Annotated in this window: 172 protein-coding genes, 5 pseudogenes and 1 riboswitch (1 of these 178 only partly in view); of the genes and pseudogenes, 31 read left to right on the forward strand and 146 right to left on the reverse strand. The window is 37.5% G+C overall.

Going from position 1 to position 204101, the window contains the following annotated elements; translation table 11 throughout:
- The 4 genes from addA to FS486_RS01690 form a co-directional block, all read right to left on the reverse strand.
- Window positions 1-1361, reverse strand: the start of a protein-coding gene (gene addA / locus FS486_RS01675; protein ID WP_144509517.1) for a helicase-exonuclease AddAB subunit AddA. It extends 2353 nt beyond the left edge of the window; only the first 1361 of its 3714 coding nucleotides appear in the window; its start codon is at window positions 1359-1361; its stop codon lies beyond the left edge, outside the window.
- A complete protein-coding gene (addB, locus tag FS486_RS01680; RefSeq protein ID WP_144509518.1) occupies window positions 1348-4842 on the reverse strand; it encodes a helicase-exonuclease AddAB subunit AddB in 3495 nt (1164 codons plus the stop codon). The genes addA and addB overlap by 14 nt, the downstream gene beginning before the upstream one ends.
- A 101-nt stretch (window positions 4843-4943) precedes the next feature.
- Window positions 4944-5495, reverse strand: coding sequence for a signal peptidase I (lepB, locus tag FS486_RS01685; RefSeq protein ID WP_144509519.1), 552 nt, complete (start codon window positions 5493-5495; stop codon window positions 4944-4946).
- Window positions 5488-6129, reverse strand: coding sequence for a TVP38/TMEM64 family protein (locus FS486_RS01690; protein WP_144509520.1), 642 nt, complete (start codon window positions 6127-6129; stop codon window positions 5488-5490). Before FS486_RS01690 ends, lepB begins: the two co-directional genes overlap by 8 nt.
- A 272-nt stretch (window positions 6130-6401) precedes the next feature.
- On the opposite strand from FS486_RS01690, the gene FS486_RS01695 reads away from it, so the two are divergent.
- From FS486_RS01695 to FS486_RS01720, 6 genes are all read left to right on the forward strand, one after another.
- On the forward strand, window positions 6402-7124 hold the full coding sequence (locus tag FS486_RS01695; RefSeq protein ID WP_144509521.1) for an AzlC family ABC transporter permease: 723 nt from the start codon (window positions 6402-6404) through the stop codon (window positions 7122-7124).
- A gap of 4 nt (window positions 7125-7128) precedes the next feature.
- The gene (locus tag FS486_RS01700) at window positions 7129-7437 is read left to right on the forward strand and encodes an AzlD domain-containing protein (RefSeq protein WP_144509522.1); all 309 of its coding nucleotides are present in this window, start codon (window positions 7129-7131) and stop codon (window positions 7435-7437) included.
- A 99-nt stretch (window positions 7438-7536) separates the two neighbouring features.
- A riboswitch (SAM riboswitch) is annotated at window positions 7537-7643 on the forward strand.
- Window positions 7644-7793: 150 nt separating this feature from the next.
- On the forward strand, window positions 7794-8819 hold the full coding sequence (locus FS486_RS01705; RefSeq protein ID WP_144509523.1) for a methionine ABC transporter ATP-binding protein: 1026 nt from the start codon (window positions 7794-7796) through the stop codon (window positions 8817-8819).
- Window positions 8809-9471, forward strand: a complete 663-nt coding sequence (locus FS486_RS01710; protein ID WP_144509524.1) for a methionine ABC transporter permease — start codon at window positions 8809-8811, stop codon at window positions 9469-9471. The genes FS486_RS01705 and FS486_RS01710 overlap by 11 nt, the downstream gene beginning before the upstream one ends.
- A 30-nt stretch (window positions 9472-9501) precedes the next feature.
- Entirely contained in the window at window positions 9502-10371 is an 870-nt protein-coding gene (locus FS486_RS01715; RefSeq protein WP_144509525.1) for a MetQ/NlpA family ABC transporter substrate-binding protein, read from the forward strand.
- Window positions 10372-10386: 15 nt separating this feature from the next.
- Window positions 10387-11592, forward strand: coding sequence for a M20 family metallopeptidase (locus FS486_RS01720; protein ID WP_144509526.1), 1206 nt, complete (start codon window positions 10387-10389; stop codon window positions 11590-11592).
- A 168-nt stretch (window positions 11593-11760) separates the two neighbouring features.
- Here the strand turns inward: FS486_RS01720 and FS486_RS01725 are convergent, their stop codons facing one another.
- The 33 genes and pseudogenes from FS486_RS01725 to FS486_RS01875 form a co-directional block, all read right to left on the reverse strand.
- Entirely contained in the window at window positions 11761-12018 is a 258-nt protein-coding gene (locus FS486_RS01725) for a CsbA family protein (RefSeq protein ID WP_144509527.1), read from the reverse strand.
- A gap of 8 nt (window positions 12019-12026) precedes the next feature.
- Entirely contained in the window at window positions 12027-13196 is a 1170-nt protein-coding gene (locus tag FS486_RS01730) for a PDZ domain-containing protein (RefSeq protein WP_144509528.1), read from the reverse strand.
- Between the two features lie 82 nt (window positions 13197-13278).
- A complete protein-coding gene (locus tag FS486_RS01735; protein ID WP_144509529.1) occupies window positions 13279-14697 on the reverse strand; it encodes a S41 family peptidase in 1419 nt (472 codons plus the stop codon).
- A 71-nt stretch (window positions 14698-14768) separates the two neighbouring features.
- A complete protein-coding gene (locus FS486_RS01740) occupies window positions 14769-15347 on the reverse strand; it encodes a redoxin domain-containing protein (RefSeq protein ID WP_144509530.1) in 579 nt (192 codons plus the stop codon).
- An 891-nt stretch (window positions 15348-16238) separates the two neighbouring features.
- The gene (locus FS486_RS01745; protein WP_144509531.1) at window positions 16239-17546 is read right to left on the reverse strand and encodes a murein hydrolase activator EnvC family protein; all 1308 of its coding nucleotides are present in this window, start codon (window positions 17544-17546) and stop codon (window positions 16239-16241) included.
- Window positions 17547-17574: 28 nt separating this feature from the next.
- Window positions 17575-18462, reverse strand: a complete 888-nt coding sequence (gene ftsX, locus FS486_RS01750) for a permease-like cell division protein FtsX (protein ID WP_144509532.1) — start codon at window positions 18460-18462, stop codon at window positions 17575-17577.
- Window positions 18452-19138, reverse strand: coding sequence for a cell division ATP-binding protein FtsE (gene ftsE, locus FS486_RS01755; protein WP_144509533.1), 687 nt, complete (start codon window positions 19136-19138; stop codon window positions 18452-18454). The genes ftsX and ftsE overlap by 11 nt, the downstream gene beginning before the upstream one ends.
- A 298-nt stretch (window positions 19139-19436) precedes the next feature.
- On the reverse strand, window positions 19437-19790 hold the full coding sequence (gene cccB, locus FS486_RS01760; protein ID WP_144509534.1) for a cytochrome c551: 354 nt from the start codon (window positions 19788-19790) through the stop codon (window positions 19437-19439).
- A gap of 52 nt (window positions 19791-19842) precedes the next feature.
- Window positions 19843-20094, reverse strand: a pseudogene (locus FS486_RS01765) (YitT family protein); the annotation flags it as partial.
- A 104-nt stretch (window positions 20095-20198) separates the two neighbouring features.
- A protein-coding gene (prfB, locus tag FS486_RS01770; RefSeq protein ID WP_144509536.1) for a peptide chain release factor 2 occupies window positions 20199-21303 on the reverse strand; the annotation gives its coding sequence in 2 pieces (ribosomal slippage) (window positions 20199-21227 and window positions 21229-21303; 1104 coding nt in all).
- 76 nt (window positions 21304-21379) lie between these two features.
- Window positions 21380-23890 (reverse strand): preprotein translocase subunit SecA, encoded by a 2511-nt coding sequence (secA, locus tag FS486_RS01775; protein WP_144509537.1) that lies wholly within the window; start codon window positions 23888-23890, stop codon window positions 21380-21382.
- Between the two features lie 729 nt (window positions 23891-24619).
- Window positions 24620-25183: a ribosome hibernation-promoting factor, HPF/YfiA family gene (hpf, locus tag FS486_RS01780; protein WP_144509538.1), complete on the reverse strand. Its 564-nt coding sequence runs from the start codon at window positions 25181-25183 to the stop codon at window positions 24620-24622.
- A 110-nt stretch (window positions 25184-25293) separates the two neighbouring features.
- Window positions 25294-25674 (reverse strand): PilZ domain-containing protein, encoded by a 381-nt coding sequence (locus FS486_RS01785; protein ID WP_144509539.1) that lies wholly within the window; start codon window positions 25672-25674, stop codon window positions 25294-25296.
- A 117-nt stretch (window positions 25675-25791) separates the two neighbouring features.
- Entirely contained in the window at window positions 25792-26286 is a 495-nt protein-coding gene (locus FS486_RS01790; RefSeq protein WP_144509540.1) for a C40 family peptidase, read from the reverse strand.
- 222 nt (window positions 26287-26508) lie between these two features.
- A complete protein-coding gene (locus FS486_RS01795; RefSeq protein WP_144509541.1) occupies window positions 26509-28230 on the reverse strand; it encodes a methyl-accepting chemotaxis protein in 1722 nt (573 codons plus the stop codon).
- 432 nt (window positions 28231-28662) lie between these two features.
- Window positions 28663-29601, reverse strand: coding sequence for a ring-cleaving dioxygenase (locus FS486_RS01800; RefSeq protein ID WP_144509691.1), 939 nt, complete (start codon window positions 29599-29601; stop codon window positions 28663-28665).
- A 164-nt stretch (window positions 29602-29765) separates the two neighbouring features.
- On the reverse strand, window positions 29766-30362 hold the full coding sequence (locus FS486_RS01805; RefSeq protein WP_144509542.1) for an NADPH-dependent FMN reductase: 597 nt from the start codon (window positions 30360-30362) through the stop codon (window positions 29766-29768).
- A gap of 299 nt (window positions 30363-30661) precedes the next feature.
- Complete coding sequence (locus FS486_RS01810; protein WP_144509543.1) at window positions 30662-31507, reverse strand: VOC family protein; 846 nt, start codon at window positions 31505-31507, stop codon at window positions 30662-30664.
- Window positions 31508-32067: 560 nt separating this feature from the next.
- Complete coding sequence (locus FS486_RS01815; RefSeq protein ID WP_144509544.1) at window positions 32068-33084, reverse strand: threonine/serine dehydratase family protein; 1017 nt, start codon at window positions 33082-33084, stop codon at window positions 32068-32070.
- On the reverse strand, window positions 33081-33650 hold the full coding sequence (gene leuD / locus FS486_RS01820; RefSeq protein ID WP_144509545.1) for a 3-isopropylmalate dehydratase small subunit: 570 nt from the start codon (window positions 33648-33650) through the stop codon (window positions 33081-33083). The genes FS486_RS01815 and leuD overlap by 4 nt, the downstream gene beginning before the upstream one ends.
- A 12-nt stretch (window positions 33651-33662) precedes the next feature.
- The gene (gene leuC, locus FS486_RS01825) at window positions 33663-35072 is read right to left on the reverse strand and encodes a 3-isopropylmalate dehydratase large subunit (RefSeq protein WP_144509546.1); all 1410 of its coding nucleotides are present in this window, start codon (window positions 35070-35072) and stop codon (window positions 33663-33665) included.
- Between the two features lie 19 nt (window positions 35073-35091).
- Window positions 35092-36192 carry a 3-isopropylmalate dehydrogenase gene (gene leuB, locus FS486_RS01830; protein WP_144509547.1) on the reverse strand — a complete coding sequence of 367 codons (1101 nt, stop codon included), beginning with the start codon at window positions 36190-36192 and terminating at the stop codon, window positions 35092-35094.
- Between the two features lie 18 nt (window positions 36193-36210).
- Window positions 36211-37755 carry a 2-isopropylmalate synthase gene (locus tag FS486_RS01835; RefSeq protein ID WP_144509548.1) on the reverse strand — a complete coding sequence of 515 codons (1545 nt, stop codon included), beginning with the start codon at window positions 37753-37755 and terminating at the stop codon, window positions 36211-36213.
- Window positions 37742-38776 (reverse strand): ketol-acid reductoisomerase, encoded by a 1035-nt coding sequence (gene ilvC, locus FS486_RS01840; RefSeq protein WP_144509549.1) that lies wholly within the window; start codon window positions 38774-38776, stop codon window positions 37742-37744. Before ilvC ends, FS486_RS01835 begins: the two co-directional genes overlap by 14 nt.
- A 63-nt stretch (window positions 38777-38839) precedes the next feature.
- A complete protein-coding gene (gene ilvN, locus FS486_RS01845) occupies window positions 38840-39352 on the reverse strand; it encodes an acetolactate synthase small subunit (protein ID WP_144509550.1) in 513 nt (170 codons plus the stop codon).
- The gene (gene ilvB, locus FS486_RS01850; RefSeq protein ID WP_260857997.1) at window positions 39349-41070 is read right to left on the reverse strand and encodes an acetolactate synthase large subunit; all 1722 of its coding nucleotides are present in this window, start codon (window positions 41068-41070) and stop codon (window positions 39349-39351) included. Before ilvB ends, ilvN begins: the two co-directional genes overlap by 4 nt.
- 453 nt (window positions 41071-41523) lie before the next feature.
- Window positions 41524-43191, reverse strand: coding sequence for a dihydroxy-acid dehydratase (ilvD, locus tag FS486_RS01855; protein ID WP_144509551.1), 1668 nt, complete (start codon window positions 43189-43191; stop codon window positions 41524-41526).
- Window positions 43192-43683: 492 nt separating this feature from the next.
- The gene (locus tag FS486_RS01860; RefSeq protein ID WP_144509552.1) at window positions 43684-44115 is read right to left on the reverse strand and encodes a DUF2269 family protein; all 432 of its coding nucleotides are present in this window, start codon (window positions 44113-44115) and stop codon (window positions 43684-43686) included.
- A 196-nt stretch (window positions 44116-44311) separates the two neighbouring features.
- Entirely contained in the window at window positions 44312-44899 is a 588-nt protein-coding gene (locus FS486_RS20765) for a methyl-accepting chemotaxis protein (RefSeq protein WP_483861227.1), read from the reverse strand.
- 354 nt (window positions 44900-45253) lie between these two features.
- Window positions 45254-45997 (reverse strand): annotated as a pseudogene (locus FS486_RS20770) (MCP four helix bundle domain-containing protein); the annotation flags it as partial.
- Between the two features lie 149 nt (window positions 45998-46146).
- Entirely contained in the window at window positions 46147-47115 is a 969-nt protein-coding gene (locus tag FS486_RS20610; protein WP_395940822.1) for a methyl-accepting chemotaxis protein, read from the reverse strand.
- Window positions 47089-47835: pseudogene (locus FS486_RS20615) on the reverse strand (HAMP domain-containing protein); the annotation flags it as partial. The pseudogene FS486_RS20615 and the gene FS486_RS20610, both read right to left, overlap by 27 nt.
- A gap of 28 nt (window positions 47836-47863) precedes the next feature.
- Entirely contained in the window at window positions 47864-48607 is a 744-nt protein-coding gene (locus tag FS486_RS01875) for a C40 family peptidase (RefSeq protein WP_144509555.1), read from the reverse strand.
- Window positions 48608-48774: 167 nt separating this feature from the next.
- Between FS486_RS01875 and FS486_RS01880 the strand changes: the two genes are divergently transcribed.
- Window positions 48775-49107 carry an SCP2 sterol-binding domain-containing protein gene (locus FS486_RS01880; RefSeq protein WP_144509556.1) on the forward strand — a complete coding sequence of 111 codons (333 nt, stop codon included), beginning with the start codon at window positions 48775-48777 and terminating at the stop codon, window positions 49105-49107.
- 48 nt (window positions 49108-49155) lie between these two features.
- Here FS486_RS01880 and fliT read toward each other — a convergent pair whose 3' ends face one another.
- The 9 genes from fliT to FS486_RS01925 all read right to left on the reverse strand — a co-directional run bounded on the left by fliT (window position 49156) and on the right by FS486_RS01925 (window position 57196).
- Complete coding sequence (fliT, locus tag FS486_RS01885) at window positions 49156-49509, reverse strand: flagellar protein FliT (RefSeq protein WP_144509557.1); 354 nt, start codon at window positions 49507-49509, stop codon at window positions 49156-49158.
- On the reverse strand, window positions 49506-49907 hold the full coding sequence (gene fliS, locus FS486_RS01890; RefSeq protein ID WP_144509558.1) for a flagellar export chaperone FliS: 402 nt from the start codon (window positions 49905-49907) through the stop codon (window positions 49506-49508). Before fliS ends, fliT begins: the two co-directional genes overlap by 4 nt.
- Before the next feature lie 39 nt (window positions 49908-49946).
- Window positions 49947-51443: a flagellar hook-associated protein 2 gene (locus tag FS486_RS01895; protein WP_144509559.1), complete on the reverse strand. Its 1497-nt coding sequence runs from the start codon at window positions 51441-51443 to the stop codon at window positions 49947-49949.
- A 15-nt stretch (window positions 51444-51458) separates the two neighbouring features.
- A complete protein-coding gene (gene flaG / locus FS486_RS01900; protein WP_144509560.1) occupies window positions 51459-51827 on the reverse strand; it encodes a flagellar protein FlaG in 369 nt (122 codons plus the stop codon).
- A gap of 417 nt (window positions 51828-52244) precedes the next feature.
- Window positions 52245-52445 carry a hypothetical protein gene (locus FS486_RS01905; protein ID WP_144509561.1) on the reverse strand — a complete coding sequence of 67 codons (201 nt, stop codon included), beginning with the start codon at window positions 52443-52445 and terminating at the stop codon, window positions 52245-52247.
- On the reverse strand, window positions 52420-52728 hold the full coding sequence (locus FS486_RS01910) for a hypothetical protein (protein ID WP_144509562.1): 309 nt from the start codon (window positions 52726-52728) through the stop codon (window positions 52420-52422). Before FS486_RS01910 ends, FS486_RS01905 begins: the two co-directional genes overlap by 26 nt.
- Window positions 52729-52752: 24 nt before the next feature.
- Complete coding sequence (locus FS486_RS01915; RefSeq protein ID WP_144509563.1) at window positions 52753-53070, reverse strand: hypothetical protein; 318 nt, start codon at window positions 53068-53070, stop codon at window positions 52753-52755.
- 252 nt (window positions 53071-53322) lie between these two features.
- The gene (locus FS486_RS01920; protein ID WP_144509564.1) at window positions 53323-53562 is read right to left on the reverse strand and encodes a hypothetical protein; all 240 of its coding nucleotides are present in this window, start codon (window positions 53560-53562) and stop codon (window positions 53323-53325) included.
- Window positions 53563-53755: 193 nt separating this feature from the next.
- Window positions 53756-57196 (reverse strand): flagellin N-terminal helical domain-containing protein, encoded by a 3441-nt coding sequence (locus FS486_RS01925; protein WP_144509565.1) that lies wholly within the window; start codon window positions 57194-57196, stop codon window positions 53756-53758.
- Between the two features lie 813 nt (window positions 57197-58009).
- Here FS486_RS01925 and FS486_RS20360 point away from each other — a divergent pair.
- Complete coding sequence (locus tag FS486_RS20360) at window positions 58010-58369, forward strand: hypothetical protein (protein WP_260857991.1); 360 nt, start codon at window positions 58010-58012, stop codon at window positions 58367-58369.
- 449 nt (window positions 58370-58818) lie between these two features.
- Here the strand turns inward: FS486_RS20360 and FS486_RS01935 are convergent, their stop codons facing one another.
- From FS486_RS01935 to FS486_RS02000, 15 genes and pseudogenes are all read right to left on the reverse strand, one after another.
- The gene (locus FS486_RS01935; RefSeq protein ID WP_144509566.1) at window positions 58819-59376 is read right to left on the reverse strand and encodes a hypothetical protein; all 558 of its coding nucleotides are present in this window, start codon (window positions 59374-59376) and stop codon (window positions 58819-58821) included.
- A 575-nt stretch (window positions 59377-59951) separates the two neighbouring features.
- Window positions 59952-60950, reverse strand: a complete 999-nt coding sequence (locus FS486_RS20620) for a flagellin (RefSeq protein ID WP_395940823.1) — start codon at window positions 60948-60950, stop codon at window positions 59952-59954.
- Between the two features lie 372 nt (window positions 60951-61322).
- Window positions 61323-61676, reverse strand: a pseudogene (locus FS486_RS20625) (flagellin N-terminal helical domain-containing protein); the annotation flags it as partial.
- A 176-nt stretch (window positions 61677-61852) separates the two neighbouring features.
- The gene (gene csrA / locus FS486_RS01945) at window positions 61853-62068 is read right to left on the reverse strand and encodes a carbon storage regulator CsrA (RefSeq protein ID WP_144509568.1); all 216 of its coding nucleotides are present in this window, start codon (window positions 62066-62068) and stop codon (window positions 61853-61855) included.
- A 4-nt stretch (window positions 62069-62072) separates the two neighbouring features.
- Window positions 62073-62510: a flagellar assembly protein FliW gene (gene fliW / locus FS486_RS01950; protein WP_144509569.1), complete on the reverse strand. Its 438-nt coding sequence runs from the start codon at window positions 62508-62510 to the stop codon at window positions 62073-62075.
- A gap of 22 nt (window positions 62511-62532) precedes the next feature.
- The gene (locus FS486_RS01955) at window positions 62533-63087 is read right to left on the reverse strand and encodes a DUF6470 family protein (protein WP_144509570.1); all 555 of its coding nucleotides are present in this window, start codon (window positions 63085-63087) and stop codon (window positions 62533-62535) included.
- A gap of 57 nt (window positions 63088-63144) precedes the next feature.
- Window positions 63145-64041, reverse strand: coding sequence for a flagellar hook-associated protein FlgL (gene flgL, locus FS486_RS01960; protein WP_144509571.1), 897 nt, complete (start codon window positions 64039-64041; stop codon window positions 63145-63147).
- A 17-nt stretch (window positions 64042-64058) separates the two neighbouring features.
- Window positions 64059-65675, reverse strand: coding sequence for a flagellar hook-associated protein FlgK (gene flgK, locus FS486_RS01965; RefSeq protein ID WP_144509572.1), 1617 nt, complete (start codon window positions 65673-65675; stop codon window positions 64059-64061).
- Window positions 65676-65687: 12 nt separating this feature from the next.
- Complete coding sequence (locus FS486_RS01970; RefSeq protein ID WP_144509573.1) at window positions 65688-66182, reverse strand: flagellar protein FlgN; 495 nt, start codon at window positions 66180-66182, stop codon at window positions 65688-65690.
- 15 nt (window positions 66183-66197) lie between these two features.
- Entirely contained in the window at window positions 66198-66461 is a 264-nt protein-coding gene (gene flgM / locus FS486_RS01975) for a flagellar biosynthesis anti-sigma factor FlgM (protein WP_144509574.1), read from the reverse strand.
- Window positions 66462-66748: 287 nt separating this feature from the next.
- Window positions 66749-67156, reverse strand: coding sequence for a TIGR03826 family flagellar region protein (locus FS486_RS01980; RefSeq protein WP_144509575.1), 408 nt, complete (start codon window positions 67154-67156; stop codon window positions 66749-66751).
- A 47-nt stretch (window positions 67157-67203) separates the two neighbouring features.
- Entirely contained in the window at window positions 67204-67827 is a 624-nt protein-coding gene (locus FS486_RS01985) for a ComF family protein (protein WP_144509576.1), read from the reverse strand.
- On the reverse strand, window positions 67824-68876 hold the full coding sequence (locus FS486_RS01990) for an ATP-dependent helicase ComFA (RefSeq protein WP_313956962.1): 1053 nt from the start codon (window positions 68874-68876) through the stop codon (window positions 67824-67826). The genes FS486_RS01985 and FS486_RS01990 overlap by 4 nt, the downstream gene beginning before the upstream one ends.
- A 287-nt stretch (window positions 68877-69163) precedes the next feature.
- Complete coding sequence (locus FS486_RS01995; protein ID WP_144509578.1) at window positions 69164-70009, reverse strand: DegV family protein; 846 nt, start codon at window positions 70007-70009, stop codon at window positions 69164-69166.
- Window positions 70010-70114: 105 nt separating this feature from the next.
- Window positions 70115-70696 carry a DUF4440 domain-containing protein gene (locus FS486_RS02000; protein ID WP_144509579.1) on the reverse strand — a complete coding sequence of 194 codons (582 nt, stop codon included), beginning with the start codon at window positions 70694-70696 and terminating at the stop codon, window positions 70115-70117.
- Window positions 70697-70829: 133 nt separating this feature from the next.
- Between FS486_RS02000 and FS486_RS02005 the strand changes: the two genes are divergently transcribed.
- Complete coding sequence (locus FS486_RS02005; protein WP_186321291.1) at window positions 70830-71753, forward strand: nuclease-related domain-containing protein; 924 nt, start codon at window positions 70830-70832, stop codon at window positions 71751-71753.
- 442 nt (window positions 71754-72195) lie between these two features.
- Here the strand turns inward: FS486_RS02005 and FS486_RS02010 are convergent, their stop codons facing one another.
- Together FS486_RS02010 and FS486_RS02015 are read right to left on the reverse strand one after the other, a co-directional pair.
- Window positions 72196-72870 (reverse strand): response regulator, encoded by a 675-nt coding sequence (locus FS486_RS02010; RefSeq protein WP_144509581.1) that lies wholly within the window; start codon window positions 72868-72870, stop codon window positions 72196-72198.
- A 33-nt stretch (window positions 72871-72903) separates the two neighbouring features.
- Window positions 72904-74046: a sensor histidine kinase gene (locus FS486_RS02015; protein ID WP_144509582.1), complete on the reverse strand. Its 1143-nt coding sequence runs from the start codon at window positions 74044-74046 to the stop codon at window positions 72904-72906.
- A gap of 140 nt (window positions 74047-74186) precedes the next feature.
- Between FS486_RS02015 and FS486_RS02020 the strand changes: the two genes are divergently transcribed.
- On the forward strand, window positions 74187-74822 hold the full coding sequence (locus FS486_RS02020) for a YigZ family protein (RefSeq protein WP_144509583.1): 636 nt from the start codon (window positions 74187-74189) through the stop codon (window positions 74820-74822).
- Window positions 74823-74850: 28 nt separating this feature from the next.
- Window positions 74851-76014 carry a CAP domain-containing protein gene (locus tag FS486_RS02025; protein WP_144509584.1) on the forward strand — a complete coding sequence of 388 codons (1164 nt, stop codon included), beginning with the start codon at window positions 74851-74853 and terminating at the stop codon, window positions 76012-76014.
- 738 nt (window positions 76015-76752) lie between these two features.
- On the opposite strand, the gene FS486_RS02030 is transcribed toward FS486_RS02025, so the two are convergent.
- The 21 genes from FS486_RS02030 to FS486_RS02130 form a co-directional block, all read right to left on the reverse strand.
- On the reverse strand, window positions 76753-78282 hold the full coding sequence (locus FS486_RS02030) for a SpoIID/LytB domain-containing protein (protein WP_144509585.1): 1530 nt from the start codon (window positions 78280-78282) through the stop codon (window positions 76753-76755).
- Entirely contained in the window at window positions 78283-78984 is a 702-nt protein-coding gene (locus tag FS486_RS02035) for an SH3 domain-containing protein (RefSeq protein ID WP_186321292.1), read from the reverse strand. It lies immediately after the preceding gene.
- 18 nt (window positions 78985-79002) lie between these two features.
- Window positions 79003-81555, reverse strand: a complete 2553-nt coding sequence (locus FS486_RS02040; RefSeq protein ID WP_144509587.1) for an SH3 domain-containing protein — start codon at window positions 81553-81555, stop codon at window positions 79003-79005.
- A 481-nt stretch (window positions 81556-82036) separates the two neighbouring features.
- A complete protein-coding gene (locus FS486_RS02045) occupies window positions 82037-83080 on the reverse strand; it encodes an LCP family glycopolymer transferase (RefSeq protein ID WP_260857992.1) in 1044 nt (347 codons plus the stop codon).
- Between the two features lie 80 nt (window positions 83081-83160).
- Entirely contained in the window at window positions 83161-84381 is a 1221-nt protein-coding gene (locus FS486_RS02050) for a glycosyltransferase family 4 protein (RefSeq protein WP_144509588.1), read from the reverse strand.
- Between the two features lie 13 nt (window positions 84382-84394).
- Entirely contained in the window at window positions 84395-85258 is an 864-nt protein-coding gene (gene galU / locus FS486_RS02055; protein ID WP_144509589.1) for a UTP--glucose-1-phosphate uridylyltransferase GalU, read from the reverse strand.
- A 56-nt stretch (window positions 85259-85314) separates the two neighbouring features.
- Window positions 85315-86379: a glycosyltransferase gene (locus FS486_RS02060; protein ID WP_144509590.1), complete on the reverse strand. Its 1065-nt coding sequence runs from the start codon at window positions 86377-86379 to the stop codon at window positions 85315-85317.
- Window positions 86376-87491: a glycosyltransferase gene (locus tag FS486_RS02065; RefSeq protein ID WP_144509591.1), complete on the reverse strand. Its 1116-nt coding sequence runs from the start codon at window positions 87489-87491 to the stop codon at window positions 86376-86378. The genes FS486_RS02060 and FS486_RS02065 overlap by 4 nt, the downstream gene beginning before the upstream one ends.
- Window positions 87488-88879 carry an oligosaccharide repeat unit polymerase gene (locus FS486_RS02070; RefSeq protein ID WP_144509592.1) on the reverse strand — a complete coding sequence of 464 codons (1392 nt, stop codon included), beginning with the start codon at window positions 88877-88879 and terminating at the stop codon, window positions 87488-87490. The genes FS486_RS02065 and FS486_RS02070 overlap by 4 nt, the downstream gene beginning before the upstream one ends.
- Window positions 88880-88893: 14 nt before the next feature.
- The gene (gene wecB, locus FS486_RS02075) at window positions 88894-89961 is read right to left on the reverse strand and encodes a non-hydrolyzing UDP-N-acetylglucosamine 2-epimerase (RefSeq protein WP_144509593.1); all 1068 of its coding nucleotides are present in this window, start codon (window positions 89959-89961) and stop codon (window positions 88894-88896) included.
- Window positions 89958-91550: a 7-cyano-7-deazaguanine synthase gene (locus tag FS486_RS02080; RefSeq protein WP_144509594.1), complete on the reverse strand. Its 1593-nt coding sequence runs from the start codon at window positions 91548-91550 to the stop codon at window positions 89958-89960. Before FS486_RS02080 ends, wecB begins: the two co-directional genes overlap by 4 nt.
- 13 nt (window positions 91551-91563) lie before the next feature.
- Complete coding sequence (locus FS486_RS02085) at window positions 91564-92979, reverse strand: lipopolysaccharide biosynthesis protein (RefSeq protein ID WP_144509595.1); 1416 nt, start codon at window positions 92977-92979, stop codon at window positions 91564-91566.
- Entirely contained in the window at window positions 92980-93711 is a 732-nt protein-coding gene (locus FS486_RS02090) for an acyltransferase (protein ID WP_144509596.1), read from the reverse strand.
- A gap of 13 nt (window positions 93712-93724) precedes the next feature.
- Window positions 93725-95041, reverse strand: coding sequence for a nucleotide sugar dehydrogenase (locus FS486_RS02095; protein WP_144509597.1), 1317 nt, complete (start codon window positions 95039-95041; stop codon window positions 93725-93727).
- A gap of 168 nt (window positions 95042-95209) precedes the next feature.
- On the reverse strand, window positions 95210-96223 hold the full coding sequence (locus FS486_RS02100; RefSeq protein ID WP_144509598.1) for a Gfo/Idh/MocA family protein: 1014 nt from the start codon (window positions 96221-96223) through the stop codon (window positions 95210-95212).
- Window positions 96220-96957: a hypothetical protein gene (locus FS486_RS02105; protein ID WP_144509599.1), complete on the reverse strand. Its 738-nt coding sequence runs from the start codon at window positions 96955-96957 to the stop codon at window positions 96220-96222. The genes FS486_RS02100 and FS486_RS02105 overlap by 4 nt, the downstream gene beginning before the upstream one ends.
- A 99-nt stretch (window positions 96958-97056) precedes the next feature.
- A complete protein-coding gene (locus FS486_RS02110; RefSeq protein WP_144509600.1) occupies window positions 97057-98172 on the reverse strand; it encodes a DegT/DnrJ/EryC1/StrS family aminotransferase in 1116 nt (371 codons plus the stop codon).
- A 183-nt stretch (window positions 98173-98355) separates the two neighbouring features.
- A complete protein-coding gene (locus FS486_RS02115) occupies window positions 98356-99420 on the reverse strand; it encodes a glycosyltransferase family 4 protein (protein WP_144509601.1) in 1065 nt (354 codons plus the stop codon).
- 281 nt (window positions 99421-99701) lie between these two features.
- Entirely contained in the window at window positions 99702-100112 is a 411-nt protein-coding gene (locus tag FS486_RS02120) for a hypothetical protein (protein ID WP_144509602.1), read from the reverse strand.
- 245 nt (window positions 100113-100357) lie between these two features.
- Window positions 100358-102862: a phosphodiester glycosidase family protein gene (locus tag FS486_RS02125; RefSeq protein WP_144509603.1), complete on the reverse strand. Its 2505-nt coding sequence runs from the start codon at window positions 102860-102862 to the stop codon at window positions 100358-100360.
- 33 nt (window positions 102863-102895) lie between these two features.
- Entirely contained in the window at window positions 102896-105118 is a 2223-nt protein-coding gene (locus FS486_RS02130; protein ID WP_144509604.1) for a hypothetical protein, read from the reverse strand.
- A gap of 234 nt (window positions 105119-105352) precedes the next feature.
- On the opposite strand from FS486_RS02130, the gene secA (FS486_RS02135) reads away from it, so the two are divergent.
- Window positions 105353-107722 carry a preprotein translocase subunit SecA gene (gene secA / locus FS486_RS02135; RefSeq protein WP_186321294.1) on the forward strand — a complete coding sequence of 790 codons (2370 nt, stop codon included), beginning with the start codon at window positions 105353-105355 and terminating at the stop codon, window positions 107720-107722.
- 613 nt (window positions 107723-108335) lie between these two features.
- Here the strand turns inward: secA (FS486_RS02135) and FS486_RS02140 are convergent.
- The 13 genes from FS486_RS02140 to FS486_RS02200 all read right to left on the reverse strand — a co-directional run bounded on the left by FS486_RS02140 (window position 108336) and on the right by FS486_RS02200 (window position 121846).
- A complete protein-coding gene (locus tag FS486_RS02140; protein ID WP_144509606.1) occupies window positions 108336-109691 on the reverse strand; it encodes a glucose-6-phosphate isomerase in 1356 nt (451 codons plus the stop codon).
- A 111-nt stretch (window positions 109692-109802) separates the two neighbouring features.
- A complete protein-coding gene (locus FS486_RS02145; RefSeq protein WP_144509607.1) occupies window positions 109803-110735 on the reverse strand; it encodes a bile acid:sodium symporter family protein in 933 nt (310 codons plus the stop codon).
- 68 nt (window positions 110736-110803) lie between these two features.
- On the reverse strand, window positions 110804-111115 hold the full coding sequence (locus FS486_RS02150) for a Zn-ribbon domain-containing OB-fold protein (protein WP_144509608.1): 312 nt from the start codon (window positions 111113-111115) through the stop codon (window positions 110804-110806).
- 7 nt (window positions 111116-111122) lie between these two features.
- Complete coding sequence (locus tag FS486_RS02155) at window positions 111123-112256, reverse strand: thiolase C-terminal domain-containing protein (protein WP_144509609.1); 1134 nt, start codon at window positions 112254-112256, stop codon at window positions 111123-111125.
- A complete protein-coding gene (locus FS486_RS02160) occupies window positions 112253-113734 on the reverse strand; it encodes a class I adenylate-forming enzyme family protein (protein ID WP_144509610.1) in 1482 nt (493 codons plus the stop codon). The genes FS486_RS02155 and FS486_RS02160 overlap by 4 nt, the downstream gene beginning before the upstream one ends.
- Before the next feature lie 6 nt (window positions 113735-113740).
- Window positions 113741-114214 carry a PCC domain-containing protein gene (locus tag FS486_RS02165; RefSeq protein WP_260857993.1) on the reverse strand — a complete coding sequence of 158 codons (474 nt, stop codon included), beginning with the start codon at window positions 114212-114214 and terminating at the stop codon, window positions 113741-113743.
- Window positions 114207-114968: an SDR family NAD(P)-dependent oxidoreductase gene (locus FS486_RS02170; protein WP_144509612.1), complete on the reverse strand. Its 762-nt coding sequence runs from the start codon at window positions 114966-114968 to the stop codon at window positions 114207-114209. Before FS486_RS02170 ends, FS486_RS02165 begins: the two co-directional genes overlap by 8 nt.
- A 30-nt stretch (window positions 114969-114998) precedes the next feature.
- The gene (locus FS486_RS02175; RefSeq protein ID WP_144509613.1) at window positions 114999-116321 is read right to left on the reverse strand and encodes a TRAP transporter large permease; all 1323 of its coding nucleotides are present in this window, start codon (window positions 116319-116321) and stop codon (window positions 114999-115001) included.
- Entirely contained in the window at window positions 116318-116803 is a 486-nt protein-coding gene (locus FS486_RS02180) for a TRAP transporter small permease (protein ID WP_144509614.1), read from the reverse strand. Before FS486_RS02180 ends, FS486_RS02175 begins: the two co-directional genes overlap by 4 nt.
- A gap of 17 nt (window positions 116804-116820) precedes the next feature.
- Complete coding sequence (locus FS486_RS02185; RefSeq protein ID WP_144509615.1) at window positions 116821-117834, reverse strand: DctP family TRAP transporter solute-binding subunit; 1014 nt, start codon at window positions 117832-117834, stop codon at window positions 116821-116823.
- A 20-nt stretch (window positions 117835-117854) separates the two neighbouring features.
- Window positions 117855-119171 (reverse strand): (Fe-S)-binding protein, encoded by a 1317-nt coding sequence (locus tag FS486_RS02190; RefSeq protein WP_144509616.1) that lies wholly within the window; start codon window positions 119169-119171, stop codon window positions 117855-117857.
- Window positions 119168-120577: an FAD-linked oxidase C-terminal domain-containing protein gene (locus tag FS486_RS02195; RefSeq protein ID WP_144509617.1), complete on the reverse strand. Its 1410-nt coding sequence runs from the start codon at window positions 120575-120577 to the stop codon at window positions 119168-119170. Before FS486_RS02195 ends, FS486_RS02190 begins: the two co-directional genes overlap by 4 nt.
- A gap of 159 nt (window positions 120578-120736) precedes the next feature.
- On the reverse strand, window positions 120737-121846 hold the full coding sequence (locus tag FS486_RS02200) for a sugar diacid recognition domain-containing protein (protein WP_144509618.1): 1110 nt from the start codon (window positions 121844-121846) through the stop codon (window positions 120737-120739).
- A 174-nt stretch (window positions 121847-122020) separates the two neighbouring features.
- Between FS486_RS02200 and FS486_RS02205 the strand changes: the two genes are divergently transcribed.
- Window positions 122021-122926 carry an LCP family glycopolymer transferase gene (locus FS486_RS02205; protein ID WP_144509619.1) on the forward strand — a complete coding sequence of 302 codons (906 nt, stop codon included), beginning with the start codon at window positions 122021-122023 and terminating at the stop codon, window positions 122924-122926.
- A 207-nt stretch (window positions 122927-123133) separates the two neighbouring features.
- Here FS486_RS02205 and FS486_RS02210 read toward each other — a convergent pair whose 3' ends face one another.
- The 17 genes from FS486_RS02210 to FS486_RS02290 all read right to left on the reverse strand — a co-directional run bounded on the left by FS486_RS02210 (window position 123134) and on the right by FS486_RS02290 (window position 142453).
- Window positions 123134-123997, reverse strand: coding sequence for a 5-oxoprolinase subunit C family protein (locus FS486_RS02210; protein ID WP_144509620.1), 864 nt, complete (start codon window positions 123995-123997; stop codon window positions 123134-123136).
- The gene (locus FS486_RS02215; protein ID WP_144509621.1) at window positions 123997-124758 is read right to left on the reverse strand and encodes a LamB/YcsF family protein; all 762 of its coding nucleotides are present in this window, start codon (window positions 124756-124758) and stop codon (window positions 123997-123999) included. The genes FS486_RS02210 and FS486_RS02215 overlap by 1 nt, the downstream gene beginning before the upstream one ends.
- Window positions 124755-125498, reverse strand: a complete 744-nt coding sequence (gene pxpB / locus FS486_RS02220; protein WP_186321295.1) for a 5-oxoprolinase subunit PxpB — start codon at window positions 125496-125498, stop codon at window positions 124755-124757. Before pxpB ends, FS486_RS02215 begins: the two co-directional genes overlap by 4 nt.
- Window positions 125488-126102 (reverse strand): pyroglutamyl-peptidase I, encoded by a 615-nt coding sequence (locus tag FS486_RS02225; protein ID WP_144509694.1) that lies wholly within the window; start codon window positions 126100-126102, stop codon window positions 125488-125490. The genes pxpB and FS486_RS02225 overlap by 11 nt, the downstream gene beginning before the upstream one ends.
- Window positions 126102-128990, reverse strand: coding sequence for a M14 family metallopeptidase (locus FS486_RS02230; protein ID WP_144509623.1), 2889 nt, complete (start codon window positions 128988-128990; stop codon window positions 126102-126104). The genes FS486_RS02225 and FS486_RS02230 overlap by 1 nt, the downstream gene beginning before the upstream one ends.
- A gap of 6 nt (window positions 128991-128996) precedes the next feature.
- A complete protein-coding gene (locus FS486_RS02235; protein WP_144509624.1) occupies window positions 128997-129899 on the reverse strand; it encodes an ABC transporter permease in 903 nt (300 codons plus the stop codon).
- A complete protein-coding gene (gene nikB / locus FS486_RS02240; RefSeq protein WP_144509625.1) occupies window positions 129899-130831 on the reverse strand; it encodes a nickel ABC transporter permease in 933 nt (310 codons plus the stop codon). Before nikB ends, FS486_RS02235 begins: the two co-directional genes overlap by 1 nt.
- 71 nt (window positions 130832-130902) lie before the next feature.
- Window positions 130903-132438 carry an ABC transporter substrate-binding protein gene (locus FS486_RS02245; RefSeq protein WP_144509695.1) on the reverse strand — a complete coding sequence of 512 codons (1536 nt, stop codon included), beginning with the start codon at window positions 132436-132438 and terminating at the stop codon, window positions 130903-130905.
- A gap of 60 nt (window positions 132439-132498) precedes the next feature.
- Window positions 132499-133308, reverse strand: a complete 810-nt coding sequence (locus FS486_RS02250; RefSeq protein ID WP_144509626.1) for an IclR family transcriptional regulator — start codon at window positions 133306-133308, stop codon at window positions 132499-132501.
- Window positions 133305-134303: an ABC transporter ATP-binding protein gene (locus FS486_RS02255; protein ID WP_144509627.1), complete on the reverse strand. Its 999-nt coding sequence runs from the start codon at window positions 134301-134303 to the stop codon at window positions 133305-133307. The genes FS486_RS02250 and FS486_RS02255 overlap by 4 nt, the downstream gene beginning before the upstream one ends.
- On the reverse strand, window positions 134293-135294 hold the full coding sequence (locus FS486_RS02260; RefSeq protein ID WP_144509628.1) for an ABC transporter ATP-binding protein: 1002 nt from the start codon (window positions 135292-135294) through the stop codon (window positions 134293-134295). Before FS486_RS02260 ends, FS486_RS02255 begins: the two co-directional genes overlap by 11 nt.
- 244 nt (window positions 135295-135538) lie before the next feature.
- Window positions 135539-137179: an acyl-CoA dehydrogenase family protein gene (locus FS486_RS02265; RefSeq protein ID WP_144509629.1), complete on the reverse strand. Its 1641-nt coding sequence runs from the start codon at window positions 137177-137179 to the stop codon at window positions 135539-135541.
- Window positions 137180-137689: 510 nt separating this feature from the next.
- Window positions 137690-138763: a hypothetical protein gene (locus FS486_RS02270; protein ID WP_144509630.1), complete on the reverse strand. Its 1074-nt coding sequence runs from the start codon at window positions 138761-138763 to the stop codon at window positions 137690-137692.
- A 245-nt stretch (window positions 138764-139008) separates the two neighbouring features.
- Entirely contained in the window at window positions 139009-140163 is a 1155-nt protein-coding gene (locus tag FS486_RS02275) for an aminotransferase class I/II-fold pyridoxal phosphate-dependent enzyme (protein ID WP_144509631.1), read from the reverse strand.
- 197 nt (window positions 140164-140360) lie between these two features.
- Window positions 140361-140789, reverse strand: coding sequence for a VOC family protein (locus FS486_RS02280; RefSeq protein ID WP_144509632.1), 429 nt, complete (start codon window positions 140787-140789; stop codon window positions 140361-140363).
- Window positions 140790-140936: 147 nt separating this feature from the next.
- A complete protein-coding gene (gene guaC / locus FS486_RS02285) occupies window positions 140937-141920 on the reverse strand; it encodes a GMP reductase (RefSeq protein WP_144509633.1) in 984 nt (327 codons plus the stop codon).
- Window positions 141921-142078: 158 nt separating this feature from the next.
- Window positions 142079-142453, reverse strand: a complete 375-nt coding sequence (locus tag FS486_RS02290) for a hypothetical protein (protein WP_144509634.1) — start codon at window positions 142451-142453, stop codon at window positions 142079-142081.
- A gap of 116 nt (window positions 142454-142569) precedes the next feature.
- Here FS486_RS02290 and FS486_RS02295 point away from each other — a divergent pair, with 116 nt between their 5' ends.
- Window positions 142570-144555 (forward strand): thioredoxin domain-containing protein, encoded by a 1986-nt coding sequence (locus FS486_RS02295; RefSeq protein ID WP_144509635.1) that lies wholly within the window; start codon window positions 142570-142572, stop codon window positions 144553-144555.
- Between the two features lie 26 nt (window positions 144556-144581).
- Here the strand turns inward: FS486_RS02295 and FS486_RS19915 are convergent, their stop codons facing one another.
- Window positions 144582-144740 carry a hypothetical protein gene (locus FS486_RS19915; RefSeq protein ID WP_186321296.1) on the reverse strand — a complete coding sequence of 53 codons (159 nt, stop codon included), beginning with the start codon at window positions 144738-144740 and terminating at the stop codon, window positions 144582-144584.
- Window positions 144741-144992: 252 nt separating this feature from the next.
- On the opposite strand from FS486_RS19915, the gene FS486_RS19920 reads away from it, so the two are divergent.
- The 6 genes from FS486_RS19920 to FS486_RS02320 all read left to right on the forward strand — a co-directional run bounded on the left by FS486_RS19920 (window position 144993) and on the right by FS486_RS02320 (window position 150362).
- A complete protein-coding gene (locus FS486_RS19920) occupies window positions 144993-145145 on the forward strand; it encodes a hypothetical protein (protein WP_186321297.1) in 153 nt (50 codons plus the stop codon).
- 159 nt (window positions 145146-145304) lie between these two features.
- On the forward strand, window positions 145305-146165 hold the full coding sequence (locus tag FS486_RS02300) for a MurR/RpiR family transcriptional regulator (protein WP_260857994.1): 861 nt from the start codon (window positions 145305-145307) through the stop codon (window positions 146163-146165).
- Window positions 146162-147307: a M20 peptidase aminoacylase family protein gene (locus FS486_RS02305; protein WP_144509636.1), complete on the forward strand. Its 1146-nt coding sequence runs from the start codon at window positions 146162-146164 to the stop codon at window positions 147305-147307. Before FS486_RS02300 ends, FS486_RS02305 begins: the two co-directional genes overlap by 4 nt.
- Window positions 147294-148118: a GNAT family N-acetyltransferase gene (locus FS486_RS02310; RefSeq protein WP_144509637.1), complete on the forward strand. Its 825-nt coding sequence runs from the start codon at window positions 147294-147296 to the stop codon at window positions 148116-148118. Before FS486_RS02305 ends, FS486_RS02310 begins: the two co-directional genes overlap by 14 nt.
- A 1-nt stretch (window position 148119) precedes the next feature.
- Window positions 148120-149229 carry an o-succinylbenzoate synthase gene (gene menC / locus FS486_RS02315; protein ID WP_144509638.1) on the forward strand — a complete coding sequence of 370 codons (1110 nt, stop codon included), beginning with the start codon at window positions 148120-148122 and terminating at the stop codon, window positions 149227-149229.
- An 83-nt stretch (window positions 149230-149312) separates the two neighbouring features.
- The gene (locus tag FS486_RS02320) at window positions 149313-150362 is read left to right on the forward strand and encodes a YkvI family membrane protein (protein WP_144509639.1); all 1050 of its coding nucleotides are present in this window, start codon (window positions 149313-149315) and stop codon (window positions 150360-150362) included.
- A 69-nt stretch (window positions 150363-150431) separates the two neighbouring features.
- Here the strand turns inward: FS486_RS02320 and FS486_RS02325 are convergent, their stop codons facing one another.
- Window positions 150432-152750, reverse strand: coding sequence for a 5'-nucleotidase C-terminal domain-containing protein (locus FS486_RS02325; RefSeq protein WP_186321298.1), 2319 nt, complete (start codon window positions 152748-152750; stop codon window positions 150432-150434).
- 246 nt (window positions 152751-152996) lie between these two features.
- Between FS486_RS02325 and FS486_RS02330 the strand changes: the two genes are divergently transcribed.
- Window positions 152997-153974, forward strand: coding sequence for a proline dehydrogenase family protein (locus tag FS486_RS02330; protein ID WP_144509640.1), 978 nt, complete (start codon window positions 152997-152999; stop codon window positions 153972-153974).
- Window positions 153975-154331: 357 nt separating this feature from the next.
- Here the strand turns inward: FS486_RS02330 and FS486_RS02335 are convergent, their stop codons facing one another.
- The 3 genes from FS486_RS02335 to FS486_RS02345 all read right to left on the reverse strand — a co-directional run bounded on the left by FS486_RS02335 (window position 154332) and on the right by FS486_RS02345 (window position 157572).
- Window positions 154332-155405: a hypothetical protein gene (locus tag FS486_RS02335; RefSeq protein WP_144509641.1), complete on the reverse strand. Its 1074-nt coding sequence runs from the start codon at window positions 155403-155405 to the stop codon at window positions 154332-154334.
- Between the two features lie 126 nt (window positions 155406-155531).
- Entirely contained in the window at window positions 155532-156872 is a 1341-nt protein-coding gene (locus FS486_RS02340) for a sensor histidine kinase (RefSeq protein WP_144509642.1), read from the reverse strand.
- Window positions 156862-157572 carry a response regulator transcription factor gene (locus FS486_RS02345; RefSeq protein ID WP_144509643.1) on the reverse strand — a complete coding sequence of 237 codons (711 nt, stop codon included), beginning with the start codon at window positions 157570-157572 and terminating at the stop codon, window positions 156862-156864. The genes FS486_RS02340 and FS486_RS02345 overlap by 11 nt, the downstream gene beginning before the upstream one ends.
- Window positions 157573-157826: 254 nt before the next feature.
- Here FS486_RS02345 and FS486_RS02350 point away from each other — a divergent pair, with 254 nt between their 5' ends.
- Window positions 157827-158426, forward strand: coding sequence for a transposase (locus FS486_RS02350; RefSeq protein ID WP_186321299.1), 600 nt, complete (start codon window positions 157827-157829; stop codon window positions 158424-158426).
- A 15-nt stretch (window positions 158427-158441) separates the two neighbouring features.
- Here FS486_RS02350 and FS486_RS02355 read toward each other — a convergent pair whose 3' ends face one another.
- Both FS486_RS02355 and FS486_RS02360 read right to left on the reverse strand, forming a co-directional pair.
- On the reverse strand, window positions 158442-159269 hold the full coding sequence (locus FS486_RS02355) for a gamma-glutamyl-gamma-aminobutyrate hydrolase family protein (RefSeq protein WP_144509645.1): 828 nt from the start codon (window positions 159267-159269) through the stop codon (window positions 158442-158444).
- A gap of 44 nt (window positions 159270-159313) precedes the next feature.
- A complete protein-coding gene (locus FS486_RS02360; RefSeq protein WP_144509698.1) occupies window positions 159314-160387 on the reverse strand; it encodes a branched-chain amino acid aminotransferase in 1074 nt (357 codons plus the stop codon).
- Window positions 160388-160644: 257 nt separating this feature from the next.
- Between FS486_RS02360 and FS486_RS02365 the strand changes: the two genes are divergently transcribed.
- Together FS486_RS02365 and FS486_RS02370 are read left to right on the forward strand one after the other, a co-directional pair.
- Window positions 160645-162273 (forward strand): hypothetical protein, encoded by a 1629-nt coding sequence (locus FS486_RS02365; RefSeq protein WP_144509646.1) that lies wholly within the window; start codon window positions 160645-160647, stop codon window positions 162271-162273.
- Window positions 162274-162302: 29 nt separating this feature from the next.
- Window positions 162303-163760: an S-layer homology domain-containing protein gene (locus tag FS486_RS02370; protein WP_144509647.1), complete on the forward strand. Its 1458-nt coding sequence runs from the start codon at window positions 162303-162305 to the stop codon at window positions 163758-163760.
- Window positions 163761-163808: 48 nt separating this feature from the next.
- On the opposite strand, the pseudogene FS486_RS02375 reads toward FS486_RS02370, so the two are convergent.
- A pseudogene (locus FS486_RS02375) lies at window positions 163809-165151 on the reverse strand (GntP family permease).
- Window positions 165152-165154: 3 nt separating this feature from the next.
- Window positions 165155-166291 (reverse strand): glycerate kinase, encoded by a 1137-nt coding sequence (locus FS486_RS02380; RefSeq protein WP_144509648.1) that lies wholly within the window; start codon window positions 166289-166291, stop codon window positions 165155-165157.
- 147 nt (window positions 166292-166438) lie between these two features.
- Between FS486_RS02380 and FS486_RS02385 the strand changes: the two genes are divergently transcribed.
- Window positions 166439-167521, forward strand: a complete 1083-nt coding sequence (locus FS486_RS02385; protein ID WP_144509649.1) for a CdaR family transcriptional regulator — start codon at window positions 166439-166441, stop codon at window positions 167519-167521.
- A gap of 56 nt (window positions 167522-167577) precedes the next feature.
- On the opposite strand, the gene FS486_RS02390 is transcribed toward FS486_RS02385, so the two are convergent.
- Complete coding sequence (locus FS486_RS02390; protein WP_144509650.1) at window positions 167578-168063, reverse strand: C40 family peptidase; 486 nt, start codon at window positions 168061-168063, stop codon at window positions 167578-167580.
- Window positions 168064-168666: 603 nt separating this feature from the next.
- Between FS486_RS02390 and FS486_RS02395 the strand changes: the two genes are divergently transcribed.
- Entirely contained in the window at window positions 168667-170367 is a 1701-nt protein-coding gene (locus FS486_RS02395; protein WP_144509651.1) for a methyl-accepting chemotaxis protein, read from the forward strand.
- 82 nt (window positions 170368-170449) lie between these two features.
- Here the strand turns inward: FS486_RS02395 and gdhA are convergent, their stop codons facing one another.
- A complete protein-coding gene (gdhA, locus tag FS486_RS02400) occupies window positions 170450-171832 on the reverse strand; it encodes an NADP-specific glutamate dehydrogenase (protein WP_144509652.1) in 1383 nt (460 codons plus the stop codon).
- 230 nt (window positions 171833-172062) lie between these two features.
- On the opposite strand from gdhA, the gene FS486_RS02405 reads away from it, so the two are divergent.
- From FS486_RS02405 to FS486_RS02420, 4 genes are all read left to right on the forward strand, one after another.
- Complete coding sequence (locus FS486_RS02405) at window positions 172063-173355, forward strand: hypothetical protein (protein WP_144509653.1); 1293 nt, start codon at window positions 172063-172065, stop codon at window positions 173353-173355.
- A gap of 132 nt (window positions 173356-173487) precedes the next feature.
- On the forward strand, window positions 173488-174897 hold the full coding sequence (locus tag FS486_RS02410) for a YfcC family protein (RefSeq protein ID WP_144509654.1): 1410 nt from the start codon (window positions 173488-173490) through the stop codon (window positions 174895-174897).
- A 52-nt stretch (window positions 174898-174949) separates the two neighbouring features.
- A complete protein-coding gene (locus tag FS486_RS02415) occupies window positions 174950-176119 on the forward strand; it encodes a M20 metallopeptidase family protein (RefSeq protein ID WP_144509655.1) in 1170 nt (389 codons plus the stop codon).
- Complete coding sequence (locus FS486_RS02420) at window positions 176109-177218, forward strand: mandelate racemase/muconate lactonizing enzyme family protein (protein ID WP_144509656.1); 1110 nt, start codon at window positions 176109-176111, stop codon at window positions 177216-177218. Before FS486_RS02415 ends, FS486_RS02420 begins: the two co-directional genes overlap by 11 nt.
- A 56-nt stretch (window positions 177219-177274) precedes the next feature.
- Here FS486_RS02420 and FS486_RS02425 read toward each other — a convergent pair whose 3' ends face one another.
- The 4 genes from FS486_RS02425 to FS486_RS02440 form a co-directional block, all read right to left on the reverse strand.
- Window positions 177275-178873: a M20/M25/M40 family metallo-hydrolase gene (locus tag FS486_RS02425; protein WP_144509657.1), complete on the reverse strand. Its 1599-nt coding sequence runs from the start codon at window positions 178871-178873 to the stop codon at window positions 177275-177277.
- A 67-nt stretch (window positions 178874-178940) separates the two neighbouring features.
- On the reverse strand, window positions 178941-180365 hold the full coding sequence (locus FS486_RS02430; protein ID WP_144509658.1) for an amino acid permease: 1425 nt from the start codon (window positions 180363-180365) through the stop codon (window positions 178941-178943).
- A gap of 104 nt (window positions 180366-180469) precedes the next feature.
- Window positions 180470-181237, reverse strand: a complete 768-nt coding sequence (locus tag FS486_RS02435; protein ID WP_144509659.1) for a dimethylarginine dimethylaminohydrolase family protein — start codon at window positions 181235-181237, stop codon at window positions 180470-180472.
- A 14-nt stretch (window positions 181238-181251) separates the two neighbouring features.
- Complete coding sequence (locus tag FS486_RS02440) at window positions 181252-182124, reverse strand: dimethylarginine dimethylaminohydrolase family protein (protein WP_144509660.1); 873 nt, start codon at window positions 182122-182124, stop codon at window positions 181252-181254.
- A gap of 147 nt (window positions 182125-182271) precedes the next feature.
- Here FS486_RS02440 and FS486_RS02445 point away from each other — a divergent pair, with 147 nt between their 5' ends.
- Window positions 182272-183009, forward strand: coding sequence for an IclR family transcriptional regulator (locus FS486_RS02445; protein WP_144509661.1), 738 nt, complete (start codon window positions 182272-182274; stop codon window positions 183007-183009).
- Between the two features lie 493 nt (window positions 183010-183502).
- On the opposite strand, the gene FS486_RS02450 is transcribed toward FS486_RS02445, so the two are convergent.
- The 17 genes from FS486_RS02450 to FS486_RS02530 form a co-directional block, all read right to left on the reverse strand.
- Window positions 183503-183940, reverse strand: a complete 438-nt coding sequence (locus tag FS486_RS02450; protein WP_144509662.1) for a HEAT repeat domain-containing protein — start codon at window positions 183938-183940, stop codon at window positions 183503-183505.
- 84 nt (window positions 183941-184024) lie between these two features.
- Window positions 184025-184780, reverse strand: a complete 756-nt coding sequence (locus tag FS486_RS02455) for a hypothetical protein (RefSeq protein ID WP_144509663.1) — start codon at window positions 184778-184780, stop codon at window positions 184025-184027.
- Between the two features lie 136 nt (window positions 184781-184916).
- A complete protein-coding gene (locus tag FS486_RS02460) occupies window positions 184917-185363 on the reverse strand; it encodes a DUF5085 family protein (RefSeq protein ID WP_144509699.1) in 447 nt (148 codons plus the stop codon).
- Window positions 185363-185818: a DUF5085 family protein gene (locus FS486_RS02465; RefSeq protein WP_144509664.1), complete on the reverse strand. Its 456-nt coding sequence runs from the start codon at window positions 185816-185818 to the stop codon at window positions 185363-185365. Before FS486_RS02465 ends, FS486_RS02460 begins: the two co-directional genes overlap by 1 nt.
- A 27-nt stretch (window positions 185819-185845) precedes the next feature.
- Window positions 185846-186604 carry an ABC transporter ATPase gene (locus FS486_RS02470; protein ID WP_144509665.1) on the reverse strand — a complete coding sequence of 253 codons (759 nt, stop codon included), beginning with the start codon at window positions 186602-186604 and terminating at the stop codon, window positions 185846-185848.
- A gap of 25 nt (window positions 186605-186629) precedes the next feature.
- On the reverse strand, window positions 186630-187382 hold the full coding sequence (locus tag FS486_RS02475; protein ID WP_260857995.1) for a hypothetical protein: 753 nt from the start codon (window positions 187380-187382) through the stop codon (window positions 186630-186632).
- 20 nt (window positions 187383-187402) lie between these two features.
- On the reverse strand, window positions 187403-188974 hold the full coding sequence (locus tag FS486_RS02480) for a ribonuclease YeeF family protein (RefSeq protein ID WP_144509667.1): 1572 nt from the start codon (window positions 188972-188974) through the stop codon (window positions 187403-187405).
- On the reverse strand, window positions 188971-189273 hold the full coding sequence (locus FS486_RS02485; protein ID WP_144509668.1) for a YwqI/YxiC family protein: 303 nt from the start codon (window positions 189271-189273) through the stop codon (window positions 188971-188973). The genes FS486_RS02480 and FS486_RS02485 overlap by 4 nt, the downstream gene beginning before the upstream one ends.
- A gap of 17 nt (window positions 189274-189290) precedes the next feature.
- Window positions 189291-189644 (reverse strand): YwqH-like family protein, encoded by a 354-nt coding sequence (locus FS486_RS02490; protein WP_144509669.1) that lies wholly within the window; start codon window positions 189642-189644, stop codon window positions 189291-189293.
- 2 nt (window positions 189645-189646) lie between these two features.
- Complete coding sequence (essA, locus tag FS486_RS02495) at window positions 189647-190156, reverse strand: type VII secretion protein EssA (RefSeq protein ID WP_144509670.1); 510 nt, start codon at window positions 190154-190156, stop codon at window positions 189647-189649.
- Window positions 190146-192989 (reverse strand): type VII secretion protein EsaA, encoded by a 2844-nt coding sequence (gene esaA, locus FS486_RS02500; RefSeq protein WP_186321300.1) that lies wholly within the window; start codon window positions 192987-192989, stop codon window positions 190146-190148. The genes essA and esaA overlap by 11 nt, the downstream gene beginning before the upstream one ends.
- A complete protein-coding gene (gene essC, locus FS486_RS02505) occupies window positions 192986-197464 on the reverse strand; it encodes a type VII secretion protein EssC (protein ID WP_144509672.1) in 4479 nt (1492 codons plus the stop codon). The genes esaA and essC overlap by 4 nt, the downstream gene beginning before the upstream one ends.
- A gap of 35 nt (window positions 197465-197499) precedes the next feature.
- Window positions 197500-198678, reverse strand: coding sequence for a type VII secretion protein EssB (essB, locus tag FS486_RS02510; protein ID WP_144509673.1), 1179 nt, complete (start codon window positions 198676-198678; stop codon window positions 197500-197502).
- Between the two features lie 13 nt (window positions 198679-198691).
- A complete protein-coding gene (gene yukD / locus FS486_RS02515; protein WP_144509674.1) occupies window positions 198692-198931 on the reverse strand; it encodes an ESX secretion system protein YukD in 240 nt (79 codons plus the stop codon).
- Between the two features lie 105 nt (window positions 198932-199036).
- Window positions 199037-199330: a WXG100 family type VII secretion target gene (locus tag FS486_RS02520; protein WP_093265042.1), complete on the reverse strand. Its 294-nt coding sequence runs from the start codon at window positions 199328-199330 to the stop codon at window positions 199037-199039.
- 670 nt (window positions 199331-200000) lie between these two features.
- On the reverse strand, window positions 200001-201497 hold the full coding sequence (locus FS486_RS02525) for a class I adenylate-forming enzyme family protein (RefSeq protein WP_144509675.1): 1497 nt from the start codon (window positions 201495-201497) through the stop codon (window positions 200001-200003).
- 320 nt (window positions 201498-201817) lie between these two features.
- Complete coding sequence (locus tag FS486_RS02530) at window positions 201818-203575, reverse strand: mechanosensitive ion channel (protein WP_144509676.1); 1758 nt, start codon at window positions 203573-203575, stop codon at window positions 201818-201820.
- Window positions 203576-204101 lie beyond the last annotated feature (526 nt).

The following is a 204101-nucleotide window of genomic DNA, read 5'->3' on the forward strand; positions in this document are numbered from 1 at the left end:
TCTGCTAAGCGAAATCGATAAATAGACTGCTTCACATCACCAACCATGAACATATTACCTGTTCGTTCATCTCCGCTTTTCACTAATTGTAAAATCGTTTCTTGCAGTAAATTTACATCTTGATATTCATCAGTAAGCACTTCTTTGAAACGTGCTTTATATTCTTTGGCAATATCCGAAGGAACAAGCTGTCCATCTTCTCCTTGTTCCGTTAAAATCTCCAATGCATAGTGCTCCAAATCAGAAAAATCGACTAATCCTTTCTCATTTTTGGAAGCTGCATATCGTTCTCCATACGTAACCGCCAATTCGACTAATGTACGCAGAAGAGGTGCCATCATTCTCATTTCTTCTAATAAACGTTCGGGTGTTCTTGTAAAATAGCTTTCTTTTAGCTCGTTTACGATTTTCTTTACTCTATTTCGTTTATCTACCGCTTGTTTTTTCAATACTTCATCACAAGTATCTTTTTTGATAGATGCAGCCTTGTTCCAAGTAATTCCTTGGAAATACTCGAAGACGTCTTGCCAAGTACCCATTTTCATTAAACGTATTGCTTCTTGAATCATTTGTTGGTCTACTATAGCCGTTTCTGCAAGAGGAGCAGGGCCATTCGGAATATTCGCGAGCTTTCGAATTTCTTCCGTTACAGCTATTGCTTCTTCTAAATGATGAATAATTGCAAGCTTTAAAGGTTCGATGAAAGAGAGCCCATCAATTGTCTTATCTTCGTCTAGTGCATAGGCTTCTGGTATCGCAAGCAACCACTTTTTCGGTTCTGGATGTACACGGGCATACGTATATAATTTCTCTATCATCGTTTCGATCGATTGGTCATCTCGATCAGAAGTGAAGCTATCAGACAAACGGTACATCGCTTCCGGATTTTCGGTCTTGTATGCTTCCTCCAACACTTCCGCTAAAATATCATCTCGTATAAGTGCCGCCTCTGTTTCATTGGCTATGCGGAATCCAGGATCGATCGTCAGCATATACGAATATTGGCGAACAATATTTAGGCAAAAAGAATGTAGAGTAGAAATTTGAGCTTTGTTTAAAAGACTTAGCTGCTTTTTTAAATGAGCCGACGAAGGATCAAGGGCAATTGCCTTTTCTAGTGCTTCTCCCATTCTGTGTCGCATTTCGGCAGCAGAAGCGTTCGTGAATGTAACGACTAATAATTCATCAACATTAATCGGATTTTCCTTTGCAATTACTTTTTGAATGAGCCGGTCGATGAGGACAGCAGTTTTCCCGGAACCTGCTGCTGCGGATACAAGGACATCTGAACCAGTTGCCCATATTGCTTTCCACTGGGCAGGCGTCCATGTTAGTTCCGCTGGCATATTAGGAATGTTCATCTGTACTCATCTCCTTACGTATTTTTTCAGTTACTATTTCGGGTTGTTCTATTTTTAAATTACGAACTGGCTGGGCTGGATCTTGCGGGTCAAATTGACAGACACTCCGATATGCACAATAAGTACAAGGCATTTTGTCCTTTAAACGATACGGATAGACGCGGGTATCTCCAGCATTCATCCCATTTCCAGCTTGTTCATGTTTTTTGCGAACAAATGATTGAAGAAGTTTCATCTGTTCAGGCTCAACTACTTTGGAAGACGATTTCGATAGGTTTCCATCTTTATTCATACGGACGGGAATAATTTTAGAAAAACCTTCGATTTGTTCGTCCATTTCCATAATCACTTCTGGATCATCCAGTAATAATCCATTCATCTTATATGATTTATAAATCTCTTCCTGTAGTTGGGCATCTGCCATTTCTTTTTGCGTTTTGATGAACGGGTTATGCAGATGTACATACAATACTCCCGCTGGCTCGGCATCTTCTTTCAGCCAAATTGGCGCATTTTCTATCGCCACATCTAAATAAGTTAGCATTTGAAGAGATAGACCATAGTACACCTCGTTCAAATCAATTCCTTTTCGTGAAGATTTATAATCGACAATGCGAACAAACATATTGCCATTCACATTGGAAGCATCCACTCTGTCAATCCGTCCACGTAATTGCATTTTACGCTGATGCTTTAAAGGAATTTCTAAAGCAGGCAGTTCTTCCCCTGGACCAAATCCAGCTTCTATCGCTATTGGAACAAAACTTGATACTTGTGAATGCTTACTTAGTGCAAAAAGCGTTGATGCAACAATTTGTTCCAATTTACGTTGAATATACCGGTATCTATTCGTACTTAATAATAATTGGTGCACAAATACAGGGACGATTTGGTCGACTGCTTGTTTTGCTAGCTGAGTGCATTGCTCTTTAGATAGCTGACCCCACGTCAAGCCAAGTCTCGCCGTTTCATCCGCAATCCATTTAAGTGCCGCGTGAAATAGATCTCCCATCGCGGGAGCCTCTAGACGATATTCTGCGCGTTCTTCCAACTTCAACCCGTATGCGGCATAATGCGCAAATGGACAGCTATAATATCTCTCTACTCGAGAAACGCTGGAAATCATTGTTTCGCCGTATAACGCAGAAGTTATTTCCGAAGAAAGTCTTTCTGTTTTGTTTCCTTCGATTAATGGTTTTACAATCCTATCTAAAAGCTTGGACCAATAAGGATCATCCATATAATACTGATACACCGATTGCCAAACCTCTGATAAGCTCCCTGTCTCTAGTGATTTTCGCAATTGCATCACAAGATAAGGTAAAGTAGTTCGAGGATGACTCACTGATTCCAATTCAAGTTCCTCATTCATACTGTCCGTTGGATCCATCACAGCCTGTGCTACTGGAACTTCGGTAACCAATTGTTGCAATTTCTTTATATACATCGATGGAAGCAATGCTTTCCCTTCACTATCGGCAATTGGATAGGAAACATCTAAATAATGAGAGGCAGTGACGAACGCCTTATAAGTTAAGTAGTTTTCATCCAGCAAGCGCATTTTCGATGTTGGTGCTAACTCAAAACCAATTTGAGTAAACCAATCTCGCTCTGTGTCTGACAGCAAGCCTTCATGATCCATTCTTTTTGGAAATGCCCCATCATTCACTCCGACGACAAACATAGCTTTTAAATTCGTCAAACGGGCAATATCCACATTTGCCACAATTACTTGATCGATAGTTGGAGGAATTCTCGAAAATTCAAGTTGGTCATATCCCTCATCTAAAATTTTCGCCGCTTCCTCTGCAGTCATTTCTTTTTCCCCAAACATTAATACAAATTGATCGAGCACGTTCACCCACTCGTTCCAAGCTTGTTCATGCTCAGTTGCAAGAAGTAATTGACCATCCTCTTCTTCCCTTTGCTTTAGACTTTGAAGTTTGTCGTAAACTTGTAGCGATTCCATCAATGCAAATAAAGCAGAGGCAATTTCTAGTCCTGTACTACTTCGTTCTAATTGCTCCGAAAATACTTTTAACGGCTGTACAACCAGATCACGGGCAGCATGTAGATCCTCCTGGATACTTAGCTCTTCATCCGTTTGCACTTTCGAATAAAACTCTAACCCCCGGTATCTCTTGTAAATCCATCGTCGTTCGTCAAACCATCTGTCTCCATAAATGCCGAATGCTAGCACGAAGTTTTCTAAACGATCGATTCGTTCTCTCCACTTGCTTTTCGGAGCATCCAATGGAAAAAACAAATCCGTTTTAATAGCACGGAACATTGGTTCATACTTCCATCCAGTTCGTATTATCTCTATTACTGTCCTGCTTAGCTCAATGAGAGGATGATGCAACATCGACTTTTTCTGGCTGATAAATACAGGAATATCATATTGCGCGAATATCGTTTCTATTAATCCTTCATACGCTTCCGCGTCCCGATGTAAAATAGCTATTTCTTTATATCGTACCTCTTTTTGTTGTATCAATTCTCGTATTCTTCTTGCCGCTGCATGTATTTCTGCACGTCGATTTGTCGCTTCGGTAATTCGCAGATTGCCTTCTGTTTTCATCCCTGTTGGATGCAATTGATCGAAGTTTGCTTCAATATGCGCAAGTTCTTTAGACACAAATCGCTTTTGTTTTATTTGATGGACTGTTTTTTCTATTTCTACATTTTCTGCCTGTGCTATTTCTAGTAATCTCGCACATGTATTGGCGGGTTGATAAAACAAGGACTGCTCGTCTTGAGCATCTGCTAGTGACTCCATTGGCAGAGCAATCGTAATGCGTTTTACTTGTTTCATCAATTCTTGGATGATCTCTAGCTCTCTTGGAGTAAATGAAGTAAATCCATCGATGTATATTTCCGTTTTTGCAAGCAAGGAGGAATCCTTTATTTTCATCGCTAGTAAAGTTAAATACCCTTCCCCATCGATATAGCTTGCTCCTAATTTTTGCTCCATTAAATCAAGCATAAGCATTAGATCAGACGATTTATCAAGCAATGTCTTAGGTGCTTGTACGGTTTCTAATTGGTTTAAAGCGTTTATCATCGTTGCGTGATCCAAACAATAACGACTAAATTCTTTCATCAGTACTTCTATTTGATCGGTAAACCCTCGTTTTGTTGCGGCTCTATTAAATAATTTAAATTCATCTTTATTATCCTCCAACAAACTACGAATTAGCATGCGGTAGCCAAACCCACTTATCTCTTCTTTTGCAATTCCACCTGTTTCTTGTAGGATACGCCAAGCTAAGCGTTTAAATGTTGTCACCTGTGCACGTATTAATCCTTGAAGTCCGGTTCTAGCCGCTAAATCATACTCGCTAGAAAAGGACATCTGGTCAGGTACTATATAAAACAATGGATCTCCTAAAGGAGCCCGTTGTAATGAATGTACTATTTCTTGTTGCATAAATATTGTTTTTCCAGTCCCAGAACGTCCACTGACAATTCGTAATGACATATTAACCAAACTCCTTTCTAAAGAATAGCGTTGGAGCAGTACAAAAAAATTCCGAATAATCTCCTCTTTCTATTGTACAAAACATCCAATAGAGAAGGAAATTATTCGGAACGAAAATTCACTGTAGCGTGGGAAATTGGCCAATAAATTAGTTTCACTTCCCCAATAACATCTTTTTTATCGATAAATTGAAAATAACGGCTATCTAAACTGGACATGCGATTGTCTCCTAAAACAAATAACTTATTCGGAGGTACTGTTTTACTGCCTGTCAGCTCCTGCAACTCAAAATCCTCCGTAAAATTTTCCTCTAGATTTTCATAGGCGGGATAAGATGTCAAAAATGGCTCTTCCACTTTCTCATTGTTAATAAACAACTCATCGTTTTCATAGGAAATCGTGTCTCCTGGCAATCCAATGACGCGTTTCACATAATCTTCTTTTTTATCACTATGAAAAATAACAATATCCATTCTTCTTATGGTCGCTAATTTACTAATAACGACTTTATCTTGATCATGAAGCGTCGGCATCATCGACTTGCCGATTACTTCATAGTTTGTTGCTACAAAAGATCGGACAAAAATAACGACGAGGACTCCAATCACTAAAGCACAAAGCCACTCGATTAATTCTTTTTTTAATTTACCCAAATTTTTCTCCTTTTTTACTCTTTCTTTCTACACGAAAGGTGCGCAAATCCGCTTCCACTTTTTTGTCGATTCGTTTTTCTATTCGTTTACCTAAAAACCAAAGAATAACGATAATTAATGCAACAATTGCGGTGCGTACAGGCTGTGTAATTAAAGCTTTAATATCCGAGCCAATGAAACTGACGATGAAAATCATAATAAGCTTTCCAAGTGTCACCGTCCATAAATATGTGTTCTTTTTCATATTGGACAAACCGGCAACTATATTTACAAGTGCAGAAGGAGTAAATGGAAAACAAATGAGTAAAAAAAGTGGACCGAATCCATTCCTCTCTACCCATAATATTAATTTTTGTATCTTTTCATGTCTCGTAATAAACCCAAGTACGCGAGCTCGTCCATATTTACGAATAACTAAAAAGACTGTATATGCCCCTATTACCGAGCCGGCCCATGAAAGGAGAAATCCAAATAAAAGTCCATACGCATTTACGTTTGCCACGATAAACACAATTAACGGTAAAAAAGGTAAAAAAGCCTCTAAAAAAGGCAGAAGGATACCGATTATTGGTCCAAGCGCACGATAATCATGCGTTAAATTTGATAAAGTTTCCATCGAAAACCAATCAGGCATATTGCTCTCCTCCATAATATGTATATTTACCCCAGTTTAACAGACTGTAATAACCTCACGTCAATTTTGGTGAAATAAACGCGAAAAAATAGGTAAAGATGAAACAGCCTGTAGATCCCGATTGGTTCAACTAACCATCATTGAGAGGTGATGAAGATCTCCCCCACTGGTAGAAGTTTCACTTTATACTATTCCCATTTTTCGTATTCATAAAACTATTCAGTTATAGTATAATTTGTTCATTATGATTTTATAGGTGGTGACATTTTAGTTTGAATAATAAATCATTTATACAAGGGATAAAAGCTGGTTTAAGTATTGCAATCGGTTATTTTCCAGTCGCATTAACATTTGGTTTACTTGCCAAAACGTCCGGCCTATCCATTTGGGAAGCAACTGCAATGAGTATCTTCGTTTATGCAGGAGCATCTCAATACATGTCTTTAACCCTTATTTCAAAAGGGGTTGATCCTATTTTAATCGTTTTAAACACATTTGTCGTCAATATACGTCACTTCTTAATGACGGCGGCACTGAATGAAAAGATGCATAGTGAGAAAAGATGGATTAAAGGAGTCTATGCTTTTGGAATAACGGATGAATCTTTCTCTGTTCTGGCAACTCAAAAAGACGAAAAAATTCCTAAATCTTTTGCATTTGGAGTTGCAATCATTGCCTATAGCAGTTGGGTAATATTTACTGCAATAGGTCATGTCATCGGCGCCAACCTCCCGCACTTTTTACAAGCAGCCATGTCTATTGCACTATATGCCATGTTCGTAGGCCTTCTTGTTCCCTCTATGCGCGGAAGCAGAAAAGTAGTCATGCTTGCATTAATCGCTGCAGCTATTAATGGCTTCTTTTATTGGACACAGATTTTGTCAACAGGATGGTCTATTTTAGTCGCTACATTAGCGTCCTCTATTTTTGTAGAAATTATTTATGCTAGACATGAAAAACGGAAGCGTATTGCCGGGCAGCTGAAAGGAGCTTAAGCAAATGGGGTCATGGTATTGGTGGACAATACTCGGAATGGCAATCGTTACGTATATTCCAAGAGCTGTCCCACTAACTTTTTTAGAAGGAAAAGAATTGCCACCAGTCGTTTCTGGTGTTTTGCGTAATATTCCCTACGCTGTGTTAGGAGCATTAATATTCCCTGCTATTTTGTATGTGCAGGAAGGTCATTTATTATTTGGATTCATCGGCGCGATTGTAGCGTTTGCATTAGCATTTCTTTTTTCTAATGTGATGGTCGTTGTTTTAGGTACAATCGGTGTTTTAGCAGTATATAGTCTATTATTCTGAAATATCTGAATAATTTTACTTTAAAATACTACTTGACGACTTGGTCTTTAATGTTTAAAGTTGAAATCAATTCTTACAACAATTACATAGCACATCACTTTCTTATCCAGAGAAACCGAGGGACAGGCCCTATGACGTTTCGGCAACAGGTTCATTTTTGAATACTGTGCCAATTCCTGCAAGCGATTTTGCTTGGAAGATGAGAACGAGATGGTTTTTCGTATAGTCGAAGAGCTTTCTTTTTCTTATCCACTTGTAGATAAGATCGAGAAAGCTCTTTTTCGTTCTTTTTTGGAAAGATAGATGTTGTCAACCATTGTTCGTAATGAATCAACGAAGATTCAGGAGGTTATGACATGATTGAATTTAAAAATGTTTCCAAGACATTTCGTCTTGGCAAACGGGAGGTGCATGCAGTTCAAAATGTTTCCCTAACGATTAACGAAGGAGAAATATTTGGGATTATCGGCTTTAGTGGTGCTGGGAAAAGTACTCTACTTAGACTTGTGAATATGCTCGAACGTCCCTCATCTGGGTCAGTGCATATTCAACATATCGATGTAAATGCATTATCCCCTAAAGATCTACGTACGAGACGTCGCAACATAGGGATGATCTTTCAAAACTTTAATTTATTTACCTCTCGTACCGTTGCAGGTAATATTGCATATCCATTGAAACTTGCTGGTTTATCGAAACAAGAAATTAGTTTACGAGTAGATAATCTATTACGCTTTGTGGGCCTTTCCGATAAAGCAAAGGATTATCCAGACCAACTATCAGGTGGTCAAAAACAACGGGTCGGTATCGCAAGAGCACTAGCTACATCCCCCGACATTCTTATATGTGATGAAGCGACTTCTGCTCTTGATCCAGAAACGACAGCTGAGATTTTACGATTATTGAAGAAAGTAAACAAAGATTTAGGAATTACTATTTTACTTATTACACATGAAATGCATGTAATCCAATCTATTTGCCACAAAGTTGCGGTAATGGAAGACGGCAAAGTTATCGAATCAGGAAATGTGTTTGATGTGTTTACTAACCCTCAGCATTTGACAACTCAGCGGTTTATCCAATCTGTGCAGAAAGATTTACCGTCTGACCATGTATTAGAAGAATGGCGCACACGAGGTGGCAAAAAATTATATCGAGTGATTTTCAAAGGAGACATAGCGAATGATGCGGTGCTTTCCCAAGTTACTCAAAAACATCAAGTCCACTTCAATATCGTATATGGCTCTATCCGTGAACTCCAAGAAAGATTATTCGGAAACTTACTTATTTCTTTTGAAGGAAATGAAGAAGCGATTATATTAACTTTGAAGGAACTAGCGGGAATTGTGGATATTGAGGAGGTTACCCATTATGAAAGTTGATTGGAGTACATTTTGGCCACGAATCCTGGAATCGACTGGTGAAACAATCATCATGGTTATTTGCACACTTGTTCTAGGCTCTATTCTCGGAATAGCTATTGGTCTATTACTTTTTGTTACTAGAGAAAAGAATATTTTAGAAAACAAGTTTATTTTTCAGCTATTAAACATTTTGATTAATATTATTCGACCTATTCCATTCATCATTTTCTTAGTAGCTATCTCACAGTTGACTAGATTAGTTATTGGCACAACTATCGGTACGGCTGCAGCAATTTTTCCAATGACGATCGTTGCTAGCTTTTCTATCGCGCGTGTTGTTGAAAATAACTTAGTAAGCATCGATTCTGGAGTAATAGAGGCTGCTCAAGCAATGGGTGCCAGCCCCCTTCGAATCATTATCACCGTTTTAATACCAGAGGCATTGGGGCCACTCATTTTGGGACTTACATTTATTACAGTCAGTTTGATTGATTTCTCTGCAATTGCAGGCACTGTTGGCGGTGGTGGATTGGGGCATGTCGCGATGACTTATGGATATCAACGTTTTGACGGAAGTGTCATGCTCGTCACAGTTATTATACTAATTATACTTGTACAACTCGCCCAGTGGTTAGGCAACACCTTATCTAGAAAATTTATGAGAAGATAATTCAATTATATAAAAGGAGAGATTTTATTTATGAAAAAACTTTATTTATTAGTATTAGCAGTTTGTACTGCTTTAGTTTTAGCAGCTTGTGGCAGTTCATCTGCATCTAGTAATGACAGTAAAGATACAGTAAAAGTTAAGATTGGTGTAAACGGCTCTGATGGAGCACAATGGCCGATTTTGAAGAAAAAGGCAGCAAAAGAAGGGATAGAAATAGAGCTAGTCGAGTTTGCTGATTACACTTTACCGAATAACGCTCTTGCACAAGGAGACATCGATTTGAATGCATTCCAGCATCTATCGTTTTTATCGCAATATGTAAAAGAAAGTGGCAATGATCTTATACCAATTGGTTCCACAATGTTTGCTCCACTTGGAATATATTCAGAAAAAATTAAAGATATTGCAGACATTAAAGCTGGAGATAAAATAGCCATTCCTGATGATCCTTCTAACCAAGCACGCGCACTACGCTTATTAGAAGCAGGAAACTTAATAAAACTAACAGATGACTTCGGACTATTTGGAGACCCTTCTAAAATTGCAGAAAATCCGTTAAATTTGGATATTATCCCGATGGTAGCTCAACAAACTCCTCGCGTCCTACCAGACGTTACCGCAGCTATTATTAATAACGGAGTTGCAGGTCAAGCAGGATTTTCTCCTGGTGAAGATCCTATCTTTAAAGAAGAGGGAGATAACGAATCGATTTATCCTTATGTAAACTTAATCGCTGCCCGTGCAAAAGATAAAGATAATGCTACTTTTAAACGAATTGTAGAACTATATCATGAGGATGACATAAAAAAAGCAGTAACAGAAGATACAAAAGGTGGCTCTTCCCTAGTTGTTTTAACGCAAGAACAATTAGATCAAACATTTGAAGATTTATTAAAATAAAGGAGGAAATAAACAATGAGTATTGTAGTAGAAAATAAGGACTTAATAACGAAATCTATCGAGGATAATAAAGAGTTGTATATTCAAACAAGTCAAGACATCCATGCCAATCCCGAAATTGGCAACAACGAATTTTATGCGAGTGCCAAACATATCGCCATTTTAGAAAAAGCAGGCTTTCAAGTAACGTCTGCTGTTGCAGGTCATGAGACATCTTTTTATGCAGTGAAGGAAAGTGATAAAGAGGGTCCGACTATAGCTTATTTAGCTGAATACGATGCATTGCCAGGTCTCGGCCATGCTTGCGGTCATAATATTATCGGCACCACCAGTGTCGCAGCAGCAATCGCTTTATCAGAGACACTTGCGGAAACTGGTGGTCGAGTTGTAGTTCTTGGAACCCCTGCAGAAGAAGGGGGTCCTAATGGAAGTGCAAAAGGTAGTTTTGTCAAACATGGCTTTTTGAAAGATGTCGATGTTGCTTTAATGATTCATCCAAGCGGAAAAACATCCTTAACTAGTGAAACACTGGCAGTAGACCCATTAGATTTTCATTTTTATGGGACTGCTGCTCATGCTTCTGGATCACCCGAAAAAGGTGTTAATGCACTAGATGCAGTTATTCAATTATTTAACGGAATTAATGCACTGCGCCAGCAATTGCCCTCCGATGTACGAATACACGGCATCATCACCCACGGAGGTGACGCACCAAATATTATTCCGGATTATGCATCCGCACGATTTTATATTCGTGCCGAGACATGGAAAAAAACAGAGGAAGTAGCTGATAAAGTAAGAGCTATTGCAAATGGAGCCGCATTAGCGACAGGTGCTTCTGTGAAAATTGAACGGTTCCAAAATGAAGTGCAAGATTTCGTTTTAAACTCCGTTTTAGACGAAGTTCTTTACACAGAACTAGAGGCTGTTGGGGAAAAAGTGCATATAGAAAAACGAAAAGGCAAAGGATCAACAGATGCAGGGAATATTAGCTATGTGGTACCAACCGCACATCCTCATATTAAAATTGGACCTGACGATTTAATCGGACACACGATTGAATTCAGAGAAGCCGCTAAATCAGATGCCGGAAACGAAGCACTAATCAAAGGTGCAAAAGCACTGGCATTGACAGGATACCGAGTTTTAACAGATGCCGAGCTATTGCACAATGTTCGAAAAGAATTTGAAGCAGCACTTGCACGAAAAGAAGAGGCTTGAGGTGGATTTTGCGATTTGGAGTTTATATCTTGCGATTCTGGACTAGTTGCTTGCGATTCCAGTGAGGGATCTTGCGATTCGGAGTTTGTATTTTGCGATTCTAGACTTGTTAATTGCGATTATTTAACAACTGAAAACTGATACCCTGTTTACAATGAAAAATCCGCCTCAATGAGCGGATTTTTTCTTTTTATCTCGGCTTTTCATTTTCGTAGAATACCAGAATCCTAGTGTTAGCGAAGCTGCATCTATAAGGTAAATCCACCATCTATGTGTATAACCAGCATAAACTGAAGCTGCAAATAATGCGACTGTCAATACTAGAGCAACATAATGATTAAACGTAATACGTGTAAAAAGGACGACAAGTAGTGCAGGTGCAAAAATAGCTAAGATTACTTGCGTTGATAATGATAATGTTTCCATAAATTCTCCTACCTTACTAAGATCAAACCTAGTCGATAATGATCATGTCTAAACAAAATATGCTGGCGCAAACGAAGCTCTCCATTGAAATCGATTACTTCTAAGCGACAATGTGCAGCATTTATTTGAACTGCTTCATATAATTCTTGCTCGGTTGTTACTTGTTGACCATTTACTTTCACAATACGTTCTCCGATTAGTAAACCCATTTTCTCTGCGGGAGAATCGGAAAGAACTCCTGCTATCATAACACCATTTGACTGTGGCGACACTGCAAAAGTACCAGACGTCTCTGTTTTGTAGGCTACATAAGAGATGATCAATCTAGCTAATAAGCCAAGTGCAATAGCCAATACACTAATTAGCGGCAGTATATAACCTACTGCTGCCACAACTGTTACGATAACTCCTAGCTGCCAAACCTTTTTCCCATACTGAGGGAAAAATTGAATCGGCAATGTATGTCTGCTTTTTTGTTGAAATCCTATAACAAATGGAAATAAAATAAGGGAAAATGTAGACTCTCCAAGAGGAAATTGTGGCCAGTATGGAATATATGTATCAATAACATCGCCTGGCACAACTAACAAAATAGGAAGCAACCACAAGCGCTTCGTTATATATTCCATCGCTTCAATTCCTCGAGAAGTACGTACTAATCTTGGAGAAGCATTTCTTGCCCCATATTTTTGAATAAGTGCCCCTTCAGCGATTAATAACAGTCCTGCTAAAACGGCGATTGGCACAATTCCTTTATCCAACAGATCGAATCCTTTTAAACTCCATGTCAAGACATGGAACGACCAATCATACACATACATCATATATAGTGTAGCTGCTCCTAAAGCGATTGCATATATTGCTGAGCCAACCTGATACATAAACAATAAAATAAATATAATCATCCATGCACTATATATGAATAACCAAGAAGTTGGGATAACTAGTCCCACTCCAACACTAATCACTGATATTACAATTGCCCATATGTACCCATCTAACAAAAAGCGCTTCGCTTCTGTCCAACCCCATAAAATTCTAGTGCGCAATTGTCTTCTTTCTCTTTTTACACGATAAAATCCAATTAAAATAGAGAAAAGTAGCGTAATATATACTGCTGGATGAAGGAAAAACCGTCCAATTCCTTTAACCAATTCGATTAATAATTCTTGTACCATACGCATCCTCCTCGCTTACAATGATCCTTCCCATTATTGTAACAAACGAGGAGTCTTTTGCGTATAGGATTTTCGTATAATCTTATTTTTTTAAATCATGAATTAAATAACCAATACCCATTTGCAACTGTTTATCATTTTCTTTTTTCGCTTTATATTCGGAAACAGTTTTCGTTAAAGATTGAAAAAAGACATCATCTATTTCGTCGAGTTCATTTAAGCTTCTTTCTTGACGGTATTTTTCAACTGCATCCATCGTACCCTCATCAAAATATCCATCTTCTCGACCAATATTGTAGCCTAGTGTACCTAGCACTTGTTGGACATATTTAATTTCCTCGCCGTAATCACCAACTCGGAACTCTCCGCTATAATATTTTTGATCCAGTGCAAACAATTCTTCTTGTTCCACCTTAAGATCAGCTTCAATCCCCTTATGGTGAATCCATTCTTGTTTGGGAGTAAGCCATTTATGTGTAGAAATTTTCAACTTGCCTCCATTGGATAATGGATGTGTTTCTTGCACGGTGCCTTTACCGAAGCTAGTTTCCCCTACAATCATTGCTCGTTTATTGTCTTTTAATGCGCCTGCAAGGACTTCACTTGCAGATGCACTTCCCCCGTTTTGCAATAATACTGCTGGTACTTTAGTTAAATAAGGGGATTCTTGACTTTCTGTATTCAACATTTCTAAGACACCATTCGAATCTTGCATGTACGCAAAAGTTGTTCCGTTTTTTACTAACGTACCAATTACAGATGAAACGCTAAATAAATAGCCTCCTGGATTGCCTCGAACATCAATGACCAATCCATCGATGCCACGTTCTACTAAAGATTTTGTTTGCTTGATCCACTCTTCCCCAGTTTTTTCTCCAAATAAATTGATTGTAACAATCCCAATAGAAAAGTCATCTACTTCATATATTTCACTCGAAACTGTATGCATTGCAATTGTATCTCGTTTCATATGTAACTCCACATGGCGATTTTCACTAGCTCGATAAACTGTCATCTTTAAAGTTGTTCCTTTTTCTCCACTCAATAGCTGCACAAGCTCAGCCATCGATTTGCCATCTACTCTTTCTTCATTCACCCGAACAATTTCATCTTGAGATTTCAATCCCGCTTTATAAGCTGGCGAGTCTTTAATAGGTGCAACAACAATAAATTTCCCCGCCGTTTGCATAATCTCTACACCAATACCAACTCGCTCCTCAGCAAGTGATGCTTCTTGGTTCGCAGCCTCTTCCTTTGTTAAATACGTACTATGAGGGTCCTCTAATGCTTCTGTCATTCCTCGAATAGCTCCTTCGACAAGGAGTTTTTCATTTTTTGAAAATACCGCCTCTTTTTTAATTAATTGAAATGCTTCATCAATAACTGGGCTACTACTGACGTTTGACTGTACGGAACTAGTATTCTTTCCAAAATAAAAGTATGCTACCCCTAGGAAAATAACAAATAAAAAAACGTATAAAAAAATCCGACTTTTGCGCAAGTTCAACCTCCTACTTTTCCACTAATATATGTGTGAAAAGTGAAATTTAATACTTGCCCAAAAATCGTCTCTTATTTTAATTTACTAACAAAGTCCGTTAGCATTTGTTCATCCATCGGACCAACTATTTTATTTTGGATTGTACCAGTAGTGTCTATCATGTATGTTGTGGGAATTGTTATCGCTTGATATTTGTCCCCAACCTTACCTTCTTCATCCAAAGGAATTGGGAAACTTAATCCATAGTCTTTTTTAAAAATTTCTACTTTATCAATACCAACATCCGAACTTGTTAAGTTTACGGCTAGAATCTCTACATTTTCTTTTTCTGCCATGTCTTCATAATAATTTTGCATATGTGGCATTTCGGCTTTACAAGGCGGACACCAAGTTGCCCAAAAGTTCAGCACGACTTTTTTTCCTTGATAATCTGCAAGTGTCACTTCTTTTCCGTCCAATGTCGTAAGTGTAAAGTTTGGTGCACGATCCCCTTGGCCAATCCCTTCATTAGCTGGATTAGTCGCCAAGTCGGTTCCCATCTGTTCACCAGCAAATGCTTCGGTTTCATCAATATTATCTCTTACAAATGAAATCGTTGCAATTGCAACTAAACACCCTACAATTAATAAGCCCACTATCTTTTTCTTCACAGCTTACCTCCATTAAAACATTTTTCAATACATCGCTGTCTTTATTATAAACCCAATAGGTATGTGTATACTAGCTAATTGATTTACAGGTTGTAGGTTATATTTATATTCCAGCTTTAGATTAATATGCAATGCCTTATTTTAGGGAGAGTGTGTCTTAAGGAAGTGTCCGCTTGGATTTCCGCTGCAAGACGGACGCTTTCCGTGGGGTGAGTGATGAGCCTTCACCGCCCGCTTTGGCGTTCGTTGTGAAGTCTCATCTTACTCACTCGATCCCACTGGAGTCGCCGTCTTGCAGCTTCAATCCATCCAAATATACGCTTTCACCTGTATATAATATCCATTAAAAGTTAGGAAATGGCTTAGTGAGACCAAATAGCTCGTGAAAGCAACCAATTTAATACTCAACGCAACCAGTTTGAGCTGGAAAGCAACCAAATTAGCAACGAGCGCAACCAATTCCCCATGCAAAGGCTTGCCGGACACTGGATTAAATCGTCCATTAAATTTGCGCAACATCTTAGTCGTTACTCGCAACATTATAGACCAGATGCGCAACATTTGGGACAGATTGAACTTTTATGCTCGTATGCTACCTCGTTATGCCCGCATAACAACATTCTTTGCTCGGAACGGAAGCAATTTTCTCTGATTTTCTCTGCTAGCGGCGACTCCTGCCGAGGCCGACAAGATGTTGGTCACCAAGGCGTTGCCACACGAGGTGGCGTTCTTAGCCTTTGTTCCACTGTGGACAAATGAGCCAGCCCAACGACGCCTAAGCGATGGGGCTGGCTCATCGCTCACCCGGCGGAAAGCGTCCGTCCTGCAGCGGAAATCCTAGCGGAACGAAGAAAAAAACGCCCACCAAAACTATGGTGGGCGACTTACTATTTATAGAGAGATATATCGTAGTGGATTCACTGAGTTACTTGCCATACCACTCCAAGTTCCTAGATGGATTTCAAAATGTAAATGAGGGCCAGTAGAATTTCCTGTTGTTCCGACTGCTCCAATAGTTTCACCTTTTGAAACTGCTTGTCCTACGCTTACTTTGATACTACTTAAATGTGCATATAAAGAAGTGTAAGTTTGACCGTCTATTGAATGTGTCACCATAATTACATTTCCATACGTGCTAAGTGGCGATGCATAAGAAACAACACCATCGGCCGCAGACATGATTGGAGTTCCAGTTGGGTTCGCAAAGTCGACTCCGTAATGCATTTTCCCTTTTCCGAATATCGGATGAATACGATATCCGTACCCAGAAGTGAAGCGTCCTCCTGCTGGTCTCGTCCAATCTCCAGAGGAAACACTTGGAATTGCCGTAGAAGATCCGCTTGCTGATTGTTGACGTTTACGCGCTTCCGCTTCTTTTCGCTTTTTCTCTTCAGCTAATTTTCTAGCGATCTCTTCTTGACGTTTTTGTTCCGCTACAATTTTATTCGTAACTTCTGCACTTAAATCCAATACTTCCTCGTATTCAGATTCCATTACCTTTTTATCTGCTTGTAATTTTTGTTGCTCTGCTTCTAATTGGTCGACTAAATTTCCTTTTGATGCCTTTTGACTGTCTAAAGAAGCTTTTAAGTTTACTAGTTTTGCTTTACTGTCTTCTTGTTCTTGTAATTTTTTCTCTAGAGTAGCTTTTTGTTCTTCTAATTGTTTTTTATCTTCGGCTTGTTCTTTTAAAATCGTTCTATCTGCTTCCATTAATGTATTAACTGCTGAGAAGCGGTCGATAAAATCAATAAAACTATTTGCCCCTAGTAAAACGTCTAAATAACTAACAGACCCACCACTTACTTGAACTGCACGAATACGTTCTTTTAAAAGCTCGTCACGTTCTTCAATTTTACGCTCTAATTCTGCAATAGAAGCATGTAATTTTTCGATTTCTGTCGTTGTTTGTTCAATTTCATTTAATACTTTTGAAATCTTATCTTCTGTTGTAATTATTTCTGTATCTAATGCTTGTATTTGAGCCATAATTTGATCGATTTTTGTTTCATTTTGGTCGATCTTGCCTTCTGTTTCTTTAATATTCGAGTTAATTGATTGTTTCTTTTGCTCTAGTTCCTTCTGTTGGCTTTTTAAATCGCTCAACGAATTAGCAAGGGCACTTGGTCCTGTGAATAAAAGTGCTCCTGTTGTAGCTAACGCAAATACGCGTAGCACCCATTTAGACTGTTTTCTCAAAACTTCTTGCTCCCTTCGAATTAACTTCTTATACGCGTAAAAATTTTCGTACGGACATGAAACTTCCCCAAACACCTATGAGTACACCCATCAATAAAATCAATGCATTTACTTGATAGATAAATGGTGAAAAATCGAGTAGCTCGAATAAGTGCCCTGCCTTTAGTTTTGGCCCTAGTATGTTGGAAATATTATAGTAGAGTACGGTAACAAGCGTGATTGGAATAATCGCACCCAAAATCCCAAGCCACATTCCTTCCAAAATAAAAGGAATACGAATAAACCAATTGGTCGCCCCTACAAGTTTCATAATCTCAATATCTCTTCTTCTTGCGACAATCGTTATACGAATCGTATTAGAGATTAAGAACATTGCCGTGAATAATAACGCTAGTATTAGTACTAGCCCTATGTTTCTACTAGTATTTAAAAAGGAAAATAGTCTTTCAATTTTTCCTTCCCCGTATTTTACTTCGAATGTGTTATCTAAGCTGTCAAGCTTTTCAGCTACCTTTGCTGTTTCTTGAGGATTTTCTGCTTTTGCATAAAACACATTATGTAAAGGGTTTTGTTGCTCAAACAATCGTAAATCTTCTCCGAAATCCAACATTAACTTTTTAAGCTCATCTTCTTTTGGCGAGTATTTTACTTCTGCTACTCCCGTTGTCTTCTTAATTTCGTCTTCCAATTTAGTAATAGAAGCTTCATCTGCTGTTAATTCGACAATAACTTTTATTTCGACGTCTCTTTCTAAGTCATCCGCTACTTTGTTTAAATTCATCATAATCATAACGAAAACGCCTACAAGTAATAATGTAACTGTTACTGCACTAACCGAAGCAAAGGTCATCCAACCATTTCGACTGATACTCTTTAAACTGTCTCTGAAGTGTCTTCCTGCTGTTCTAGTTTTCATAACCGTATTCTCCTCCGTATTCGTCTCGAGTGATTAATCCACCCTCAACAGCAATAACACGGTGTCTAATTGTGTTTACAATTTCTCTATTATGCGTTGCCATTATTATTGTAGTTCCTCGAGCATTAATTTCTTCGAATATGTTCATGATTTCCCATGATGTATCGGGATCTAGGTTTCCAGTCGGCTCATCTGCAATTACAAGCTTCGGTGTATTAACAATCGAACGTGCAATAGAGACACGTTGCTGTTCTCCACCTGAAAGCTCTGTTGGGAACATTCTAGCCTTATGCTTAAGTCCAACTAGTTCTAATACTTCCATTACTCGTTTACGAATTACTTTTGGAGTTTCTTCAATTACTTCTAATGCAAATGCGACATTTTCATATACATTTAGACGCGGGAGTAATTTAAAGTCTTGAAAGACTACTCCAATTTGTCTTCTTAAATAGGGAACTTTATTGTTTTTTAATGTACTTAAGTTAATACCGTTTATAAATATGTCGCCTGATGTCGGTCGTTCTTCTCGATACATCATTTTAATGAATGTCGATTTTCCTGCTCCACTTGGGCCGACTACGTATACAAACTCGCCTTGCTTAATTTCTACATCAATTCCATTTGCAGCAACTATGCCGTTTGGGTATTTTTTGTAGACATTTACCATTTCAATCATTTATAAACCACCTAAATTGTTATCGTTTGTTAAAATGCAACATGCTTATTATAACATTAGACACCTACTCTTTTGTTACAATTAGATTTCATTTTCTAGGTAATATTAGGGATAATTTCAACGATTCGATATATTTTTCAGTATTATTAGGGTAAATTACCTTCATACAAATGACCTAACCCTTCATACTTTCTACATCATTCGATGATAATCCTTCTTTTCTTCAAAGTTTATTTAAATATTTTGAAACTACAAAAAAACAGCTGCTCCCTTAGGAACAACTGTTTTTTCTTGTTTATTATTTTTTCTCTGCTAACCAAGCAGCTACTGCTTTTGCGTCATCGCCAGAAACTAGTCCAGCTGGCATACCGCCTCTACCGTTTTCAATAACATTTAAAATTTCGTCTTCTGATAAACGAGATCCAACATCATTAAGAGCAGGGAAGTTACCTTGTCCTTGTAAGTTATTACCGTGACAAGCGATACATTTTGAATTAACAATTTTTTCTGCATCTACAGAGGCTGTCTCAGTAGTATCCGTCTTACCAGTATCTGCAGTTTTGTCAGTGTCATTTGCCTTATCGTTTCCACCGCCACAAGCAGCAAGCATTAGTCCTGCTCCAAATATTACAGCTAATAGTTTTTTATTCATTACTATTACCTCCCTCAAACCTTTTTTTACCTACATCATTATTATACCAAGTTTAATACCTTTTGAAACCTTTCCCAAGTACCTCATATGCGTCGGAAACGATCACAAACGCTGCTGGGTCAATCGTTTTAACGATATGTTTCAGTTTTGTGAATTCTGTCTGATACGCCACAACCATTAAAATAGGTCTTTCTTTATTCGTATATCCCCCAAAAGCAGGAAGTTTTGTCACCCCGCAATCGATTTCTTTGTATATAGCATCTCTCATTTCGTCCTGTTTATTCCCAGTTATATAAATCATTTTAATAAAAAAAATTTCCCATTTTAAAAATGATGGAAACTTGGAAATAAAGATTATAAGAAGAAAAAAAGTACTTCCATGTTTAACATCGAAGTACTTTTCGTTTATTAATTTATTTTAGAACGTAAAAATGCATGGATAAATGGATCTATATCTCCATCTACAACAGCATGTACATTTCCGCTTTCTTCATTCGTACGGTGATCTTTTACCATTGAATATGGATGGAAAACATAAGAACGGATTTGGCTTCCCCAGCCGATTTCTTTTTGTTCTCCACGGATTGCAGCAAGCTGTGCTTCTTGTTCTTCAATTTTTAATTGATACAATTTCGATTTCAATAATTTCATCGCATGCTCACGGTTTTTAATCTGTGAACGTTCGGTTTGACAAGTCACAATCGTGTTGGTTGGTAAATGCGTTATACGAACCGCTGAATCGGTTGTATTGATATGCTGTCCACCGGCACCAGTTGCACGATACGTATCCACTTTTAAGTCTTCTGTTCGAATCTCAATTTCGATTTCATCATTGAATTCTGGCATGACGTCACAAGAAACGAAAGATGTATGACGTCGACCCGAAGAGTCAAAAGGTGAAATACGCACTAGACGATGCACACCTTTTTCTGCTTTTAAATAACCGTATGCATTATGACCTTTGATTAGTAATGTTACGGATTTAATACCGGCCTCATCACCAGGTAAATAATCAATCGTTTCTACTTTGAAACCGCGTTTGTCCGCCCAGCGCTGATACATACGAAGCAAGATGGAACCCCAATCTTGGGATTCTGTTCCACCAGCACCCGGATGCAATTCTAATATAGCATTATGCTTATCATATTCTTCACTTAGCAGTAATTGAAGTTCAAAATCACTTAAAGCGGAGCTAAATTCTTTTAACTCCGAGCCCAGCTCCTCTTGTAATTCTTCATCTGGTTCTTCTTTGATCAATTCTAGCGTCATTTCTAAGTTTTCTTGTGTAGAAACAAGCTCATTGTATTGCTCTACAATCGCTTTAAGAGCATTTAACTCATTTATTATTTTTTGGGCAGCTTGCGCATCATCCCAAAAGTCGGGAAATGTCATTAACTCTTCTAACTCTTGAATGCGGACCTCTTTGTTCTCTAAGTCAAAGAGACCCCCTAAAGTCTTCTAATTTTCCAGCTGTTCTGTCTAACTCATTTCGTACTACTGCTACTTCTACCATATTGTTTATTCCTCCGACTTTCTAAATTCTTCTAGGTTGTAGATATGTTTTGATAAAACCGATTAAATGCTTCGAATTATTGTACAGCACCGTGACAGTTTTTAAATTTCTTCCCACTTCCGCATGGGCATAGGTCATTTCTTCCAACGTCTGCTTGCTTGCGAACTGGTTTTTTCTTAACGACTTCTCCATCTTCTTTCGGATTTACCGCTTGCCCTTTAGCCACTTCTTCACGCTCTAAATTATTGCGTATTTCCGCTTTCATCGCGTATTTTGCCACATCTTCTTGAATAGATTCGACCATTGCTTCGAACATCGCAAACCCTTCACTTTGATACTCGCGAAGCGGATCATTTTGTCCATAAGCGCGTAAATGGATACCTTGACGGAGCTGATCCATCGCATCGATATGATCGATCCATTTAGAGTCAATCGAACGGAGTAATACAACTTTCTCGAACTCACGCATGCGTTCTGGAGTCATTTCCTCTTCTTTTGCATCATAGAAACGGATTACTTCTTCTTTAATCAGTTCAACCATTTCTTCAGAAGATAAACCTTCTAGCTTTTCTTTTGTAATGACACCTTCTGGTAGCAAGTTTGCATGAATATAGTCTTCAATGCCTTTTAAATTCCAGTCTGCTTTATTATCAGAGGTAGCGTAAGAGCCTACTAAACGTTCAATTGCACCAAATACCATTGTTTCTACTAATGAACGCATATTTTCTGTTTCTAATACTTCATTACGTTCTTTATAAATAATTTCACGTTGTTGACGCAAAACATCATCATATTGCAATAATCGTTTACGAGAATCAAAGTTATTACCTTCTACACGTTTTTGCGCAGATTCTACTGCACGAGAAACCATTTTCGATTGGATTGGCTGCGAATCATCCATTCCTAGTTTAGACATCATATTACGCATATTGTCAGAACCAAAGCGACGCATCAATTCATCTTCCATCGAAAGATAGAATTGTGTAACCCCTGGATCACCTTGACGTCCAGAACGTCCACGTAGCTGATTATCAATACGGCGTGACTCGTGTCGTTCCGTACCAATTACAGCTAATCCACCAACTTCTAAAACACCTTCGCCAAGTTTAATATCCGTACCGCGTCCAGCCATATTTGTTGCTATCGTAACAGAACCTAAATGTCCAGCTGTCGCAATAATTTCCGCTTCATGCTCATGGTTTTTCGCATTTAATACATTATGCTTGATACCATGTTTTGTTAACAATTTGGAAATAATTTCAGACGTTTCTATCGCAACCGTACCGATTAATACAGGTTGTCCATTTTTGTTTCGCTCTGCGATATCTGCAGCAACTGCTTCAAATTTTCCATTCATCGAAGCATAGATTAAATCTGCTCGATCATCCCTTGCGATAGGACGGTTCGTTGGAATGGCGATAACATTCATATTATATATATTACGGAACTCTTCTTCCTCCGTTTTTGCCGTACCTGTCATACCTGATAATTTATCGTACATACGGAAAAAGTTTTGGAACGTAATAGTTGCCATAGTCATGGATTCATTTTGAATTTCCAATCCTTCTTTTGCTTCAATCGCTTGGTGAAGACCATCACTATAACGGCGGCCTTTCATCAGACGACCTGTAAAGGAGTCAACAATTACGACTTCCCCATCTTGCACAACATAGTCCACGTCTAAATGCATGGAAGCATGTGCCTTCAACGACTGATTGACCGCATGATTTAAACGGACATGTGTCAAATCGAATAAGTTATCAATATTAAACGCTTTTTCTACTTTTTCTACACCAATATCTGTTAATGTTACACCTTTTGTTGACTCTTCGTACGTATAATCTGTTTCTTTAATCAATGTACGAACGAAAGCATTCGCTTGCATGTACAATAATGCAGCTTTGTTTGCCTGTCCTGAAATAATTAAAGGTGTTCTTGCTTCATCAATCAAAATGGAGTCGACTTCATCAATTACTGCGTAATGAAGTGGACGTTGCACTTTGTCTTCTTTGTACAACACCATATTATCTCGTAAATAGTCAAAACCTAGCTCATTATTCGTCGAATACGTAATATCCGCTGCATAAGCTTCTCGTTTTTCTTCTTTAGACAATGAATTTAAATTTAGTCCAACGGTCAATCCTAAGAAATTATACAGTTGTCCCATTTCTGCTGCGTCACGACTTGATAAATATTCATTTACCGTTACAACATGCGCCCCTTGTGCCGGAATAGCATTTAAATACACAGACATAGTCGAAGTTAGGGTTTTCCCTTCCCCGGTTTTCATCTCTGCAATATTGCCCTCATGTAGAGCCGCTGCCCCCATAATTTGCACACGGAATGGATACAATCCAAGCACACGCTTAGCAGCTTCGCGAACTACTGCAAATGCTTCTGGCAATAAGTTGTCTAGCGTTTCACCCTTGGCATAACGAGCACGAAACTCTTCTGTTTTGGCGCGTAATTCCTCATCTGATTTTGCTTCCATTTCACTTGATAAAGCTTCTACTTGATCGGCAAGTTTTTCTAATCGTTTTAGTTCACGTTTATTTAAATCGAATACTTTATTTAATACACCAAGCATCTATATTCACTTCCCATTTAGTCTTACTCCCCATTTTACCATTCGATAGAAAGTCACGCAAATAAGCGGGTTATAAATGTCGGAAAGAAAAGTTTATAGCAAGGTGAGTTTTACAGGAATTTTTCCATTTTTTGTTTTCTGGAGAAGGTATTTTCCTTGTGCGTGGATGCTTTGCTCGGTTGAGAATGTTTACCTCGGGATCGGGTGGAGTTTTGCTTTATTAGGGAGTGGGTTAGCTCGCATAAACACAAAATATGCTCGAAGGCGACGTCTTTGCTCGGATGTCGTTGGTTTATGCTCGGTTGGAGCCTAGGTATGCTTGCATAGACACAAAATATGCTCGGAGGCGACGTCTTTGCTCGGATGTCGTTGATTTATGCTCGGTTGGAGCCTAGGTATGCTCGCATAAACACAAAGTATGCTCGGAGGCGACGTCTTTGCTCGGATGTCGTTGGTTTATGCTCGGTTGGAGCCTGGGTTTGCTCGCATAGACACAAAGTATGCTCGGAGGCGACGTCTTTGCTCGGATGTCGTTGATTTATGCTCGGTTGGAGCCTCGGTTTGCTCGCATAGACACAAAGTATGCTCGGACATCTTTTCCCTATAATTAGAAACACTACTTGCCTCTGCTTCAGAGTTAAATTGCAAATAGTATAGCTTTATTTGCATACACTATGCATAAAAAACTCTCCTTAAAATTTAAGGAGAGTTTAAATAGTCCATCATTATTTAGTTTGTTTCCGTTTCGATCAAGCCGTATTTGCCATCTCTACGCTTGTAAACGATATTTGTTCCATTTGACTCAGCATCTGTGAAGATGAAGAAATTGTGTCCGAGCATGTTCATTTGTAATACTGCCTCTTCTTGGTCCATTGGTTTTAAATCGAACTGTTTTGTACGGACGATATTATATTCTTCTTCGTCACTTTGCACAACTGGCGCGTCAGGTGCGTCAATTGTAGCAAAGTAAGTAGCCACACCTTCACGTTCACGGAATTTCCGATTTACTTTTGTTTTATATTTACGAATTTGGCGTTCTAATTTGTCTACGATGAGATCTACCGCTGCATACATATCCGCATGGCGTTCTTCTGCACGTAATGTTAAATTTTTCATCGGAATAGTTACTTCTACTTTTGTTTGCTTGTCGTTATACACTTTTAAATTGACGTTAGCAGTAGCTTGAATTTCTTCGTTGAAGTATCGGTCTACTTTCTCAATTTTCCCCTCAACATATTCTCGAATTGCAGGAGTCACCTCAATATTTTCTCCACGAATGTTAAAGTTTAGCATGAAAACTCCTCCTTTAATTTAACTCTATATATATAATTCAACACCCTAGCTAAAATATCCTTCTTACTTTAAATATTTTATTTATTTTTTGTCGAAGCTTGTCATAATCTTTACTTTTTCTCAATTATTTCTTTTTTGCGACGACTTTTTAATTCAGTAATAATTTCTTGTTCACTCTCAGTATCTCCAAGCAATTTTACTCCATACTCGTATCCACCGGCTTTCCGATGGGACCAAACGAACTCGCCAATCCTGCTTAAAAGTGCCTCGTCTAATCTGAACTGGATTTCTACATGATTTAATTTATCAATTGCTATAAGTAGGTCCGTGAAAATTTTTAATCCATTTGGACTTATATCGATAATTTGGCAAATCCCTTTTTTAGATATTTCTTCTGGGGATGTTCCATTCGCATCTTTTATTAATCGAAAAGTTGCTTCAAAAGGTTCAGTAAAGCTATATCTGAAGTATTCATTTCTTTTATATTGCAAGTCTTATCGCCTCTTTATACAGATCATATTTTCTTCATTATGACGAAGGACACTGCTTTTTTCAATTAAAAAAACGCTCTATCGTAAATTATACGATAAAGCGTTTGTGTATATGTTTTATTTGTTTATTGCAACGGATACTTCTGTAACTCGTTTAGCCCCAACATAGCGTTTTCCCCAATAATACGGATCGCTCAATTTATCAATCTTCACGCCTTTTGAAGTGGAAGAATGGATAAACTTACCGTCGCCAATGTATATACCAACGTGAGAAACGCTTTTACCAGAAGTGTTAAAGAAAACTAAATCACCTGATATTAAATCACTTTTCTCTACTTTTGAACCTGATGCATGCATACCTGATGCAGTTCGGGGAAGACTAACTCCTAAATCGTTGTATACATACCCAACAAATCCAGAACAATCAAATCCTGCCGTAGTTGTACCGCCACCGCGATATTTAATTCCTATTAAGTTTTTAGCTGTTGCTACTAATTCTTTTGAGTCAACTGAGCTTGCTGCTTCAGTATTTCCTGCGAACGGTGCGGTAACTAAAAGTATAGATAATATGAATATTGCAATGACTTTTTGCGACATAGATTTGAATTTCATCTTGTTCCTCCAAGGGGCTAAAGTTTTCTGAAAAATTCACTAAAGTCATCTTACCACGCTTTAAACCTTTTTAATTTTACAGTTGTGTAACATTTATGTTACAAAAACGTCTAATGTTTCACTCGATTTTTGTCATCTATTTAATTGCGAAAGACTGATAGAACTAGCTTTTAAGCATGAAAAGAAGCCCAAAAAGTCGTTTGAAGACTTTTTGGGCTTCTGTTACATTACGAAACGTGCGGTTGATGTTTGCAAAATAAGTGCTTGTTCGCTAACATCTTTTATTAATTCTGATAATGATTCAATTGTTTGTATATTATCTACCAATAACCTTACTGTCTGTTCCATTTGTGTTGTGTTTACTTCAATTGATTCTGTTAGCTCAAAAATAAGCTTTTCGGATACATTCTTCTCTTGTTCTATTGTCTTAATGGAGTCAGCCATATGATCATTTTGATATTTGGTTTCCCGAATAAATGAAATAATCGTATCAAACTTTTCATGAAGTAATTGGAAGGATATCGCATTATTTTTCGATGTTGCTAGACCTTCAGCAAATACCGCCTCCATTTCAACCCCTTGTTGTGAAATGGATGTGGAAATTTCATTTATCGTATGTGCAGTGCTTGATACTTCCCCAGCTAATTTTTTTACCTCTTCTGCAACTACTGCAAATCCTTTACCATGCACGCCCGATCTTGCGGCTTCGATCCCTGCATTTAAAGCAAGTAGATTTGTTTGTTTGGAAATGGACTGCACAATAGATGTCATTCTTGCTATTTCTTCTGTCCGTTGTTGTAACAGCTTTCTTTCTTTATCCGCAGCTTTGAACAAGGACCTCAAATGAGCAGCTTCCCTCGCTGCTGTCTTCATCGTTTCTGCGCTTTCATCCGCAATTTTCACTGCGACTGAGGCATGGTTATTTAATGCTATCGCTTTATTCGTCACTTCTTCAAATGTGCGAGAAAATTCTTCAAGAAACACTCGAATACCAAGAGATGCCTCTTTTTGCTCGATCATGCTCACACTTGTTTCATTAATTGCCATTTGCACGATATTCGAACTCTCAACGGTCTCTGAAGAGTATGCTTTCAATGTGGAACTATCTGTACTTAGCTTTTCAGCCGTATGTTTAATCATTTGAACTATCGTCATTAAATTTGCCCGCATTTCATTCATGGCGAGTGATACTTCTCCAATTTCGTCTTTTGTCGAAATTTGTATCGGCTTCACTAATAGATTACCTTTTGAGATTTCTTTTGCAGATGATGCCACAGAAGATAACTGGTTTTTAATTTGCCGATTCGTTAGTAATAATAAAGCGATTGAAAGCAGCCCAGCAATAAGGAAAGATACGACAACTATTACAATAGTATTTTGCTGACTTCCATTCATTTCTTCTATTATATATTGTCGTTGTTTCGACTCCTGCTCCCTTGTCGTATCGAGCATTTCTATCAACATATTATATTTCTCATTAATAGATTGAAGCTGTCTGCGCTTTGCGACATTATTTTTAGTTAAAGCAGATTCTTTTAAATTGTCTTCAAAAGTTGTTTGTATACCACTTAATGTTTTTGTGAATTTCCTCCAATCGACATGGCCCATTCCTTTACTGGCGGCATTTACTAGCGTCACCAAACTTTCTTTGTTCGCTTCATAGTCTTTATCGAACTCTACTAATGGATCACCTGCAAAATGAGAAATCGCTATATATAAACTAGCAACCTCTGTCCTTATAATATCCGCGGTTTCGACATTTTCAGAAGAAATCTCTAATTTGTCCGATAGAGCTTCGTTGTGAATTACTTGAATGATTAATAAAACTGTCATTACCCAAAATAAGAAAAAGGAACTAAAAATAGATATTAAATACTTCTTTCGCAGTGGTATACTAGTCCATTTATTCATAGGTATTGAGACCTCCCAAAAGGAATATAGCATATTATTTTTCGCATTAGTCGTGTTTTTCTAAAACTTAACAGAAGCTTTACAAATTTACATTTCGAGAAATGAGAGACATCAAGTTACATAGTCATCCTTTATTCGACATAAAATAGTATATTGGCTTATTTTATCGAATATCTAATGGATTATGTCGATTGGTGGCATTCAACTTAGATTAAATAGAGGGAGAAGACTAATGGAATTGTTGCTATGGGGGAGTAAATTGTTTGCCTTTTTAACACAATAAACATAAAAAAACTAATCGGATTGTTGCCGATTAGTTTTTAGATGGTGTATCTGACTACAATAGTGGACAATTAAAACCTTATGAGCTGCAATGAAGTAATTAAACCCAATTAAAAGTTTATAATTTTCTCACTTACTATTTTGGCTTGGATCAGTCGAACTCAATTTTTTTTAGGTTACTAATTAATCGATTGGACGCACTTGAATTGGAATAAGTGAATTGATTAGTTGCTCGCGGTGCGGTTCAAATTGTCTAGGCAGCATCAATTTTGTTCCCATTGTTTCAAGTGTTTCATCATGAGCAAATCCTGGTGGGTCTGTTGCAATTTCAAATAGAATTTCACCCGATTCGCGGAAGTATAGCGCATTGAAATAATTACGATCTTTCACTTCAGTCACATGTTGTCCCAAGTTCATTGCATATTGTTGCCACTCTAGATGATCTGCATCGTCTTTTGCACGCCATGCAATATGATGAACTGTACCAACCCCCATCGAACCACTCACACCCGTGACCATTTTCAAATCAATTATATTACCAATATCTGCTGTGGCTTTAAAACGTGTATAATCACCTTCTCTGCCAACCAATTCAAATCCCATTACATTAGTTAAAGTTTTAGCAGTCTCTTCTGGTCTGCTTGAGTAAAGAGTTGCTCCACCAAAACCTTTAATTGCGAATTCAGGTGTTACTCCGCTAAATGTCCAGTTGTTTTGTTCCCCTTCTGCACGTTCAACAAGCTCTAAATGTAAACCATGCGGGTCATCAAATTGAATAACTTGTTCACCAAAACGCTCCTCTTTTTTAAATGGAATAGAAAATGTCGCAAAGCGGTTGACCCAAAATCCTAATGAACCTGGTGGCACTGCAAATGTTGTAACTCCTACTTGGCCGTCCCCAATTTGTCCTGGGTAAGCATTGGTCCAAGGGAAAAAGGTGATGATTGTTCCCGGTTTCCCACCTCCATCTCCAAAATAAAGGTGATATGTTCCTGGATCATCGAAGTTCACTGTTTGTTTGACTAAACGTAAACCTAGAACTCCTGCATAAAAATCGATATTCTCCTGTGGATGACCGACAATTGCTGTAATATGGTGAATACCTGCTGTTTGTTTTTTCATCATGGTTGCTCCTCTATTGAATAAAACTTAAAATTTATCTACCTACATTAGCATAAATTCTGAGCACAGCCTTCAATCTGCTTGATATCGTTTTGCTCAAAATTTATTCATTCAAATCACAAAATATGCCCATGCACATTTTGTGATTTGATGTGATACAAAAATTATTTACGTATCGTATTTAATGCAGTAGTCCAAGGAATTACTTGATCTAACATTTGATTGACTGAATCTGCTTGGACAGCTGCTGGTTTAAAGTCTGTTCCATTTTCAAAGTCTGTGAATAATGATAATGCTGGATGTACACGCACATGTGCTACAAGTAATTCACTTAAAATTCCACGTAAATGTTCAGTTGCACGAGCTCCGCCTACAGAACCGTACGATACGATACCTGCTGCTTTGTTGTTCCACTCTTCACGTAAATAATCTAAAGCATTTTTTAATGCTCCGGTGATCGAGTGATTGTATTCTTGGACGATGAATACGAATCCATCTTGCTTAGCAATGATTTCTGACCATGCTGCTGCACCTGATGCGTCACCGCCCGCTTCACCTAAAAGTGGTAATTTGTAATCTGCGATATCGATAATTGTATAATTTGCATCCCCACGTTTATCTGCTAATTCTTTTACCCATGCTCCTACTTGAGGACTTACTCGCCCTTCACGTGTTGATCCTAAAATAATACCTATATTTAATGTTGTCATTGTTATTTCCTCCTCTTGTTGTGTTCCAAATAATTTTTTTAAAAATCCCATTATTTCTATTTCACCTCCTTATATTGCTCATTCAACTGCTATTCTAATTTAAAAATTCTCGATTTCGAGATATTACCTCAAAAAAATACGTTACTTTGGATTGTCATTTAGTTTTCTTGGTCAACCACAGAATGGATATATCTCTTTAATTAAAATATCTTTAATTCGAAATAAATTTATCATGAACTTACTTTACTTGTCAAGGTTTTAATTAATAATGTTTGTAACCCTTGAATTGGTTGCTGATGTCTCATCTTAAAAGAGTGCCCACTAGCATAGGTGACACTCCTTTTTACAAATTATTTCACATTTAATTTGATTTTATTATTCGACGGATCATTTGTAATATACATACCATTTGCCTCTATTATAGGTGCAGTGATAGTTTTCAAGCTCTCGATAACGTTAGTTAATGTTTCAACACTTGGATAAACTAATGTGAATGCATCTAGCCCTACCGTATTTTCAGCAGCAGCGGGGGCACCTTCACCAGCCCAAGTATTGAGACCGATATGATGATGATATTTACCTGTCGACATAAACAATGCGCCAGGATAAGGAGTCACAACTTCAAACCCTAAAGTATGATAAAACTTTTCCGTCTCTGCTAAGTCAGCAACGTGTAAATGGATATGACCCATCACTGTTTCTGATGGCAAGCCTTCCCACTTCATACCTTCACCTTCTACTAAAATACTTTGTGCATCGATTTGAAGTGTGTCCATTGCAACATGCTCACCATTCCATTTCCACTCGGTATCGGGACGGTCACTATATATTTCAATGCCATTCCCATCTGGATCATCTAGGTAAAGCGCTTCACTAACTAGATGATCTCCTGCACCAATACGAATATCATTTTCGAAAAAATGTCTTAAAACTGCTCCTAAATGAGCTCGGGTAGGTAAAAGAAGAGCAAAATGATACAATCCAGTTGTTTTTTGTTGTTTTGGCATCATGTCATCTCGTTGTTCTATGGAAAGCAAAGCTGTTTTGCCATCAGCAGTAAGTAGTACTTTATTTTCTAGCTTTTTTAGCACTTTGAATCCAATTATATTTTCGTAAAAGCTAAGTGATTCCTCCAAGTCCATTACTTTTAATTCTACTAATTCTACAAATGTGTATGGTTTATTTTGATATTTCATGTGTTAATCCCTCCTTAAGTTACTTTTCGTAAGTAATTATATTTTAGTTACTTAATAAAGTCAATTATTTCGTTAGTTTGAGTAGAATCGCAAGATAGATTCGGTGAATCGCAAGTTACGGTCGCTTAATCGCAAGCTACGTATCGTAAATCGCAAGATCGAGGCCTCGAATCGCAAATTGTTTCGTACGCGCAATGTCTTCACACTTTCTCGCAACATCCTACCCCGTTTGCGCAACATTGCCTCGCGTACTCGCAACGTTTCTGTTTGCCGCAACATCTTCCCCAGTACTCGCAACTTCTTCACACTTTCTCGCAACATTCAGTACCGTTTGTGCAACATTGCCTCGCGTACTCGCAACGTTTCTGTTTGCCGCAACATCTTGTCCTGTACGCGCAACTTCTTCACACTTTCTCGCAACATTCAGTACCGTTTGCGCAACATCTTGTCCTGTACGCGCAATATTCTCCCTCCAGTTCTCGCAAATTTGCTAACAATTAAATACCTCACCCCATGCAAAAACCACTAGCCATACTCAGCTAATGGTTTCCAACAATCTATTATTTTGCTAATGGTACTTGGATGGATAAATGCTTACAATCAGCCAGTTTGCTGATGTCGAAGTTTCCTCCGCTTACAATGATACCGATATTTGTTGCGGAAGGTGGCATGTGGTGATTCAACACTGCCGCTACTGCTGCGGCTCCAGCACCTTCAATGAGCGTTTTTTCGCGTTCGAGCATGAAGAGGATTGCGGATGCAATTTCAGCTTCGGATACTGTGATTATGTCGTCTACGAAGGAATGAATTATTTTGGTCGTCAGCTTTCCCGGTACTTTCACGTTTATACCTTCTGCAATTGTTTTTCCTTGAAATGGGAGTAAACCATCCTTCTTCCCTTTATACGCAGTTGCCATTGCAGAGGAATTTGCCGATTGAACACCGATTACCTGTATATCTGGTCGAGTAGATTTCACTGCGAGTAAAGTACCTGCAAGTAGTCCCCCTCCTCCAGCTGGAACAACGACTGTATCAATTTCCGGACATTGTTGAAGCATTTCCATTGCAACGGTTGCTTGTCCCTCGATTACGGCTAAATCGTCGAAAGGATGGATGAATGTTGCGCCAGTGCGAAGCTGCTCTTCTCTTGCAGCAACATATGCTTCATCAAAATTTTGCCCAACAAGTTTGACCGTGGCCCCATAGTTTTTTGTCGCATTCACTTTTGTTTCTGGTGTCCCGATTGGCATGAAAATCGTTACCGGTACATTGCGTGCTCTTCCTGCGTATGCAACACCTTGTGCGTGATTCCCCGCGGAAGCAGCGATTAAGCCTTTTGCACATTCCGCTTCTGTTAGCTGAGATACTTTATTCATTGCCCCTCTTATTTTAAATGAACCTGTTTTTTGCAAGTTTTCTAGTTTCAAGAACACTTTTTTACCTGTCATTTCATTAATTGTAGTAGACATTTTACACGGTGTACGATGAACGAACTCCGCTACTTTTTCTGATGCTTCAAATAAACCTACAGTGTCATATGAATTCCCAACAAAACCATCTCCTAGTTTGCTAATTATTTGTTTTCAAAAGCTTTAATATGATCTTCGTATTGGAAGGTCAATGAAATTTCATCCCATCCATTTAGAAGCATTTTCTTTTGGTACGGATCAATATCGAATGAATATACTGCACCATCTGCTCCTGTTACCGTTTGTGTTTCCAGATTTACTTCTGCACGATACGCTTCTTTACTCAACAGTGCTTCCACTTCTTCGACTGACAATTTAATAGGAAGAATTCCATTTTTCATGCAATTATTATAGAAGATATCCGCAAAACTTGGTGCGATGACTACGCGAAAGCCGTAATCCAAGATGGCCCATGGAGCATGCTCGCGTGATGAACCACACCCAAAGTTATCATGTGCTACTAATATAGTAGAATCTTTATATCGTTCATCATTTAATATAAACGTACTATCCGGATTTCCTTTTGCATCGAACCGCCAGTGATAAAATAAGTATTTCCCAAATCCTGTACGCTCGATTCTTTTAAGAAACTCTTTTGAAATAATTTGATCGGTATCGACATTTTTTTGATTTAACGGTGTAACTATACTTTTTATTTCATTAATAGGCTCCACTATTTTTCCTCCTTACGCATTTACTAGTTGAAATTTGCGAATATCTACAATATGACCTTCAATCGCTGCCGCTGCTGCCATTGCTGGGCTCATCAAGTGGGTTCTAGAACCTGCACCTTGGCGACCCTCGAAGTTTCGATTAGATGTAGATGCACAATGTTCGCCAGCTGGGACCACATCGTCATTCATCGCTAGACACATACTGCAGCCAGATTCGCGCCATTCAAATCCTGCGTCAAGGAAGATTCTGTCGATTCCTTCTTCCTCTGCTTGTTTTTTCACGGTTTGTGATCCCGGAACGACAATCGCTTTCACAGTCGGATGTACTTTACGACCTTCTATCACTTGTGCCGCGGTACGCAAGTCACTTAAACGGGCATTTGTACAAGAGCCGATGAACACATTGCTGATGGCGATATCCGTTATCGGCATCCCTTCTTGTAGGCCCATATAAGCTAGTGCTTTTTCATGTGCCAGCTGATCGCTTGTTTCTGTAAAGTCTTTTGTATAAGGAATAGAGTTGGAAATACCTGAACCCATTGAAGGATTTGTGCCCCAAGTGACAAATGGTTCGATTTCATCAGCAGAAATTTCCACTGTTTTATCGTAAGTTGCCCCTTCATCAGTGGCTAAAGCCTTCCATCTCTCTGCTTCTTCTTCAAACACTTCTCCAGTGGGAACATGTTCGCGTCCTCTTAAGAACTCAACCGTTGTATCATCTGGGCTTATCAAACCTGCCCGTGCCCCTGCTTCAATCGACATATTACAAATCGTCATGCGTTCCTCCATAGACAGGTTGCGAATCGCTTCACCCGTATACTCTACGATATAACCAGTTCCCATATCGATGCCGAATTTTGAAATGATTGCTAAAATAATATCTTTGGCAGCAACACCGTATCCAAGTTCACCAGTCACTTTAATTTCCATTGTTTTTGGTCTTGCCTGCCAAAGTGTTTGAGTGGAAAGAACATGCTCTACTTCACTAGTCCCGATGCCAAAAGCGATAGCTCCGAATGCACCATGTGTTGATGTATGGCTATCTCCACAAACAATCGTTTTTCCAGGCTGTGTTAAGCCAAGCTCTGGGCCAATAATGTGGACGATTCCTTGATCGGGATGGTCCATATTCGCAAGTGGGACACCGAATTCTTCACAGTTTTGTTGGAGTGTATTTATTTGTTTGCGCGCAATGACATCTTGAATCTCTTCTCTATTACGAGTAGGCACGTTGTGATCCATCGTTGCATAACAAAGATCTGGACGACGTACTTTGCGATTATTTAGTCGTAACCCTTCAAAAGCCTGCGGAGATGTCACTTCATGGAGTAAGTGTAAATCGATATAGAGAAGGTCTGGTTTCCCTTCTTCCTCAAATACTACATGTTCATCCCAAATTTTTTCTATAATCGTTTTTGCCATTTAGTCCCTCTCCTTTTGGTTAGACATAAGAAAACATAATACTATCTGATACAAATTCTAAGTCTAGTTCTTCTAATACTTTTCCTGTCCATTCCGTAGTAGTAAGAACTCGTTTTCCTTCTATTTGTAAATCACCTGTGAAATTGCCATCATTTAAGACGTTAAATACTGCTTCTTCCACTGCTGCAGCTTCTGTTTCCATTTGGAATGCTTCACGTAGCATCATTGCGACGGAGAGAATCATCGCCGCTGGATTCGCTTTGTTTTTGCCTGCAATATCAGGAGCAGAGCCGTGGATTGGTTCGTATAAACCAAAGCCATCTTCCCTTGTACTTGCAGATGGAAGCATTCCTAGGGAACCAGTAATAACGGATGCTTCGTCACTTAAAATATCGCCAAACATATTCTCTGTAACGATTACGTCAAAGGCATCTGGCTTCGTGATCAATTTCATCGCAGTGGAATCCACAAGCATATGCTCCACTTCTACGTCAGGGTAACCTTGTTTCTTTTCTTCCACAATTTCACGCCATAGCTTACTGGAGTCCAATACATTCGCTTTATCGACAGAGGCTAGTTTTCCTCTGCGGCTTCTAGCTAATTGGAAGGCAGTCTCGACAATACGCTCGATTTCCCCGCGTGTATAGACAAGCGTGTCTATTGCATGATCTTTCGTTTTCTTGCGCGGCTCTGCGAAGTATAGACCCCCTGTCAATTCACGGACGATCACTAAATCAACCGACTCCACAATTTCTTTTTTCAGAGGAGATGCTTCCAACAATGCAGGAATAGCTTTCACAGGACGGATATTTGCATACAAGCCGAAATGTTTGCGTATTGCTAGTAATCCTTTTTCTGGGCGTAAATGAGATGGATTTTGATCCCATTTCGGCCCACCGACTGCACCTAGAAGAATGGCATCACTTTTACTACATAAGTTAATCGTTTCTTCTGGAAGAGGATTTTCACATGCATCAATCGCTGCCCCACCAATCAAAGCGTATTGTAAGTGAAACGTATGATTATAGCGCTTTCCAATTGCTTGCAGTACCTTAACTGCTGCCTCCGTCACTTCTGGACCGATGCCATCTCCAGGTAATATTGTTATCGTCTTTTCCATCTCATTCACTCCCGTTTATTAGTGTGTTACCGCTACTTGTTGTTGATAGTGAGATTTTACTAATTGTCTATTGATCGCATTCAAATAGGCTTTTGCGGAAGCTTCGAGTACATCCTGTGAAGCATTTCTTCCTATTGAAATGATGTCGTTAAAGCTTAAGTTTATAACTGCTTCTCCCAGTGCATCGCGCCCTTTAGAAACAGAAGATACACGATAATCGATTATATGAACTTTTCCATTTACAAGCTTTTCTAGCGTATTGAAAATTGCCTCCACCGAACCTGCACCAGTAGAAGAGACAACTTCCACTTCACCGGTTGGTGTTTTCACTTGCACTGTTGCTGTTGGAATATTCGCTGTGCCATACTGCACTTGCACACTTTCTAACTCATATACGTCCACTTCGGAAGTTTTTACTTGCTGGTCTGTTAATAAAACAAAAAGATCTTCCTCGGTTATTTCCTTTTTGCGGTCGGCTAGCTTTTTAAATGAAGCAAATGCCGCATTTAGCTTATCATCACTTAAATGGAAGCCCATTTCTTCTGCACGACTAGAGAACGCATGACGGCCAGAATGTTTTCCAAGAACTAGTTCAGTAGCTGCATCACCGATTAGTTCTGGCGTAATAATTTCATACGTTTCCGGATTTTTCAGCATACCATCTTGATGGATTCCAGATTCATGTGCAAAAGCATTTTTCCCGACTATTGCTTTATTTGGTTGAACGGCAACACCTGTTAGTTGGCTCACAAGCTGACTTGTGCGTTTCGTTTCCTTCAACACAATACCTGATTCGGTTTGGTAGTAGTCATTGCGTATATGTAGCGCAACCGCAATCTCTTCCAGCGCTACGTTACCGGCACGTTCGCCTATTCCGTTAATGGTACCTTCCACTTGTGTTGCACCATTTTCAATTGCTGCAAGTGTATTTGCTGTTGCTAAACCTAAATCATCATGACAATGAGCAGAAAGTTTCACTCGTTCAATGCCATTCACATTTTCGGATAAGTAGTTGAATAATGCACCGTATTCAATAGGTGTTGCATAACCTACAGTATCTGGCACATTAATTGTTGTTGCCCCTGCTTTGATCACTTCATTCATAATGCGTACAAGGAAATCTTTATCCGATCGAGTAGCATCCTCAGCAGACCATTGCACAAGCGGGAAGTATTTTCTTGCTAGTTTTACAGACTCTACTGCGATCTCAATTACTTGTTCTGGAGTTTTATTTAACTTATATTGCATATGGATTGGGGATGTAGCGATAAAAATATGAAGATGTGGTTGAACCCCACCTCTTAACGCTTCCCAAGATGTCTCAATATCACTTTTAATAGAACGAGCAAGCCCTGTCACAATCGAGTTTTTCACAGTACTTGCAATTTGTTGAACTGCATCGAAGTCCCCAGGGGATGAAGCAGGAAAACCTGCTTCAATAATGGAAACCCCGTACTTTTCAAGTTGACGAGCAATTTCTAGCTTTTCTTGCGTATTCAAATTTATCCCTACAGACTGTTCTCCATCACGAAGCGTCGTATCAAATATGTCAATTTTGCCCACTCGTCACCACTTCTTTCTTCACTTGTTTTTTACCTTCATTAATGAATGGCATCATTTCACGTAGTTTTTCTCCAACTGTTTCAATTTGGTGTTCTGACTCTGACTTTTTGATCGCATTGTATTTTGGACGATCTGTTTCGTTTTCTTCAATCCATTCTTTCGCGAATTTACCGCTTTGAATGTCTGTTAATACTTCTTTCATGCGATCTTTTACAGAAGCATCGATAATACGTGGACCTGATACAAAGTCTCCCCACTCCGCAGTATCAGAGATCGAGTAACGCATAGTAGATAATCCACCTTCATACATCAAGTCAACGATTAGCTTCAATTCATGCAATGTTTCAAAGTAAGCTAGCTCTGGTTGATACCCAGCTTCTACTAGCGTTTCGAACCCCGCTTTTACTAAGGCAGTGGTACCACCGCAAAGTACCGCTTGTTCCCCAAATAGATCTGTTTCTGTTTCTTCTTTAAAAGTCGTTTCTAACACTCCAGCACGTGCAGCTCCAATTCCTTTTGCATAAGCTAAAGCAGTTTCTTTTGCATTTCCAGTTGCATCTTGATATACGGCGAACAAACCAGGTACTCCTGCTCCCGATTCAAATGTTCTACGCACTAAATGTCCTGGACCTTTTGGTGCTACTAAGAATACATCCACATCTGCTGGAGGAACGATTTGATCGAAATGTACGTTAAATCCATGAGCAAATACTAAAGATTTACCTGCTGTTAATGCCGGTGCGATTTCTGCTTCGTACACTGCTTTTTGTCTTTCATCTGGTAAAAGAATCATGATAACATCTGCTTTTTCCGCAGCTTCTTTTACTGAATAAACTTCCAACCCATCTTCTTTTGCTTGATCGAATGATTTACCAGCACGGATACCAACTACTACGTTATAGCCAGAGTCTTTCAAATTTTGCGCATGTGCATGACCTTGTGATCCGTATCCGATGATCGCGATTGTTTTGTCTTGTAAACGTCCTTCGTTGATATCTCCGTTGTAATACATTTTAGCCATTGTAATTTCCTCCTCGAATTTGGGTTTTAGTTTATATAAAAGTGTAAAACTTTGTTACCTAGTTTATAAAATAGATAATTGTGGCGTGTTGACTTTTTGAGTTTCTCGAACAAATGCTGTCACACCGGTTCTTGTTAAATCCTTAATGCCATATGGCTTGAGTAAATCGATGAATGCATCAATTTTTTCGGAGCTGCCTGTTACTTGGAATGTCACTACATTTTTTCCTGTATCGATCGTAGCCGCTCGGAAAGGTTCCACAATGCTATTGATCTCCGCCCTTACTGCTGGCGGGGATACAACTTTCACGAGTGCGAGCTCTCGAACGACAATTGATTTTTCCGTAATATCATTTACTTTCAGGACATCCACTTGTTTTTGTAGTTGCTTTAATAGTTGCTCCAATTTTTGTTCGTCTTCCACATTTACGACAAATGTCATTTTGGAAATTTGCGGTTGTTCGGTATGCCCGACAGTAATGCTTTCGATATTGAACTGGCGTTTCATGAGTAGACCAGTTACGCGGTTTAATACGCCGCTTTGGTTGATCACGGTTACAGTAATAATGCGTTTCATTCTGGCTTCACCCCAATCATTTCATGTAGTCCTCTACCTGGTGCAACCATCGGATAGACTAGTTCTTTTTGAACAACCCGACAATCGATTAATACAGGCTCTTTAGAGGCTAGCGCTTCTTTTAATTGAACCTTTGCATCCTCAAACGTCTCAATCTTGTAACCTTTTATATCGTAAGCTGCTGCAAGTTTCACAAAATCTGGCTGAACAGGAATTAAAGAATGAGAGTAGCGTTCGCCATGGAACGTTTCTTGCCACTGTCGAACCATTCCTAGTGCCTGATTGTTCAAAATGATTACTTTTACTGGAATGCGCAATTCTTGCAACAAAGATAATTCCTGCAATGTCATTTGAAAACCCGCATCTCCTACGATAGAAACGACTGTTGCTTCCGGTTTAGCTAATTGCGCTCCAATTGCTGATGGGAAGCCAAACCCCATTGTTCCCAAACCCCCTGAGGTTACCCAGTTATGCGGGTGGTTGAACTTATAATATTGGGCCGCCCACATTTGGTGCTGACCAACATCTGTTGTGACAACTGCATCCCCGTTTGTATACTCGTGAATGAGTTCTACTACTTGCTGTGGAAGAAGCCCTCTTTCCTCGCTCGCATTATAAAATAATGGATATTCTGTTTGATTTACATTCAAGCTTTCCAGCCATGCTGCTGTATTGCCATTCGGTGCATTTTGCTCCAATAACGCATTCAATGCTTCCTTTGCATCCGCAACAATTGGAATTTCAGTCGGAACATTTTTCCCAATCTCCGCAGGATCGATATCGATATGGATGACTTTTGCGTTTGGTGCAAAATAAGCTAGATTACCCGTTAACCGGTCATCAAATCGAGCTCCAACATTGATGAGTAGATCACAAGTTTGAATTGCCATATTGGCTGTATAGGTGCCGTGCATTCCTGCCATCCCAATGAATAGTGGATGTTTTCCTTCGATTGTTCCTAAGCCTAGTAACGTATTCGTAACAGGAATTTGATATTTCTCTGCAAACTCGACCAGTTGGTCAGATGCTTTTGCAAATAATACGCCCGCACCCGCAAGGATTAGCGGTTGTTTGGCACTCGAGATGGCCTGTGCTGCTTTTTGTATTTGTAAGAAGTTTGGTGTAGTCGTTGGTTGATATCCCGGAAGATTGACTTCATCGGTTCTATCTTCGTTTGGATTAAAAATACCTGTTGCCATATTTTTCGGAATGTCTACGACGACTGGTCCTGGACGACCTGTGGAAGCAATATGAAAAGCTTCGTTGATAATTCTTGGTAAATCCGCTACATCTTTTACTTGGTAATTATGCTTTGTAATGGGTTGAGTAATACCGATAATATCCGCTTCCTGGAAAGCATCTGTTCCGATAACAGTAGTTGCAACCTGGCCCGTGAAGACAACGAGTGGAATCGAATCCATCATCGCATCCGCAATTCCTGTTACGACATTTGTTGCACCTGGGCCAGAAGTAGCAATTACTACTCCAACCTTTCCAGAAACTCGTGCATATCCTTCTGCCGCATGAATTGCCCCTTGCTCATGACGCGCTAAAATATGTCTGATCGGGTTTTTATGTAGCGCATCATAAATCGGTAAAACGGCTCCACCTGGATAACCAAAAACTACTTCAACTTGGTGCTTTTTCAACGTTTCAATTAAAACATCTGCACCATCCAATTGTTTCAGGGCAACCGAGGTTTCAGGCTCTTCATACATTTGTTCTGTTTCTTCAACAGTCATCTTCATCATAATTTCCTCCTTTTTCAAATCGTCCAGTTTAAAAGAAATGCGTAAGGCGGCAGGTGCCCGGAGTCTAGACAATAACTGTATAGACTTGTGTTACTTTCTTATATAAAAAGAAAAAGAATCTCATCCCACACAAAGAAACTATCGTTCTTTTGTATAGGGATGAAATTCTTTTCATGGTACCACCCTAGTTCGCAGCGCAACCGCTACCTCGCGGACAACCGACAAACATCGATCATCCATTTTTAACGAGAGTAGTTAAGTCTTACTACACCCGGAAGTATCTAATTGGTTTCCCGTTCAACACTTCACTCCGAGGGGATGTCGCTAAAGGTTGTATTGCCGTTTTCCAGCACTGACGGCTCTCTGTAAATACAAGATTCCTTTAACTTTTGCCTCATCATAGATTTATCCTATTGGTTTTTAGATTTTCATTACTCCACCTGTGCTTGCGGAAGTTACTAGTTTGGAGTATCTTGCCAAATAGCCTTTTTTAATTTTCGGTTCAAAAGGTTGAAGTTTTTCTCTTCTACTTGCCAATTCCTCTTCACTAACTTGCAACTCTATCGTTCTATTTGTTAAATCGATAACAATAATATCGTCATTTTCAACAAGTGCGATTGGTCCACCATCAGCTGCTTCTGGAGAAATATGTCCGATGGAAATTCCTCTGGATGCTCCTGAAAATCTTCCGTCTGTAATGAGTGCCACTTTCGTTCCTAATCCGCGGCCTTGAATTGCAGAAGTTGGAGCGAGCATTTCAGGCATTCCCGGTCCGCCTCTTGGGCCTTCGTAGCGAATAACGACTACATGGCCTTCTTGCACAGTTCCATTATCAATTGCTTCTTGGGATGCTTCTTGTGAATCAAACACGATTGCTTTCCCAGTGAATTCTTTTATAGAAGGATCCACAGCGCCTACTTTAATAACCCCACCCTCTGGTGCGATATTTCCGAATAAGACGGACAAACCTCCTACAGGACTATATGGATTTTCTTTTCGACGTATGACTTGATCATTTTTAATCTCTGAATCTTTCACATTCTCATAGAGTGATTTCCCCGTAATCGTCAATCGATCTGGGTGAACAGCTCCAGGTATTTCGCATAGCTCTTTTATAATGGCACTAACCCCTCCCGCAAGATGTACATCATGCATGGAGTAATCAGAAGCAGGCATAATTTTCGATAAATAAGGAACCCGTTTTGCCACTTCGTTAATCTCTTTAACGTCATATTCAATTTCTGCTTCATGTGCAATAGCCAAAGTATGTAGCACGGTGTTTGTAGAACCACCCATTGCCATGTCTAGCGCAAATGCATCATCAATTGTTTCTTTAGTGATCAAATCTCGTGGTTTAATATTTTCTTTTACCATTCGGACAAGATGTGTTGCAGCTTCTTTAATTAACCGGTGACGTTCGTCTGAAGTAGCAACAATCGTTCCGTTACCTGGGAGTGTTACCCCAAGCATTTCCATCAATGAATTCATCGAGTTCGCTGTGAACATACCCGAACAGGAACCGCATGTTGGACATGCATTTTGTTCAATGTCTAGCAATTGTTCCGCAGTCATCGATCCTGATTTATAAGAACCGACACCTTCGAAAACGGAAGTAAGCGAAAGTTGTTTCCCGTCTGCTGAAGTCCCAGCTTCCATCGGGCCACCTGATACAAAAACAGATGGGACATTCGTTCTCACTGCTGCCATCAGCATTCCTGGTGTGATCTTGTCACAGTTCGGAATATAAAACACACCATCAAACCAGTGTGCGTTAATAACTGTTTCTGCGGAGTCAGCAATAAGTTCACGGCTCGGAAGTGAATATCTCATCCCGATATGCCCCATTGCTATTCCATCATCTACACCGATTGTGTTAAATTCAAACGGAATTCCACCAGCTTCGCGTATTGCCTCTTTCACGACTTCTGCAAATTTATTCAAATGCATATGGCCCGGAATAATATCAATATAGGAGTTACACACGCCAATAAACGGTTTATCCAAATCCTTTGTTTTTACGCCAGTTGCGTAAAGTAAGCTTCGATGTGGTGCTCGATCGACACCCTTTTTTATCATGTCACTTCTCAATTTAAATCGCTCCTATACTTACCGCCTATCTAGCGTTTAGCTTTGTGCACTCAGACTATTTAATGTCTTATTAAGTTTGTGAATTTTATCACAATATTTAATATATTGTAGCTATCATATCGCCTTTAAAATGTCGCGTCAACACCCTTTTTTAAAATAATCAGTCATTTTCGAATATTCACTTTTGATGTAATCGTTTACATACGCGATATATCGCATTTCGCAGGTGGAAAAAATAATTGTGAACATTTATTTAAATGAGGGCTTTGTGCAGATGTACGAGTTTGAATAAGGGAGGAGATGGTAGCTGGCATTATTAGCTAGTTTAAGGAAAAGTTTGGCTTAACGAGACCAATTTAGCGGTGAACGCAACTAATTGGATGTCGAGAGCAACCAATTATATGGTGAAAGCAACCAGTTTACCAACGGGAGCAACCAAACAACAAAAACGCATAAAAAAAACCTTCTCGACTAACCGAGAAGGCGAAAACGTTACCATAAATGTGGCTTCGCAACCATGAACCAAAGCATGACTAATAATAATAAAATATACAGCCATACAGAACGATGCAATTTTTGAATAAGTGTGTCCAAATTAATCGCTTCTGCTCGAAACGAGCGAATATTTGGCTTGAATGCTCTTGCTAGGAAAACAATCGAACTGATCATCACAACAATCGTCATAATTACCCACGATGTCGACCAAGGCCAATTTCCTTGCCACATTAGCAAAATACCAGAAACGACGAGTACATGTCCAGCATGCTTGACGATTCGAATAGCTGCTTGGAACACGTCTAAATAAGAATCAAGCACCTCTCTATTTTGGCCTTTCATCCTATTTAATAAAGGAAAAAGTACAAAAAACGGCCCTATTGACAAAATTGCACTAATTACATGAATAAAAATAATAAATGAGTACATAGAATTATCACCTAAGTTCATTATACGATATTACGTATCAATAGTTTGTGTCCAGTTGAGGAATATTTTTATATGAAAAAGGAGAATGGCAATGTAGTGACTTCAAATTCAAGTGCTGCAATCAGAATCGCAAATAATCTCTTTCTTCACAAAAAAAGACTCCAATTCAATATTTCAGAATTGGAGTCTCCATTAATTAAATTTTAAAATGGCTTACTTCAGATTGAAGTGTTTCCGCTAGATCCGCTAATGTTTGGGAATTGGCTGAAATTTCTTCGTTGGCAGCTAGTTGTTCTTCTGTTGCTGCACTTGTGTCGTTGGCACCATCTGCGGCGATGGATGCAAGATGTTGAACCTGTTGGACATTTTCCGTAACGGAATCTACCATCGCATGGATCTGCTCAATTGCTGCAGAAACCGATCCTACTTTGAATACTACTTCGCCTACTCCGTTTTCGATTTCTTCAAATACATGAATGGATTCGGTTGTTTTCGAGAGGCCTTCTTCTACTTTCGTTCCACCTGTAGTGATTGCTTTTACGGCATCATCCGAAGCTGATTGTATCAATTGAACCATTGCTCCGATTTCGGATGCAGAGTTTTTCGATTGCTCTGCAAGTTTACGTACTTCTTCTGCAACAACGGCGAAGCCTTTGCCGTATTCTCCAGCACGTGCTGCTTCGATTGCTGCATTTAAAGCAAGTAGATTGGTTTGTTCAGAGATGTCTGTGATCAGTGAAGTAATAGATTGAATTTCACTAGAATGCTTCGCCATGCTTTTCATAATTTCAGTTGTTTCATTGAATGTCGTATGAATAGTATTCATTTGGCTTGCTACTTCAGACACTACAGAGGAGCCTTTTGTTACAAGGTTTTGTACGCCGTCTGTCGATTGAAGCATTTCTTCATTATTTTTAGAGATTTGACCGATTCCTTGTTGTAATTCTACGATAGATTGGACTGAAGAATCCATATGTTTCATTTGTTCTTCGCTTGCTAGCATTTGGCCTTCAGCAGATTTTGCCACCATTTGAGTAGATGCTAAACTTTCTTCGGAGCTTGCAGAAAGCTCTTGCGCGTTTGCTGCAAGTTGCATCGATGAGTCTCGTACATTTGAAACGATGTTTCGAAGATCGGCAGACATTTTATTAAAGGCAATGGCCATTTCGCCAACCTCGTCTTTGTTTTTTATGTTAATAGATTCTACTACCAAGTTCCCACCGGCAATATCTGCAAGGCCTGCAGTAACTTTTTTAATTGGTTTGGAAATGCTTTTGCTGATGAAATAGGAAACAAGCACCCCAATAATTATGCTTAAGATAGTTAGTATCATCGTAACCATATTCGTTAATCTTACATAATCATCTAGATCTTTTTGTTCCTGATCTACATGTGCTTGTTGTATTTGTTTTAATTGTGCCAATGTATCAAGTATATCTCTGTTAAGCTCTTGGGAAGTTGCTGCATATTGTGCAAACATACCATTTTTTCGTTTCAATTCTATAATTTTATTATTTGCTTCAGATAATTTAACAGTTTCGGCTTTAAGATCCTCCATTAACTTTAATGAGGCTTGATCACCAGCTAAACCTTTAATCAGTTCCTTTGCAACTTCAGTTCCCTCTTCCATTTGCATATCTAATTTCTTAATGGAGTCTTCCTTGCTGAACATAACAAATTCTAAAACGGAGCTTGACATATCCTTTTGAGTAATTTCTATTTCTTCTACAAGATCTACTTTTCTCATATCTTCGTTAATAACTTTTTTGTATCTATCTGTAATATCAAAAGTTGAGAAGATAGATAAAGCACTTGCAATTATTAATAAGATTAATACCGCCAAAAATCCAAACCACATCTTTCTGTTAATCGTAAATTTCATCCTATAACTCCCTTTTTCCCTATAAACATTTTTTATATTTTGATTACTTAGTAACTATACTATTATACATATAGAAAGGTATTTTGTCATATACCATAAACACAAAAATGGCTTTAAATCGAACCCTCGACTTAAAGCCATCCTTAATATTAGATTTTAAAATGACTTACATTACTTTGAAGCGCTTCCGCTAGATCTGCTAATGTTTGAGCATTGGAGGTAATTTCTTCATTAGCAGCTAGTTGTTCCTCCGTTGCAGCACTTGTATCATTTGCCCCGTCTGCTGCAAGTGCAGCCAAACGTTGTACTTCAAGTGAGCCTTCTGACACAGATTCCGTCATCACTTGAATTTGTTCAATGGCCGCAGAGACGGATTCAATTTTAGAACCAACTACTCCAACCGCTGTTTCAATTTCATTGAATACATCTAGTGAATCGTTCGTTTTAGCCAGACCATCTGCTACTTTGTCTCCACCGCTCGTGATTGCTTTCACTGCGTCACCAGAAGCAGATTGAATAATCTGTACCATCTTTTCAATTTCGAACGCAGAGTTTTTCGACTGCTCTGCAAGTTTTCGAACTTCTTCTGCTACTACTGCAAAGCCTTTACCATACTCACCAGCACGCGCTGCTTCAATAGCCGCATTTAACGCCAACAAATTCGTTTGCTCTGAAATATCCGTTATCAGTGCGGTAATTGACTGAATTTCATCGGAATGCTTTGCCATATTATGCATAATTACCGTTGTATCCTTAAAAGTGGAATGGATTGTACTCATTTGACCAGCAACATCAGCGACTACAGCTGAACCTTTTTTCACCAATTTAGTCACATCATCCGCAGCTTCCAGCATTTCTCCATTATCAACAGAAATCTGTCCGATTCCCTGTGCTAATTCTGTCATGGAGTTAACAGATGTGTCCATATGACGTACTTGCTGTTCACTTGTTGCCATTTGTGCTTCTGCAGACTGTGCTACCATTTGGGATGAAGCTAAACTCTCCTCGGCACTTGCTGAAAGCTCTTCCGCATTTGCCGCAAGCTGCATCGAGGAATCGCGAACATTGGAAACAATTTCACGAAGATCCACTGACATCGCATTAAACGCCGTTGCCATCTCTCCAACTTCATCTTTATTTTTAATATGAATTGGCTCAACAGTTAAATTGCCTACTGCGATTTCAGATAAACCAGCAGTCACACGCTTTACTGGTCTAGAAATACTTCGACTGATGAAATAGGCTAATACGATTCCTAAAAATACTGCTGCAATTGTTATTAATACAGCAAATATTTTAGCCCCTCGCTCATAACTTGTTATTTCAGCTCGCATGCTTTCCATATCATTTTGTAGAAACTGTTCCATTTCCCCTAGGATACTTATCATACTCTCACTAATCGACTTTGCTTCCGTAGAAAGCTTACTAACCTCCACTGTATTATTATTCATCTTCGCCGCAATGATTTCTTCATTATTTTTAGCATACAGCATCATTTTTTTTTCAAAATCATTCGATAGCTCAAGCGTTTCAGGAGAAAAAAGAATAACTTTTAATTGTTGCGTTAGCTCTGTTGTTAATACTTGATTTTCAGAAATGCTTTTCTTGGATGCATCTGTATTAGATAGTAAAAAATCCATTACACTTCTAGTAGTGTCCTTTTGAGCCATTTCTATATCTTTTAAGAGATTCACTTTCACTGCCTGGTCATCTAAGAGAAATTGATATTTACTACTTGTATTAATCATTGCCCAAACCGTTAGACCAGCAACGATAATTAGTAAAAATAAAATAGCAGAAAAACCAAGCCACATCTTTTTCCCAATCGTTATTTTCATAGGAAATCTCCCCCCAACTAATCCGCTACTAATTCACACTTACCGCATGAAAACGTTTAAATGAAACAAAATGCTCTTTCCAATAAACATTACTTAGCTTTGCAATCTCCACGCCTTTTGAACCCGCATGAATAAACTCATCGTTGCCTATGTAAATGCCCATATGAGAAATTCCTTCTTTATATGTATTTTCGAAAAACACTAAGTCTCCAATTACAGGAGTCGAAACAGGCGCACTTTGAGTAAAATAACTTTCGCTGCTTTGTCTTGTTATAGTTAGACCAGCTTGTGTATGTACATAATGAATAAATCCACTACAATCAAACCCAGCTATCGTATTTCCAGCGTATAAATACGGAATACCTGCCAATAAAGGAGCCATCTCTTGAACTAAGCGATAAACAGCTTGTCCATCTTCTGATAATGCCTTCGCTTCATCCAGTGGATTCACGACGTTTACAACTTGTTCAGCTTTGACCTCATTCTTAGGAACTACTACTTCTGTCTTTGTTGGTATGGTTGGTTTTGCAACAGGTTTAGCCGCCGCTACCACAGAAACAGGTTTCTTAACAACTAGTTTTTGTTTCAAATAAATATTATCTTTCGTTAATTTATTCCATGTACGAAGGTCATTTACCGTTACTTTGTACGTTTTGGCAATCTTCGTCAAAGTATCCCCCTTTTTCACCTCATGCAATGTATTCGCACTCGCATTTGCCGTAGTGACAAATGAAAAAAATAAGACTGTTACTAATAGCACTTTCTTAAACATATAGACCCTCCTCCTATTTAACTATTAATCTCATCATACCACGTAGCTTACGTAATCTCACTACTATTTTTAAAAAGATTTCCCGGGAAATAGGTGTCGCAAATTATCGTAAAGTATGTAATGATAGAAAATGAATAGTTATTCATTTTCAAAAGGGGATGTTTTAGATGAATGAAACATGGAATCTAATAGAAAAAACAATGAATGAAAATCCTGCACCGATTCAAAACGAGAATGTTCGGTATGAATTTAATCTTACAGGAGACGATGCTTGTATGAGGCAACTAATTTTGGCTGAGGGGAAGGCCACTATTACCGAAGACACATCTAGTAAGGCAGATTGTAAATTAACAATGAGTACGAAAGACTTTATGAAACTTCTCACAGGAGATTTGAATAGTACGACCGCTTTTATGTTTGGAAAATTGAAGGTGGACGGGAGTATAGGACTAGCTTTGAAGTTGGAGGGATTGTTGAAGGAATATTCGTTTGAAGGATAAGTCGAAAGGGCTACCCCAGAAATAGTTTTCTAGGTAGCCCTTTGCTTTTTACTTCTTCTTATCATAAAACGTACCATCACGAAATACTTGGTTATAAGGATCCATATAGGCATTAACGGACACTTTTTTCTTTTGTTGCTCAGATATATCTAGACGGATGTCTTTCATAAAGACCTTTAGCTTGGCTTGGAGTATTTTTTCTAGTTGAAGCAGCTCTTGTCCAAATTCCTGTTCTTCGTCGGTAAACGGTGGCTGGATATTGGGTTGCAGTTCCTCTCGTTCGGTCAAAAGTTTCTCAACTTGTTCAATTACCGCATCTCGTTTATCCTCTTCACGCACATCCAAAATTCTAGTTAAAAGCTCTGTAGCTTTCCTCCAGTCTTTTAAACTACCACGAATCATACTTCACCTGGTTGGCCATATTGTTTTTGACGATTAATTTGGATCACTTGTTTCCATGTATCACGAAACTCAGTTGTATATCCCGCTACTTCATCTATCAAAGTAGAATCATTTTGAATATTAGCTTCCATTAAACGATTAATCATATATTCATATAAGGCAAGCATGGATTTAGAAACTGGTACAGACATATCCAATGTGATCATCAGTTCACGAAGAATATTTTGTGCTTTTTGGATATTCGTGTTTTTCATCTCGATATCTTTCGCTTCTATTCCTTTTTTGGCTTGGTTCAAGAACTTCAAACAGCCATTATATAACATAAGTGTCAATTCACCTGGTGTCGATTGAGTTACACTATTTTGTTGGTAGGCTTGATATGGATTATTCACAGCCATGATAACACTCCTCTTTTTGTAACGCTTGTACCATCATTATTATTGTCCGCCGCCAAATGCATTCATTAAATAGCTTGATTGATTATTCGCACGAAGAATTGCAGATTCCATTGCAGAAAACTGTTTGTAATAGCGACTTTCCATTACTTTAAGTCGATCTTCGAATCGAGTAATTTGATCATCATATCCTTTTAAAGTTCGCCCAAGTGAAAATGTAGTACTTACAGCGCTGTCCGTACCAGCTTTTTCAATCACTTGTTTACGCGTATCGTCTAAAGTAGCTACTAATCTTCTCGCTAATCCTTTATCCGAATCCTTTTCCCCGTCTGCAGCAAAAAGTTGATATACTTGGTTAGGATCCTTTGAAATAGCTTCTCGCAATTTTGTTTCATCAATTACTAATTTACCATTTTCCAAGTAGTTTTTAGAAGTGGTAATGCCTATTTCACTTAATCTATCTGCTCCGGAAACCCCATTAACAGATGAATTTAATGCAGAACGTAGTTGGCTTAATGCACTGGAAATAACACTATCATTTCGTAGTGTACCACTTCTCGCCTTTTCTTCCCAAAGTTCAATTTCTTTTTCCTTCATATCCGCTTTTTGTTCAGTAGAAAGCGGTTGGAAATCTCTGTACTTCGTTTCACGAATCTCACTATTTAAGTTCTCGATTAGCTTGTTATATTCATCGACAAATTTAGTTACTGATTCAAGAATTTTATCGGTATTAGGGGCTGAACTAAAAGTAATATCTGTATTACTTGCTTTTTTCAGGGTAACTTCGAAACCATTGATTTGGAATGTATTGGATTGTCGTTTAGTTTCTAAACCGTTGTAAGTAAACTTGGCATTCTTGCCCAGCGTTCCATTCCCGTTATTTTTAGCGATCTGATTATTCTCGTCAACCTTTAGGAAACCATAGTCACCTGAAAAGGCAATTTCATTTTGTCCTTGAACGTATCCACTGTTTTTTGCAGTAAATGCAACTTTACCCGTAAAAGAATCATAAAAAGCATTCACATCTGAGTTCTTATTAATATCATCCAAAACACTTTGCATAGTAGAATTTTCATCAATTTTTATTTCGGTAGTACCCACAGTACCATCCGCTTTAATAGCACTAATTTTGAATGAAGCCGGTGGAGGTGATAAATTAAGCTCTGAAAGCTTTGTCTTTAAATCCGCCTCTGAATTAAGTACTCTACCACTACTCTGCATAGTAGCTGCTTCAGCTAGCTGTTCAACTTTAATTTTTCCAGTAAAATCACTTGTCGAATTAACATTTTTTACACTTATATCGTCAGGTGCAGAACTAGTCACCGTTTTTTGAATATACGTGGATTGACGTAACATCGTATCGCTTGTTAAATTGCGAAAATCAAATAGCTTTTTATTTGCCGCTCGATAATCATCTCGTTGCCATTCCATATATTGTTTCTTTTGCATAATCTTATCTAAAGGAATACGTTGAGCCTTCATTAAATCCTTGATTATCGACTCTGTATCCATACCACTTGCTAATCCAGTAATACGCACGAAATCACCAACCCTTTATATTTTCTTGTCTACAAAAAGCCCAACAAAGTCACACATGGCTGCATACATATCCATCAATTTTTTTGAAGGAATTTCACGAACGACTTCATCTGTTTTCGAATTAATCAATGTCACATAATACGTTTCCAACTCTTCATGATATTTGAAACGTAGTTCTGTATTAGTCGTCTCTAAAAACTTGTTCATACTATCTGACATTTTCTTCGCTTTTTCTGCAGGTAAATACTCTTGCTCTGCATTTTCCTTTGAAAGAGAATTGTTGTCATTTTGAATAGGAATTGTTACAACTGGTTCAATATCAGCTGTTTTTATAGACGTATTAAGTGGAACATTTACAACAGAATCAGAAACTCGATTGACCATATGGATCTTGCCCCCTTGTGAATATATATCTTACTGTATATATCGGTTGGAAATAAAGAACTTTAATAATTGTGCTTAAAAAGGTGTAAAATGAATTCTTATCCAGTCATGATTGCTAAATTTACATAAAAAAACTAACCATTGAAATAACGGTTAGCTTTATATGATAGCGATCACTATTTTTGGGATCGCCCTAATCTTAGAATATATGGTATAACATGCTGGCTAAACACTTAGTGGATTGTGAATCCCGGCTGTCCCTCAATCCGTTCACCTTCTTTATCTTCTAATCCATGAGGCACATGCCAGTGCCAAGGATCGAACTTCTTAACCTCAGCCGGTGCATCACTAGTATGGTAGCGTGAAATTTCAGTAGCACTTCACCGTTCCCGGCATACCAATCATAGTGATATTCAATTAAATCGTTTCCCTCGAAGATTTCTCTACACCTAAGGTAACATCATAATGATGAAAAGAAATTTTTGCATTCACTTCTCTTCCCTTTTTATGGTCTAGTTTGTCTTTAGCTGTTTCGGAGGCTCTTGCTTCAAGAATTTCACCATAGATGTACTCAAGGTTAGAAAAAGTTATTTTACTTATGCCAAGAAGATTTTGCACTAGCTAACCTCACTTTATATGACCACCAAACTGAAGCGTCTGTGTCTGCTTCCGTCAATTCCTTTATAGTCTTATTGCCAAAAACCTCTTCTAATGGTCTGCCGTATTTTTCTTCAAGATCTTTTATAGACTTTTCCAAATAAGTTATTTCATCTACTTCAGGTTCTTTGTTTTCAGCTTCCCAATTAGCTTTTAACATGGCAATCGAAACCTGTTTCCCATTCGTAAAAATGACTTCAGCATCTTTCGGAATTCTGAAACACTTTTTTCCTTCCTTTTCCACTCCTCTAATCTTACCTTCGCGTAGTCAAGTATTGATTGTCTGCGGCGATATGCCAATGTATTTAGCCACTTCAGTAGTCGAAAAAGCCGGAGTGCTATCACGGGCAGATTCCTCTGAAATATGTTGGAATAGCTTAAAAACACACTCTACTAGCATTTCTTTATTATTAAATAAGTCCTCTTCTTTCCATTCTCTACTGTAATGCTCAGCACCTTTAACCGTAAACAACAAATTCTTAACAAGTGCAGCAGTAACAAGTTGGTCCATCTCGACCATCTTTTTCATATATTCATGCGCAGCGGAACTAGTTAAAGGGTTCCTTTCAATCACTGTTGGACTCATTATCATCTCACCTCTTACCTCTTACCTCTTACCTCTTACCTCTTACCTCTTACCTCCATAATACCGTTTTACTTTCACTTATTCGACAAACAGAAAGGAAATGGAAAGTACTTTTAAATTCTATTATTAGCCCTATATATAAAGTATACAACTTCAATAAAAAAAGAACCTTCCCATGGGGAAGATCCGATCTTATTTTATAATTTAATTAACATTGCTATCAGTAGGGATAATAAATTCCCTTTTTTCGCTTTAATGCAAAACAGTGTGCAATTGTTTTTCAAGGAACTGAACTTCTAGTTTTAGGACATCTAACTGACGATTTATCCTTGCAACCTCATTCGGAGTCAAATGATATATAAGAGCAAATTCTACCTTTTCTTTCATTTCATATAGTTTTGCTTCTATTTCTTCTAAGATCCGATCTTGATCTTTACACCATTGAAGTTGTTCTGTTAGAAACTTTCTTTGCTCTAGGCTATCTGTATCCATCGGACTCCTCTCTTGTCAGGTAGGAATATATCATATATCATCCTACTTAAACAGATTCAGCTATTTATAGTTTTACTCACAAAATAACATTGTAGAATTAAAATCCTATAAATTACAGATATCCTTTCCACTCTGAATTTTCTGAATTGCGTGAGTACCTGGTACTCAAAATATTACTTAGCACATTTTAATTTCACTTCAACAATTCCAATACCTGCGCTGAAGATTGTTGTACTTGTGAAGTTAGTGTTTGTTGAACCTGTGATAATAGTTGTTCTTTCACAAGAATCATAGCTTGTTTAGCCATATCGGTATCTTGAATTCGGCTCATCGAAGTAGTTGTGTTTTCCTCTAGTACAGAAAGATTAGAAGCAATATGATCTAAGCGGTTTTGTGTTGCACCCACTGAACCAAGTTCGCCTAATATAAAACTTAAAGCGTCATCAATAATTTTCAACCCTTTCGCCGCGTCTTCATAATTACGTACACAAACTACATTTGTGTCGCGCAACATATTATCGAACGATGCAATCTCAACTTTTAAACTTTGACCGGCATTCGCTCCTACTTGGAAAGTAAAATCATTCCCCTCATAGCCGATACCTTGTCTTGCACGATAATCCACGTCTAAAGTATGAGATCCCGTCGATAGCATCAGCGAATCATGATTTAGAAATATTTTATTATCTTGAAAATAATATTGATTAGTAGTAAGTGCATTTCCGTCTAATTTGACAACAAAGGAGTTCGGATCAATTTCAGATTCCATCAAAGCTTCTCCTAATTCATGGTCACAGTAATGTTGTAAATATCCCTTTGGCATATTTGCATTCAATGAAATATCTAAAGACTCAAAGTATTGAATACTTAATCCAATTTCAGACGTCGTATTTGTAATATCAGGACGGGCGTTTCCAATTAGTTTTACCTGTTGTCCATTATACAAATAACCATCCTCTGTTTGGTTATTTGCTTTTGGAATTACTTGCCCATTCATCTCTACCTTATAAATATAAGAGCCTTGTGGAACTGACTGTTGAAGGTCATCTGATGTTATTGAATAGATTTGATAATCTCCCGTATCATTATCTTTATTCGGACGGTAGATTCCATGTAACGAAAGCAATTTCGTATCATTATCATAAGTGAATCCGTTATCAGCGTCATAGGGTACTTCCAGTCCTTTTTGATAGACTCGAATAGCTCTGGGCTCGGATTGATCTTTCACACCATAATCAATTGTAGTGTTTGACAAACGAAAATCATAAGAGTCATTCCCCACTCTAGTTGAAGGACTCTCGAATACATAATATATCTCAACTTCCGGTCCGGAAGTTTGTCCAGCATCTGGTCGAGCATCGCCATATAACTCAATTTTTTGGGTACCACTATTATAAAAATAGCCGTTCGTTTTTGACTCGTCATAATTCACTTCGGTTCCGTCGACTATTACTTTAAAAGTCATTGGATTAGGAATTCCATATGTTTCAGGAGCGTGAGTTAACGGGATTTCTATCTTGTTATCCTGTTTCACCGCATCACCAGTCGGAACAATCATTTTAATTGAATATTTGTCTCCTATATTCGGACGTGCTGTTCCGTACAGTTCAATCGTATTTGTCGCTGAATTATACTGATATCCATTCGTATCGGAATAGGAAATTTCTTCTCCATCATTACGATATACACGAATAGATTTCGGAGATACATTACTTTCAAGATTGTAAATTTCCGAATAACTATTTAACGGAATTCCATACACTTCTTTTGATGTACTTGTACTGTCGTATACATAATCTATTTTAATCGTAGGATTTGAAGCTACATCTGGTCGAGCATCTCCATATAAGTTAATACGCCCATTTTCATAAGTGTAACCATTAGTTTTAGTTTCGTCGTAAGTAATTTCCCTACCACCAATGTACACCCGTAATGCCCGGTTCGACGAAAGATCGGTATCCTTCAAATTATAAGTATCTATATTCGAGTTTATCGTATACGTTTGAATCCCATTTCGACCATCCACGTCCGTAAAATACTCAATTTGTACACTTTCACTAGCCGACGGACGAAGGCTTCCATAAAACTCTATCTTTCCATTTACCGTATCTACAAAAACCCCATTTGTGCCTTCCACATCCGAAGGTCTTGCCGAAAGTAATTGGAATTTAGTAACCACTGTTCCCCCAACGCTAATTTTTAAGGACCGTGGTCCATCTTCTCCATGCATATTATAGACATCTGCACTCGTAGGAATTGAGGTAGTGTAAATACTATCTTGTAACGAATCTGCAATATATGAAAAACGGTAATAATCTTTTGCATTATCAATAGATTCATTTCCAATTATCGCTTCCCCATAAAATGTGATGGATGTGCCTGACACCATATAGTATCCACCCACTGGAGCTGCACCTGCACCATTCCAATATGTCAATTCCCTTGTTCCGCTGTCATTTACTTTTTGGATACGCAGGGAAGCGCCCGCTGAGTCCATCTTATATATTTCAGGTGAATCTGGAAGTGTTATTGTATTATTGGCAGGCGGAAGATTGAGTGTATCTGATGTAGGAATTACATTACTAGCGCCACTCGTAACGGTTAGACTGTTTTGATTAACCTCGATTTTTTTTATATTTCCTTGAGAGTCCGAATAAACGAATGCTGTGTTCCCATTTCCATCCACTTTAGGTGAAAAGCTATAACCACCACTTCCATCATTTACATTGTAATCTGTAATACTTTGAACTCTAGTCCAGCTACCATTTGAGTATTTGTCTAAAGCTAAAGTGGAGCCTAAATTTGTTAGTCTTAATAGACCATTACTGCTGCTTGTTTGTTGTCCTAAAGCAGCAGCTGTATTTTCGACTGGATTACTACCACCATCAGATGGAACTATATATTGTCCACCATCTCTGCTTGATGAAAAGACAATAGACTCACCGTCTGTCGACCACCTTGGGATATGATCGACAACCGTGGAAGCAATATATGATTCAGGCATTTTAGTTACTATATTTGTTGTTGGCTGAGAAGTAATATTATTTGAATTCGTTACAACAACAGGTTCAATCTTGTTGTATCCGACCTTATTTTGATCCCTATCGACCATATGATTTTGAGAAGAACTCAACAATTGAATTGTTTTGGAAGCTGTACGATTTTCGTATATAAATTCTCCTGGGGTCTTATTTGTTAGCAACTTAATGCTATTGAACTCAGTATTTTGAACGATTTCATTCAAGTTTTTCTTTAGCTGATCAATCTCATTTTGAATAACAAGCGTGTCAGCCGGTGTCAAAGCATCTACACTTGAACCGACTTGTGTACTAGTCCCATTCATTGCCTGAACTGTCAACTCACGTATACGATGGACAACGTCTGTCATTTCTTGCATTGCACTATCAGCTGTGTTTAGTAGCGAGCTTGCATCCTGTACATTCCGTATCGCTTGATGACTACCGCGCTTTATGGCTAATAGCTTTTGACTAATTGCCAAACCAGAAGCATTATCATCAGCTGTATTAATTTTCTTTCCTGACGCTAGCTTCCCAAGCGTTTTTTGCAAGCTAGTTTCCGTCTTTCTCTTCTGATTGTTCAACAACTTTGATAGACCATTACCGTTCACAAGCATAATTTGTTTTCTTCTCCTTGTTGAGGTTTACTGTTTTTAGTACAGTTTTTTAGAATAGGAAATTACCTTTTTATATGTATGAAACATTTAGTTAAAATAAGACTATAACTATTATATCGGTGAAATATGATCGAAATTAAGAAGATAGGATTTTTTATTGGAAATAGTAGCATCTAAAAAATTGAATGACGATTAGCAAAAACAATGAGTATATAAGTTCTCAATTAGTTAAGCTGAGATTTATCTGATAAATCATGTTACAATAAGAACAAATGTTCCATTTTCAGGAGGAGTATTTATGTATTTATATAAAGAGCTGCTTACTGCTTACTGCTTACTCAAGAACAATATAATATTTTGCTAGCTAGTATACTGGGAGATGGAACTCTTGCGAAGATAACTACTGCATCTAGAAGGATAAATAGTTGTTATCGGGAGCATCTTGGAGAAGATCAGTTGCTCTACCGACAATGGAAAATAGACAAACTGAATGGGTTGCTTTACTTTAATCAAAAGAAAAGCGAATGACTTTCAAAATCATTGCCTATATTTACTGAACTAGAACAACTATTTTATGGAGACAATCGTGTTAAACATGTACCAATCGAAATTTTTGAAAGATTGTATATTACCTTCATTTTTAGTAACACTTTATATGGATGACGGTTCCTTATCTATCTCTCATCGAATAAACCATAGACTAAGGAAAGTGTACTTAACACCGCATATTTATCTTTACCTTCAATCCTTTACAAAATCGGATCTAGGTTTTTAAAAGAACATATCTTGATATGTTTTAAGGTTAACTTTTCTTTGAGCAAACGAAAAGATGGCTGTGGATATGTTCTTAAAACAACTAGTGTAAATGAAACTTTTAAATTTCTCCAGGCGATACGTTCTGTAATATTAGATTGTCCCTCCATGTACTATAAAACAAATTGGAACTTCCGCTTCACCAAAGAGTATATGAAATGGAAAACTGAATATCCAGATTATCAAATAATAACAAGCTCAAGTTCCCGTAGCGAAGTATATTCAGATGAGGAAATAGATTTACTCATTATACTAAAATCACTCGGTTTCACTGACAAAGTGATTAGTAATATATTAAATAGGAGTTATTGGTCTGTTGTGTACAAGTGGAGTGATTTACAAAAACAGGGTAACGTTTAATAATATAAAACGCGGTCGGTGATTTCTGATGGCGATTTAATTGCGTAAGCACCTGACACCCACACCTTGGGACCTATCACTAATGTAGGACTGGATATAGCTGTTTCCCTTGGGAACTGTATTTATTCCTTAATACATTCAATTCACTATTCAGACTTCTAATTTCTATTGCTAAAAGATTATGTTCTAAAGCATACTCTGCACTTCTTTTCATTTCATAGATTTTCACGTCCATTGCATACTAAATGGGAACCTGTTCCTTAGTCCATAGAAGCTGTTGTTCAAGGATTTCTTTTGATTAAGATTCATATCTTCCTCCTCGTTGTTCTCTATCTATTTAACAATGTAGGTATGTATTTTCAATGATGATTCAAAAATTTCTTACCGAGATTCATTTGTCAATTGCATCGAATACAATGTTTGTAGATATTGAAGTTGATTTAATAAAATCACTTTTTAATCATTTTAATGATTTTTTTCTCGTACTTATTTATTATATTATGAATTACGTAAATATCTTTAGATTTTATTGAAACATTGTAACCACTTCGGGATAAGCTATTTAATAACCATTGCAAAGATTCTATTTCTTTGCCATAACTACCTTTTTCGAACTCCTCTAATAACTTGCTTAATCGTTCATCTTCTAGTGCTATTTCAAAGACATAATAATTTTCTTTTTCATTTATTTTTTTTTCAACATTATGAACTATGAGAGGAATAATAATAGTAGCTAATAAACTAGCGACACTAATTCCAATAACTATCGAACCATCTTTAATATATTTTATTTCCGCACTATTTCTATTTTCTTTTAATACCTTGGTATCTCTTGTTAAGGCATAATTACCTGTACCCACAAAGATTTTTTCGAGTTCTTCATGATTACCGTTTTCGAAAAGTACACAAAAAACAATGAGCTGATTTATATCTGTAGCCAAATAACCTAATTCATAAAGTGTATTATTTTTGAAGTCTAATTTTATTTGCATTTCCCATTTTTTCAAGAATGCTCCCCCCTCATGTGCTGATCTATTTGTTCACAGTAAAGAATGTTCCTCTTTTCAATATAATTTCTAAACTAAATCTAAATTTCGTCTTATAATATTTTTTAATGCTCATAAGTGAATAATAATATCTGAAGATTAGTTATAACTTTTAAGCATTTAAAACGCGGTCCGGATTTCCCGGACCGCGTTTTTTAACCAGATTAACGTAATAATTGAAGTACGCCTTGTGGTTGTTGGTTCGCTTGCTTTGCGACTATGTCTTTCGATCATAGAATAGACTATATCTTCACCCTCAAGTGAAACTTGTAGGGGCTGGGCACTTCGAACGTCGTTTGACGCCCTACGGATTTCATCGTCATGGCTAGTTTGCTTTAGACGGTATATCCTAGTCGTTGGACCTTCTCCAGAGTTTCCTCACAGGAGCTTGGCTGCTGATTATCCAATTTCACTTTTTTTCGACCGTTCACGTTTGCCGTTTCCAGCTGCGTTGTAGGAAAGTGAACTTCAGGAAGTTCCAGCAATTCACCCAGTAATGCTCTTACTCGTTACCAAGTAAGACGCCCTTGAATCGATTATCGAAGAAGTTGTAGAACTCCTTGAGGCATCTGATTCGATTGAGCCAACATTGCTTGTGCTGCTTGAGAAAGAATAGAATTCTTTGTTTGGTTCATCATTTCTTTTGCCATATCTACGTCACGGATACGAGATTCCGCAGCAGTTAGGTTTTCAGAAGATGTGTTCAAGTTGTTGATTGTGTGCTCTAAACGGTTTTGGAATGCACCTAGTTTAGAACGTTCGCTTGATACTGTTTCAATTGCTTTGTTGATAGTTTCAATAGCAGCAGATGCGCTAGTATGTGAAGATACATCTAGTGCAGATTCTTTTGCCGTGTTATTTGTACCATCAGTAACAACATTTGTTTTTGTGAAACCAGCATCGCCAGCTTTACCTGTAATACCTAAAGCATCAGAACGCATGTCAGCGATAGAAATACTCATGCTTTGTCCTTTGTTTGCTCCTACTTGGAAAGTAGCTTCAAAATCTTTTTGTACTCCACCATCTTTAATTTCAATTTCATTTCCAGCTAAACCGCCTTTAGTAGCAGTAACAACTAAGTCAGCTGATGCAGCAACATTGCTAAATTTAACACCCTCAATTTGAGATCCAAGTTGAGCTGCAACTGTTTTCGCTAATGCTTGGTCTTTGTTTGCTGTTGCGGCTAAAGCATCACTGATGTTGACACCTATTGCATTTCCAGTATAAGCACCATCGTTTGCATTATAGAATTCTACTTGTTGACCATTAACAGTAAACCCTTTTCCTACTAGATCTTTAATAGCTGTATCAGTTGTAGCGGCTCCTAGTGAAATTGTTTTTGTAGCATTTACTGCTGGTGTAGTTACACCTGCATTTGCAGCGCCATTAGTACCGGCAACACCAGTTATAGCAATTGCTCCAATATTTCCTGCTGCACCTTCAAAAGTTCCACCTTTAACTGCCTCAATAACAACATCGTTACCAGAACCAGTAACTTTATATTGTCCTTTTAAAGTTTCATTTTCATCGATCATTTTTTGGAAAGCGTCTCTTAATCCTGCTGCTGCATTTGCCTGTGAAGGGCTTGCATCAATTGAAACATCTGCTGATGTCGAAGTTACATTATAACCTTTGTTATCCCCTGCAACGCCTCCATTTGCAGCAGAAGCTGTAAACGAAACTGTTAAATCAATACCGTTTAATGTTGTTTTTACTGTATTTCCTGCAGCAGCTGCTGCTCCGACTGTAATTGTTTGCTTAGCTTCCGTTGTTACTTTTTCAGCACCTGAAGTAAGTTTTCCTGAAAGATTAGCAATGTTAGATGTATCTAAATTAGATTTCCCGTCACCTTTTAAAAGACCTTGCGTATTGAACTCAGTAGTATTACCAATACGGTTAATCTCTGAAGATAATTGGTTGATTTCTTTTTGGATTTCATTACGGTCAACACCAACATTTGTATCATTGGAAGCTTGAGTAGCTAGTTCACGCATACGTTGAAGGATGTCATGAGTTTCGTTTAAAGCACCCTCAGCTGTTTGAATCATTGAAATACCATCTTGAGAGTTCTTAGATGCTTGGTCTAATCCACGGATTTGTCCACGCATTTTTTCAGAGATTGCTAGACCTGCTGCGTCATCTCCTGCACGATTGATGCGAAGACCTGAAGCTAGTTTTTCCATTGATTTAGATTGTGCACCAGTTGCACTTGATAATTGACGGTGTGTGTTAAGTGCTGCGATATTGTGATTGATAATCATTATTAGTTCCTCCTTGGAATATGTTGCTCACGTCCATGTGAGCAGTGTTTGTTTTTTTTGTAGGAGACAAGAGAACCGAGCCGGCCGGACCCCGTTTTTCTTGCTTACATAGATAGTATCGGAATCGAAAGATAATGTTTAATAGTTTTACAAATATTTTTTTATAGATTTCGAAATTAATCTTTATGGTTTTTGAATAAGTCTAGATTATTAATTACTGCTTCTGTGTTAGATGTTGATACATCTTGTCTTAATTCTCCACGGATTACATCAATACTTCTTGGAGCGCGTATACCGATTTTCACTTGCTCCCCTTTTACTTCAGAAATAATAATTTCCACGTCTTCGCCGATCCAAATTGTTTCGCCTGCTTTTCTAGATAATACTAGCATTTCTTCACCCCTTTTGACTTTCTGATGAGATGAGGTGACGAATTGCATATTCTTCACTGTTTAAGATAACTTGTTTTGCTTTTTTGTTAGTTGTGTTTAAAATGATTGGTGCTTTTAGATTGAGTGTAGATTGAGCAATAGTTTCTTTTAAGGACACGATTGCAAACACTGCCACTTCTTTTTCGTCTTTTATTTGCAGGGCGTGTACAATTGCTTCATCTACCTCGAAGTTGTAGTTCGTTGTAATTGTATATGGATTAGTAACAATAAATGCTAAAGCCTCTGTTTGAATTGATTGCAATACGTGGAATGCATCATTGTCTTCAATCGGAAGTAATGCGAAGTCTCTTTCTTCTTCAAAACCCGGTATGCCATGTTCAAAAGTCATGAGGGTGGATGGGTCAATTTCTATCTCACCCATATAAGCTGTTTTGATTTTCATTTGCTGAACTCCTTATGTTTAATTACACAAGCCAATCGATTGTAAGTGATGCATGTTGTAGCATTTCCACTTTTACTTTCCCCGGTGTGTAGTTATGGATTGGTTTATTGGTTGTTGTGTTATTGATTACTTTTTGTGGTTCTACTTGGATGTCGACGCTTCCTGGTTCAAAGTTTACTTTAACACTACCATAGGAAGGCACAAATTTAATCGCTAAGCCGGAGTATGGTTGTCGACCTGATTGCTGAGCTTGTGATTTTATCGGATTCCCACCATTTTCGATTTTCATCAGTTCGGTGCCTTGTTGTGCGCGTCTAGCGATGCCTTCTGACACACCTTGATGCCCTTCTGCAGCATAGTCTTCCATTCTTCTTCTAACACTTTTTAAATCAACATCTGCACGAGCTTGTTCTGTGTCGATTGTAAGCTGTGGTTTTGTAGTTTTCATTGTTTGTACTGCTTTTGGTTGTTGTAGATCTAAATTAGCACTAGGTTGTTCAATTTGCTGGACTGGTTTTTGTATATTTAAACCGATTTGTGCTTTTGTTGATTGAACTTGCAGTTTGGGAATATTCATTTTGCGCCCCCTTTAAAGAAAGCGTTTGGAACAATTTGTCCAAACGCTTTTGTTATATTATCGTAAAAAGTCTACTAAGCTTGGTTGAATGATTCGAGCACCTACTGATAGGGCTGCACGGTGAATCGATTCTTGGGTAATCATTTCTGTAATTGCTTTTTCCATGTCAACATCTTCGTTTTCAGACATTTGTTTGGTTGCAATTACTTCTTGTGATTGCAAACGATCATCCATAAGTTCTACACGGTTTTGTCTTGCACCTATGTCGGCACGAGTTGTTAATATATCATTCATTTGCTCGTCAATTTTCCCAATGGCTTCACTGTAGTCGACTTTTCCATCTTTTATATCTTGAAACATTTGATCGATATTTTTAAATACGTCGATTGCATTTGTATTTACTTTAAGCGTTATTCCATCGAATACTTCTATTTCTACATCTTTATTAAAAGCCTCGTTTATTGGATTTCCATCTGCATCCTTGAGTTCTACATATGCAGGTGGATTGGCAGTTGTATTATATGGTGGCGATGTTGTATTAGTTCCACTAAAAATATATTTATCTCCCACTTTTGTGTTAGCGATATTTTGAATATGTTGTCTTAGTTGGTCTAATTCACTTTCAATTTTTGCTCGGTCGTCAGCTGTTGTTGTATCACTTGCCGCTTTTACCGCTAACTCATTTGCTCTTTGTAATGCTGCACCTACTTTATCAAAAGCATCGTCGGAACTATCTAACCAGTTATTTACTTCTCCAATGTTACGTTGGAATTGCTCTACTTTGTCTAATGCTGTTCGGTATCCGATTCCCTTCATTGCCACCACTGGGTCATCAGAAGGGCGAGTCACTTTTTTACCTGTTTCAATTTGATTTTGTAGTTTTCCCATTTTGTTATAGCTATTCGATAAGTTTCGTAGCATATTATTTGATAGCATTGATTGGGTAACACGCATGTATAGTTCCCCCTATTTTATAATCCTACACGGCCCATGCCGTTGATAATTTTGTCTAATGTTTCGTCTACTACTGTAATCATACGCGCCGATGCGTTGTATGCTTGTTGGAAAATAATCATGTTCGTCATTTCTTCGTCTAATGAAACGGAGCTTACAGATGCACGACGTTCTGTTACAGCTTGTTGAAGCGTCGCTGAATTGAATGCAAGGCGTGTTGCTTGTTGACCGTCTACTCCTAATTGACCTATTAGCCCCTCGAAATAAGTTTGGGCACTGACTTTTCCTAGTTCATCCAGGCTAGCAAATTTCATATTTGCTAGTCTTAATGCAAATTTACCGTTGCCTGGTTCAGCGGCTCCCGGCGCTGAATCAGAAGCAACAATTTTTCCTGGATCTTTGATAATTTCAGAAGAAATATTAATATTTTTTGCAGTTATTCCAGCTCCACTATTATCATCTTTGTTAATAAAGAAAGCTTCACCTTGTTTACCATAAATATCCGAACCTTGCGGATAGTTTGCAGTGTCAGCTGGATCCCCCATATGAATTTTATTAAATTCTTTTGCAAATGCCTCAGCCATTTTGTCTAATTTGGCAAGCATATCGGGGTAAAGACCTTTAACAGGGTTAGTAGCATCACCGGTTTCAAAACCATATGAATTTATTAAAGATTTTACTTTACCAGTATCATTTAACTTGGAAAGTGAAATTGTGTCTGTTGTTGCAGAGTCATTTCCATTTGCATCTACCTTTACAAGAGTTAATCCTGTAACAGGACCAGTAGGAGTAATACCATCTCCGCCATCTTCTCTTGAAAGTGCAGGAGATGTCCTGAATTGTTTATAATCCTTGCCATTTATTATTTCAATAGGAGGACCATCATTTAATTTTATGCTTACAGTCACTGAACCTTCTGCGATAGCTAGTGAATTACCCCCGGAAGGTTCATTTTTCGTTTCAATCGGGAAGTACGTCGATAATTCATCAAGTAAAATATCACGTGCATCGTATAAGTCGTTTGGCATATAGCCGTTTGGTTCAATAGCTTGAATTTGTTCGTTGATATTTGCGATTTGTTCTAAGATGGAGTTTACATCTTTTAAAGAGATACCGATTTCTTTTCCAGCGTTTTCTTGAATTTGGGAAATCGATTTGGATAAGTAGTTAAAGGAATCTGCTACTGCGATTCCGCGTTGAACAACTACTGAACGTGCCCCACCATTCTCAGGGTTTACACTTAAATCCTGAAGGGATTTCCAAAATTCATCCATCGATTTTGCCAAACCGTATTCTGAAGGCTCATTTAGTACGTCTTCCATTTGAGTGATTGCTTGGGATCTTGATTCCCAATAACCTAGTTTGTTGGATTCTTGGCGGTATTGATTGTCCACGAAAGAATCACGAATACGTTGAACAGATTGAGCCTGTACACCTGTTCCAAGATGCCCAGGTATTTTCGGTGCGTTTAAGCCTGTTCCTGGATATCCTAATGTTGCTTCCATGTTGACGCGTTGGCGTGAATAGCCGAGTGTGTTGGCGTTTGAGATGTTGTGTCCGGTTGTATATAGTGCGGATTGTTGTGTGTAAAGTCCGCGTTTACTTGTTTCTAGTCCCATAAATGTGGAGCCCATGGGTTCGCCTCCTTATGCTTGTGAATCGAAGTAGGTTTTGTCTTTAGATGGACTTTGTACTTCGGATTTAGAGTAGTTTATTTGGTCTGGCTTTGGTCGTAATGCGTCTAATGTTAAGTTGACGAATTGGAGTGACTGAAGCGTTAGTTTTTGGTTTAGGTCGTTTTGGTGTTTGAGCGTTTCTAGTGTGAGGAGTAACTTGTTGCGGGCTGCTCCTAACTGCTCTTTTTCCTCTGTTGAGTTGGTATGTTCTAAGACAAGTGCAACAGTTGGGTTGTCAGTAGGAGCAAATCCTTTTGCTCGAAGGTAATCCGTTACCTCTATTTGACGCTGTTGTTCTAGCTGAGAAATGCCTGCTACGTGCGCCTGCTCATCCTTGAGCAGTTGGTTTAGACTGTCCATGTCTCCGGTTTTGATCGCTTCTGTCTTTTTGTATGCAATTTCTAGTAAACTTTTGTGTAACATTTCAAGTTTCGTTAGAGACTGCAAAATCTTTTCGATGGACATGCTTATAGTCTCCTTTTACATACGGTAATAATTAAGGATGTTCGATGCTAGTTTTTTGGCATCTACTTTGTATGTTCCTGCCTCGATATCCGCTTTAATGGCAGCAACTCGTTCTGCTTGTTCTACCTCAACTGGAGATTTTGTTTGCATGCTTTTTGCAGCAGATGAGATTTCTAGTTGATCTGTAGTTGGTTTCGTGCTATTTTGCACTTTTTCAGCTTGTTGCTGGTTGCGTTTATATGGATTTACTTGGTTTAAACCGATATTGTTGATTTTCATATTTCTTCGTCCTCCTTTCTTCTTGTAAGAAGTGTCTATAGTTTATTTCGGTTGGATTCGAGAAGTGTTTAGAGTCATTTGAACGATTTATGGAGTATAGGTCTTGGGTATTAAGAGATTAAGTTGAATTCCAAGGGAGTTGGAATGGAAATCACGGGCTGTGTGTGAAACTCGGGGATGTTTGAGTAGAACTCACAAGCTTTATGTGAAATGCAGGGACGTTTGGTTGGAACTTCCTTGGAATGGATTATTTATTCGATAGAAAATAACTCCCACGTTAGTGAGAGTTAATTTAGGTCTTTGTGATAGGTGCTTTCTTTGTTGTTGACTTTGTCACGGAATTCTTGGGCCGCGTCGAATTGACGTAAGCCTTTTTTTAGGTCTGCAGTGCAATCAACGCATAACTTTCCTTGTGTTGTTAGTTTTCCGCAGTTATCGCATGGATAGCCTAGGTTTGGGAATAAGGCTGGTTGCAAGCGACCTTTTCTTACCCATTTGTGGAGAAGGGATTCTTCTACGCCGGTTGCTTCGACGATTCGCTCGACGGTTGCGGCACGATTTTCGCGTTTGCGAAGGAAGCGATAGACTGTTTCGTATAGTTTTTCTTCGTTCATGGCGCAATTGTTGCACACATCTCTTATGCCTGTATAGTTAAAAAATTCGCCGCAGGATGGGCAATTTTTTAGTTCTCCCATAATGGTTTTCCCCCAATATACAATTCTTTAGTTATTATATCGACGGATTATCCTTTTATTAAAGTAATTGCATCCACTCTTGTTGCTCCTGCGTCTTTTAATAGTTTTGCAGCATGATGGATGGTTGCACCTGTGGTATATATATCATCGAATAAAATATAGTCTCGTGCTTCGATTGTGCCTGTCATTTCAAATAAAGGGCTGGCTTCTAGGCGTTCCTTTTTCGACTTTTTTCCTTGTTCAGTCAGAGCTGTTTTCGTTAGAACATGCTGGAAAGGAATCGTTGCACTAGTTAGCAGCTCATCTACTTGGGCAAACGTTCTTAGAACTAGCTTTTTTGGATGCATGGGGATTGGTACGACTATCTCTTCTTTGCCTTCGAATGCTTGATACAGTTGCTCTGAAAATACTTGGGCTAGTGCGACGTCTTGCAAAAACTTGTATTGATGCAAATAGCTTTTCATCGCTTCGTTGTACGTATAGAGTGCTGTAACGGAATCGACTGCTCCTTCATAAAGCGTTCCTTTAAAGTCATCGAAATGGATTTCTATAGCTGATTTAGTAAATTTACTGAGGCATCTATTACATGTAGATGATTCTCTTTCTCTCAAAAACAATTTCGACCATGTGGGTGCGGCTTGAAAGGAGCTTCCGCATATTAAGCAATTCATTGTCGATTCCACCCCTCGATCGCAGCTTGTGCTTTGTCCATTTCTCGAGAAATGCCATGATGGAAAAAAACAATGTCCCCGGTTGGATATTGAGATGAACGTCCGACTCGTCCGCTAATTTGAATCAATGCACTGGAAGTAAAGATTTGTTGTTCCGCTCCGACGACCGCCACATGAACATTTTCAATGGTTATGCCTCTTTCTAAAATCGTTGTCGTGAGTAGACCTGGTATTTTCTTTTCACGAAGCTGCATAACAAGCTCTTTTCGCTCCGGATGTTCCGCGTGAACTCTTGGAAGGTCACATGGAAAGTTTTCAAGCATTTCTATCGTTGGTAAAAACACGAGAAATGGGATTCCGTTTGTCCTTTTTTCATCGATCCATTGCCTTAGTTTAAAAGGGACTTTTCCTTTATTTAGTTTACGAGCGTATCCCCATAAACTATCGAATCTTGGTACAGGTAAATCATGTCCATGATATCTTTTTGAAAGAACGGATTTGTTTGTTGTTTTGAGCGATTTGGTAGGAGTGGCTGTAACATAATGAATGGCAGCGTCTTTTTTTGCAGCTTTTATGACCGCGCTTTGTAATGTGTTGTCTGCATAGTACGGAAAAGCATCTGCTTCATCCACAAAGACGACGTCGAATGCATGCTCAAAACGGTAAAGCTGATGTGTCGTTGCAAGGATCAGCTCAGCAAAGCCTTCTTGGTCGGGAGCCCTTCCGTATAATGCATGGATAGTTGTTTTGGGAAACACTTGTTGAAATCGAGGGAATAGTTCTAAGATAACGTCGGTTCGTGGGGCTGCTACGCAAACTCGTTTTCCTTGCTGAAGGCAGTTAAAGATGGATGGGAATAGTAATTCTGTTTTTCCAGCTCCACAAACTGCATGAAGCAAGTGGGATTTGTTTTGTTCGACGCTTGCGAGAAGTTCTTCACTTGCTTTTTGTTGAAGGGGTGTTAGCTGGCCGCTCCAAGCAAACACATGAACGTTCACGCTGCGGGCATGGTCTGAGTTCCATACTAGTAGCTCCGAACAGCTACTCACCCGCCCCATCCGAATACAGTGGCGACAATAGGTGCATTTTTTGTTACAGCGTGCGCAATGAAATGTGTGAAATAATTGCTGGTCGGTGTTGTTGCATCGATTGCATATGCTCTTCTTTAATTGCCAAAAGTGGGAAGGGGTTTCGATTGTGTCGATGCCATGTTTGAGGTGGATGTGACCGCTTTCGATGTGGGCGTCGATGGCTTCGCACGGAAATGGGGCGTGTTCGCGAAGCCAGATGCGGCCAGTGAGAAATTGTTGTAGCTGTTTGTCCATGGGCATTCTCCTTAGTTGGTTTTTACCCATCCGAGACCCATCGAGCCTTCGCCGAGGTGCGTGCCGATTACTGGACCGAAATAGCTGATCGTGAACTCTACGTTTGGCATAAGTGCCTCTAACTCGGTTTTCCAAGCAATTGCTTCCTGTTCTTGGTTTGCATGAATGATGGTCGCTTGCAGTTTTGCATATTTGTTCGCATCTTCTTGGAGCATGTCTGCAATGCGTTTCATCGCTTTTTTGCGTGTGCGCACTTTTTCGAATGGCACGATGACTTTGTTTTCGAAGTGAAGAATTGGTTTCACTTGAAGGACAGAGCCAATGACCCGTTCGAATCCGTTGAGTCGACCGCCGCGGTGCAGATGGTCAAGGTTGTCCACCATGAAGTATGCACGAGTTGTTTGCTTCATAATGTTTAGTTCGTTCAGGATTTCGTCTGGATGCGCCCCTTCTTGTGCCATTTGTGCAGCACGGATGACGTAAAAGCCTTGCACCATGCAGGAAAGTTCCGAGTCAAATGTATGTACGTCTATGTTGTCCACTATGCTGCCAGCTTGTTTGGCACCTGCGAGTGTTCCGCTAATACCGCTCGATAGATGGATGGAAATAACGGCGTCGTATTGTTTCGATAGTTCTTCAAAATTTTTCACAAATTCTCCTAGAGCGGGCTGCGACGTTTTGGGAAGCGTGCGCTCGTTCCGGACCTTGTCGTAAAATTCGGTTGCGTTGATGTCGATTTCTTCTCGATAAGTGTCATTTCCGATGACAACGCTGAGTGGCACCATGCGAATATCGAGTTTTTCGCGAAGTTCCTTTGGGATATAGGCGGTGCTATCTGTTACTATTGCTGTCTTCATATTAAAATCACACTCCTATTGTTAATTTTACTGAATTCTAATGGGAAATGAAAGCATAAAAACACCCCGGACATGATATTTGTCATATATGCCGGGGTATATTTGTCATTCAGTTGAAGAATCTCCAATAAAGTAGACGCTTGTGACAAGCCATTTATTGTTTTCTTTGACGAATACAGTTACTTGGCGACCATTCCGATCAATTTTCGCACCTGTTCCTGGTTGTTGAAGTGAAGTATGCAAATTAGTAAAGACCTGTGCATTGGTTTTATCATATTTAATGATTGTTGTATTTTCCGCTGTACGTGTAATATCGTATTCGTTGAAGACCGCTTTTACGTCTGCTTTTTCGGTTTCATAGTTGAAGCCTTCTGGATTTTTAGAAATGACGTTCATATAACGGTCCATGTCTTCTTCATTGAAGGCTTCCATGTATTCGTCGAAGGCAGCAAGTATCGCTGTTTTTTCTTTTTCGGGAATGTTGGTAGCTTCCTCAATGTTGCCCCCAGCCAATTCAAAGCCGACTTCTGGTGATTTGTCCTTCGCTCCGTGGTCGGTCGTCGTTTGGACGTTGGCTGGTGCTGCGTCATTTACAGAGCCCGCGTTGTTGTTCGTATCTTCATTGTTATTGCATGCCGAAAGTATCAGTGCGAGCGCTGCAGCAACAATTGTATGTGTAAGTTTCATATGTAAATTTCCCTCCTGCTAGTGGATATTTTGTCATACTTAGGACGAAAACTCAATGATTTGGTTTCATGTAAGATTTGGTAGAATGTTCTGTGTTTTGATTGTAAGATGGTGGTAGATGGGAGGTGAAGTTTTGTCGGGACATAATGCTTTGTTGAAACGAGTATCAAATGACCAGATCGGTGAATTTATTATGGAAGAAATCAGAAAGAAGGATGCTGGTATAAGAGGAGAGAATCGATTAATGCAGAAACTTGGCGAGCTAAAAATGGCTGTTCCTATGAAGTTATTCTCCAATGTTAGTCTGGCTCTAGGGGAGTGGAAGGTGCAAATCGATTGTCTAGTTGTGACAAATTGTTGTCTTATTGTGCTAGAGTCAAAAAATTATAGTGATAATTTATATGTGGACGAGGAGACTGAGGATTTTTATAAAATAACAAGAGCTGGCGAGGAAATCTCCTTACCTAATCCATATTTTCAGTTGATGAACCATATCCGTTTTGTACGTACCTTTTTTGGGAAAGATTTTCCGGATGTGCAAGTGGCAGGCGCTGTCATAATGACTGCCAAATCCAGTAGAATTCGAAAGAAGCCTCCGCACTACCCTTTCTATCAACTTGAAGGAATGAATGATAAAGTAATTCAGTTTTATAACCACTTTAAAGCATATAAGCTATCTTCTTCGGCTTTACAATTGATTGAACAAAAGCTTCGAGCGGATCAAACCCCGTTCACTTATCCCCCATTATGTGAACATTATCATATCTCACCCAATGAAATTATTACAGGAGTTGAATGCCCCGCGTGTGGTGTGCTGGGGATGAAACGCATAGCTACTACTTGGAAATGTATGGTTTGCATGAAAAGTGATCGTTATGCCCATGTTTCTACGGTTAATGACTATTTTTCGCTAATTAAAAAAGAAATCACAAATAAAGAGTTTCGTAGATTTTGTGGCGTTGAATCGAAGTATGCTGCTTCGCGCATGCTTAATAGTATGGATTTAGAAGCACATGGTTCAGGTCCTAGTAGGTATTTTACACAGAAGAAGATATAAATAAGAGATGAGGGGACAACTCTTATGAGATGCGCAACATTCACTCCCGTTTGCGCAACTTTTCTGGGACTCGCAACTTTGACGATGCTTTGCGCAACTTCTATTCGATTTCTCGCAACGTTTTTTGGATTTGCGCAACATTCACTCCCGTTTGCGCAACTTTTCAGGTACTCGCAACTTTGACGACGCTTTGCGCAACTTCTATTCGATTTCTCGCAACGTTTTTTGGATTTGCGCAACATCTACTCTCGTTTGCGCAACTTTTCTGGGACCCGCAACTTTGACGATGTGTTGCGCAACTTCTATTCGATTTCTCGCAACGTTTTTTGGATATGCGCAACATTCACTCCCGTTTGCGCAACTTTTCTGGGACTCGCAACTTTCATTCATCACAAAACACCCCCTCTTGCCAAAGCAAGAGGGGGTTCATATTCCAATTGTATTATCGTACTTCAACCCAACCATTTTTGATGCCGGTTACTACGGCTTGGGTGCGGTCGTTTACGTTCATTTTTTGTAAAATGCTGGATACGTGATTTTTTACTGTTTTTTCGGAGATGAATAGTGTTTCTCCGATAGTGCGGTTACTTTGACCATCTGTTAGTAATTGGAGCACTTCGCATTCGCGCTTTGTTAGCAAGTGGAATGGACGGCGAATTTCTGTTTGATGGAAGTTTCCTTTGTTTTCGCGTTCGCTTAGGCGACGGAATTCGGCAACTAAGTTGCGTGTTACTTTTGGATGTAGGTATGAGCCGCCTTTTGCTACTACTTTGATAGCTGAAACAATAGCGTTTGCATCCATTTCTTTTAGCATGTATCCAAGTGCACCAGTTTTTAGAGCATGGGATACATATGATTCGTCGTCATGGATGGAAAGCATGATAACTTTTGCTTCTGGGTATTTCTCAAGTAATTCAGCAGTTGCATCCACACCGTTTTTCGTTGGCATGTTGATGTCCATTAATACTACGTCTGGTAGGTATTGCTCATATAAGCGAAGAACGTCGTTACCGTCGTCACCTTCAGCGATTACGTCGAATGTGTCTTCGAAATCTAGAATGCGTTTAACTCCTTCACGGAATAATTGGTGATCATCTATTATAATAATTTTCGTCATGTATATTTCCTCCTAATAAAACTGCTATCTTTATTATTCTTCTATTGGGATGCCAAACAAAATGGTTGTACCTTTGCCAGGGGATGAAATAATTTTCATCGTGCCAGCTAGCAAGTCCACACGTTCTTGCATACCAATTAATCCAAATGATTTTTCCTTTGCCACATTTGGATCAAAACCTATCCCATTATCTTTGACGATAATATTCAATTTTTGTTGCACCCATTCAATTTTTACCCATGCTTCTTTAAATTTTCCATGTTTAATGCCGTTTGTTAAACACTCTTGCACTAGACGGAAAATAGCTACTTCGAAATTGGGTTGCAATCGATGTTCTTCTCCAAATGTTTGGAAGTTAATTTTACAAGTTGGATTATATTCCTCAATTGTCGATATATACTTTCGAAGCGTTGGTATTAAACCTAAATCATCGAGTGCCATTGGGCGAAGATCGTAAATGATTCGACGAACTTCTGAAAGTGCATTGCGAACCATTGCCTTCAGTTCGGTAATTTCTTTCATTGCTTCGTCCCCACCACGCTGCTGATATGTAAGATTGATTAAATCTGTTCTAAGTAGTACATTTGCAAGCATTTGAGCTGGGCCATCATGTATTTCTCGAGAAAGTCTTTTACGTTCTTCCTCTTGTGCTTCGATAATTTTTAGGGTGAAATCTTGTTTAATCTTTGCGTTTTCAAGCGCTTCCCCTACATTTTTTAAATCAGATGTTAGATAGTTCATTACGATATTTACTTGATTGACAAGCTGGTCTGCTCGTTCAATCATTTCTAAAAGCCCTTGCAGTCTACGTTCCAGTTCATCTCTTCGTTGTCTTAATTGTTTTTCTTCGTTACGCTTAATGAGGAGATTGATCTGAATTTCATTTGCTGTTTCGTAGGCGCTACGGACTTGAGGCTCATCGTACGAATCAAAGTTTTTCGAGACTTCGGCTAACCGATTTCTTGCTAATCTTGAGTTCGCTTCCAATGTATCCCCTTCTAAAATAACCATTTCAATGTTACTGCGAATTATTTCTAACTCAACTTTCATTTCTTCGAAGCTTTGTCGACTTTGTTCGCTTATAATGAATATATCCTTTTTCGAATGATCCATCACTTCGACCATTCGATCGAAAATAACATCTAACGATTGAGTATTCAAATTCGTCTTCGTCATCTGTTTTTTTCTCCTTTATGAATGTAAATGAGTCTTCATTCACTAATACTGCCAAACCTTATTATAGCACTTTGCTACTAAAAATAAATTAAAATTACTTTACAAGTATATTTCAATTGATACAGAAGGGAATTTTTAATATGAGAAATGATTACCAAACAGTAAAAGGCTACGGAGAGAGCGAACTCATTATTCAAAAATCACGCTTCCTCACTTATGTAGACAGGGCCGAAACCGAGCAGCAAGCACAGGATTTTATTTATAATATCAAACAACTGCATAAAGATGCTACTCATAACTGTTCTGCCTATATAATTGGAGAGCATGATAACATCCAAAAAGCGAATGATGACGGGGAACCGAGTGGAACTGCGGGTGTACCAATGCTAGAAGTACTAAAAAAGCAAGGTATTAAAGATACAGTCGTCGTTGTTACTCGTTATTTTGGAGGTATCAAACTTGGTGGTGGCGGATTGATACGTGCATATGGAAAAGCCACGACAGAAGGCATCATTGCTGCGAAAGTAGTAGAACGAAAGCTACACCATTTGATGAAAGTAATGATTGATTATACATGGTTAGGTAAAGTCGAAAATGAAGTGCGAAACTCTCATTATCCATTAAAAGAGATAAACTATGCAGATTCTGTCGAGGTTTTTATTTATACAAAAGCAGATGAGGAGTCTATATTTACGGAATGGATCACCGAAATTACAAATGGGCAAGCAATAATCGAAATTGTCGAAAAAGATTTTTTGGAATTTGATGTGAATTAGATTATACTTTTACATAAGAGGTGAAGACATGAAAAAGTTATCTATATTAATCTTATTTCTAATGAGTTTAAGTTTGGCTCCAACGATTTCCTCAGCCGCAACTGCCTGTCCAAGTATCGTTAACTGGGACGGGGTTGAACTTAAATCAGGTCAAATTGGGCGCGTGCTCATCCAAAAACCAACGACTATCTATAAAAATGTGAACGGTACTTTCGAATTTTCTAGAGTAGCACAACCTGGTGAAAATTACCGTGTCTATGCAAATAAGTCGACTTATTATCACCTTGGCGGTGGACTGATTATCCAAGAAAGCTCTTCGATTTTATACCAAACGCCTTCCAAACAGAAATTGGATTGTGCAAAGTCTGCTCCGACTACTTTAACGATTGGTAATACAGAATCATCTGTAAAATCCAAACTAGGAACATCACAAAATTCGGTTTTAAACGAATTTGGGACTACCACTTCAATCTATCATAAAAATTACAGTAATTTTTACGCGATTAGTTTGTTAAACAATAAAATTGCGTCCCTTTATACAAAAGATAAACACTATCAAGTAAATGGTATATCTATTACAAATACAATTAGCCAACTAGAAAGTAAGCTAGGAAAGAATTACGAAACGACCGGAAACACCTACCCAATCGAAGTGATAACCTATCAACTACCCAAATATGAAGCTAACTTTTTTATTGATGTCCATAATGACAATAAAATATCTGCTATTCTTCTAGTAGATTACCAACTAATTAATAAAAATCCAAACTTATATCCGAAGCCATCTTCTACATTAGAAGCAAGTTACGAAACACTACTTTTCGAATTAGTAAATGCAGAAAGAAAAGTCCAAGGAGTGTCTGTTTTACAAAATTCCTCTAAAATTGCGGCAGTGGCTAAAAAACATAGTGCAGACATGGGAAAAAATAATTATTTCAATCATGACAACTTAAAAGGAGAATCACCATTCGATCGACTTGCAAACGGCGGTGTCCAATTTAGAAATGCTGGCGAAAATATTGCAATGGGCTATACTAACCCTTATTTCGCACACGAAGCGTTGATGAACTCCCTCGGTCACCGAAAAAACATTGTAAGTACTGCTTATACTCAACTTGGCGTTGGTGCACATTTTGCCAAATGGACATACGGATCCATTCCGTATTATACAGAGAATTTTATTAAGCCTTGATAGTTAGAAAAGGTATCGCAAGTTTTCATACTTGCGGTACCTTTTTTTAATTTCTCGGTTCCCCATAGTGGGTGCCGAGTTCCCCATAGCACCACTTGGGTTTCCCAATACACCTCTTGAGTTCACCAATAGCGCTCATGAATCCCCCAATCATTCCTCAGTTCCCCATTGTGGGTGCTGAGTTCCCCATAACTCCACTTGAGTTCCCCAATACATCTTCCGAGTTCACCAATACTTCTCTTGAATCCCCCAATCATTCCTCAGTTCCTCATAGTGGCTGCCGAGTTCCCCATAGCACCACTTGGGTTCCCCAATACACCTCGTGAGTTACCCAATACTTCCCGTGAATCCCCCAATCATTCCTCAGTTCCCCATTGTGGGTGCCGAGTTCCCCATAGCACCACTTGAGTTACCCAATACACCTCGTGAGTTACCCAATACTTCCCGTGAATCCCTCAATCATTCCTCAGTTCCCCATTGTGGCTGCTCAGTTACCCATAGCACCACTTGGGTTCCCCAATACACCTCTTGAGTTCACCAATAGCGCTCATGAATCCCCCATTCATTCCTCAGTTCCCCATTGTGGCTGCTGAGTTACCCATAGCACCACTTGGGTTCCCCAATACACCTCCCAAGTTCACCAATACATCTCTTGAATCCCCCAAACATTACCGCGCTACTTTGTTGCTACATCTTATTCCACATAAAAAAGCGACCATTCTCTGGTCGCTTTTTGTATTAGTACTTTTCGATTGTTGTGCCTTGGTAGTAGTGCTTTAGGATTTGATCGTATGTCCAGCCTGCGTCAGCGCGAGCTTTTGCTCCCCATTGGCTCATGCCGATTCGGTGGCCGTATCCTTTTCCTTTTACTGTGACAGTCTGGATACCAGTTGTTCCAGTAGTAGAGACAATTCCTTCATTCGTTTGAATGCTAACTGCTCCACTTGGGATTGTTTCTACGCCTGTCGCGGTTTGAACAGATGCACCTGTTAATGACGAGATGTCCGTTGTGCCATTTGTTTGTTGGACAGTGACATCCGTGATACCAGATGGTTTAGTGAATGAGATATCATACCAGCTAGATTTTAGTGATGCATTTTTTTCATCTAAAAATACGTTTCTCATCACTGTTTCATTGCCTGTGATTGTTTTCTCACCAGTAGAAGTTATTGCTGTTACCGCAGTAACCTCGCCATTGGAACCGCCTTTAGTAAGTTTTATATCTAGTAAGAGATCAGTTGTACTGAAACCAAACTTTTTGAGAATATTAGAAGCCGGAATATTTACTGACCAGTTATCGTATGGTGATTTTTCAATTGAATCATCTACCGAAACGAATTGTGGTACTTGGGCTGTGTTCCAGACTTCACCGATATTCGCTGTTTTACCGCCACTTGCTGCATAATAATAGGCTTGTACCAATTTTCCTTTCGATTTGACGACTAAATCTTTCGTTGCTTCGACAGCTGTATTTGTACTTTTTTGCTCAGAAGTATAGCCTTTGTACATTTGGTCTTTCGTAGTGCTACTTAAGATGCCTGCTTTACTTAACGTATAGCTTCGAGCAACAACCGCTTGTGCTTTTAATGCTTCTTGGTGCCAAGAAGCATATGACTCGTTAGGAATAACTCCTTTTAAGTAGTTTTCCAAATCTAGTCGGTTGACGATTTGTACAGTAGCTCCTGATTTCACAATATTAAAGCTTCCACGATACTGTGTGCCAGCAGGTGTTTTACCAAGAGGTTGTGACGCTACAGTTGCAACTTTCGCGCTGTCTGCAGGTACCCATGAAGATACCCCCTGCTCATCGGTAATGGAGTACCATACTTCCCCGTTTGTATTCGTAAATTCATCGACAAAGGTAGCACCTTGAAAAGCTTTATAGGATTTTATCGTTTCATATTCTGCAGTTGCCCCTTTTTTTCCATCTATATCCGATGTGAAGACAACCATTTTGTCATTACCTGTTAGTGCGTGTAAGGCAAATCCACTAGCCGAGAACATCGTTGCCCCCATTTGGTAAATCGAAACTTCCCCGTTCACTTGTGAAAAAGTTATCGGTGTATTTGGCAATGCAAAAAACATTTCTTTAGTCGTTAAGTTTTCTAGTTTATAAACACCTGTTAAATTAAGCGAAGTAGAAGAAGCGTTGTGAACCTCCACTTGTACTTGTTTAGAATAGCTTTCTTGTTTGTAAGCAAATGCAGTATTGGAAACCGCTAAACTAAGTGCCACTACTGATAGACCTATTACTAGTTGTTTAAACAATTATTTCACCTCAGTTAGCGTACTTAGCACCCACCCTTTAGTTCCTTTAGCGGTTTGCACGTTGTACCAGATTTCACCATTCGCATTTTTGAATGAATCTAAATATTTTAATGAAGTTCCTTTTGCCACTAGTTCAAGTGATGCATAATTTGTTGTTGCACCTTTTCTTACGTTTACTGCTTGCTTTGTCACCACTTGTGAAGGAACAACATTGCTCGGTTTTGTCGTTGTTACATCACCTGAGAATATCCAGCCTTTTACAGATGACGATACTTCTACACGGTACCATATACCATCAGCAGCTTTATGCTGATCAATAGCTGTTAATCCTTTATTCGCTCCAAAAGTTGCTAATACTTTATAGTCTCGTGTTGCTCCGCTATGCACTTTTACATTATTACTAGTTGTATAGACTGTTGTCGGAAAACTAGCATCTGGTTTATCTGTAGTAGGTGGCGGCGTTACAACCGTTCCACCTTCAGCCACTGCTTTTTGCAATTGTTTAATCACTGCATCCTGTTCCGCTACTTGCTTTTCTAATGCTGTTACTTTTGTTTTCAATGGATTTAATTGGGCTTGTACCCATTCAACAGATGCTAATAGTAGATTGGAATCCGCTTTTGTCGAGCTAGGAAGCGTGATTGTTAATAATAAGCTCAAACCTAGTACTACACCAATTGTAGCTAAAAATTTCTTTTTCATCGTATACATGTCTCCCTTTTATTGATTGAAGTAGTTTTCAAATCCTTTTCGAATACCTACTGCCGCATTTTTGCGGAATGTAGTAGAAGCCAATTGTGCCTCTTCTTTTGGGTTCGATATAAATGCCAACTCCACGAGTACGGAAGGCAGTTCATTCATACGATTTACATAAAAAACTTGTTCTTTTACGCCACGGTTATAGGTACCAACCGCTTTTACTAGATCGGATTGGATACTTTTTGCAAGCGTTAAGCTTCTCGGTCCGTTAAAGTTTACAGAAGCATTGTAATACGTAGTACTTCCTTTTGAAGAAGAATTAAATGAATCTGCGTGAATACTGATAAATGCATCGTAATCCGATTTATTGGAAATATCCGTACGTTGCTTTAACTCCAAGAAAACATCTGTACTTCTAGTAAGGACAACTTCTGCCCCAGCTGCTTCTAGTTCCGCTTTTAAAGCGATTGCGGTAGCAAGTGTGACATCTTTTTCTTTCGTTCCTTTTGGACCTACTGCTCCAGGATCTTTCGCACCATGCCCCGCATCAACGATAATTTTCTTTCCTGCTAATCCTTTTTGCATTACTTTGACAGTCAATTCTTTATCGCTGTCACGGATTGTGTATGTGTAATTCGGGTCGAATGTGATTAATAGAACAGAAGTACCACCAGATACTTTTTCTACTTTCATACTTTTCACACCTGTTACACTCGATTTAATCTCGTTGATATCGGATAAGTTTCCAAATATACGCAATACATTAGAAGATGGTGTCGAGTAGGTTATCTTAAACTTAGACGGTTTTGTCCAAACTAAGTAGTTTTGTCCGTTTCTTACTTCCGTTCTACCATTCGATAATTGGATCGGAGAAATATCAGAAAGAACAGAAGCTTGAATCCAACCACGTTTTTCACTTTGTGTTTCAATATTTACCCAGCCATTTAATGTACGTAATACACGTACAGGTGAGCTTAAAGAAATCGTATCTACTTTTTTCGATGATGCACTGGCACCACTGTATACGGTTGATGTTTTCGTACCGTATTTAGTTGGGATATTTTCATTTATCTCGAAGTCTGGTATCCATCCTTCTTTTCCAGCTGCTTTAATATTTATCCAAGTAGTACCATCACTAGCTGCTTGTTTTTTTAATACTGTGAAGCTTGTGTTTTTTGCAAGCCCTTGCAGAACAGCAGAATTGTAATTACTGCTTGCATACATTAATGCATTAGCACGTTTAATCGTCCCTGTTTCACCTGTTCCAGGTGTTTCTACCGGTTTTTCCTCTACTTTATCTACGAGGGAAACGACAGATTGATGGAGCCAAGCGTCCCCACTTGCCGTATTCACCTTATACCATTTTTCGTTTGAAGCGTCCTTTGCATATTGGCTAGACTCAAATAGGTCATTTTGTTTGGACTGGGTCACCACATCAAAATTAGTACCTGGGCCTGAACGCATATTTGCAACAGGTACGGAGACTTTTAAGTTATTATTCTCCGTTACTACTTCTCCATCAATAGAAGGGGTTTCAGGATCTGGATTTTCGGGTACAGTAGAAACACTATCGAATGCTTCTGCTGGCATCCAGCCTTTTTTCCCTACCGCATATGTTACTTGATACCATTTTTCTTTAGCGGCATTTGTAAACTCTTGATGGATTGCTAGTTTTGTACCTGTTTGAATTGTCGCTACTGTTTTATAACTTTTTGTCGCACCAGAATGTACGGTCGACGTTTTGCTTACTACTTTATTTGCGATAGAAGTTTCTTCAAATGCAGAGGCAAGCATCCAGCCTTTTTTACCAGTAGTATATGTCACTTGTACCCATTTTTCATTGTACCCATTTGTAAACTCTTGATGGATTACTAGCGTAGTACCTGGTTTAGCTGTAGAAACAACATCATAATTTTTTGTTGCTCCTTTATGGATCGTTGTTTGATTGACAACCTTCATAGAAGTCGCTGTTTCACCAGCTGTAGCGTTTAATGCAAATAAGTCTGAAATTACCCAGCCTTTTTTCCCTTTATATTCTACATTGAACCATACTTCTTTTTGAGTATTTGTGAATGTACTTATTATTTTCAATGAAGTCCCTGTAGGGATTGTAGCTACTACTTTATACGCAGTTGTAGCACCGCTTCTCATATTAGCAGCACTATTTCCAATTTTTTGCGTTGTACCTTCATATGATTTTCCAGATGTCGTGGAAGCTTCTTTTACAGCTATTGGAGCAATTGCTTGTAAATAATCACTTATAATCCAACCTTCTGTCGAATTATAAGAGACTTGATACCATACTTGGCCATCATTATTTTTGACATGCGACAGTACAGACACAATTTGACCAGTTTGCACTTTAGAGATACTGTCAAACTCAGTACCGGCACCTGTTCTAACATTGACATTAGATGCTGTTATTTGGGCGTTTTTTCCTACGATTTGATGAATGTCGTCTAACACTACAGTGGCATTGGAAGCGGCATATACAGATGGTGAATCACTCACAAGAAGATTCATTGGCAAAAGAACAGAAGTTGCTAAGACGGATGATGCGATTACTTTTTTCATTTGTTCCTCCTTGAAACGTGTATTTCCTCCATTTTAATGCACCATTCTACATTAAACAATCCAACTAATGTAATTAAATCCAATGTAACTAAAATTTAATATAAAAAAATACAACTTTTCGTTTATGTTACGGCTAGCTTTAAGGAAGCGGTCGCTTGGATTTCCGCTGCTGCCGGACGCTTTTTAGTGGGGCGAGTGATGAGCCTTCACCGTCCGCTTTGGCGGTCGCTTGTGAAGTCTCATCTTACTCACTTGATCCTCCTGGAGTCGCCGGCCTTTTCGCTCCGATCCATCAAAATATCCGTTTTTATCCGTATTTATTATCCATTAATAGTCAGGAAATGGCTTAGCGAGACCAATTGTCACATGAAAGCAACCAATTCAATAGGCAACGCAACGAGATTGAACTTGAAAGCAATCAGATTGACAACGAGCGCAACCAAAATAAAAAAAACGAACAGCCCGGGTTGGACTGTTCGTTTTATTCACCGATAGTTAGGTCATGCACAGTTGTCGATTTGTTCATTTCGCTTTGGGCATTTTGACCGAAATCGTCTAAATTTAGTTTCAGCTGTCTTTTAATTTCTTCCAAAGAGTCTTCTTTAGGAATGAAGTAATAGATGCCTTTAATCGTCGTATCGTCCCCTTCTAATTGTAACTGCTCGATTGGGGAGGATTTTAAATTTTGATACGTTTTGATCAAGCTAAAGTATTCGGATGAAGGAATATTTGTCTTCACATTATTTCCAACATCTTTTATCATATCATCGATATTTGCGATATTGCTAATACTTGTCGCTTTGTTGATAATTTCTTGAATCACTTGTTTTTGGCGAAGATTGCGTCCCATGTCACCTTGTGGATCTTTTTTACGCATTCGTACGTATGCAAGGGCTTCATTACCATCTAAGAACATTGGCCCTTCTGTGTACTTCTTCCATTTTAAGCTACCTGTAAGCTGTGCGCTAAATGTAAAAGGAACATCTACTTCAACTCCGCCAACCGTATCGACAATATCTTCGAATCCTTTAAAATCAGTAGAAACATAATAATCAATCGGAATATCCAACAATTCCTCTACTGCGTTGATAGTGTAGTTTATACCACCATTGGCATAGGAGTGATTGATCTTATCTTTGTATCCTAAGTCAGGAATATATACTCTCGAATCTCGTGGGATACTTACGAGTGATATTTTTTCTGTTTTAGGATTAATAGTAGCCAATATCAATACATCTGACCGGCCATACTTAGCTTTTTCTTCATTTTCTATTCCTGCTAACAAAATAGTAAATGCGGAATCTTCCGCTTTGGCATTATCTATTTTGCTCGTTGTATCATCTTTTGTTTCCTTATCTCTTTCCAATGGCTCATAAATCTTATTCATAGCATTTTTTGTCTGAAGTGATAAATTTGTAGCGAAAACAATAACTCCAGATAAAAGAATCATGGAAATAATAAGTATTGTATATAAAATTTTTCTTCTCGTCTTGGTTTTACGTTTCTTTTGACGTGAAGTAGTCATAATACTTCCCTACTTTACTGTTAAAATATAATCTCACCAATTATACATAAAATATTGCCCAATGTATATGGAAAAGACCATTACTTCTTCGTAAGGTTTTGCAAAAGATCTGTCACAATAGAAGTCCAACTATACTCATTTAACGCTAGTTGTCTTCCACTTTCTTGCATTTTCGCCCTATTTTCCTCATCCATTTCGACAAATGCAAACATCGTTTCTGCGATGGAATCGACATTTTCTGGCTTAGCAACGAGACCTATATTGTTCTTTGTAACAATTTCTGCACTTTCTCCTTTTCCGCAATACAGCACTGGTACTCCAGATGATGCGGCAGGGAAAATTTTCGACGGACGAGCGCCTTCAAATAACTCTAAATCGCGTAAAGGAACAATACTAACATCCGTAACTGAGAATAGCTTTGGCATTTCCTTTAAAGGTAGATGTCCTAAAAATGTAATATTAAACAAACCTAATTCTTTCGCTAATTGATGCAATTTTTCCTCTTCAGGACCCGCTCCTGCAATTAAAAAATGTGCATGTGGCACCATTTCTTGCATTTTTTTAGCAGCATGTAAAATAAATTCTAATCCTTGTGCGTAGCCTAGATTACCACCGTAGGAAAACACAAATTTCTCTTGCAAGCCGAATTTCTCTACATATTCTTCATTTTTTTCTTCGGGCTGAAAGAAATTCGTATTTACTCCGTTTGGTAAAACAAATACTTTATCTTCCGGTTGGGAGTGATTAATAATATAGGATTTAATGCCATCCGTCGCTGTTGCGATTTTCCATGAATGCTTGTATAAAAAGGACTCTAAAATCTCGGCCAGCTTAATAAAAAACTTATTTTTTACCAATCCAAGTTTTACAGCAGACTCTGGCCAAACATCCGCCACATTAAAAACAAACTTCGCTCCTTTTAGTTTGGCACTTAAAAGACCAGTTAACCCTAAAAAGATAGGTGGCGAGTTTACAATAATTACATCTACTTTACCTGTTTTCATCAACCCGTAAAACGAGCTGAAAGTGAATGAAAAGTAAGATACTAATCGCTTCCAAAATGTTCCCTTTTTCGAAGGATAAATCCACGTACGATGGACGGGCATCCCATCCCATTTTTCGAATTGATACTTTTTCCCTTTATACTCATCTGGAATAATACCATGCGGATGATGAGGAAAAGCAGTAACTACTTGAATATCATGCGATTGCGCAAGCAGTTCTTTACTAACCTCATACACACGGATTTGTGGAGCACCTGTTTCAGGCGGGAAATGTTGACATAAATATACGATACGCATAGCAATCACCGATTCAATCTTTCAATTTATTCTTCAAGTACGCTAGTAACGGTTCTTTTAAATCGTCACGTTTTAATGCAAAGTCAAACGTTGCTTGTAAAAATCCAAATTTATCTCCAACATCATATCGTTTTCCTTCGAATATGTATGAGTAAATAGATTCTTTTGTTAATAATGAATCAATAGCATCCGTTAATTGGATTTCCCCTTTAGCATCTGGCTGTACTTTTTCTAGCTCATCAAAAATGGCAGGAGATAATATATAACGACCAACAATCGCTTGGTTAGAAGGTGCATCTTCAACAGCAGGTTTTTCAACTAAACGCTTTACTGTGAACAGATTATTGTCTGCCTCACTATAGTCAACGATTCCATATTTATTGACATCCTCATTCGGAACTTCATTTACACCTAAAATGCTGCTTTGTACCTCTTCGTACTTTTCAATCATTTGTTTTAACGCAGGAACTTCTGCATCGATAATATCATCTGGAAGTAAAACGGCAAATGGTTCGTCACCGATGAATTTCTTTGTGCATAAAATCGCATGTCCCAAACCTAGTGGTTCTTTTTGACGCATATAGTGGATGTCCACCAAATTTGAAATGTTTTCAACTGTTTCTAGTAATTCAACTTTTCCTGTCTTTTTCAAAAGAAGTTCTAACTCGATTGATTTATCAAAATGGTCTTCCATCGATTTTTTATTGCGACCTGTCACAATAATAATGTCTTCGATTCCCGAAGCGATTGCTTCTTCAATAATATATTGTAAATTTGGTTTATCAACGATTGGCAACATTTCTTTTGGCAATGCTTTCGTGGCAGGTAGAAAACGAGTTCCAAAGCCTGCTGCAGGAATTACTGCTTTTTTAATCATGTACAATCACCTTTTCACGTATCAGACTGTCTTGAAAACGTTTGTCCACAGTCTGATTAATATTTTTCGTACAAGGAAAGCATATAATGCGCATTATCAATCCAGCTATAATGCTCTTTCACATGCTCTACGCCGGCTTTCCCCATGGCAGCTCGTAAGTCACTGTTTCTCGCAAGCTTTTTAAATGCAGTCGCTAATTGTTCTGGACTATTTTTATCAACTACAATTCCAGTCACATCTTGTACAACAACCTCAGGTAAGCCTCCGACATTTGAAACTACTACTGGCACACCACAGGCCATTCCTTCAACCGCTGCAACCCCAAAGCTTTCACTATCTTCTGTTGATGGGGCAGCAAAAATCGACATTTTGCGAATGATAGCTGGAACTTCTGTGTTGGGAACCTTCCCAGTGAAAGTAGTCACTTCTTCGATCCCTAAATCTTTTGCTAGCTGTTCATATTCAGCTCTTTGTGGGCCATCACCTGTTATAAGAAGCTCCGAGTTTGGAAACTCTTTATGAAATAGCGCAAAGCCTTTCACTAAGTCTGCAATTCCATATTTATCTTCTAAAGCTTTTACTGTTCCAACAATAATTTTTTCGTCTGTTTCTACAGCATGCTCTGGAGGATAAAATTGTTCGATATCCACACCAAATGGTGTTACTTCTACCTTTTTGTTTGTATATAGATTTGTTTCTTTTGCCATTACATGACTCGTTGAAAAAATAGCATGCGCTTTACCTAGCGTATACTCAACTAGCTTTTGGTTGAGTCTGCTTTTTTTAGGAACGACAAAAATGTCTTTCCCCCAAACCGAAACAAAAAACTTTTTATAATTCACCATTGCACCTAATAAGCCATAACTCGACACATAATGTGCATGCAAAATATCCGGATTCCATTCTTTTAACATTTTCTTCAAAGTTGGGGCTGCTGCTAAATAGGAAGCTTTACTCGGCAATAGTTTAGGCAAAATTTCAGTTGGTACTAAATTTGCATTGTCCTCTGAATAATGATCTTTAAATGTATACACTTTCACTTCAATGCCTTGCGATTGATAAAACAAGGCCCACTTTTGTGTATGAATGGATCTACTTGGAGCTAATAATGCGATTTTCATTTTTTGCCTCCTATTAGAGCATGCGCAGCTTGTTCAGCACGTTCATTCCATGCATGCTTTTGTAAAAATGTTTGTTGAATATTTCGTTTGTATTGTTCAAATTGCGGCTGTATCGAATGCATGCCCTGAACAAGGCTTTCTGCGTCATCTCTAGTGATGATGCCATACGGGCCAGACAATATGAAATCTTCCTGCGCTGAACAATCAGTTGCAATAATCGGAAGCCCTGCGGTTAAGTATTCTACTAACTTGATCGGAACAGCAAAATCATTATAAATAGATCGTTTTCTTGGAATAAATGCAAAATCTACTTTCGTATATAGTTGTTGCAATTCCTCACCGCTCACATGCTGTAGATCGATATAAGGTTTATTTAGCTTGTCCTTATCCGAACTGCTAAGTTGTGTATATTCATCTTCACGGCATACGATAACCAATTCGCCTTTGATGTCGTCTTTATTCAACAAGGCGAAGGAATCTACTAAAGTAGGTAATCCGTAATCATCGTTATTAATGCCGCCTACATAAATTCCTTTGAACGGACTTTGTATCGCATTGCTATTTGTATGGATTTCCGTAAAACGTCCACCAGGAGGCAAAGCCATTTTGGCAGTATTAATATTCACATAGTCGCCCATTGCATCACTTGGTAAAAAGACGGTATGCATATACTTTTCGTAAAATTTTTCTTCTTTTTTATAAATAGTTTGCATGATGAATTTTTTTAGGCCTTTTAACGAGTACAACTCGTCAAATTTCCAATAGACATCACGATAGAAGACGCCGATCGGCACATTATGTTTCTTTAATGTTTGAAAAACGTCTTTATCTATTTTCCTATCTTTCGGTATATGCCCAGGGTCTGTCAGCCATAAAGGGATTGTTTGGTTTTCCGAATAGCAAAACAATGTCTGTTCATATTTTTTCTCTTCTACTAGTTGATTCCATTGTAGACGACGTTCCTGACTCGTTCCAGAAATAACAATCATCTCTACGCCATGTTTTTTGGCATAAGCTTCAAATGCCTTGATCATTTCCACTGGACGAATGGCCGAGCCACTTTTAGGATTAGATGCAAGCGTAAATGGATAATAGATGATGATATTTTTCATGCCTTCACTCTTTTCTTCTTCACTTTACTCATTACAAAATTCCAGATGACGTGAAAATATTGCTCTAGTATAAACAATCCGCCTAATACGATCGTTAATAATACCCAAATCGGATTAAAGAAAAAGTCGGAAACCCCTCCAACAAGCGTTCTAGGTATATTAATTGTAAAGTAGATGAATAATGCAATTACTACCGGCGTTTTAGGTAAACGTAAAAATATAATATAAAGAATTTGAATGACAATAGCAATATAAATAATTGCAATCATGACACCAATATATCCAAAAGAAGCAAAGGCTTCTCCTAAGAAAATCGTATTTAGTACGCCTCCCGTCCCTTTGTCTATATTTTCAGGAAAGACATTTTCCATTACCATTCTTGCCGAACGGACTTGTTCCACATCGAATACTTTCGCGATAAAAGAAGGCAATCCTTTCGCTTCCAATAAGGAAAGAGAATGAGAAAATGTATCTAAATGTAAAAAGAAAGGAGAAATCTGTGCTAGTATTATTCGTCCGATTGGACCTGAGTTATATGCTAAAAAGCTTCCAACTTCCGTAACACCTTGAATAGCAATATACATAACAACTAATAGCACACTTCCGGCTATTATATATGCACTTATTCTTCTCCAATTCAATTTTAAACGTCCAGTATAGACAGCTGCTAGCAATAACATGATGATGTAAAAGAAAATAGGAGACTTAGCCAAATCATATGTAGAAATTAAAATGGAAGAAACAAATAGCATGAAAAATAGAAATTTCCAATATAATGTCTTTGTTTGTGTCGCGTATACAAACGCAATAATAGATAATACAGGAGTTAAAGCAATCCCAAATATATTACGAATATAAACATCGATTCCACTAATTCCTCTAGATGCATCTATTCTCATTTTTGCAAGGTCTGACGTATTTCCTTTTAACAGCTCGAAAATCGGTACCGTATTCGTTTTTAATAATGAATAGGCAATCGCCAATACGGATATAGCCGCTAAAGCGCCAAATGCGAGCTTAAATATACGTCTATTCTTATCTACACTTGTACGAACGGGTTCATGTAGGTAACGATCGAATTCTAATTGTGAATTAAAACCAAAGATTCTTCCTACAACTAATTGTGTTAGTGGGAATAAAATCATTAAAATCGTCAATAAAACAAAGCCAATGATTCGATATTCCTCATGGTCCATTCTTTTGATCATATAATAATCATCTATTCCTAAAGCTATTAATAATCCGCCAATATAACTGGAGATAAGGAAAGAATAATAATATATAATGGAAATCATATTTGGCTTTACAAGAGAAAGGCTTCCAGAGACCTTTGCAAAAAGGTATGTGGAAGCCACCACAGTAAAGAGCCATATGCTAAAAATTAACAATGCTCACACCTACTTTATTTACTCGAATATTCTTTAAGTAAAGCTAACACTTTTTCTGCTGTTTTTCCAGCTCCAAATACAGGTGTATAAGAAGGAGAAACTTGTTTTTGCACAGCTTCCACTATTTTATCTGTATTTGTACCAGTTAAAATATTGGCATCTTCGATTAATGTTTCCACCCATTCTGTTTGATCACGAACCGTCACACAAGGAACTTCCGCAAAATAAGCTTCTTTTTGAACCCCACCTGAATCGGTAACAATTTTCTTTGCATTTGTCTCTAAAGAAAGCATATCTAAATATCCTACTGGCTCGATTACTTGGAGATTAGGAACTTCTTCTAATTGGAAGCCATAATCCTCTAACTTTTTCTTCGTACGTGGATGAATAGGCCATACTTTTTTATCTGGAATTTGACGGAATGCATCTAAAATAGATTTCATCCGTTCAACATCATCTGTATTTTCAGCTCTGTGAATCGTGATGAGTAAATAGTCTTTTGCTTGTAATTGTTCACGTTCTAAAATAGTCGACGTTGATTGTGCAAGTGTTTTATTGTATAAAACTGCGTCATACATAACGTCACCAATATTATAAACGCCTTCCGAAACGTTTTCGTTTGTTAAGTTTTGAATAGCCGTTTCTGTAGGGCATAGAAGTAGAGTAGACACATGATCGGTTAAAATACGGTTAACTTCTTCTGGCATTTTCTTATTAAAGCTTCTAAGACCCGCTTCTATATGAACAATTGGAACATGTAGCTTCGCCGCTGCCAGTGCACCAGCTAAAGTAGAATTAGTATCACCGTAAACAAGCACAAAATTCGGTTGTTCCGTTAAAATAATATCTTCAATTTTAGCAAGCATTTCACCAGTCTGTTTTCCGTGATTCCCAGAACCGATACCTAAATGATAGTCTGGCTTTGGAATGTTCAACTCATCGAAAAAAATATCCGACATATTGGCATCATAATGTTGCCCCGTATGAACGATCAGCTCTGTTACCTCTTCACGAATCACGCGGGAAACTGCCGCTGCTTTTATAAATTGAGGTCTAGCACCTAATATTGTTAAGACTTTCATTTCGTTAGCTCCTTCATCATTTGAATCATGTCTTTGGCTATGAATGCATTGATATTATATGGTTGCTTATACTTGTTACCATTCCTTTTAAAGGAAAGGGACTGTTTATATTGTTGATAGGTTGGATAAATGCCATACCATTCCATTGGCTCTTCGAAGTATTGCTTGTACAGCTTTCGCTTACGGTACACCTTTCGCAAAATAGGATATAGCAACCCATATTTATTTTTCAATGAGTTTTCTGGACCCGGTTTATGGGGCAATGGATAAAAATCGGGATACATTTTATGCAATGTATAGTCATACAAGTATTTTTTATATTTCAAATCAGCTGGAATTTTACTGAAAAAGTAAATTAAGCGATCATCCCATAAAGGCATGGACCAATCTTGTTCAAAATATTCATATACTCTAATTGAGTTTATGATGAACTTTGCTTGTCTCTCTTTCCAGTTCCACTCATCAATGATAGAAGTCACACGTTCATTATTCAATGCTGTGTATGTGGAAACATCCTTTGTCACCGTTTTACCGATATCACTTGTAGTATGACTAAGTCCATTTTCTATTTGCCATAAACGAAAATGCTTAGGGATAATGAAATCCACTACTTCACTCGAAGCAAATTCTTTATCAACAATTGCTTCATAAGGCAAATGACTGCCCCCTAAAAAGTCGAGAGAATGACCAGGAAGGAATACAGCTTTTTCTAGACCTTCTTCCTCCACTAACAATTTTGTACTTGGGAAGTCTTGTAAATGCGCAACAGATGTTCCATTACAAGCATACACTACGTAGTCTTGCCAAAGCTTAGACTTATATAAGTCTCCCCACATCGCTTTATCATAAGCAAAATACTTCCACTTCAATCCTAATCTATCGGCAATTTCTTTACTAACTGTTGCTTCTCCATTACCTGGTCTACCATATGTAAATGTAATAATAGAATCAGAAAGACCTTTGTCCTTCAACAGCAAAGCCATTATACGAGAATCATATCCTCCACTCAAAGGAAGGATAATTTTGCGTCCGGCTATTCTTTCTACTAAATCATCGAAGATTTTATGCAAAATATGCGCTAGCTCTTCAGCAAAATTATCTATAGAATCTTGTTCCTTTTCCACAACATATGAATAATAGGATTGCTTTAAAGCATGATCTTTTAAACGCACAATTGTGGCAACCTCGAGCTGATACCAATTCTTATATAATGTTTTTTCACCAGTAACAAAACCAGCTAGTAATAGTTCTTCTTCCGCCTCTTCTCGAATTGACATCGAAGGTTTTGGTTCTATATAATCTTGAACAATCCAATTATTCGTTTCACTTTTCGAATAGAATAAAGGTATAGATCTTTTCTTATCTGTCACCAAAGTAGTCTCATCTTCTTTTTGCAAGATCAGTGCAAACTCACCATTCCACTTAGTAACTTCTTCGGATGAGGCTCCTTTAAATATATCAGCAAAATTTTTATGGGTGACATATTGATTTTCATAGTAGAAATAACCTCTAAAAAAACCTTCATACCCCATGCAGTTTATAGGATAAAAATCTTTATGCCTAAGGTTAGTTATACAATTCTTCGCCATGTCTTATCCCCCATTATTTTCTTTTTATAAAGTACTTGTCCATACGCACAAGTAATACTAGAACTATAAATGCAATCCATACACCCGCGATTAACCAGCTATTTAAATCATTTACTTGAATATAGACTATACTGCCGGTTGCAGCAATTAGCCAAAAGATTGTCCAGCCCATTTTAAATCCGGAGAATGGGACATAGTATAGTTTCTGGCTTTTGCGAAACACGAGAAATAATGCAACACAATACGCAACAATATACGAGATAACGGTACCCCATATTGTAAATTGTGGCACCAAAATGAAATTTAAAATAATTGATATTACTGCAGCAATACCAAAAGCAATCGAAATATGCTTCGTTTGTTTTGTATAAAATATTCCTGTCGAAACAATCATATAATAAAAACTTAAAAATGTAGCAATAGAAATAGGAGCCACGTACTGAAACGCAATTCTAAAATTCTCTGGCATCACTAATATAATCCAAGGCATGAAAGTAGCTAATGCTAAAACTCCAAAACTACCAGCTATAAGGAAAGCCGCATATAAAGTAGCAAACAATTGTGAACCATCTTTTTTATCTTTCATAGACATAGAGAAAGGTCTCCATGCAAGCTGAATACCACTAGTTAATAAAGTAATAAATGTCGCGAATTTAATAGCTGTTCCATAAATACCTACATCATCTAAAGTGCCATATGCCTTCAAAAAGAAATTATTCGCATTAGCAATGACCCAGAAGGCTAAAGATGCCGGGACTAATGGAGCTGCATAAACTAATATTTTCTTTAAAATCGTCATGTCAAATAAAGGTTTAATATAAACTCCGACTGGTTTTATTAAAACTAAAACAATGATACCCACACTTATTAAACGTGCAACTAATATACCTTCTAAGGAATTCCAAACAAACATTAAAAATAGCAGGGAAACAATTGCTATTAAAAGCATTTTTCCTACAGTTGTAGCGACTACTCTTTTTGTATGAAACTCATATCTTAAAATGGTTAGAACTAATGTAAGAATTGTATCTAAGCAGAGCGTACCCAATGCAATATAGAATAATTGAGAGTATCCAGAAGACTCCAGGAGAAGCGCAGAAAGCCAATCTCCACCTATTAAAAATACGATAAAAAGTAAAACAACTAGCGATAGACGGAATGTCATAACCGATCGAACATACTTTTCACGAGTTTCTTTATCTTTATACTCGAAATAATAAAATGCTAAGGCAGAATCAGTTCCGAATATCACTAGGAACGTAAGCATAGATACAGTTGTATCTACCATTTGAAGCATACCTATCAATGATTCTTTTTCCAGATAATGTGCATATAGCGGGAACAATATAAACGCAATAAGCTTTGTTCCAACATTCATAAATGCGTAAAGGAGCGAATCCGCTCCTAAACGTTTTAGCTGAGAAAACACTTAAAGTAGTTCCTCCTCAGGTACATTTTTCATGATTTTAGCTGGGAACCCTTTAATCAGTGTTTTTTCTTCTGTGTCTTTTGTAACTAAAGCTCCTGCTGCTACAAAAGTTTCTTCTGCAATTGTAATTCCAGGTAAGATAATAGACGCTCCACCAACACGAGCTCCACGTTTTACGATTGCACCTTTGATCTTATCAAAACGTGCTTCCGTTCTACCCATAAAATTATCGTTCGTTGTTGTTACACAAGGAGCGATGAATACATGATCCTCTAAAGTAGAGTGCGCTGTAATATAAGAGTTCGATTGAATTTTCGTACGGTCACCAATAGTTACAAAGTTTTCTACTGTAACATTGCGTCCGATTATAACGAAAGAACCAATTTCCACATCTTCACGCACAGTTGCCAAGTCAGCAATCAACGTACTTTCGCCAACAATAGCTCCTCTATAAACAATCGTGTTTGCTCCAATTGTACATTCTTTTCCAAGTTGAAGCGGTGGTATTTCTTTCGTAATTTGCATCGTACTTGTCTTTGCAGGCTTTGGTTGTTTCCCAACTACCGCACCGTCATCAATTGTCGTGCCTTCCCCAATAATGGTACCTGCATGGATTGTTACTCGATTACCAACACGTACATTGGCACCTATTTTTGCTCCCTCTTCTATTACAGAAAAGTGACCGACTGTTGTATTTTCACCTAGTTCAGCTGTTTCATGTATAAAGTTCATGTTCATTGCCTCCTTACAGTTTGATGTAACGATTTGGAGTTTCAATACCTTTAAATGCATTACGCGTATCAAAAATAACTTTTGAGCGTTTAGCGATATTTTCATAGTCAAATGCCGTATGATCTGTAGCCAGAATAACTATATCCGCCTCTTCTAATAATTCATCCGTTAATTCAGTCGTTTCTAACGTTTCACCATTCACTCTGAATTTTTCCACATGTGGGTCGATTGCTTTGAAATCTGCCCCTTGTTGGATTAATAATTCGATTAGTTTCAATGATGGAGATTCACGCATATCATCGATATCTTTTTTATATGCAACGCCTAGTAATAGTACTTTTGCGTTACGTAGTGCCTTACCTGCGTCATTCAAGATTTGCATCGCACGAGTAATTACATAATCCGGCATCGAGTTGTTAATTTCTCCAGCAAGCTCGATTAATTTTGTATGGTAATTATATTCTCTAGCTTTCCATGTTAAATAGAATGGATCGATTGGAATACAGTGACCACCTAATCCTGGACCTGGATAGAATGCCATGAAGCCATATGGTTTCGTTTTAGCTGCATCGATTACTTCCCAAACATCGATACCCATTTTTTCACAAAGAACAGCCATCTCATTTGCAAGTGCAATATTAATATGACGGAATGTGTTTTCGAAGATTTTTTCCATCTCTGCAATTGCTGGACTTGAAACTTTATGCACATCGCCGTCTAATACACTGCTATAAAGTGCAGCTGCAACATTTGTACATTTTTCTGTAATACCACCAACTACTTTTGGTGTGTTTTTTGTGTTAAAGCTTTTATTACCTGGATCAATACGCTCAGGAGAATATGCGATGAAAATATCCTCTCCTACAGTAAATCCTTTATCTTCTAATGCCTTGCGAATAATTTCTTCTGTTGTACCAGGGTAAGTTGTAGATTCAAGCACGACTAATGTACCTGGTTTCGCATAGTTTGCAATTTCATTGACAGAGCTTTCTACGTAAGATGTATCTGGTTGTTGATAAATATCAAGTGGGGTTGGAACACAAATAGCAACCGCGTCCACCGAACTAATTGAACCGTAATCAGAAGATGCTCTTAAGTGACCTGAATCTACCATTTCTTTCAAATCGTGATCTACTACATCACCGATATAGTTAACCCCTTTATTTACTTGTTCAACTTTAGATTCTTGTACGTCAAAACCGATTACAGTGTATCCAGCTTTTGCTTTTTCTACTGCAAGAGGTAATCCAACATAACCTAAGCCAACGACCCCAATTACTGCTGTATGGTTTTCAATTTTTGCTAATAATTCTTCATAGTATGTAGACATTATTGTCTCTCCTTTTTAATTAAGCTCATTTAAACTAAATTGACGATTTCCGTTACAGGAAGATGCATTCCGCGAGTTGTGCGATCACTCATTCCGCTGGAGTCGTTGCCTATAATGCATGACAAATAAATGTATCAAAACGAACATCGCAACTAATCAAGCCTATAGTTACGAAAATAATATACGTTTTCCTGTTTCTGACGATTCAATAATTGCTTCGATCAAACGAACTGGGTTATATCCATCGAGTCCGCCAACAGCCGGTTCCCGATCTTCTTTGATCGCTCCTACCATATCTTCTATTATACAGTCATGCCCTTTTTTACCCCACGGCTCTTGCTGTATTTTTGCTTTTAATGCTTCTACTTCATCCGCTGTAGTGCCTTCCACATCCCATGTTTCGATAAATAAAGCATTTTTGCCGCTTACTTTTACGCTAGCTGTTTCTCCGAAAATGGATAGGGATTCTTCTAAGTTTTGTGGATAGATTGTAGTAGCGGCCTCCACCACTCCAAGTGCCCCACTTTCAAACTCAATCAGTGCCGTCGCTACGTCTTCTGTTTCAATATTACGGAATCTTGTTGCTACCATACCTTGAACGGATTTGACTGGTCCCATAAACCAAAGCAACAAGTCTAAGTTATGTATTGCTTGGTTCATCAATACTCCGCCATCGAACTTTTTCGTACCTCGCCACGGAGCTTGGTCGTAATATTCTTGTCCTCTATTCCAACGGACCGTTGCATTAGCGTGGCTCAATTTACCAAACTTCCCAGCATCCATTAATTCGCGTACTTCCATAATTGCTGGTCGATAACGATTTGGGTGAACGATTGCAAGTTTGATCCCTTGCTCTTTTGCAACCTCCATCATTTCTTTCGCATCAGTAGAGTTAAGTGCCATTGGTTTTTCAGTAATAATATGTTTTTTATACTTAGCTACGACTTTCGTCAAATTTGCATGCAATCCTGATGGTACACAAATATTTACTACATCAATTTGAGGATTATCTGTTAGCATTTTCTCTAAATCTGTATATTTCAAAACATTTTCATCGTCTATAATTAATCTATCTGGGTTCGTATCACAAATGGCAAATAAGTTTGCGCCTTCTGTATTGCGGATAGCAGCTATATGCTTATCTGCTATAAACCCCATACCTACTATTGCAAATTGAATCATGCTCTTTTACTCCCTCTTGCCTCTAAAATGTATTTCCATAAAGATAAAATAAAAATCGCAAATAAAATTCCTAGGACTAATCCTGCGATTGCACCTTCTAAACCATATGATTTAGTTTGCTTGACATATATATTAGCAAGTGCAGGTTTTTCATATGAAATAATGTCGTTTCGTACACGCTGCTCTGTAGCCATAGAGTTAGTTAAATCCATTTCTGCTTGACTCAACAGGGTTGTATAATTGTTAATCTCCGTCAAGTTATCTGATTTAGCCAATGCTTTTTTATAAGATTCTATACCTTCTTGTAATGTTTTGATTCTAGCTGATTGAGCTAGGGCATATGTTTGTGTGCCATCAATTACTTTATCGTTTTGTTCCATTAAGGCTTTCATTACCTGGTCATCAAATAATGTAAGTTCTTTTGTTACTTGTTCTTTAGTATCTCCATAAACTTCTGTTTTAATATAACTTCTAGTTGGAACAAATACATCAGCTTTGCTAGTAAAATGTCCACCATACTGTGCCATAATATGTTCTGGATTCGTTAAGGCTTCCAGTTTTACTGATCCGGTAAATATTGTACTTTTCCCTACATACTCACCGTCTTTTGGTATTAGCATAGAAGCACCATATCCAAGTAAAGCAACAATTACAGGGATAATAATAAACCAAACCTTCTTTTTCCAAAAGAATTCTAATGAATCATACAATCGATATGTCTTATTTTCCGCCATTACACTTCTCCTATCAGATATATCTAGTTAAAAAGCCTTATTACAGGCAGGTAGAGGGAAACGTAAAAATACGTCTCCCTCTACTCATTGATCATCTCATTATTTTCCAGCAAAAAATTCAGCAATTTTCTCTACAACATATTGTTGTTGTTCTTCTTTTAACTCTGGGAACATTGGTAGAGAAAGTGCTTCATTTGCAGCCTTTTCTGCTTTAGGGAAATCCCCTTCTTTATACCCTAAGCTTTCAAAAACAGGTTGAAGATGCAATGGTAGTGGGTAATAAATCATTGTAGCTACCCCATTTTCGTTTAAAAAGGCTTGCAACTCATCACGACGCTCCGTCAAAATTGTATATTGATGGAATACATGGTGGAATCCTTCTACTATAACAGGTGTTTTAACGTAGTCTGCTACTTTTTCATTCAATAAATTTGTGTAGAAGTCTGCATGTTTTCTACGTTGTTCACTCCATGTATCTAAATGAGGGAATTTTACGTTTAACACCGCAGCTTGTAGCTCGTCCAGTCTACTGTTATATCCAAGTACACTATGATAGTACTTTGGCTTAGAACCATGTACGCGAATCACACGGCTTTTTTCCGCAATGTCGTCATTATTTGTTACAACCATACCGCCATCACCATATGCACCAAGGTTTTTCGTTGGGAAGAAACTATATGTCGCTGCATCTCCAAGTTCACCAACTGTATAATCGCCTTGTTTTGCACCGATTGCTTGTGCAGCATCTTCCACCACAACTAGATTATGCTTGTCCGCAATTTCACGAATGCGAACCATATCAGCCATTTGTCCATATAGATGTACAGGAATAATAGCTTTTGTTCGTTCAGTAATATGCTTTTCAATTTCTTCTGGATCTAAGTTAAATGAAACAGGATCTATATCTGCGTAAACAGGTTTTGCTCCTGCTCTTGCAATTGCTCCACCTGTAGCAAAAAACGTAAATGGTGTTGTAATAACTTCATCTCCAGCACCGATTCCTGCCGCTTGTAGTGCGATATGAATTGCATCACTACCATTTCCACAGCCAATTCCATGCGCAACATGACTATACTTGGCAATGTCTGCTTCTAATTTTTTTACATTATCACCTAGGATAAAGTGTGAACTACTCATTACTCCATCTAAGGCTTCTAATACTTCACTTTTTAACGATGCATATTGCTCGGATAAATCTAACATTGGTACTTTCATTTCGTTTACACCAACCTATCAATGAATTAATTAATTTTATTATGTGAAAAGCGTAATGTTTTTAGCTTAGACTAAATGAAAACGTTTGTCATTCAAGGCGCGCCAGCACGAGGCGGAAGCGAAAAGAACTTAAGTTCATGAGCTTACAACGAAGAATGCGAGCGTTTTTCAACAGTCTAAGCGTTAATTGCGCTTATACCCAACAACTTTTTGGAAAACAGAAATAATTGGTCTATATTCTTCATGCACTAGCCCGATTTTCTCTGCCACAATTTCAAATGCAATTAAGATAAAGAGTAAAATAAATATTGCCCATCTTAATGTAAGTGTTTCAAATGTAATTGCCGAAATACTAAAGATCAAACCAAAACCATATATTACTAAAACAGTATTACGATGCGACAATCCAAGTGCTAATAAACGGTGATGCAAATGCGATTTATCGGCAACGGATATCGGTTTTCTATTTACAAGTCTGCGAATAATCGCAAACGAAGTATCAAATATTGGCACACCTAAAATCATAATCGGCACGACAAAACTAAAGAGCGTCACACTTTTGAACAAGCCTAATAATGATAAGATGGCAATCGAATAACCTAAAAACATGGACCCTGTATCACCCATGAAAATTTTCGCTGGGTAAAAATTATGGAATAGAAATCCAAGTGTACTACCAAGTAATATTAAGGAAAGTGAAAGTATTAACACTTTGTCCCCAGAGAATGCTAAAAATGCAATACTTGCGAATACGATGGATGAAATACCAGCAGATAAACCATCAAGGCCATCAATTAAATTAATTGCATTCGTAATAGCCAAAATCCAAAATAATGTCACAACGTATGAAAATATTCCAAGATCAAATACGCCGATGAACGGAATATTAAGTACTTCCACAGTCAGGCCACTTCCCATTACTGCACATGCAGCCAAGATTTGACCTAACAGTTTGATCTTTGCAGATATCTCATATTTGTCATCTATTATTCCCAAAACAATAATGATCAATGCACCCACCATTATTCCGGTAATCTTTGCCTCATATAATCCAGCTACGAAATAACCGACTGTTACCGCAAGAAAAATTGCAAGCCCACCAAGTCGAGGCATTACGTTTTGATGAACTTTCCGCTTCGATGGTTTGTCTACGGCTCCTATTTTATGTGCAAGTTTTATGACAAGTGGCGTAACAGCTATTGCCGTTACCATAGAAATGATAAAAGCAAGAAGTAATTTTATGTCCAAAAATATCATCCTTGTTTTTTTATATTTTCATTGATTGTGAAGTTCCTCTTTCAGTAGACGAAATAGCAACATGAAAGTTTCTTCAATGACTCATTATACTATAAAAATAGATTTGTAACCAAGTATATTATAAAGAAAGAAAAGACTGACTTTTCGCCTTATTATAGGCAAAAGTCAGTCTTTTGATGCGCGGCTTATTAAGTATAAATTCCCTAAAAGTAACAGTCTAACATAAAAAACTAGTACCGTTCCAATTCCTAACAAAGGCGTTTCCGCATTTTTTATGAAAACTCTGGCCAATTTGTTTGATACGCATCGCCCTCTATTTTAGCGAGAGTACGGTATTTAAAAGGAACTAGTTCATCCAACTGTAATTCTTCTAATGCTCTTTCTAATGGTAATAGCTGAAAACTATCGTCTTCTTCAATAATCAAGTATGCTCCTACCACTTTTCCGTTTTCTTTCGTATTGATGCGAATGAAAGCTGGGAAAAACAAATCATTACTTGATTGGATAACAGAAGAAGCTAGCACTACATCTTTACCATCTTCGACGATATTATCTTGATCAATTTTGTCAAATACTTTTACAGCCCAAGCTTGACGCTTATAATAACCTATTACTTTTGGAGCATTTTCTTCCAATGAAGAACTAGGTGAAGCATTTTCTTTATTTTTTTCTTCCGAATACATGTACTTCCCTCCACAGTTAGCAAAAATCCATACTGATTACGTTATCATACATCCAAAAGGTTGGCAACTTCTAATACTTTTTAACCCCTCTTAATAGGAGTTTGGGAGCATAGAAAAGAGTAAGTGCACTTTACATAGTTGATATTCCGAAGCTTTCCACTCGCTTTACCGCTGGAGTGGAAGCGTCCGTCTGCAACGTTAATCACCATTATAGTTTGACTGGATTTAACTTATTTAAAACTTTGCTAGTCTTTATAAATCGCTTGGATGTCATCAATAATAATTTCACCAGTTGATTTATTTGCATTTTCTGTTTGCATGTAACGTACTGGTAAATCCATTTTAAGTGGATATGCAAGACCCGTTGGAACTTCTGCAGTTACGAATCTCCAATCAGTCCAATTCACATTTTTATCAAAATCTAATTGAATTGCCTTACCTGATGCATCTACTACTTGCGATCTTAACCAATTTCCTTTGCCATCACCTTTAACCCACATACCAATCTTTTTAGCAGGCGTACTAATCGTCAATTTAGTTTTAGCACTTACATACGCTCCAGAAGTTCCAGAGGTACCTGTAAAATCATAAACAAGTTTAATAGCTTTGGATCCATCGCGATCATTGGTAACAGATTGAACAGAAACTGATTTTACTCGGTCTCCAGTTGCTTCGTAGTTCGTGATGCCTTTATTAAATGATTCTAAAATTGTAGGTGCAACATCTCCTACTATAACTGGAATAGTTAATGATTTAGTACCGTACTTCACTGTAATCGTTCCTACACCATCTTTGTTTGGTGCTGTAAATTTCCCATTTGCTTGTATCGTTCCAACAGTAGTAGACCAGTTAAACGCACTTGCTTCAGTTATTACTGCTTGTCCATTTTTCATACCATTAGCTGTAAGTTGTACTGTTTGACCTTTTGCCACTTGCACAGAGCTTTGGGCTGCTGAAATACTATCTAATGTATTCGTTACTTTTAGTTGAATATTAGTAGTTTTTCCATCATACGTCACTACACCTGCGTAAGTTCCTGGCTTAGCATTAACGACTTGTTTACCATTAGTAGAAGTTAAAATGGAAGAAGTAACTTTTCCATTTCCTGATATAGCTACCGGATTCATATATTGGTCAATTCCTTTAACCGGAACGGACAGATCTGTATATGAAGCTCCTTCGAATACTTCTAATACATTAGACTTTGGTGCTATAGTAGCCACCGCACCTGTTTTATATTTACTAATAAATAACAAAGAGTTTGAAACGGAACGCTCTGGACCATCTGAAGGCTTATTTTGAACGGTTACTTTGCTATCTCCGAGTTCTCGAGTTACTACGGTAGATGAACCACCACCATCAAAAGTCATCGCATAATTTGCCCCTAGATCTTTCATTAGTTTGGCAGTATTTTGTAAAGTTAATCCCTTACTATTTGTAGATCTTCCATCAATAACCGCCGTAAAAATACTTCCATCTTTTTTAATACCTACTGCAGTACGCGGTGCTACTCCAGCGACTTTAATCGTCTGTATTACTCCGTTTTTCACTAAATGATAGCGGCCACCTACAGATTCGCGCACATCATTCCATTCTGCTGGAGTAAAACTAGTTTGTATTTCTATTTTGTCTCCGACTTGTATACCTTGTAAAAAGTTAGCAGCTAGGTTATGTCCGGATAAGATGATTTCACCGCTGTTTAATTTCGCGTTTCCAACACCTGTAACATTTTCAAGAACGGTTCCAGTTAATATTTCTTTTCCATTCAACTTGCCTGATTCTATTTTCACTCTTACTTCAGTTCCAAGTTCATTTGTAGCAGTTGTTGCAGCAAAGTCTCTTGTATAAAGAACTAAGTTGTTTGCTGCTCTTTTTCTATTAACAGAGTTAATAGTGTATGATTGTTGGCCATTAACAGTAAGATTCATTTTCACTTGTGGAGCTCCAATTATCGCTTTGCCGTCTGCTTTGATCCCTAAAACCGCTAACTCGTTAATAGCAGTTTGTGGAGTCGCTACAATAGAACCATCCATCATCATTAAGTCAACAGGTTGTCCCTGTTTATCAAAATAGTCAGCATTCACACCAGCCACAACATGATAAGAATCATTTTGAGGCACGCTATTCGCTTGGGATGAGGTTGTTTCTAATCCTACCAATTGATCCTTCGCAAGCTCTGTTTTTAGTTCGATATTAGAAGTTTTACCATCATACTCAATTACAAATAGGTTTTGAGCACCAATAGCGCCATCAATATCGAAGTATTTTTTACGAATACCAGGAGCAAGTTGTGTAACTGCTTGGCTTAATACTTTCCCTCCCGTTAAAGTAGGAGTTGCCTCTGTTGGAAACAACTGAGACGGATTACTAACGCCTGGTGCTGTACTTCCCTGTGCATTTTCAAGTTCTTTTAGTTTTGCTTTGGAAGGTGTTTTATACTCCACGTAGCCCGCCATTTTTGTAATGTACATGCCTCCGCCAAGGCCATATTGACCTCCGTATAAATTATCATACCGGTAAACACGATATTGCTCACCTGGTTTTAATACTCTTTCGAATACTAATCTATCTGCCGTACGTTTCCATAGATTAATAGGTTTTACTACTTTAATCTTCCCTACTTGGCCAGGAACCATTAGTATGCCATCCCAATAAACTTTCGTAGTTGCAGCTTCAGCTTGACTTGGTTGGAATAGCGCCCCAGTGACAATTGCAAACATAGCAAAAAGGTAAAGCAATTTTCGTTTCATTTAGTTACATTCTCCTTCATTTCCATGATCAAACTATTTTTGCTCTTTTTGTTGTTGCTCTCTATTTTGTTCGATTGTGTATTTCCATAAATTACTTCCATTATAAAAATACAGGTTTCCACTGGCATCTTTTACAAGCCCATAAACCCCTTTATCTTTTAACCACTCTACTTCTAACGTATCTTTTGTTACTCTAAATAGTTTCCCTTCAACACTTCCATAAATATATCCATCTGGGCCTTCTACAATTTGAGCATTACGGAATCTTCCAGAAATTAACTCCAATAACTCAACGGATCTAACATCTGTCCATTCATCCTTATAAACAAATAGCTCTCCATCAGCCATTCCCCATACATTATTGTCTTTATCAACTATTAAACTTGTAATCATACTCGAGTCAAATGGTAGATGAATATACTTTTTGTCTTCCGGGTTGTTTCTATTGAAATAGAATAGTCTTGCTCCTCTTGGATTTACTTGCTGATTCGCATGAATCGAAGTTCCCCCAAAAATTTGCGTTCCTCTACTAACTAATGAAACGATACTTTGGTTATAAATATAATTCTCAAAAATCTCCATTTTCTCTGATTCTGTATTATAGAAAGCTAGAGCGCCGCCACCAACACTTGCATCTGGTAAAGTTCCGAATACGATCTCTTTCCCATTATTGTATGGAGCTACTGCAGTCGTTCTTTCTTGTCCATATTCTTTCATGCGAATAACTTCTTTTGGATTACCTGTATCCCACGGAAGTGAACGATCATACACTAGTAATCTAGCAAGTGGATATGCACCAATATATAATTTGTTATTAACTTCAAACATCGATTCTATTTGACTAATTTTTTGATATAATTCTTTGTCTCCAGTTGCAAGGTCATATACACCAAGACCACCTGACATAAAACCATTTGCATAGATTTTTTTACCATCTTCGCTGGAAGCTAATGAATATAATTCTACTGGTTGTTCAGGCAATTCAAATTGAAGGTGTTGCATTTGGCCTGTTTGTGGATTGTATTCGAATAATTGTCCTAAATTATCTACCATACCGGATAAAATCCATTCTTTTGGTTCTTCTTCTAAATCTGTTTGTCCAGAAGACTTTTCATTAAATGCTTTTTCAAATAATGCTTCGAGGTCTACCTCTTCTTCATCTGGTTTCGGATCTTGCACGGTTTTATCGTCTTTTTTTATTATAAAGTCTAGATTAATCGCTTCAGTTCCTTTAGGTAAAAATAGCCCAAGCTCTGTATGTGCTTTTGTTTCGAAATCATATCTGATTAATTGTTGTGCTTTTGTATAATACAAAGATTTCCCATCTGGTGATAGCGTCGAAAGAGTTTTTGAATTCAGCTCAAACTCATCCACAATTTTCAGTGTTTTTCTATCAAAAACTACTGCTACATTGGAGGGATACATTCTTGCAACTACATAGTCATCTGTTAATACTAAATCCTGTGCATATTTTTCAGACATATATTTTGGCGGTAAAAATGAGGTAAAGTTTTTAGTACCCCGTTTCTTTACTAATAAGTCCATTGGAGAACCAATAGATACAAAGATTTCATCTGTCTCTTCATCTGCTACGACTGCTTTTACAAATTCTTTACGTTTGCGGATTTGTCCAAACTCTTCTATTTCATTTGTTTTTGTATCGAAAGAAACAAGCGCTCCACCGTATGCGGAACCAGCATATACTTTATTGCCAGAAACGAATAAGTCTTGGATAGAAGTATCACTTTTATTAGAAAAAAGTGGTCCATGATTTTCAAACACTTCTGTATTTGGGTCATAGCTGTAAAGCACGCTTGAAACTGATCCTCCAACCCAAAGTTTTCCATCTTCATCTACATCAAGACCCCATGCACTTTGAGAATCTTCTAATGTAAACGTATGTATTATTTCTTTTGTTTGATAATTTACAACTACCAATGCCGTCGGTGCTCCATGCATGATGTAATAAATGAAATATTCTCCATTGTCATTAGCGGCAATTTTCGATAAAAGAGCGGAAGATTTAAAAACCATCGGCCCTAAATTTTCATATCCTTCTAGCTTTACTTCTTCCTGTGGCTTTTCCTCTATGGCATTTTCTAACCATTCCTCAACGCTACCCTCAACTGTTTCCTCGTTTGTTCCTATGGCTTTTTCCACTACTTCGTTTGGCTTAGTTAACTCTTCCGCATAGGCTACACTATTTATTGGTGCAGCTAACATTGCAGCCATCATTGGAATATAAATCTTCTTCAACTTTAAAACCCCTTTCCATATATATTTTAACATTAACATCTATTGGTAACATTTAAAACTTATAGTTGTAATATAATTGAAACATTAGTAAAAGAAATTCTAGATTTCCATTAAAAGCTCTTGACACAACTGAAGGAAACTTAACCGCTATTTAATTTAGTTAAGTTTGAAAATGCTTGCAAGTTAGTTTCATGATATAATAGGCTGTGGAATTTAAAAGTAGGGAGAATGAACATGTTACATTCTATTAAGAAAATGATTTCTGGTGAAATAATTGAGCTAAAACAGCTTAATAAAATAGTTTCCAAGATTAACGCTTTGGAAGATTCATTTGCACATAAAACAGACATTGAGCTTCAAACATATACAAATAGTTTTCGTGAACAATTAGATAATGGAGCCACTCCAGAAGAAATAATGTTGGAAGCATTTGCTGTCGTTCGAGAAGCTTCCAAACGTATTTTAGGCATGCGTCACTATGACTCACAGTTAATGGGCGGTGCTGTTTTAACGCAGTCACAGATTGCTCAAATGCAAACTGGAGAAGGAAAAACATTAGTTGCAACGTTACCGGCTTATGTAATGGCTTTGCATGGCAAGGGAACTCATATCATTACAGCCAATGAATACCTGGCAAGCCGAGATTATGAGCAAATGAAACCGTTATTTGAGTTTTTAGGTTTAACAGTTGGATTAAATATTTCAGGTTTGGAAAATGACGAGAAACAAGCTGCCTATAACTGTGATATTACATACGGTACTGGAACAGAATTTGGTTTTGATTATTTAAGAGATCATATGGTTCAAAGTGAAGATCAGCTTGTGCAACGTCCACTTTTTTACGCTTTGATCGATGAAGTGGATAGTATATTGATCGATGAAGCGAGAACACCTTTAATCATTGCAGGTAAGTCCAATGCAAGTTTAAATTTATTTCCAATTATGCAGCTAGTCATCAGCTCATTTAAAGATGAAGAAGATTATAATTATTATCCTGAAACAAAACAAATCGTTTTATTGGACAATGGTGCCGATCGTCTTGAGGCTGCATTTGGCATTGACAATGTATATGACAGAGAGCATCGTGAGTTTATGCATATTGCGATGCAAACACTGCGAGCTAAAGTAGTTATGCGCAAGGACGTAGATTATATTGTAAAAGACGATAAAATTATGATTGTGGATCCATATACTGGGCGTATTATGGAAGGTCGTACATTTAGCGATGGACTTCATCAAGCAATTGAAGCAAAAGAAAAAGTTTCTATTAAAGAAGAGAATAATACGCAGGCTTCTATTATGATTCAACATTATTTCAGACTTTACAAACACGTATCAGGAATGACTGGTAGTGCCGTTCCTTCTCGTGAAGAGTTTTGGGAAACTTATAACTTACGCGTGACGGAAATTCCTACGAATAAGCCAAATAAACGAGTAGATATGGATACACTTGTATATTTAACGTATGAAGATAAAATGAAAAAAATCGTGGAAGAAACGCAAAAGTATCATGAATTAGGCCGTCCCGTGTTAATCGGAACTACTTCCATCGAGCAGTCTGAAAAGCTTTCCTCTTATTTGCATGAGCTTGAAATTGAGCATTCTATACTAAATGCAAAAACTGTAGAAGACGAAGCGGAGTTAATCTCTCAAGCAGGACAAATGAATAAAATTATGCTTGCTACGAATATGGCCGGACGCGGAACGGATATTAACCTTGGTGAAGGCGTTCCAGAACTAGGTGGTCTCCATATAATCGGTACCGAACTTCACAGTAGTGCTCGAATCGATATGCAACTTCGTGGACGTGGCGGTCGCCAAGGAGATCCAGGTAGCACGCAGTTTATCATTTCATTAGAAGATGAGCTATTCCATTATTACGATGAAGATGAATTTGCTAAATATAAAAATAAAGTGAAAACGGATAATACCGGCTTAGTTATTTCACCTAATCCAACTAAATTCGTATACAATGTACAAAACGTGATCGAAGGTACACATTTCTCTAGTCGATCCCATTTGTTAAAATTAGATGATATTAACAATGACCAACAAAGAGTTATGTACAATTATCGTGAAAAAGCATTAAAGGTAGAAAATATGCAAATGCTTATTATCGATGCGATGCACGAACGCTTAAATTACTTGGTAGATGAACTTGCAGAGTTAAATGTATATGATGTGCATGATTCTGGTATTTTAAATGAAATCATGGATGAGATTAAAATCATCTCAATGCTCACATCTTACGAAGAAGAAAAATTTACTTCGCTTGATGCAGAAAATAAAGTACAGCTAAAAGAAGCATTAGAGGCAGTCTATGAGAAAGCATTTGAAATGGTCAATATGACGAATGCCGACAGCGACGAGTGGAGAAACATTCAAGCATTCTACTCTGAAACACTTGACCGATTGTGGATTAGCCACTTAGACAACTTACATCATTTAAGAGAAGGTATAAGTATTCGTGGCTATGGTCAAGAAGATCCGTACCGACTCTACTCATTTGATGCACTTCATTTGTTCCAAGGAATGCTTCATACGTTCTTTAGAGATGTGATTCGATATAATTTACAAGTAAACGAGATGAATGAGGAACAATAATTTTAAAAGAGGGAGAAAAGTGACTATGTCGCTTTCCTCCCTCTTTTTTGTATTTATGAAGAGTTTCTTCGGATAAAATATCCTTTTACAACTAAATGCGCTGATTTTACAACTAAACGCTTCGAAATTCCAACTAACCAGTCCATTTTTACAACTAAATAATGAAATCATTTGGATAAAATATCCTTTTACAACTAAGTGCGCTGATTTTACAACTAAATGCTTCAAAATTATAACTAACGCCTCCATTTTTACAACTAAATAATGAAAGCATTTGGATAAAATATCCTTTTACAACTAAATACTTCAAAATTACAACTAACGCCTTCATTTTTACAACTAAACAACGAAAAGATTTGGATAAAATATCCTTTTACAACTAAATGCACTGATTTTACAACTAAATGCTTCAAAATTACAACTAACGCCTCCATTTTTACAACTAAACAATGGCAGCATTTGGATAAAACATCCTTTTACAACTAAATGAGCTAATTTTACAACTAAATGCTTCGAAATTACAACTAACGCCGCTCCTCAATCACTTTATTCCACAAAAAAAGTCAGCACAACGGATAGTTTCCATTGCACTGACTTTTTTAACTCCTAATGATCATTCGAAAACTTGGGATAGTCTTTCTTCCAGTTCTTCTTTTAACGTTTCATATCCGGGCTTGTTTAATAACGCGAATATATTGTTTTTGTAAGACTCTACTCCTGGTTGGTCAAATGGATTGACCCCTGACAAATAAGCACTCATCGCACAAGCTTTCTCAAAGAAATAAAGTAAATAGCCTAAATGGTACTCATCGAGCTGATCTATTTCCACTTGAATGACGGGAACTCCCCCATCATAGTGCGCTAATATCGAACTGTTTTTCGCGATTGTATTAATATCATGAAAAGTTTTGTCTTCCAGGAAATTTAGTTGATCAAAATTATTATCGACCAATTGAATAGTACAATCTTCTTGTTGGTTGCGAACATGTAAAATCGTTTCAAAAATTTGGCGTTTACCAGCTTGGATATACTGACCAATCGAGTGAAGATCCGTTGTATATGTAACTGAAACAGGGAAAATTCCTTTTTCGTCTTTTCCTTCACTTTCACCAAATAATTGTTTCCACCATTCGAACACATTTCGTAGGGAAGGCTCAAAAGAAGCCATAATTTCAATAATATATCCCTTTTTCTCCAACAAATATCGTGATAACGCATATTCATAAGCCGCATTCTCTTTATAATTCGAGAACATCAAATCATTTGTCGCCTTTTTTGCACCGTCTAATAATGCATTAATATCTATACCACCAACAGCCAATGGAAATAATCCGACTGGGGTGAGGACCGAAAAACGTCCCCCTACATCAGCGGGAACTTCGAAACTTCGAAAACCTTCTTCTTGTGCTAGTTTTCTTAATAACCCATTTGTCGGATCGGTCGTTAAAATGATTCTATTTTTCATTTCTTCTCCGTAGCGCTCTTCCATATATGATTTAATGACACGGAATGAAATCGCAGGTTCAAGCGTAGTCCCTGATTTCGAAATAACATTTACGTATACTTCGCGATCTTCCACATAGTGAAGTAATTGATTGATATAGGCGCCACTCATATTCTGTCCAGCATAAATTACTTCAGTTTCCCCAAGCTTCTTTGAGAAATAAGGAGATAAAGCCTCTTGAACCGCTTTTGCTCCTAAATAAGACCCGCCAATTCCAATAACTATTAATACAGCTGATTTTGTTCGTATTTCATCTGCAACTGAAAGGATTTGCTCTAATTCGTTCTTATCTTGTTTAGTAGCTAAATCTATCCAACCTAATGAGTCTTTATCTTTCCCAGTCGGAGCATGCATTTCTTCATGTATCATACTAATTATATTTGTATATTCATTTTTTTCTTCTTCATTTATAAACTTTGATAATAATGAAAAGTTTAGAGAGAAGGCTTGTTTTGTAACAGTCAATTGAATTTCCTCCTGCAAGCTTCGTATTCATCTACCAACCTATACTATCATATTTGAACCTTCTTTTCCTCTTATCCAAAGTTCGAAACAAAAGTAGTTGCACATTATATATTATTTTTTCGCAAAATGGTTGGCTACGAGTGCGCCTAATGTTAGATTAACAACCATATTTGCAACTGCTGGAACCGCAGCAAGAGAACTGACGTGCTCCATTGCCAATGTTGCTGCTAAAGCTGTATTACATATACCCGTATGAAATAAAATAGCCCGTGCATTTTGTTCAGGTGCTTTCCCCAACTTAGAAATCCAATATCCCGCAAACATCGGAATAGAAACTTGAAAAAAGACAGCAATGAAAATAATAGGCAACAACGATAAATTCATTTGTAAGGAATTTTGTGCACTTGAAATAACAGATAATACTACGATAAACAGTGCAATTTGAGAAAGTACTGCTGTATATGGTTTAACTATTTCAATCCTTTTTGTGAATTTCCATTGCAGGAAAAGTCCCAAAAACAATGGAATAAATACGATATAAATTATATTAAGAAATAATGGCCAAAAAGCAATAGGAATCAGTTTACCAGCGAAAAATTGAACTAATGCAGGTGTAAGTAGAGGCGAAATAATTGTATCCATAGTCGCCATCGTAATACTTAGTGCGGCTTCTCCCCCAGCTATAAATGTATATATATTCGCTGAAGTCCCACTTGGCACTGTGCCTGCTAAAATAACCCCTGTTGCTAGTTCTGCATTGTTTTTGAAAAATATATATGCCACTCCAATAGTTACAATTACCATTATAGTCCACTTTAACAGCACACCTAAAAGGGCGTATTTCGGATTTTTAATGAGGGATATAAGCTTTTCAGTTGATAAGGAAAGACCCATTAATAAAAATATCATCCCTAATCCAACACCAGTTAAACTACGTATTGGTATAAATAAGTCAGGAAGAAAATAGGCAATAAATGATAATAAAAGAATCCAAACGGGCAAGTATTTTGAAATAAAATGTGATGCAATTGAAATAACTTTCATCCTTTATGCCTCCATGCAACAATCCCTGTGCTTGGAATTTGTTGAAACATTCCTAGCACAGGGATTTCTTATTCGGATATTTTCTTATATAAATATGCACCTTTTTCAAACTTTTCAAGTTCTACTTTATCCCCAATTTGAACCTGCGAATCTACTCTTACAGTCACTTTTGCATTTGCTTCGTCTAACTGAACAAGTGCAACCGTATAAGGAGCTATATCCGCAAATTCAGCTGGTGCAATATGGATATCAGTGAAACTATAAATTGTACCGCTCGAAGAAACTTCTACCGCTTCCAATTTTCCTGTTAAACATTTCGGGCAAATATATTTACTCGTCATACTTTGATAGTCACAAGAATTACATTTAAATACTTTCATTCAAGTTTCACACCCTTTCCAAAATATGCACGGTTGAATAAGAACCCGTACCACCAAGATTTTGTGCTAATGCAAGTCTAGGGTTATCCACTTGGTTTGCAGCGTTTCCACGTAGTTGACGAACGAGTTGATAAATTTGTGCGATGCCCGTTGCTCCTATTGGATGACCTCGTGAAAGCAATCCCCCACTCGTATTGACAGGTTTATCGCCAGTGGATTTCGTCCTTCCTTCTTCTACTGCCTTCCATCCGTCACGCTTATTAAAAAATCCTAATTCTTCGATTGCAATCATCTCTGTCATCGAAAAACAGTCATGAATCTCTACTACATTGATATCCTGAGGACCTACGCCTGCTTTTTCATAAGCGAGTCGACCAGATTCTCGAATGGCGGGAATGGACAATAAATCATCTGCATCTTGCATTTGAGTGGGACCAGAAGCTTGGGCTGACGATCGGATATGTATAGCTGACTGATTTTTTGAAATTACAACTGCCGCAGCACCATCCGTCATAGGCGAACAATCGAATAACCCTAAAGGATTCGTAATCATACGTGCATCCATGATTTCTTCAAATGTTGCTGGCTTTCTAAACTGTGCTAACGGATTATTCAACGCATGTTCTCTATTTTTTAAAGCTACCATTGCTAAATGCTTTTTAGATGCACCCGTCTCATAAAAATATCGGTTCGCAAGCACACCGAAAAAACCTGGGAATGTGAGACCCGCGTTCTTTTCATTGGAATCGTTATCCATTGCCGCATTGATTGCTTGCGTTACATCTGCCGTCGATGCATGCTTCATCTTTTCTACACCCGCAACAAGTACTGTATTATACTCGCCGCTTAGTATACCAAGGATACCTTGTCTCAACGCTATTCCTCCTGATGCACATGCTCCTTCTACTTTAGCAGTCGGAATAAAACCAAGGCCTAGTTCATTAGCTACAATTGCCCCTAATATTTCTTGGTTGTAAATAGACCCTCCCATAAAGTTTCCAACAAATACCGCATCTACTTTTGGGTTTCCTGCATCCTCTAACGCCTGGATACAAGCATCTAGTAGCATATCTTTCATTGTGCGATCTACAAATGTACCAAATTGCGTCATACCAATTCCATGCACATAAACATTGGTCATATGCTAACCTCCTTATGTTGGTCACGCATTTCTCGTTTTAATATTTTGCCATAAGAACTCTTCGGCAGTTCATCTACAATATGAATGGATTTAGGCTTTTTAAAGCTCGCCATATTTTCAACACAAAGAGCTAATAATTCTTCTGTAGTAACGGGTTCCTTCCCATTTGGCACGACATATGCGACCACATTTTCCCCCCACTTATCATCAGGAACGCCAATCACACAAGTTTCCTTCACTCCTACGTGTAAGTTAAGCACTTCCTCCACTTCTCGAGGATAAATATTTACTCCTCCTGAAATAATAACATCTTTCTTACGATCCACAATTTGAACATATCCTTCTGGACATTTCCAACCTAAATCACCCGTATGTAGCCATCCATTTTTCAGTGTATCTTTGGTTGCTTTTTCATTATTCCAGTACCCTTTCATCACTAGCGAACCTTTACAAATAATTTCGCCAACTTCTCCATCTTTCAATTCGTTACCTTCATCGTCTACAATTTTTACTTGGACAAATAGCCCTACTCGTCCACATGAATCTAGACGCGATTTTAACTCTTTTTTCGGCATCATCGTAATACACATCGGCGCTTCTACTTGTCCGTATGTTTCTGCAAAAATTGGCCCTGTTAGATTCAACGCTTCTTCTAATTTACTAGCAGCAATCGGAGAACCTGCCATATTAATCGTTTTCAGTGTAGAGAGCTTAGAAGGATCGAAATTTGGATGCTGAATCATCAAATTGACCATCGTAGGTACTAAGAAGATGACCGATACTCCTTCTTTTTGTAAGTCATTCACAAATTCCTCTGGCTCAAATTTATTAAATACAACTTGTGTAGAACCATACAGCCAAGATACATGAGATAAGAAATTACTACCATGAGTTAGAGGAGCAACATGCCCAATAACATCGTCATAATCCACTTCACAAACCTGTGCAAGGGACAATGCTCCCGCAATCATATTACGATGAGATAACATGACTCCCTTTGGATTACCTGTTGTACCAGAAGTATACATAATTGCAAATAAATCATCTTCCTCTACGTTTTCTAAAAATTGTTTCCCTACATTATGTTGAACTACATTTTCATACTTATCACCAATTGCTAAAACCTCAATCGTCGTTCCAATAGGATCTATTAATAGCTGATCACCAATAATTAGTTTTGGATTAGCATCATTCAACATATATAGATGCTCTTTCGGATGTAAACGATAATTCAATGGCACTTTGATAAGTCCGGCTAGCGAAACAGCAACATCTAATTCAATATGCTCTAACCGATTGGACATGAGAATGGCAATTCGATCTCCTTTTTCTAGTCCTTTTTCATGAAAGTAAGAAGAAAGTGCGTACGCTCTTTTCATCATATCCCCATAACTAAAAGCACGATATTGATCCTTTACTGCAATTTTTTCTGGATAAGCAGCAGCTGATTTCAATGCTAATTGTGCTAGTGTTTCCATCTTTACTCACTCCTTATTTGAAAACTGAAATACTGGCAATTTCATTAATTTATCTGGACCGCGTTTAAGTTCCACGTCTGTTAAAGGAAACAAAATGAATTCAATTGTTATAGCTACCGGATTTTCACCATCTAGAAAATGACCTCCGCTAATTTGCTGATTACAGTCGACAAACATCCCATGAAAGTGTACGTCTAACTGTCCATCAACATCATATCCAACAAAGCCAGTTCCATTTAGCAACTCTACCTCTGAATCACTTACTATTTTTTCAGAATACTGAAGGACACCATCAGTTGTCTTTTCCAACTGCACATAAGTAGCATACGTTAGGGAGCCTATACATTGGAATTGTGCTGCATGTATATCAAACTTTCTGCACACTTCTTTTATTCCTCCAAAAAGATCTATGTCCTTCATGAATCGTCCGACAATGCGCTTAGAATCCTTATCTAAAACCGCTTGTATTCGATCAGCCAAAGTTGTAACCTCCATCAACTTGCAGCACTTGGCCAGTCGTATAGCTTGACTCTGGAGATGCAAAGTATAACACCGCTTCGGCTATATCTTCTGGTGTACCCATTCTTTTGATCGTTTGTCTGCTAAAATCGTAAGGAACTCCTGATGTAATACCGGTAGCTGTTGCCCCTGGTGCTACGGAGTTACATGTAATACCATGTGCACCTAGCTCTTTTGCAACCCATTTCGTTAGGGCAATTACAGCACCTTTTGAAGCTGCATAAGCCGGACCGGATCTTCTAGTCCCATCCCCATCACCAGAAGAGGCACCACCGTTTATTCCGGAAATCGAACTTATATTAACTATTCGTCCATATTTCTGTTCCATCATATGTGGATGGACTACTGCCCGAATAAACAAAAACGATGCTTTCACATTTGTATCCAAATCTCTATTCCAAATATCCACTGTCATATCTTCAATACCTAAGCGGCCAGCAGTACCTGCATTATTCACTAGAATATGTAACTCACCAAAAGTATCTGATGCTCGAGCTACCGCCGCTTTCACAAATTCCTCATCGCGGATGTCTCCTAAACATTCTAATACTTGGGAATCCGCATTAATGGAACGGATTCTGTCAATCGTTTTGGCACAGGAGTTTAAATCTACCAAAACGATGTTCGCTCCTTCTCTAGCAAGATAAACGGCAGATTCCGCTCCAATCCCACTTGCTGCCCCTGTAATAATAGCTGTTTGACCATTTACTCTCATAATTCCATCTCCTTATTTATAATTAGTAAGTTATTTTATATTCATTAAGTCTGGTAAAAACGTAGAGATTTGTGGAATATAGGTGATTAGCAAAAGAATAATAATCGATGAAACTACAAACGGTAAAACACCACGGGATATTTCACCGAGTGAGGTTTTGGATATTCCAGTTGCCACATATAAATTTAGTCCGACTGGAGGTGTGAATAAACCAATCGCTAAGTTAACTGTCATAAATACCCCAAATACTGTCGGATCGACACCTAGTAAAATCATTATTGGCGCTAAAATTGGTACAAGAATATAGAATGCAGAAATTGCATCGATAAACATCCCAGCAATCAATAGAATAATATTAACAATTAATAAGATGATTATTTTATTGTCTGAGAGCCCTAGCATTGCATCAGAGAGTGTTGTAGCGATTTGCTCTGTTGTAATTATGTAAGCAAACACGGAAGCAGCACTTACGATGAACATAACAGTTGCTGTCTGAACGGAAGATGCCACTAAAATGTTAAATAAACTTTTTAAATTCAGTTCTTTATAAACGAAGAATCCAACGAAGAGACCGTAGAATACTGCAACTACCGCGGCTTCTGTTGGGGTAAAGAAACCTCCATAAATTCCACCCAAAATAATAACTGGGATCATTAATCCCCAGAAAGCATTAACAAATGCTTTCCATCTTTCTTTACCAGTCGCACGCGATTGTTGGATAAACCCTTCTAGTGGACCTTCTTTTTTCTCTTGTCTCCATCGAACGAACATAGCGGCAAGGACGAAACCGAGTCCAAGTAATATACCAGGAATAATACCAGCGATAAAAAGTCGGGCAATCGATACAGGAATTTGATCTCCTGCAACTACCGCGAAAACAATAAATGCAATACTTGGCGGAATAACGATTCCAATTGCCCCAGAACTCGCTACAAGAGCCCCAGCCGTTTCCTTTTTATAGCCATTCCCTACAAGTGCCGGAATTAAAATCCCACCAATAGCAGCAACAGTAGCAGGACCCGACCCTGAAATAGCTGCGAAGAAAATAGCTACAAGTACCGTTACAAATACAATTCCACTTTTTCTATGACCTACTAACGCTTGTGCAAAATCGATAAGTCGTTTAGAAATACCAGCTTGTTCCATGATTACTCCTGCCAACACAAAAAATGGAATAGCAAGCAGCGTGAACTTCGCCACACTTGTGTACATAATATCTGCCACTAACTCTAGCCCAAATAAACCACTACCTGTAAATAACACAACTATCGAGGATATCGCCAAAGAGACAGCTATCGGGATACGAAGCAAAACAAGAACCATAAACAATCCAAATAATAATATTGCTGTCATGCTGATTCCCCTCCGTTCACATTTTCATCGCGATACTCGATTACTGTTGCTTGGATCGTACGATATAGACAAAGTAATGCCCCTACTGGCATAGCTAGCGAAAATACCCATTGTGGCCATCCGAGAGAAGGTGTTTTTTGTCCCATATCCATTTGGAAAAGAACCATTTGGAATCCAAAATACAATAAGATAAGAAATAAACCACCCATAAGTAACCCAACTAATAATGTGATACCTTTCTTGAACACACCATTTACTCGGTCAAAGATAAGGGTAAATCCAAGGTGTGCGTTTTGACGCACACCAATGGAAGTTCCAACAAACGTTAAAAAAACGAATAAATTAATGGTAATTTCTTCAGTAAAGGATAATGAATAACCGGCAATTCCTCGAGAAAGAATATTTAGAAATGCAATGGTTGACATGACGGACATGACAATGGCAACAATCCATTCTTCCAATCTATTTAATACTTGATCCATCTCATTGTCCTCCGTTCTTAACGTTTCTGGAACGCGTTTAGTAGATCTTCTCCCCAAATACTTGTGTATTTATCGTAAAGTGGTTGAACTGCTTCTTTAAATTCAGCTAATTCTGCTTCCGTTGGCTCATACAACTTCATACCTGCAGCTTTCAGCTCTTCTAATTGTTTTGATTCTTTTTCTCTAGCTAACTCAACTTGATATTCCGCTGCTTCTTTTCCAAGCTTTGCAAATAATTCTTGGTCTTCTTTACTCATAGAATCATATAATTTTTTATTCATCCCTAATACAAGTGGGTCGTAGGAGTAATTCCATAGCGTTAAGTAATCTTGCACTTCGTTTAGTTTAGAAGAGTGAATTACATCGATTGGGTTTTCTTGCCCATTAATCGTTCCTTGTTGAAGAGATGTAAATACTTCTGAGAATGTCATTGTAGTTGGATCAGCTCCAAGTGCACGATATAAGTCGGTATACATTGTGATGCCAGGAATACGAATTTTCATTCCTTTTAAATCTGCAGGTGATTTTATTTCTTTTGTGCTATTTGTAATTTGTCGGAAACCATTCTCACCAAACCCTAGAGCTTTGACGCCTTTTTCTTCTAGAATTTTCGTAATAGCTTCTCCACCTTCTCCATCAAACACTTTATCTACTTCGTCTGTATTATTAAATAAGAAAGGTGCGCTTGCTACCCCAAATCGGTCATCTAAAATAGAGTAAATAATCGTTGAGTTGAATGTTAAGTCAGTAGAACCTTTTGAAAGCATTTCAACGGCTTTACCAGAATCCCCACCGGATAATTGTTCGTTTGGAAATACTTCAATTTTGATACGGCCATCTGTTTCTTCACTTACATCTTCCGAAAGCTTTTTAGCAGCTGCATACCAAGTAGAAGAATCGTTTACAGTCACCGACATTTTCAATTTATATTCTTTTTCTTTTGTTTCTTCTGCTGAACCCGAAGAACACGCCCCCAACAAAAGCATTGCCGCTAAACCTAATGATCCCAATTTCCAACTCTTTCTTTTCATAACATAACTCCTCCAAATTTTTATTGGTGAAACATTTTTCCATAAATAAAATCAACCAAATGTAATGCCTGGGTTGTAGTAGCTATTCCTTCTCGCTCAATCCCAACCTTCATCTGCAACAAACAACCAGGATTCGTTGTGATCACTGTACTGGCACTTACTTCCTTCACCTTCTGCATTTTAGATTCTAAAATAAGAGAAGCCATTTTAGGTTGTAGCAAATTGTATATGCCAGCAGAACCACAACAAAGTTCTGCATTTGGTAACTCTACAAACGTACAATCTTGCACAGCTTTTAATATATTACGAGGCTCGTCCTTCACACCTGTTACATTTCGTAAATGACATGAATCTTGATAAGTGACAAGTCCTACTGAATTGCTTGCTGGTAATTTTTCTAGAAAATCGATGATCCCTAACTTGACAAACAAGGAGGATATATCTATTTGCTTCGATGTAAATAACTTCGCTTTTTCATGTAAAATTGGATCATTTGAAAATAATTTGTCATATTCCCCTAAAAAAGCGCCGCAACCTCCTGCGTTATTCACAATGTAATCAATTTCTTCCAAGTCAAAAGCTTCGATATTTGTTTGTGCGTTTCGTTTCGATTTTTCTAATTCTCCACTATGACCATGCAGGGCTCCGCAGCATTGTTGACCTTTTGGTACTACTACGTCACAGCCTAATTTTTCTAGGATTGCTATTGTATTTCTATTTGTCTCGTTAAACATCGTATCCATCAAACAACCCGCGAAAAAAGCAACCTTTGCTTTCACTTTTGTTTTTTGTACATCAGCCTTTTTTCGTTTTGGGGGATCCGGTAATACACTTTCCATCTCCTTCATAAAAGGAGGGAAAAGCTCTAAAAAGCCTATCTTTCTCGCTACTTTTTGTAATCCGGATTTTTGATAAAAAGTTACGAGATTAACTGCTGATTGCATCTTCTTTTGATTCGCAAATAAATTATCAAATGCTCCTTTGCGAATTATTTTTTCCTTGAACGACTGTGGCTTTGTCGATAGAATTGCTTCCCGAGTTTCTTCTATTAAAGTACCGTATTGAACACCTGCCGGACATGCAGGTTCACATGCCCTGCACCCAAGACACAAATCGAAAGATTCTTCTATCGATCCGTCCCACATAATTTGTCCATCACGCACTGCTTTCATTAAAGCAATTCGTCCTCTAGGGGATTGTGTTTCATCGAAATTAGAGTGAATATACGTTGGACAGGCGGGCAGACAAAATCCGCAACGCATACAATCCATTAATCGATCATCGTCTACATGTGTCACGAAAGCTTGTTGCATTTTTTCTTGAAGCACGGTGGTCATGTTTGAACCACAACCCTCTGCTTGCGATCTTTTGCAAAGATTTTCCCAGGATTCATAATATTAAGTGGATCAATTGATTGCTTTATCCCTTTCATAACCTCAATCCCCGATGCTCCAATTTTCCATTCTAGATAAGGTGCTTTCATTTCTCCGACGCCGTGTTCTCCTGTAATCGTACCTCCCAGTCTAATAGCACTTTCAAAAATCTCACTAAAGGCGGCTTCCACTCTCTCCATTTCTTCTTTGTCTCTTGAATCTGTCAAACAAGTAGGATGTAAATTTCCATCTCCAGCATGACCAAATGTAAAAATCATCAACTCATATTTGGCTGCAATTCGTTGAATTTCCTTTACCATATTGGCAATTTCAGACCTTGGTACGGTAGCATCCTCTAAAATGGTCGTCGGCCTTTTTCTAGCTAATACTGATAATGCCACTCGTCTCGCGGTACTTAGCTGTAAAGCCTCTTCTGTTGACTGTGCCATTTGTGTTGATTTTGCTCCATGTTCCATACAAATTTTATGTACTAATTGCATATCTCGTTCAACCGTCTGTAAATCTCCATCTTGTTCAATAAGCAACATCGCTTCACAATCTGTTGGAAGACCGATTTTCATGTATTCCTCAACATTTTCAATCGTTCCTTTATCCATAAACTCTAAAGTGGCAGGAACTACCTTTGCCGCAATAATGGAAGAAACAGTTTCAGCAGCAGTTTCTAACTGGTCATAAAAAACAAGTAGTGTTTGTTTTGTTTGAGGTGCTGGTATTAGACCAAGTGTAATTTCTGTAATAACGCCAAGCGTTCCTTCTGATCCAACAAACAAACTAGTTAAATCGTATCCTGCTACATCTTTTGTTAGTTTTCCACCAGTTTTTAAGGTTTCTCCATTTGGCAATACTATCGTTAATCCTTTTACATAGTCTCGCGTCACCCCATATTTCAATCCTCTTAAACCACCTGAATTCTCGCTGACATTTCCTCCTATTGTAGATATTTTCATGGAACTTGGATCTGGTGGGTAAAATAAACCTTTAGGTTCTACAAGTTCATTAATATGTTGCGTAATTACACCAGGCTGGACGGTAAGTGTTAGATTTTCTTCATCAAAATCTAACACCTGAGTCATTCTATTAAAAAGGAGTACCACCCCGCCGGCATTTGGAACCGTTCCGGCAGCCAAATTAGTGCCAGACCCACGGGAGATTATAGGAACTCTATGTTCAGAACAGACTTTCACAATTCTCTGTACTTGCTCTGTATTGGCAGGTGATAATACTAAATCGGGCATCGCCTGAAAGTTAGCAGTTGCATCATACGAGTAAGCCAGCTTTTGCGCTATAGTTGTTTTAGCATTTTCTTTCCCTGTAATATCAATCAATTTTTGAATAATATAGTCTTCCATTTCTTCCCTCCTACCTAACAAAGAAATCGCTTTCACTTATTTTAATATTCAATTGATTATGAATATATGGATTTTTAAACAATCTTTCGACACATTTTGGACAATTTAATTGTGTAAACATACAAAAAAACATCCATAAGAGGATGTTTTTTTGTGTTTCTAGCCTTTTTTTAACTCTTCTGCTAACCGAACTCCTAAATATATTAAAAAGAGATCATGTGTTTCCGAAATACTAAGTCCCGTTAAATCTTCTATTTTTTGCAGCCGGTATGCCAATGTGTTTTTATGAATATGAAGCTTCTGTGCTGTATTTTTCATAGATTGGTTCTCACTAAACCACACGCTTAAATTATGAAAAAGTTCTTGATCGTCTAGCAAAGGGGCAACCGTTCTTTCTATAAATTGTTCTTTCGTTTCCTTCGGTAAACTATGTACGATTAAATCGAATAGCAACTCCCTTTCAAATACAATACGCCTATATTTCTGTGATACTTTTACTGCCCGCTCGGATTGATTGAACGAAAGAGCTAACTCATTATATTCGACCTGAGCACCTATCCCGACAGCAAGTTCCATTTTCATCTTTCGTTTCACATGTAACAGTAAATTTTCTATCTCAAGTTTTAATTTATTTTGTTCTAAAGGGGGAATAACTAAAATAATTTTTTCTTGCCCCCAGCGACTTGCCTTTAGCATGGGGTGTATGGTTTGCACAGACATAAAAAAATCAATATCCTCTACCTTGAATTTCCTTTTTTCATCCATCGCCTGAATCATTATAACTTGTTTATACAGGTCCACTTGAATATCTAATAATTCCGCTCGTTGATAAAACTTTTTATCCCTTGATGTTGAAGTAATCCAATCGATCATAAAAAACTCAAATTCACGAATTTTCTCCTCTTTTTCTTGTCTTTTCAATGAGTCTTGTATAAATAACTCAACCACTTTTCTTATAAGTAAGGCCTGTGGTTGAATATTCTTTGGATCACCTGTTACCCCTAAGACTGCAATTGGTTTTTCTTCTATGATAATGGGTATGGCAATTCCTTTTCGAACACCCCTCAACGTTGAAACTTCTTCCTCCGTCATATAAAGCAGTTTTTCTGCTTTAATACTAAGCAATGCACCTTCATGAAATTGATTTATCCTAGTCGGATCCGTACTCACTTGTATAAATCCCCTTGAATCAGTCAAAATTACCTCCTCTTTTATCAAATGACCTAGCTCATTTATAATCTCTTGACCCAACTCTTCAAAATTAAACATTTCACGCACCCCCTCACGTTTTGTATTTATTTAAATATTCGACAAAATCTCTTTAATCACCTTCAACAAATAACAACCGTTAAGCATGTGGAATATGTATAAGAATAATAATTCATCGCGCATACTCATATTAATAACAATAGAATTTGTTAATGAAAAGAATCGAGGCTCAGTATGAAGAAGAAAATTATTTGGATTACACTGATTTCCTGCTTTCTTCTCGGGGGAATTGTCTTTACGAATGGTTTGTATAATGAGGTCTCTGCTACAATTGAGACAATTCACGAGCCAGAAATCCGCAAAGTTTCAGAATTAAGAGAAACAAAAGTAGAAATAGTAAAAAAAGAACCCTTTTCTCTCCTGCTATTAGGCGTGGACGAGCGGGAAGCTGATGTAGGACGGTCTGATACAATAATTGTTTTAACTGTCAATCCTTCAACTAGTTCAATGAAAATGCTTAGCATTCCTCGCGATACGTATACAGAAATTATAGGTAAAAATAAAATTGATAAGATAAATCACGCATATGCCTTTGGGGGCATCGAAATGGCACTGCATTCCGTTGAAAACCTTCTAAATATCCCAATAGACTATGTCGTAAAAGTCAATATGGAAAGTTTCCTGGAAATAGTCGACACCGTTGGAGGTGTGACCGTTGAAAATACAAGTGCTTTTGAAGTATCCGATTATACGTTTAATGAAGGAAGTATTCATCTAAACGGAGAACAAGCATTAGACTATGTTCGCATGAGAATGGACGATCCACAAGGAGACTTCGGCAGACAAGCTAGACAGAAACAAGTACTTCAGGCTGTCTTAAAAGAAGGGGCATCCATTAACAGTTTGTTAAATTATAAAGAATTATTAAGTATTGTAGAAAGAGACATCCGGACAAATATGACTTTTGATCAAATGGTCGATATCCAAAAAGGGTACAAAAATGCATTAAATCAAGTGGATACCCTCTCTTTTCAACAAGGAGAAGGAAAACGTATAGATGGTATTTGGTATTATGTAATGGACGATACCGAGCTGAGTCAAATAACTTTAGAAATGAAAAAGCATTTGGAATTGAAGTAGTTTCTAACTTAGAGCTTAGGGAGAAGAATTGGGATGCAGGAGCAACTGATCACCTACTGAATAATACGGTTGAAAGCATTCGGTAAAAAGTAGTAAATCATGTTGTTATATGTAAAACACAGCAATGGTATTTGAAAATAACCAATAGATATTAGTATATTTGAAAAGAGACGATGCACAATTGTTCTGCAACGTCTTCTTTAATGGTTAATTCAGTAACAATTTAAATGTGAGCTTTCCACCGTTTCTTAATTGAGCTACTTTCCACAAATCTGAATCCGCTACTTTCCCAATTGTTGCATAGCCACCGACTGTTTGTGCATCAGCCATTAATATTACTGGTTGACCATTCGAGGGGACTTGTATTGTGCCAAATTGGGTTGCTTCAGACAAAATATCACTTTTATCTATAAAATGAAGTTTTGGGCCATTGAAATAATAACCCATACGGTCGCCGCCTCTATATGTATACTCGGAGTGAAAAAAAGTATGGATGCTATCTTCTTTGAATAGAGAAAGATGTGGGCTTTCCCAAACAGATACTTCCACTTCCCGATTATATATAGGTACTTCCGTAGTGATCAAGCCGCGCCTAAGATTTACTTGCGGAATATTAGGTACCGACAAAATAGTTCCTTTTTTTAAAGTATCACCTATACCCGCCCTTATGTAGGCAGAATTACTTCCCATAATTGTTTCCGTAACGAATCCACCCAGTGCAAAAATATATGCTATACTCCCTTGCATTGGTTTTACAAAAGACAATACCTGTCCCTTACTTACAGTAATAGTCTTCCACAATGGAATTTGTCTTCCGTCTATTTCCGCCTTAAGATCTGCTCCCCCAATTACAATTGTATGTGCTGCTAAGATCTCAAGAGAAAGTCCTCCTAAAAATAATTCAATTGCTGTAGCATTGGATGAATTTCCAATAATTTTATTTCCTAGTCCGAAAGCATAGGTATCCATTGGACCTGCACTAGGCATTCCAAATGCACGATAGCCTTTCCTTCCTTTATCTTGCAAAGATGCATATACACCTTCTTTATGTACACGAAATAATTCTTTCATTAGATCCTCTCCAGAGGAGCAACCTTTACATTTTTTGCTTCCAGTATTTTTCGAGTTTTTTGTACAATCTCTGCAACATTGTTTCCATCACCATGAAAGCAGAGTGTATCAGCATTTATATCAATCATTTTACCACTTCTTGTTACTACTTGATTTTTCATTACTATATTCTCTACTTGTTCCATTATTTCTTTAAAATCTGTAAGTAGAGCATCAGATTGACCTCGACCAACAAGTCGGCCTTTATCATCATATTTTCGATCTGCAAAAGCTTCTCCAGCTGTTTTCAACCCTAAGCTAGCTCCTGCCTTTAGCAATTCGCTATTGCAAAGTCCAAAAAGAATTGCGTTCGGGGCAGTATCTAACACGGCTTTCGCTATTGCATTTGCTATCTCTTCATCCTCCGCAGATCTATTATACAAAGCACCATGTGGTTTAACATGAGAAAGTGACACATGATGAATATGACAAAATGCTTGTAAAGCACCTATCTGATAAACGACCATTTCGTAAACTTCCGTGGAACTCATATTAAGGTTTCTTCTACCGAAACCTTGTTTATCAGGATAACCAGGGTGAGCACCTATAGAAAGATGATTTTCTTTTGCAGCCTGAATTGTCTTGTTTATCACTGTGAAATCACCTGCATGAAATCCGCAAGCAATGTTTGCGGAAGTAATTACTTTAAAAAGTGCGTCATCTTCCCCTATAATATAGTTGCCAAAACTTTCCCCAACATCTGCATTCAAATCAATTCTCATATATTCACCTCTTCTATGAATCGGTCAATTGCATGCCAATTATTTTTCATTTCGCACTCTATTTTTTCAAATTCTGCATTAGTAACAGGAGAAAATTTTAAACGATCACCTGGCTTTAAAGTGAAGGGATTATCCCGCTTTAATGAAAAGATTTCTAAAGGAGTTCTGCCTATTATGTTCCAACCTCCCGGTGATTCAATTGGATAAATACCAGTTTGATTTCCCCCAATACCTATCGTCCCTTTTGGAACTTTCAGCCTTGGCTTATCAAGTCGAGGAACAAATAGCTCGGAATCCAAATCACCTAAGTACGGAAAACCTGGTAAAAAACCTATCATATAAACGGTGTATATTTTTTGCGAATGTAATTGAACGATTTCATCCTTCGTTTTACCTATTAAACGCTCTATTCTTGTTATGTCTTCGCAATAAGGCTCCTCATAACAGACTGGGATAGTAACCTGTCTTGCAGAAGAAAGCACGCTATCTTCTTTATAATTTTCCCATTTTTCAAGAAGGGCTTCTATATTCAAAGTATCCAGAATCGCCGACTTATAAAAAAATACAGTAATTGTATGATAGCTAGGAACTACTTCTTCTATAAATTGCTGCCATTCTGAATTCAATAACTTAGTGAATGAATGAACTGCTTTATATATTTCCAGGCTAATCACTTCCCCAAAATTGAATCGAAGTGTCCTTTCCCCCGTTCTCCATACCAAAGGCAAATTATTTTTCATGCTCATCTAACACTTCGATGCAAGTAATAATTCCCTGCTTCAAATCTACATGGGACCAGCTAGGAATTTTTCCATGCTCAATAGCAAGTTCATGTGAAGCCGGTATATGTATAAAGCCCGAGAGCATCTTGCTGTTCGTTGTTTTTACAAAATGCAAGCCTTCATACATCACATTATTACATAAATAAGTACCTGCGCTATTTGAAATCTCGGCAGGTAAACCATTTTCAATAAGCTTGTTCACCATTTTACGGATCGGCAATGTTGATAAATATCCTGCATCTCCAGTTTCTTGGATCAACTCGTCCTCAGGTTTATTTCCTTCATTATCAGCATCACCATCTTTTATGTTAATCGCAATACGTTCCGGAGTTATTTTATATCTTCCCCCAGCTAGCCCAAGGGAAATATGTACATCTGGCTGAGTTTCTTCTAATAATCTTAATAATTGTTGTCCAGAAGATTTAAAATCTACCGTCAATACTTTTCCGATAATTTGAAATCCACCAATGACCATTCCATCTAATTCCTCCACAATTTTCATTGTAGGATTTACTTTATAGTGCAAAAATGGTTCAAATCCAGTTAAAAGTAGTTTTTTCATCATTTCTCCTCCAATTGTAATTTTAGTGGACGTATCCGAAATTTTTGTAAAGAATTTTGAAAAGTTTCTACCGGAGTATTTTTTAGTACATCTATTATTCCACTATTAAAAAGATATTGGGATTCCACACAACTTTCTAACTTTTTACCATACACTACTTCGTCTGCAGCCTCTGATATTATATCCGCAGCCACCCATTCTGGATAACGAAGAATACTAACAGTTGGATATGTTGGAGTAACACTTTTCTGACGATAAAAATTTATAGACGATGCCTCTTCAATAGGAAATACATCCGGTAACCATGCGTGACCATATTTTATAAAACGTGCTTTCCAGTAAGCATTTTCTTCTGCGATAGTAGTACCGTGAAATTTATTGTTAATCGATTGTACTATTATTTCGAGATTTTCAGCTAGACATTTTTCATTCACTTTTTGAGAAATCCGACCTATCCCATAAATCTTCGCACTTGGTATAAAGTATGAAACAGGAAATCTTGGTGGACTATTATATCCCGCAAAAGGCTGAATCCATTCGTGTGACGGAATACCATGATTATCTACAACAATGTCAGGGGCCCATCTTCTCATCACTTGTGGTAAGATATTTGCTTCCCCAAAAACAGTTTGTTGATATTTTACATACGCAAACTCCAATCCAACAGCATTATAACGTGCTGCATGATGTTTCCATTCCGGTTGCTCTATAATCATTTTAGAAAGTAAATAGTTTCCATCAATATTTGCTAAAGGAATAATAATAATGTTCAGTTCTTTCAAGTACTCCTTATTACTAGACAATTCTTTAGCTAAGCGTAAAACTGCAGGTGTGCTTGATACCTCGTTGGCATGATGACCAGCTTCTATAACAATAGTCTTTTTGAATAGTGTAAGCTTCAAGGAAGCATCAAACTTTTCCCCTGATGGTAAAAAACACTCAATGATAGGAATATTTAAACCATAATAAGAATGATCAGGATATGCTATATGAAGTTCTTTATTTACTTCAATAAAATTACTTAATTCGGGCAATGACCAATTTATATTTGCCTTAAATTTTTCTACAACACAAGAAAAGCTACCGTTATTTGAGCTTACAAATGCCATTATTGCATTGCTTCTACTATTGAAATGAATTTCAGTAGTTTGGACAATTAAAGGAGTATAATCCACCCATTCAAATACTTGAATTCTTGCTTTTGGTCTTTTGTCCTCATTAACATGCATAAATGGATAAATCCCACCTGGCGCATCCAACGAAGTACCATACTTTTTCTTTCCCCATTCTGCAAAATAATCTAGTGTATTAAAGTATAAATCCTCATAAAGGGCTTCCATAGAGGAGATACGTTCTTCATCTAAAAATAATTTTTCTTCTTGTTCGCTCATCCAAACGTCGAAGACAATACGATCGAATAACGGTCTATTAACACCTTGTCCCTCGTTAATATTTTTTAGTTGTTCTGTCATCCTAGGAAGAAACTCGTTCAAATAGAACAAATAAAACCGTTCTCGATCAGTTGGGATTAAGTGAGTTTCAATTTTGTTATCGTTTCTGTAAATACGAACGGCCCCTGTATTCGGATACGCAAATTTCCCTTCTTCTACATAAGGAATTTGTATAATTGGAACATCCAAACTTCCCAGCTGAATACTTGTACCGTCTTTTTTTGTTCCGTACACGTTAAATGTATGTTCTAAATGATCCACTTTATAAAAAGTGATATCATCTACGTTTAAGTGAGTATATTTTTCAAGATATGCGTCAATTGGATACATTTCTTGTATCCATCGTATCGGTAATTCTAAACAAGCATCATTATCTTCTTTTTTTACATAGATTTTTATTTCAATTATATCTTCTGTTATGATTGGAAGTATTTCTTCACGAACCCATTGAAACCCTGTTTTAAAAGCGGAATGTACTTTTACATTCTTCAACTGTGGACAAGTCATCCAAATATCTTGTTTCAGTTTATCCCGGATATGTAGCGGTTCAGAAATAAATACTTCAATTTCATCACCAGCCAATAAGGTAATATCATTTAGTACTCTATAAACTAATTCAATTTCAGATTCATCTTCCCATTCCTCTTCCAAAAGTAGCTTGGACGGCTTTTTTTCATCTAATCGAATTTTCTGTTCCCAGTAACCAAAAGTTCCTTTTTCGCTCCAGTTTTTTTGATTGTTCAACCAATTTAATGCTGTGACTACTCCAGTGATATTTCCTTCTAGTTTTAGTGTATTTGCTTTTAGGAGCTTTAATTTTGTCTGTTCACCTGACTGTATGGTAAAACTAATCTTTGCAGTAGGATTATTCGTAACTGGCAGTATAATTTCCGTACAATACAATGCAGCCCTTGCAACAAAGTGACATAACTCTATGAAGGTCTCTCTGTTCTTCATATTAGGTTGTATATCTATGTTTAAACTAAGTGTTTGATAAGGTGATGCCTCATTGTCAGCTCCAAAGCCCGAAAAGCTCCAGATGTCCGCTAAACTCCGAATAGGCTTAATGACCGATTGTTGTGAGTCTTCATAAATAGGATGATCTACACCAACAGTTGAAAGCTGTGATAATAATTTTGAACACTCTTTTTCATTTTCATAATAGATAATTATCATTCGATTTTCATAAACAATATAACTGGAGGGCTGATTTTCTTTAAAAATCATCTTTACCTTTTGACCATTATATTCAAAAAAGTTATACGATAACGCAGTTGTTTCATATCCCACTCTTACAAAGAAGTCCAATAACCCTTCAGGCATGAAGCCATATGGCAAATCTACAAATAGAGAAACACCATCTATTACATTATCTTGATTTTTGTCTAATAAAATCCCATCTATAGTCCAGATTTTTTGTAGATTTTCCAGATTCATTTCCCCCTATACTTTCATATTTGGATCGAAACGATCTCTTAACCAATCACCTAGCAGATTAAATCCTAAAACTGTTAACATAACGGCAACACCTGGAAATACTGATGTCCACCATGCTGTAGTTATATAATTCCGACTATCCGCAAGCATTCCTCCCCATGAAGGAATGGTAGGATCAACTCCTAGACCAAGAAAAGTTAAAGATGCTTCTAACAATATAAACTCAGCAATATACATTGTGCCTAGTACAAAGATAGAGGATAGAACGTTCGGAAAAATGTGCTTTCTAATTATAGTGAACTTTGTACCACCAATTGCTCTCGCAGCTTGAACAAATTCTTGCTCTTTTAGCGCAATAACCTGTCCACGAATAAGTCTCGCAAATCCTACCCAGTAGGTTAAACCTAAGATGATTATTATTTTCCAAATACCTGTACCTAGTATACTCATTACAACGATAGCAAATAAAATGAAAGGGAACGCTAGTTGAATATCGGCAACACGCATAATAAAATCATCTAACCACTTACCAAAATAACCTGAAACCAATCCTAAAATCGTTCCAATAATAAGCGAAATTAGTACTCCAAAGAAACCTACCATTAAAGAGATTCTCGCACCGTATAATATTCTAGTAAGTAAGTCTCTTCCCAATTGATCCGTCCCTAAAAAGTAAACAGATTCCCCAGTCGAATCTGCCCAAGATGGTGGATTCAATCTAGATACTAAGCTTGCTTTTCCCGGATCAAATGTTGTTAACCATGGTGCAAAAATTGCACATCCTACACTGATCACCACTAAAATAATCCCGATAAAGCCTGCTGGATTTTTTTTGATAAACCTCGTAAACCTTTTCCAAAGAGATTTTTTGGATAGGGCTAATGAGACTTCATTTGATACTACGGCCATTAGTGACTCCCCTTTCCAGTTTTAATACGTGGATCGATTACTGAATAGCTTAAATCTACAAGTAAATTAACAACAACCATTATGACTGCTAAAAATATTACTCCCCCCTGGATAACTGGGTAATCGCGTTGATTAATCGCATCTATTATTAACCTTCCAACGCCCGGCCACGCAAAAACTTGTTCCACAATAACAGTTCCACCAAGTAGTGAGCCAAATTGTAGCCCTAAAAAAGTAATAGTCGGTAATAACGCATTTCTAAATGCGTGCTTGATGATTACAGACCATGTACTTATCCCTTTAGACTTTGCAGTTGACATATATTGTTGATTCATCACTTCCAGCATAGATGAACGAACTAATCTCGCTAAAATTCCAGATAAAATCATTCCTAAAGTTATAGACGGAAGGATTAAAGATGAAAAACCATCGAAACCCGAAGAAGGAAGCCATTGTAAAGTAACTGCAAATACTAGAATTAGCATAATACCTAACCAAAAGTTCGGAAAGGATATACCTATTAAAGAAAAAATTCTCCCAAAAAAGTCGATAGATGTTCCTCTTTTTACTGCAGATAGTATCCCTACAGGAAATGCTATAAAAACTGCTATTACAATACCACCTAGTGCAAGGGCTAATGTTGCCCCAATTTTTTCTAATATTAAGTCTGTAACGGGCATTCCACTTCTGAAGGATTCTCCAAAATCAAGTGTCAGAAGCCCTTTCAAAAATAATCCATACTGTATGTATAGCGGCTTATCTAAGCCTAAGTTTTTCGTTACCTCTTCAATAGCCTCTTTTGACGGTTCCCCAGCACTAAACATAACGGACACAGGGTCACCAGTTAAACGGATGGAAAAGAAAACAATAAGTGAAATGACAAATACAACTAGTATAGTATGGAGTAATCTTCGAGTAACATAGGTTAACATGGCTATTCCTCCGTATCTTTAAAAGAAAGGGATAGTATGAGATGTTCATACTATCCTTTTCAACATTACTTTTATTCAACCGTTACTTCTTCAAAACGCATACGGTCTTCATTTGGTGGTTGGAAGTTTTTCAGGCGTTTATTAACTGCATATAAATCTACAGCTTGATATAGATTTACTTCTGGTGCTAGCTCATATAACACTTCTGTTAATTCCATAAAAATCGCTTGACGCTCTTCTTGATCAACTGTTGCGCGCTCAGCAGCTAGTAACTCTTCTACTTTTTCATCTTTAAAGGATGGATTCCACTGCTCACCTTCGTGATACATCAAGTATGCAGTGTTATCAAAGTCTAGCGTCCAGCCACCCCATCCTTGGCGATACATATGACCTGCATCTCCTTTTGGAATGAGATCAGATGTTAAGGTTGTCCCATCTACACTATTAATATTAAGTTTTAACCCAACTTCTTCTAAATAGAACGAAACTGCTTGAGCGATTTCTTTAAAGTTTCCGTCTGTACCAGGGATGAATAGGTCTAGTGATGTTCCTTCAGCGACTCCCGCTTCTTTTAATAGTTCTTTAGCTTTTTCAGGATCATATGGATACGGTTTTAAGTCGGGATTATTACCAAATGATAACTCACTTTGGTATGTACTAATCGGCTTACCAAATCCACCAAGAATTTCGCTAATTATTTCTTCTTTATTAATCGCATAATTAAGTGCTTGGCGAACTCTTACGTCTCCAAGAGGTTCTTTTGCAGTATCAAATCTTAAAGAATAAACAGTAGGAGTTCCCACTTCCTTAAGCTCTAAGAAATCTGTACTTTTTACCGTTTCTGCTTGTGCTACTTCTACACGTTTCATAACATCAATTTTTCCAGTTTGTAATTCTGCCAAACGAGTAGAAGCTTCTGGAATAACCTTAAATGTTATACCATCCAATTTTGGAAGTCCTTCTTTCCAATAATTTTCATTCTTTTCTAGGACAACCTCTTGATCTCGTTTATAGCCAGTCATTTTAAATGGACCTGTTCCTACTGGATTATTATTAAAATGTTCATCTCCCTTTTCTTCAATATATTTCGGAGGAACAATCACTGCACCGTAGCCAGAAAGTTTTGTTAATAACACTGGGTCTGCACTATTCAAATGCATAGTTATTGTGTATTCATCATTTACTTCCACAGAGTCAATCGAGTTATAATTTGAATATTGTGGGCCTTTTTTCCCTTCATCACCTAATAATCGATCGAATGTATATTTAACCGCATCTGCATTAAATGGTTCTCCATTATGAAACTGAACTCCTTGACGAAGTGTGAAGACTATCGTTTTATCATCCTTGTATTCCCACTTTTCCGCTAATCCCGGGACTAATTCTAAATCAAGTGTACGATCTACAAGTCCTTCAAACACTGAGCTTGCTACGGAACTCCAGTCTAATAAAAATGTATCAATTGGATCCCAACTTTGAGGATCACTAGATATGCCTACAACTATTTCATTTCCACGGCTTGTTGCTGGATTTTCCCCTGATGAAGATTTTTTATCTCCTTCGGTAGATTTACCTCCCCCATTCGAACATGCAGCTAAAACTAACATTAATATTGCTAGTACAGCGACTAATCTAGGTTTTAATGTTTTCTTCACTTTTTCATCCCCTTAATGTTTTTCTATATTTGATAATCCATATGGATATGGATTAGTGTAACCTATTTTTTGGGAAATAATTTCTGCTGCTTCCCAAAGAGGAACTAGAAAGTCATTTACCTTTTCTCTCGGTAATGAAGTAGAAAACCCCGCGATACTTATTGAAAATTCAACTTCGTTCAATCGGTTAAAAATTGGGGCCGCAATAGACACCGTTCCTTCTTCAAGTTCTGAAACACTATAAGCGAAACCACTTTTTCGAGTTTCATGAATAAAAGACCAAACATCCTCAACTCTTTGTGGTGTTTGACTTGCATAAAAAGTCAATGGTTGCTTTAAGATATCCGATATTTCATCATCCGATAAAAAAGATAATAAGATGCGTGTACAAGCCCCTGCATATAGAGGAGCTCTCCTACCTGTTTTCGTATATAGACGGACAGGTCTTGTACTTTCCACTTTTTCTATATAAACACCTTCATCCTTATCTCTTGAAACTAATTGAACTGCTTCATTAAATTTAGATTGTAGTATTTTCATATGGGGTAAGGATATATTACGAATCTCTAAATTACTCGAAACGATACTCCCTAAATACATTAGCTTCAGTCCCAATGAGTAGGTATCCCCTTCTACTAATAATCCATTTTTCTCTATTTCCGAACGTTGTAGAAAGCCATGGTCTACGAAAGTTTTGAGTAATCGATGGACTGTTGGTTTTGGTATTTGTGAGTAAGCAGATATTTCATCTAGACGCCAAAAAGGTTTTTCTTCCGTAAATAAGTCCAGTAATTGAAATCCTTTTTCTATTGTTTTGCTCATAAATTCACCACATCTTTTGGTTGATGTAGATGGCAGGATACAAAGTGGTTACCTTCCGTCTCCAATAGAATCGGCTTCACTGTCTTACAAACCTCCATACAAGCAAAACATCTAGGATGAAAAGTACAACCTGATGGTGGATTGGCAGGACTAGGAACATCTCCTTTTAGAATAATCCTTTCCTTTTTCTGCAATGGATGAGCACTTGGAAGTGCAGAGAGTAATGCGGTGGAATATGGATGATTAGGATTATCATATAGCTTTTCTCTATCTGCTATTTCAACCATTTTTCCTAAATACATAACTCCTATTCTGTCACAAAAATGTTTAACGACACTTAAATCATGAGAGATGAAAATATAAGTTAAACCAAATTCTTTTTGTAAATCCCTCATTAGGTTCAATACTTGAGATTGAATGGATACATCCAATGCCGAGACTGGTTCATCTGCGACGATGAGCTTAGGTTTGGAGATCAATGCTCTAGCAATTCCAATCCGTTGTCGTTGTCCACCCGAAAATTCATGAGGAAGACGTTTCAATTGATTAATTGTTAGCCCTACTTGATCAGCTACCTCTAAAACTCTTCTCTCTCTTTCTTCCCTATTAGTAATTCCAAAGTTAATGAGTGGTTCCTCAATAATGTCAAAGACTCTCATTCGCGGATTTAAAGAAGCAAAAGGGTCTTGAAAAACAATTTGTATATCTTTTCTCATTAACCTCATTTTATTTTGATCAAGTGATGCAAGGTCTGTCCCTTCAAAAAAGACGGCACCTTCAGTCGGCTCCAACAATCTTAAAATCGTCCGACCGACAGTACTTTTTCCACATCCCGATTCTCCAACAATTCCAAAAGTTTCTCCACGTCTTACTTCAAATGAAATGTCGTCAACGGCTTTTACTTGTTGGATGGTTTTATTGCCGAACACTCCCCCTTTAATGGGAAAGTATTTTTTTAGGTTTTCAACTTTTAATATTGTTTCTTCATACTTCATTACTCGTCACCTCAGCTGATGTTTCTGAATCATAGAGCCAACATTGAACACGTGTATTATCTGCCGTTGTAATAAGTGGTGGTTTGTCTGAACATTTATCATGTGCTTTACTACATCTCGGAGCAAAGCGACAACCTTTTGGCATACTTCCAGGTGCTGGTACAAGACCAGGTATAGAAGATAAATATTCTTTTTGCTCCGAAATGTTTGGAAGCGATTCCATTAATCCTTGTGTATAAGGATGTTTAGGTAAGTCAAATAAGTTCACCACATTTGCCTCTTCTACTATTTCTCCTGCATACATAACTATTACTCGATCACACATTTCAGATACAACTCCCAAATCATGAGTGATCAATACAATAGACATATGTAATTTGTCTTGTAAACTTTTCATTAATTCTAGAATTTGTGCTTGAATCGTAACATCAAGTGCAGTAGTTGGTTCATCTGCTATCAATATTTCTGGATTGCACGATAAAGCTATAGCTATCATAATACGTTGTCTCATACCACCAGAGAGCTGATGAGGATACTCATCTATTACTTGCTCCGGTCTTGGTATTCCCACTAACTTCAGCATTTCTATCGCTCGATTTCTAGCTACTTTCTTCGAAACTGATTCATGACTTAGTATCATTTCAACAATTTGACTTCCTATTGTATAGACTGGGTTCAAAGAACTCATAGGTTCTTGAAATATCATAGATATCTTTTTTCCACGCACTTTTCTCCAGTCCTTATTTTTAAATTGCTTAAAATGTAAGTCTCCCACTTGAATATCGCCATTTTGCCATTGTACTCCTGTTGGAAGCAATCCCATTAAGGAAAGAGAAGTCATGCTCTTTCCACATCCCGACTCCCCAACAATTCCCAGTGTTTCACCTTTATTTAATTTAAAGCTAATGCCGTTTACAATCGCAATTTCTTTATCATCCTCTTCTTTTATACCAACTTGAAGATTCTCTACATTCATGACTTCCGAAATCATTGAGTCACACCTCACCGTTTCATTATATGGAACGTCATTTCATATAATGATTTTATTTTCTAATTGTAAATAATATTAAGACTAATTGCAATAGTATTTTTTTATACTTATTACCATCCATCATCTTATAAATTTGTAATCTCGGTATAGAAACACTCCTAGAAAGCTATTTATAAGCCCAACCTTTTGTAATTTCATATAAAAATCCAGTGAATGTATTATTCACTGGATTTTCCTATACCTTTTAACTGTGCTCTTCTCGAAACCACTCACATGTTTTCATTGGATCTCCGACTTTCCGCAATGACCAAGTTTCTTCTATAAAAATAGTGCTCAGTAAACCAATTTGTGGCTTACACTCTATTTCTACAGCAATGACACTCTCATAAACGCGAGCCATCTTTTTGGCTAGACCTTTCGCTTCGAATGTTTGCAAATCTTCATCGAGTCCTGCAAAAGTTTTTAGCTCTTCTTTTAATTCAGCTAGTTTAGACGCAACGATTGCTAATAACTTAGAGTTTTCACACTGTGCTAGGCGATTTTCCAAATGCTTTACAAATATTTTGTGAATTTCGAATTTATTCACTAAACGCACTAGCTCTAATGCTAATATATTCGCCGTGCCTTCCCAAACGGTTAACACTTGCGCATCTCGAAGCAGACGTGGTGTTACAAAGTCTTCAATATAACCATTTCCGCCATGCATTTCAATTGCCTCATGCGCAAAGTGAATCGCTTGCTCTGCAGTTTCTTTTTTCATTAAGGCAATACATAGTCGATTTAATAGGATTTCTTCCTTTGAGGCAGCTCCACTAACAACTCGGTCGTATAAATCGATCAAATCGAATGTAGCATATAACTCGATTTCTAATTTCGCACGTAAACGCCCAAGAGAATCTTGAACCATTGGAAATCTGTTCAGCCTACTTCCAAATGCAGTTCGCTTCTCTGCATAAGCAAATGCTTCATTATAAGCACGACGCATAATTCCGAGTGAAGCAACTGTGTTGCAAATTCTAGATAGATTAAGTGCCTCCAGCATATATTTTAATCCATTCGTTGGATCACCTACGACATAAGCAAGAGCCCCATCAAATTCTACTTCTCCGCTAGGTACAGCCCGCACACCCAGCTTATCCTTTAACCGTCGAATTTTAACTCCATTTAATGTCCCTTCTTGAGTTCTCCACGGTACGGCAAACAAAGTAAGCCCTTTAGAACCACTTAGGGCATCCTCTTTTCTAGCCAGTACCATGGCAACACCAGCCATCCCCGCATTCGAAGCAAAATACTTTTCTCCAAATAAACGATAATGCTCTCCATCCGCAATTGCCTTTACAACGTTTGCACCTACATCGGAGCCACCTTGTCGTTCCGTTAAAAATGTTGCCCCCTCATACAGTTCTAAATCTCCCGTCGCCGCAACATGGGGTAAAAATTTTTCCCTCACTTCCTTATTCGCATAATGTTCTAGAAGAAAACTAGTTGCCATCGTCAACGTTACAGGACAATAAAAACCTGGCTCTGCTTGGGACAATACATACCCTTGTGCAAAACTATATACATAGTTTCCTTTATGACCTAGCTCAGGAATATCCTTATGCAAGTAACCGACTATTCCTGTTTCATACGTTTCCCTCACCGTCTTTTTGTATCCTTCATTTACCCAAACTAATGATTGATCATCGCCAAACTTATCATATTTTATTAGATTTGGTTCTCCTACTCGATCAGTATGACGGGCGCGTTCATCTATTTCATTGGCAACAAGCTGCCCAAACTTAATAAGTTCTTTTTCCGCATATGCTTGAAACTTTGTATCTAGCTTTGTTTTTAGAATATCCTGTAGCGATTCATCATGGCTATAAAAGTTTTGACGTTTCACTTTAACTTGCCCCCTTCTTTAATAATTACTTTCATATATTTTTCGATCCATTACTCAAGAGTGCTTTTTTGTTCAAACAGTCTTGGATTTCATAGCTAGCCCGTTAGAAATGTTTTAATTCATTCGAATTGTTTGGGAAACTTCCTGTTAAAAAAACTTTTACAGTTTCTCCCTATCTTCTTGTGTAACTCCCACTATAGAACCATTTTTTAACTTTCCAGAAAAAAGCGCGTGTAATTTTTCCATTTCTTCTTTCATTTCCTGTAACTCTTTTACTTTCTCTTCTATATGCTTTTCACAGATCCCCACCCCTTTAGGATTCTAATTTCAGCTTATCATTAACGTAAACTTCAACAGAAAAATTTGCAAGACCTTTTCGAATTAAGTACCTCTCATAACGCTAAACGTGATCAACTGGGCATTGCAAGCAACAATATGTGGATAAAAATGCAATGTAGTTTAATAAATAAGAAAAGACATTAAACGAAATCGTTTAATGTCTCTTTCCCCTCAATAAGAGTCGTATATATCAACATATTTCCATTCATTGTTTTCTTTTTTCAATAAGTAGACAATCGTTACAGTCTCAGAATCGTTGCCTTCTGTTATGGTTTCCGTCACTTCCACATACGCATACCCATCAATAATTGAATAGACATTCATGTCTAGTAATTCGTACTTTACATCTACTTGATCAAACATAGCTCGAAGGTCTTCTTTTAAATATTCATAGTCTGGATACTCTGAGCTATATAGATTGAATACTGCTTCTACGTTTTCACTATTAAACAATTCATTTGTTTTTACAAAGAACTGGTTCAATTCTTTTTCCTGTTCTATAAAACTAGCATCTTTTCGGATAACTTCGCTATATAAATCAAATAAGCTATAATATATGTCATCATCTGCAATAAGGTCCAATGAATTAAATAATTCATTGACTTGTTTTTCTACTTGGGCCGCACTTGCCTTTTGGGCTATAAGCGTATTTAATTTTCCCAAAGCATTATTGGCAGTAATTGTATATTTTACCTCGTCTAATAACAATTCTGCAGGAGCTTTATATTTGGATAAAAAAGCATCTCTTGTAGATTTCCCGTATACTTTGTAGAGCAGCTTTGCTTGTTTTCTAATCTCTGCAGATAATTCATGATATGTTTTTTCTGTAGATTCAGCTAGTGGATTTTCAGAATATAATTGCTGAAACTTCTCAGTTAAATTAGCAATTTTATTGCCAGAAGTAACTGCATCAATATACCCCATTGTTCGCGTATAATGAACCCCAACATTGTCTTCTAATCTTTTTTCTAGCTTCTGCTTATCAGTTCCATTCAATTGAGTGATTTCTTTTTGAGCCTGAAAATATGCAGATTTTGTAGCATTAAATGTTTTCAAATCAGGCGTTTTTATTTCCTTAGTTTTCTCATAAGAAATTTGCCATTTAAGCGTTCCTGCATATGTCTCGGCTGTTTTAAGTAATGACTCAGCATTTCCTATAGAAGCAGCAGAAACAGATGAATATGGTATCAAAACTGCCGAACTAAAAATCCCTAAAGCTAATGAACACGAAATAATTTTTTTCATAGTATTCTCCATTCGACTCACTATCGTAAGCCTATTTTTATAATAAAAAGGTTATTCAAATAATTCTATTTTAGTTTAAAGAAAAATAGAACGCAATCTTTTTCGAAATTTAACGTAGTGCTAGAGCTACGAAAAAGCTAATCAGTATGTTCTCTTTCTTTAAAAAGGCTAATATACTCCCATAAAATGACTAAACGAGAGCAACCAAAAAAGACACTAAACGTGAAATTTAGTGTCATCCAATTTTAAAGAGATTGTATAAAAGCTTCTAATCGATTTAAGCCTTCTGCGAGAACTGGCATCGAGTATGCATAGGAAATACGAATATATCCCTCGCCATATGGAGTAAAGGCATTTCCTGGAACAACTGCAACCCCGCCTTCTTGCAATAATTTTGTCGCAAAATCGAACGAATTCATCCCATAGTCTTTTATGGAAGGAAAAATATAAAACGCACCGTTTGGCTTTACAACAGGGAAACCTATTTCAACTAATCGGCGATACACAAAGTCTCGTCTCTTTACATATTCTACATTCATATCTGCTGGTGTATCTTTTGCATTTGTTAAAGCTTCGATCGCCGCATATTGAGCTGGGAGCGAAGCACAAATTGTATTAAATGCATGCACTTTCACCACATGTTGCATCACTTCAGCTGGCCCCATTAAAAAACCAATACGCCATCCTGTCATGGAATGAGATTTGGATAATCCATGGATATAAAACAATTTATCTCTTATTTCATGATAAGAAGCAAAGGATACATGCTTACCATTAAAGGAGTTTTCACTGTAAATTTCATCTGTTAGTATGAACAGGTCTTTCTCTGCTATCACTTCAATTAAGTTATCTATCGTTTCTTTGGATAGAACAACTCCTGTTGGGTTAGAAGGATTATTAAAAAATACTGCTTTTGTTTTTTCGTTTATTAGCTCCGCTAGTTTTTCCGCAGAAGGTTGAAAATTCGTTTCCGTTGTATCTAGGTAAACAACCTTTGCGCCGCATAATTCGATAACTGGTACATAGCCTGAATAGTTAGGGGCCGGTAAGATGACCTCATCCCCTTCTTCTAAAATCGTTCGAAAAACAGCATCAATTGCTTCTGACGCTCCATTTGTAATAATAATTTCATCTTGGGGATCATAAGAAAAGCCGTATTTATTTGTAAAAAAATCGTTGACTACTTCTCGGAGTTTAAGAATTCCTGCATTATGAGAATAGCCAGTTAAATTTTGATTGATCGCTTGTATTCCCGCCACTTTCACGGAGCTTGGTGTAGGAAAATCCGGTTGACCGATAGTAAGATTAACCGCATCTGGGTAATGCACAAGTTGATTAGAAAACTGTCTTGTTCCTGGTATTTTCAAATTTTCTGCCCGGGGATTTAGTCTTAAGCTCATCGTACTTCTTCCTTTCATCTAAATAATCAGTATATTTACTTTAGTATACGATATAGTCGTATTATTTATATATCATTAATATTTATTTAGCAGAATAGTAGTTGAAAAGGTATATCTCGAAGCACAACTCTTTTAGGAAACAATATTAAAAAACTGTCCAACAAGTCTCCAAGTTGGCCAGCCCTATTATTTCTAAATTATTGTGGCATTTGTTCGCTTTCATGACTTAATTGCCATTCAATACCGAACTTATCCTTTAATGATCCATAGCATTTACTCCAAAATGTTTCTTGGAGCTCCATGCTAACTCTGCCGCCTTCTTTAAGCGCTTCAAAAGCGGAGCGAACTTCTTCTTCATCTTTACTGACAAATGCTAAACTCACATTATTACCTGCGATAAATGGTGAACCGGGAAAAACATCTGAAAACATTACATTGCTCCCGTTTATATTCAGTCGAGTGTGCATAACTAAATCTTTTGCTTCCTCTGGTAAAGTGTAATCAGGACTTTGAGGTGCTTCACCAAAAGTCATTATTTGTGGTTTTTCCGTTTTAAAAACTTTAGCGTAAAACTCCGCAGCCTCGCGACAATTTCCATTAAAATTAAGATAAATATCTACAGCCATTTGACACACTCCTCTAGTTATCAAATTATTCATTCAATAATGAATGTCCATCTTATTGTATCATCTGCTTATAGAAAATAAAATCTATATTACTGGTCTACAACTGAAAAAAGAGCAAGATAGTAATCATCTCGCTCTTCCAACTTATTAATATACTTTGTCTCCGTTAAAAATGGAGTTTTTCACTATAACGTAATCTACATTACGGATTGCTTCTAGCTTATTTCCACCTGCATAAGAAATTGATGACTGAAGATCTTGTTCCATTTCAGTCAGCGTATCTTGTAAAGAACCTTTGTGCTCGACAAACATCTTCTTACCTTCTACATTTTTCTTTTCGCCTTTTTGGAATTCAGAAGCTGAACCGAAATATTCTTTGTAGCGCTTTCCATCTTTTTCAATTGTGTTTCCAGGTGATTCTTCATGACCAGCAAATAATGAACCAACCATGACCATCGAAGCTCCAAAGCGTACTGATTTGGCGATATCACCATGTGTGCGGATTCCACCGTCTGCAATGATTGGTTTACTTGCAGCTTTTGCACACCAACGTAGTGCAGCTAGTTGCCAGCCACCAGTTCCAAATCCAGTTTTAATCTTAGTAATACAAACTTTTCCTGGTCCTATTCCTACTTTGGTTGCGTCAGCCCCGGCATTTTCTAGTTCTCTTACCGCTTCTGGTGTCCCCACATTTCCTGCGATAACAAAACTTTGTGGAAGATGTTTTTTAATATGTTGAACCATTGCAATAACCGCATTAGAATGACCATGCGCAATATCAATCGTAATGAATTCGGGTACTAGTTGTTCAGCTGCCAATTGTTCAATAAATGTGTATTCTTCTTCTTTAACCCCGACACTAATAGATGCGATTAATCTGCGAGATTGCATATCTTTTATAAAAGCTACGCGCTTTTCTGGTTCAAAGCGGTGCATAATATAGAAGTAGCCATTTTCTGCTAGGTAATTAGCAATTTTATCATCAATAATTGTTTGCATATTTGCGGGTACTACAGGCAATTTAAAAGTATGCCCACCTAACGTTACAGTTGTATCACATTCTGATCGGCTATTTACGATACATTTTGCCGGAATTAATTGAATATCCTCATAGTCAAACACATTTTCCATATTATACACTCCCAAATACGAATATTATAGTTTGGAAAAACAAAAATGTTCGTCCATCGGATAATTTACAGCATTTTCACTCATATGTCAAAGGTTTTATAATAATGTAATGAAAATAAGCGCTAAAACAAAAAAACACCCCGCAGGATGCCATTAAATTATTGCTTATTATTCATATTAAAAATTTCTTTATCGTGTTCAGTTACTTTATGTGTAAGATATTTTATTGACTTGTGCAGTTTTTCATCTGATTCTTGTTGTATTTTTACAGTGTGTTCAAACATTTCACCAAGATTTATCACTGTATTTTCAACCGATTCCAATCGTTTTTCAACTATATCAAGACGTTTATCTACTTGTTCAAACTCATGATCTATCACATCAAAACGTTGGTTCATTTCCAGTTGAATTGTATCAACTTTTTTATCTAATGTATCAAACTTCTTATCTAATGTGTCAAACTTTTTATTTATTTCTAATATGGCTATAGTCATCTGTTTTAACATGTCTGTTATCATTTTTTCATTTTCCATTCCGTCTCACTCCTGTGTATGTATTGTAACATGTTAGATGATCTCCGTATAACTGCCGATTATTAACTTCATCTTTAGGGTAAAGTAAATGCAAAGAACAAAAAGTAGGTGAACTCATGTCTCCAAATCGATTGATCAACGAGAAGTCTCCATATTTACTACAGCATGCCTATAATCCTGTTGACTGGTTTCCATGGTGTGAAGAAGCCTTTAAAAGAGCAAACGAGGAAAACAAACCTGTTTTTGTAAGTATCGGATATAGTACATGTCATTGGTGTCATGTTATGGAAAAGGAATCATTTGAAGATCAGCAAGTAGCGAACTTATTGAATGAACATTTCATCTCTATAAAAGTGGACCGTGAAGAACGACCCGATATCGATTCGATTTATATGAATGTGTGTCAAATGCTTACGGGCCAAGGCGGATGGCCACTTCATGTATTTTTGACTGCCGATCAAAAACCTTTTTTTGCCGGCACTTATTTCCCGAAAGAAAGAAAGTACGGAAGTCCCGGTATGCTTGACCTTTTACCTCAACTGTTTGATGCGTACAAGAAAGAAACTGACCGTATTGAAAAAATCAGCGAGCAACTTACCGTAGCCTTGAAAGAGAGTACTAGTTCTTCTGGGAATGCTATCCCGTCTAATATAGCAGATGTTGCGTACAATGAACTTGCAAACCTTTTCGATTCACAATATGGTGGGTTCGGTACTGCCCCTAAGTTCCCTACTGCCGGTCAACTTTTATTTTTGCTTCGCTACTTCCATGCGACTAAAGAGGACAATGCATTGAATATGGTCGAAATAACGCTTGACGGAATTGCTCGCGGGGGAATTTATGATCATATCGGATTTGGTTTTGCTCGCTATTCCACCGATGAAATGTGGCTTGTGCCGCATTTCGAAAAAATGCTTTATGATCAGGCGATGCTTTTGCATGCTTATACAGAAACCTATCAGATCACGAATGTTCCTCAGTATAAAGCAATTGTCTACGATACCATTCAATTTATCGAACGCGAAATGTTACACCCTGAAGGCGGGTTTTATTCAGCCATTGATGCAGATAGTGAAGGCGAGGAAGGAACTTATTATATTTGGTCTTTCGAGGAAATTATCGAAACGCTTGGCCCAGAGGAAGGATTCCTTTTCGCAAAAGCCTTTGACATTACCAAAGAAGGGAATTTTGAAAGTAAAAATATACCGAATCTTATTTACACAGATGCTGGACATTTAGTAGATAAATATGGTATTTCGCTAGATGAACTTGAGGATAAATTAGAAAGGTCCAGGCAAAAGTTATTTGCATTTCGACAAAATCGCGTATCCCCACATGTAGACGATAAAATTTTGACTTCCTGGAATGGATTAACAATCGCGGCACTTGCTAAGGCCGGTGCAACTTTTACTGAACCAAAGTTTATAGACCTAGCGACAACCTGCCTGCAATTTATAGAGCATTATTTGATGAAAGAAGATAAATTGTATGCTCGTTATAGAGATGGTGAGGCCAAGCACCTTGCATATTTAGACGACTATGCCTACCTTTTGTTTGGGATAATAGAATTGCATCAAGCTACCGGTAATGATCAGTATATTGATAAAGCCAAAAATATAGCTCATATATTATTGACACAGTTTGAAGATCTAGAAAATGGCGGATTTTATTTTACAAATAATAATGCCGAAAGGTTACTTGTCCGTGAAAAATCTGCATTAGATAACGCGTATCCTTCCGGTAACGGAATGGCAGCAATGCAGCTTTGGCGACTTTCAAAAATAGCAGGGGACAATGTGTTAGCTGAAAAAGCGGAACAAATCCTTACTGCTTTTGCCGATGATATCACAGCTTATCCAACAGCCGTTCTTTCCCTTTTAAACGTTCATTTAGCCTTTTCCTCAAAAGTAAGAGAGATAAAAATAACAGGTAATCAAGAGGCATATGAAGTTTTATCATTCTTACACACAACATATAGACCTTATGATGTATGGACAATTAATCAAAAAACGTTTGCTCCATTTTCCGTCCAAATATGCCAAAATCACGTTTGTCAAATCCCGCTGAAGAAAATGGCGGATATTATCGAAGAACTATCTTGAAGGAGAAGGCAATTTTTAGGCCTTCTCTATTTAGTTGGCGTATAAATTTGCGTTTCGATTGATTTAATTCGTTCGGCTAATTCCAGTACAGCTTGCATAATCTGATGCTGCTCTTCTTTTGTGATAGTGGAATGCCGCTCCATTTGTTCAACGGAAAGCTCCACTTTTTGTATGCTACGATTCATTACTTTAACTAAGTGTTCTACGGTCAGTTTCCTTCCCCTCCTTTCTCTTATTTCCCATTGTATATACTTTTTAAGTTGATTCAATTGTCAGAATTTATAATAAAATGAGAGAACGGTATTTTCACCCATAATGGTTAGACAAAACTTCTTTTTAAGCATTTTTCATTAACCAAAATAAAATAGTGATTTGAATTAAATATTATTAAGAGTTGTTAGTATAATAGTAGTGAACTAGTTAAGGAGGAGATTTTCATGTACCCAAATCAAATTGATTCTGAAGAAATGGCCATGAGAAAAAATTTAGATGTGATTGCTTCCCTTAATATGATTGATGAAGGAGGACCGGTCTACTATTTAGAACAAGATAATGAAGCCTCTGAAACCAATGCCACAGAACCTAAATAACAATGATTTATTCCCCACATACGTGGGGATTTTTTTGAGGACCAAAATATTACATTGCAAAGAGCAGAATATTATGATAAATTAAACAACAATAAAAAGAAGTAATAACTTCATTTATATTTAAAAATAATGTAAATCCTTCAAAAAGGAGAGTATACTTTGATATTACTAAATCTAATACGCGATAAATACAGTACGATGTCTAAAAGCCAAAGGAAAATAGCAAATTATGTGTTAGATCATCCCAATGAGATCGCTTTATATTCTGCAACAGAATTTGGTTCTAAAATAGGAATTAGTGAAACCACTGTTATCCGCTTCTCCTATTCACTTGGTTTTTCTGGGTTTGCTGAACTTCAAAAATTGGTCCGTGAACAATTTTTTATAAAAGAAAGTAGTTTATCTACATATCAACAGGCAAAGCTAGGTATCCCCAAGGACATAAGCTTTCATAAGCAAGTAATGGAACAGGACCGGGAATCCATCTTAGCCACAATGAATCAAATAGATGAGAACGCCTATAAGGCTGCTATCCAGCATTTATCAAATGCAACTTCTGTATATGTACTTGGACTTCGCTCTTCCTATTCTGCTGCAAATTGGCTTTCCTTTTCTTTAGGACTAGTAAAAGACAATGTCCACTTTATGCGACCGGAAACAGAAGATGTTATACGGACCATTACACAAATGGATGAAAATTCTGTCGTCATCATTATATCTTTCCATCGCTACTTGAAAGAAACCATTCAAATAGCCGAGCTTATACGTAAGCAAAAATCATACATTATAGGAATAAGTGACTCGATGCTCGCACCTATTCATGCGTATAGTGACGTATTATTTCCTATTTATGCAGCTAACAAATCAACTTTAGATGCGGTTTCTCCCCTTTTTTCATTTATGAATGCGATCGTTGCAGGACTAATTGTAGAGCAAAAAGAGGATTTCTTAAAAAGACAATCCATGTATGAGACAATTCCGAGTCATTTTCTATTCGAGGAAGAAGGGAATCCATCATGAAAAAAGAATTGTTTGAAATAAAAACTACAGTGGAAGATGTATTTCAGCATCTTCATGCAAATCCGGAAATTAGTTGGAAGGAATATTCCACTACTAAGTATTTGAAAGACTTTTTAGTTCGTGAAGGATTTCAAGTTTCTACTTTCGAGGATTCTACTGGTTTAGTAGTTACCGTCGGAAGCGGGAAGCCTTGTGTTGGTCTTAGAACTGATATGGACGCACTATGGCAAGAAGTCGATGGTGAATTTAAGGCAAATCATTCCTGCGGTCATGATGCGCATATGACGATGGCTTTAGGTACCTTGCTTTTATTGAAAAAGCTTGGTATTCCAAAACAAGGTACATTAAAAGTATTATTTCAACCAGCGGAAGAAAAAGGTACAGGAGCCCTTTCTTATATTGAAAAAGGATTAGTAGATGATATTGACTATTTATATGGTGTCCATCTTCGTCCTATTCAAGAAGTTGGAAATGGTTTTGCTTCTCCCGCCATTTTACATGGAGCTGCGAAGTTAATTAGCGGGAAGATTCACGGGATTGAAGCACATGGTGCAAGACCACATCTAGGTATCAATGCCATTGAAGTTGGTGCTCAAATCGTGCAAGCCATTCAAGGAATTTACCTAGACCCTATGATGTCCTATTCTGCAAAGCTGACAAGATTTCAAGCAGGCGGCGAATCTGCCAATATCATTCCTGGAAATGCAGAGTTTAGTATTGACGTTCGAGCACAATCAAATACTGCCATGGATGAGTTGATAGTTAAAGTAAATCATGCCATTCAATCGATCGCTGCCTTAAATAATATAAAGATAGATTTTAATATTGAAACAGAAATTGCTGCAGCGGAAGTAGATGCAACGGCTGTAGAGTTTATGAAAGCTGCAATTATTGACACGATTGGACAACACCAGTATGTCCCTCCTATTGTTACACCTGGCGGAGAGGATTTTCACTTTTATACATTAAAAAGGCCTTCTATTAAAGCGACGATGCTAGGTTTGGGATGTGATTTAACCCCTGGTTTACATCATCCGAATATGACTTTTAATCATGACAGTATATTAACTGGTATTGAAATTCTCGCGAAGACCATTATCGGGACTTTTCAAAAAAGGAGTGACGAGAATGCCACAGATTAACATTCGAGTGTTGAAAACAACGGAAGACATGCTCCTAGTACAACAATTAGAAGAAACAATTTGGGGCATGGATGCAATTCCTATCCACCAAACACTTACAGCAGTGAAAAATGGTGGAATCATAATTGGAGCATTTGATGGCGAAAAGTTAGTTGGCTTTTCTTATGGCTTTCCTGGTTTTAAAAACAAGGAAACGTATTTATGCTCCCACATGCTTGGCATTCATCCCGATTATCAAATACAAGGCATCGGAAAAAGATTAAAAGACGAGCAGCTTTTAGTAGCAAAAGACATGGGATATAACTTAATTATTTGGACATTTGATCCTTTAGAAAGCCGCAACGCCTATTTGAATGTCACGAAGCTTTATGGGATAGTCGACACTTACATCGAGAACTGTTACGGCGAAATGACAGGAGGAATAAATGCCGGTTTACCAACTGATCGTTTGCAAGTGGAATGGAGAATTACGAGTGAACGTGTACAAGAAAAATGGATGCCAAAACATATTATTTATGAAAATCTTTTTCAAATTGAGTATCCGAAAGAAGATCTCCCTGTTTTAGTTGAACCAGAATTATTTGCACCATCAGGACAAGGATATGAAGTACCTATACCCAAGCAATTTCAAGCAATGAAAACAGCAAGTCCTGAAATAGCTTTAAATTGGCGTTTGCAAATAAGGAAAGTTATTCAAACGTTATTTTCAAGCGGTTATGCCCTCGTTTCCGTACGTAATACAGACGAACCTGTCAGCTACTATCAGTTCGTTCAAAAATCTATGATACCATTACAAACAAAGGAGAAATAATATGCTTATAAAAGAAATTAATATCCGAAAAATGAACATGACGATGAAATCACCATTTGCAACAAGTTTTGGGACTTTTCAAGATAAAGAATTCCTTCTACTAGAAGTAACAGACGAACTAGGCAATACAGGATGGGGAGAATCTACTGCATTCCACTCTCCTTGGTATAACGAAGAAACATTGGAAACGAATTTACATATGATAAGAGATTTTTTAATTCCGCTTGTATTAGATAGAGAAATTACACATCCCGATGAAGTCAACGAACTGTTTGCTCCTCTTCGCAAAAATAATATGGCAAAAGCAGCTGTTGAAGGTGCTATTTGGGACTTATATGCAAAACGCAATAAACTAACTTTAGCGGAAGCCCTAGGAGGATCAGCTAAAGAAATTGAAGTCGGTATTAGTATTGGCATTCAAAAAAGTACAGAGGATTTAATCGAACTCGTTCGTGGTTACGTTGCAGAAGGATATAAACGAATGAAAGTTAAAATAAAGCCTGGCTTTGATGTGCACGTTATTCAAGCACTTCGGGAGGCTTTCCCTAACGTTCCACTTATGGCAGATGCAAACTCTGCGTATACATTAGAAGATATAGAAGTATTAAAACAATTAGATGAATTTAATTTGACGATGATAGAACAGCCTTTAGCTTCTGATGATATTATTGATCATGCAAAATTGCAAAAAGAATTAAAAACGCCTATCTGTTTAGATGAAAGCATTCATTCTTTAGAAGATGCCCGTAAAGCCATTGAGCTTGGTAGTACTAAAATAATTAATATTAAAATTGGTCGTGTTGGCGGGTTGACCGAATCGAAAAAAATTCATGACTTCTGTATGGAACACGACATTCCAGTATGGTGTGGAGGAATGCTAGAATCTGGGATAGGAAGAGCGCATAACGTAGCGTTAACAACACTTCCGAACTTTATATTACCCGGTGATACTGCAGGTTCTTCGCGCTATTGGGAGGAAGATGTAATTACACCGGAAGTAGTAGCAGAAGATGGGTATATCCAGGTTCCTACAGGTTATGGGATTGGGTATGAACCTAATATAGAAGTAATGAATCGTTACACGGTAGACCAATTCCATTTTAAAGCCTAAATAAATAAGCGCCCTTTCCTCAATAAACTGGGCGCTTCACCTCTATAATTTTCTGAATATTTTAAATATAAGGAGCGCAAATGATGAAAAAGAGCATTCAAATTGGATCTGCTTTCATTGGCATTATTGTAGGAGCAGGATTCGCTTCAGGACAAGAGATTTTACAATTTTTCTCTAGCTTCGGTTACTTAGGTATTGTAGGTTCTGTAATCGCTGCTATTCTTTTTGCTTTCCTTGGCATGAACTTAACACAATTAGGAAGCCGGTTACAAACACAATCTCACAAAGATGTTATATACCATATTTGCGGTCGATATTTAGGTATTTTTGTAGACATTCTTATCACGTTTTTCTTGTTCGGGGTGACCGTTGTTATGTTCTCTGGAGCAGGAGCAATTTTTGAAGAACAATTTGGATTACCAGCATTTGTAGGAAGTCTTTTCATGGCAGTCATAACGATAGCATCAGTTACGCTGAATGTGCAGAAAGTAATTGGTTTGATTAGTGCCATTACCCCATTTTTACTCGTATTGGTTATTTTGATAGCCGGGTATTCATTATTCCATTATGATCCTTCTTCTATTGATATGGATGCAGCTGTAGCTAAAACCTCACCAGCAGCTTCCAACTGGGTTATGGGGGCATTATTATATGTATCTTATAATATTGCAGCAGGAGTTGCGATGATTACTGTTATCGGCGGAACTGTAAAAGACCATAAAGTTGCTGGACGTGGCGGAATTATTGGTGGTCTAGGCTTGGGTTTATTAATCTTATTAATTAATATCTCCATGTTAACACAGCTTGAAAAAGTTGCTGATGTAGCGATGCCAATGATCACTTTATCAAATGAAATACATCCAGTTGTCGGTTTTTTGATGGCAATCGTATTGATTGGTATGATTTATAATACTGCTGTGGCCATGCTTTATGCATTTTCTGCACGTGTCGTGAAACCACAAAAACCCTCTTTTAAAGTGTTTACGGTTCTATTTGGAGTAATAGCTTTTATCGCTAGTTTCCTAGGTTTTGTAAATCTTGTTGGAACTGTCTATCCAATCACAGGATATTTAGGTATCTTGCTAATTGCTGCGATTATTGTGTCTTGGTTTACATATCGAAAAAGAACATAATTATGAATATATAAATGAAAAGAGATTCTTTCGCTATGAAACTAGCAAAAGAATCTCCTTTTTTATCTATTATTTTTTTACGTCTACTATTCTACCTTCAGTTTCATTGTTAATTGTTTTCATCTTTAGAAGTTGCTCTTGAAGGTTTTCCCAATCAGAAAGACCAAGATCCGTTACGCGACCTTCTGCATAAGCTTTTGCAAAAACATCGTAGTCGTCCCCGCCTTTAGCAGTGAAGGCATTTGTCGCAACTACATATTTTTCATCGTCTTTAATATCTACATAAGAACCGTCAGCAGCTTTGTATTTAATCGAAACAACTCGTTGTCCAGATGGTTTAGACGAATCAAATTCAACCTTTGCACCAGACACATGTAAGAACCCACCATTTTCTTTTGGATATGCTTTAAAGCTAATTTCGAAAGCCGCTTTTAACTCCGCACCTGTAACTTCCATCGTTGCTAATGTATTATTGTAAGGAAGAACTGTAATCACATCACCTACAGTGATTGGTCCAGCATCAATTCCAGCGCGGATCCCTCCACCATTTTGAAGTGCCATCACTACTTTATCGTTAAATGTTTTTGCTTTTTCTAACATTCCGTCTGTAATAATATTTCCTAGAACCGTTTCATTTTTACGTGCGCTTGGTTTCGTATCATCGCCATTTGTACGTGGCAATTCAAGTGCCGTTTCTGTAACAACCCCAATTTCTTCGTTGCTAATTAATGTAACTCTTTCTTTGTATTTTTTTAGTACGTCAACTGCTACTGGATCTTCTTTTTGATCTTTAATAGGAATTAATGCACCATTATGTCCAATGATTTTTCCGTCTTTATCAAACTGAACATCTAGTGTGCCTAGAAAGTCACTGTTAGTACCTGCTTGTACTATAACTGTTGGATCTTTCTTTGCACCATCTTTGTCTTTATCTACCACTACCGGTTTTTTAAGTTCAGTATGGCTATGTCCACCTACAATTACATCAATTCCACTCACTGCAGCTGCCAATAAAAGATCATTGTCATATTCTGCGTTATCATCGTATCCAATATGGCTAACAGCCACTACTTTATTGACACCTTGTTTTTCGAACTCATCTACCATTGTTTGAGCCGCTTTTATATAGTCCGTGAATGTAACATCATTCGGGCTAGAAATACCTGCAGTTTCCGCAGTAGTCAGTCCAAAAAGACCAATTTTCTGTCCGTCTACTTCTTTAATAATTCCACTATAGATTTGTCCGTCCTTAGGATCTGTAGAGACATTTACGTTAAATAATCCTTTTAGGTTAACGTCTTTTGAGAAATCTACATTCGAGCTAACGAATGGGAACTTAGACTTTTCGATGAATTCTTTTAACGCTTTATGTCCTTCTGGACTTGAACCAAGGTCGAATTCATGGTTCCCAAATGTCATGACATCATAATCCATTAAATTCATAAGTTCAACATCTGCTTGTCCTTTGAATTCATTAAAATAGAGGGTACCAGTGGCTACATCTCCAGCATCTATCAATAATGCAGATGGTTTTTCAGCTCTCACTTCTTTAATTGCCGTTAGGCGTTTTGGCGCTTGTTCTGTTTTCGCATGTGTATCATTTATGTGCATGATCGATAAAGAAAAGTCCACATCTGTTACTGGAGCTGCTAGCTTTTCTAAGTATGCTTTAAGTTCCTTGATCGCAGGAAGAGTTGATTCGCTTGGCAATTTTTCTAATAAAGGAAGTGTTGCTTCAACAATTGCCATTGCCTCTTCTTTTTTACCTTCCGCATAAAGCGCAGATGCTTCGTTTGCTTTCATGTAAATTGTTACTGGTACTTTAAGTGCATCTCTTTTTTGATTTGCAGGTGCTTTATATTGAGCTAGTAATAGATCACGAGAAGCTTTACCTGTAAAACGATATAAGATAGCCGTTCTTGTATTTAATTGTGCTGATAATTTGTGATACGCTGTTTCAATTGCAGCCCAATCTTTATTAGCTATTGCTTGATCTAGTTCTTTCATGATTGGATCCAAATATTTGTCTGCATAGTTATATGCATCAATATAAGGAACTAGGCCTTTAGTTACTCTTTCATTGTATAACGAATCTAAATTTTTAAGAAGTAAGTCTTTGTTCTTAGCATCCGATTTTACGATTGCGTCTTTTGCTTTTTGGTAGTTAGCTTTAGCAGTGTTTAATGCTGCATATAAATCAGCACTTGCAGCCAGTTTACCTGATTGTGCAGGTGCTATATAAGAATATGATGCATTTTTAATATCTTTTCGTGCGTTATCCACTACTTCTTGTAGTGAACTATTTGCGAATGAAACACTTGATGCAGAAAATAATGATGTCGCGATTACTGCAGCAACAGCTGACTTTTTAATCTTACTATTTTTCATGTCCTACCTCCTAGTGAATGTTGGAATAAATAAATTATTGTAGTGATTTATGCTTATTTACTCACTATTTCCAAGTTAACTCAAAATCTATAAAACTGCAAGACAATATTCAGATTATTAAAAGTAAATAATAAGTAAACTTTTCGCTAAAATAGAGGAAATTACGACATATTCTCCTTTTGAAAATACTTACCCTCTGAATTTTGTGGTATAATATTTTATTATATAGAGATGGGAGCATCACTTATGTTAAAAGATATCTTTATCGCTTTATCAGAGAACCAAGTACTAAACGGAGCAGCAAAAAAATATGGTTTAAAAATGGGTGCACAACATGTCGTTGCTGGAACAAACATTGCAGAAACAATCGAGAGCATTAAGAAATTAAATGCAATGGGTATCTCATGTACAGTTGATAATTTAGGTGAATTTGTTTTCAAAAGAGAAGAAGCGATAGAAGCTAAGGAGCAAATCATTGCTGTTATTGAGGCAATCGAAGAAAACCAAGTAGATGCACATATTTCCTTGAAACCATCACAACTTGGATTGGATATCGATTATGAGTTTGCATTAGAAAACTTAAAAGAAATCGTTGCTATTGCACATAAATATGGCACATTTATCAATATCGATATGGAATCACATAAACACTTGCAACCATCATTCGATATATTGGACGAGCTTTCTAAAGACTATGATAATGTTGGAACTGTTATCCAAGCATACTTTTTCCGTGCTGCTGAGGACATTCAAAAGTATAAAAACTTCCGTCTTCGTATCGTAAAAGGTGCATATAAAGAACCTGCAGAATATGCATACCAAACAAAAGAAGAAATTGATCAAAATTATGTTGAATTAATCGAATGGCACTTACTAAACGGTAAATTCACATCTATCGCGACACATGATCATAACGTGATTAACCATATTAAACAATTTATCAAAGATAATAATATTCCGAATGATAAATTCGAATTCCAAATGCTATACGGATTCCGTACAGATATGCAACAACAACTTGCAAACGAAGGCTATAACTTCTGCACATACGTACCATTTGGAAGTGACTGGTACGGCTATTTCATGCGTCGTCTTGCAGAACGTCCACAAAATATGAACCTTGTTGTAAAACAAGTATTCAATAAAAAAACAAATACATTAATAGGTATTGGTGCGGCAGCATTCGCACTTGGACGTTTAACTAAAAAAACAAAGCATAAATAAGAAAAAGCGAGAAGTGAATCATTCACTTCTCGCTTTTTTATCAATTATTTGGAAAGCTGATTTCAGCATTCAATAACGATAAAAAAACACCTCATTCTACGGGGATGGTAGAATGAGGTGTTTTTCGTCCTTGTTATCGCTCAAGAACACTATTTATATCGCCGTAACTGTATTGCCTTCGTTTCGTTCGCTTCGTTTTATCGCTGTGTAAAAAATTCCCCTATTATGCTTAGTTGGTTGAACTCGCTTCCTTCAAACTTGTTCATCAACTTTAAATACTATTCATTTGTTATTTTTAATAATATAGGAACAATATGAGAATACCCGTAGAGTTTTATTAGAATTTGATGAGAAATTCTATTCCCATGTTACTGAAAGTATCTTCCCAGAAATTGCATGGACTTGAATTGTTGCTTTTGTTTTCTTTTCCTTTGTACTTTCTTTTGAATCACTTTCAGATACTATTCCTTTCATAACGATTAAATAGTAGCCTCCTTCATTTGTTTTCACAAATGAACTATTTTCTACAGTACCTTTTTGTTGCTGTTGAGCTTTTTTAATAGCCTGTTCTTCTGTGATCAATATTGTCGTCGATTTTTCTGGCTTTGTTTCTACCTCTGTTTTTTTAGTATCGGATTGTATAGTGATTGTTTGAGAAACTTGCGTCTGTGCTTCGTCCGTTTTTGTTTCTTCCGTTTTGGAAGTTTCTGTTTTAGCAGAATCTGTCTTAGTCGACTCTGATTTATTAGCCTCTGGCGTTTCTTCCGTTTTTGTATTCTCTTCTTTTGGCGTTTCTGTTTTTGCCTCTTCTTGCTTGCTTGTCTCAGGTTTCAATGTTTCTTTACTAACTTCTTTACTAGGCTTTTCTTCCACAACTTTTTCTTCCGCTTTAGAAGTGGCAGATTTTAATGATTTCTTGGCAGTATTATCAGTAGGTTTAGATGTTTCAACCCCTTCCTCTTTTGTTGAAGAACGCGGCTGTTTTTCGCTAATAATTATTTTTGTCGGATTTTTAACTATCTTAGTTTTGAGATTATCCTTTGCTTCCTCCGATTTCTCTTCCAATATCGGTTGTTTCTCCGTTTTAGAAGATTGGTCAGGAATAAATTCCAAAGGTCCCTCGGATATATCAGTATCTTTTTTAAGAATATAATTGTCCGATTGTTTAAGCGAATTAACTTCACCTGAAATTGAATCCATCTCTACTTCATATACACTTCCACTTTTCGTAATGAGTGCTTCGTAAATGTCTTGTTCCATCTTCACACTTGCTACTTCTACATCGTACATCTGCTCAAGTTGGGTGCGCACTTCCATTTCTGACATCGACTGATGATTCGTTCGAGTAATATTCAACAAAAAAACAATCGTTACACCTACGAGAATCACTGAAATAATCGATAGAAATCGTTTTAGCTTAGAAAATTTCATTCACGCTTTCCCTCCTCATTCCTATCTTAATGGACAAACATTAAAAAATGATGAGAATTGGAGGGTTTTTACGCATTTAAAGAGTTGATAAAATTTTATTGACTTGAAAGTTTACAATCTAAAATACTACATAGGAATAATTATATGGATCGTTGTCCCAAAACCAACCGTGCTTTCGATTTTCAACTCTGCCGCGAGTCTTTCTGCTATATCTTTCGCAATAGCCATTCCAAGACCTGTTCCTCCTGTTTTTCTGTTTCTATCTTCATCCACTCTATAAAAGCGATCAAAGATATGCTCTAAATCTTTTTTCGGAATACCGTTTCCATAATCCAAAATTGAAATGGTTACTCCCTTTTCATCTTTCGAAATTGTAGTTTTAATCTCTTTTTCACTATATTTACGTGCATTATCTAAAATAATGAAGAGCAATTGCCTTAATTGTTCTATATCTGTGTTTGCATAGATCGGCCCTTCACCAGTTAATAAAAATTTGCGATTATAGGCAGTGCGCATAGATTGTAATGTCATCTTCACTAAATCATATACATCTATTTTTTCAAAATGTCGCATATTTTGTTCATTACTTTTAGCAAGCAATAACATTTGAGCAATCATTTCTTTCATTCTACTCGTTTCATTTACGATAGCATGAACAGATTCCTCGGCAACAGAGGTGTTGCTAAAGCCATGTCTCGATAGTAATTTTGCATAGCTTTCAATTACTGTTAGTGGCGTCTTTAACTCATGCGAAGCATCTGAAACAAATTGTTCTTGTTTTTTATAGTTTTGCTCTAATTGTCCCATCATTTCGTTAAAAGCAATGCCCATCTTTGCCATTTCATCTTTTCTATTCGGTGAAACTGCAATTTTTTCATATTTTCCCGATAATCTGCTTTGTGACATTGTTCTGATGAGCTTATTGATTGGTCTCGTAATTATTTTTCCGAGTATCACACTGGATATAGCCATAAGTAACATTCCGGCTATTGTTACCCCTAGTAATATGAGTCGTAAAAAATCTAAACTTTTTTCTACATCTACTAAAATTTTCATGGTCTGAACTTCCGCAACCTTACCATCAACCCAGATGACTGGTTTGCTTATAGTTAAAATTGGCGTACCTTCAAAAGCTCCAACTGCATACCGCTCCCCTTCTTCCCATTTGGGTGAAAAGTCAGTTACTCCATCTACTGTTTGGACAGCCAATTTCAATTCTCCAGGTCCTTCCATCACGCGAATGCCTCCATTTAACGGAATATAAGTACGCAGAATGGTTGCAGCATCATCTTCTTTAGACATCTTACTTAATGCAGTAATCAGCTCGTCCACTTCTGTATTAAGTTGTTTATATTCTGTATCAAAGGCCATTCTTTCAAATAGTATGTAAACACCTATATTCATCAAACTTAAAATGACGAGCGTTAAGAAGGTAGAAAAAAGATGGATCTTTGTTTTAAGTTTCATCGTTTTTCTTCTCCTTCAGTACATATCCGACCCCCCGTACTGTTTGAATAAGGGAAGACTTTTGATTTTCCTCTAATTTTTTTCGGACATAGCGTATGTAAACATCCACCACATTTGTATCACCATAATAGTCGAAGCCCCATACTGCATCCAATAACTGCTCTCTTGTCAACACTTGGTTTGGATGTTTCATCATATAAAGTAGCAAATCATATTCACGTGGTGTCAAATTGATTGCTTCTCCACCATTCGTTATTTCCCGCGTACGCTCGTTCAATATAAGAGAGCAAAAACTATGTACATTCTCATCGAGAATAGGATTTACCGGGGAAGACTTTGAAAAACGAATGGCAGTACGAACACGGGCAAGTAATTCCTCAATCTCAAATGGCTTCGTCACATAATCATTCGCACCTAAATCTAAGCCAGTGACCTTGTCTTCTGTATCACTTTTAGCGGTCAATAAGATGACGGGTGTGTCGGACTCAGTTGCTCGAATACGGCGAAGCACATCCAACCCGTTTAACCCCGGCAACATTAAATCGAGCAACACGATATCCCATGATTTCTCCCGATATTTTATCAACCCATCAGTACCCGTATAAGCAATTTCGACAGCATATCCCTCGAATTCTAGCTCTAGCTGTAAAACACGTGCGATATTTTGCTCATCTTCAATGATCAGTACATGCTCCTTCATCCAACCCCTCCTCTTTCTCAACCTTTTTCCCCATTTTATCACACAATACTACGTCAGTAGAATTACTGCTAAACGAGGTAAGGAAATGTTCTGTTATAAATTTTATTTTGGTTATGTTTTTGAGGACGGAATTAGTTTTTAGTGTGATTACCTGCTTGAAAATGAAATTGTTGTGGAAAAGGACAAATTATGACAATTGTTGTTTTTATCATTTTAAGGTATGGTGTAGTCAAAACGTTGGGGGTGTTATTCTAATGGGAAGAATGAGAAGAATTTGGCAGCCAGAAATCTTTTACCATGTAACGATGCGAGGAAACAATCGACAAAATATTTTTTTAGAGGATGGAGACTTTGCATTATTTTTTCGAGCGTTGCATTATACACATGAAAAGTATCCATTTACAATAATCGCTTATTGTATTATGAATAATCATTACCACTTACTTATTCGCTCATCTACTGCACCGCTTTCAAAAGTGATGGTTCTGATTAACAAACGCTATTCTGAGTATTTCAAAAGGAAGCATAACTATTTTGGACAGCTTTATGAAACTCGTTTTTTTGCAAGCATGGCTTCTGATCCAATAAGTCTGTTGAATATTAGTAGTTATATTCATCAAAATCCAATAAGAACTGCTACAGCCAAGATACACAAAATGGAAGATTATCGTTATAGCTCGTACCAATACTATGCCTATCAAGCAAAATCACCACACTCTTTTATAAACACACGGCTATTACCTACCATTATTCATAAGCATCCAGAAATAATAGCGGAAAATTATTGTAGCTATTGTGAAAACTTTCGCTTGGAAGAAGAAAAATCCCCTTTTAGTCAATTTAGTTTGACATAAAAGAGGGTTCCATTATTAGGCAATTGTTTCATCACTATTGATAAGTGTAAGATTACCGTTAGCTATTTTACATTGTTCCACAAAAACATTAAAAATCGGGCGGATAGATGCAACTGGGCCTTCCATCATTTCGGGATGCCATTGAACTGCCACAACAAAGCGTCCTCCTGTTTCCCATTCTATGCCTTCAATAATTCCATCAGGAGCGGTCATTGTCGCTCTAAAACCTTGCCCTAGTTTTTTAACCGCTTGATGATGGAAGCTGTTAACGCCAAGCTCGTCCGTTTGATACATTTGATAGAGAAATGATTCTTTTTCAATGTTTACTTTATGAAACGCATGGTGTCGCAAGGCTTTGTTTACAGAATGATTGATTCCTTCTGGTTTTTCGGAATGTAGATCTTGATATAGTGTTCCTCCTGTGGCTACTGTAAGTAACTGCATTCCTCTACATATGCCCAGCACAGGTACATTCATTTCATATAAAACCTTTTGCGCTAGCTTTATTTCATGTAAATCACGTCTAGGCTCTATTAACCCTAAACCGAATTTAGGATACTCCCCATAATAATTTGGATCAATATCCGATCCCCCTGAAAATAATATACCATCTAACTTTTGCAAAAGTGGAGTCAATGTTTCTAGATCCTCTGTAATTGGTAAAATAACTGGTACACCGCCGGCTCGCTCTATAGCCGTAATATAATCGTCAGCAAGTAATTGCCACTCCTGATTTTTTGCACCTATTCCAACGGCCATTCCTACCGCATCGTCGGATAAATAGTTTGCACATATGCCAATAAGTGGTTTCATTTTCCTATCCCCGTTTCCTTCATTCTCCATAAAAAATCGTCGCTCCTAGTTTTAATGGAGCGACAATCTGCTCACTATTTTAGTTCAACAACCCAACCAAATGGATCTTCTACTGTTCCTTTTTGAATGCCTGTTAATGTATCATATAGTTTCTTCGAAAGTTCACCAGTTTCACCGTTATTCACATAAAACAGCTCTCCTTTCCAACGTAGTTCACCAATTGGAGAAATAACAGCAGCTGTTCCAGTACCAAAAGCTTCGTCTAATTTACCATTAAGATATGCTTCTCGAATTTCTTCCATAGACACTTTTCTTTCTGTGATTGGAATGTCCCAATATTTCAATAACTGGATAATTGATTTTCGTGTAATCCCATCTAAAATACTACCATTTAAAGCAGGAGTGACTACTTCTCCATCAATTTTGAAAAATACATTCATACTTCCTACTTCTTCTATATATTTTCGCTCAATTCCATCCAACCAGAGAACTTGTGAATACCCTTCACGATCAGCTACTTCCTGCGCTTTTAGTCCAGATGCGTAATTCCCAGCAGTTTTAGCTGTTCCAGTCCCGCCTGCTACAGCACGAACAAATTCACTCTCCACAAGAATTTTAACTGGATGGATACCTTCTTTATAGTAAGAGCCTACTGGAGACATAATAATGAAGAAACTATATGTTTTGGAAGGTGAAACTCCTAAATGTGCCTCTGTCGCAATCATGAACGGACGAATATAAAGGGAAGTACCTGGTTCAGACGGAACCCATTCTTTATCTACTTCAATTAGCTGCTTCAATGCTTCGATAGCAAAATCTTCGTCAATTTTCGGCATACTAATGCGCTCACTTGAATTGTTCATTCGTTTCATATTTTCTTCCGGACGGAATAACCGAACAATCCCCTCCTCTGATAAATACGCCTTCATCCCTTCAAAAACAGTTTGCCCATAGTGGAAAATAGTCGCGGATGGATCTAATGTGATGGGTTGATAAGGGACAATTCGATGATCATGCCAGCCTAGCCCTGCCGTATAATCAGCTCTAAACATGTGGTCTGTAAATTTTGTACCGAAAACCAGCTCTTCAGAAGGTGTTTTTTCGTTTTTAATCTCGTTTTGTGTAATTTGAATTTTTAGACTATTCATCATATACTTCCCCTATCGATTAAATATTATTAATTGCCACATATGAAATGTGCAATATATTATATGCAATTATACTACTTTTAAAAAATTTAGAAATACCTTTTTAAAATTATTTTCTTAAAATACCCTGCTTATTATTTTCTATATACGGCTGTTGTTCTTTAGTCAGTTAAGAAATCTTAACTCTTTATAACAAAACATGACTTTTAGCCGATATATTATGTGAATAATATTTAAATAGATAGGAGGCGTCATATTTGTTCAAAATCTCTACATACATACTTGCATTCATGATTTTGTTTTCCACCTTTTTTACACACACACTTCAAACACAAGCATCCACAATAGTCAGTGGAATGTTTGTCAGTGTCACTTATGAAGAAGTCGTTCTTGATAAGAAGACAACAGAAAAACAATTATCCAAAATCACATTGATAAACGATAAAGGGAAAACAATTACACTAAATATTGATAAATATGCTGCACTTTTTATTAATTCGACACCTACTTCAATCGGGGCATTTAAAGAAGGTATGTGGGTGGAGGCAACCGTTGATCTTCGTAATGTGCAAGAGCTTAACGGCTTTGCGGATATAGCACAAGATGGAGGTTCAAATGCTATTGGTGAAAATCTAACTGACACAGTAAACAAGATAGATGCTAGCGGACGATTTATCTCGATTAATCTAAAAGACAGAAGTGCAGCAAAATATTATCTTGATGCACATACACAAGTTTTTAAGGACAATAAATTAGTGGACCTAAGCGTTTTATATGAAGGTGACCGAGTAAAATTAAAACGTTCCGATTATAATTCGGATACCTTATCTGTTATTGAAATAATTGCTGAGGGCATTAAAGTTGAGCAACTATACAAAGGGACTGTACAACAAATTGATACGAAACAGAAAAAGCTTGTTGTGAAAGGCGAAAAAATGTTTCAAAACTGGAAATGGCAATTTGTTTCAGGAAATGGAACTATCAGCTCAAAGCCATTTACTGATAAGACACCAATTTATGTTGGAAATAAAAAAATAGATTCAAGTCAACTTCGCAACTATATAAATAATGAATTATATTATGTGACTATCCGTCAATTTGGCCAAGAAGTTGTACAAAAAATGATCATTAAACAAACGAATGAAAGAAGTTTACATGAGAATCTCTATTCAGTAGACACTTCTGCGAAAAAAATTAGATTATCAAGTAGCGGCAATATTCCTTACCACAATGGAACAATCATTATACGAAACGGACGCTTAGTTGATGCAAGTGCCCTTTCACAAAGCGGTGATGCCTATGTTATTACGAATGGGACAACAACACATCAATACGCAAACGTTATTCATATCACAAACGATGGCTTCCAAAGTGCAAATTTATCTAATCATAACGTTTTCTTTGGTCAAATAAATAGTGTTGGATCATACCAAGTTAATCTAACGAATGCCTATCAACTTACTAATAATTATTGGTACTCAGCAGGGTTTAATAGTCTGAACTTTAGTAACGATACAGTAGTTGTAGAAGATAATAATTATTCGACGAAAGATTTTACAAATAGCACCGGAAAATATGCTTATTTCTATGTACAAGATAATCATGTAGTTGCCGCTCGAATTGTCGGCTCGACTAGCCCAGCTTCCCTTATTTCCGTTGGACGATACAATAATTATTATTCATGGAATTCGATCAGTGTTCAAAATGTAAGTCAATGGCAACTAGGAAATTGGATAGAATCATCCCAAATATATTATATGGATACAACACGTGCAACACTGATTAAAGAAGGTAAAGTTATAGATAAGAGTGACTTAAAGCAAAACGATCGATTATTTATTATTCATGATACGTACTCGCAAGCTCGTATTATATTAGTCGATTAATTTATGGAAAAGGGGCAAGGAAAATTCAAATGACAAGTAAATTCATAAAAAAATTCTCTGTTTATATAGTAGCTCTTGTATTAGGTTTTACATTATTAATACCGACAGCCAGTGCAAAGGTTCCTGATTTTAACGGTGGGATACTGGATGAATATGAATATGAAGAAGTATTTTTCTTAGCGGGAGAACCAACTACCTTCACTGGTAAAGCGACAGTGACAGAAAAAGAAAATAAAAACCAGTTAACATCCACCTATAAATATACTTTAACTAGTAAAAACGGTGATAAACTAACTCGTAATGCCGTATACGTTTCAGATTTAAAAAACTATGAAACAAAAGGGCAAACTACTTCTAATACAACAGTTAAAAGCTATTCAGAAAAAATAACGATGGCAGATAAATCAACCTATACATTAGACGATTATCAGTTCTCTCAAGGTTCTGTAATTGATAATCGCCCTGCCACCGACTATTATTCTGGTAATGTGATTGCCCGGAAAATTTATAATAAAACCTTTAAAGATAATAAAGAGACTAAGAAAGAACAAATTACCGTTCACATGAATGGACGCGACGTTGGGTATAAAAATTTCTGGGGGTCTACTGATACACAGTTTATCGATTATGAAATTGTGACACCTAAAGGAACCGCTTTTGTAACAAGCAAAGTGTCAGATAGCAAATCGAGAGTGTTGGAATATGAACCACATACTCCTTCCCTTTCAAGCTTTGTCGGGGGGCATGCAGTTATAAGCTCTTCTAATATGATTTCGGAGTATGAGTATAATATCCCTTATCGTAATTCCGGTCCAACTACAGGCACTATTTATTTGAAGAAAGAAAAAACGCCGCAAATCGAGCGTTTAATCGTTCCGAAATTCCGTGATATTGCAAACCATTGGTCCAAACCAAATATCGAGAAATTATATTCATTAGGTATATTCGATGAATCGAGCAACTTCTTTTCACCTGATGCAGCAATGAAAAAAGATTTATTCACAGTAGGTGTCGCAAAAGCTGTAGATTTACGAGTACTCGAAGCAAAGCCAACGAAGAAAAATTCTACTAAAAAACCATTATTTGAAGACTTAGATGTAAAAGATCCTAATTATGTTTATATCGAAAGTGCATTAAATAAAGGAATTGTCAGCCCAGTAAACAAAATAAAATTCGGTGCAACTGATTCTATCACACGCGCACAGGCAGTAACGATTATCATTCGCTCCCTCGGATTAGAAGGAAGGGCTCCTACTCCGGGATATAAAACAAAATTCATCGATGATAATAAAATACCGAAAGAAGCGAAAGATAGCATTTATGTAGCAAGCGAATTAGGTCTGATTGATCCTGATAAGAAAAACCGTATTAATCCAAACGAAATATTAACAAGAGGAAAAGCTTCACAATTACTTGTTCGTTACTTAAATTTCTTAGAATCGGACTTAAAACAAAACTATAGAGACGATATGCTCTATTTTAACTAAAATAAAACCCACTGAAGCGCTAAATGCTCCAGTGGGTTTTATATTATTTTATACAAGGATCAGCCAGATAATCATTGTAACGATAATTGTTGTTACACCTTGCAGTAAGGTAGCCATCGTTTGGGCTTTATATGCGTCTGTGACTTTCATGCCACTGAACTGTGTAACAACCCAGAAAAAGCTGTCGTTAACATGGCTTACTGTCATCGCTCCTGCTCCGACCGCCATTACTACTAGTGCGAGTGGTAATGCTCCTTCAATCCCTAATGTTGGAAGCATTGGTGCTACCAATGAGGACGTAATAACTAAAGCGGCAGTGGAAGAGCCTTGCGCTGTTTTTAATGCTGCTGCTATGAGGAATGGTATTAGTAAGAACCAAGCTCCATTTGCTAGCGCTCCTAAATCCATTTGTTGCAATTGATCTGCAACCCCAGAATTTTTAATGACAGTACCAAACGCGCCCCCCGCACCTGTTATCAATAAAATAGGTGCTGCTTCTTTTAATGCCTCGCCAATCCATCCTGACAACGTCGTTTCGTTTATCTCAGGTAATAATAGGAACGCTGCGAAGACCCCAAATAATAGTGCTACAGTTGGTGCCCCTAAAAACTGCAAGAAATGTGTAAAGCCTGAGTCACTTCCCGTAATGCCGCAACCGAACCAATCCCTATTAGGACAATAGGCAATATAATTGGTAAGAACGCTTTAAAAGTGGATGGCATTTTTCCAAATGACTTAATGACTTCTTCATAGTCAAGAGCCTCTTCATGATCAGCCTCTACGTCAATTTTTGTTCCTACTTTCACTGCCCAAATATACCCTACAATAACTGCTGGAATTGCTACAAACAAACCAACTAAAATGACTGTACCTAAATAATCGGATGCTCCTATATTCCCCGCTGCCGCTATTGGTCCTGGCGTTGGAGGAACCAATGTATGTGTTGCGTATAATCCGGTTGACAACGCGACCGCCATAGAAGCAACTTTAACTTTTGCACGTTTGGCCAATGATTTTTTCAAGCTCGATAAGATAATGAATCCTGAATCACAAAATACCGGAATCGATACGATATAACCAATAATGGACATCGCAAGTTGTGGTCGTTTCTCTCCTAGAATACGGAGCACCACTTCTGCCATACGATAGGCAGCTCCCGACTTTTCTAAAATAACTCCGATTATCGTACCAGTAACGATAACGATTCCAATGCTTGTCATTAGACCGCCAAAACCAGTATTCACATTTTCAACTACTGTAAGTAATGGCATTCCTGATGCAATACCCACAAAGAATGTACTAATTAAAAGTGCTAAAAATGGATGAAGCTTAAACACTGCCGTTAGTAATACAACTAAAATAACCCCCACCAAAATAACTAAAAATAACATGTGTCACACCCCTTTTTCTATTAGTGATTGCATTATTTCTTTCGTTCTTACACGTAAATAATAAGCCGCTTCTTGGATAGATTCATTTTTAGAAACCGTACCATCTACTACGCTTGCAATCTTGTAAAAATAATTAGACAACTGTGGAATACTTGCTTCCTCCACTATTCCCGATAGTAATACTACTGGAATACCATGCTTTTTAGCGACATTTGCTATACCTATCGGTGCCTTCCCGGAGAGTGTTTGTCTATCTGATTTCCCTTCCCCCGTAATGATAAAATCAGCATTCTCTATTTGCTTAGTAAAGTCGATCGCTTCTAATACGACTTCAATTCCCGGTTTTAATTCGACTGGGAAAAATGCGAGAAAGGCACCACCTAATCCTCCTGCTGCACCTGCTCCAGAACGATTATGAAGGGATATACCGGTCTCATCTTCAATTTTATTCGCCAGATGATATAAGAGCAGATCGAATGTCTCAACCAAATCAGGGGTAACGCCTTTTTGAGGACCGAAAATCGCAGACGCCCCATTTGGACCGGTAAGTGGATTATCCACATCACAAGCAATAATAAAATGCGACTCGCTGATTCGTTTATCAAATGTAGTTACATCTATTTTATGAAGCTTAGCCAATGATTTAGCACCTGGTACTAATTCTTTTCCTTCTTTATCGAGAAACCTCATCCCTAATGCCTGTAACATTCCGGTTCCTCCGTCATTTGTCGCACTCCCACCAATCCCAATTACAAACTTTCTATATCCGCTATCTAATGCATGTTGAATAAGCTCTCCAGTACCAATCGTCGTTGCATGGAATGGATTCTTTTCTTCCTCTTCAAGTAATGTTAAACCAGAAGCTTTTGCCATCTCAATGACACATGTTTCCCCATCTCCGAGCACCCCATATTCAACTCGGATAGGCCGACCAATTGGGTCATGCACTTCTACTTGTACTATATGTCCACTCGTTGCTACTATAAGGGGCTCCAGAGTACCTTCTCCCCCATCGGCTACAGGGAGTATGATAGTTTCAATCATCGGGCTAACTTCTTTTATCCCCATGGCTATTTCCTTTGCAGCTTCTGTAGCGGATATTGAACCTTTAAACGAGTCCGGACTAATAACAATTTTCATGAGATCACCTCTATAATGATTAAATCTAAAAATAAGTTAAGCGCTTACATATATAAGTATATTGATAGTTTAGAATATTTTCATTATACTTATTGTATAAAAAAGCTGTATTATAACAGCAATATTTTTGTACTTCACGGAGGTTCTATGATTACAAAACAGCTTGCTAACCAAATCGTTGAACAAACGATGCTAAGGCTTCATAGAAATATAAATGTCATACAAACGAATGGGATGATTTTAGCTTCTGGAGATAAATTGCGCATTGATAGTATTCATGAAGGAGCGGTTATTGTTGCAGACACGAGAAAACCTTTCATTATTACAGAGGAAAACAATCACTTATATCCCAAAACGAAACCAGGTATTAATCTCCCTATTTTTTTTCAAAATGAAGTGGTTGGGATTATTGGCATTACGGGAGACCCTTTAGAAATGGAAGAGATAGCAACCTTAGTTCAGCTTACAACGGAGATGATGGTATATCAAGCACTGATCGCATCTGAACGAGAGTGGAAACGCAAAATGCAAGAAATGGTATTTGAAGAATTAATGAGTGGACAGCCGTTACAAAAAGTCATTTTTGAACGAATCAATAAGATAGGATTTTTAAACAATCCCCCATTTTATACGATCATGTTAAATATTAATCCTGAATCTAAATCCTATCAGAATATTCTTCAAGGAATTGAACATTTATTTCAATATGATTCTATCTTGGTCGGACATTATTATTTAAATGAACATTTCATCCTCGCTTCTGGTATGAATGAAAAGACATTTCATCACAAGGTTGTTCAGCTTGCCACAGTACTTCAAAAGTATAGTGCTCTACCTGTTGGGGTCGGGCAAGTTGTTCAAACACTTGCACAGGTTCATCATTCCTATCAAACTGCAAGAATTGCTCTCGAATATAGACAACAGGAAAAATCTATTATCCATTTCGAAGAGGTAGAACTTTTTTCTTTATTAAAAAAACGAGATTCTATAGAAGCAAAACATTTTACTCAACGTATATTACACAAATTAGATGGAAAACTACTCCTTACTTTACAAAGTTTTTTTGACTGCAATAAACAACTAGCCATATGCGCGGAAACTTTAGATATACATCGACATACGCTCACTTACCGTCTGAATAAAGTACGAGATTTAACTGGATACAATCCCACTGTATTTCAAGATGCACTCGTTTTGCAACTCGCTTTATGGATGAGGCCCACTAACTGAAGTTATAAACAGAAAAACCGTTTCAGCATATTAGCCGAAACGGTTTTATTATCTTATTATTTTTTTGCTACAGACACGTTTGCCACTTTTTTAGCACCAACGTATTTTTTACCCCAGTAATAAGGATCATTTAATTTATCCACACGAACACCTTTTGATGTTGAAGCATGAATGAATTTTCCACTACCTATGTACATACCAACGTGAGAAACGCCTCTACCTGATGTATTGAAGAATACTAAGTCTCCCACTACTAAATTTGCCTTTTTAACGCTTTTTCCAGTGCTGTACATTCCTGCTGCTGTTCTTGGTAAGTTAACACCGTTGTTTTTGTAAATATATCCGATAAAGCCTGAGCAATCAAATCCTGCCTTCGTCGTTCCACCATAACTATATTTAATTCCTATGAGACTTTTCGCACTCGATACGATTTGAGTTGATGCTACATTGCTTGCTGCTTCTGTATTCCCTACAAATGTTCCCGCGGCTAAAACTACAGTTAAACTAAAGATTGTAATGATTTTTTTAAACAAAGAAGTCAAAATTTATGTTCCTCCAAAAGATAGGTTATTGAAAAATTCTACTAAACTAGTATTCGAAAATTTCTCTATACCCATACTAACATGTACTAAACGAATATAATTTTACAGTTGTGTAACAAAACTATTACATAAAACGTCTAATACATTCTTTCTATTGTTCAAATCGACAAAACTAACTTGAAAGTATAGGAAAAGCACAGACACCCTTTACGTTCAAAATCTGTTTCTGTTGTTTTCGGAGTGCTTTGGACAGGCTTCTTGCTATAGTGTTATCGCTTGATTTTAAAAGGTTGGACGTGACTAACCTTTCTTTGCGGTAAATCTTATAGCGGGTGTCTGTCCATCACTCTTCTGCATCCTCTAGTGAAAAGCGACGACTCCGATTGGACTTAGCAAGCAACCGCTTAGAACGGAAAACTATACGCTTACTTAGTGGTTAACCAAAATTAAGTTCGTGCTTGTCCCGGTTTGGTATCTTCACTATATGTAATAATAGTCACTTTTTCGTTGATAAACATCTCTGAAACATATATCTTTTTTACCTGTTTCTATGGTATAAATAGTATAAAGATGCTAGATATAGGAATAGGGGAGAATTTTATCATGAAAAATACACTAACAGTTCATTTGGGCTCGATTATTGTTGGAATAATCGTTACCATGCTGTTAATTACTTCGCTCGCTACATATAAGACAGCATACGACCAATTGTATAAAGCTGCCGGTATCGAAGCTTATGGGTGTGCGAACATTACTACAGGATTGATCAATCCTGGAGATATAGTCAAAATAATAGATGGCGATACTGCCGCGATAGAGAATGTTGGAAAGCAGTTAAACTGGACAACTGCCCATAAAGATATTTTTGAAGCGCAGTATATAATTGACTTAGACGGGAATCTATTGGCGCTTGATGATAACTTAAAAGAGGATGGTTACAAGGCTGGCGATCAACTTCCCATCGATAAAGAAGCAATTGCTATGCTAAAAGAAATGGGCCATCCAACATATTCAAAAGCTTATGAATTTGGTGGGATGAAACGTCTTTCTGGATATGCTCCTATTTATGAGAACCATGACCCTAACGGTAACGTTATTGCGATAAGTGTTATTGATTTTGATGCTTCTATTGTAGGAGATAGAACGTGGGATGTAGTGAGCAAAGGAATTCTTACTAGTTTAATCCCTATGATTCTAGCTTCCATCATTACTCTTTTATTAATTAGAAGAAAAACAAAACCACTTATTGCTCTTATTGGACATGCAGGTGAACTTGCAAAAGGTAATCTATCTGTTAAAGACACGAACTTTACTAGTAAGGATGAGATTGGTGATTTAAGCCATACTTTAAATAGACTTGCCGGAAACTTCCGTGAGATCATCGGCACTGTTCAAACTACTTCTGTGCAGCTTACAAAAAACGCAGAAGAGACTGCCGCTTCTTTAAATGAGATGAAAGATGCAGTCCATCAAGTCGCAACCAATATGAGTGAAACGGTTGCATCTGTGTCGGATGGTACATTGACCGCAGAACAATCGGCGACTATTTTACAATCTCTTGCGGAGGATCTTCAAGATTCCAAAGCAACTGCAGATGCTAGCGTGATGAATTCTAGAACAACGATGGCAACAGCAGAACAGGGCTTGACTAGAGCAAGTGAAATTAGTCGAGATATGGATAAAATCCGTAGTGCTTCTATTGAGACTGGTGAAACGATCCAGCGATTAAATGAAGCAACAACTAAAATTCAACAAATAACGGGTTCTATTGCTGCCATTGCTGCTCAAACCAATTTACTTGCATTAAATGCATCAATAGAAGCAGCTCGTGCAGGGGAACATGGAAAGGGCTTTGCTGTTGTTGCAGAAGAAGTTCGAAAACTTGCTGAACAATCCAACAGTGAAGTCAATCAAGTCGAAAACATTGTTCAAGATATCACGGCAAACATTCGATCTGTTGTAATATCTACAGAGGAAAGTACAAAACTTATTGAAACGGGCTCTGCTACGGTAACACAAACGTCCCAATCCTTAAGTGATATTTCCTCTGCTGTTGCCAAAACTGTTGAAGAGATTTCGACTATCTCAAACAAAGCAACAAATGAAGCAGAAGATTCCAAACAAGTTGTCAAGCTGATCAATCAGTTAACGGAATCTATTCGCGAAATAGAAGAAGTAACAACATCCATATCGGCGGCTACTGAACAAACAACCGCTTCCATCGATGAGGTCGCTAACCGTTCAAACGAAACAACCCATATGGCCCAAGAACTTCAACAAATCGTAGGTAAATTCCAATTATAAAATAAGCTCGCTTCCTTAAAGGAAGCGAGCTTTGTTTTGGTACCAGGCACCCGTAATACTAATGCCATATTTCTTTGTTTTATTAATGTATGCCATGTGCTACCATCGCATCGGCAACTTTTAAAAATCCTGCTATATTCGCACCTATCACAAAATTGCCTGGATACCCGTAATCCGAGGCTGCGGCATGACAGCTTTGATAAATATTTTTCATCACTGTTTTTAGTTTTTCATCTACTTCTTCTAAAGTCCAAGACAAACGCATGCTGTTTTGAGACATTTCCATAGCTGAAACTGCTACACCGCCTGCATTTGCGGCTTTAGCCGGTGCAAATAAAACGCCATTCGCTTGGAAAGTTAAGATTGCTTCTTCCGTACAAGGCATATTTGCGCCTTCTCCAACTGCCTTGACGCCATTTGCAATAAGCAATGCCGCGTCACTTTCTTCTAATTCATTTTGCGTTGCACATGGCAAGGCAATATCACAAGCGACAGACCATATATTCGTGCAGCCTTCATGGTAAACAGCATGCTTATGAAATTTTGTATATTCTTGTATTCTCTTATTATCTAACTCTTTTAATTGTTTAACCGTTTCTACATTTATACCTTCGGGGTCGTATATATATCCATTTGAATCACTGCATGCCAACACAGTTGCCCCTAGCTCGATTGCTTTTTCCATCGCATATGTTGCTACATTTCCTGAGCCTGATGCAATCACCTTTTTCCCAGCAAAACTATCGCCTTTTTCCTTTAACATCTCTTCTACAAAATAAACACAGCCATAACCTGTCGCTTCCTTACGTCCTAAACTACCGCCATGATTAGGATCTTTGCCAGTAAAAACGCCAGCTGTAAAACCACCTTTCAAGCGGTTATATTGTCCAAACATATAGCCAACCTCTCGCTTGCCAACACCAATATCCCCTGCCGGAACATCCATATCCGCTCCTATATATTTGCTCAGCTCTGTTATGAAGCTTTGTGTAAATCGCATAATCTCTCTTTCTGACTTTCCTTTTGGATTGAAATCAGAACCACCTTTCCCCCCGCCTATAGGTTGACCTGTCAATGCATTTTTAAATGTTTGTTCAAAAGCTAAAAACTTCATAATACTGCTATTCACAGTAGGATGGAAACGAATGCCTCCTTTATATGGGCCGATACTGTTATTGAACTGGACACGGAAGCCACGATTCACTTGTACTTTTCCAGTATCATCCTCCCATGCAACTCGGAATGAGATTAAACGGTCAGGTTCCGTTATACGCTCTAAAATTCCATTATGGATAAATTCAGGATGCTTTAAAAACACAGGTCTAAGTGAATCAAAAATTTCACGAGTAGCCTGTAAAAACTCTTTTTCCCCTGGATTACGCTTCTTCACTAACTCATAAACTTCATGAACATAATCATTTGCTTTGCTTTTTTGTTCTACACCATTATCTCTTAGTAAATCCATCTATTTTGCCCCCAACGTTATCATTATTTCATCTATTATCTCGAATTTTCCGAAAATATACAACAACAATAGAAAACGTCATCTTATAAAAATACACACTGTTTTACAATTATGCATCTTTCCTTTTCATACGCGCCCCCTTATTCTGTAATATTTCCATTTTAAGTGTTCTTATTAGCGGTATATATTATAATAATGTAAATTGAAATCACAAAAGGAGTGTGTTTCGTTTGGCAATTCGAATAGCATTGATTGGTTCAGAAGAGACATTACAAAAAGTAAAAGCTCTAGATGTCTACATAGAAGATATTGAATTATTAACAAGTATGTACCAGACTCCAACAGAGGCAAGCGAACTAGTAACGGAAGTTGGTCAATGTGATGTAATTCTGTTCTCTGGTGGACTTCCCTTTTATTATGCCCAAAAGGAAATTGCCCGCTTAAACAAACCCGCTCTATATATACCAGACAACGAGTTAAGCGTGGCATACACACTTCTGCATGTTACCAATAATCTAAAAATCGAATTGGACCAATTATCGATAGATTTAATAGACCGCAAGTTTTTACAGGACGTTATCCAGCAACTGAATATCGAACGAGCACCCACTTTTATTCAAGATTATCCTTGGTTAAATCAAGAGAACAATCACCCATTTCAACTAGAGTCAGTTATTAATAGACATGTCGAGCTTTGGGAGTCTAAACAAATTTCATATGTGGTAACGAGTATTCACGCTGTTTATGACAAATTAACAACACTACATATTCCATGCATTCGATTGATGGAGCCTGCAAAAAACATAGTAGATTCACTTATAGAAGCACGCAATCTTGGTGCATTGAACCGTGCAAAACAATCACAGATTGCAGTAGGAGCCTTTGTTTTTCATTCGCATACTCCTTCTGAAGCATTTGAGTTTGAGCTTCAAAAAATTGCAAAACAGATCAACTGCTCTGTCAAAATACTTACCCCTCTTCACTTCCTCCTATATGGAACACGTAGTGGGATGGAGTATTTACTTGAAAATATGGAGATATTAAACGGGTCTTTCCAAGCGTTCAGCAAAATAAAGTCGTCAGTGAGTGTAGGGTTTGGATATGGGATGACCATTGTCGATGCAGAGAAAAATGCAAATATTGCCCTTTCATATGCCCAAAAAGATCCGTCAAACAACAACCTATTTGTGGTTAATGAGAAGCAAGAAGTCACTGAGCCATTACGCACGAAAAAGACTAGTTCCATTCTTCAAAGTGAAAATATGAAACTAATCCACATATCAAAGGAGTTAGGTATTAGCGTCACCAATTTAAATAAAATGATTCAATTTTATCAAACGCGTCCGATTAATCGTTTCACATCTACCGATATCGCAGAATATTTTGGTGTCGGCAAACGCGCCGCAGAACGCATAATAAAAAAGTTCTCAGATGGTGGTTATCTTAAAGTAATTGGAGAAGAACAGCCTCATTTAAATGGGAGGCCCCGCTCCATTTATCGTTTAGAATTACCAAGATTCTAGTATGCATAATGTATTCATTTCATAGTAAATTGTAAATCTTCTAAAAACTCATTGACTTGTTATTCTCCCATTCAGTATAATAGATAAATTAACGACTATATACCGAACGTTAATGGGGAGGAGAAAAAATCAATGGGTGCTACAAATGGTAATAAAACAAAAAAAGAATCCAAGTTTTCAGTTCCACATGTGTACGTAATCTTATTTTCCCTTATTATTATTGCTGCAATTGCTACGCATATATTCCCTGCTGGGGAGTATGAGCGAATGATTGACGATGCTGGTAGAAATATCGTCGTAGCAGATACTTACGCAGAAACAGAATCAACACCTGCAGGATTTTGGTCGATTTTCCAAGCTGTACATAAAGGAATGGTAAACTCCGCCGGTATTATTTTCTATATTTTCATCGTTGGGGGTTCTTTTGGTATATTGCAAGCAACCGGAGCCATTGAAGCAGCGGTTGGTTCTATTTCTCAAAAGATGAAAGGAAAAGAAATATTAATTATTCCAATCTTAATGACTTTTTTTGCTTTATCAGGGGCTATGCTTGGTTTAGCAGAAGAAACAATTCCTTACATTACAATTTTAGTTCCTCTAATGTTACTAATCGGCTATGATTCGATGGTCGGAGCAGCTGTTGTACTTCTTGGAACATCAGCAGGGTTTACCGCTGCTTTTATGAACCCTTTCACAGTTGGAGTAGCACAAGGAATTGCTGAAATACCACTATTTTCTGGTCTTTACTTACGTGTCATATTCTTTGTCATCTTTTTAGCGGTAAGTATTTGGTATGTTATGAGATATGCCCACAAAATTAGAAAAGATCCAACAAAGAGCATGCTCTACAATGAGGTGACACAAAGTGACTTTAAAATACCTGAAAAAATATTAACACTTACTACACGCCATAAAATAATTTTCACTATATTACTTGCAACTCTTATTACTTTAGGTTTTGGAGTTATCAAGCTTGGTTGGTATTTATCCGAAATCGCTGGTCTGTTTCTATTAATGGGTATTTTAATTGGCTTGGCTGGAAAAATGAACTTCAGTCAAATTTCTGAGTCATTTATTAAAGGTTGTAGTGTACTCGTAATGGGAGCGCTTGTAGTCGGAGTGGCCAACGCCATTTTAGTTGTGCTCCAGGACGGCAAGATTATGGATACAATTCTTTATGGTTTCTCTTCTGTAATTGGAGAAATGCCTTCTGGTTTTGCAGCATTTGGTATGTATATCGTTCAATGTGTATTGAATTATATTATTCCATCTGGTAGCGGACAAGCAGCACTTACGATGCCAATCATGGCTCCTCTTTCTGACTTAGTTGGAGTTACCCGACAAACAGCGGTGCTTGCATTCCAATTTGGAGATGGTATTTCGAATATTTTCACCCCAACATCCGGATACTTTATGGCCGGTCTTGCACTTGCAAAAATCTCTTGGGTAAAGTGGGTCAAATGGATTTTCCCACTTATTATCATCCATTATGTGCTAGGGGCAATTTTTGTTACAATCGCACATTATATTGGTTATAGCTAAAAAGAAAAGCCCCTAATCTCTGGGGCTTTCTTCATCGAAAGGATTGGAAACAATGAAACCAGATATACATTTAAACAATTGGATCATCGAACAACGTCGTCATTTACATACATATCCAGAGCTCTCTCATCATGAAACAAAAACAAAAGCTTATATTACAAATCAGCTTCTTAATCTAGGCATAGTAACTTACTCTGTCACAGGAAAAGATGTAATCGGAATTATAAAAGGCGAGCATCCTGGAAAGACGGTGGCAATTCGTTCAGATATGGATGCACTACCAATAGTAGAAGAAACAGGGCTTTCCTTTGCATCTGAAAACAAAGGGGTGATGCACGCCTGCGGTCATGATGGACATATGTCCATTTTGCTTGGAATTGCTAAATTGCTAGTCGCAAATAAATCGGCTATTCATGGGACGATTCATCTTTTATTTCAACATGCCGAGGAAGAAGTTCCTGGAGGCGCAGTAGAGATTGTGGAGGCAAATGGTCTGCAAAATATCGATGCCATTTTCGGCTATCATCTATGGCAGCCTTTGAAATCCGGAGTCATTGGAGTACGTGAAGGAGCGACAATGGCAGGAGCGGACCGATTCACGATTCATATTTACGGCAAAGGCGGACATGGGTCGATGCCTGAAGAAACGATTGACCCAACGCTCGTTATCTCCCATATCATTACTCAATTGCACACGATTGTTAGTCGCAGCATTAAAGCAATTGACCAAGCTGTTATTAGCATCGGCGAATTAAATTCAGGCACAAGCTATAATGTAATACCAGATACAGCCTTTGCATCAGGGACAGTTCGATATTTTAATAAAGACACTTCCCTGCTTATAGAAAAAAGAGTAGAAGAAATAATTGAAGGTGTATGTAAATCTTTTGGAGCCACCTATAAGCTTGATTATATCCATGGCGATCCTCCAGTTTTAAATGATAGAGAATTAACCACTTTTCTTAAAAAAACTGCTATTTCCTTGTACGGAGAAGAAAAAGTAGTCGATATTGACCCTATTTTAGGCAGCGAGGATTTTGCTTACTATTCACATGAAATTCCAGCGTCATTTACATTTATTGGAGTTGGAAAAGAAGATGCCCCCTATGGACATCATCATCCAAAATTCGATATCGATGAAGACATGCTACCAGTTGGGGTGGAGCTGTTCACTACGGGCGTACTAAATTACTTAAAAGGAGGTACGGAGGATGAATATTAAATCAATAGAAGTTTTTGCGATCAGACTCCCTTTTATTGATCCTTTTATTATTAGTTATCACACGTATAATGATATGCCTTCGATTATTGTAAAGGTGGAAACGGATACAGGAATTATCGGTTACGGTGAAGGAACCCCTGATGAACATGTAACAGGAGAAACTTGGGAAAGCACATATGCTGTTTTGACGAAGACATTGGCTCCTGCTCTAATTGGTGATAATCCATTCCAAATAGAAAAAATACATGACAAAATGAATAAAGTTGTCCTCGGTGTCCCAACAGCAAAAGCGGCGATTGATATCGCTTGCTACGATATTATGGGCAAAGCGACCAACCAGCCCATTTATAATTTATTGGGCGGTCAATATCATGACATGTTAGAAGTACCAAAAGTAATAAGTATTCTCTCTCCAGAAGAAATGGCCACACAAGCAAAAACTGCAATTAGCGAAGGTTATAAATCCCTTAAGCTTAAAGTTGGAACAGACAAAGAGCTCGATTTCAAACGAATTTGTGCAGTTCGCGCAGCGGTCGGTTCGGACGTTCCGATTAAAGTAGATGCTAACCAAGGCTGGGTGAATAGTTATAATACACTATATGTACTTGAGCGGATCAAGGCATGTAATGTAGAGTTAATTGAGCAGCCTGTAGTCGCAAATGATATCGATGCCCTGCTAGAAGTTAAGCAAAAAACGACCATTCCCATCATGATCGATGAAGGGTTACATGGCTCGAAAGAATTAAAAGAAGTAATTGTTAAACGTGCCGCGGATAAGATTAATATTAAACTAATGAAATGTGGCGGCTTATACCCTGCCACTCAGCTAGTTCATCAAGCGGAACTTGGTGGAATTGACTGCCAAATAGGCTCCATGGTTGAATCTGCAGTAGCCTCCGCAGCCGGATTACACTTATCATTAGCCAAAAAATCCATACACAGCAACGAGCTTGTCGGACCATTAATGTTCAGCAAAGATATTGCAACCCTACGGTATGAGCTTCCATATGTTTATCTTTCAGAAGCTCCAGGTTTAGGCATTGAAGTAGATGAACAAGCCTTAACAGAACTAACTACAGAGTCTATGCTCATTCAATAATTCTGTAACAAACAAAAAAGTGACTCCAGATGCAAGCTCTGAAGTCACTTTTCCTATTAATATAAGCTTTTCAATAAAGTTTCTAGCATGACAGGCATTTCATGAAATGCACTGTCAACATGTAGTCTTTCAGTTCTTTGGTGAGCGTCCTTACCGAATGGTCCTACATTTAATACGGGACCTTTCAGCTGTGCCATGTCTTCAAATGGAATGCTGTACGTGTCTCCCCAAACAGGCGTATTGTTTTCGAAGGCAGTCCAGCCAGCTCCATCATCTTCATAATTCACATAGCTCAAATCACAAATACCATTAAAATAATGGATTTGATCAATTTTGTTATTAAATGATTGTCCGGATTTCTTCATCAGCTCTACTGCCTCTATAATTAACGGATCATTAGATGTATTAACAGCTGGATAGTAAGGTGGTGCAAATAGAATTACTGTTGCAGGAGCCAGCTCTTGGCACTGTATCATTAAATTATCCACAATGCGCAATGACTTTTCACGATCATCCCACTCTTCCTGCTCAAGTGCTTCTTGTTTCAAGCGTTCTACTTCCTCCGCTCCTAGCTTTTTATTTGCATAGGCAAGCAGTTGTTCATAACGAAGCACTTTAACTGTTCCTACACCTTTTACTTCCTCACGCTGACAAATTTTTTGATAATCCGCATTTAGCGCATCCATCGCCTCTTTTGCCACTTGCTCAAAAAGATCCATCACTTCCGAGGCAGTACGTTTGAATAAAAACACATTATACAATGACACTGCACGATATGGAGTTTGCGTAGAATAAGACATCTTCAAATCCTTTTGCTGCAAAGAAACTGGAAGCGGTGTACTTTCCCCAAGATCATTCTCACGGAATAGTGAATTCCATTCCATACGCTGTGTCAAATAAGATGCGATATAGTTCGCCGTCATACCTTTCATCGGCTCCCCAACATGCGTCTCTTTCCCATAAAATAAAACAGCTGGCATAATCTTACCAATCGTTCCTGAGTAAATATACTCCGCAATATCCGTTGGGTTTTGAGAGAACGATGGTTCACTATTCAAAAATAGTTTATAAGTCAATCCAAATTCCTCACGAAGACGTACTAACTGTGTTACTGCTGCACGCATCCCGGCAGAGTTCACTTCCTCATCAGGAACGGTAGTCAATACGAGATTGATCGGCCATTCTTCGACACTTGCTTTTTCTATCAATTGCATATGAAGCGCAAGTCCCATTTTCATATCCATTGTTCCTCGGCCAAATAGGTACTTGCCAGTTTCTAAATCGATACGAGCTGATTCTGGTAAATCGCTTGGATCTTCCATTAGCTTCTTCGTCAGCTCCTCTGGAAAATAAGCGAGTGGCTGCAGGGCACCATACTCTTCCGTTTGAACCGTATCAAAATGACTGATCAAAACAACCGTTTCTACAGCTTCGGGATGTTTATACAATGCTGTCACTGCATATCTTCCAAGTCCTGCATCTAGCAATTGCAAATGACTCGGATGATCTTGAAAATACTTTAATTCTCTTAATTTATCCAATACTTTCGGAGCAAAAGTAGTTTCCCCTTCAGTTAATGTAATACTATCCCAACTAACTAGCTCGCATAATAGTGAGCGAAGCGATTCCGGTGTACTCCATAATAATTGATTCATTTTAATTTCTCCTTTATTACTAATGCTAAATACAACAATAATTACTAATATTCAGAATCACCAGTGTTTAATTCTCTGAAACGACATGACTATTTGCTACAGCTTCACTTTGTTTTTTCTTCTCTAATATCAGCTTATAGAATAGCATACAAGCAATGAAAAAACCTACTCCATAATACAGTCCAACTCGCTGTGTCGGATCAAAAGCTAAAAATACTAATATTAATAAACAAAATGCAATGCAAAATAGCGGCACCAATGGGTAAAAGCGGACTTTATAGCCTAAATCCTCGAGTTTTCCGCCATTTTTCAAGTATCGTCGTCGGAACATCAATTGAGAAGTCGCAATTCCCATCCATGAAATTGTAACAGAAATCCCCGCAATCGACATCAACAATACGAATACTGCATCTGCCTCCATTACACTAGTTAATAATGACAATAAGGAAAAAACCATCGTGAATAATAAAGCAGCAAGTGGAACTTTACGTTTCGATAAACGACCGAACACTTTTGGTGCCATACCTTCTTTTGCCATTGACCACAATAAACGTGTGGAAGCATATAAACATGAATTCCCTACTGACAAAATGGCCGTTAAAATAACAAAGTTCATAATACTACCCGCATATGGAATACCAGCTAAATTCATTAAAGTAACGAATGGACTTTCAAGCAGACCCAGTTCAGATGCTGGGAAAATAGCCGATAGGACAATAATAGAAGCTATATAAAACACGACAATTCTAATTAGAATAGTTCGAATAGCTTTTGGAATATTCTTTTCTGGATTTTCCGTTTCACCGGCTGCAATACCAACTAACTCAGATCCTTGATAGGAGAAGACGACGTTCATCATCGTTACAAAAACAATCGCAATGCCAGCTGGGAATAGTCCAGTAGGTGCTAGATTAGTCGCAAATGGTGTCGCTCTTTCTTCCAATGGAATAATTCCGAAAATTGCCGCCGCCCCAATGATAATAAACAGCACGACAGCCACTACCTTAATACCTGCAAACCAAAACTCTGCTTCCGCAAAAGCTCTCGTTGTAAGCGCATTCAAAGCAAACAATAAAACCATGAAAATTGCGCACCATATCCAAATCGGTACATCCGGGAACCAATGCTTCATAAGTATTCCAGCAGCAGTAAACTCCACCCCAGCTGTAGCAGCCGAACCTACAAAATACATCCATCCAAGTGAAAATCCTGCAGAAGGGCTAATAAATCGTGTTGCATATGTTTGGAAAGAACCACTTACCGGCATATAAACAGCAAGCTCTCCAAGACATACCATTACCATATACAAGATTAACCCACCAAATAAGTAGCCGAGTATAGCTCCCCCAGGACCTGCCTGATTAATCGTATAACCTGCATTTAAAAATAAGCCAGTTCCAATTACCCCACCAAGTGACAACATAAGTAAATGACGGCTTTTCATCGAACGATTTAATAGATTTTGTTGTGTTGAATCCCCAATATTAGACATTCTATTCCCTCCCCCATTGAATCTATTTAACTGTACAAATACGTTTAGATTATGACGAAATTATTACGGGTGCCTGACACCCGTAATAATTTTTTCCCCTTTATTTAAAATCTCAATGATAAGCAGCTTAAACCGCCGTCTTGTTTGCGAACTTCTGACATATCCAACTCAATCGTTTCATAACCCGCTTCGTTGATTTTGCGTTTCGTTTCGCTATATCCTTCTGGAATGATTACATAATCATTTACACGAATACAGTTCGCTGAGTATTCATCCTCATTAGAAATAACAATTTTGTCATAAGACTCAAAAGCCGGATGATCCACGAATTCTCCTGCCACAACCATTTTGTTATTTCCTAAATAAGCGATTCCTGTTTTCAAATGGAAGAACTTTTGTAGCGGGATGATTGTTGCTTCAAATCCTTCACTTTCTAGAATTTCTTTTAACTGTCTTGCCCCTTCTTCATTCGTGCGCTCAGAAATGCCGATATAAAATTTATTATCCGCTTGTAGAATATCTCCACCATCTAAAGTGCCAGGTGATTTAATGTAATGAAACTTCTTATAAAAGTCTTTTAAAACGCTTTCAATTTCAACAATTTCGCCGTTTCGAGATTCTGCTCCAGGATTAGTCACTACAGCAAATTCTGATGTCAGTACCGCAGCATCTTCCACAAACGTTGAATCTGGAAATTCCTCACTAGCTGAAAGTAATGTTACGTCAACTCCACATTTTTTCAATGCTTCTACATAATCCGCATGCTGCACTAATAGTTTTTCATAATCCGGTTTTCCAAGATCCGAAGTTGTCAATCCTTCTACATAACTTTTACCAGGTGTCTTTGCAATTACTTTTTGAAATTTACTCATTTTATTTTTCCCCCTTAATTTCTTATGACTGGACTTGTTAGACATGTAGGACCACCAGTACCTAACACACTGATTTCGCGTCCTTTGTATTCATAAACTGTTGCTCCTGCATCCAGCAATTGTTGTTTTGTCGATTCATTTCCTTCGACTATCATACAAACACGCGGTGCAAGCGCTAGTACATTACATCCAAGATTATCGTATTCTACTTTTGGCACCTCTACTAATTGAATGCCACGCTCTAACAGTAACTGACGGAAAAACACGGGCATCAATGGTGAATGCACAACTGCCAGGTCTTTATCAACCATGCTAATGAAAGACATTAAATGTAAGCATTCCGCTTCTCCTTGATCGTGGGGAAGCTGCACAACTATGAACTCTTCCACATATGGCTTTGTTATTTCTTTTAATTGGCGAATTGCTTCGTCATTTGTACGATATCCGCGCCCTACTACAAGTGTTTTATCATCCAACCAGACGATATCCCCACCATCCGAAACCGCTTCACCAGTTAACTCTCCAATGATAGGTATCTCTTTTTCCTGTAAGAACTTTTTATAAACAGCAGCTTCTGGCTGCCTTAGTTTCTTACCTGATTTTAAAATAATGGCACCAGCTGGTGTAAACTTCACTGGGTCATGTGCATAAATAGAATCTAAACCTACTGTGTCAGATGCAGGAAGATAATCGATTTGTGGCACATGCTTCTCTAAAATATCGATGAATAGTTTATATTCACGCAATGCTTCTTGAAAATTAGGTTCCTTTAAGTAATTGAATGTTTTCCATTGATCCGATAAGTGCTCTTGACTAATAAAAGCCTCTTGCGGATGCTTCACAATTACTCTTTTTAAACTTTTATACATAGATGAGTTATAAGTCATGCCAGCCTCCCTTTTCCGCATATCGGAAAACGTTTCTGAATAACGGAAATATTATATTTAAAATATATGTGTTTCGTGCTATAATGTCAATATATTTCGAATACTAGAAACTATTATTTTTAGAATAATAAAAAAAGGATGTCTTACATGCAATCTATTACTCGCGCTATGTCAGTTGCTAAAGTTTTAGCCATGAATGCTAATGAAAAAGGAATAAGTATTTCCGAGCTTTCCAAACAATGTGAGCTCCCACTTAGCACGATGCACAGATTATTACAGGCCATGATTAAGCAAAGCATGGTGGAACAAGATGAACAGTCTAAACTGTACCGACTAGGGATGGTTTGGCTAGAATATGGGTTAAAAGTATACGATACGATAGATTATGTCAGTAAAATCAGACCCGAGCTGGAACGTTTATGTAGAGAAATTGAGGAAAGCGTCTATTTAAGTAAGCCTATTGGGACAGAAGCGATGATTGTCGAAAGGATTGATAGCGAAAATAATCCAATCCGGATATATGATCAACTAGGGGTGCGTATTCCTATGCATATTGGAGCTGCAAATAAATCCATGCTCGCAGCTATGCCTAGACCCCAATCTGAAAATATGTTGGCACAGCTACTGCCAGCAGAAAAAATTCCTGAGTTTCTACAGACACTCGATCAAATTACAAAACAAGGTTATGCAAGCAGCCACTCTGAACGTACGGAAGGAACTTCTTCAATTGCGGTCTCTATTAAAGACAGCCTTGGCCAAATCATTGGTGCTGTCAGTGTTGGTGTTGTAAGTTTTAACTTAACGGAAGAGCGTCTCGCTTTTCTTACTAATAAAGTGATCGAAACGGGTAATAATATTTCTTTAAGACTGAGATCTACTAACTAAAACCCATATCTATCGTTTTCGAAGTCCTTTGGGAAGACTGATGCTATATGAAAACCGTTTTTTTTAGAGCTGTTGATCATGACTGATGTCATGATCAACAGCTCTTTTCTCGGTAATCGTATGGCAGTTGTCTGCCCGTCGCCCTTCTCAAACTTTAGGTACTGGTTTAGTACTGCTTTTTGGAAGAAAAGAAGCGACACGTTCCAATCTTTTGAAGAAGCGACCGAAGATACAATTTCGGTCGCACCCCACCTTCTCTATTGGTAAACGCTTACTATTTGCTATAATCCCACCAAATGCAACAGATGATGTGATGGTTCATCGCTCACCCCGCGGAAAGCGTTCGCCTGGAACGAAAATCAACCGTAAAATAGAATCGTTTTTTCACCGCTTAAACACTAGGTTTATGGAACGAAAAATTTTATACTTTCTTATAAAAAAAAGAAAGCGACCGTCTATTTGACAGCCGCTCTCTCTATATATCGTATTATGGTTACTTCAAGTTAGTCCATTCGTTTTCAAGCCATGCTTTAAAGTCGTCGCCTTTTTCGCCTTCATAAGCATTATATACATCAATTCGCATTCTTTTTAACTTGGTAGCAAATTGTTCAAATGTATGATCAGCTGGTAGACTTTTCTTCACACGTACAAAGACTTTATTGGCTCCTTTAATCACTTCGAACTTTTTACGTACAGGAAGCTCTGCATCTTCCCCAAACTCAAGAAGAATACGGTATGCTGCTTCTTGAATTTTATATACTGGATCATTTGCTAATCTTGAGCGCATAATGTCGATTACTTGACTTGTATTGTATTTCCCTAATTCCTCTACTGCATCATAACGTGCTTTCCAATTGGACGTACGATTTGCAGCTTTTTTTAATTCCTCATAATTCTCGGGCAACTCATTATTCACTATCTTTTTACTCAACTATTCCAAACTCCTTTTTTGGCTAACTCTTCATTACCTTCACCATCTCTTCATTATATACTACGATGGGGAGTTCTCCTATTTTTATCGAATAATATTACGGGTGCTATGTTTCTTCTTCCTTTTTTTCTTTTTACTGTACCTTTCACTCAATGGCTTGCCAAACTCTGGATACATTTGCTTTACTAAATTTATATTTTTACAAATATAATAATAGCGATGTATAAAAATAGAACAAAAAGCAGTAAAGATAGACAATAAAGAAATACAGACAATCATTAGTATAAAAACAGCAGAATCTGTATAAATAAAAGATAAAATCAGTTGTCCCAATACATAACCTGCTCCTCCAACAACTGACCATGTAACGGAGATACTATTTTTTTGCTGTAATTTATAATACGTTCCCGTATAGAGTGCTTTCCAATTCAGCCAGTTCATCCCTATTAATAAAGCAATAAAAAATAGTACTCCAATTACTAATGGCCCACTACCTTTTGCACCCATATTTAGATATATCATTTTTTGTATCGCTAAAAAATATATATAAGTATTCACTACACCATAGATTCCAAAAAACAAATAATATGATTTCTCATTCTTATAAGGATCGATCAAATAAATGATCGCCCAAAGTTGAACAATCCCCACTGGTATAATAGCTGCTATAAAGTAAGATAACGAAAAAGGAACTGCTACAATCGGTAATAAACCAATCAAATATAAAAGTATTAGGAAGAAACAAATTATATTAGATCTATTTTCCTTAGGAGTTTGTAACCTTAAATAAGACTCTGCAATCTTATCTATATTTTTCTTTTTTATTAAAGTTCTCTCCAATCTCTTTCAAGCAAGATGATACATCATACTCTACGTTTTATTTCCGAACCTCCGTTAACTAAAATTCAAATAATATGACAAAAGTGTTACAGGTGCCAGGCGCCAGTAACACTTTTGTCATACACTCTTTTTCTAATCATAATACTCCTAGACTCATTTCAGCATAGGTGCGGTTGGATCTTGTTTTTTTAAACTGAACGAAGACTGGTGTTTTTTGTGTCATATTATGCGCTTCCATATAGCTAAATAGTTCCCAATATTTCACTTGGGATTGTACTTCATACTCTTCTGTTACCCTAGTCATCAATAAGTTATCAACACTAAAATAACTACTGAAGCTCACTTCTTCCTCTTTAAGTAGCGAGAAATGACTCTCTTTAACCGGTAGAAAAATTTGAGCAGTCATTATTTCAGCTGTCGGATCACTTATAATGGAAAAGAATAGTTGCCCTGTTGGATGATATCCATGTCCCGTTAATATTAAGTCGAAATCATTAAAAGCAATATCAATTTCCTCGGGCAAAAAGTTATACAATTTCGAGGCGACATTACGGTAAGCAATTTGATGGTTTTCTACAATCATCATTCATCCCCCTGCCCTTTGATAGGCACATATAGATCAATAATATAATCGCCATACACTTCCAGCAAAACGCAATAATACGTATCATCCAACTGTATAGCGTTAGCCCGCGCATAAGTCTTCACTTTCTCGTAAGCAGCGTAGAAATCCATTTCTTGATCCGCTTGGCGTAGTAATAATGCTCTGTCCAGCACTAACGTTTCCCGAAATGTAAAATCTTTTTCATCTGACAGGACAACTGGGCTACTAATAGGTAAGTAATATGTAAATCGTCCAGACTTTTCATCAGTCGGACTTTGTTCAAATGAAAAAGACAACGGACCATTTTTGTATACATCCTTATTTAGCGCAAAGTCTTCCAGCATATAAATACTTTCTTGCCAATCCGCTTTTTTCTGCTCCACTTCATACGTCAACACATTCTCAAAAACTAACGAACACATTTCAATTCCCATACTTTTTCACCCTTTCTAATTTTAAAACTATTTATTCAAATAACCACGCTCATTAAAATTAAAGCTTTTAAATCGGATTTTACAATACAAAATGACAAGTTGCTCTGGCAAAATAAAGAGCATTACAAAAAACAGCCCAATACCTATTACAATAAATATTATCTTATCAAGTTCATTAATAGCAGACGTTCTCACAATATATTGAATGATAAAAATTAATCCTAGACTTCCAATAATTGTAGTCGGCACATACGACGTAGTTTCAAAACGACTTCTTAATGCGTCTTTTTTAGTGCCTTTTCTATAATGTCCTTTTTTCAATAAAATAAAGAAACGTATAAAAGTCACAACAAATATTATCAAACCAATTCCAAGTATGATATACGTAAATTGAAGGAGAGATCCTGCATCAGCCACTTTTTCCTCCCCAGCGTAACCGATTATAAACAAAGCACAAATTAAAAAGGAAATTGAAAATAGGTTTTGTGACACTAAAATAGATAAAAAATACTGCGTTTTTTCACTTTTTGTATATACAATTGGCATTGAATAGATAAGTGATAATACACTAAGTATTACTGTACCTATAAAATGAATCAAAAGAATTTGATCCTTATATGGATAGACGGTATAACTACCTGCCATGAAATACTCTAATGCAAATAGTAAACCCTGCAAGAATATAGACAATATTAGTGCACCTGACAAAGCTCCCGGGCTTTGTCTTCCTGATTCGAATGGCCCTCTAAGTACTTCAAAATCTTCCTCTTTTAGTTTTCTTGTCATTTGAGCACTCCACTTCAATTTAACCCTACTTATTCAAATAACCACGGTCGTTAAAGTTAAAGCTTTTAAAACGGAACTTACAATATAGAATGACAAGCTGCTCTGGTAAAACAAAAAGCATGACAAAAAATAGAGCAATCCCAATCACAATAACAACAATAGCATTTAAATCGTCCATAGCAGTATTCCTAACCACATATTGGATGATAAAAACGATTCCAACACCACCTAGAATAGCTACTGGCATATACTTGGATGTTTCGAATCGATTTCTCAACTCTCCCTTTTTAGAGCCTTTTCTATAATGCCCTTTTTTTAAGAGAATATAGAAACGAATAAACGTTGCTATAAAAACCAAGAACCCTAAAGCCAATAAAATATAAGTAAAATTTAAAAGTGAACTAGGAGTAGCAGTCATCCCTTCTCCCTCTTTTCCTATAATAAATATTGCACAGATAAAAATAGAGAGGGAGAAGATGTTTTGTGATATTAATATAGAAACTAAATACTGCATTTTTTCACTATTTTTATATACAGCTGGGATAGCATAAATGAGAGATAACACCACGAGCATAGCTGTTAAACAAAAATGAACCTTTAATATTTCGTCCTTATATGGGAAAATGGTTGAATCTGCTGCAACAAAATACTCTAAAGCATAGAGCATTGGTTGAAATATTATTCCTAATATTAAAGCGAATGCCAAATTTCCAGGGCTTTGTCTTCCTGAATCGAGTGGTCCTCTAAGTACTTCAAAATCTTCTTCCTTCAATTTCAAGTCAGTAACACCTCTTTCTTTTAATGAAACCATCCTTTAATATGATCCATCACAGATTTATCCTCTTTCCCAAATTTCATATTTAGCAGTGAGTTTGCAGCTATCCCAAGACCTACTCCTACAGCGGTTCCTACTCCAGGAATAGGAATCGCTACAGTTCCTAAGGCTGTTAATCCGGCTTGCACTGCACCACCAACGGCTACATCAATTGCAGTATCAACTGTAGCTCTTCCAGCAGCTTCTCCATCGCTAAGTCCTGCATCCTTTGCAGTCGTATAGTTACCATAATAGCTTAAGCCTGCTCCAATCGGACCAAGGGCTTTTGTTGCACCTTTTAAAGGACCATTAGTGACCATTCCTTTAACGTCTACAATATCTGTAAAAGCTTTTCCGGTCCCCTTAAGCGTTGCACTACCGACAGTTTTAGCCTTTTGAACATTTGTTGCTTGATCGTTCCAATAGGCAAGAGAAGGATGTTTTTTTAATGCTTCATCCCCTGTCCCAGACCAACCGCTCTGTCCTGGTTTCTTTGTTCCATACTTCAGTGTGACTGTGTTGTTTGCTGCAATCTCATAATGCTTCGGTGACCATTTTTTATTTCCTTTTGGAACATTTTTCATCAACTCTTTAAATCCTTTAGCATCTAAATCTGCTCTTAAACTACTTACTGCTTTACCCGTAGCGTTAATACGATATCCGTATGTCCCGGTTTTTGGATCAAATACACGAGATGTACTTAGCCCACCATCATTTCCAGCAACATACATACCGAAAGCAGAAACGCCACCTGTAATTGCAGTGTTCGCTCTTTTAGCTAATCCAACAGCTTCCTTCAAAACCATGACACTTGGGTTTGCCGAAGAAACATCTCCTGGCTTTTCTTCTTTCCCCTCCGCGTCCACGTTGTCCGTATCTCCCACACGACTATCTAGCTCCGTTCTAAGCGGATGATTTTCGCTATACTCCTTCCAACGTTCCGCAGGGAAGTCAATATCCGTCAAACCGTCATTCATCATACCTTCGATTTCCAGTAACCACAGTTCCAGCGTAAGAAGATCTGACTCCACTTGTGTTAATGCAGTCGTTTGAGTCGAGTCAAATTCATTTAGATCCGTAACTGTATTATCTCGTTTTTTCTTAGCGTTCGTTACACCATCCTGCACACCGCTATCATCCAAATGGGGGAGTGCAACGATATCTGCGACTTGATCCATAATGGCATTTGTTTCATCTGTGAGATTACTCGTTACTTGAGAAATTTCCGTTAGGCCTTCTTCCACTTCGCCTTCTAAAAAGCTTTGGCGAATAAAACCATTTGGATCTGGCTCTAAAGCATCAAGTGCTGCATCCATTTGTGTAAGTGTTGTCTCAAAGTAATTTTTACAAGTCGTGAAAAATTGAAGGAAGGGCAAATGGCAATCATTATAAAATGCGCGGATTGCATTTCCACCTTCTCCTTTTAAGGAATCTTCCATGGAAACAAGGCCTTCTATCGCGGTTTCGATTGATTTCATTTCTCCTTCTATCCGATTAAGCATATTAATATTGCGTTGCAAGCCATCGTGAAAAGGACTGACATCTAATACTTTCATGGCGCCACCTGCTTCGGACCATCGATTGTACATTGCATAGCACTGGATATTTTCTCATCGGATTCCTTCATAAACTCAACGGAACTCGTAGTAGTTTGGATATTTGTATTTAATACGGTTTGGTATTTCGTCAATAGCTGTTCAAGTTTAGTCGAAAGCTCCGTCAATTTAGTGACCACATCTAATGTATTTCCAGTAATCGGCGGCTCCGCCTTCGGATTAAGCATCTCCGTAGCATTTGTCATTTCACCTAATTGAGTTTCTACGTCTGCATATACAATTTTCACTTCAGTTGACATAAATGTCTCCTCCCTCGTTAATTAGAAGCTTTAGCCCGTGCTTCTTCTGCCAGTAGATTTGCAATCGTTTGTTGTATGGATTCGATTTCTGCCATAAGTGATGTAATTTTACTGGAGATAGCACTAAAAACAGCAGCGAATTGGGCACCTACTATTTCTAAAAACGAAGTATGGATTCCTGCTTCTCGAATGTCATCGAAGCTCGTTGCAAGTGTTCCATGCCATGTCGTTGTCGTTAGTTCTGGTTCCATACATTTATGTTCATTTTCACTAAATTGACCTTGTTTTTCTGTAATCGATCCTTGGCATTCAATCAATCGTCTAAGTTCCTCTTGTTTTTTGTGTAAAAGTGCATAATAATATCCAAGCAAATCTATTTCCTCCCCTCATTGACCTTTTTCATAGAAGTATCCGATGTTTGAACCAATTTTGGTATAAAAACTATAAACAATACAACGAGTCCTACAGCGATGATAGCTAATAAAATCATCGTGCGGATTCTATTATTAGCTATTTCACCTTCGTCCAATGGACTAGTAGATAACTCCTTCTTCCCTTTTCCTTCATTCGAAAATAGTTTGAGTTCGGAAGATCTGACTGCTACCGTACTAATCTCTCCTCGCTTATCGGTTTGAAATAGAAAGGATGTGTCGTTTCTATTAGGAAGCTGCTTTCTCCCATCAAAATAAATAGTAAATTGTTTCTCGGGAATTGTGTTCTTCATCTCTGTTTTTTTCTCATCATGCAAATAATCGGTGTTTTTCTTGAACTTTAACTTTTCATATATAACCGGTTCCAAATCCTTTACTTGCTCTTCCGCGTGTACAAATTGGACCGCTGTCGACCAAACTATCAATAGCAATAGGATAGTTCTAATTTTCATATGCTTCCTCTACAGGAGTGGCTGGAGGATTTTTATATATAAAATAAGAAACGGTTAGCATGATAATGGAAACCACACCTGTAATAACGACACCCCAAAGGAAACTAGTTTCCGGTTCATATTTAATAGACATATACACGGACGATAAGATATCGGGAATAGTAATATCCGGTACGGCAAGTATTAGTAAAGGAATAATATACAAACACATTAGCGCAACACTTGCAATCCACCCTGCAGATTGTCCGAACTCAAGGGAAGTACGGATAATCGCTGCACCTGCAAGCAATAAAAGAATAGTGAAAATCGTCCATTCCACTGCACGCTGGTCGTTTAAAATATACATATTGATACTGTATAAACTAATAATCAGTCCAACTAGTAAGGACAGTATTGCGGTAAGTCCTATACGCATCCCGATCGGGCCTTCTTTCATTTGATACGTAAAATATCCTATTAAAAGACTACTAATCAGCAAAATAATAAAGAGAATAACAGGTGGAACTTTTTTCACCTCATCCGCAAGTTCCGCTTCCCCTTTGACATCCAACGGGTTCACAAAATGATTAAAAGCATAGCCATTCTCTTGACCATCTACATATGTATTGGCAAGAAATCCTTGGATGTCCCCGTCAAATTCAGACATCGCTTTCACATTTGTTTCCCATTTATTACTGAATTCATTGGAGGTATCTTTTATATTATCCGCTTTTCCGTATAGGTCACTTGCATAATTGACTAAACTGCTTTGTTTTTGTGATAAAGACTGGATCATCCCACTTAACGAAATAAGCTGGTTGCTTACATTCTGTTGACCTGCAGCAACTTGTCCTTCTGTAGTGGTTGCAACAGGTTCACTAGATCCAATCATCATCGATGGGTTTTGAATTTGTTGTAAGAGCATACTGGCTTGCTTATCTATTGAATTGAGATCTGTTAGTAAAGCAAGATGCTGCTGTTCAACCGTTTCTTTGTAACCAGACATAATTGCTGCAAAAGTAGTACTTAAATCTGACATGCCAAGTTCCGTTTCTGGAATACTATCAGTCACAGTAGTCCAACCTGCCAACTCTTCTTCATTTAAATCAACAACGTTTTTCAATAATGCCGTTAAAATTTCATCTTGCAATATTGCATCCTTATTAGCACTCTGACCGCCTTCATTTAAAGTAAATTCAAATTGCTCCAATGTTGCATAGTAAGACAATAGAGAACTAGTATCTGTACTTGTAGCACCTTTTGCAAATAACTCTTCTAATCTTGTACGCTGGTCATCTGACAATCGTTCATGCTTTAAAAGATCTTCCTCTTTTTGTTTAATTTCCACGCCTATTCTTGCAGTATCTACTGGATAAGAGCTTACTATTTGTTGAACAGATTCATATTCTCTGTAAACAGAATTGTAATTTTCTAAGAGGCTGCCATAATCAGCAGAAGCTTTTGCATAATCATTGGTTCCTTCTTGATTTGCACTTTTCCAAGCAGTTTCTTTCTCGGAGATAACCGTGTTTACTGCAGTTAACTCTCCTTCGAGCTGCTCCAATTCGCTAACAAAACCAGAACCTGGATCGGCTTCTGCGACTTTTGCTTTTATAGCGGAAAGTGCAGATAAAATATCAGTCACTTTAGCACGCTCTTCTTCTAGCCCTGGAAGTCCAGTTGTCTCTTTAACAGTAGCCTTCTGTTCCATTTCTTCTTTAATCTTAGTTAGCTGTTGCTGATCGGTGCCAATATTCGTTACACCCAATACTGCCGCTCCATTTTTCCCTGTGGCAATTCCTTTTTCCAAGTTATCTAAAATAGTGTTATTATATCGATCAATTGCCGTTCCTTGTACGATAAGTAAGTCAGATAATTGGCGGTCCACTTCATTTTTACGCAAATCAGATAATGCATTTAACTTTTCTTTGTTTGCATCTATTATGCTGTTCACCTTGTAAATCTCATCATTTAATTTTTCATTGCTATTTTCTAACTGCTGTACAGATTGATTGAATTGTTCGGCTTGTGCCACTGCAGCAGCTTGAATCTTAGCTAAACTACTATCTTGTACTTGTTGAAGAATTTGTTTTTGTGTATCTTGAAATTCTTTGTATTGTTGTACATACGTAATAAAACCGTTCATTTGCTGTCCGAATGATTCTGCATTGTCGATACGTGAGTCATGAGCGTTGTTAGCAGAACCAATCGTAGACAGAAGAGATTCCATCTGTTCTTTCTGTCTTTTCATTTCGGTAGCTAGCGTTTCAGATTCGGGTTTATAGTAAGCGGACATGGCACTTAAAAAATCTGTTTCTTTTCCTAATATATTTGTAAACTCTTTTTTGATATGGTTCATTTCCTGGGCAATATAGCTCCAGTAAAGAGTCGAGACTTTGTCGTTTACACGGTTCGTAGCTGTTTTAATTTCATTCAGCACTCGTTCTTTCCGTAATCCTGTTTTTTGCCGCTGTACTTGATAGGAAAATTCCGCTTTTTTGGGATTCTGTTGATCATACGACATGATATTTTCCGAAAAGTTGGATGGAATATAGACAATCGCATCGTACTGATTAGATTTTAATCCGTTTTCTGCTGCTCCTCTCCCCATCACTTTCCATTCATATGGAGAATCCGTTGCCAAAATCGATACAACCTCTACTCCCATATCGATATTTTCCTCTTCCTTTGTAAGTCCCAAATCCTCATTTACAATGGCGATCACCCGCTTATTGGATGTGTTCAGGTCTAATATGTTCACACCCATAAGCTGGAAAAACACGATAGGTACTGCCAATATGATTAATATCCCCGCTATCATTTTCCAATACTTTTTAGATTTATTTGTTTTCATTGCATGATCTTCCTCTCCATTTTGCATAACGGGATTTGTACTTTCGTCGCATTCCCATTCAAAATGTAATGTGCGAATCCAAGTGGCAACTCCACTTCTTTTCGCTCATACGCTACTGTATATAATGTCTGCTCTGCCTTTTTTGTATAAATAAGCGCCTGTCGAATAAGCTTTAATTCGTTTGTAAAAGCATCATATCCCTTTGTAATTTCCGCGTTATTACCAGAAACTATTACATTAAATCCTAAGTGAGAATAGTTTTTCACGAGCTTTGAAAGTCGATCTTGAATGCCGTTATCCGCTACTTGTAAAAAGCGTGTATACCCATCAATGACAAAATAGGAAAGCATCATTTCCACCGGAGCATTACCATTTTGTACCTTTTCTACATAGGCCTTCTCCGCTTCCACATAATATTGTTCTGCTTGTGAAATCCATTCGATCAAATGTTCTTTCGTTTCTAAATAATCGACCATAGAATGATCCGAAAACTCTGAGAGTCCACGATCAAAGGAATCAAAAATAGCGGTGAATCCTGCTTGTTGTCCTAAAAGGGACGAAAGCATCCATTTTAGCGTATTTGTTTTTCCGCGTTGCACAGGTCCAACTAGAAGACAATGACGATTTTTCTTAAAGTCAATGACAATAGGACGTACAGTTTCCTCATCTAATCCAATAGGAATTAGTCCATTCCCGAACTTTTGATCCAAATAGTACGCGAAGTTGATAGAATTTAACTCAAGCGGCAACATCGCAATCGGTTTTGGAAGTTCAACATGCTGACATTTTGCTTTTAATGACTGCACTTGCTTTTTAATAGATTCCAGTACTTCAAAATCATCTGTTCCGCTTGCTGGAAGAAATATTTGTGTGAAAAATACTTCTTCTTTTTTCAAAATAGCCCTTCCAGGGAATGGCTCTAAATTGAAAGGTACACGCCCAACAACAGAAAAAGCTTCCGTTGCATCCATCAAATAGTGCACAACCTTCGTTTTTAAGTTGTTCATAAGCGATTGTCTAACTGATTGCACCCTTGTTGCTGCTACAAATAAATAAATACCAAGTGATTGGCCATCCCTTCCGAATTGAATTAATTGAGATTCCAATTCTTCCATTTCTTCGCGGACAATATCATAGTTATCTACCACAATATAAATAAGTGGCAGCTTTTCGTCAGAAAGTTTATTGAACATATTAATATTGCTTACTTCCGTTTGTTGGAATGCCATTTTCCTATTAGAGATTTCTTCTCTTATTAGCTTCATTAGTTTTTCTCGTTTCAGCTCTTCATCAATTGTGAAATAATCAGCTGTATGAGGAAGCTGTTTCAATGGAAGCAGCGAGCCATTCCCATAATCCAATACATAATAATTTGCTTCGCTAGGTGTCATTTGTTCAGCTAATCCAAGAAGCGTCGTAAGCAATGTATAAGACTTTCCGTAACCGGAAGAACCGAATACACCTAGGTTTCCGTCTTTCTCCCAGTCATAATTCATCTGCGTTTGACTTTGCTTTTCTGGTTCATCAATCATTCCGAAAGCAACGCCTTTTAGCTCACTATTATCTGCTTGTTTCTCTAGTCGAATTGCGAGCGGCGGCAACCAAGGACTAGCTAATTTACGAATCGCCATGTCAGTTGTAGTTTGAGCAATTCTGGAAGTGACTGCTTCCATTTCGGTCATCCCGTTCGATTTCTTTTTCACATTTGTCGCGATCCCAGAAAGAGGATAAAGTCCAAGATCCGTAACGATTGCTACATCATCTTCTCCTTCTAATACTTCTTCCATATAAGGTGCTCCGCTCCATGCAGATTGGAATAACTCATACACCTCATTGTTCCCAACTTGTAAGTATCCACGCCCGGTTACAGTAATCGAGGCTGCATCGCTATTTTTTAATATTTCCTTACTATCTGATGCATCCTGCACTTTCAAAGCGACACGGAAGCGAGCATTACTCCAAATCTGGTCATCGATAATGCCTCCTGGTTTTTGCGTAGCCAAAATCAGGTGAACACCAAGGCTTCGTCCAATTCTCGCAGTACTTACAAGTTCTCGTATAAATTCTGGCTCTTCGCTTTTTAACTCAGCGAACTCATCTGAAATAAGGAATAAATGCGGCAATGGCTCCACTACTTTGACATCTTTATAAAGGGTTGAATAATCATCGATATGTGTCACCACATGCTGATCAAATAGCCGTTGCCTTCTCTTCAATTCACTATTGATAGAAGCGAGTGCCCTCATACTAAAATTTTTACTTCCCTCAATATTTGTGATTGTCCCTAAAAGATGGGGAATATGTTTGAATGGCTGAGCCATCCCCCCACCTTTATAGTCAATAAGTAAAAATGCCACTTCATGTGGGTGATAATGAACTGCAAGCGATAAAATATATGTCTGCAAAAACTCACTTTTACCTGATCCCGTAGTACCAGCTAATAATCCATGGGGTCCATGTGCTTTTTCATGTAAATTTAAATGAACTAATTCATTTTTTCCTTTAAACCCGATTGGTACAACTAATGATTTAGCCGATTCGTTCACTGTCCAGTTTTTTCTAATCGGTACATCCGCAGCATCTTTTACACCAAACATTTCAAGGAAACTGACTGAATCTGGTATTGAATTCTTTATACCGATTTGATGATTAAGCGTTTTTAACATGCGTGCATATCGTTCGTTTGTTTCTGGAATATAAGCATCTAATTGGAAAGGAATATCCACTGCTTTCCCCGCATCAATCAAAATATCTCCTTCCCTCTCATTTACATAGCGTACAAGCGTATGTACGTTTTCCGTCATACGTTCTTGCGCCGACTCTGCAAAAATAACCGAAATCCCCAGTTCCTCTGTATTTCTGCTTTCCAAATACTCTAAAATGACATGTTCCGCAAGCAATGAATAATCCGAAACGATAAAAATAAGATGGGGAGCAAACTTCACTTTCCCTTTCATTTCGTCCGCATCACGTTCACGAATGAGTTCATATATAGAAGACAATAGCTGATCGCGCGTTTCCTCGTTATGGATTAAGCCTCTTGCATGCATATGAGGAAGCTTAAAATGTGGCAACCATTTCATCCATTCGATGTCCTTATATTCTTGATGTTCAAAAATATAAATGAATCTAGTATCGTGGTAACTATGAGAGAAAGCTAACTGACCAATAATTTGATGCAATTCCCTTTTAATAATTGTCTCTTTTCCGATCAGGCCTAATATTCCATCAGAAAGTCGCGTTGTGATTGGTGCTGCTTTAATTTCTTTATATACCGTTTCCATACGTTGTGCTTGCTGCAATAAATCATCGACTTCTCGATTGGCTAAATCTCCGGAAGAAAGTTTTACTTCGTAGCTTGCCGGAATGGTACCAGTTCCAAGTCGAAACTCTAAAAAGTCATGACTCTCAAGCGTTCTTTCCCATATTCTTCTCGATAGTTCATTTGTCATTTGTTTCATTTCTTCAAATGGAGGGAAATGATACTCTAATACTTGTTTTTGCTTTTCTGAAAGCTCATGTAGTTCTTTGCGTAGATTTTCTAGATAAGCTGTATATACTCGGCGTCTTTTCTCCGCATTTAACTTACGCTTTTTTCTATCCTTGAAAAATTGGATAGTCGAGTTAACCATAACAGCTAAAAACATAGCAATAGAAATGATAATGAATACGCCGCGAGGGATGAAGTAAGCAACTAGCCCAAGTACAATGAGCATAACTAATGGAAGTGCAATAATCGACAAAAGCCCGCGACCATTGTCATCACTTTCTTGAGTAGGAAATGATAACGATACTTTGTCTTCTGGCAAATCGTAAATCATTCTAGGCGTCCTTCTATAATCAGGGTACATATGATATATTTCCGATTTAGGTACTTCGATTTCGGGTAGATATGTTTCGTATGAAACGGAGGTGATTACTTCCAGTCTATCTCGTTCGATTAATTTTACTTCCATGAAAGCCCACTGAATCACATCACCGATTTGAAGGATAGTGTTCGTTTCACATCGTTTGCCATTAACATACAAAGGACAACCAAAGTCTTTTTTAATAATCCATCCATCGATAATTTTATTTAGTGAAAAATGACCGTTCTCTATTTTTGTAAAATGAGTATTTTTCCGTTGAAATGTAGCATTTTCTAGCGTACTATCAAATGACACTTCATTTTCATAGTCTATAAAGTATGTCGTTTCTTTAATTGATGCTGTTAAAGCATATAAATGCAAAACCTTATCTGATTGCTCAATCCTTACATCTTGTTCGTTCGTTAACTCGCCAATATATTCATTCCCACTGTAGACCGAAAGTTTATTTTCTTCTTTTGTTACAGTTACATGTCCTTTTATAAATGGATAAGATTGTATCGTAACATCATGCTCAATCTCAGGTCCCACGGTTAAACAATCAAAGTCACTTTCTTCCAAACAAATCTGTTGATAATGCTCATCGTAAAAAAGCCATAGCTGCAACATACATACACCTTCTTTCCTAGCGCTCTTATTTTTCTTTACTCACCAGACTGCTCTTCTTGCTCCATCAGTTTCTCGTATTCTTCCACTTCTCTATCAACTTCATCTAGTTGAGTCTGCATTTCTTCACCCGACAAATGTTGGTCTGCTTTAATTTCTTCACGCCTTTTCAACAATCCATAAGTAATAAGTTCCCCGTCTTCCATCGATCTAGCTAGATCTACAGCTTTTTCAGCTTCTCCCCGATTTATATAAATCCAGTATTTAAAGTAGTCGGAATCCGTTTGCAAAGTAATATTAGACAACACATTCTTTTTCTGTTCTTCGTCTAATCGTTCATTTGTAACAGATGAGTAAGCAAGTTCATACAGCACTACATAAGGCATTGGTTTCACACTATATGGACTTAATTTTGTAACTACTTGGCTGTAATTTTGTCCCAAAAAATATTCATGGCTAAGTGTATATGCTTCGTTTTTTGGCTTTTCGTGTACAAAATAAATAATAGTAAATATAATGGCAGGAATAATCAGTACACCAAGTCCTATAGAAAGCCATTTAGTAATTTTCCACTTTTTGAGGGGGAGTTTTACATTTGCCTGTTCGATTACTTCCAATTGCTCCAATTGTTGTCCAATGTAATCTAGTAACGAATCACTATCCTTCATCGACATTATTTTGGCTCCGGTTTCTTTTAGCTCTAAGATTTCGGAGTACTTCAAATACTCTTCAAAAGTAAATGAAGCATCTATTGCTGCAGCAACCACAGCTTTTGTTTCCAGCCATACACGCTCATCATTCGTTTCAAAGGGCGGTAAACTTCCCATTACACCGTAATACAAAAAAATGGGCTCCATTCCTCTGTTATATACAATGTTTTCTGGGCAAACGATTAAATTCAGACGGGGATATGGATGAGTGTAAACCTTTTCTACTAATTGATAGGCAAACATCCATCGAGACTTGTTATCTTCCAAATGCATAGTACTGAAACGCTTATGAGATGTAGGAATTTCCGCTTGAATGATTAGTTCATTTTCAGTAATTTGAATATCTTTAGCGATTTTAGGATTTACTTCTTTTAAGAAAATGATTTCTTCTGTTCTTTTAAAACCTACACGCTCTTTTTGAAATACAAAGGTTGTTTTAAATGGTTCTTCATTTATTTCTGCACCTATCCGATTTTTTAAATATGTATGTGATTTAGTAGTGGCCATCTTCTTAACTCCTTCAAATGATTTCTAACCGGTCACCTGTCGTAATCCCACACTGAGCCAATGTTAAATGACCTGGAAATAATATGTCCTTATTCACCACACGTACCCAATGGCCTTCTCGTGGAACTTTAGAAATAGCATTTGCTTGCCAAGCAATGTCTATCATTTTTTTCATCGTATAATAATCGGATAATCTAAGATCCATCACGTCGCCTTCGTAATTGGTAATATCCACCGTAATTTCTATATACATTATTTCACCTCTTGTTTAATGCCCCAAAGTTGTTGATAAATAGAGGAAAAGCGCCTTCCTTGGGGGAATGACGCTCTACTATTTTTTTCTTCCGAGTTGGAAGCGTTATCCGCGGATTTGGCTTGCAATTTGTTGATCCGCATCTTGTAATGCTTGTCCAGCACGGCTTAATTGAATTCCTACTTCACTTAAAAGTTCACGCATTTCATTAAAGTGAGGTTTTAGTCTTTCATATTGCTCAGCAAAAGCTGCACTTGAAGAACCTTCCCACATAGATTGTAATTCACCAATCATTCCGTCTAGACGACCAATTTGGGAACCAACCTCCCCTGATTCATGGTTGTAACGAGAAGCCATCGCATCTAGTTCTGCTGGTGTTACGCGAATAATTCCTGACATTCCATACATCTCCCTTAACTTGAAATTTTGTGGTATTTATAAAATAACTGCTTAGATAGACCGTTAACGATCCCTTTAACGCAGATACTTCCATTTCTTTGCTTTAAGCAGAAAAAAGGACTCTATAATCCAATCATTCTTTCCCCCACTTAATAGAGATTCAAACCTAAAATATTCACAAAAATAAAAAAAGATTGAACTCAACAATTTGAAACAAAAAGGCTGGATAAATATTCAAAAATAAATACCTAACTTTTCCTTTAATATAATAAATAACACTACATTTTATAGACGTCAAAGTTACCTCAAAAAACCGAAAATTTACTTAGCACTATTAACTCAGAGACTTATGTCACTTCATTTTAATAAATCAAATAAGATAGTATTTTTTTTATATTGTTTTTTAAAATATTCATCTAAATGACAAAAATTCATAATCAAAAAATAAAAGCATGACTTTATAATCATTTTGATTTCTAAATAGTCAAAAAATACCTCGATTCAAAGATACTTAAACCTATGACTTTCTTCTATTAAAAAGTTGTATCTAATTGTGAAAGTAGCCAAAAGAAAAACACCCTAAGAATTATCACGCCTAATTCTCAGAGTGTCTTTATTTATATTCTGTCGACTATTTCCCGGGAAATCTGACAATTTTGTCGAGAGGGAGTTATTTTTGTCTAAGAGCTGTTTTCAAGACTTTTCCACTAGCATTTCTAGGTAGATTATCGATGAACACTACGTCTTCCGGTAACTTATATTTAGCAAGTTGCTTTGTACTAAATTCCATCACCTCTTCTTTTGTGAGAGATTTACCTTCTTTTAATACAACAAAAGCTTTTGGAACTTCCCCATACACTTCGTGGGGAACACCAACTACTGCTGCTTCTAACACTTCAGGGATTTGGTATAAAACTTCTTCTACTTCTACCGGATATACATTTTCCCCAGCACGTATAATCATATCTTTTTTACGATCGACGATATAAAGCAATCCGTCTTCATCGAATTTCCCTAAATCCCCAGTATATAACCAACCGTTTTGAATAGCTTTTCTTGTTGCTTCCTCATTTTTTAGATAGCCTTTCATTACTTGTGGGCCTTTTGTGATTATTTCTCCTACTTGACCAACAGGCACTGAATTTCCAAACTCATCTACTACTCTTACTTCCGTTTGCGGTAGCGGCTCTCCTACAGATCCAACTTTGTCGAGTGCATGATGATCTTTTAACGTAGTAGCTGCTGGAGAATTCTCTGTTTGTCCATATAAATTCTGAACTTTTACACCCGGATATAGCGCTTTAACTTTACGAACTAATTCGTACGGCATAGGAGCTGCCCCGTAAGTAAATAGTCGAAGGTTTGGTAATTGTAGATTTTCCATTTTAGGTGTGTTCAATAGAATACTGTACATCGCAGGCACTCCGAAAAATATAGTTACATTTTCTCGTTCCATCGTATTTAAAGCACGCTCCGGAGAAAATCCCTCTTCAATAATGATAGTTCCGCCAGCGTAAATAACCGGAATACTAAAAACATGGCTTGCAGCACAATGAAATAAAGGAGCGACAATTTGCATACGATCCTTTGAGTTGAGTCCCATCGCTTCTCCCCATATTTGTGCAGTTGCTTTCACATTATCGGCCGTTAACATGACACCCTTTGGTTTACCAGTTGTACCAGAAGTATAAAAAACAACACTCGTTTGTTCTTCTCTTTTAGACGTTTCAGCAAACGTAATCGAATCATCTTTTATAATATCTGTTAAGACACAGTTCTCACCAATTTCTAAAGTATCTTGAAACTTCCTAAAAGTTTTTGGTATTGCTTCCAAGGTTGATTTTAAATCAGCATCATAGATTAATGCTTTTGCCTCTGAGTGTGTGAATATGTAATTTACTTCAGGTGCAGCGAGTTTTGTGTTCACTGGCATAACACTAAATCCGCCGAGTTGACAAGCATAATAACAAACCAAGAAATAATCGGAGTTATTCAAATACAACGCAATAATATCTTCTTGCAAATATCCCTTCGCTTGAAAAAAACCAGCTAATCTTTTTGCAGACTCATAAAATTCGGAATAAGTTGTATTCCTACCATTAAATTGTGTAATCAGCTGATGTGGCTGTGCTTTAGCATGATATGCCAGTTTTTCAGTAATGAACATTTATCAGATCCCCTTTGATTAGAATGACGTAATTTACTTTACTATCTGCAACAAAGCACTTAAGTAATTTCTTGGTGCATTTTCAGAATTTTATGACTAATATAAATTATACTTTTCTCTTTAAAAATGTAAATAGCTTATTTCTACTTATTCATGACCCTATAAACATATGCACTAATTATGAAGAAAATATCTATCTCTCAAATTTATAAACAATAAAAGAAATACCCTATAAAGAGAAAACTTGTATCTATCATTTTCAATTTGCGTCTAACAATAAAATGCTCCAGCGCAATTTGCGCCGGAGCATATTTATTTTATTATTTATCGGTACGTTCATCATTTGGAGGTAGATCTTCGTATGGATGAAGGTCATTTGTAGATGGGATGTTATATCCCGTCTCAGGTGATTCATCCTCATGTGTTGGGTTAATCACATTTTTTTCAAATTGTTCCCTTTCATTCATCGGATTGATTTCATCCACATGAGCACTATTTCCATACAAACTTTGTTCCGTTTCTGTTGGGTTTCGGAAATTCTCCTTGAATGATTCTTTCATGGATTCCTTTTTCTCCTCATATTTTTCCTTCGATACATCTGCTTCTTCTATACTTTTTTCCATTTTACTTAAATAACGTGCTGCATGGTCTCGCCCACCAAGTCCAAATGCTAAGCCGAATGCCAATGCAACTCCCCCTAAAATTAGGATAAACGCGGCGTTTATTATGGAAGCAGCAATACCTAATTGGTCAAGCGCCATAAAGAATGCGAATGCTAAAATCGCATACTTCGCCACATAGCGCAAGAAATGTGGTGCACCTGAAGACTTAGTCATCACACTACCGACCAACTTTTCGACAATATTAGACAACCAAAATCCTATAGCTAGAATTACAATTGCGGCAAAAACCGCTGGCAAATAAGCAAAAATACTAGTTGCCAGTGTTACCATGAACTCCAGCTCCAATAGCTGAAGAGCCTCGACAACAAATAACAATATAATGACAACTTGTACTACCGTACCTAATATTGCTGCGATAGAGAGACCAGTACCAGTATCAGATTTGAATCCCATTTTTCCAAAAATCGAATTCACACCGAGTTTTTCAAGCAATGAAACGACTATATCTTTTACCCATTTCGAAGCGACTACTCCTATTAACACTAACACAATCGCCACGAAAATCTTTGGTAACATCCCCATAATATCATGTAACATTGCTATGGCAGGTGCAGAAATACCTTCTAAATCTACTATTTCTAAGGCAGTAATCGACACCGGGATCATAATTAAAATAAACGCAATGATTCCTACTACCTTTGATACACTCGATCCCTCTATAAAAGATGAAATCTTCAACTTATCTGCTAAACGATCAGCCCCAGCTGAATGTAAAAATTTCTCTATTAAATTGCGAACTAGTTTTGCAACGAACCATCCAATGACAAAAACAATAGCAGCCGATACCAATTTAGGGACAAAGGTAAAGAAACTAGCAAGCATTCCTTCAAATGGACCGCTTAAACCGTCGATTCCAAGCGCGTTTAATACCGCTGGAATAAACAATAAAAAGATTAAATAATATGCTACATTTGCAGCAGTATCCGTCCACTTCTCTTGATCCACTTGATTGGCATCAACGCCTGTTTTCCCCACATATTTATTCAAATTGAGCTTAGTACCCGCCATTTGAATTACTTTCTTCACTACTGTAGCTAAGATCCAAGCAAACAATAAAATGAAAGCTGCCTTCAAAATATTCAAGAAAGCACCAGTTAATCCTGAATACATCGAAACAAACGGAGTCGCCATTGTATTCAAGTTTAAAATATTAAAGAATAGCACAAATACTAATATTAAAACGATAGCAAATACCACTTTACTAATTACTTTTTCTACGGTCCATTTGGATTTTGTATTACCTAACCGTTCATTAACATGAAATTTACGCAGTAATTTATACGTCATATTCTCCAATAATTTCGCGATAAAAAACCCTATTAATAAAACAACTAAACCTATTAATACTTCTGGTAAAAAAGAGATTGTATCCCTCCAATAATACTGGTCGAACATTCCATCATCCTCCTTTTTAGTTAAGTTCCCTATAAAACTATGACAATACTCTGTTACCCCCGTCTACCTTCATTCAAACTAACGAAACATGCTACTTCTTCAAATCTAGATGTGTTTTAGAATTCAAAAAAATACCACCAAAAGTTTTGGCAGTATTTTAGTCTTTTATTTATTGGCTCTGTTAAAAGTAAAGGATGATTAATAGTTAATGGATATGGAGAATGGGTTTCCCAACATGCTCATACAAAGAAATAATATTGCTATATTGTACAATAAAAATATATTGTTCAGCTTGAATTAAAAAGGAATAATTGCCACAAAAATAGTAAATGTCCTTATTAAACTATAGGGTTCTTTGGTAAAAAACTATATCAACCTTTACCTTCAACTCAGCCATACTTTTCTGTCCAGCAAATGGCCTTTTACTTAGCATTTATGCAAAACAAAAAAGACAGAGGAAAAATAAACTGTACCCTATAAGATAGACACTTTAAAAAGGTCATCTTATAGGGTTTTTTTGTTTTAT

Source organism: Bacillus sp. FJAT-22090, assembly GCF_007676755.1.
GTDB lineage: Bacteria > Bacillota > Bacilli > Bacillales_A > Planococcaceae > Psychrobacillus.

Coding starts and splice junctions, on each gene's coding strand:
- addB (WP_144509518.1), bottom strand. CDS start 4,842: ATGTCATTACGAATTGTCAGTGGACGTTCTGGGACTGGAAAAACAATA.
- FS486_RS01690 (WP_144509520.1), bottom strand. CDS start 6,129: ATGCCTGATTGGTTTTCGATGGAAACTTTATCAAATTTAACGCATGAT.
- FS486_RS01700 (WP_144509522.1), top strand. CDS start 7,129: ATGGGGTCATGGTATTGGTGGACAATACTCGGAATGGCAATCGTTACG.
- FS486_RS01705 (WP_144509523.1), top strand. CDS start 7,794: ATGATTGAATTTAAAAATGTTTCCAAGACATTTCGTCTTGGCAAACGG.
- FS486_RS01710 (WP_144509524.1), top strand. CDS start 8,809: ATGAAAGTTGATTGGAGTACATTTTGGCCACGAATCCTGGAATCGACT.
- FS486_RS01715 (WP_144509525.1), top strand. CDS start 9,502: ATGAAAAAACTTTATTTATTAGTATTAGCAGTTTGTACTGCTTTAGTT.
- FS486_RS01720 (WP_144509526.1), top strand. CDS start 10,387: ATGAGTATTGTAGTAGAAAATAAGGACTTAATAACGAAATCTATCGAG.
- FS486_RS01725 (WP_144509527.1), bottom strand. CDS start 12,018: ATGGAAACATTATCATTATCAACGCAAGTAATCTTAGCTATTTTTGCA.
- FS486_RS01730 (WP_144509528.1), bottom strand. CDS start 13,196: ATGGTACAAGAATTATTAATCGAATTGGTTAAAGGAATTGGACGGTTT.
- ftsX (WP_144509532.1), bottom strand. CDS start 18,462: ATGAAAACTAGAACAGCAGGAAGACACTTCAGAGACAGTTTAAAGAGT.
- ftsE (WP_144509533.1), bottom strand. CDS start 19,138: ATGATTGAAATGGTAAATGTCTACAAAAAATACCCAAACGGCATAGTT.
- cccB (WP_144509534.1), bottom strand. CDS start 19,790: ATGAATAAAAAACTATTAGCTGTAATATTTGGAGCAGGACTAATGCTT.
- secA (WP_144509537.1), bottom strand. CDS start 23,890: ATGCTTGGTGTATTAAATAAAGTATTCGATTTAAATAAACGTGAACTA.
- hpf (WP_144509538.1), bottom strand. CDS start 25,183: ATGCTAAACTTTAACATTCGTGGAGAAAATATTGAGGTGACTCCTGCA.
- FS486_RS01790 (WP_144509540.1), bottom strand. CDS start 26,286: ATGAAATTCAAATCTATGTCGCAAAAAGTCATTGCAATATTCATATTA.
- FS486_RS01795 (WP_144509541.1), bottom strand. CDS start 28,230: ATGCTATATTCCTTTTGGGAGGTCTCAATACCTATGAATAAATGGACT.
- FS486_RS01800 (WP_144509691.1), bottom strand. CDS start 29,601: ATGAAAAAACAAACAGCAGGTATTCACCATATTACAGCAATTGTCGGT.
- FS486_RS01805 (WP_144509542.1), bottom strand. CDS start 30,362: ATGGGATTTTTAAAAAAATTATTTGGAACACAACAAGAGGAGGAAATA.
- FS486_RS01810 (WP_144509543.1), bottom strand. CDS start 31,507: ATGAAATATCAAAATAAACCATACACATTTGTAGAATTAGTAGAATTA.
- leuC (WP_144509546.1), bottom strand. CDS start 35,072: ATGGCAAAAACGATTATAGAAAAAATTTGGGATGAACATGTAGTATTT.
- leuB (WP_144509547.1), bottom strand. CDS start 36,192: ATGGAAAAGACGATAACAATATTACCTGGAGATGGCATCGGTCCAGAA.
- ilvC (WP_144509549.1), bottom strand. CDS start 38,776: ATGGCTAAAATGTATTACAACGGAGATATCAACGAAGGACGTTTACAA.
- ilvN (WP_144509550.1), bottom strand. CDS start 39,352: ATGAAACGCATTATTACTGTAACCGTGATCAACCAAAGCGGCGTATTA.
- ilvB (WP_260857997.1), bottom strand. CDS start 41,070: ATGTATGAAGAGCCTGAAACCTCGGTTGCCCTGAAACAATTGGATGGT.
- FS486_RS01860 (WP_144509552.1), bottom strand. CDS start 44,115: ATGTACTCATTTATTATTTTTATTCATGTAATTAGTGCAATTTTGTCA.
- FS486_RS20765 (WP_483861227.1), bottom strand. CDS start 44,899: ATGAAAAGCATGGCGAAGCATTCTAGTGAAATTCAATCTATTACTTCA.
- FS486_RS20610 (WP_395940822.1), bottom strand. CDS start 47,115: ATGGCAACGGCGTTTAATGCGATGTCAGTGGATCTTCGTGAAATTGTT.
- FS486_RS01875 (WP_144509555.1), bottom strand. CDS start 48,607: ATGTTTAAGAAAGTGCTATTAGTAACAGTCTTATTTTTTTCATTTGTC.
- FS486_RS01880 (WP_144509556.1), top strand. CDS start 48,775: ATGAATGAAACATGGAATCTAATAGAAAAAACAATGAATGAAAATCCT.
- fliT (WP_144509557.1), bottom strand. CDS start 49,509: ATGATTCGTGGTAGTTTAAAAGACTGGAGGAAAGCTACAGAGCTTTTA.
- fliS (WP_144509558.1), bottom strand. CDS start 49,907: ATGGCTGTGAATAATCCATATCAAGCCTACCAACAAAATAGTGTAACT.
- flaG (WP_144509560.1), bottom strand. CDS start 51,827: ATGGTCAATCGAGTTTCTGATTCTGTTGTAAATGTTCCACTTAATACG.
- FS486_RS01915 (WP_144509563.1), bottom strand. CDS start 53,070: ATGAGTCCAACAGTGATTGAAAGGAACCCTTTAACTAGTTCCGCTGCG.
- FS486_RS01920 (WP_144509564.1), bottom strand. CDS start 53,562: ATGGATACAGATAGCCTAGAGCAAAGAAAGTTTCTAACAGAACAACTT.
- FS486_RS01925 (WP_144509565.1), bottom strand. CDS start 57,196: ATGCTTGTGAACGGTAATGGTCTATCAAAGTTGTTGAACAATCAGAAG.
- FS486_RS20620 (WP_395940823.1), bottom strand. CDS start 60,950: ATGATCGATGAAAATGAAACTTTAAAAGGACAATATAAAGTTACTGGT.
- csrA (WP_144509568.1), bottom strand. CDS start 62,068: ATGCTAGTATTATCTAGAAAAGCAGGCGAAACAATTTGGATCGGCGAA.
- fliW (WP_144509569.1), bottom strand. CDS start 62,510: ATGAAAATCAAAACAGCTTATATGGGTGAGATAGAAATTGACCCATCC.
- FS486_RS01955 (WP_144509570.1), bottom strand. CDS start 63,087: ATGAATATTCCCAAACTGCAAGTTCAATCAACAAAAGCACAAATCGGT.
- flgL (WP_144509571.1), bottom strand. CDS start 64,041: ATGCGTGTTACCCAATCAATGCTATCAAATAATATGCTACGAAACTTA.
- flgK (WP_144509572.1), bottom strand. CDS start 65,675: ATGGGCTCCACATTTATGGGACTAGAAACAAGTAAACGCGGACTTTAC.
- FS486_RS01970 (WP_144509573.1), bottom strand. CDS start 66,182: ATGTCCATCGAAAAGATTTTGCAGTCTCTAACGAAACTTGAAATGTTA.
- flgM (WP_144509574.1), bottom strand. CDS start 66,461: ATGAAAATCAACAATATCGGTTTAAACCAAGTAAATCCATATAAACGC.
- FS486_RS01980 (WP_144509575.1), bottom strand. CDS start 67,156: ATGGGAGAACTAAAAAATTGCCCATCCTGCGGCGAATTTTTTAACTAT.
- FS486_RS01985 (WP_144509576.1), bottom strand. CDS start 67,827: ATGAATTGCTTAATATGCGGAAGCTCCTTTCAAGCCGCACCCACATGG.
- FS486_RS01995 (WP_144509578.1), bottom strand. CDS start 70,009: ATGAAGACAGCAATAGTAACAGATAGCACCGCCTATATCCCAAAGGAA.
- FS486_RS02000 (WP_144509579.1), bottom strand. CDS start 70,696: ATGAAACTTACACATACAATTGTTGCTGCAGCGCTCGCACTGATACTT.
- FS486_RS02010 (WP_144509581.1), bottom strand. CDS start 72,870: ATGACGAAAATTATTATAATAGATGATCACCAATTATTCCGTGAAGGA.
- FS486_RS02015 (WP_144509582.1), bottom strand. CDS start 74,046: ATGACGAAGACGAATTTGAATACTCAATCGTTAGATGTTATTTTCGAT.
- FS486_RS02020 (WP_144509583.1), top strand. CDS start 74,187: ATGAGAAATGATTACCAAACAGTAAAAGGCTACGGAGAGAGCGAACTC.
- FS486_RS02025 (WP_144509584.1), top strand. CDS start 74,851: ATGAAAAAGTTATCTATATTAATCTTATTTCTAATGAGTTTAAGTTTG.
- FS486_RS02035 (WP_186321292.1), bottom strand. CDS start 78,984: ATGAAAAAGAAATTTTTAGCTACAATTGGTGTAGTACTAGGTTTGAGC.
- FS486_RS02040 (WP_144509587.1), bottom strand. CDS start 81,555: ATGAAAAAAGTAATCGCATCATCCGTCTTAGCAACTTCTGTTCTTTTG.
- FS486_RS02045 (WP_260857992.1), bottom strand. CDS start 83,080: ATGACTACTTCACGTCAAAAGAAACGTAAAACCAAGACGAGAAGAAAA.
- FS486_RS02050 (WP_144509588.1), bottom strand. CDS start 84,381: ATGCGTATCGTATATTTATGTCAACATTTCCCGCCTGAAACAGGTGCT.
- galU (WP_144509589.1), bottom strand. CDS start 85,258: ATGATTAAAAAAGCAGTAATTCCTGCAGCAGGCTTTGGAACTCGTTTT.
- FS486_RS02060 (WP_144509590.1), bottom strand. CDS start 86,379: ATGAAAATCGCATTATTAGCTCCAAGTAGATCCATTCATACACAAAAG.
- FS486_RS02065 (WP_144509591.1), bottom strand. CDS start 87,491: ATGAAAAATATCATCATCTATTATCCATTTACGCTTGCATCTAATCCT.
- wecB (WP_144509593.1), bottom strand. CDS start 89,961: ATGAAAGTCTTAACAATATTAGGTGCTAGACCTCAATTTATAAAAGCA.
- FS486_RS02080 (WP_144509594.1), bottom strand. CDS start 91,550: ATGGCGAAGAATTGTATAACTAACCTTAGGCATAAAGATTTTTATCCT.
- FS486_RS02090 (WP_144509596.1), bottom strand. CDS start 93,711: ATGAACTTTATACATGAAACAGCTGAACTAGGTGAAAATACAACAGTC.
- FS486_RS02095 (WP_144509597.1), bottom strand. CDS start 95,041: ATGTCTACATACTATGAAGAATTATTAGCAAAAATTGAAAACCATACA.
- FS486_RS02100 (WP_144509598.1), bottom strand. CDS start 96,223: ATGATTCAATTTGCAATAGTAGGTATGGGGTTTATAGCAGATAAGCAT.
- FS486_RS02105 (WP_144509599.1), bottom strand. CDS start 96,957: ATGGCGGAAAATAAGACATATCGATTGTATGATTCATTAGAATTCTTT.
- FS486_RS02110 (WP_144509600.1), bottom strand. CDS start 98,172: ATGAAAGTACCAATGTTAGATTTATCCGAGCAATATGCATCGTTAAAA.
- FS486_RS02120 (WP_144509602.1), bottom strand. CDS start 100,112: ATGTATTCGGAAGAAAAAAATAAAGAAAATGCTTCACCTAGTTCTTCA.
- FS486_RS02125 (WP_144509603.1), bottom strand. CDS start 102,862: ATGAAACGAAAATTGCTTTACCTTTTTGCTATGTTTGCAATTGTCACT.
- secA (WP_186321294.1), top strand. CDS start 105,353: ATGTTACATTCTATTAAGAAAATGATTTCTGGTGAAATAATTGAGCTA.
- FS486_RS02145 (WP_144509607.1), bottom strand. CDS start 110,735: ATGAAAGTTATTTCAATTGCATCACATTTTATTTCAAAATACTTGCCC.
- FS486_RS02150 (WP_144509608.1), bottom strand. CDS start 111,115: ATGAAAGTATTTAAATGTAATTCTTGTGACTATCAAAGTATGACGAGT.
- FS486_RS02155 (WP_144509609.1), bottom strand. CDS start 112,256: ATGACCAATGTTTATGTGCATGGAATTGGTATGACGCAATTTGGTACA.
- FS486_RS02160 (WP_144509610.1), bottom strand. CDS start 113,734: ATGGAAACACTAGCACAATTAGCATTGAAATCAGCTGCTGCTTATCCA.
- FS486_RS02170 (WP_144509612.1), bottom strand. CDS start 114,968: ATGAGAGTAAATGGTCAAACAGCTATTATTACAGGGGCAGCAAGTGGG.
- FS486_RS02175 (WP_144509613.1), bottom strand. CDS start 116,321: ATGACAGCAATATTATTATTTGGATTGTTTATGGTTCTTGTTTTGCTT.
- FS486_RS02180 (WP_144509614.1), bottom strand. CDS start 116,803: ATGGATCAAGTATTAAATAGATTGGAAGAATGGATTGTTGCCATTGTC.
- FS486_RS02185 (WP_144509615.1), bottom strand. CDS start 117,834: ATGAAAAGAAAGAGTTGGAAATTGGGATCATTAGGTTTAGCGGCAATG.
- FS486_RS02190 (WP_144509616.1), bottom strand. CDS start 119,171: ATGACCACCGTGCTTCAAGAAAAAATGCAACAAGCTTTCGTGACACAT.
- FS486_RS02195 (WP_144509617.1), bottom strand. CDS start 120,577: ATGGAAGACTATATTATTCAAAAATTGATTGATATTACAGGGAAAGAA.
- FS486_RS02200 (WP_144509618.1), bottom strand. CDS start 121,846: ATGTTTAATTTTGAAGAGTTGGGTCAAGAGATTATAAATGAGCTAGGT.
- FS486_RS02205 (WP_144509619.1), top strand. CDS start 122,021: ATGAAGAAGAAAATTATTTGGATTACACTGATTTCCTGCTTTCTTCTC.
- FS486_RS02210 (WP_144509620.1), bottom strand. CDS start 123,997: ATGAAAGAATTATTTCGTGTACATAAAGAAGGTGTATATGCATCTTTG.
- FS486_RS02215 (WP_144509621.1), bottom strand. CDS start 124,758: ATGAGAATTGATTTGAATGCAGATGTTGGGGAAAGTTTTGGCAACTAT.
- pxpB (WP_186321295.1), bottom strand. CDS start 125,498: ATGAAAAATAATTTGCCTTTGGTATGGAGAACGGGGGAAAGGACACTT.
- FS486_RS02225 (WP_144509694.1), bottom strand. CDS start 126,102: ATGAAAAAACTACTTTTAACTGGATTTGAACCATTTTTGCACTATAAA.
- FS486_RS02230 (WP_144509623.1), bottom strand. CDS start 128,990: ATGAATCTGGAAAATCTACAAAAAATCTGGACTATAGATGGGATTTTA.
- FS486_RS02235 (WP_144509624.1), bottom strand. CDS start 129,899: ATGGCCGTAGTATCAAATGAAGTCTCATTAGCCCTATCCAAAAAATCT.
- nikB (WP_144509625.1), bottom strand. CDS start 130,831: ATGTTAACCTATGTTACTCGAAGATTACTCCATACTATACTAGTTGTA.
- FS486_RS02245 (WP_144509695.1), bottom strand. CDS start 132,438: ATGTTAGTTTTAGCTGCATGTTCGAATGGGGGAGGTAAATCTACCGAA.
- FS486_RS02250 (WP_144509626.1), bottom strand. CDS start 133,308: ATGAGCAAAACAATAGAAAAAGGATTTCAATTACTGGACTTATTTACG.
- FS486_RS02255 (WP_144509627.1), bottom strand. CDS start 134,303: ATGAAGTATGAAGAAACAATATTAAAAGTTGAAAACCTAAAAAAATAC.
- FS486_RS02260 (WP_144509628.1), bottom strand. CDS start 135,294: ATGATTTCGGAAGTCATGAATGTAGAGAATCTTCAAGTTGGTATAAAA.
- FS486_RS02270 (WP_144509630.1), bottom strand. CDS start 138,763: ATGAAAAAAATTATTTCGTGTTCATTAGCTTTAGGGATTTTTAGTTCG.
- FS486_RS02275 (WP_144509631.1), bottom strand. CDS start 140,163: ATGAGCTTAAGACTAAATCCCCGGGCAGAAAATTTGAAAATACCAGGA.
- FS486_RS02280 (WP_144509632.1), bottom strand. CDS start 140,789: ATGGCTGTAGATATTTATCTTAATTTTAATGGAAATTGTCGCGAGGCT.
- guaC (WP_144509633.1), bottom strand. CDS start 141,920: ATGGAAAATGTGTTTGACTATGAGGATATTCAATTAATTCCGGCAAAA.
- FS486_RS02290 (WP_144509634.1), bottom strand. CDS start 142,453: ATGGAAAATGAAAAAATGATAACAGACATGTTAAAACAGATGACTATA.
- FS486_RS02295 (WP_144509635.1), top strand. CDS start 142,570: ATGTCTCCAAATCGATTGATCAACGAGAAGTCTCCATATTTACTACAG.
- FS486_RS19915 (WP_186321296.1), bottom strand. CDS start 144,740: ATGAATCGTAGCATACAAAAAGTGGAGCTTTCCGTTGAACAAATGGAG.
- FS486_RS19920 (WP_186321297.1), top strand. CDS start 144,993: ATGTACCCAAATCAAATTGATTCTGAAGAAATGGCCATGAGAAAAAAT.
- FS486_RS02305 (WP_144509636.1), top strand. CDS start 146,162: ATGAAAAAAGAATTGTTTGAAATAAAAACTACAGTGGAAGATGTATTT.
- FS486_RS02310 (WP_144509637.1), top strand. CDS start 147,294: ATGCCACAGATTAACATTCGAGTGTTGAAAACAACGGAAGACATGCTC.
- menC (WP_144509638.1), top strand. CDS start 148,120: ATGCTTATAAAAGAAATTAATATCCGAAAAATGAACATGACGATGAAA.
- FS486_RS02320 (WP_144509639.1), top strand. CDS start 149,313: ATGAAAAAGAGCATTCAAATTGGATCTGCTTTCATTGGCATTATTGTA.
- FS486_RS02325 (WP_186321298.1), bottom strand. CDS start 152,750: ATGAAAAATAGTAAGATTAAAAAGTCAGCTGTTGCTGCAGTAATCGCG.
- FS486_RS02330 (WP_144509640.1), top strand. CDS start 152,997: ATGTTAAAAGATATCTTTATCGCTTTATCAGAGAACCAAGTACTAAAC.
- FS486_RS02335 (WP_144509641.1), bottom strand. CDS start 155,405: ATGAAATTTTCTAAGCTAAAACGATTTCTATCGATTATTTCAGTGATT.
- FS486_RS02340 (WP_144509642.1), bottom strand. CDS start 156,872: ATGAAACTTAAAACAAAGATCCATCTTTTTTCTACCTTCTTAACGCTC.
- FS486_RS02345 (WP_144509643.1), bottom strand. CDS start 157,572: ATGAAGGAGCATGTACTGATCATTGAAGATGAGCAAAATATCGCACGT.
- FS486_RS02350 (WP_186321299.1), top strand. CDS start 157,827: ATGGGAAGAATGAGAAGAATTTGGCAGCCAGAAATCTTTTACCATGTA.
- FS486_RS02355 (WP_144509645.1), bottom strand. CDS start 159,269: ATGGAGAATGAAGGAAACGGGGATAGGAAAATGAAACCACTTATTGGC.
- FS486_RS02360 (WP_144509698.1), bottom strand. CDS start 160,387: ATGAATAGTCTAAAAATTCAAATTACACAAAACGAGATTAAAAACGAA.
- FS486_RS02370 (WP_144509647.1), top strand. CDS start 162,303: ATGACAAGTAAATTCATAAAAAAATTCTCTGTTTATATAGTAGCTCTT.
- FS486_RS02380 (WP_144509648.1), bottom strand. CDS start 166,291: ATGAAAATTGTTATTAGTCCGGACTCGTTTAAAGGTTCAATATCCGCT.
- FS486_RS02385 (WP_144509649.1), top strand. CDS start 166,439: ATGATTACAAAACAGCTTGCTAACCAAATCGTTGAACAAACGATGCTA.
- FS486_RS02395 (WP_144509651.1), top strand. CDS start 168,667: ATGAAAAATACACTAACAGTTCATTTGGGCTCGATTATTGTTGGAATA.
- gdhA (WP_144509652.1), bottom strand. CDS start 171,832: ATGGATTTACTAAGAGATAATGGTGTAGAACAAAAAAGCAAAGCAAAT.
- FS486_RS02410 (WP_144509654.1), top strand. CDS start 173,488: ATGGGTGCTACAAATGGTAATAAAACAAAAAAAGAATCCAAGTTTTCA.
- FS486_RS02415 (WP_144509655.1), top strand. CDS start 174,950: ATGAAACCAGATATACATTTAAACAATTGGATCATCGAACAACGTCGT.
- FS486_RS02420 (WP_144509656.1), top strand. CDS start 176,109: ATGAATATTAAATCAATAGAAGTTTTTGCGATCAGACTCCCTTTTATT.
- FS486_RS02425 (WP_144509657.1), bottom strand. CDS start 178,873: ATGAATCAATTATTATGGAGTACACCGGAATCGCTTCGCTCACTATTA.
- FS486_RS02430 (WP_144509658.1), bottom strand. CDS start 180,365: ATGTCTAATATTGGGGATTCAACACAACAAAATCTATTAAATCGTTCG.
- FS486_RS02435 (WP_144509659.1), bottom strand. CDS start 181,237: ATGAGTAAATTTCAAAAAGTAATTGCAAAGACACCTGGTAAAAGTTAT.
- FS486_RS02440 (WP_144509660.1), bottom strand. CDS start 182,124: ATGACTTATAACTCATCTATGTATAAAAGTTTAAAAAGAGTAATTGTG.
- FS486_RS02445 (WP_144509661.1), top strand. CDS start 182,272: ATGCAATCTATTACTCGCGCTATGTCAGTTGCTAAAGTTTTAGCCATG.
- FS486_RS02460 (WP_144509699.1), bottom strand. CDS start 185,363: ATGATTGTAGAAAACCATCAAATTGCTTACCGTAATGTCGCCTCGAAA.
- FS486_RS02465 (WP_144509664.1), bottom strand. CDS start 185,818: ATGGGAATTGAAATGTGTTCGTTAGTTTTTGAGAATGTGTTGACGTAT.
- FS486_RS02470 (WP_144509665.1), bottom strand. CDS start 186,604: ATGACAAGAAAACTAAAAGAGGAAGATTTTGAAGTACTTAGAGGGCCA.
- FS486_RS02480 (WP_144509667.1), bottom strand. CDS start 188,974: ATGAAAGTATTAGATGTCAGTCCTTTTCACGATGGCTTGCAACGCAAT.
- FS486_RS02485 (WP_144509668.1), bottom strand. CDS start 189,273: ATGTCAACTGAAGTGAAAATTGTATATGCAGACGTAGAAACTCAATTA.
- essA (WP_144509670.1), bottom strand. CDS start 190,156: ATGAAAATTAGAACTATCCTATTGCTATTGATAGTTTGGTCGACAGCG.
- esaA (WP_186321300.1), bottom strand. CDS start 192,989: ATGAAAACAAATAAATCTAAAAAGTATTGGAAAATGATAGCGGGGATA.
- essC (WP_144509672.1), bottom strand. CDS start 197,464: ATGTTGCAGCTATGGCTTTTTTACGATGAGCATTATCAACAGATTTGT.
- essB (WP_144509673.1), bottom strand. CDS start 198,678: ATGGCCACTACTAAATCACATACATATTTAAAAAATCGGATAGGTGCA.
- yukD (WP_144509674.1), bottom strand. CDS start 198,931: ATGTATATAGAAATTACGGTGGATATTACCAATTACGAAGGCGACGTG.
- FS486_RS02520 (WP_093265042.1), bottom strand. CDS start 199,330: ATGTCAGGAATTATTCGCGTAACACCAGCAGAACTAGATGCGATGGCT.
- FS486_RS02525 (WP_144509675.1), bottom strand. CDS start 201,497: ATGTTCATTACTGAAAAACTGGCATATCATGCTAAAGCACAGCCACAT.
- FS486_RS02530 (WP_144509676.1), bottom strand. CDS start 203,575: ATGTTCGACCAGTATTATTGGAGGGATACAATCTCTTTTTTACCAGAA.